Genomic DNA, 205,057 nt, shown 5'->3' on the forward strand with positions numbered 1-205,057 from the left:
CGAGATCGCCTTCCTCGGCATCGAGAGCTCGCCCTCTTTCGTCCGCCAGCCCGAGGGCAACGGCGTCGCCGAGCGCTTTATCCGTACCCTAAAAGAGAACTTCCTCTGGGTGCATACCTTCGACACCATCGAACAGCTGCGGTGCGGGCTGCAGGATTTCGTCGCCCACTACAACGCCACTTGGCTCGTCGCCAGGCACGGCTACCGCACCCCGAACCAAATCCGCGCCGAGCAACGCCGCCTTGCTCAAGGCCCGCAGGCCGCTTTACCTTTGGCCGCCTGATTAGCGCAGCCGACTGTCTCAGCATCCGGGCGCACTACAGTCGCGGCCAGTACCAACTGCCCTGCGGCGGCGTTCCAGGTCACAGCCCAAGGCCCGCCGGGACGGCCGATCTTGGTGCGCAGCAACTCCAGCTGCCAGCACTCTGCATCCAGCCTCGCCTCTGCCTCGGCTGGGTGGGCACTGATCCGCCAGCGGGTGCTGGTGGCGCTGGGGGTGACGCTGCCGTCATCCGGCCTTAGCAGCAGGCCGAGGGCGCCACCCGCCTCCGCGGCCAGCTGCAGCCGGCGTGTGGCCGTCAAATGCAGCGGATGATGACCTATCGTGTGTTCTAGTGGTAGGGCCAACACGGCTCCGCTCACGGCTGGACACCGCAGCGCCTCCTCCATCGCCCAGAGCGCGTCGGCCGAGCGACTGGTCCGGGCCAGTACCAGCTTGGCCGGTGTCAGGCCGAAGCGTGCCAACCCCGGCGGCCAAGCCAGCAGCCCATCCTGCTCGAGCGCGATCCAAAGGACAGTGCCACCGGTGCGGGCCAGCAGCAGGGCGCACAAGGCAGCGCCACAACCGGGCGAGCTGGCCAGTACATCGTGCACCGCGGCCCGCGCCAGGCCGTCACCGGGCAGCCCGTCGCAGATCGGGATGGCGTCGTGGCTGTGCCGGTCACGGATGCTGCCCTCGAGCCGCGCCACGCGGGCTCGCAGGGCTGCCAACATGGCAGCTTGGTCCAACGGAATATCCGAGGGGGCTGAAGGCATGAGCCGGCATCCGTATCGTCGTGGTCCGTCTCCCGGCAGTCGCCGGTCTGCCCTCAGGTGGTGTGTGGCGGATGAGGGGGACGCTTGAGGACGACGAAGTTCGCTCGCTCGAGCTGAGCCACGAGCTGCTCGGCCAGCAGAGTGGCTGCCATCTCCCAGGCGGCGCCGCGGCGGGGTTTGCCGCGCTCGTCGAAGCGCAGCCCGTAGGCCAGCGCAGAAGCGAGCTCCGCCTGATCGACCAATAGCAGGGGAGCATTAAACCCACTCGCGCGCTCGGCGGGAGTGTCGGACGGATCGGGCGGGGGCGGGTTCTGCGACTCCATGCTCCGACGTTGGCTGGATGGCGCGAACGAATCAAGAACAAATTTGTCGAAGCGGGTCGCCCCTGCCGAGGAAGGCCGTGTCATGCACCTGACATGTTGGACTGCTAGTAACCTTCAAAGTAGGTCGCGTGCCTTGGGAGAAAGGCACCCGGTTCCAAACCTGAGGTGATCCACTAAAAATCCGCCCGGACCACTCGATGGGCTGGTCATCATGAGCTGCTTCTGGCCCGCCGCTGGATGAATGGCCGAGCACAACGCGCTGCCGACGCGAAGCGACTCCGCCCGGACGTGCCGACCAGCATGAGGACGGCGTAGCAACATCCACCGCTGATGTGCATCGTCTCGATGCCGATGGAGATGTCGTTGCCCCTCATGCAGCACCGCGCCTCCTGGCGGGTGCAGTAGTCGGCGGCGGTCATACATACGGCGAGACAATTTATGGCAATACCGAAATATACTTTGAAGGCCGGGATGGGGTCGGCCATCTGGATCAGGGCTGTGCCGCGGGCACATCTCTCGTCGAGACGGCGTTCGGCCTGCCAGATGCTTGGCTAGGTCTTCGCATTGGTCGCCCGCCTTTAAGGAGCTTCGAAGGCCGTGCCCTCGAACTGGACCTCCTCACCGGCGAGGGCCGGTGGCGGTGAGAGCCAGAGTCGGGCGGATGCGCGGAGCTTGCATAAAGGTCCCGGTCTTGTACGGGTTTGGGCATGGCCGGCCGGGCCGGGATGGCGACCGGCTGGGCGATCACCTCCTGAAGCAACAACTGCCCACGAAAACGTATACCTTTGCCGCTTGCCGGCTTGGCCAGGGCGCGTCATGCCATCGGCATGCCAGCCTCGCTTTGCCGCGCCGCCCACCTCGTCCTCCTCCTCGCATTGATGACTGGATTGCCAGGTTGTGCCGCCCTGGTCGCCGAAAGTGCCAGCACCGCGGCCGGCGTCACCGGGGCCGGCGTATCGGATGCAATCGGCGCCAATGCGGCGGCGACCACCGCGATAGGCCTCGGTGTCCAGGCGGTTGGGCGGGCGGGGCTGCAGTATGCGCAGCGGCGGGCGCATGGGGTGGCGCAGGACAGTATCGCCCATGCTGCCGGGTCCTTGCCGGTCGGCGGCGTGGCACAATGGTCCATCCGCCATACATTGCCGATCGAGCCCGACGAGGCGGGCGAGGTGACGGTCGCGCGATTGATCGGGGCCGGCGGGCTCGAATGTAAGGAAATCGTCTTCTCGGTCGACCGGAAGCGGGAGCGCGGTTTCTACACCGCCACCATCTGCCGAGACGGCGAAGCTTGGCGCTGGGCCAGTGCAGAGCCGGCGACGGCGCGCTGGGGCTCGCTGCAATGAGGCGCTTGGCGCTGGTGCTGCTGCCGCTGGCGCTCGCCGGTTGCAACCAAGTAGCGGATGTGGCGGGGGCGGTCGCCGGTGGCGGCGCGGCGCTGGCCAGTGGCAACCCGGCGCTCGCGATCGGCGTCGGCATCGGCGTGCGTGCGGCGACCGCCGCCGGTATCCGCTATGTGGTGCGAAGCCGGCAAGGTGCGGAACAGGACGAGGTGGCGGCGGTGATCGGCACCCTCGCCCCAGGCGAGGTGCGGCGCTGGCGCATCCGCCATACCGTCCCGCTGGGCAATGAGGAGGGCGAGGTGCGGCTGGTACGGGAGATCGACAATGCCCTCGCGCCCTGCCGCGAGGCGCTGTTCTCGGTGGAGGAGGATGGCGCGCGGCACTGGTTCCTCACCACTGCCTGCCGCCAGGGGGAGAACTGGAAATGGGCGGCGGCGGAGCCTGCTGTGCCGCGCTGGGGCAGCCTGCAATAGGAAGAGGGACGCCGCTGCGGCGACGTCCCTTGGGATGCGGCTCAGTTCGGTGTCAGTACCAGCCCGGCGGCGTTGATCGTCACCGTTCCCGCCCCGGTCACCGCCGCAGCGCTCGCCAGCGCCGACCAGGTGAGCGGGTTGCCGCCGCTCGCCGCATCGAACAAGCCGACATGGGTCAGCGTGCCGGCCGCGGCGGTGAAGGTGAAGCGGATGGCGTCGGTGTTCTGCTGCGCGCCGGTGCCGCTGAAGGTCACCTTCTGGCGGGCATAGCCATTACCCACCGGCTCACCGGTGAGGCCGGTCGGGTCGCTGCCGCCGGTGCCTAGGCCGAGAAAGACCTGGCTCGGCAGGGCCGGGCTGCGGGCGCAGAGCGCGCGGCCGAGCAGGTTCTTCGCGTAATCGGTCAGGTCAGCCATGGGATGCTCCTTGGGGGTAGGGGAGAGGGACGGGTGATGCGCGCTGACCTCAGCCGACGGCCTCGACCGAGAGCAGGCGGGCGACCCAGTTGATGGTCTTGCCCGCCTCGCCGGTGCCGCTGATGGCAAGGCCGCCATTGGTGGTGTCGGCGTCGAGGGTCAGCCGCCAGGCGGCGGCGCCGCTGTCGTTGATCCCAGGGACGAAGCCGGTGCCGGCGGTGATGGCGGTGAGCGCCGGCCCGCTGCCGAGAGCGACGCCGCCGACCAGCACCGTCGCCGCCGCCGTAGCGCCGCGGCGGATGAGCAGGCTCGCCTCCCAGCTTGCCGTGTCGCCCGCTGTGCCCGCGGTGCCGCCGCCTTGGCGAGCGATGACCAGCAGCTTCAGCCGGTAGCTGCCGTTGTTCGGCAGGTTGACGGTATTCGTCGCACCGGGCGCGCTGGCATCGGCCGTGAGCCGGGCGGCATTGGCATCGCTGGTCTGCCGGCGCAGCACGAACTCGCCGGCCTGGGCGTCGCCCGTCAAGGCGAAGCGCCCGGACGCCCAAGCACCCCGGCCGAGAGTGCCGCGCAGGCTGGCATTGGCGCCGCCGGGAATCCAGCCATAGAGCCCATCGCCGGTGTTCGAGTCGCCGCCTGCGATGGAGATGCGGTTGCCGCTCGCGGAGTTGCCGATTCCGCCGCCGACAAAGCAGAGGATGCCGGTTGCCGCATTGCCGGTTCCGCCGACAACGGCGGCTTCCTGCCCCGAGGCGGTATTGCCGCCTCCGCCGGCGATGGTGGCACGGAAGCCGCTAGCAACCTGGGCTGCGGAAGTTCTGCTGGTCTGCCAGTCCACGGCATTGGCGCCGCGCGCATTGCCGCCGGTCGCGGTGTTGTCGGGCATCATACCGCTGAGGGCGCCGCTGCCCTTCGGCCCCAGCACCAGCCCGATATTGGTGTCGCTCCCCTCGGCCAGCAACGCCGCCGACGCGCCGGTCGTGCTGCCATAAAGGCCGATCCGGTTCACCGCGCTGGCCACAGGCGCAATCCGCACCGTCTCCAACCCGTTGACCGAGAGCGACAGCCCGCCTGTCGAGGCGCGGGAAAGGCCGGTCGCCGCAGCGCCGGCGAAGCCGAGGCCGGGGGCCGCGGCGGTGCCATCGGCGACGCTCGCCACCGCCCCGGCCACCGCGTAGTTCTGCGCCTTGACGAAGGCGGTGGTGGCGAGAGCCGTCGAGTTGTCCGTGCTTGCTGGCGTCGTCGCCCGCACGAAGGCGGCGCCCTTCGGCGTCAAGGTGATGCCGATGGCCGCATCGTTGCCCTGGGCCGAGAGCGTCACTGCGCTGCCGGCGATGCCGCCATCGACGCGCAGCCAGTTCACCGCCGGGGTCGTCGTATTGCCGATGGCGAGCGCCGTCGCGCCATTGGCCTGCAGCGCCACCGTACCGGTGCCCTTGGCAGCGAGCTGGAGGCCGACAATGGCATCCGCGCCCTGGGCCTGGGCCGTGACGGTGCTGCCGGTGGTGCCGCCGCCAACCAGCAGGCGGTTCACCGTGCCAACCGGCGTCGCCACCTCCAGCGCATGGCCGCCGGGGGCGCCGCCGAGGGTGAGGTTGCCGGTGGACGTCGCCCGCAATACCTCGGCGCCGCCGGCGGAGGCGGCGAGGGTGCCGCTTGTGGGAAGGAAGAGCCCGGTATCGACGCTGCCGACCGCGAGCCCGGGCCGCGCTGCCTGGCCTGCGGGGGTACCGCTGGCGAGCACCGCGTTGGTCCCGGCGTTGACGACGAGCCCGCCATCCTCGAGCAGCGGCGGGGTGCCGAGGTAGATGGCGTTTGGCGGCGCCGCGCCGCTATCGGCGATATGGATCGCCGCCGCGCCGTTGTTCCGCGTGTTGAAGCGGGTACAGCGAAGCGAGAAGATATCGAGCCTGTTGCCCGTGCCGCCCACGCGGATCGGGCTGTCTTCCACCGCGTCGGCGCGAAGGTTGCCGATCTGCACGCGGGTGTTCGAACCATCCACCTGGATCGCCGCCGAGCCTGGCAGGGGCGCCCCAGCGGCGTTGAAGATCTCGTTGTGCGAGGTGAAATTGGCGACCTGGCCGTCGGTGCCGGAGCCCTCCACCCAGAGCCCGTACCTCACGAAATCCGCATAGGCCTGGCCGATGTAGAACTTCGTCGTCACGCCGCTCTCCGAGCTGCCGAAGCGGAACATGCTGCGGTAGCCGAGGGCGAAGGCCTGGTCGATGAAGACGCCGTCGCTGCGGCGGAAGATCATGGCATCCGCATTGGCCTGCTGCCAGGCGAGGACGAAGGCGTTGGAGGTCCAGAACGTCCAGAAATGGACGCTATGGATGCGCGGGATGTCGTAGCACTGGTCGATCTCGATGCCCGTCGTCAGCACTTGGCCGCGTAGCCGGCGGATGTCGAGCCGGCCGGAGTTGCGGCAATAGATTCCCTTGTTGACGTTGCAGAGGAAGACATTGTCGAAATCGATGCCGCCGAGGCAGTCCTCGATGCGGAAGACGTAGTCATAGGCGGCCGGCGCCCAGCCGCTCACTTGCGCCGCGCTGTGCGTCTGCTGCACGGCAATGTCGCGCAGCCCGGCGCCGCGGCTGTTGACGCCGGTGAAGGTGAAGGGGGTGAAGCCCGTGGTGTTGATGCGCAGCCAGGTGCCCTGGCCGCCGCCGGGTCCCTCGGTGAAGCCGGCGCCCTGGAGGCGAATGGTGGCGCCGTTCAGCACCACCGGCGAGGCGATGCGGTAGATCTTCGGGCCGAGAAAGAGCGTGCCGCCGCCTTTCGTCTTCAGGTCGTCGATGGCGGCCTGGAAAGCGGGGCCGTCATCGGCGTTGCCGTCTCCCTTGGCGCCGTAGTCGCGCACATGCGCGCCGCGGTCGGTGAGTACCGCGCCGCGCAACTGTGCGAGGGTGGCGCGCCGGGTCTCGGTGGTGCTGCCGCTTGTCTGCACCAGCGGGGCGATGTCGGTATCGCCGAGGGCGCTGGCCGCGGGCAGCTCGCTGATCCTTGCGTCGGGCATCGGGCTCCGGTCCGGATGGGCAGGTGGGAAGGCCGCCTGCGTGTGGGGAAAGGGAGGCGAGCGAGGCGGCTACTGCTTCAGCACGTTGCCGGCTTCGTTCAGCAGGCGGCCGTCGCTCTCGACTAGGATCAGCTTCAGGTCGGGGCCGACATTGAAGCTGCGGGAGAGCACGCCGAGCGCCGGGTCCGCCGCATCCTCGATGCGGATGCGGTAGCCGGAGCCGATCGCTGGCGTCGAGAAGCTGGCCGAGGCGCCGCCGCTGACCACCGGCACCACCTGCACCGGCGGTACGATGGCGCCGCTGCCGTCGCGGAGGCTGAAGACGACTTGGCTGATCGGGCCGATCACAGTCGCAGAGACCGGGATGGTGGTGCCGGCGACGATGCCGGCGGCGAAGGGGGCGAGGATGATGGTGCGCACCACCGCTGCCGCTGCCTGGCCGAAGCCGAAGCGCTGGGCGACGCTGCGCACCGTGTTGATCGGGCCGACCGCGCCGTCGAGCGTGAGGCCAGTGCCGAGCACCGGGCCGCTGCGGATCGGCAGCAGCGCCATCGAGTCGGCAGTCTGCAGCACCATCAGGTCGCCTGGCTTGAGGCTGCCGGCGACTGCGGCGAAATAGCCTGCCGCAGTGACGGCGGCGCGGCTGTCGGGGGTGCGGTACTGCCAGAGGGTGAAGTTGTTGCCCTGGATGAGGGCTGCGAGATTGGCCGAGCTGAAGGGCACGGAAGTCTCCGTTCAACGGGCGCCGCGCCTCCCGGGAAGGGGGCTTCCGGGAGGGGGAGGGGCGCGGGGAAGGGCTGGGGGAGCGCCGGGCGCAGTTCGGCCGTCGGCGAGGGCTGGAGTACCGGAATATTCTCTTCTCGTCAAGGAAAAACGTCCTAGTTCGATAAATGTGGCTTTGGCCCTAGTCTGCGCACCGCCCGAACCCTGCCGGAGGCCGGATGCGCCACTTTGCCCTGATTGCCGCCCTGCTGCTGGCCCCTGCATTGGCCCAGGCGCAGACGGTGCTGAATGTCTACAACTGGACCGACTACATCGACCCTGACGTAGTGCAGCGCTTCCAGCAGGAGACGGGCATCCGCATCCGCTACGATGTCTATGACAGCCTGGAGACGCTGGAAGGAAAGCTTTCCGCCGGGCGCAGCGGCTACGACCTGGTCGTCCCGACCAGCGAGCCGAGCTTCGCCCGGCTGGTCCGCGCCGGCGCCTTGCGGCCGCTCGATCGGGCGAGAATCCCCAACTGGCGCAATCTTGACACGGGGCTGATGGAGCGTGCCGGGCGGGCCGATCCCGGCAATGCGCATGGGGCGATCTATCTCTGGGGTACGGTGGGTCTCGGCCTCCGGCTCGACCGGATCAGGGCGATCGCGCCCGATCTCGCGCTCGACGGGCTAGACCTGTTGCTGAAGCCGGAGAATGCGCGGCGACTCGCCGGTTGCGGCCTTGCGGTGATGGACAGTGCGACGGATGTGCTGCCCTCCGTGCTGCGCTGGCTCGGGCGCGACCCGGACAGCGCCGATGCCGGCGATCTGCGGGCGGCGGAGGCGGCGCTGCTCGCCATCCGCCCGCAGCTTCGCGGCATCCCCGGCTCCGGCGCGCTGCTCGACATGCTGGCGACGGGCGAGATCTGCGTCGCGCTGGCCTATAGCGGCGATGTTATCCAAGCCGCGGCGCGGGCGCGCGAGGCGGGGCGCGGCGTCGAGATCGGCTATGTGGCGCCTGCCGCCGGACCGCATCTCTTCTTCGATATGCTGGCGATTCCGGCCGATGCGCCGAATCCGGATGCGGCGCATGCCTTCATCGACTTCCTGCTGCGGCCGGAGGTGATCGCTGCCGTCAGCAGCCATGTGCGCTACCCGAACGCAGTGCCGGCCAGCCGGCCATTGATCGCCGCGCCGGTGCGGGAAGATTCGAATGTCTATCCGCCCGATGCGGTGCTGGCGCATGGTTTCGTCCCCGGCACGCCGGGCCCGCAGGCGGAGCGGCTGCGCAGCCGGCTCTGGAGCCGCTTCCGGGCAGGGCGCTGAGCTTGGCGCTGCTCGCGGTCGAGGGGTTGAGCAAGCGCTTCGGCGCGGCGCTGGCGCTGGACGGGCTCGACCTCGAACTGCGGCCGGGCGAGTTTCTGGCGCTGCTCGGCGGCTCCGGCTCCGGCAAGTCGACGCTGCTGCGGCTGGTGGCGGGGTTCGAGACGCCGGATGCGGGGCGTATCCTGCTGGAGGGGCGCGACCTTGCCGGGCTGCCGCCGCATGCGCGGCCGGTCGGGATGATGTTCCAGAGCTATGCGCTCTTCCCGCATCTCTCGGTCTTCGACAACGTCGCTTATGGGCTGCGGCGCGAGCGTATGGCGGCGGCCGAGATCGGGCAGCGTGTCCGCGAGGCGCTGGCCATGGTCGGGCTGGAGGCGATGGCCGGACGGAAGCCCCATCAGCTCTCCGGCGGGCAGCGGCAGCGGGTGGCGCTGGTCCGCTCGTTGGTAAAGCGGCCCCGCCTGCTGCTGCTGGATGAGCCGCTCGCCGCCCTCGATGCGGGGTTGCGCGAGCGCACCGGCCTCGAACTGCGGGCGCTGCAGCGCCGCATCGGCGCCGGCTTCGTCATGGTGACGCATGACCAAGCGGAGGCGCTGGCGCTGGCCGACCGCATCGCCGTGCTGGAGGCGGGTCGCCTTGCTCAATGCGGCCCGCCGGCCGAGCTCTACGAGCGGCCGGCGACGCGTTTCGTCGCCCGCTTCCTCGGCGCGGCCAATGTGCTGGAAGGCAAGGTCGGCGCGGACGGCGTGATGGTGGCGGGGCCCTGCCGCCTGGCCCTGCCGCATGGCGCCGCGCCCGGCGAGACCCTGGCTGTGGCGTTGCGGCCGGAGCGCATCCGCCTGCTGGAGGGCGCGCCGCCTGGGGCCAATGGCGTGGCCGGGGTGCTGCGGGACCTCGCCTATCGCGGCGACGGCTGGATGGCGCTGGTCGCCCTGCCGGACGGGACGGAGCTGCGCGTCGCCCTGCCCGCCGGAGTGGCGCCACCCGAGCCGGGATCGCACCTGGCCCTCGGCTGGCCGGCCGAGGCGCTGGTGGCGCTCCGCGCCTGATGCGCCGGCTGCTCATCCTTCTGCCACCGCTCGCATGGCTGCTGCTGCTGGTGGCGGCGCCGCTGCTGATTATCGGCCTCATTGCCTTTGCCGAGGCAGGGCCCGGGGTGCCACCCTTCATCCCACCGTTCGGCTGGGCGGGCGGGCCGGTCTGGCGGGGCAGTACCGAGAGCATCGGTACGCTCCTGGGCGAAACCTACTACCTGGAGGCCTTTCTCCGCTCACTGCTCACCGCCTTCGTCACGGCGGCGCTGTGCCTGCTGCTCGCCTATCCGATGGCCCTCGGCATCGCCGGCGCCCGTCCCTCCTGGCGGCTGCCGCTGTTGTTGCTGGTGCTGCTGCCTTTCTGGGCCGGCTTCCTGCCGCGGCTCGGCGCCTGGATCGGGCTGCTGCGGGATGGAGGGTGGGCGAACGGCGTGCTCGGCCTCGCCGGGATCGGGCCGTTACGGCTGCTCTATAGCAACCTAGCGCTCTATCTCGGCATGGTCCACGCCTACCTGCCCTTCGCCGTGCTGCCCCTGGCGACGGCGCTGCTGCGGCGAGATAGGTCGCTGGAGGAGGCGGCGGCCGATCTGGGGGCGACCCCCTTCACCGTCTTCCGCAGCGTCACCTTGCCGCTCTCGCTGCCGGCGGCGGCTTCGGCCTTCCTGCTGGTGTTCATCCCGGCGGCGGGAGAGTTCGTCATTCCCGAACTGCTCGGTCCGCCGGAGGCGCAGCTTGTCGGGCGGGTGCTCTGGGGCGAGTTCTTCCAGAACCGCGACTGGCCGCTAGCCGCGGCGCTCGCGCTCGCGATGCTGGTGCTGCTGCTGCCGCCCATCCTGCTCTTCCAGCGGCTTGGGAGGCGGGGATGAGGCGGATCGGCCTGGCGCTTGGCCTCGGCTTCCTCTGGGCGCCGATCCTGCTGATGGTGCTCTACGCTTTCAGCGCCGACCGCATCCCCTTCCAATGGGGCGGGTTCTCGCTACGCTGGTTCGCGGCGCTCGCCGCCAATGAGCGGATGCGGGAGGCAGCCTTGCTCTCGCTCCGCATTGCCGCCGGGGCGGCGACGCTGGCGACACTCCTCGGCGGCCTTGCCGGCTGGGCGCTGGCGCGGTTCGGTCCGTTCCGAGGCCGGACGCTGCTCGGGGCGTTGGCCAGCGCACCGCTGGTGCTGCCGGAGGTGGTGACGGGGCTCTCCCTGCTGCTGCTCTTCGTCCTGGCACAGGGGGCGGTGGAGGCCTGGCTCGGCTGGGCGCCCGGCCGCGGGGCGGCGACCATCCTGCTCGCCCATGCGACCATCGGCCTCGCCTATGTCGCGGTCGTCGTGCAGGCGCGGCTGGCGGCGCTCGACCCGAGCTTGGAGGAAGCGGCGGCCGATCTTGGCGCCGAGCCCTTCACCATCTTCCGCACCGTGACCCTGCCACTCATTGCACCGAGTCTTGCCGCGGGCTGGCTGCTGGCCTTCACCCTCTCGCTCGACGATGTGGTGGTGGCAAGCTTCGTCTCCGGCCCGGCCGGGACGACCCTGCCGATGCTGGTCTTTTCCGCCCTCAAGGTCGGGCTGACGCCCGAGGTGAACGCGCTGGCGGCACTGTTCCTGGCGCTGGCAGCACTGTTCGTTGGGGCGGCGGGACTGTTTTTGGCCCGTCGGGCGAATGGCGCGGGTTGAAGCGGCGGGGGGGGGGGGGGAGTTTCCCCGCCTTCGCCAGAACCAGGGCCACGACCCCATGAAGCTCATTGCCGACCGCCTCGACCGCATCTCCCCCTCGCTGACCATTGCGATGACCAGCAAGGCCCGGGCGCTGAAGGCGGCGGGGAAGGATATCGTCGGCCTCTCTTCGGGCGAGCCCGATTTCGACACCCCACGCAACGTGAAGGATGCGGCGATCGCCGCCATCGAGCGTGGTGAGACGAAGTACACCGATGTCGCCGGCACGCCGGCGCTGCGGAGGGCTGTCTGCGAGCGGTTCAAGGCCGACCATGGCCTGGACTTCAAGCCCGAGGAGATCCTGATCGCCACCGGCGGCAAGCAGGTGATATTCGACGCGCTGCTCGCCACCATCAATCCGGGCGACGAGGCCATCATCCCGGCGCCCTGCTGGGTGAGCTACCCGGACATCGTCGAGCTGGCCGAGGGCAAGCCCGTCATCGTCGCCTGCGACCAGAACAGCGGCTTCAAGCTTCGTCCCGAGCAGCTCGAGGCGGCGATCACCCCGAAGACCAAGTGGTTCCTGCTCAACAATCCCTGCAACCCGACCGGAGCCGCCTACAATGCGGAGGAGCTGAAGGCGCTGACGGACGTGCTGATGCGCCACCCGGATGTTTGGGTCTTCACTGACGACATCTACGAGAAGCTCGCCTATGACGGCTTCCGCCCGGCGACGATTCTCGAGGTCGAGCCGCGGCTGCGCGACCGTACGGTGACGATGAACGGCTGCTCCAAGGCCTATGCGATGACCGGCTGGCGCATCGGTTATGCTGCGGCACCCGTGCATCTCATCAAGCAGATGGACAAGCTGCAAAGCCAGTCCACCTCCAACACCAGCAGCGTCAGCCAGGCGGCGGCCGTCGAGGCGCTGACCGGGCCGCAGGACAGCATCGATGTCATGCGCACCGCCTACAAGCGGCGCCGCGACATGATGGTGGAGGAGCTGAACGCAGCGCCGGGACTCTATTGCCACAAGCCGGAGGGTGCCTTCTACGTCTTCCCGAGCATGCAGGGCTGCATCGGCAAGACGACCAAGGGCGGCAAGGCCATCGCCAGCGACGAGGATTTCTGCACGGCGCTGCTGGAGGAGGAGGGCGTCGCCTGCGTTCATGGCGCGGCCTTCATGTATCCGGGCCACTTCCGCATCAGCTACGCGACCAGCGACGCGGTGCTGAAGGAGGCTTGCGCCCGCATCCGCCGCTTCTGCGAAGGGATGAGGTAAGCCGCCATGCCATCGCTCGCGCAGCGCCTCCGGGAGGTGCAGGTCTCCGCCTCCGCCGCCATGACCCAGCGTGCACGGGAGCTGCGCGGGCAAGGCATCGAGGTCATCAGCCTCTCGAATGGGGAGCCGGACTTCGCCTCCCCGCCGCATGCCATCGAGGCGGCGCATCGGGCGGCGCTCAGCGGCGATACCAAGTACCCGCCCCAGGGCGGCACGCCGGCGCTGAAGGCGGCGATCGCGCGCAAGTTCAAGCGCGACAACGGCCTCGACTACGCCGCCGACGAGATCATCGTCGGCAATGGCGGCAAGCAGGTGATCTTCAACGCCTTCATGGCGACGCTCGACCCGGGCGATGAGGTGGTGATCCCTTCGCCCTTCTGGATCAGCTATGCCGACATGGCGAAGCTTGCCGGCGGCGTGCCGGTCACTGTCGCCTGCCCGCAGAACAACGGCTTCAAGCCGCGGCCCGAGGACATCGAGGCCGCGATCACGCCGAAGACGAAGTGGGTGCTGCTGAACTTCCCCGGCAATCCAACCGGCGCGGTGCCCTCGCGCGACGAGATGCGTGCCATCGCCGACGTGCTGATGCGGCACCCGCATGTCTGGGTCATGACCGACGACATGTACGAGCACCTGCTCTATGACGGCTTCGAGTACCACACCATCGCCGCAGTGGAGCCGGGGCTGAAGGACCGCACGCTGACGGTCAACGGCTGCTCCAAGACCTATGCGATGACCGGTTGGCGCGTCGGCTTCGGCGGCGGTCCGGCCCCGCTCATCAAGGGCATGTTCAACATGCAGGGCCAGGCGACGGCCGGCGTCTCCACCATCAGCCAGGCGGCGGCCGTGGCGGCGCTCGACGGGCCGCAGGATTTCGTCAAGCGCAATGCCGAGGTCTATCGCCAGCGCCGCGACATGGTGGTGGAAATGCTGAACGCCTGTCCCGGCGTCACCTGCCACAAGCCGGAGGGCGCCTTCTACGTCTTCCCGAACCTCGCCGGCTGCCTCGGCAAGACTACCAAGGGCGGGCGCAGGATCGGGACGGATACCGATTTCGTCACGGCGCTGCTGGAGGAGAAGCGCGTCGCAGCCGTCCAGGGCACGGCCTATGGGATGAGCCCCTATATGCGCATCTCCTATGCCACCGACACCGCCAGCCTCACCGAGGCCTGCACGCGCATCCAGGAGTTTTGCCGGGACCTGCGATGATCCGCCCCGGCCGGGACGAGGATGCCGAAGGCTTCATCCGCCTGATCGGCGATTGCTGGGCGGAATTCCCCAACTGCATCCTCGACGTGGACCGCGAGGCGCCGGAACTCCGGGCGCTGGCCAGCTATTTCGCCAAGGCGGGCGGCGCGCTCTGGGCGGCGGAGCGGGAGGGCAGTGTGGTCGGCATGGTCGGCACCAGGCCGCTCAACAACGACCAGGCCTATGAGATCTGCCGGATGTATGTTGCGGTGCCGGAGCGCGGCACCGGCCTCTCGCAACGGCTGCTTGATACGGCCGAAGCGAATGCCCGCGCCGCAGGTGCACAGCGCCTCGTACTCTGGACCGATACCCGCTTCGATGTGGCTCACCGCTTCTACGAGAAGCGTGGCTATTTGCGCCAGGGCGCCATTCGCATCCTCGACGACATCTCGAAATCCCTTGAATTCCGCTATGCCAAGCCGGCCGCCGGGCTGGTGGTGGAAGCCTTGGATGCCGCCGCCGCGGCCAGCGCGGAGCGGCGCCTGTCCGAGATCTTGGTCGCTTGTGTCGATGAGGGCGCCAGCGTCTCCTTCCTCAAGCCGCTCGCGCCCGATGTGGCGCGGGGTTTCTGGAAGAAGATGGCGGCCGATGTCGCCGCCAATCGCCGGGTGCTGCTCGCTGCCTGGCTGGATGGCGACCTCGTCGGCACGGTGCAGCTCCATCTCGACACGCCGCAGAACCAGCCGCATCGTGCCGACCTTGCGAAATTGCTGGTCGCCCCAGCCGCTCGCCGCCGCGGTGTCGCCCGCGCGCTGATGCGCCGGGCGGAGCAGACCGCGCAGCGCCTTCACCGCCGCCTGCTCGTCCTCGACACGCTCGCCGGCGATGCCGGGGAGCCGCTTTACCGCAGCCTCGGCTGGCAGGAGGCCGGGCGCATCCCAGGCTACGCGCTGGACGAGACCGGTGCCGCCCATGCCACCGTTATTTTCTGGAAGGAGATCTGACCGAATGATCTCGCCGGACTGGTGCCCCAGGATGACCAAGGATTCGCTGGTTGGCACGCTCCACTGGTTCAGCAGCGCCTCGCGGCAGGCGATGGCCTCGCCCGGCACCGTGACTGCGAACCATTTCCTTAGCCGCCCGTCCCGTTGCCGTGGTCAGGCGCATACACCGATCACTCAAGCCGGCATCCGCCCGGTGACGGCCAGCCTGCGCCAGATGGTCGTCCCGGGACATCCGTCCTCGCACCATGACCGTTACAAGTATAGTAAAAACCGATAATACGATTGCCCCAATGAACGGGATGGGTGAGGGTCCGGGATCAGGTTGAGGACAGCCCAATGACAGCGCCTCCGGCCGATACCGAGGAAACCATGATCCGCCGCGGCCCGCGCCTCCCCGAGGCGCCGGAGCCGATGCTGCATGTGCTGGTCCTGGCTGCGGAGAATGGAGAGACCCGGCGAATCCCGCTCGGGCCGACGCCCTTTCGCATCGGCCGGGTCGTTGGCAACGACCTGGTGCTGCCGGCACCCGAGGTCTCGCGCAACCACGCCGTGCTGACGGTGGTGGGAGAGGAGGCGAGCCTCACCGATCTCGGCTCGACCAACGGCACTTGGCTCGATGGCGCGCGGCTCGAGGGCAACGCTCCGCTGGCGCCCGGGGCGCGGCTCGCCATCGGCCCCTTCGCCCTGCAGTACCAGCGTGGCCGCCAGCGCGAGATGGAACGCGCCGCCGAGCTGGAGCGCGAGATGGAGCGGGCCATCCGCTACGTGCAGGCATTGCTGCCGCCGCCCATCCCGGAAGGACGGGTGCGAGCGGAATGGAGCTTCCTGCCCTCCGCCAGTATCGGCGGCGATGCCTTCGGCTACCGCTGGCTGGATGCGGAGCGCTTCGCCATTTTCATCCTCGACGTGGCGGGGCATGGCGCCGGCTCCGCCCTGCTCGCCGTCTCGGTGATGAACATGCTGCGCGCCGGCGTCGGGAGCGACCCGGCCGCGGTGCTGGCCGGGCTCAACTCCAGCTTCCAGATGGAGGAGCAGGGGGGCCTGTTCTTCACCATCTGGTACGGCGTCGCCGATCTTGCGGCGCGGCGCCTCGACTACTCCGCTGCCGGGCATCATGCCGGCTACCTGCTCCAGCCTGGCGTTGTAACAGCCGAGGCGCTGACCACTCGCAACCCTCCGGTCGGGATGATGCCGGGAATCCACTTTCGCACCGGCAGCGCGGCCTTGCCCGCCGGAGCCCGGCTGCTGCTCTTCAGCGACGGCGCCTTCGAGACCCGGGCGCCTGACGGCCGCCAGCTCGGTCTTGAGGATTTCCTGCCGCATCTGCCGCTTGCCGTCCCGCCGGCGGCTGGCGCGGCGGAGCGTTTGTTGCAAGTGGCGAGGTCCCTTTCGAGACCGGGTCCTTTCGAGGATGATGTCTCCATACTGTCGCTGGACTTCTCGTGACGACACGGTGAAGCCACCCGCACAATGACGAGGATGACCCGATGGATTTCGTGCTGACCGAACTCGACTCCGGCACCAATCGGGTGACCTTGAGCGGCCGGCTCGATGCAGTGGGCGCCGAGGCGATCGATCTGCGCTTCACCTCCACCGTCGGCAGCGTCGCGAAGAATGCGCTGGTCGACCTGACGGAGGTCAGCTTCGTCGCCTCGCTCGGGCTGCGAATGTTCATCTCGGTGGCCCGGGTACTGCAACGGCGCGGCGCGCAGATGATCCTGTTCGGTGCACAGTCACAGGTGATGGAGGTCTTCAATACCATCGCCCTCGACCAGATGATCCCGATCGTCGCCACCGAGGCGGAAGCGCGGGCCCGCCTCGCCGCGTGATCTTCCGTCAGCGGATCGCCGGCGGAGCGGCCGAGGTTTCGGTGGCGCAGGCGGCACTGGCCGGGTGGATGGCAGCCGCCGGCGCCAGCCCGCGCAGCATTACCCGAGCCGAAATGGTGTTGGAGGAATTGGCGCTGAACGCGCAGCGTCATGGCGGCGCACCGGAAGTCCTGGTGGAGGCCAGCATCGCGGCAGGTCTTTGCACCTTGGCTCTTGAGGATTCCGGCCAGCCTTTCGACCCGACCGCCGGCGCACTGCAACCGCCCGCCGCCTCGCTGGAGGCGGCACCAATCGGCGGCCTCGGCCTCGCCCTGGTGCGGCGCAATGCCGAGGCCCTGCGCTACAGCCGCAGCGCGGACGGGTATAACCGGATCGAGGTCGACTTGGCGCTCAGCTGAGGAAGCGGGCGAGCCAGATCAGCACCTCCTCCGGTGCTTCCTCGGCCAAGTAGTGGCCGCTGTCGACGCCGCCGCCTGTCACCTCTCCCGCCGCATAGTCACGCCAGATGGCGAGCGGGTCGTACCATTTGGGGATGGAGCCCTTGGAGCCCCAGAGCGCCAGCAAGGGGCACTGCACCTTCCGCCCGGCGGCGCGGCTGGCCCGGTCATGTTCCAGGTCGATCCCCGTCGCGGCGCGGTAATCCTCGCAGATCGCGCGCACCGTGCCCTCCTCCCGCAGCGCGGCCAGGTAGTCGGCCCGCGCCTCGGGATGGAAGAAGCCGCGATCCTTGGGCTCCCGCGAGGTATGCAGGTCGAACCAATCCTCCACGTCGCGCAGGATCATGCGCTCCGGCTTGTCATGCGGCTGGGCGAGGAAGAACCAGTGATAGTAGCCGAGCGCGAACTCCATGCTGGTACGCTCGAAATGCGCGAGCGTCGGGATGATGTCCATGGTGCAGAGTCGCTCGACCCGCTCCGGATGGTCGAGCGCCAGCCGGTGCGCGACGCGGGCGCCGCGGTCATGGCTGACAACGGTGAAGCGCTCATGCCCGAGCCCCGACATCAGCGCGACCAGATCCTCCGCCATTGCCTGCTTCGCCATGGCGGCGCTGTCCGGCAGGGCAGGCGGCTTCTGCGAGAAACCGTAGCCGCGAATATCGGGCGCGACGATGGTGAAGCGCCGGGCCAGCGTCGGGGCGAGCTTGTGCCACATCGCATGGGTTTGCGGATTCCCGTGCAGCAGCAGCAAGGGCGGTCCGCTACCCCCACGGCGGAGGCGGATGCGCTGGCCATTGGCCTCGCGGTGCTCCAGCGTGAAACCTTCGAAGAACATGAGCGACCTCCGGCCTGCGATCGTCCTGGATGGAGCACCCAGGGCCTGGATCCGCCGTCAGTCTGCGGTCATCAGGCGCCGGGCGCCAGGATCTGCGCGGGCGAGGCCTCGGTCGATTTCGGCGCAACCTGGCGCCAGCCCTGCCCGGTCCAGATACGCGCTACGACCTCCACTTTGCCATTTGCATCGATGCGGATGTCGTTGAAGGCATTCGGCTCGCCGCGCAGGCGGTGCGAGGTGCTGGTGGCCGACAATACCACGGTCAGACGCTCCTTGGCGGCATCGTCCGGAACCACCGCCGCCGGCTCCGCCACGTCACCGACATGAAGATGGCCGGAGAGGACCAGCCGGACCCCCTGCCGGGCGAAAGCTTCGAGCGCCATCGCCGCCCCGCCCACCAACTGCGCCTCCGGTGCCGCTCGCGGCGGCAGGAACGGGTGGTGTGCCACGACGATGCGCGTGAGGCCCGGCGGCATGGCCGCCAACCGCGCCTCGCAGCGCGCCAGCCGCCCGCTGCCGACCCGCCCGCGCGACCAGTCGAGATAGAAGCCCGCCCGCCGAGCGGTGTTCAGCCCGACCACCCCGATCCGTCCGTCCTGGAAGACCGGCTCTGTCTCCGGGGCGATGAAGCGGCGCCAGCGCGCATAAGGGTCGAGGAAGCGCTCCACCAGCTTGAAGGGCGTGATGTCATGATTGCCCGGAACCACCAGCACGGGCGCTTGTAACCCGCCGATGAAGGTCCGCGCGGCGCGGAATTCGCTCCGCCGCGCTCGCATGGTGAGGTCGCCGCTGATGGCGATGAGGTGAGGCGGGTCGCGGTTCAGCTCCTCCGCTAGCGCGGCGACGACATCGGGCAGCTCGGCGCCGAAATGGAGGTCGGAGATATGGGCGATGCGATGCATGGGGATTCAGGCCTCCGCCGTGGCCGCAAGGCGCGGCGCCACCGCCGATGCAGCCGGAACGATGACGCGGAGCGCTCCGGACCGGATCGTGTAGTGCAGCGGCGGGGCGAGCAGCAGCGCCTCGCCGTCATTCATCACGCGGAGGCTCCGCCGCCGGCTGTAAATGGTGATCTCTCGCGCCGGCCGCTCATCGAGCTCAGGCCTGCGCCGCCAGCGGCCGAGCGCCATCGCCGCCAGCATCCTGGCGGTCCACCAGGGGCCGAATTCATGGGTCTGGTAGAGGACGAGCTCACCCCGGTCGAGCCGCGGTCGGCTGAAGAAGGCGCCGACGCCCTCCGCATAGGCGTTGTTGGCGACGGCAAGCGCGCGGAGGAAGACCGGCTGCTCCACCTTGCCATCGAGCGCGAGGCGGAGGCGCATCGGTCGGTAGCGCAGCATGGTCCGCAATGCGGCGAGCATCAGCCGCACCTGCCCACCGGTGCCGCGATGCCGCTCCCGGTGCCGCCCGATCGCGGTCGGCAGGCCGAGGACGGAGAGGCATAGGAAGACATGGGCGTTCACCGCGGCCACGTCGATTGTCCGGACCTCGCCATGCGCCAGCGCCTCTGCCGCCGCCTCGAGCCCGAGCGGGATGCCAAGGTCCTTCGCCAGCATGTTCATGGTGCCGAGCGGCAGGATGCCGAGGGCGATGCCCGTCCCGGCCAGGCGCTGTGCCGCTGCGGCGATGGTGCCGTCCCCGCCGCCTACCACCACGGCCTCCATCCCGAGTGCCACCGCCCGGTCCAGCCGGCGGCCGAGATCGGGTTCCTTCCCCTCGTGCAGGATGCTGGGCGCGAGGCCGGCGGCGGCGAGTCGCTCCGCCACTTCCTCGGCCGCGTGCTCCCGGCCCAGCAGCCCGCCCGAGCGGGCATTGATGACGACGGCGACCTTTCGCATCGCCGCAGAACGACGACGGCAGCGCCGGGTTCACGCCCTTACCGGATCATTTTCGAAACATCATGCCAGCCGGTTGACCGCCGTGCCGCGGCGGGCGAGCCTCACCGTCGAAAAGGATGGAGGAAGCCATGTCCGAGGATAGTGCCCTGTTCGACAAGGGCTTGCCGATCCGTCGCGAGGTGCTCGGCGCCGAGTATGTCGATGCCTCCATGGCGAAGGCCGACGACTTCATGATGTCCTTCCAGCGCGCCACCACGGCGATCGCCTGGGGCTGGGCCTGGGGTGACCCGACGCTGGACCGCAAGACGCGCAGCCTTATTAACCTCGCCATGCTGACGGCGCTGAACCGCGCGCCGGAGATCAAGCTGCATGTGAAGGGTGCGTTGAACAACGGTGTCACGGTCGAGGAGATCAAGGCGGCGCTGCTGCATGCCACGGCCTATTGCGGTATCCCCGCAGGGCTCGATGCCTTCAAGGCGGCGCATGAGGTGCTGGTGAAGGAAGGCGCGCTCAAGTGAGCAGGCCGATCCGTCGCATCGGCTTCGTCGGCATCGGCAATATGGGCTGGCCGATGGCGGCCAACTTGGTGAAAGCGGGCTTCGACGTCGCGGTCTGCGACGCGGTGCCCGGCCGCGCCGCGCAATTCGCGGAGGAGATCGGCGGCCGGCCCGCCGGAAGCCCGGCTGAGGCGGCGCGCGATGCCGATGCGGTCGTTACCATTCTGCCGACGAGCAAGCAGGTAGCAGAGGTGGCCACCGAACTGGCCGCTACCCTCGCCGCCGGCGCCCTCGTCATCGACATGACCAGCGGCCAGCCGGCGACGACGCGCGAGGTCGCCGCCGAACTCGGCCGGAAGGGCATCGGCATGATCGACGCCCCCGTCTCAGGCGGTGTGCCGCGGGCCAAGAATGGCAGCCTCGCCATTATGTTGGGCGGCGAGGACACCCTGCTCGACCGCGCCGAGCCGGTGCTGAAGGCAATGGGCACCAGCCTGCATCGCTGCGGCGGCATCGGCGCCGGCCAGGCGATGAAGGCGCTGAACAACCTCGCCTCGGCGGGCAATTTTATGCTCGGCGTGGAGGTGATGCTGATCGGCCAGCGCTTCGGCCTCGATCCGGCGAAGATGGTGGATGTGCTCAATGCCTCCTCCGGCATGTCGGACAGCAGCCAGCGGAAATTCAAACAGTTCGTCCTCAGCCGCCGCTTCGACGATGGCTTCGCGTTGGAGTTGATGGTGAAGGATCTCGGTATCGCCCTCGAGGTCGGGCGACAGACCGCGACGCCGACGCCGCTCGCCGCGCTGGCCAAGGAGTTGTGGACGGCGGCGCTCGCCTCGCTCGGGCCGGGGAACAACCACACCGCCGGTGCCCAGCTTCCCGAGAAGTTGGCGGGCGAGATCCTGGGAGGAAATAAATAGGATGATCTGGGAGGCCTATGCGATCCGTTACGGGCGGCATGACCGGCCCGCCCAATCGAATTTCCTGCTGCCGGTGCAGGATCCTCATGAGGCCATGCCACTCGACTATTTTGTCTGGCTGCTGCGGGCGCCGGACGGGCACGAGATCGTCGTCGATACCGGCTTCGACGCCGCCTGCGCCGAGCGTCGCGGCCGCACGCTGAGCCGCTCCGTCGCCGACAGCCTCAAGGCGATGGGCAGCGACCCGGCCCGGGTGCGGGACGTGGTCGTCACCCATCTGCATTACGACCATGCCGGCAGCGTCGAGCTTTTCACCGGGGCGAAGATCCATATCCAGGAGCGGGAGATGGCCTTCGCCACGGGCAAGCACATGTGCACCGCCTGCATCCGACTGCCCTTCGAGGCGGATCATGTCGTCTCCATGGTCCGCGCCCTCTTCGCCGACAAGGTTGTCTTCCATGACGGCGAGGGAGAGGTGGCGCCCGGCGTGACGGTCCATCGCGTCGGCGGCCATTCGGACGGGCTGCAGGTGGTGCGGGTGCAGACCGCCCGCGGCCCGGTCGTCATCGCCTCGGACGCGATGCACTTCTATGCCAATGACCGGCAGGGCAATCCCTTCCCGATCATCTTCGACCTCGGCGCCATGACCCAGGGTTGGCGCATCGCCCGTCGCCTGGCCGGAGGCGACGAGACCCGGGTGATCCCCGGCCATGACCCGGAGGTACGCAGCCGTTTCCCCGCCGTGCCGGGGCAGGGTGGTGACGTGGTCGCTCTGCACCTGCCGCCGTTGGGGTGAGGGGTCGCGCCCTTGCCAATCCTGGCCTAGGCTCGATCTCAAGCACGACATTTGCCGAAGGCGAGACCTATGCCCGATTCGATCCTGCCTGATTCCACGCGGCTGAAATTCGGCGTTGGCCAGCCGGTGCCTCGCAACGAGGACCCGGTCCTTTTGCAAGGGCGCGGCCGCTACACGGACGATATCGACCTGCCCGGCCAGCTCTACGCCGTCATGATCCGCAGCCCCTACGCGCATGGCGTCATCAACGGGATCGATACCGAGGCAGCGAAGGCGGTGCCGGGCGTGCTCGGCGTCTATACCGGCGCCGACCTGGCCGAGGCCGGCTACGGCGCCATGCGCTGCGCCCTGCCGCTGAAGAACCGCGACGGCAGCCCGCTCACCAATATCGACCGCCCGCCGCTCGCCATGGACAAAGTGCGCTTCGTGGGCGACCCGGTCGCCTTCGTCGTCGCCGAGACGCGCATGGCGGCGCGGGACGGGGCCGAGGCGGTTTTCCTGGATATCGACATCCTGCCCGCCGTCACCGATGCCTCGGCCGCCGCCGCGCCGGACGCGCCGCAGCTCTACGACCATGTTCCCGGCAACCAGGTCCTCGACTTCCATTACGGCGATAGCGAGAAGGTCGTGCAGGCCTTCGCCTCTGCCGCGCATGTGACGAAGCTCTCCATCCGCAACAACCGCGTGGTCGTCTGTGCAATGGAACCGCGCAGCGCGATCGGCGAGTACGAGGCGGAGACCGGCCGCTACACCCTCCATGTCGGCAGCCAGGGTGTCTTCGGCCTGCGGGCGCAGATGGCCGACATCCTGAAGGCGCCAACCGAGAAAGTGCGCATCCTCACCGGCAATGTCGGCGGCAGCTTCGGCATGAAGGCGAGCTGCTACCCGGAGTATCCCTGCATCCTGCATGCCGCCAAGCTGCTCGGCCGTCCGGTGAAATGGACCGACGAGCGCACCGGCTCCTTCCTCTCCGACCAGCATGGCCGCGACCATGAGGTGGAGGCGGAGCTTGCCCTCGATGCGGAAGGGAAGGCGCTCGCGGTGCGGCTGACCGCATTCGCCAATATGGGTGGCTACCTCGCGACGGTCGCGCCGCTGATGGGCACCGGCAATTTCGTCAAGAACGTGCAGTCCAACTACGCGACGCCGCTGATCGAGGTTAACACCCGCTGCCTCGTCACCAACACCACGCCGGTCTCCGCCTATCGCGGCGCCGGGCGGCCGGAGGGCAACTACTTCTTCGAGCGGCTGCTGGAGCAGGCAGCCAAGGAGACCGGCCGCAGCGCCATCGAGCTGCGACGCATCAACCACATCAAGGCGGATGCCTTCCCGTTCCAGGCGTCCACCGGCTCCGTCTATGACAGCGGCGATTTCACCGCCGTGCTGGAGAAGGCGCTCGAGGCCGCCGATTGGGACGGCTTCGCGGCTCGCCAGGCAGAGAGCAAGGCGCGCGGTAAGCTGCGCGGCCGAGGTATCGGCAATTTCCTCGAATGCACCGCGCCTCCTACAAAGGAGCAGGGTGAGATCCGCTTCAACGAGGACGGCACGGTGACGATCATCACCGGCACTCTCGACTACGGCCAAGGGCACTGGACGCCCTTCGCGCAGGTGCTGCACCAGACGCTCGGCGTGCCCTTTGAGAGCATCCGTCTGGTCCAGGGTGACTCCGACCTGCTCATCGCCGGCGGCGGCACGGGCGGCTCGAAATCGCTGATGGCGTCGGGCGCCGCGATCATGGAGGCGGCGCAGCTTGTCATCGAGAAGGGCCGAACCGCCGCGGCGCATATGCTGGAAGCCGCCATCGGCGATATCGAGTTCGAGCGCGATGCGGAGGGCCTCGGCCGCTTCGCCATCGCCGGCACGGACCGCTCGATCGGCATCATGGAGCTTGCCCAGCGCATCCGCACGGCGAACAATTCGCCGCCCGACATGCCCGAGAGCCTCGATGTCCGTCACGTCTTCGGCGAGGCGCCGCAGGCCTATCCCAATGGCTGCCATGTCTGCGAGGTGGAGGTCGAGCCGGAGACCGGCATCGCCGAGGTGGTGCGCTACGTGTCCGTCAACGATTTCGGCGTCATCGTGAACCCGTTGATGGTCGAGGGGCAGGCGCATGGCGGCATCGCCCAGGGCATCGGCCAGGCGCTTTACGAGCATGTTGCCTATTCGGAGGAGGGCCAGCTCCTTTCCGGCAGCTACCAGGACTATTGCCTGCCGCGCGCCGGCGACCTGCCGAGCTTCGGCTTTGAGAGCCATCCGAGCCCCTGCAAGACCAACCCGGTCGGCGCCAAGGGCTGCGGCGAGGCGGGCTGTGCCGGCTCGCTTCCCGCGGTGATGAACGCGCTGGTGGATGCGCTGTCGGAGTTCGGCATCACTCATATCGACATGCCGGCGACGCCGGAGCGTATTTGGCGTGTCATCCACGGCATGGCCACCTGATGGCCGACACGGGAATGTGAGGAATGGCGTCTTCGCTGACCGGCACAAAACCCGGCATGGACGTGCCGGGCGGCGGGGTCCCGCTATCCCGCTCCTGGCGGGTTGGATTATGATGCGTTTCGGAATGGGCAGGAGCCTGGCCGCCACAATGGTTGTGCTTGGGACGGCTACATCGCTTCTTGCGAGGGGACAGACGGAATGACCAGGCTCAACGGGCGGCGCGTTCTGGTTGTGGAGGACGAGGCGCTGGTCGCGATGCTTGTGGAGGATGCCCTGCTTGATGCGGGGGCCTCGGTCATCGGCCCGGTCGCAACCGTCGCCGAGGCGATCGCCCTTCTGGCACAGGAGTTGCCGGATGTCGCCGTGCTGGACCTCAACCTGGCCGGCGAGACATCCACCCCGGTCGCCGATGCCCTGGCTGCCCGTGGCGTGCCTTTCGTCGTCGCCACCGGCTATGGCGCGGATGGCCTGCCGCCTGGCCATATCGGGGTGCCGGTGCTGGCGAAGCCTTACGACCCGGACGACCTGACCAACGCTCTCGGCCGCCTCTGCAAGTGATCGGGACCGTGCCGGAGATGTAGCCGGCTCAGCGTGCCGCCCCCGGGTATCAGCCCGGTGGCAGGTGGAAGGCGAGCCAAAGCGTCTCCCGCGCCGGATCGGTCCAGGCAACACGGTGGCGGCAGCCAGCCGGCAGTACCGCCCAATCTCCCGGCGCCAGCGCCTTCTCTGCGCCATCGGCGAATCCGAGCCGTGCGGCACCGGTGAGCAACAGCACGAACTCATCGCCCGGCTGGTCGTACCATTGGTCCGGCGGATCGCTCTGGCCGCGCGAGGCGATCCGCTCCACCCGCCCGCCGCCGGCGGCAAGCAGGGTCTCGAATCGCTCGCCGCCTTCGGCCGGGGCCGCCAGCCCTTCGCCGATGCGGCCGAAGCGCGGCGCGCTGCTCAAATCGCCCCCTCGGCGAAGGCCGGCGCCACCGGCGCTGCGCAGACCCCCGCTGCCTCCAGTGCCGCCGCGGCACGGAAAAGCAGTCCCTCCGTCCAAGGCTTACCGATGAGCTGCACGCCGATCGGCAGCGCGCCATCGGTCCGTTGCACCGGCACCGTCAGCACCGGCATGCCAATACTGCTGACGGGCTGGGTGAAGAGCCCCATGGAGGGGCGCAGCGGCAACTCCACCCCGTCCAGCATCAGCATCTCCTGACCGATCGGCGTCGCCGGCACCGGCGTCGCCGGGGCCAACAGGATGTCCCACTCCGCCATCGCCACCCGCATCGCATCCCGCGCCTTGGCCCGCACGCGCTGCGCATGGGCGACCCAGGCCGCGGGGATCAGCGCCCCGGCCAGCAACCGGTCCTGGATCAGCGGCTCATACTCTTCGAGCCGGGTGCGGAGCGTCGGCAGATGCAGCGCCGCGCCTTCCGAGGCGGTGATGATGAAGGCGGCGGAGCGGCTCGCCTCCGCCATCGCCCACTCCACCTCCGCCGTCGCGCCGAGTCCGTCGGCCACCGCAGACACGGCGCCCCGCGCTGCCTTGGACTGCATCCGCCCGAACCAGCCGCCCAGCCGCGCCACCCGCAGCCCCGCCAAGCCAGCGCCGAGCAGCGGCGTCACCGGCCCCGGCGTTTGCGGCGCTTGGTGGCTGTCTTCGGCGTCCAACCCTTGCAATGCATCATAAGCGGCGGCCAAGTCGGCAGTGCTGCGGGCGAAGGGCCCGACGTGGTCGAGTGCATAGACGAAGGGGAAGGAACCATGGCGTGACAGCCGCCCATAGGTCGGCTTCAGTCCGAATATGCCGTTCAGCGAGGCCGGCACCCGGATCGAGCCGTTGGTATCCGTCCCGAGGCTGAGCGGCACCAGCCCCGCCGCCACCGCCGCGCCGGAGCCGCCGGAGGAGCCGCCGGCGATGCGCGTCAGGTCATGTGGATTGCGGCAAGGACCGGCATGGCTGTTCTCCGTGGTGAAGCCGTAGGCGAACTCGTCCATGTTGAGCGCGCCGAGGCAGACCGCGCCGGCGGCATCCATCTGCCGGACGAGGAAGGCATCGCGCGTTGCCGGCGGCGCATCGCGGCGAATCCTGCTGCCGGCGAGGGTAGGGATGCCCGCCAGATCAAACAGGTTCTTCGCCGCATAAGGTACGCCGGCCAGCGGGCCCGGGTCCTGCCCGGCAGCGATGCGCTGATCCACGGCATCCGCCACAGCCAATGCCCGTTCGGCAAGCACGGCAGTAAAGGCGTTCACCTCGGCGCCGCGCGCGGCGATGCGGGTCAGCGCCGCCTCCGCCACGGCGCGGGCCGAGGTTTCACCCGTCCGCACCCGGGCGGCGATGGCGAGGGCAGAGCCGCTCATGGCCGGTACACCGGCGCCGGCTCGTCGGCCTCGGTCAAGGGCACGGCAAGGGCCGGCGCGGCGATGCGTGCAACCAACGCGAAGGCGGCCGCGACCCGTGCCTGGCGGGCGGCATCGAGGGCGAGGCCGACCGCCGGGGCGGCGGCCGCCACGTGGGCGGCTGGGTCGAATCGGTCCGGATCGAGCATCGGCGCGGTTCCTTTTGGAAAGGTTGCATCGTTCCATGCGGGTTCCGTGCCGGCCACCTTTCACCGATCGCGCATCGGTGATCGAAGGGCGGGCGGACCATTTCGCCCGTTCGGCGTTGCGCCGCTGAGATGGATTTGGGGGATTGGATGGCGGAGCGACGCACCGACAAGCCGAAGCCGGCGAAACGAGCGGTCCCGGCCGCGAAGCGCAAGGCAGAAGAGGCCCCACCGGCGATCGTCCCCGCCCTTCCCGCCGTCATCACCCCACCGGAGCCCGAGCCCGAGCCGGCCACGACCGGCCCCCTGGTGCCGCGCTTGTACCTCCTGCACCCGCTGCTGATCGGCGCCTTGCCGGCTTGGGATGACGCCTTCGAACGTGCTGCGGCGCTCGGCTTCAACGGCGTGCTGATCCCGCCGCCCTTCGCCACAGGCGGCAGCGGTCATCTCTACCAGATCGGCGACCCGGACGCGCCGCATCCGGTGTTCGGGGCCTCGGGTGACTCTACCGCGACGCTTGAGGCGCTCGCCGCCAAGGCGCGGGCGCAGGGGCTCGATCTTTATGTCGACCTGGTGCTCGACCGCGTCGCCGCCGACGGGCGCCTGGCCCGCGAGCAGCCCGGCTGGTTCACTGCCATCGTGCCCTCCGGCACGCCCGACCCGCGGCTCGATCCGCCGGATTGGGACACGCTGCGCGCCCGCTGGGAAGACCCGGATACCGTCGCCGGCCTCGGTGCTTGGTGGGAGGAGCGGCTGCGCCGCTTCACCGCCGCCGGCGTCGCCGGCTTCCGTTGTGATGCGCCCGCCCGCGTGCCCGGCCGCCTCTGGCGCCGGCTGACGGCTGCCATTCCCGAGGCACGCTTCCTCGCCTGGACCGTCGGCCTGCCCGCCGAGGCGCTGCCCGACCTCGCCGGCGCCGGCTTCACCGCGAGCTTCGACAGCCTCGCCTGGTGGGATCTGCGCGAGGGCTGGCTGCCCGAGGAGGCCATGCGTCTTGCCGCCGTCGCCCCGGCGATCGCCACGGTGGAGGCACCCTTCGGCCCGCGTCTTGCCGCCCGCGATCCCGACCCGGCCATGGCCGAGCGGGCCGCGCTGCGTCACCTCCGCCTCGCCGCCGGCATCGGCGCTGGGCTGCTGGTGCCGATGGGCTTCGAATACGGCGCCCGCCGCCCGCTCGACCCGGCCCGCGACCGGCCCGGCGACTGGGACTGGCTGGTCCGCCACGCGACCTTCGACCTTTCCGCCGAGCTCAGCGACGCTAATGCAATGCTGGCGAGCCGCTCCCTCTCGCCGACCGAGCTTCGCCCGCTCGCCGGCCCCGGCGCGCCGGCCACCGCCCTGCTGCGCGCCGCCGGCCCGGATGTGCGTCAGGCCCGCAGCGCCGCCCTTATCCTGGCCAATCCCGACCTGCATCGTCCGGCGAGCGTGACGGCGACGGCGCTGCTGCCCGCGACCGGCGGCGTTTTCACCCGCTTCACCCCCTGCCTGCCCGATGGCGGAACCGGCCTCGAGCCGGGCGGCACGCTGCTCCTGCAACCGGGTGAGGTACGCATCCTGGAGGCCATCCCGCCAAGTCCCATCCGCCCCGCCGGGGAACCAAACGCCGAGGCCGGCGCCCGCGCCCCGCGGCTCGGCATCGAGCGGATCGAGCCGATCGTCGATGACGGCCGCTTCCCGGTGAAGCGCACGGTCGGCGAGGTGATCGAAGTCCGCTGCGACGTGGTCTGCGACGGGCATGACAAGCTCGCCGCCGCCCTGCTCTGGCGTGCGGCCGACGAGGATACCTGGCGTGAGACCCGCCTCCGCCCGCTCGGCAATGACCGCTGGGCAGCGAGCTTCCCGCTCGAGCGCATGGGCCGCTACATCTTCGCCGTCGAAGCCTGGCGCGACGCCTTCGCCACCTTCACCGACGAGCTGCAGAAGAAGCACAATGCCGGCGTCCCCGTGGCGCTGGAGCTGGAGGAAGGCCGCCTGCTGGTCGAGGCCGCCGGGCAGCGTGCCGGCGGCGCCGTCGCCGAGCTGGCCACGCGCCTCGCCGGGGCAGGGGAGGGGGAGCGCCTCGCCCTGCTTCTCGCCCCCGAGACCGCGGCGCTGATGGCCGAGGCCGATGACCGCCCCTTCCGCCTCCGCAGCGCCGAGATTCCGCTGGAATCCGAGCGCACCGGCGCCCGCTTCGCCAGCTGGTACGAGCTCTTCCCCCGCAGCCAGTCGGGCGATCCCTCCCGGCACGGCACCTTCGACGACGTCATCCGCCAGCTGCCGCGCATCCGGCGGATGGGCTTCGACGTGCTCTACTTCCCGCCCATCCATCCGATCGGGAAGAAGAACCGCAAGGGCCGCAACAACACGCTGACCCCGGCACCGGACGATCCCGGCAGCCCCTACGCCATCGGCTCGGAGGATGGCGGGCATGACGCGCTGCATCCGGAGCTCGGTAAGCTGGAGGATTTCCGCCGGCTGGTGAGGGAGGCTTCGGCCCACGGGCTGGAACTGGCGCTCGACTTCGCCATCCAGTGCAGCCCGGACCACCCATGGCTGCGCGAGCACAAGGAATGGTTCGACTGGCGGCCGGACGGCTCGCTCCGCTACGCCGAGAATCCGCCCAAGAAGTACGAGGACATCGTCAATGTCGATTTCTACAACGAGGGCTCCGTCCCCTCGCTGTGGATCGCGTTGCGTGACGTCGTCCGCTTCTGGTGCGACCAGGGCGTCCGCCTGTTCCGCGTCGACAATCCGCATACCAAGCCCTTCCCCTTCTGGGAGTGGCTGATCACCGATATCCGCGCCCGGCATCCGGATGCCGTCTTCCTGGCCGAGGCCTTCACCCGGCCGAAGGTGATGTACCGGCTGGCGAAGCTTGGGTTCAGCCAGTCCTACACCTACTTCACCTGGCGCAACGAGAAGCGCGAGATCGAGGAGTATCTGACGGAGCTGACGACGACGGCGCCGCGCGACTTCTTCCGCCCGCACTTCTTCGTCAATACGCCGGACATCAACCCGCTCTTCCTGCAGAGCTCCGGCCGGCCGGGCTTCCTGATCCGTGCCGCGCTGGCGACGACGCTTTCGGGCCTCTGGGGCATGGTACAGGGATATGAGTTCTGCGAGGCCCGCGCGATGCCCGGCAAGGAGGAGTATCTGGACTCCGAGAAGTACCAGCTCCGCGCCTGGCCCGATCGGGCGCCGGGTGACATCGTGGACGAGATCACCCGGCTGAATGCCATCCGCCGCGGCAACCCCGCCTTGCAGACGCAGCTTGGCGTGGCCTTCCACAATGCCTTCAACGACAACATTCTATGGTACCGCAAGGCGACGCCGGAGCGGGACAATTGCATCCTGGTCGCGGTCAGCCTCGACCCGCACAATGTCCAGCAGGCAAGCGTCGAGCTCCCGCTCTGGGAATGGGGTCTGCCCGACCATGCGGCGCTGGAAGCAGAGGACCTGATGCGCGGACACCGCTTTACCTGGCAAGGCAAGATGCAGACGATACGGCTCGACCCCGGTGAACTCCCCTTCGGCATCTGGCGGGTCCGCCCGGCAGGGGGCTTCTAGATGAGCCTGCCCGAGGATCCGCACTGGTACCGCGACGCGGTCATCTACCAGCTGCATGTGAAGAGCTTCTTCGACGCCAATGACGACGGCATCGGCGATTTCGCCGGGCTGTTGCAGAAGCTCGACTACATCGCCGAGCTTGGCGTCGACACGCTCTGGCTGCTGCCCTTCTATCCGAGCCCGCTACGCGATGACGGCTACGACATCGCCGACTACCGTTCGGTCAATCCCAGCTACGGCAACATGCACGATGCCCGCCGCTTCGTGCGGGAGGCGCATGCGCGCGGCCTGCGCGTCATCACCGAGCTGGTCATCAACCATACCAGCGACCAGCATCCGTGGTTCCAGCGCGCCCGGGCCGCGAAGCCCGGCTCGGCCGCGCGCGACTACTACGTGTGGTCCGAGACCGATCAGAAGTACGATGGCACGCGTATCATCTTCCTCGACACCGAGAAGTCGAACTGGACCTGGGACCCGGAGGCCAAGGCCTATTTCTGGCATCGCTTCTACAGCCATCAGCCGGACCTGAATTTCGACAACCCGCGCGTCCTGGCCGAAGTGCTGAACGTGATGAAATTCTGGCTGGATATCGGCGTGGACGGGCTGCGGCTCGATGCCGTGCCCTATCTCGTCGAGCGTGAGGGAACCAACAACGAGAACCTATCCGAAACGCATGCGGTGCTGAAGACCATCCGCAGCAAGCTTGACCATTCCTTCGAGGGGCGCATGCTGCTGGCCGAGGCCAATCAATGGCCCGAGGATACGCAGCAGTATTTCGGCCAGGGCGACGAATGCCACATGGCCTTCCATTTTCCGCTGATGCCGCGCATGTATATGGGCATCGCCCAGGAGGACCGCTTCCCGATCACCGACATCCTGCGGCAGACGCCGGACATCCCGGAAGGCTGCCAATGGGCCATCTTCCTCCGCAATCATGACGAGCTGACGCTCGAGATGGTGACGGACCGCGAGCGCGACTACCTCTGGTCCACCTATGCCGCCGACAAGCGCGCGCGCATCAACCTCGGTATCCGTCGCCGCCTCGCCCCACTGCTGCAGCGCGACCGCCGCCGGATCGAGCTGATGAACGGCCTGCTGCTCTCCATGCCCGGCACGCCCGTCATCTATTACGGCGACGAGATCGGCATGGGCGATAACATCTTCCTCCGCGACCGCGACGGTGTGCGCACGCCGATGCAGTGGTCGCCGGACCGCAACGGCGGTTTCTCCAAGGCCGACCCTGCCGCGCTCGTCCTGCCGCCCTTGCAGGACCCGATCTACGGCTTCCAGGCGGTTAATGTCGAAGCCCAGTCGCGCGACCCGCATTCGCTGCTCAACTGGATGCGGCGCATGCTGGCCGTTCGCAAGCGCAGCCGCGCCTTTGGCCGCGGCGAGATGCGATTGCTCTATCCAGCCAACCGCAAGGTGCTCGCCTATCTCCGGGAGTTCGAGGGCGACACCATCCTCTGCGTTTTCAACCTTTCCCGCGCGGCGCAAGCGGTTGAGCTCGACCTGTCGAATTGCGCCGGTCACGTGCCGGTGGAAATGCTGGGCGGCACGAGCTTCCCGCCGATCGGCCAGCTCCCCTACCTGCTGACGCTGCCGCCCTACGGCTTCTACTGGTTCGTCCTGGCGACGGAGAAGGCCCTGCCGCCCTGGCACGAGCCCTCGCCGGAGCCGCTGCCCGATCTCCGCACCCTAGTCCTGAAGGCCGATGTGAAAGAACTTCTCGGAGCCGCCGTCAGGCGTGAGCTGGAACAGCTCGTCCTGCCCGAATACCTGCCGAAGCGTCGCTGGTTCGCCAGCAAGGGCGAGCGGATCGAATCGATCCGGCTCGGCGCCATCGCCAGCTTGCCGGAGGCAAGTGGCGCCGTCGTCATGGCCGAGGTGGAGGTTGGCCTTCCCGGCCGCACCGAGCGATACGCCCTGCCGCTCGCCGGTGTGGAGGATGTGGAGGGCGCCGGCCCACTCGCCTCGCAGCTCGCCCTGTCGCGGCTGCGTCAGGTGCGCCGCGTCGGCTTCCTCACCGATGCCTTCGCCGATGACCGAATGCCGCCCGCCGTGCTGAATGCCTTGCGGCAGGGCGTCAGCCTGGCAACCGAGGAAGGCGAGATCCGCTTCACCGCCACCTCCCGCCTGGCCGAGGTGCCCCTGCCCGAGACGCCTGAGATCAGGCGCCTCTCGGCTGAGCAATCGAACTCCTCGCTGATCTATGGCGAGCAGATCGTCCTGAAGATCATCCGCCGCATCAACCCCGGCATCCATCCGGAAGCGGAGGTGACGCGCTACCTGACGGAAGCCGGCTTCGGCAACACCGCCCCGCTGCTCGGCGAGGTGGTGCGCATCGCGCCCGACGGAACGCCGCACACGCTGATGCTGGCCCAGGGCTTCGTCCGGAACCAGGGCGATGGCTGGGGCTGGACGCAGGACTGGCTGCACCGGGCCGTCGACGAGGCGGCGCTCACCGAGGAAGCGCCTGAAGATGCCTTCGCCGGTTACCTCGCTTTTGCCGAGGCTCTTGGCCGCCGGCTTGGCGAGTTGCATGCGACCCTCGCCCGGCCCACGGACAACCCGGACTTCAAGCCGGAGCCGGCGACCGAGGCGGACCGCGCCAACTGGGCGCACGGTGCTTTGGAGCAACTCGACCCAGCGCTTGACCTCCTTGCCCGTGGCGGCCTGGCCGAGGACGTTGCCCCGCTCGCCGCCGCACTGGTGGCGAAGCGTGAGGCGTTGCATCAGGCCGCCCAGCGTCTTGCACAATCCGCCGATGGCGCGCTGAAGACGCGCGTGCATGGCGACTTCCACCTCGGCCAGGTGCTGGTGGCGCAGGGCGATGCTGTGATCGTCGATTTCGAGGGCGAGCCCGCCCGCACGCTCGACGAGCGCCGCGCCAAGGGTAGCCCCCTGCGCGACGTCGCCGGCCTGTTGCGCAGCCTTGACTATGCCGCCTCAGTGGCGACGGCGAGCGAGGCGTCGGGTGCCGCTACCGCCGCCCCGGCCGAGCGCCGCGCGGCGCTTTTCCAGCGCTGGCAGCGTGAAGCTTCCGCCTCCTTCCTCGAAGCTTATCGCGCCGTCGAACATGCCGCCGAGAACCCTTGGGTTCCCGCCGGCGCGGAAGCAGCTCTGCTCGACCTCTTCCTGCTCGAGAAGGCCGCCTACGAGGTGCGCTACGAGGCGGCCAACCGTCCGGCCTGGATCGGTGTGCCTCTCCGTGGCCTCGCCGCTTTGGCGGAAAGGATCACGGCATGATCCCCGGTACCGACGCGCTCGTCGCCGGCCGGCATGGCGACCCCTTCGCCCTGCTGGGGCCGCATGACGGGGATGTCCGCAGCCTCCAGCCGGGCGCGCTGGGCATCACCGTTCTCGCCCGCGAAGGTGGCGAGGAACTTGGCCGCTTGGAGCAGGTGCATCCCGCCGGCCTCTTCGCCGGCCGTGTCTCCCGCCAAGTGCCTTATCGGCTTCGTATCGACTGGCCTGGCTCGGTGCAGGAGACGGAGGACCCGTACAGCTTCGGTCTGCTGCTCGGCCCGCTCGACCTGCACCTGTTCGCCGAAGGCCGGCATTTCGAACTGGCCAAGGTTTTCGGTGCGCAGCCGATGTCGGTTGATGGCGTGCCCGGCGTACGCTTTGCCCTTTGGGCGCCGAATGCGCAGCGTGTTTCGATCGTCGGCGAGTTCAACGGCTGGGATGGTCGCCGCCATCCGATGCGGTTGCGACGCGAGGCGGGTGTATGGGAGCTGTTCATCCCGCGCCTCCGCCCCGGTGCGCCCTACAAGTACGAACTCATCGGCGCCGATGGCAGCGTGCTGCCGCTGAAGGCCGATCCGGTTGCGGTGGCGACGGAGATGCCGCCCGCCACGGCCTCCCGCATCCCAGATCCGACGCCCTTCCTCTGGACCGACCAGGCCTGGATGGAGGAACGCGCCGCCCGCCAGGCCAAGGACGCGCCGATCTCCGTTTACGAGGTGCATCCGGGCTCTTGGTGGCGAGACGCCGCTGGCGAATCGCCAGACTGGGATCGGCTGGCCGATCGCCTCATCCCCTATGTGCAGGGCATGGGCTTCACCCATATCGAATTCCTGCCGGTGATGGAGCATCCTTTCGGCGGCTCCTGGGGCTACCAGCCGCTCGGCATGTTCGCGCCAAGCGCCCGCTTCGGCTCGCCCATGGGCTTCGCGCGCTTCGTCGATCGTGCTCATGCAGCAAAGATCGGCGTCATCCTCGACTGGGTGCCGGCGCATTTCCCGACCGATGCGCATGGGCTCTATCGCTTCGATGGCACCGCACTCTACGAGCATGGCGACCCGCGCGAGGGCTTCCACCGCGACTGGAACACGGCGATCTACAATTTCGGCCGCAACGAGGTGCGCGGTTTCCTGCTCGCCAGCGCCATGCATTGGCTGGAGCACTATCATGTCGATGGGCTTCGCGTGGATGCCGTTGCCTCGATGCTCTACCGCGACTATTCACGACCTGCGGACGAATGGATCCCAAATCGCTACGGCGGCCGCGAGAACTTGGAAGCTGTCGCCTTCCTCCAGGAACTGAATGCCGTTGTCGAGGAGCGTTGCCGCGGCGCGGTGATGATCGCAGAGGAAAGCACTGCCTGGCCCGGCGTGACGCGCCCCACCACTGAAGGCGGTCTCGGCTTCCATTTCAAATGGAACATGGGCTGGATGCACGATACCCTCCACTACATCGAGGAGGATCCGATCAACCGGCGCTACCACCATGACAGCATGACCTTCGGCCTGGTCTATGCGTGGAGCGAGAAATTCATCCTGCCGCTCAGCCATGATGAGGTTGTCTACGGCAAGGGCTCCATGATCGGGAAGATGCCGGGCGACCGATGGCAGAAATTCGCCAATCTACGTGCCTATCTCGCTTTCATGTGGACGCATCCGGGAAAGAAGCTGCTCTTCATGGGCGGCGAGATCGCTCAGCCGAGCGAGTGGAACCACGATGCGGCCCTGTCCTGGGGCCTGCTCGACGATGCCAACCATCGCGGCATCCAGCGCCTCGTGCACGACTTGAATACCGCCTATCGCACCATCCCCGCATTGCATCGTCAGGACGCCTCGCCCGACGGTTTCCGCTGGGTGGTGGGCGATGACAACGCTCAGAGCGTCTTCGCCTGGCTCCGCTTCGGCACGGCGGACGATCCGCCTGCGCTCGTCGTCTGCAACATGACCCCGGTGCCGCGCTACGGCTATCGGATCGGCGTGCCGCTAGCGGGGCAGTGGCATGAGGTCTTGAACACGGACGGCAATGCCTACGGCGGGACGAATACCGGAAATGGTGGCTCGGTCCAGGCGGAGACGGTCGAGAGCCACGGTTTCGACCAGTCGCTCCCGCTCTTCCTGCCGCCGCTGGCTGTCCTCGTCCTCCGGCATCAAGGCTGATGCCGCCCATCCCGACCCACCTGCTCCCCGGACGGGCCAATCCGCTCGGGGCGCACTGGGATGGGCTGGGCGTCAATTTCGCGGTGTTCTCCGCGCATGCCGAACGGATCGAGCTTTGCCTCTTCGATGCCGCCGGCCGCCGCGAACTCGCCCGGCTTCCCATGCCGGAATGCACCGATGAGGTCTGGCACGGCTATCTGCCGGAAGCGCGGCCAGGCCAACTCTACGGCTACCGCGCCTACGGCCCTTACGAGCCGCGTCAGGGCCATCGGTTCAACCCGCACAAGCTGCTGCTCGATCCCTATGCGCGGCAGATCTCGGGCGAGATCCGCTGGTCGGACGCGCTGTTCGGCTACCGCGTCGGCGCCGGCCGTGCCGACCTGACCTTCGACCGCCGCGACAGCGCGCCGGCGATGCCGAAATCCGTCGTGGTGGATGACAGCTTTCATTGGGGCGACGACCGGCCGCCCTGCATCCCCTGGGAACGCACGGTGATCTACGAGGCGCATGTCCGCGGCCTTACCATGCTGCGCGAGGATATTGCCCCGCGCGAGCGCGGCACCTTCGCCGCCCTGGCCGACCCACGCTTCATCGACCATCTCCAGCGCCTCGGCATCACCGCGCTGGAGTTGCTGCCAATTCAGGCCTTCCTACAGGACCGCTTCCTCGTCTCCAAGGGGCTGAGGAATTACTGGGGCTATTCGACCCTCGGCTTCTTCGCCCCAGAGCCGCGCTACCTGATCGAACCATGGATGCGCAACGAGCTGAAGGTGGCCGTGCGCCGGCTGCATGCCGCCGGCATCGAGGTCATCATGGACGTGGTCTACAACCACACCTGCGAAGGCAGTGAGATGGGCCCGACCCTCTCCTGGCGCGGTTTCGACAACGCCTCCTATTACCGGGCGATGCCGGACGAGCCACGCTATCTCATCAACGACACGGGCACCGGCAACACCATCAACATCAGCCACCCGCGCGTGCTGCAGATGGTGATGGACAGCCTGCGCTATTGGGTCGAGCATTACCATGTCGATGGCTTCCGCTTCGACCTCGGCACCATCCTGGGCCGTGAGCCTAGCGGTTTCGATCAGGGCAGCGGCTTTTTCGACGCCATCCGCCAGGACCCCGTGCTGTCGCGGGTGAAGCTGATCTCGGAGCCCTGGGACATCGGCCCCGGCGGCTACCAGGTCGGCAACCACCCACCCGGCTGGAGCGAATGGAACGACCGCTACCGCGATGGTGTGCGCCGTTTCTGGCGCGGCGATAGCGCCATGCGCAGCGACCTCGCCGCCCGCCTCACCGGCTCCGCCGAGCTGTTCGACCGCCGCCGCCGCCGCCCTTGGGCCAGCGTCAATTTCCTGGCGAGCCATGACGGCTACACGCTGCACGACCTCAACGCCTATGAGCAGCGCCACAACGAAGCGAATGGCGAGGACAACCACGACGGCCATTCCAACAACCACAGCAACAACTGGGGCGTCGAGGGCGAGACGGACGATACCGCAATCAACGCCATCCGGCAGTCGGTGGCGCGCTCCATGCTGGCAACCCTCTTCGCCTCCGCCGGCACGCCGATGCTGCTCGGCGGCGATGAGATGATGCGTACCCAAATAGGCAACAACAACGCCTACTGCCAAGACAACGAGATCAGCTGGTTCGACTGGACCCGCGCCGCCACGCCAGAGGCCGAGACGCTGCAACGCTTCACCGCCCGCTGCATCGCGCTGCGCCACCGCCTGCCGCCGCTCCGCCCAGCAATTTTCCTGCATGGCGGCGCCGAGGTCCGCCCCGGCCTCGCCGATATCGGTTGGTTCGACCAGAACGGTCAGGCGATGATGCCGGAGGCATGGAACGAGCCCGAGGCCCGGACGCTGACACTCCGCCGCGCCACCGGGGCCGAGGACGGCAGCGTCGACGCGACGCTGCTGCTGCTCAACGCCGATGGCGCGTCACATGATTTCACCCTGCCCGCACCCGCCATGGATTGGACCATCGTGCTCGACACCGCCGACCCCGAGGCCGAAGAGTATCGCGCCAAGGGCGAAAGCGTGCCCGTCGCCGCCCATTCCGTCGTGCTGCTGGCGACGAGGCTGCCACCGAAATGAGCATGACCGATACCTGGGGCGCCGCGCTGCTCGCCCCCGACCGCACCCGCTTCCGCATCTGGGCGCCCGACAGCAACGAGGTCAGCCTTGAGATCGACGGCCGCCCTTCGCAACCGATGCAGCCGAAAGGCGAGGGGTGGTTCGAGGCCGAGGCGCCGGTCGGCGCAGGCGCTCGCTACCGTTTCCGCGTCTCGCCGGATCTCGTCGTGCCCGACCCCGCCTCGCGCCTTCAAGCGGGCGATGTCCATGACGCCTCGGTGGTGGTCGACCCGAAGGCTTATTCCTGGCGCAACGAGGAGTGGCGCGGCCGCCCTTGGCACGAGACGGTGCTCTACGAGGTGCATGCCGGCGCCATGGGCGGCTTCGCCGGCGTCGAGGCCGCGCTGCCGCGGCTGAAGGAACTCGGCATCACCGCCATCGAGTTGATGCCGGTGAACGATTTCCCTGGCCGGTGGAATTGGGGCTATGACGGCGTGCTGCCCTATGCGCCCGACACCGCGCTCGGCACGCCGGACGAACTGCGCTCCCTCGTCGATGCTGCGCACGGCCTCGGGCTGATGGTCTTCCTCGACGTCGTCTACAACCATTTCGGCCCGGACGGCGCCTATCTCCATGCCTATGCAAGGCGCTTTTTCGACGAGGGCATCCATACTCCCTGGGGCGCCGCCATCGACTTCAAGCAGGAGCCGGTGCGCGCCTTCTTCGAGGAGAACGCGATCGCCTGGTTGCGCGACTATCGCATCGATGGCCTCCGCTTCGACGCAGTCCATGCCATCTCCGAGGCCGATTGGCTCGATGTCCTCGCCACCCGCCTCCGCGGCGAGTTTCCCGACCGCCACATCCATCTGGTGCTGGAGAACGAGCGCAACGCCGCCCGCCACCTCCGCCCCAAGGGCGGCTTCGACGCGCAGTGGAACGATGACGGCCACAACATCCTCCACCCGCTGCTGACCGGCGAGCGCGAGGGCTACTACGAAGACTTCTGCGACGACGGCGCCGCCAAGCTCGCCAAGGTCCTGGCCGAGGGCTTCCTCTTCCAGGGCCAGCTCTCCGGCCATCTCGGCGCCCCGCGCGGCGAGCCGACTGCAGGCCTGCCGCCCACCGCCTTCGTCCTCTTCCTGCAGAACCACGACCAAGTCGGCAACCGTGCCTTCGGCGAGCGCCTTCCGGCCCTCAGCGATCCGCACGCCCTTCAGGCCGCGACCGCCCTGCTGCTGCTCTGCCCGCAGATTCCGTTGCTCTTCATGGGCGAGGAATGGGGAGCAACGGCGCCCTTCCTGTTCTTCACCGACCACAATGCAGAACTCGCCCCGCTCGTCACTCAGGGAAGGCGCAAGGAATTCGCCAAATTCGCGGCGTTCCAGGATCCCGCCAAGCGCGAGACCATCCCCGACCCGAATGCGGAGAGCACCTTCCGCAACTCCGCCCCCGACCCGGCCGAGGCCGCGCGACCGCCGCATGACGCGACCCTCGCTCTCTACCGGCGCCTGCTCGCGCTGCGCCACGAGCGCATCGTCCCGCATCTGCCGGGCGCGTCGGCGCTCGGCGCCCAAGCGGTGGGGGAGGGGGCGGTGGTCGCCCGCTGGCGGCTTGGCGATGGCAGCACCTTGACCATCGCCTGCAACCTGGGCGCCAAGGCTGCACGTGCCACCGCGGAAGGCGAGGTATTGTTCGAGAGCATGGCCGGTGCCGCTGGCACGCTCGCCACCGGCGAGTTGCCGCCGCGTTCAACCGTCGCGCTGCTCAGCCAAGGATGATGATATGAGTGCCGATGAGGAGTTGCGGGATCTGGCGGAGGCCGCCGGCATCGCCACCACTTGGCGCGACGTGCATGGCCAGGATCAGCATATCGCACCGGAGACGATGCGCGCGGTCCTCGCCGCTCTCGGCCTGCCGGAGGAGGCGCGCGAGGCCCGCCACCTGCTCCGCGAGCTCGACAGCCGCCTGCCGCCGCTGCTGACCATGACGATCGGGCCTGATGGCGTCGCCATCCCCGGCGCCTCGCCCGGCCATCGCTTCGTGCTGCAGATCGAGGGCGGCGACCGCATTGAGGGCCGGCTTGAGACCGGCTGGGGCGGCGAGGCGCGGCTGCCAGCCGTCTCCACCCCCGGCTATCATCGCCTGACCCTCGATGGCGGCCATGCGACTATCGCCGCCGCACCGCCGCGCTGCGTCACCCTCAACGACCTCGGTGCCGAAATTCACCGAGGGGCGGTCCCTTGGGCGTTGGCGGCGCAGATCTATTCGCTTCGTCGCACCGGCGATGGCGGCATCGGCGATTTCGGCGGCGTCGCGGCCTTCGCCCACGCCGCCGGCCGCCGTGGCGCCGCAGCGCTCGCGATCAGCCCCGCCCACGCGCTGTTCAGTGCCGACCCCAGCAAATACGGCCCCTACGCCCCCTCTAGCCGGATCATGCTGAACGTGCTGCATGCCGATCCGGCTACCGCCCTAGGCACCGCCTCCGTGCTGCCGGCCGAGGATGCGCCGCTGATCGATTGGCCAGGGGCGACTACCGCCAAGCTGGCTCAGTTCCGCCTGCTCTTCGATGCCGCCGCCGACCATCCCGGCTTCGTCGAATACCGCCGTGAGGCCGGTCCCGCCCTTGAGGACCATGCCCGCTTCGAGGCACTGCACGCACATTTCTACGGCCAGTCGCCCGATCTTTGGCATTGGCGCAACTGGCCGGAGGCATTCCGTACCCCGCAAAGCCCCGGCGTCCAGCGCTTCGCCCGGGAGAATGCCCGCGAGGTTGCCTTCCACGCCTTCTGCCAATGGTTGGCCGATGCCTCGCGCGGCGCGGCACAGCAGGCGGCACGCGATGCCGGCATGCCGGTCGGGCTGATTGCCGACCTCGCCGTCGGCACGGATGGCGGCGGCAGCCATGCCTGGTCGCGCCAGCGGGAGATCCTGCCCGGCCTCTCGGTCGGCGCCCCGCCCGACATCTTCTCCCCACTCGGCCAGGATTGGGGCCTCACCGCCTTCTCCCCGCTCGAGATGCGGACGGGCGGCTTCGGCGCCTTCACCGAGCTGCTGCAGGCGACCTTCCGCCATGCCGGCGGCCTGCGCGTCGACCATGCGATGGGGCTGGCCCGGCTTTGGGTGGTGCCGCAAGGCCTCGGCCCGTCAACCGGAGCCTATCTGCGCTATCCGATGCAGGACATGCTGCGCCTGCTCGCCCTCGAATCCCATCGCCATCAGGCCATCGTCATCGGCGAGGATCTCGGCACGCTGCCGGAGGGCTTTCAGGGCGAGATGGCACGCGCCGGCATCCTCGGCATGCGCGTGCTCTGGTTCGAGCAGGAGGAGGACCGAAGCTTCCGCCCGCCGCATGGCTGGTCGCCCGACGCCGCGGCGATGACGACGACGCATGACCTGCCGACCATCACCGGATGGTGGCGCGGCCTCGATATCGGCTGGCGCGACCGCCTTGGCCTTTTCCCGGCGGCGGATACGGCGAAGCAGGAGCAGGCCCGCCGCGCCGAGGATCGCAGTGCCCTCTGGGGCGCCTTCCTCGACAGCGGCGCCGCGACCGGCGACGAGCCCGAGCCCGACGACGCCGAAGCGGTGGTCGACGCCGCCATCGCCCATACCGCGAGCGCCGCCTGCACCCTGGCCATCCTCCCCATCGAGGATGCGCTCGCCCTGCCGGAGCAGCCCAACCTGCCCGGCACCACCGAAGGCCACCCGAATTGGCAGCGCCGCATGCCCGGCGAGGCCGCCCATCTGCTCGACGACCCGGCCGTCGCCCGCCGCATCGAGATCCTCGCCCGCGCCCGACCTAAAGGAGATTGACGCTCGTGCCGATTCCACTACGGGCGACGGCCCGGCTTCAGTTCCACGCCGGTTTCACCCTCGACGATGCCGTGCCTCTGGTGCCCTATCTCGCCCGGCTCGGCATCAGCCATCTCTACGCCTCGCCCATCCTGAAGGCGCGGCCCGGCTCCACCCATGGCTACGACATCGTCGATCATCGCCAGATCAACCCGGAACTCGGCGGCGAGCCCGCGCTGCGCCGGCTCTCGGCCGCGCTGAAGGAGGCCGGGCTCGGCCTCATCCTCGATATCGTGCCGAACCATATGGGCGTCGGCGGCGCCGACAACGAATGGTGGCTCGACGTGCTGGAATGGGGCCGCCAGAGCCCCTTCGCCCCCTATTTCGACATCGACTGGGAGCCGCCGGACAGGTCGCTCTCTAACCGCCTGCTCGCCCCCTTCCTCGGCGATCCCTATGGCGAGGTGCTGGCCTCCGGCAACCTCGTTCTGAAGTTCGAAGCGGAGACCGGCCGCTTCTACACCGAGTATTACGAGCATCGCTTCCCCATCGCGCCGCAGCACTACCACCACATCCTGCAGGCTTCGGAGGAACCGGGGCTGCAGGAACTTGCCCTCGCCTTCGGCCGCATCGGCCTGCATCAGCGTGACCGCGCCCTCTCACGGCGCGAGGCTTCCGCCTGTCGCGCCCGCCTCGCCGAGACCGCGGCGACGGAAGCCGGCCGCGCCGGCATCACCCATGCGCTCGCTGCCTTCGACGCGAAGGATGAGGCCGGCCGTCAGGCCCTGCACCGGCTGCTGGAGCGCCAGCACTACCGCCTCGCCTGGTGGCGGGCCGCAGCGGACGAGATCAATTGGCGCCGTTTCTTCGACATCACATCGCTCGCCGGCCTCCGCGTCGAACTGCCCGAGGTCTTCGACGCGACGCATGAACTGGTGCTGAACCTCTATGCCGAGGGCACCATCGACGGCGTCCGCATCGACCATGTCGACGGCCTCGCCGACCCGCGCGGCTATTGCCGCAAGCTGCATCGCCGGATGCAGACGGCCCGCCCCGGCCAGGAGCCGCTGATCTGGGTCGAGAAGATCCTTGCCCCCTTCGAGGCGCTGCGCACCGACTGGATGGTGGACGGCACCACCGGCTACGACTTCATGGACGAGGCCAGCGGCGTACTCCATGACCCGGCCGGAGAGGGCCCGCTCACCGCGCTCTGGACCGAGCAGACCCGTCGCTCCGGCGAGTTCGAGGTCGAGGTGCGCGAGGCCAAGCGCCAGATCCTCCGCGACAACCTCGCCTCCGAGCTGAACGCCACCGCCGCCGCCATTAAGCGCGTCGCCATGCGGGACCTCGTCACCCGCGACTTCACCCTGACGGCGCTGCGTCGGGCGCTGGCCGAGGTGCTGGTGCATTTCCCGATCTACCGGCTCTACATCACCTCCGGCGGCCGCAGCGCCGAGGACAAGCGCATCCTCGATTGGGCGCTGGCTGGCGCCCGCCGCACCGTCCGCGCCACCGAGCGGCCCCTGCTGGAACTGCTCGATGGCTGGCTCGGCGGCGAGCCGCCGCGCAGCCTGCCGCCGAACCAGCGCCGCGAGCGCCTCTCGGCTGCGGTGCGCTTCCAGCAGCTCTCCGCCCCGGCAACGGCGAAGAGCGTGGAGGACACGGCCTTCTACCGCTATGGCCGCCTCATCTCCCGCAACGAGGTCGGCTCCGACCCCGGCCGCTTCGCCGTCACCCCTGCCGGCTTCCACGCCTCCGCTAGGGCGCGGACGAAGAACTTCCCGCGCGCCCTGCTGGCGACGGCGACGCATGACCACAAGCGCGGCGAGGATGTCCGCGCTCGCCTCGCCGTACTCTCCGAGATTCCTGCTGAATGGTCCGCCGCCGTCCAGCGTTGGACCCGGCTGAATGCTTCCCTCCGCAAGACGCTCGACGACGGCGCGGCGCCGGGAATGAGCGCCCAGCTCATGCTCTATCAGACGCTGGTCGGCGCCTGGCCCCTCGGCCTCGCCGCGGATGACGAGGCGGGCGTCACTGCCTTCCTCGATCGCGTCGCCGCCTGGCAGGAGAAGGCGCTGCGCGAGGCCAAGCGCCGCACCGAATGGGCCGTGCCCAATGCCGAGTACGAGGCCGCCTGCCGCGACTTCATCTTCGCGTCCATGGCGCCCGACCGCGCCAGCCACCTTCGCGAGGAGGTCGCCGGCTTCGCCACCCGAATCGCCCCGGCGGGGGCGGCGAACGGCCTGACCCAGCTCCTGCTCCGCTGCACCGCGCCGGGCGTGCCCGATCTCTACCAGGGCACCGAGTTCTGGGACTTCAGTCTGGTTGATCCCGACAATCGCCGCCCCGTCGATTACGACGCACGCCGCGAAAGCCTGGAGGCCGCTATCCCGCCCCAGGACCTGCTGCAACACTGGCAGGACGGGCGGGTGAAGCAGGCCGTGCTCGCCCGCGCCCTGGCGGTCCGTGCCGAGCATGCTTCCCTCTTCGCCGAAGGCGACTACCAACCCCTCACCGTCGAGGGACCCCATGCCGCCCATGTCCTTGCCTTCGCCCGGAGCCACAAGAACCGCTCGGTGATCGCCGTCGCCACCCGCCTGCCTGCGGCGCTCATGGGCGACACGACGCTCCCGCTCGTGCCGCCAGAGGAATGGCGCGGAACCGAACTCGTCCTGCCGCGTCCAAGTGCGGAACACCGCTGGCGGGATGCGTTGACCGGGGCGGTCCTCGGCGCGCCCGGGGGGGAAGCCGGGGATCGTCTGCCCCTGGCTGAGATCCTCGCCCGCCTGCCGGTCGCGCTGCTGGAGGTGGGATGAGCCGCATCGTCGTCGTCTCCAACCGGGTGCCGGTCCCGGCTGGGAATTCCGGGCATGCCGGTGGGCTCGCTGTTGCGCTCCTTGGGCTGATGCAGCGCCGCGGCGGCCTCTGGTTCGGCTGGAGCGGTGCCGTCACCGAGGAAACTGGCCCGCCGGCCTTCGCCCAGCGCGGCGCCGTCGGCTATGCAACCCTCGATCTGACCGAGGCGGAGCATCGCGGCTACTACACCGGCTATTCCAACGGCGTGCTTTGGCCGATGCTGCATTCACTGCCGCATCTGATGTCCTTCCGCCGCCAGGACCTCGACACCTATCGCCGCGTCAACCAGCGCTTCGCCCATAACCTGGCGCCGCTGTTGGAGCAGGACGACCGCATTTGGGTGCATGACTACCACCTTTTCTCCCTGCCAGGGGCGCTGCGCAGCCAGGGGGTGCGGAACCCGACCGGCTTCTTCCTCCATGTTCCTTTCCCGGCCCCGGATGCTGCGGCCGTTGCCCCCGGCATCCGCAGTCTGGTGCAGGATGTGCTGGCCTCGGACCTGCTCGGCTTCCAGACTGCGAGCGACCGCGACAATTTCGCGGCAACCGCCACCGAATTCGCCGGCGCCGTCCGCACCGGCGACCAGCAATTGGAGCTGGGCGGCCGCCCGATTCGCCTCGGCGTCTTCCCTGCCGAGATCGCCGCCCGCGAATTCGCTGCAACCGCCGCCGCGCAATCGGTGCTGGAGCCTGCCCGCCTCCTATCCCGTTCGCTGCAGAGTCAGGCTCTCATTCTCGGCGTCGACCGGCTCGACCCGACCAAGGGCCTGCCCGAGCGGCTGGAAGCCTTTCGCCGCGTCATCGCGCGCCGCCCGGCCCGCAGCGCCACCATGCTGCAGATCGCAGCCCCCTCGCGCGAGGACGTGCTGGCCTATCGCCGCCTCCGCCAGGAAGTGGACAGCGCTGCCGGCTCCATCAACAGCGAATTCGGCGAGCCGGATTGGCTGCCGCTGCGCCTTCTTGCCCGGCCGCAGACGCGAGACACGGTGGCCGGCTTCATGCGCCTCGCCCGGGTCTGCCTGGTAACGCCGATCCGCGACGGGATGAACCTCGTCGCCAAGGAGTTCATTGCCGCTCAGGACCCGAGCGACCCGGGCGTGCTCGTGCTCTCCCGCTTTGCCGGCGCTGCCGCCCAGCTCTCCTCCGCCCTGCTGGTCAACCCGCATGACGCCGAGGGCATGGCGGAGGCGCTGGCCTGTGCCCTCGATATGCCGCGCGGCGAACGGCAGGAGCGCTGGCAGGCTGCCTGGGAGGCGATCGCCGGCGCCTCGCCCGAAGGCTGGGGTGAGGACTTCCTCCGGGCCCTCGCGCCTGGTGATCTCGCGGGCCTCCCCGTCGCGGGTAGCGCCTGAGCCGTTGCCATGCCAACCTGACTCCAGAACCCGGCGCAAAGACGCCGGCTGGACGGGGGAGGGCAGACCATGGTTCCAGGGATCACCCGCCGGGGTGTGCTGCTCGCTGGCGCATTGCTTGCTGCGCCCGCTATCGCGCGTGGCCAAGGTACGCGGGCGCTCCGCTTCGGCCATGTCCAGCCGCCCGAGGGCGAGATCAACCGCGGTATCCTCCGCACCGCGGAGCTGCTGAAGGAACGCTCCGGCGGCCGGCTGCGGATCGATAACTTCCCCTCCTCCCAGCTCGGTGGCGAGCGGGACATGCTGAGCCAGGTCTCCTCCGGCACGCTTGACCTCTGCATCACTGGCCCGGGCGTGCTCGGCTCCTGGGTGCGCCCGCTCTCCATCCTGGAGAGCCCTTTCCTCACCCGCGACTTTGCCCAGTTGCAGCGGATGTTCGAGCATCCGGCCGTGCAGTCCATGCGCCGCCAGCTCGCCGAGCAACGCAGCATGCGGGTGCTCGCGCCCTGGTATTACGGCACCCGCCAGCTGACGACGCGCGACCGCCCCGTCCGCCTGCCGGAAGACCTGAAGGGCCTCAAGATCCGCGTCCCCGAGGCGCCGCTCTTCCTCGACATGATGCGCACCTTGGGCGCCGCGCCGACGCCCATGTCGCTCGGTGAGGTCTATCTCTCGCTGCAGACCGGCGTCATCGACGGGCAGGAGAACCCCCTGCCGACCATCGCGGCGAACAAATTCATGGAAGTCCAGAAATACGTGAATCTGACGGGGCATATCCTCGTTCCGCTGGTTCCGGTGCTGAGCGAGCGGAGCTGGACCGCCCTGCCGCCCGCCGACCGTGACCTTCTGGTCGCCGCGCTGGATGAGGGCGGCGCCCTCGGCGGCCAGCTGACGCGGGACAGCGAGCAGCGCCTGCGCGGCGAATTCGAGGCCCGCGGCGCGGTCTTCGTCGACAGCGACCGCGCCGCCTTCCAGCGCGCTCTCGGCCCCATGTACGCCCGCTACGAGGAGGTCTGGGGTCGCGGCGTCCATGCCGCACTGCAGGCGCTGTGAGGCTGCTGCGCCGGGCCGATGAAGCCCTGTCCGTCCTGCTCGGCGTCGCCCTCTTCGCCGTGCTGATCTGGCAGGTGGTGACGCGCTACCTGCTCGGCGACCCGAGCGCCTATACCGAGGAAGCCGCGCGCTACCTCTATGTCGGCGTCGTCTTCTTCGGCGCCGCGGCGGCGGTCGGCGACCGCAGCCATATTGGCATGCCCTTCCTGGTGGAGCGCCTCCCGCCCGGCCCGCGCCTCGCCGTCTCGCTCGTCACCCAGGCGCTGACGCTCGCCTTCTGCGTCGCCATCATCCTCTGGGGCTGGCGCGCTGCCGCCCGAGAATGGGACCTTCCGAGCATGGCCATGGAAATCCCGACCGGCCTGGTGCTGGCCATCATCCCCGCGGCCGCCGCCATCATGGCCGTGCGGACTCTGGCCTGCATGGCCGAGGACATCCGCGCCTTCCGCCACGGCGAGGTGCTGACCGCCTCCGCCGCCAGGGATTTCTGAAGGATGCTCGGCTTCTTCGGCGCCTGGCTTGGGCTGGTGGTGCTGGCCCAGCCCGTCGCCTTCGCCCTCGGCGTCGTCGCCGTCGGCTGGCTGATGCTGGAAGGCGCGCCGATGATCACCGCGCCGCAGCGCCTCATGGCCGGGGCTGACAATTTCGCGCTGCTCGCCGTGCCCTTCTTCGTCCTCGCCGGCAATCTGATGAACACTTCGGGCGTCACGGACCGCATCTACGGCTTCGCCTCCGCCATGGTCGGGCATTTTCGCGGCGGGCTGGGGCATGTGAACATCCTTGGCTCCGTCATCTTCTCCGGCATGTCGGGCAGCGCCGTCGCCGATGCCGGCGGGCTCGGCGCGCTTGAGATCAAGGCCATGGTGAAGGAGGGCTACCGGCCCGAATTCGCCGGTGCCCTGACAGCGGCCTCCTGCGTCGTTGGGCCGATCATCCCACCCTCCATCCCGCTCGTGCTCTATGCGGTGATCTCGAACACCTCGATTGGCCGTCTTTTCCTCGGCGGCATTATCCCCGGCCTCGTCATCGGCGCGGCGCTGATGGCCTATGTCTGGTACGTGGCGGGGAAGGAGGGCTTCCCCCGTGGCCGCCGCCACACATGGGCCGAGCGCGGCCAGGCCGCCGCCCGCGCCTTCCTGCCGCTGCTGACGCCGGGCATCATTCTCGGCGGTATGTTCGGTGGCATCTTCACCGCGACCGAGGCCGCGGCCGTCGCCGCCCTTTACGCGCTGCTGCTCGGCACCGTGGTCTACCGGGAGCTTGGCTGGCGCCAACTGGTCCAGGTCTTTCGGGAGAGCATGAACACCACCGCGACCGTTGCCTTCATCGTCTGCGCAGCGACCCTTTTCAACTGGGTCCTGGCCCGTGAGAGGGTGCCGCAGCAGGTGGCGGAGCTGCTGCTCGGCGTCACCGATGACCCGATGCTGATGCTGCTGCTGATCAACCTGCTGCTCTTCTTCCTCGGCATGTTCATGGAGGCGTTGGCCATCATGGTGCTGACCGTGCCCGTGCTGATGCCGGTGGTGACCCAGCTCGGCATCGACCCGGTGCATTTCGGCATGGTGATTACCCTCAACCTGATGCTCGGCCTGCTGCATCCGCCGATGGGCATTGGCCTCTTCGTCGTGGCGAAGGTCGGCAACATCCCTTATGGCAAGCTGGCCTGGGCGACGCTGCCCTTCTTCATCCCGCTGATCGGTGCCCTCATCCTGCTGACCGTCTTTCCGCAGATCACCCTGGTGCTTCCGAACCTGGTCTACGGCTCCTAGACTGGCCCTCCGGCAGGCAACCCGGAGGAGGGGGCGGATGGCTGACTTCGATCTCGTGGTGCGCGGCGGGCAGGTAGCCAGCGGCTTTGGCACCATGCGCTGCGATATCGGCATCCGCGCCGGCCGTATCGTGGCGCTCGCCGATAGGATCGCGGATGGCGCGGCGACGCTCGATGCCGGCGGTCTGCTGGTCCTGCCCGGCGGCGTCGATAGCCATTGCCACATCGAGGAGCCGGCCCGCGGCGGCTATGTCGGCACCGGCGGCGACCTCGCGGTGACGGTGAACGAGGAGAGCTTTCGCACCGCCAGCACCTCGGCCTTCGCCGGCGGCACCACCAGCGTCGTCTGCTTCGTGCCCCAGTGGAAGGGCGAGGGCATCCTCCCCCGCATCGCCGATTACGAGCAGCGGGCGGCGAAGGGCATGCTCGACTACAGCTTCCACCAGATCATCAGCGACCCGACCGACGAGGTGCTGGAGCGCGAGGTGCCGCAGATCGTCGCCAAGGGTATCCGCAGCCTGAAGGTCTTCCTCACCTACGAGCCGCTGCACCTGAGCGACGAGCAATTCCTCAAGGTGCTGGTGACGGCACGGCGCCATGGCTGCCTCGTCACCGTGCATTGCGAGAACTACGCCGCCATTAAGTGGCGCACGGAGATGCTGCTCCGCGCCGGCATGACCGCGCCGAAATACCATGCCTGGTCGCGCCCCATCGTCGTCGAGCGCGAGGCGACGCACCGCGCCATCGCCCTCGCCGAGCTCGTCGACCAGCCGATCCAGGTCTTCCATGTGAGCTGCGCCGAGGCGGCGGAGGAGATCGCCCGCGCCCAGCATCGCGGCCTCAAGGTCTGGGGCGAGACCTGCCCACAATACCTGACGCTGACCGCCGCCGACATGGACCGCCCCGGCTTCGAGGGCGCCGCCTACATGTGCTCGCCGAGCCCGCGCATGATGGAGGAGCAGGGGCGCGTCTGGGAGATGATCCGCCGCGGCACGCTCGATGTCGTCTCCTCCGACCATTGCGGCTTCTCGATGGGCGGCAAGGCAGGCAAGGCGGCGAATGGCCGCGACGCCCCCTTCCGCGACATCCCGAACGGCATCCCGGGCCTCGCCGCCCGGCTGCCGATCCTGTTCAGCGAGGGGGTCTCGAAAGGCCGCATCACCCTCGACCACTTCGTCCGGCTGACGGCGACCAACCCGGCCCGGCTGATGGGCCTCGCCCCGCGCAAGGGCGTCATCGCCATTGGCGCCGATGCCGACCTCGCCTTGTGGGATCCAGCGAAAAAGGCCGTCATTAAGAATCCGTTGATGCAACATGCCATCGACTACACCCCATACGAAGGGCTGGAAGTCACCGGCTGGCCGGTGACGACGATCCGGCGGGGGGAGGTCGTGATGCGCGACGGTGTGGTGCAGGCCGAGCCAGGCAGCGGGCAGTTCCTGCCCCGCGGCGCCTACGACTTCATCGCCCCACGCGGAGTCGTGGCGGACGGCTTCGATGCCGCGCCCCCACTGTCATGATCCCCGCCGAGCCCGACTACACTGCCTACAACGCAGCCGATGAGCCCTGGCGCATTGCCCGCCTCATCCGCACCGACGGTCGCGTCCGCGAGCTGCTGCGGATGCTGACGACGGAAACCCCTGTCGGCGTCGGCAGCGAGGGCGAGCGCATCTGGGCCGCCCATGTCATCCGCCTGCACGACGAGCGCGGCCGGCTGGAGGCGCATTGCAGCGCCGCCCTCGGTGCCTCCGGCTGGCTGCCGGTCATTGCCCTGGCGCTGGCTCGCGCCTGGGACGGCGAGGACGAGCAGGAACTCGTCTTCCTCATAGAGGGTGAGACTATTCCCTGGCCGCTGGACTCGATCCTGCTGGAGCCCTGAGCGTCAACCATCCTCCACCGCCGGCCGCCCGGTGACGAAGCGCCAATGATGCCAGAGCAGCCGCGCCGCCAGCGACCGCCAGGGCGCCCAGCCTTCGGCCAGGACGGCGAGCGCCTTCGGCCCTGGCCGCGCCGGCAGGCCAAGCAGATGCGCCGCGCTCGCCGCCAGCGCCAGGTCGCCAGAGGGGAAGATGTCCGGCCTCTGCTCGGCGAAGAGCAGATGGACCTCCGCCGTCCAAGGGCCGAGGCCCTTCACCGCGGCGATATGCGCGATCGCCTCCGCATTTCCCATGCCTGGCAGGGCGGTGAAGTCGAGCCGGCCGTCGAGGCAGGCCATGGCCAGCGAGCGGGCATGTGCCGCCTTGGGGCGGGAGAGGCCGGCAATGCCGCAGAGCGTCGCATCGTCCATAGCCAGCAGCCCGGCGGGATCAAGGGCGCTGGGCAGGGTGGAGAGGCGGCGCCAGATGGCGGATGCGGCCTGGTTGCTGATTTGCTGGCCGCAGATAGCGCGCAGCAAGCCTGGGAAGCCGGGTTGCCGCGTCCGCCAGGGGAGCGGCCCGGCCGCCGCCTCGATCGCACCGAGGCGCGGATCGGCGGCGGCCAGCGCCGCAAGCCCCTCCCTGGCCCAGGGGGGTGGGCGAGGGAAAGGCGGCGAGGATGGGGAGGAGGGAGAGGCCATCCCCGCCGCCTATAGCCCATCGGCGACCGGGATGGGGAAGCGGCCGCCTTGGGTGCCCTGAAGCTGCGCCCCGGATGTCGCGGCCAGAAGGCCCCGGGCGTGCCGAATTGCAACGGCCTGCAACACCGGCGGCTTCGGCAACCTGGCGCAACAACATCCCGAGCGGAATGGCGCGGGGCGCGCTATGTTACAATCACCATGGAACCCCAGCCTCACATCCTGGTCGTCGATGACGACCGCGAGATTCGTGACCTCCTCTCGAAATTCCTCGAGCGCCAGGGCATGCGCGTCGCTGCCGCCCGGGACGCGAAGGAGGCGCGGCGGCTCTGGCCGCTCGGCCGCTACCACCTAGTGGTGCTCGACCTCATGCTGCCGGGCGAGAGCGGGCTCGACTTCGCCAAATGGCTCCGCAGCCAGGGCGATGTGCCGATCGTCATGCTGACCGCCATGGCCGACGAGACGGACCGCATCGTCGGCCTCGAGCTCGGCGCCGACGACTATCTCAGCAAACCCTTCAACCCGCGGGAGCTGCTGGCGCGGGTGCGGGCGGTGCTGCGCCGCGCCTCGGGCGAGGCGGGGGCGCCGAAGGAGCCGCCGGCCAAGGCCGTCCGCTTCGGCGGCTGGACGCTGGAGCCGGCGCGGCGCCGCCTGCTCAACCCCGACGGCGCCGAGGTGCCGCTGACGGGTGGCGAGTACGAGCTGCTGCAGGTGCTGGTGGAGCGGCCGAACCGCGTCCTCACCCGGGACATGCTGATGGATCTGCTGCGCGGCCGCCAGGCAGGACCCTTCGACCGGGCGATCGACGTCGCCGTCTCCCGGCTGCGGCGGAAGCTTGAGGATGACGGGCGCAACCCGAGCCTCATCAAGACGGTGCGCGGCGGCGGCTATGTGCTGGCGGCGACGGTGGAGCGCAGTTGAAGTCCTGGCGCGTCTGGCCCCAGAGCCTCGCCGGGCGGACGGCGCTCGTCCTGCTGCTGGCGCTCACCGCTGTCCAGGCGGCGGGGTTGACCATCCATGCGCTCGACCGCGTGGATCTCCAGCGCTTCGCCCAGGCGCGGGAGATCTCGGCCCGCGCCATCAGCGCCTGGCGCACCGTCAACCTTGCGCCGGCCGACCGGCGCGCGCAGATGTTGGCCGAGCTGGAACTGCCGCAGGGCCTCGATGCTACGCTCGACGGGCGGCCGATCGCCCGGCTCGACCAGCCGCCGATCCCGCCGCCGATCGCGCGGATGCTGCGGCTGGACCTGCTCGGCAGCGGGCCACCGCGCTTCCGGCCGCGCGAGGTGTTGACCTCTTGGGGCGAGCGGAGCCCGGTCTTCTTCGTCAGCCTGCGGCTGCCGAGCGGAGAGTGGCTGAACCTCCGCATCAGCCTGCCGCCACCGCGGCCCTGGCATTCGGAAACCTTCCTCATCGCCTTCTTCGCCATGACGCTGGCGGCCGGGCTGCTGATCAACTGGGCGGTGCGGCGGCTGACGCGGCCGGTGCGGCTCCTGGCCGAGGCGGCGGAGCGGCTGGGGCGCGACGTTAACGCCCCGCCCATGCCGGAGCGCGGGCCGACCGAGGTGGCCAAGGCGGCGCATGCCTTCAACACCATGGCAGAGCGCATCCGTCGCTTCGTCGGCGACCGGACGCAGATGTTGGCCGCCATCGGCCACGACCTGAGGACGCCGATCACCCGGCTGCGGCTACGCGCCGAGTTCATGGATGACGACGAGCAGCGGCGGAAGATGCTAGCCGATCTCGACGAGATGGAGGCGATGGTGGCGGCGACGCTGGCCTTCGCCCGCGACGATTCGGCAGGCGAGCCGACGGTCGCCCTCGACCTCGCCGCGCTCTGCCGCACCGTGCTGGACGAGGCGGCCGATGCGCGGCCCGACCTCGCCGATGCGATCGGCTACAAGGGGCCGGAGCGGCTGGTGGTGCAGGCGCGGCCGGTGGCGCTGAAACGGGCGCTCGCCAACCTGGTCGGCAATGCGCTGCTTTATGGCGGCGCAGCCCGGCTGGTGCTGACGGCGCCCGAGGCACCGGGCGGCGAGCCGGTGCGGCTGGCGGTGGAGGATGAGGGGCCAGGTATCCCGGTCGATCAGCTTGAGGCGGTGTTCCAGCCCTTCCGCCGGCTGGAGGCGAGCCGGAACCGGGAGACGGGCGGGACGGGGCTCGGCCTGCCGATCGCGCGGAACATCTTCCGGGCGCATGGCGGCGATGTCGTGCTGCGCAACCGGGAGGCGGGCGGGTTGGTGGCGCTGGCGACGCTGCCGGGGTGAGGGCGGTTCGGCAGGTTTCGGACAAATCCGGATCCGGTGGGGCAGGTGCTGAACCATCCGTTGCCAATCAATGGGTCGGCGCCCGATGACATGGTTTGGCAGGTTTTGGACAAACTGCCCCGGTGGGCGGACGCGAGCGTACGGGGCGGATGGAGTTGTCAAAGAGCAAGGAATTTGATCCTATATGACCCGGTGCGGAAAAGCGAGGATGGCGGGAAACCGGCGGCCCGCCCGCGCGTCGGCTGCGCATGGAGGATGATGCCGCGCCGCCCATGGTGGAGCTGATCGAGGGGCGCCTCGAACGGCTCGGCCTGACCCCGGAGGAGGCGAGCCGAGCCGCTGGCCTGCCGCCCGATTTCCTCGACCGGCTGCGCGAGGGGCGCGTGCCGGTGCCGCGCGGCGAGCGGCTGCGGCGGCTGGCCGAGGCACTCTCCACCTCCGTCTCCTATCTCGTTGGGCTCGACCCGGACGTGCCCCCGCCGGCGGAGTGGCTGGAGGAGGAGCAGGGCTCGCTAGGCCTGCTCGCCGGCGACGAGGAGGGACTGTTGCGGGCCTACCGGAAGCTGGAATTCAGCGCCAAGGCGGCGGTACTGCTGGTGGTGCGGCGGATGGCCGGGCCCGAGGAGGCGCCGGATGCGGTGCCGGCGAAGCAGGTCCGGCCCAGCCGAAGCCGTTCATGATGCGCGGGGGCTGTCCTTCTATTCGATGCGGATTCCGGCCTGGCGGATGAGGGCGCCATAGCGCTCGGCATCGCGGTTCAGCAGGGCGGCGGCTTCGGCGCTGGTGCCGCCGCCGGGGATGAAGCCGGCCTCGCGGATGCGCGGCCGCAGCACCGGGTCGGCGAGGGCAGTGCCGAGGGCGGCGGCCCAGCGGTCGCGGATCGGCACCGGCAGCCCGGCGGGGCCCATCAGCATGTACCAGACATTGGCGTCGAAGCCGGGGAAGCCGCTCTCGGCGACGGTCGGCAGATCGGGCAGCCAGTCGATGCGCTCGGGCATGGTCGTGGCCAGCGCCCGGACCCGCTCGCCGCGGATATGCGGCAGGTAGGTCGGGAAGGTATCGATGGCGAGGTCGATGCGCCCGGCGAGGATCTCGTTCACGGCTTGGCCGGTGCCGCGGAAGGGAACATGCGTCATCCGGATGCCGGCCGCCATGGAGAGCAACTCGGCCGCGAGGTGCTGCTGGGTGGCGACGCCGGAAGAGGAGTAGTTCAGCCCGCCGGGATTCTCGCGGGCACGGGCGATGAAACCGGCTAGGTCGCGGGCGGGCGAGGCGAGCGGCACCACGGCGACCAGCGGGACGGTGGCGGCGAGGGCGATGGCCGTCTGATCGCGGTGGATGTCAAAGGGCGGCGGCGTCATCTGGGGCGGGACGACGGCGGAGGCGCTGACGGTGCTCATCAGCACGGTATGGCCGTCCGGCGCGGCGCGGCTGTTGACCTGGGCGGCAATGGTGCCGCTGGCGCCCGGGCGGTTCTCCACGGCGATGGGGACGCCAAGGGACTGTTGAAGGGCGGGGGCGACGAGACGGGCGATGATGTCCGTGCCGCCGCCGGGGGCGAAGCCGACCAGCAAGGTGACGGGGCGGCTCGGCTGCCAGTCGGACTGAGCACGGGCGAGGGCGGGCAGGACGAGGGGAGCGGCCAGCAGACTGCGGCGGCTGGGCATGGCGGTTTCCTCCGGGCTTTTGCCGATGGATACCGCAGCCGGTGGAAGCTGGATATGGCAAGGGCCGGCCCCCTCGCGGAGGCCGGCCCCTGTGCCGTCAGGCGAGGCGGGCGATCAGCCGCCGCCGCCGCTCTGCGGGTTGTTGCTGGTGCCGCCGCCGCCTGGGCCGGAGCCGGGACGGATGGCGCCGCCCGGGGTCAGCGGGCTGCCGCCGGTGCCGGCGCCGAGGCCGGGCGGGTTGGCCATGCCCGGAGGCGGCGCGCCGCGGCCGCTCGGCATGACGCCGCGATCGGCATTGCCGGGCGCGCCGGTGCCGGCGGTGACGCCGCCGCCGGGCTGCGGCAGGGTGCCGGGGGCATTCGGCACGGCATTCGGACTGGTGGTGCTGGTCTGGGCCTGGGCGTCGACCATGCCGACCGTGGCCAGGCCGGCCAGGGCGGCGGTGATGATGGCGATGCGTCGCATGGGGCTTTCCCTTCTTGTGACGTGTGTGTCACGGAGAGAGCGCAACTGCGGCGTCTCGGTTCATTTCACGGTGACGATATACGAAGCTTAGGTTCCGCTCCAGGCGGCGGGACGCCGTGCGAGGAAGCTTTCGACGCCCTCGTGGAAGTCGCGGCTGGTGAAGCACATCGTCACCAGATCGTCGCCATCGACCTGGCGGGCGGCAAGGCGAAGGCGGCGCATCGCCTCCTTGGTGGCGCGCAGCGTCAGCGGGGCATGACCGGCGATGGTGCGGGCGAGGGCCTCGGCGCGGGACTGGAGCGCGGCGTGATCGGGGAGGACCTCGGAGACGAGGCCGATCGCGCGCGCCTCCTCCGCCTCGACCAGGCGGGCGGTGTAGATGAGGTCGAGCACGCGGGCCGGGCCGATCAGCGCGGCAAGGCGGCCGTAATTCGCCATCGACAGGCAATTGCCGAGCGTCTTGGCGATGGGGAAGCCGATGCGGGCACTGGCGGCCGCAATGCGGAGGTCGCAGACCGCGGCGATGGCGGCGCCGCCTCCGGTCGCGGCGCCGGCGATGGCGGCGATGGTGGGCTTCGGGCATTCCTCCAGGGCGACGAGGACGCGGTCGATGCGCTCCTCGTAGGCGAGGGCGTCCTCGGGCGTCCGGAACTCCTTGAACTGGGAGATGTCGGTGCCGGCGGCGAAGGCCTTCTCGCCGGCGCCGGTGATGACGATGGCCTTGAGGTCGGCATCGTCGGAGGCGCCGAGGGCGATCTCGCGCAGCCGCTCGTACATCGGGAAGGTCAGGGCGTTGCGGGCCTGCGGGCGGTTCAGCGTAACGAAGCCGATGCCGTCGCGGCGCTCGTAGAGCAGTTCATCCATGGACTTGCCTCCCCGGGGGTTCGGGGCAAGGCTAGCCGCATCAGGAGGAGCCTCCAACCATGCTGCCGCTTGCGCGCTTCACCGTGCTCGACCTCACCCGCGTCCGTTCCGGCCCCACCTGCGTGCGCCAGCTGGCCGACTGGGGGGCGAATGTCATCAAGATCGAGGCGCCGGACGAGATCGACACCGGCAAGGGTATGGGCGGGGAGCGGCATGGGCCGGACTTCCAGCATGTCCATCGCAACAAGCGCGGCGTCACGATCAACCTGAAAAATCCGGACGGGCTGGCGCTGTTCAAGCGGATGGTCGGGAAGGCGGATGTCGTCGTCGAGAATTACCGGCCGGATGTGAAGGACCGGCTCGGCATCGGGTACGAGGCGCTGGCGGCGGTCAATCCGCGCATCGTGCTGGGCTCCATCAGCGGCTTCGGGCAGACCGGGCCTTATGCGCGGCGGCCGGGCTTCGACCAGATCGCGCAGGGCATGGGCGGGCTGATGAGCGTAACCGGCCTGCCGGGACAGGGGCCGGTGCGCGTCGGCATCCCCGTGGCCGACCTGACGGCGGGGCTCTACACGGCGATCGGCATCCTGGTGGCGCTGCTGGAGCGGGAGCAAACAGGCCGTGGGCGCTGGGTGCATACCAGCCTGCTCGAGGCCATGGTCGCCATGATGGACTTCCAGGCGACGCGCTGGACGATGAAGCAGGAGGTGCCGCAGCAGGCCGGCAACGACCATCCGACGACGGTGCCTACGGGGCTGTTCCATACCAAGGACGGCATGATCAACCTGGCCGGGGGCGGGCAGGAGATGTGGCGGCGGATCGTCGAGACGCTCGGCATCGAAGAGGAGGCGAAGGACCCGGATTTCGCCACCGACAAGTCGCGGGCGGCCAACCGCGCGAAGACGAATGCGCTGCTGCAGAAGCCGTTGCTGGAGGACACCAGCGCGAACTGGATCGAGCGGCTGAACAGAGCGGGCGTGCCGAGCGGGCCGGTCTATGCGATGGATCAGGTCTTCGCGGATCCGCAGGTGAAGCATCTCGGCATCGAATGGGCGGTGCAGCACCCAACGCTCGGTGAACTCAAGCTGGTCCGGGCGCCGATGAATCTCGACGGCGTGGAACCGCCGCGCCAGCCGACGCCGGAACGGGGCGAGCATACGGCCGAGGTGCTGGCCGAGTTCGGCATCGGCGAGGCGGAGCTTGCGTCGCTGCGCGGGAAGGGCGCGGTCTGATGCGCATCGCCTCCGTCCGCGAGACTGTGGCGCCGATCAGCAGCGCCATCGCCAATGCCTATATCGACTTCTCCAAGATGACGGCCTCCGTGGTCGCCGTCACGGTGGAGGATGGCAACGGCCGCAGCGCCACCGGCTACGGCTTCAACAGCAACGGGCGCTATGCCCAGCAGGGGCTGCTGCGGGAGCGCTTCATCCCCCGCCTGCTGGAGGCGCCGGAGGCGACGCTGATCCATGCCGATGGCGGGCTGGAACCGGCGGGCGCCTGGGCGGCGATGATGCGGAACGAGAAGCCGGGCGGGCATGGCGACCGCAGCGTCGCGGTCGGCACGCTCGACATGGCGCTGTGGGATGCCGCCGCCAAGCTGCGCGGCGTGCCGCTCTGGCGGCTGCTGGCGGACCGCTATCGCGGCGGCGAGGCGGATGAGAGCGCCTGGATCTACGCGGCCGGCGGCTACTACTACCCGGGCAAGGGCGAGGCGGCGCTGGTCGAGGAGATGCAACGCTATCTCGATCTCGGCTACAGCGTGGTGAAGATGAAGATCGGCGGCGCGCCGGGGACGCCGCTGCGGGATGCGCTGAAGGAGGATATAGGCCGCATCGAGGCGGTGCTGAAGCTGCTCGGCGGCGATGGCTCGCGGCTCTGCGTCGACGTCAACGGGCGCTTCGGCCTGCATGCGGCGCTGGCCTATGGCGCGGCGCTCGAGCCCTATCGGTTGCGTTGGTACGAGGAGCCGCTCGACCCGCTGGACTACGCGACGCATGCGACGCTGGCCGAGCATTACCGCGGCCCGATCGCTACCGGCGAGAACCTGTTCTCGATGCAGGATGCGCGGAATCTCATCCGCCATGGCGGCCTCCGCCCCGACCGCGACGTGCTGCAATTCGACCCGGTGCTGTCCTACGGGCTGGTCGAGTATCTGCGGACGCTGGCGATGCTGCAGGAGCACGGCTGGTCGGCGCGGCGCTGCGTGCCGCATGGCGGGCACCAATTCGCGCTGAACATCGCCATCGGCCTCGGGCTCGGGGGCAATGAGAGCTATCCGGAGGTCTTCGCGCCCTTTGGCGGCTTCGCGGACAGCACGCCGGTCAAGGACAGCCGCATCCGCATGCCGGAGGTGCCGGGAATCGGCTTCGAGGCGAAGGCGGCGTTGTGGGAGGTGATGCGGGGGCTTTGAGCCCCCGCTACCGCCGGCTGAGGTCGACGAGGCCGGCGAAGCCTTCCTCGGTACCGAAGGCAAGCATGGAGCCGGCGGCGTTCCAGCCGAGGGCGGAGATGCCGCCGCGGCCGGGCGGGGCCACCGGCACCACCTTGCCCGAGGCGATCTCGGCGATGAGGACCAACCCGTCGGCGAAGCCGGCCGCCACGACTTCATGCTGGGGATGGCAGGCGACGGCGCTGCACAGCACGCCATCGCCGCCGGCCAGTTCGGTCGGGGCCTTGCCCATCGGGCCGCCGCCGAAGAAAGGCCAGATGACGACGCTGTCGGCGCCGCTCGTCGCCAGCCAGCGGCCGCGGGCGGTGAAGCTGAGGAAGCGGGTCTTCGAGGGGTAGCCGGACATCCGCATGTGCTGGCTGTCGGTCAGGCGCCAGCCATGCAGCGCATTCTCCTGCATCGCCGTCACGACATGCGAGCCGTCCGGGCTGAAGGCGATGGCGGCGTGGCTGCCTTTCCACTCCAGCACGCGCGGCTTGTCCTCCTTCGCCGCGACGAACCAGAGGGAGGCGCCGTTGTAGTGGCTGGCGGCGACGCGTTTGCCCTTGGCGTCGAAGGCGATGCCGCCGACGGAGCTCGGGTGGGCGAGCGTCTTCAGTTTCTCGCCCTTGGCATCGAAGAGATGCAGCTGCTTGCCGACCGAGGCGGCACGGAGGCCGCTTTCATGCGCGGCGACATGCTCCACCCATTTCATCGCGCCGAGCCTGGCGATCTCCGCCATCGCGCCGGCGGCATCGGTGCGGACCAGCCGGCCGTCGTCGCCGCCCGTAAGGAAGCCGTCCTTGGCATCCGCCACGAGCGAGAGCACGGCGCCGTCATGCGCCTCCGCCGTCAGCCAGTCGGCGCCGCCGGGCGGGGAGATGCGCAGGGTGCCGTCGCCGAGGCCGAAGCCGCAGGCGCCGCCGCGGTCGAAGGCGAGGCCTACGACCCAGGCGCCGAGCTCCTGCGACCGGCCGCGGGCCGAGAGCAGGAAGTCGGCGTCATTGGTCTCGCTCATACCGGGCTCCAGCGGGCGACCTCGGCCTCGACCTTCGCGCCATCCTCGACCTGGCAAGCTTCGAAGCCGCGGCGGAGCACCGGGCGGCTCAGGTCGCGGCCGATGAAGACGATCTTGGAGCGGCGCGGGTCGCCCTCCTTCACCTGGCCGATATAGTCGCCGTCGGCGATCATGTGCACGGCCTGGAAGGCGAAGCGGCGATCCTCGCCGGCATAGTAGAGGATGCCCTTGGTGCGCAGCAGGTCCTGGCCCTTCTGGGCGAGGAGCTGGGTGATCCAGGCGTTGAAGCGCTCCGGGTCGATCGGCCGGGATACCTCGAAAGAGACGGAGTTCACCGCCGAGTCATGCTCGTGCTCGTCCTCGCCCGAGAGGAATTCCGGCTCGCGCTCCAGGATGCGGGCGAGGTTGAAGGCGTCGCGCCCGATCACGCTGTCGATCGGCACGTCGGACTTGGTGCTGCGGCGGATCTCGGCATAGGGGTTGATGGCGCGGATGCGACGCTCGACCTCGGCGGCCTCGGCCTCGCTCACCAGGTCCATCTTGTTGAGAACGACGATGTCGGCGAAGGCAATCTGCTCCGCCGCCTCGTGGCTGTCCTCCAGCCGGGCGGGCAGGTGCTTGGCGTCGACGACGGTGACGATGGCGTCGAGCCGGGTCGCGCGCTTCACGTCCTCATCGGCGAAGAAGGTCTGGGCGACGGGGGCCGGGTTGGCGAGGCCGGTGGTCTCGACGATGATGCCGTCGAACTTGCCGCGGCGCTTCATCAGCCCGTTGATGATGCGGATCAGGTCGCCGCGGACGGTGCAGCAGATGCAGCCGTTGTTCATCTCGAACACTTCCTCGTCGGTATCGACGACGAGGTCGTTGTCCACGCCGAGCTCGCCGAACTCGTTGATGACCACGGCGAATTTCCGGCCATGGTTCTCGCTGAGGATGCGGTTCAGCAGGGTGGTCTTGCCGGCGCCGAGATAGCCGGTCAGCACGGTGACGGGGACGGGTGAGGCGTCGCTCATGGGAGGCTCCGCGAGAAGGTGAGGGTCTTGGCCGGGGAATATGGGACGGCCAGGGGCGGAGGGCAAAGGGTGGGCTGGTACGGCTCAGCTCCGGCGGAGCGCCATCTTGGCCGCGACGGCGGCGGAGACCAGGGGCTGCAGCAGCACGGGGCGGCGGTCGGGCTCGGCCTCGACGGCGCGGGCGGCGGCGGCGGCGGCGATGGCGCCGACCGAGGCGAAGATTTCCGCGGCCCGGGCGGCGGCGGCCTGGACATCGGGCAGGGCCGGCAGGCCCCGGATATCGGCGATGCAGGCGGCGGCCTCGTCGAGCGCGGCCTCGTCGCGGGCGCGGCGGGCCTCGGGGCCGAGTTCCTCCAGCAGGGCGGCGCGGCGGGCGGCATCCAGCGGCTCGGCCGGGCTATGGGCGACGACGAGGCGGCGGAGGGCGGCCTCCAGCACCTCGGCGGGGACGGGGCGGGAGACCATGGCGTCGAAGCCGGCTTCGAGGCAGGCGGTCTCCAGCCGCGGCTCGCGCTCGCCGGCGAGGGCGACGACCAGCAGGCGGGAGATGGGCGGGGGCCAGCCGCGCAGGCGCTTCACCGCCTCGAGGCGGCGGGCGCCGGGGCAGGCGAGGTCCTGCACCATGGCATCGATCGGGATGCGGCTGACGATGCCCATCGCCTCGGCCCAGTCCGCGGCGAGGAGGCAGCGGTGCCCGGCCTCCTCCAGTCCCTCACGGAGCTGGGCGGTATCGGCCGCCGCAGTGCCGGCGAGCAGGATGGTCAGTGGCCGGACCCGCGGGTCGCCTGCGCGGGCACGGCCGAAATCGACCAGGACCGCGGCCGAGAGCAGCGGGAAGCCGGGGCCGGCCATGGCGCTAGGCGGCCTCGGCCCTGATCGCCTCGGCCAGGGTGCCGTAGAGGCGGTCGACATGCGGCTTCTCGATGATGAGCGGGGGCGAGAGGGCGACGATGTCGCCGGTGACGCGCACCAGCACGCCCGCATCGAAGCAGCGGCGGAAGACGGCGGTGCCGCGGGCGCCGGGCTTGCCAGGGCGCGGCGCCAGCTCGATGCCGGCGATCAGGCCGAAGTCGCGGATGTCGGTGACGTTCGGCAGGCCCTTCAGGCTATGGGTCGCCTCCTGCCAGAGCGGCTCGATGGCGCGCGCCCGGCCGGGGAGATCCTCGGCGCGGTGCAGCTCCATCGTGGCGATGGCGGCAGCGGCGGCCAGCGGGTGGCCGGAATAGGTGTAGCCGTGGAAGAGCTCGATCCCGGCCGCGGCGGCGTCCACTACCGCGTCATAGATGCCGTTCTTCACCGCGACGGCACCCATCGGCACCGCGGCGTTGGTGAGGCCCTTCGCCATGGTGATGATGTCGGGCGTGACGCCGAGCCGCTCGCTGCCGAAATTGGTGCCGATGCGACCGAAGCCGGTGATGACCTCGTCGAAGATCAGCAGGATGCCATGCTTGTCGCAGATGGCGCGCAGCCGCTCGAGATAGCCCTTCGGCGGGACCAGTACGCCGGTGGAGCCGGCGACGGGCTCGACCATGACGGCGGCGATGGTCTCGGCGCCGTGCAGGGCGACCAGGGCCTCCAGCGCATCGGCCCGCTCCACGCCATGCTCGGGCAGGCCACGGGCGAAGAGGTTGGCCTCGATGCCATGGGTGTGGGGAAGGTGGTCGACATAGGGCAGCAGGGCGCCGAACTGCTTGCGGTTGCCGCCGATGCCGCCGACCGACATGCCGCCGAAGCCGACGCCATGGTAGCCGCGCTCCCGCCCGATCAGCCGCACGCGGCTGCTCTCGCCGCGGGCCTTGTGGTAGGCCAGCGCGATCTTGAGGGCGGTATCGGCGCTCTCCGAGCCGCTATTGGTGAAAAAGACGCGGTCCATGCCGTCCGGCGTCAGCTCGGCGATGCGGGCGGCGGCCTCGAAGGCGATGGGGTGGCCGAGCTGGAAGGTGGGCGCGTAGTCTAGGATGGCGGCCTGCTGCTGGATCGCCTCCTTGATCTCGCGGCGGCCATGGCCGGCATTGCAGCACCAGAGCCCGGCGGTACCGTCGAGGATCTCCTGCCCGTCGGCCGTCGTGTAGAACATGCCCTCGGCCCGGGCGAGTAGGCGCGGGTTGGACTTGAAGTAGCGGTTGTCCGAGAAGGGCATCCAATAGGCGTCCAGATTGTTGGGACGCGGCACGTTGATCTCGTTCATCGGGCGGGCTCCGGGCACGGCTCTCCTATGCTAGGCTCGGGGCGAGAGGAGCGGAAGCCATGGATGGCAGCCTGCACGACCGGGATTTCTTCACCTGGACCCAGGAACAGGCGGCGGCGTTGCGCCGGCTGGCGGCGGCGCGGCCGAACCTGCTGGAAGGGCTCGACCTGCCCAACCTGATCGAGGAGGTGGAGGATTTGGGCAGCGAGCAGGTCGACAAGGTGCGGAGCCACCTGCATCAGATGCTGAAGCATCTTCTGCTGGTGGCGGCGATGCCGGATGACCTGGCGGTGCGGCACTGGAGGGGCGAGATCGTCACCTTCCGGCGCGGCGCCATCCGCCCCTACCGGCCCTCGATGCGGCGGCTGGTGGCGCCGGAGCTGAAGGGCGAATGGCAGGCAGCCCACGCCGCCGCCGCCGAGAAGCTCGGCCATCCGCTGCCTGGCCTGCCGGAGGCCTGCCCCTTTACCCTCGACGAATTGCTGGACGAGGCGCTGCCCATCGACGTGCTCCTCGCCCGCCTGACCGCGAAGGACTGACCCATGCCCGAAGGCCGCCTCGTCATCGGCAGCAAGCGCTATTCCTCCTGGAGCCTGCGCGGCTGGCTTGCCGTGCAGCTCGCCGGGCTGGATGTGGAGGAGGTGTTGATCGCCCTCGAGGCGGCGCCCTCGGCCGCGATCCAGGCGGCGACGCCGACCGGCCTCGTGCCCTATCTGGAGCATCGCGGGGCGAAGGTCTGGGAAAGCATCGCCATCGCCGAATACTGCGCCGAGCAGGCGCCGGGGCTCTGGCCGGAGGACCGGGTGTTGCGGGCGCATATGCGCGCCATCGCGGCCGAGATGCATGCGGGCTTCCGCGGGGTGCGGCAGGCGATGCCGATGAATCTCGGGCGGGACTTCGCCGGCGGCGGGCGGACGGCGGAGGCGCTGGCGGATATCGCGCGGATCGAGGCGGTCTGGCGGGAGGCGCGGGCGCTCTCCGGCGGGCCCTTCCTCGGCGGCGCGGATTTCGGCCTGGTGGATGCGATGTATGCGCCGGTGGTGACGCGCTTCATCACCTGGCGGCCGGAGCTCCGGGCCGAGTCCTGGGACTATGTCGAAGCGGTCAGGGCGCATCCGCTGGTGGAGCGGTGGTATGCCGAGGCGGCGGCCGAGCCGGAAGCCTGGCAGCTCGACAAGTACGAGAACCCGCCGCACGCGCCCCACCCGTGACCTCGCCGATCGGGCGGAGCCTTAGGACCTATTACGCGCCGGGGCGGGCGGCGGCGCTCGATGGCTTCCACCGGCGATTCCTTGGGCCGGGGGAGCTTGGCTTCGATATCGGCGCGCATGTCGGCGACCGGGTGGCAAGCTTCCGGCGCCTCGGCGCACGGGCTGTCGCGGTGGAGCCGCAGCCGAGGCTCGCTCGGCTGCTGCGGCTGCTCTTCGGGCGGGATGCGGGCGTCGCACGCGTCGCGGCGCTGGTAGGGGCGGCGGAGGGGGAGGCGGTGCTGCGGCTCAACCGCGCCAACCCGACCGTCGCCACGGCGAGCGAGGAGTTCATCGCCGCCGCCGATGGCGCGCCGGGCTGGGAAGGGCAGCGCTGGGATGCGGCGCTCCGCCTGCCGGTGACGACGCTCGATGCACTCATTGCCGCGCATGGCCGGCCGGATTTCGTCAAGGTCGATGTCGAGGGCTATGAGGCGGCGGCGCTGGCAGGGCTCTCCGTCGCGCCGCGCAGCCTCTCCTTCGAGTTCACCACTATCCAGCGCGGGGTGGCGCTGGGCTGCCTCGACCGGCTGGCGGCGCTCGGCTACCGCCGGTTCAATGCCTGCCTCGGCGAGAGCATGCGCTTCACCCATGCGGCGCCCATTGCCGTGGAGGCGATGGGCGAATATCTCCGCGGCCTGCCCGACGAGGCGAACAGCGGCGATGTCTATGTCAGCCTGGAGCCCACGCGCCTCATAGGTTGAGACGGGGATAAGGAAGACGGCGACGAGCGTCAGATGCACGGCGCCCTCGAGCGTCGTCGTCCGCAGGCGGGAGAAGGTGAGGGCGGAGAGGATCCGCGTCGGCATCAGCAGCACCAAGCCGGTCGGTGACAGGCACAGCACCACGGGGCTGGCCGGTGGCGAGGCCGATGACCATCGCCGCCGGCACGGTCAGCCCAAGGGGCGAGGTGACGGCGCCGTGGCAGAGATTGACCGCATGGGGCAGGTGGTTGGAGGCAATGGCGCGCAGCGCCGAGATACCCTCCCGCGTGAAGACGATTATGGCGATCAGCACGCTGGCGAGGCGCCGAGCACGGAAATGGCGTGGTCGAGTAGCTCGGCCATCAGCGTGCCGTAGGGCTCGCCAAGGCGGTGCGCCAATTCCTCCGCCTCATGCATCACGCTGAAGGCGAGCCAGATGATGATGCTGAGCAGCTAGCTGAAGAACAGCCCGGCCAGCAGCGGATCGGCCAGATCGCCGAGCCAGGCGGCACCGCAGAATTCGAGGGCGGCGACGCTGCCCCAACCGGTCGGGAGGCGGAGCATCATCATGCCTCGCCGCCATAGACCCGGGTGAGCGCGGCGTCATAGCCGGCGAGCGGGCGCGGGCGGCGCATCCCGCCGAGAGGCGCTAGCCCGGCGAGCGCCATGGCGAGGCGCACGGCCGCCTGGGTGCCGTCGACCAGCGGCACCGGCACATGCGGCTGCAGGACCGGGGCGAGGCCGGCCAGCGGACCGCCGGCGAGAATTACCACCTCGGCGCCATCCTGCTCCACAGCCTGGCGGCAGAGATCCACCAGCAGGTAGCGGCGCTCCTCCGCGACACGGCCGGGATCGCCGGCGAAGGGTGGGCCCATGCGGAAGCCGCAGCAGCGGGCGCGGAGGCCATGGTGGTCGAGGCAGTCCTCGAACATCGGGCGGAGCGCGGCGGTGAAGCTCACTACGGCGAAGCGGCGGCCCAGCATGGCGGCGGCGTGGAAGGCGGCCTCGGAGATGCCGAGGACCGGCACGTCGAGCAGCTCCTTCGCCGCATCGAGGCCGGGATCGCCGAAGCAGGCGATGATGGCCGCGTCATAGGTTCCGCGCCGGGCGGCCAGGGCGGCGAGGGTCGCCGGGCCGGCGACGAGCCAATCCGCCCTCGTCACGATGAGCGGCAGGCCGAAGGGCGCGGAAACCGCCTCGATCAGGGTACCGGGCGGCGCCACCGCCCGGGCCGCCGCGGCGATCCGGGTGGTGACGCTCTCGGTGGTATTACTGTTGACGATCAGAAGTCGGGCCATGCGGGGGAGCATAACCCGATCGGCGTCAACTCCGACGAATCGGACCCACGGCCAGCCAGCCGGTGCCGACCGGCATGGCGGTGAGCGGCGTCGCGGCGCAGGTATAGAAGGCCTGGCTGAGGCTCGGTGCCGGCTCCGCCGCCGGGGCGGAGTTGGCCTCGGCCTGCTGGCGCCGGTGCCGCCGGGAGGCCTGCTGGCGCTGCCGTTGCACCGACACCCGGCCGAGAAGGCTGGCCGAGCTGGGGACGGCGCCGCAGCCGAGGCTCGGCGATACCAGGGAGGGGGCCTGTATGTCGGGCGGCGCTGCGTCGCCTGTGGTGGGGTAGGCCAGTCCGGCCGCGAGGAGGACCAGGGGGAGGGCCTTTCGCAGCATAGCAAGGCGTTTAAGTTCCATGGGTTGGGGGCTCCCATTGCCCGCCCGTCTCAACGACAGCGGCCATATCCCCGGAACGTCGATATCTCTCCCCTGTTCCATCCCGTATCGGTGTAGTGCGCTCGCGACTGGCCAGGGAACCGATGCCGGTCCCGGCTCTTATCGGGTCCGTCGCGGCTGTGTCGGCCGCGTCAAGTGGCGAGGCCATTCCGGCCGCGCCCGGCTGCGAGGGGACCGAGGGGCGATGGCACCACCGACTGACGATGACGAGGTCGATCTGGGCATCAGCCTGGAAACCGTGGCCACGGTCGTCGACCATGCGCGCGCTCTGCAGGGCACCGAGGAAGGCGACCCGGAGCAACTGTCTGAGGATGACGACAGCGAGGCGGCGCTGTTGCAGGAAGACCCGGACGACATGACCGAGGAGACACTGGTCGCCTTCATCGACGGGCTAAATCAGGACGAGCAGGCAGCCCTCATCGCCCTGGCCTGGGTCGGGCGCGGCGATTACGGTCCGGAGGATTGGGAGGAGGCGGTACGCCTCGCCAATGAACGGAACGAGCAGATGGCGGCGGGTGCCTACCTCATCCAGATGGACATGCTGGGCGACCTGCTGGCCGAGGGCGTCGCGGCCTTCGGCCTCTCCATCGAGGATGTGGAACGGTAGTCAGCCTTTGGACGGCACGGGCAATGCTGCGATCTCGCGGATCAGCTTCCGCTTCACTGCATTGCCGAAGCTCTGGAAATCCTCGGCGACGATGACGAATGCGCCGGGGCCGCCGATGACGTTCTCGCGGTAGTAATCGTCGAGCGGCACCGGGGGCATGCGGCCGAAGGTCGGCCGGTCATTGACGATGGGCAGGCCGTTGATGGTGATCCCCTCGGCCACCACCCGGTCGCGCGCCAGGTCGACCGGACCGCCGCTGTTGTTCACCCCGTCGCCGGAAACGTCGATCACCCGCCGCGTCGCCTCAAGGGGGGCGTCGTTCAGCACCTTGAGCGAGAAGTCGAGCGCGCCGGAGATCGAAGTCCAGGAGAGCGAGGCGCGCGGCGCCTCGGCAAGGCGCTCGGACCAGGCTTGGGCATCGCCGGCGCCGGCGATGCGGGTCCAGGGCAGCACCAGGCGCTGGTACTCGGCACCGGCCCATTCGACATAGGCAAGGCCGATGGCGCCCATCATGCCGCCGCGGATCGCTTCCACCACCACCGGGTCGGCGACGGCATTGCGGTAGCCCTCGCGCTGAAGCCCGGCCTCGTCCTCATCGACCGAGCGCGAGACATCGACGGCGAGGACGAGCAGCACATCCACCGGGTCGCCTTCGGCGCGGGCGAGGGTGGGTGCGAGAAGCGTGGACGCCTGGGCGGTCGCGGCCAGAAGGGCACGGCGACCGAGCCGGGGGGAGATGGAGCACGGCACGACCGTCGCCTCCTTGACGCTGGACCGTCATGGAAGCGCGGGCGCGGGCGACGGTTCAAGCAGGAACCGCCGGGGAAACGATCATAGCACGGCGATCACCGCGGCGGCGACGCGGGCGACATCCTCCTCGGTGAGGTAGGGATGCATGGGCAGGGAGAGCACCTGGTCGCAGAGCCGTTCGCTGACCGGCAGCGGCGGCGGGCCGCCGGCGATACCCCTGGCATGAGCGGCAGCATAGGCCGGCTGGTGGTGCAGCGGCTTCGGGTAGTAGATGGCCGAGGGGATCCCGGCGGCCTTCATGCTCTCCTGCACGCGGGCGCGGGCCTCGGCGTCGGGCAGGACCACCGTGTAGATGCCCCAGGCGCTGCTTGCGCCTTCCGGCACCCGCGGGGTGCGGACGCGGCCGGCGAGATGCGCCTCGTACCAGGCGGCGGCCTGGGCGCGGGCCTTCAGCTCGCCCTCCAGCAGGGGTAGCTTCGCCAGCAGGATGGCGGCCTGGATGGAATCGAGCCGCCCGTTCATGCCGGTGCGCTGCACTTCGTAGCGGGTCTTGCCCTCGCCATGGGTGCGGAGCGAGCGGTAGAGCTCCGCCCGGCCGGCATCGTTGGTGAGGATGGCGCCGCCATCGCCATAACAGCCGAGGGTCTTGGTTGGGTAGAAGCTGAGCGCCGCGGCATCGGCATGCGTGCCGAGCCGGCGGTTGCCGAGCGCGCCGCCGAAGGCCTGAGCGGCGTCGTCGAGGGCGAACATGCCGTGCTTCGCGCAGAGCGCCTCGATGGCCGGCCAATCGGCCGGCAGGCCATAGAGGTCGACGCCGACGACGGCGCGGGGGCGGAGCCGGCCCTCCCTCTGCACCAGGGCAAGGCGGCGCTCCAGGTCGGCGAGGTCGATGTTGAAGCTGCCCTCCTCGACATCGACGAAGACCGGCGTGGCGCCGAGCACCAGCGGCACCTCGGCGGTCGCGGTATAGGTGAAGGCAGGCAGGAAGACGGCATCGCCCGGCCCAATGCCCTCGGCCATCATGGCGATCTGCAGGGCATCCGTGCCGGAGGAGACGCCGACCGCATGCTTCGCCCCGGCGAAGGCGGCGAGCCCGGCCTCGACCTGGTCCACCTCGGGGCCCTGGATGAAGCGGCCGTGGTCCAGGATGCGGGCGATGCCGGCATCGATCTCGGCCCGGATCAGCGCCTGCTGGGCCTTCATGTCGAAGAAGGCGATGGGGCGGGGTGCGGCTGTGCTCATGGCGGGGGATTAGACCGGCCGGGCGGGGCAGACAAATCAAGGCGCGTATCGAAGCGCAACATCGCCCGTGGGCGTGGGTTCTGGTCCCGCCGGGCGTAGCAACAGGGCCACCACCGGCCAGGCCGGACCACATCCGGGAAAGCCCGCCCGGGCCGAGGAGAGCGCGTGAGCACCCGAACCCGCACCGATGCCGCCGTGGCCGAACCCGTGCCCGAGGCCGCCGTGCCGCGCCCAGCGGCGCGGCTGCGCATCGTCCTCGCTGGGGCGTTGCTGGCGATGATGCTGGCGGCGCTCGACCAGAACATCGTCAACACCGCCCTGCCGCGCATGGTCGGCGAACTTGGGGGGATGGCGCATCTGTCCTGGGTGGTCACGGCCTTCATGCTGACCTCGACCACGACGACGCCGCTCTACGGCAAGCTGTCCGACCTCTATGGCCGGCGGCGGCTGTTCTTCGTCGCCATCTCGCTCTTCCTCGCCGGGTCCCTGCTCTGCGGGGCGGCGCAGTCGATGGGGCAGCTGATCGGCTTCCGGGCGCTGCAGGGGCTTGGGGCGGGCGGGCTGCTGGTGCTGGCCCAGGCGGTGATCGGCGACGTGGTTTCGCCCCGGCAAAGGCCGCGCTATCAGGGGCTGTTCACCGGAACCTTCGCGCTGGCGAGCGTTGCCGGGCCGCTGCTTGGCGGCGTTATCACCTCGGCGCTGTCCTGGCGCTGGGTCTTCTACGTGAACTTGCCGATCGGGCTGCTGGCGATGGTGATGATCGCCATCGGGCTGCGGCGGGCGCCGCCGGGGCCGGCGCGGCGGATCGACTATCCGGGCGCGGTGCTTCTGGCCGGGGCGACGACCGCGCTCCTGCTGCTGCTGGCCTGGGGCGGCACCGAATTCCCATGGGCATCGGCCGACAGCCTGGCGCTGGCGCTCGGGACGATAGGGTTGATCGGCCTCTTCCTCTGGTGGGAGCTGAGGGCGCCGGAGCCGCTGATCCGTCTCGCCCTGTTCCGCAACGCCGTCTTCGCCCGCGGCGTGGCGGTGGGCGGGATGATGACCTTCGCCATGCTCGGCTCCACCGTTTTCCTGCCGCTCTACTTCCAGCTTGTCCTCGGGATGAGCCCGGCCGTCGCGGGCATGATGATGCTGCCGCAGGTGGTGGGCATGCTGCTGAGCTCGGTGATCGGCGGGCGGATCGTATCGCGGCTCGGGCGGAACAAGCCTTTCCTGCTGGCCGCGCTCGCGCTGGAGGCGGCGGCGCTGGCGAGCCTCGCACTCTTCGCCTGGATCGCGGCGGGGCCGGGGGCCTTCCTCATCTCCATGGGGGCGCTCGGCCTCGGCATGGGCATGGGCATGCCGAACCTGACGACGGCGGTGCAGAATGCCGTCGCGCACCGCGAACTCGGCGCGGCGACGGGGGCGATGGCCTTCGTCCGTTCGCTCGGCGCCGCGGTCGGAGTGGCGGCCTCGGGGACGATAATGACCTCGCGGCTCTCGGCGGCGCTGGCCGGGGTCGGCGGCGGGCTCGACCTTGACCGGCTCACCCAGCATGGGATCGAGGCGATGGCAGGGATGAGCCCGGCGCAGCAGGCGTTGGTCGGGGCCGCCTACCGCTCGGCGCTGACGGGTTGCTTCCTGCTCAGCGGCGTGGTGATGACGGCGGCCTTCCTGCTCGTCCTCGGCCTGCCGGAGCTGACGCTGCGCAACAGCCTCGGCGACGCGGACTGAGGCGAAGCCCTTCAGCCAGGATCATCGCCATGCCCGCCCCCATCGCCCTCGGCATCATCGGTTTCGGCATCATGGGGGAGCGGCTGCTGCGCGCGGCGCTCGGCCATGCGGCGGAGAGCGTGCGGCCCGTCGGGGTCTGGGACCCGGCGGAGGCGGCGCGCGGGCGGCTGGCTGAGGTACCGGGCGATGTGCCGATGCTCGAGTCGGCCGCGGCGGTGATCGGGGCTTGCGACTGCCTCTACATCGCCGCGCCGCCGGCCTCCCATGTGCCGCTGGCCGAGGCGGCGCTGGCGGCGGGGCGGTCCGTCTTCCTCGAGAAGCCGCTGGCGACGGACCTCGCCGAGGCGCGGGCCTTCGTCGCCCGGGCGGAGGCGACAGGCGCGCGGGCGGCGGTGAACTTCCCCATGGCCTCATCGCCGGCCGTCCGCCAGCTCTCCGTCTGGCGCGAGGCGCTGCGGCCGGAGGCGTTGGAGATCGAGGTCGGCTTCGCCACCTGGCCGCGCGGCTGGCAGAGCGACGCGGCAAGCTGGCTGGCGCGCCGCGCCGAGGGCGGCTTCACGCGGGAGGTGGTCTCCCACTTCCTCTTCCTGACGCGGCGGCAGCTTGGGCCGCTGGCGGTGGAGGAAGCCTCTGTCGACTACCCCGCTGGCGACGCCGCGGAGACGGCCATCCGGACCCGGCTGCGTGCTGGCGGCGTGCCGGTGCGGCTCGCGGGCGGGGTCGGTACCACGTCGAAAGACGACCACAATGCGTGGACGCTGAACGATTCGATCCGGCTGCGTGACTGGTCCTTCGCCGAGCGGCGCGGGGCGGACGGCGCCTGGGTGCAGGCGCCGGACGCGCTGCCCAACGAGCGGATGCGGCCGCTGGTGCTGCGCGACCAGCTTGCCGGCGTCGCGGCGATGACGCGGGGCGAGCCGCACCACCTGGCGACGCTGCGCGAGGCGCTGGAGGTGCAGGAGGTGGTGGAGGCGATCCTGGCCGCCGGTCCGCGCGCCTAGCGTTCAGCTTCCGCCTTGGCCGAACACGACGCTCGCGCGTTCCCGAGGGCACACATCCGGCCTGGAGGAACGCCATGCCCTATGATGCCTGCGGCTGCTGCGGCGGCTTGGTCCATCGTCCCGCCGCCCCGGGGCGCCGCGCCGTTCTGGCCGGCGGCGCCTTGCTCGCCAGCCTCGCTCTGTCGCCCGGCCCTGCGCGGGCGGCGGACCCGGTGCCGAAGACCGACCTCACCCCGGAGGCCGCGCTCCGCCTGCTGAAAGCCGGCAACGATCAGTTCCGCACGGAGGCGCCCTTCCGCAGCGTTCAGGGCCGGGAGCGGCGGGTGGAGCTGGCCCGTGGCCAGGCGCCCTTCTGCGTGCTCGTCGGCTGCTCCGACAGCCGGGTACCGCCGGAATTGCTGTTCGGCCGAGGCCTTGGCGAATTGTTCATTGTCCGCAATGCCGGCAACACGGTCGACACCGCGGCGCTTGGCAGCATCGAATACGGGGTCGGCGTGCTCGGCTGCCCGCTGATCGTGGTGCTGGGGCATGAGGCCTGCGGCGCCGTGGCGGCGGCGGTCGAGGTGGTGCAGCGGAACGCGACCTTCCCCGGCGTGATCGGCGAGATGATACAGCCGATCATCCCCGCCGTGCTCGCGGCCCGCCAGCCCTCCGGCGAGGTGAAGCTGAACGACGCGGTGGTGGCGAATGCCAAGCGCGTGGCGACGCGGCTCAAGACGCAGAGCCCGGTGGTCCAGCAGCAGCTGCGCGACGGACGGGTGAAGATCGTCGCCGCCCGCTACGATCTCGACGACGGCGATGTGGACTGGTTCGAGGAGACCTGAGCTGCCCAGTCAGGCTTCGGCGCGCGGCGGCGCTACTGCGCCTTCCGCGCCTCCTCCCCTTCGGCATTGTGGGTAAACTCCGGCACCAGCCGGCCGAGCTGCGCCAGCGCCGCGCGCGTGTTGCCCGACCGGCTGCTGGCCGCAATCTCGTCGATGGCGCGTCCGACCAGCGCCGGGTCGGCGGTGCGCGGCGTCGCCATCAGCAGGCCGCGGAACTCGGTCGGGCGCGGCGGCTCCTGGCCGTGGAACAGCTCCTCGTAGAGCTTCTCGCCGGGGCGGAGGCCGGTGAAGCGGATGTCCACATCCTCCTCCGGCCGGAGGCCCGCGAGGCGGATCATGCGGCGGGCAAGGTCGACGATCTTCACCGGCTTGCCCATGTCGAGGACGAAGATGCCGCCCTCGGCCAGCTCCTTCGGCTGGTCCTCGCGGTCCTCGGCGCCGATGACGCTGGCCTGGAGGACGAGGCCCACCGCCTCGCGCACCGTCATGAAGTAGCGGCGCATGTCGGGGTGGGTGACGGTCAGCGGCCCGCCGCGCTCCAGCTGGCGGCGGAAGAGCGGGACGACGGAGCCGGTCGAGCCGAGCACGTTGCCGAAGCGGACCGTGACGCAGCGCATGCCGCCCTGGGCGCGGGCCTCGCGCTCCAGCGCCTGGCAGTACATCTCGGCGAGGCGCTTGCTGGCGCCCATCACGCTGGTCGGGTTGACCGCCTTGTCGGTCGAGATGAAGACCATCGCCTTGCAGCCGACGGCCCGCGCGGCATCGGCCACGATGCGGGTCCCGAGCGCGTTGGTCTGCAAGCCCTCCAACGGGTCGTTCTCGACCATCGGGACGTGCTTGAGCGCGGCGGCGTGGAAGACGAGCTCCGGCCGCAGCTCCTCCATCAGCCGGCGCATGCGCGCCTCGTCCCGGATATCGGCCAGCACGGCGCGACGGGGCACGTCCGGGTGGCGCTCGCGGAGTTCGAGGTCGATCTCGTAGAGGGCGAATTCGCCATGGTCGAGCAGGGTCAGCTGGGCCGGGCCGAGAGCGGCCACCTGCCGCGCCAGCTCGCCGCCAATGGTGCCGCCGGCGCCGGTGACGAGGACGCGGCGGGCCTGGATGAGGCGGGCCATGCCCTCGCGGTCGAGCGGCACCTGCGGGCGGTCGAGCAGATCCTCGATCAGCACGGGGCGAAGCTGGATGGGTGCCGCCTCCTTCGCCTGCAATGGATCCTCGGCGCGCCGTGCAGCGGGGTCGAGGCTGGTGATCGAGGGAGCGCGGCGCACCGGGACGCCATGGCGGTCGGCGGCATCGAGCAGGCGCTCGAGGGCGAGGCCCTGGACATGGGCGGTGGTGAGCACGATCAGGGCGGGCAGCCGGTTCTCGTCCCGCATGCGGTCGAGCACGGCCGGTATCTCATCGGCCGTGCCGAGGATGGGGTGGCCCTGGATGCGCCGCCCGGCCTGGCGCGAGCGCATCGAAAGGATGCCGACGACGCGGTATCCCGGGCTCCGCTCCTGGGCGAGGCCGCGGATGAAGAGGTTGGCGCCGTCGCCAGCACCAACCAGCAGCACCGGCTGTGCCGTGCCGACGCCCTCCGGCCCACGCCGGCCATGATGCAGCCGCCCGGCGACGCGCGGGGCGCCGAGCAATAGGCCGAGGGTGAGGGCATGGATCGCCGGGAAAGCCGGATTGGGTGGCACCCAGGCGCCGAGCATGTGCAGGACGCCGGAGAAGAGCAGCGCGCCGAGCGCGGCCGCTACGGCGATGCCGAGCAGGTCCGGCAGGCCGGCATAGCGCCAATATTGCTGCGGCAGCCGCACCGGCAGGCCGGCGGCGAGCAGGGCCAGGGCCGCGCCGGGCAAGGCCAGCAGCCACCAGCCCAAGGCCAGCGGTTCGGGCGGCCAGGCGCCGGGGGCGGCCAGCAGCATCGCCGCCGGCAGGGCGAGGGCGGCGATCAGGCTGTCGAGCAGCAGGTTCAGCAGGATTCGGTGCGGCGCGCGGCGAGCCATGGCGCCGCTATAGGACGGGCGCCGCCGCTTGGCTATCGACGGTTGGGAGAGCGAGCTGCCGGTAGAGGGCGACGAGGCGCTCCGCCTCGGCCGGCCAGCCATAGCGGGTAGTGGCGGCGAGGCGGCCGGCGTCGCCGAGGCGGGCGCGGAGGCCGGGTTCCGCCAGCGCCCGGAGGGCGGCGGCGATGGCACCCGGGTCGGCAGTCTCCACCAGCCGGCCGCACCGAGCCTCGCGGATGATCGCCGCGACCTCGGTGGCGAAGGCCGGGGCGATGACGGGCAGGCCGGCCAGCATCGCATCGAACAGCTTGTGCGGCAGGGCGAGCTGGTGGTTGCGCTCGCCGGGCTGGAACAGGACGAGGGCGATATCGGCCTCGGCCATGAGCGCCAGCGCCTCCGCATGCGAGCGCCAGCCGAGGCATTCGATGCGGGCGGTAAGGCCGAGCCGGGCGGCCTCGGCGGTGAAGTCACCTTCCGAGCCATCGGTGAAGCGGCCGATGAGGCGGAGGCGCGTGTCGGGTGGCAGAAGGGTGAGGGCGGCGAGGAGCTGCGGCCAGCCGCGGCTCCGCGTCATCGCCCCGGCATGGACCAGGGTGAGCGGCCCAGGGCGGTGCTCGCGGGGGGCGAGGGAGACGGGCAGGGCGTAGTTCCGCACCGCAACGGTGCGGCGGGGGGCAGCGAAATCCTCGGCCAGCCCATCCTTCGCCACCACCACCGCATCGGCGGCGCGGGCGGCGAGGCGGCAGGCGAGGCGGAGCATGGATCGGGCGAGCGGGCGGAGGGGGCGAGGGAGGCGGGAATCGAGTCGAGAGGGGTAGTGCTCATGCACGTCGAGCACGACCCGGGCGCCGCTGCCCCAGGGGGAGAGCTTTGCGGCCCAGATCGCGGCGAGCCAGGCATCGGGCTCGCTGGCATGCAGGATGCGCGCGCTACTCGACGCCGCGCGGCGGGCAAGCCAGCGCAGGTTGAGCAGGCGCCCGCGCCAGCCGGGGCGGCGGCGATAGGTCTCGATGGCGACGCCCTCGATCCGTTCTGGCGCATCGGCGGGGCCGGGGGCGAGGTGGCGGATCGACCAGCCCGCCGCGGCCAGCGCCGCGGCCTCCTTGCGGACGACGCGGATATCGTCCGGCGGATGGGCGGCGGAGAGCATCAGGATCATGCGGTGCACCAGTCCTGTTCGGCGAGATGTTCGGCCATGCGGGCGCCGGCTCTGCCGTCCCAGAGCGGGATCGGCCGGGCGTGCGGCCAGTCGCCGGCGAGGACGGTGGCGACCGCATCGGCAAGGCCGGCGGCGGGGATGAGGCGGCTGGAGCCGGCCTCCAGCGTCACCGGTCGCTCGGTGCTCGGGCGCAGGGTGAGGCAGGGCAGGTCGAGCACGGCGCTTTCCTCCTGCACCCCGCCGCTATCGGTGGCGACCAGCCGGGCAGCGGTAAGCAGGGCGAGGAAATCCGGATAGGCGAGCGGCGGCAACACCACGATGCCGGGCGGCAAGGCTAGGCTGTGAGCGGCGAGGCGGGCGGCGGCGCGGGGATGCATCGGCCAGGCGAGGGGCAGTTGCCGGGCGGCGCCGGCGAGGCCGTCGAGCAGGGCGGCGAAGGCGGCGCGGTCGTCGACATTGGCGGCGCGGTGCAGGGTGACGACGCCATAGCCGCCTGGGGCGAGGCCAGGCGGCAGCGGCCGGGCGCGGGCTTCGGGGAGCTGGCGGAGCAGCGTATCGATCATCGCATTGCCGACGGCGCGGACCTCACCATGACCCTCGGCGCAAAGGCGGGCGGCGCTGGCTTCGTCGGGCGCCCAGTGATGGGTGGCGATGGCGTCGATGGCGCGGCGGTTGATCTCCTCCGGCATGTCGGGATCGGCACAGCGGAGGCCTGCTTCCAGATGGACCAGCGGCAGGGCCAGCTTGCGGGCGGCAAGCGCGGCAGCCAGGGCGCCGTCCACATCGCCAGCGACGACCACGGCGGCGGGGCGGCGGGCCTGCCAGCATTCCGCCGCCGCCATCATGGTACGGCCGGTGAGCGCGGCATGGCCGCCGCCGGAAATACCGAGGCTGATCGCCGGCTCCGGCAGGCCGAGGGCGGCGAGGTGGCCGCCGAACAGGGCCGCGTCGTGATGCTGGCCGGTATGGAGCAGGACGGGACGGAGGGGCAGGCGTGCCTCGGCCAGGGCGTGCCAGAGGGCGGCGAGCTTCGGCAGGTTGGGCCGGGCGGCGGCGACCAGATGGAGTTCCATCAGGCGGCGGCCTCGACCAGGGCGCAGAAGCGGTCTGCGAGCAGGCGGCGATCCCAGCGCTGCTCGGCCTGGCGCCGGGCGGCGCGGCCGAGCGCGGCGCGGCGGGCCGGGTCGGCGGCCAGGGCGTCGAGCGCGGCGGCGAGGGCGGCCGCATCGCCGGGCGGGGTGGCGAGGCCGCAGGGCCCGTCCTCCAGCAGGCGCGCGGCGCGGCCAGGGCTGTTGGCGACGACGGGAAGGCCCGCCGCGAGGTAGTCCATCAGCTTGTTGGGCGCCGTCCATTCGGCGAAGGCGGCGACCGGGGCCAGGCATTGCAGGCCGATCTGGCTGCCGGCCAGCAGCCTTGCGAGGCGCGGCTTCGGCAGCGGATCGAGGAAGTGGAGGTTGCGCAGCCCGGCGGCTTCGACCTGCAGGCGGCGTTTCTCCGCGCCCTCGCCGATCAGCAGCAAATGGAGGCGTGGATCCCGCACCCGGGCGGCGGCCTCGACCAGCTGGTGCAGGCCATTGGCCGGGCCATGCGCGCCGGCATAGGTGGCGAGCACCGCATCTGGCGGAATGAAGCCGGGCCGCCAGGGCGGCACATGCGGGCCGAAGAGGTGCAGATCGCATCCATTGGGCAGAACCTCGACCAGCCGGGCGCCATGGGCGCGGGCGGTCTCGGCCATGCCTTCGGACAGGGCGATGACGGCACGCGCCTGGCGGCAGGCGGCATCGGCCAGCCGGTCCATCGCCCACCAGAGGCCGGGGCTGCCGATGCCCATCGCCCGCGGCAGCTCGGGCCAGGGGTCGCGGATCTCGAAGACGAAGGGCAGGGCGCGCAGCCGCCGGGCGAGCAAGGCGGGGAGGGCGACGCTCAGCGGCGTCGAGCTGGCCAGCGTCAGGTCGAAGCGGCCGGAGAGCGCCAGCCCGGCCGCGCGTCCGGCATAGCGCAGGAAGGCGCCGGCCCGCTCGCCGAGGCCCTGGCGGTTGCCGCAGGGGATGGCGAACTCGACAACGCGGAAGGCATCGACCGAACCCTCTCGCCGGCCATGTCGGAAGGGGCCGGTGAGACCGGTTTCGGCGCCCTCATAGCCGCCGCAGGCGAGCGTCACCTCATGGCCGCGGGCGGCGAGGGCGCGGGCCATGGCGAAGCTGCGCGTTGCCGTAGCCCCGCCGGGCGTCGAGAAATGCTGGTGGAGGTAGAGGATCCTCACTCAACGCCGCCACAGGCTGCGCAGCACGCCGATCACCCGGTCCTGTTGGGGTATGGTCAGCGCGCTGCCGGAGGGGAGGCAGAGGCCGCGCTCGAAGAGGCCCGCTGCGACGCAACCGCCGGCACGCGGGGCGCCGCGGAAGGCGGGTTGAAGGTGCATCGGCTTCCAGACCGGGCGGCTCTCGATGCCAGCGGCGGCTAGCGCCTCGCGCGCCGCCTCGCGGCCTGGGGCACCGAAGGCCGGGTCGAGCAGGATCGCAGTCAGCCAGCGGGTGCCGTGGCTCCAGGCAGGCTCCGGCATGAAGGCGATGCCGGGGAGGTTGCCGAGCGCAGCCCGGTAGCGCGCGAAGATGGCGCGGCGGGCGGCGACGCGGTCCGCCAATGCGCCAAGCTGAGCCAGGCCGAGCGCAGCGAGAACCGAGGAGAGGCCGTAGGAGTAGCCGGTGGTCTCATGCTCGTAATGCGGCGCCGGGCGCTTCGCCTGGTTGGCGAGGCCGCGCGCCTCGGCGATCAGCGCCGCATCGGCCGAGGCCAGCGCCCCGCCGCCGCCAGCGGTGACGATCTTGTTGCCGTTGAAGCTGAAGGCCGCCATCCGCGCGCCCTGGCCGGCCGGTCGGCCGCGGCAGGTAGCGCCGAGGGATTCCGCGCTGTCGCACAGCACGGGGACGCCCCAGCGGCCGCAGAGGGCGCCGATGGCGTCGAGGTCGCAGCTCTGGCCGAAGAGGTCTACCGGGACGACGGCGCGGGGCAGCCGGCCGGCGCGGGCGGCCCGTGCCAGCTCTCGCTCCAGCAGGTCGGGGTCGAGGGTCCAGCTTTCGGGAGAGACATCGAGGAAGCGGGGGCGGGCGCCCATCTGGACCGCGGGCGCGATGGTGGCGATATAGGTGAGGGTCGCGGTCCAGACCTCGTTACCCCGCTCGAGGCCGAGGCAGCGATAGCCGAGATGCAGCGCCGCCGTGCCCGAGGCCAGCGCCAGCACATGCGGCAGGCCCGTGGCCTCGGCGAGCGCCGCCTCGAAAGCGGCCGGCGCGGGCCCGGCGGGCGCTACCCAGCCGGATTGCAGGGTTGCGGCGAGGGCAGGCAGTTCCCTGCCCGTGAGATGCGGGGGCGAGAGCAGGATCGGCGTGGCCGGCTCGGCGCGGGGCCTGAGGCGGTGAACCGGCGGGAGGAACTGCACCGCCTCGGCGATCGGCATGGGCAGGGCTTTCGTTGCGTTAACAAACTATATGCATATCGGAACGATACGATGCAACCCCGGCGATTCGGGCGGCGGGAAGGTCCCGCAGCGGCGTGTCGTTTCGTCACGGAAGCCGGAGAACTCCTGGCGAAGCACGCCCCTGGGGAGATCGAGGGCGGCCTCTTGCCGTCCGGCGAGGCTGGCCAGTGATCGACGACTTGCCCCCGTCTTCCGGTCAGGATCGCTGGCTACCCGGTCCTTCCGATGATCGTGCCTTTTCCCGTCGTCCGCTTAACCGGACTTCATTGGCAACCGGCGCGTGGGCAACCAGCGCGTGCGGGCACAGCGGCTGGAGCTAGTGGCGCGGACCACCGCGCCCGACTATGCGCTGGGGACGAATGCCTTGCCGCTCGTGCTTGTGTTCAGCGGCGATGGCGGGGGCGGCCTGCCGGCGCGCTATGCCGGCGGCGCGATCCTCGCCGAGCACAGCGGCTGGAAACGACCGGGTTTCTCCGGCTGCAAGGTCGTCTGCGCCCCCGTCGAGAACGGGCGGCCAAGCGGCCAGGCGCAGTATGTCGTCACCGGCTTCCTGACAGGCTGCGGCGCGTCCCGCAGTCATCTGTTGGCGTGACGCTCGATCGCAGCGGCGCGCTACTGGTTGCGATGATGTGGGCGACACCGTCTGGCGGGTGACGGCGTGGATAGGGAGTTGCCGCCCCCGCCGAGAGTCAGGCGTTGCCGACCACCGGCCCCTCCGCCCGGCGGGACTGCCAGAGGGCGACGAAGTCGATCGGCGCCAGCATCACCGGCGGGAAGCCGCCTTCGCGCGTCACATCGGCCAGAATATTCCGCGCGAAGGGGAAAAGCAGGCGCGGGCATTCGACCAGCAGCACCGGCTCCAGCTGCTCGGGCGGCACGTTCACGGTGAAGATGCCGCAATAGACCAGCTCGGCGATGAAGCAGGCCTTTCCCTCGGCCTGGGCATCGGCGCGGATCTGCAGCGACACCTCGTAGACATTGCTGCCTTCCTGGACGGGCCTGGCCTGAACGTCGAGCTGGAGGTCGACACGCGGCTGCTCGCGGAGGGTGGCGAAGATCTCCGGCGCGCCCGGCACCTCGAAGGAGAGGTCCTTGGTGTACTGGATGTTCAGCACCAACGGGCCCTGCGGGGCCAGGTTGGGGTCGCCGTTCGGCAGGCCTTGGGGCTGATCGGACATGGGGCGCCTTTCACGAAGAGGGGGCGGGGTAGCATGCCGCCAGCCGGGCTGTCAGGGCTTGACCGCGCTCGGATGCGGCTGGCGCCATTGGATCGCCCCAGGCGGCGGGGCGGTCGGGTCGCAGCGGCGCCATTCGCCGTTCATCACCCGCTCGCCGGTCATCGCCAGGATGAAGCCCCAATGCGAGACCACCAGCGTCTCCCGCCAGTCCGGCAGCGCCGACATTTCGGCGCGGAACAGCGCGGCGCGGGCCTCGATGCCCTGGTCGGGCTCCTCCACCGCGGGCCACCAGACATCGTCGATATGGGCGAAGTCGAGGCCAGGGAAGGCGATGGCCAGCTCGGTGCAGGGCGAGCCGATGTCGCAGGAGAAGGCGTAGCGTTCCCGCACCACCGGGTTCACCAGGATCGGCAGGCCGCGCTGCCGGGCGATGGGCGCGGCGGTCTGCAAGGCGCGGGTATAGGGCGAGGCGATGATGCGCGTGATGCGCTCGCCGGCCAGCGCCAGCACCGCCGCTTCCGCCTGTTGCTGTCCGAGCTCGGTCAGCTTCGGGTCGGGGATGCCGGGGTCGCGCTTGGTCGCGGTGAAGTGGAGGTTGAACTCACTCTGCCCATGGCGCAGCAGGATCACTGACGGCTTCCTCCGGCGTTTCCGCCTCGGCGTAGCTGGGGCGCGGCGGCGCGGCAAGCCGCCTTCATGGTTCATTGTTTATGGCCTCGTCATCCTCCCGGCCGTTGCGGGAGAGGGGCCTCTCGCCTAGATAGGTGAAAAGGAGTTCATGATGACGGGCGGATTTCCGGTCGATCTGATCCTGTTTGCGATGATCGCGGCCTTTCTCGTGCTGCGGCTGCGGAGCGTGCTCGGCAAGCGCACCGGCTTCGAACGCCCGGTGCAGCCGGAGGCGCGCGCGTCCGGCTACGACCCGCGCGGCGGCACGATCGAGGGCGTGGCGGAGGAAGTGCCGGCTTCGGCCGCGGCGGCGCGCAGCCGGCGGGTGATCCCCGACCCGCGCACGCCGCCCGGCCAGGCACTGGCGCGCATCGCCGAGCAGGACCGCGGATTCGAGCCGAACCGCTTCCTCGACGGGGCGGAAACGGCGTTCCGCATGATCGTCACCGCCTTCGCTGCAGGCGATCGGCAGACGCTGCGCTCGCTGCTCTCGGACGATACCTATGCCGGCTTCGAGCAGGCCATCACGGCGCGGGAGAATGCTGGCGAGGCGCAGCGGACCGAGTTGCGAGCGGTGCATGAGGTGGCGATCGAGGCGGCCGACCTGCGTGGCAACGTGGCGGATGTCACCCTCCGCTTCGTCACCGACCAGATCAACCTGACCACCGGCCGCAACGGCGAAGTGGTGACGGGCAGCGATGCGGTGACGGAGCTCACCGATATCTGGACCTTCCAGCGCGACCTGAGCCAGGCCGATCCGACCTGGAAGCTGGTCGCCACGCGCTCGGCCTGAGGCGAGCGCTTCTGCTGCTCGGCCTCGCCCTGCTGCTGGGCGGGGCGGGCTGGCCTCCGGAATGGCCGGGCGAGGCGCCCGAGGAGGCGCTTGCGCCCTTCCGTCGCTCTTGTGAGGCGCTGCGCGCCAGTCCGACAGAATTCGCTGCTCCCTGGGCGGAAGCCTGCGCCGCGGCGGAAGCGGTGGCGCCAGGCGAGGCCGCCGCCTTCTTCGAACGATGGTTCGCCCCGCATTCGCTGGGGGAGGGGCTCGTCACCGGCTATTACGAGCCGGAACTGCGCGGGGCCGAGCTGCCGGGCGGCGGCTATGCCATACCGCTCTTCGCCCTGCCGCCCGAGGGACCGCTGCGGCTGCTGGACCGAGGCGCCATCGAGGCGGGTGGGCTCGATGGGCAAGGGCTGGAACTCGTCTGGGTGGATGACCCGGTGGATGCCTTCTTCCTGCAAATCCAGGGTTCCGGGCGGATCGGCCTGCCGGACGGGCGGGTGTTGCGGCTCGGCTATGCCGGGCGGAATGCGCATCCTTACCGGCCGATCGGCCGCAGCCTGATCGAGCGCGGCGCCATCGCCCGCGAGGCGATGTCGATGCAGGCCATCCGCGCCTGGCTCGGCACCGCTTCGCCCGGGGAAGCGGCGGCGCTACTGCGGGAGAACCCAGCCTATGTCTTCTTCCGCCCCATCGAGGGGCTCGACCCGGAGACGGGGCCAATCGGCACGCTTGGGGTGCCACTGACGCCGGGCCGCTCACTCGCCGTCGATGCCGGAATCGTGCCGCTTGGCGCGCCCATCTTCCTGGAGACGCGGGACCCGCTGGATGGGCGCCCGATCCGCCGCATCGTCCTGGCGCAGGATACCGGAGGCGCGATCCGCGGCATGGCGCGGGGCGATCTGTTCTGGGGCTGGGGGGCGGAGGCCGCCGCGCGGGCCGGGCCGATGCGGGACCCGGCTCGGCTGTTTCTGCTACTGCCACGCTGACGGAGCAGTACAGTTCCGGCAACGGCGTCCTTTCGCCGAGAGCAGCAGACGCCTAGATTGCAGGCATGCTCCAGACCCGCCCCCGCGTCGCGCTTTTCGTCACCTGCCTGGTCGACCTCTACCGACCGAATGTCGGCTTCTCCGCCATTGCCTTGCTGGAGGAGGCTGGTTGCCAGGTGGAGGTGCCGCGGGCGCAGACCTGCTGTGGCCAGCCGGCCTATAACAGCGGCGACCGGCAGACGGCGAAGGACCTGGCACGGGCCGTCATCGACGAGTTCCTGCATTACGACCACGTCGTCGTGCCGAGCGGGAGCTGCGGCGGGATGATCTCGCACCACTACCCGGCCCTCTTCGATGACGATCCGGAGTATCGCGGCAAGGCGGAGGCGCTCGGCGCGAAGACGCACGAGCTGGTCTCCTTTCTGACCGATATGCGGGGCATGGAAGGCGTCGCCGCGCGCTTCGAGGGCGTCGTCACTTATCACGACAGCTGCTCGGGGCTCCGGGAACTCGGGGTGAAGGCGCAGCCGCGGAAACTCCTCGGCTCCATGCCGGGCGTCGTCGTCAAGGAGATGGCCGATGCCGAGATCTGCTGCGGCTTCGGCGGCACCTTCTGCGTGAAGTACCCCGAGATTTCGACCCGGATGGTGACCGACAAGGCGAAATCAATTGCGGCGACGGGGGCAGACACCCTCCTCGCCGGCGACCTCGGCTGCCTGCTCAACATGGCGGGTCGGCTGAAGCGGGAGGGCGTGCCGGTGAAGGTGCGCCATGTGGCGGAAGTCCTGGCCGGGCGGACCAAGGAAGCGCCGGCGATCGGTGAGGTGTCATGAGCGCGGCGCTGAGGATCGAGGTAGCGGACCCATTGCAGGCGGAGGTGGCGGCGCATGGCTTCGCGCGGCTGCCAGGGGCGGCGCTGGGGGCGCGGCTCGGCCTGTCGCCCGAGGCGCTGGCGGAGTTCGCCGCCAGCTGGGAGCGGCTGGAGACGGACCGCTTCATGGCCGATGGCGGCCGATACCGGCGCCGGCGGCACGCCAATTTCACCGCCCGTACCGGCGTGGCCGGGCATGTGCGGGGGCCGCACCGCCCGCATTTCCAGGCGGTCGTCCATAACAGCCTGAATGGCGGGGTGGAGCGATGGTTCGCTCCGGTCGAGGATGCGGTGGGCGAGGGGCCGGTGCTGCATGCGCTGCTCGATCTCGGCCGTTCAGTCGCCGATGCGGGGACGCCGGGCGCCGACTGGTTCGTCGAGATGCACCAGTTCCGCATCGAGGCGGCGGCCGGAGCGCCGGGCTTCCCAACGCCCGAGGGCGTGCATCATGACGGCGTCGATTACGTGCTGATCGGCATGATGGCGCGGACCAACCTCCAGGGTGGCGAGACGCTCATCACCGACGATGCCGGGGCGGAGCTGGCGCGCTTCACCCTGCTCGACCGGCTGGACACCGCCTTCATCGACGACCGGCGGGTGATGCATGGCGTGACGCCGGTGCAGCCGGTGGACCCGGCGCTCCCATCCTGCCGGGATGTGCTGGTCATCACCTGGAAGCGGGCCGGCTGATCGCTTACCGGTTGGCCGCCTTGTGCGTGCCGACATTCTCGTGCCACTCGATCGGCAGCCCGTCCCAGCTGGCGAGCTGCTTGCCAGGCCATTTGCGGCGCACATAGACGCGGAAGCCATCCGCCGTGGCCTCGACATAGCCTGACTTGCCATCATTGAGCTTCAGGTGCTGGGCCAGCTCCTCCGCGCGTTCCTGCATGTAGCTGTCGGCCATAGCCTGATCCTCCTCGTCGGCGCCACCTTGCCCGATCTGGCGGCGGAGGGGGCTACAAAGCCAGGTGTCCGATACCCCGAGGGCGGGCCATGATGACGGCCTTCATCCAAGGGGACCGCCTCGATGCAGCACCTTCCCTCCGAACTCTGGCGCTGGGACGCCGTGGACCTGGCCCGCGCAATCCGGCTACGGGCAGTCTCGGCGCGGGAGGCGGTAGGGGCGGTGCTCGACCGCTGCGCGGCGGTGAACCCCGCCATCAATGCCGTCGTCCTCGTGCTGGAGGAGGAGGCGCTGGCGGCCGCCGAGGCCGCCGATGCCGCCATCGCCCGCGGCGAGGCGGTGGGGCCGCTGCATGGCGTGCCGGTGACGACCAAGATCAATGTCGACCAGAAGGGGCTGCCGACCAGCAATGGCTGCGTACCCTGGCGGGACCTGATCGCGCCGGAGGACAGCGCCGTCGTCGCCAATCTCCGTGCGGCGGGGGCGATCATCGTCGGGCGAACCAATACGCCGGCGCTGTCCATGCGCTGGTTCACCGAGAATGCGCTGCACGGGCGGACGCTCAACCCTTGGAGCGCCGGGCATACGCCGGGCGGCTCCTCCGGCGGGGCCTCGGCCGCCTGCGCGGCGGGGATCGGGCCCATTGCCCATGGCAACGACCTCGGCGGCAGCGTGCGCTACCCGGCCTACGCCTGCGGGATCGCCGGTATCCGGCCGAGCTTCGGGCGCATCCCCGCCTTCAACCCGACCATGGCGGCGGAGCGTCCGCTTTCCGGTCAGCTGATGTCGACCCAGGGACCTTTGGCGCGACGCATCGCCGATTTGCGGGTGGCGCTCGCCGTGATGGCACGGGGGGATGCACGGGACCCGTGGTGGATGCCCGCGCCACTGGACGGGCCGCCGGTGCCGCGGCCGGTCCGCGTCGCGCTCTCGGTCGATGCGGCGGGGACGGGGGTGCATCCGGAAGTCGCCGCCGCGGTACGCCGGGCAGGCGAGATCCTGGCTGCTGCCGGCTATGCGGTGGAGGAGCGCGATCCGCCCGATTTCGCCGGCGCGGCGCGGGACTGGGATGCCTTCGCCCATGGCGAGGCACGGATGTTCATGGGCGAAACCTTCGAGCGCAATGCTGACCAGGGCGCGCAGGACACCTACCGCTACATGCTGGAGCATTGCCTGCCGACCGACCTCGACGGCTATATGCGCCTCGCCGCGCGGCGGACGACGCGGCAGCGGGACTGGGCGCGCTTCATGGCGGAGGTGCCGCTGGTGCTCTGCCCGGTCTCCGGCGAGCCGCCCTTCCCGCAGGGGCTGGATGTGGCGGGGCAGCAGGGCTTCGATTCGGTCTACCGAGCGCAGCAGCCGCTACTGGCGACGCCGCTGCTCGGCCTGCCGAGCGTCTCCGTCCCGACCGGGCTGACGGCGGATGGGCTGCCGATGGGCGTGCAGATCATCGCGCCGCGCTGGCGTGAAGACTTGGCGCTGGATGCGGCGGAGGTGGTGGAAGCCGCCTGCCCGATGCCAATGCCAGTGATAAACTAAATATTGGCGGGGCCCAGGGGGAAGCTTTCCCCCCGGCGGGGGTTCGGGGGCAGAGCCCCCGCCTTACCGGAACACCGGCGGCGCGTCATCCTCCGGCAGGTCGGGCAGCGGCACCTCGATCCGCACCGTGCTCGGATCCACGCCCGTGCCCTTGTCGATCCAGTAGGTCACGCTCTGCGGCCAGAAGATGACGATGGCGACGAGCACCAGCTGCAACCCGACCCACGGAATGGCGCCCCAGTAGATGTCGCTGCTGCGGACCTCCTTCGGAGCGATGCCGCGCAGGTAGAAGAGCGCGAAGCCGAAGGGCGGATGCATGAAGCTGGTCTGCATGTTCACGCAGATCAACACGCCGAACCAGACGAGATCGATGCCGAGCTTGGCCGCGACCGGGGCCAGCAGCGGGACGACGATGAAGGCGATCTCGAAGAAGTCGAGGAAGAAGGCCAGGAAGAAAATGAAGATGTTGACCGCGATGAGGAAGCCGGTCGCCCCGCCCGGCAGCTGCATCAGCATGTGCTCGATCCAGAGCGAGCCGTCGACGCCCTGGAAGACCAAGCTGAACACCGTCGCGCCGATCAGGATGAAGATCACCATGGCGGTGATCCGCATGGTGTTCTCCATCGCCTGGCGCAGCAGCGGCCAGGTGAAGCGACCATTGACCCAGGCGAGGCCGATGGCGCCGACCGCGCCCATCGCACCCGCCTCGGTCGGCGTTGCGAGGCCAAGGAAAATGGTGCCGAGGACGAGGAAGATCAGCACGATGGAGGGCACCATGCCCTTCGCCACGCGCCAGATCAGCGGCCAGCCGCGCTGCGTCAGCGCCTCGTCCGGCAGCGCCGGCACCTTGTGGGGGGCGAAGATGCTGACGCCCACGATGAAGAGGATGAAGAGAAGGATCTGGAGGATGGATGGCCCGATGGCGCCGGCATACATGTCGCCGACAGACTTGCCGAGCTGGTCGCCGAGGACGATCAGCACGAGCGAGGGCGGGATCACCTGGGTGATGGTGCCGGAGGCCGCGATCACGCCCGTGGCGATCCGCATGTCGTAGCCATATTTCATCATGATGGGCAGCGAGATCATGCCCATGGCGATGACCGAGGCGGCAACCGTGCCGGTGATGGCGCCGAGCACCGCGCCGACCAGGATGACGGCATAGGCGAGGCCGCCCGGAATCTTGCCGAAGAGCTGGCCGGTGCCTTCCAGCAGGTCCTCGGCGAGGCCGCACCGTTCGAGGATGGCGCCCATCAGCGTGAAGAAGGGGATCGAGAGGAGCAGATCGTTCTGCACGATCCCGAAGACCCGCAGCGGCAGGTTGCCGAGATAGGCCGGGGTGAAGAAGCCGAGCTCAATCGAGAGGAAGCCGAAGAACAGCCCGGTCGCGGCCAGGCTGAAGGCGACCGGGAAGCCGATCAGCAGGAAGACGACCAGCCCGCCGAACATCAGCGGGGCCATCACGTCCATGTCGAGGGTCATAGGATCTGTCGGTCCTGGTTCACTGCTCGGGGCGGTGGTACTCGACCACCACCTCGGCCGCCGGGCGGATGCCGCGCAACAGGGCGATGCGCTTGATGAGTTCCGAGAAGCCCTGCAAGGTCAGCAGCACGAAGCCGATGGGCAGCAGCAGCTTCACCGGCCAGCGGAGCAGGCCGCCGGCATTGGGGCTGCCCTCGTCGCGCACCCAGCTGTCGACGAAGAATGGCCAGGTCATCCAGGCCAGCAGCATGACCGCCGGCAGCATGAAGAAGATGAAGCCGAAGACGTCGATCCAGAGCCGCGTCCGCTCCGAGACATTGCCGTAGAGCAGGTCGACGCGGACATGCTCGTTGCGGAACAGGGTGTAGGAGGCGCCGAGCAGCACGATGGCGCCGAAGAGGTACCACTGCACCTCCAACCAGGCATTGGAGCTGTAGGAGACGCCGTAGCGCACGAAGGCATTGCCGGCGCTGATGAGGCAGGCAAGCAGCACCGCCCAGTCGGCCAGCTTGCTGACGGCGGTGTTCAGCTTGTCGACGCCGCGGCTGAAGGCGATCAGTGGACCCATGAATAGCGGACTCCGCGGGCGCCGTCAGCGGCGCTGCTGCTGTTCCTGCGCCTGCATGAAGTAGCCGAAATTGTCAAAGCTGCTCTCGGCGACGCGGAACCACTGGTACTGCGAGTCGCGGAAGGCGCGCCAATGCTCGTAGACCTTCTTGAAATTCGCGTTCTTCGCCGCAGTTTCGTCATACAGCTCGAAGGCGGCCTTGTAGCAGGCCTGCATCACCTCGCGCGGGAAGGCGCGAAGCTGGGTGCCGGCGCCGATCAGCCGGCGCAGCGCCTGCGGGTTCTGCACGTCGTACTTGGCCATGGTCTCGATGGTGCTGTCGCGGCAGGCGCTCTCCAGCGCCTCCTTGTAGAGCTGCGGCAGCTCCTCGTACTTCGCCTTCGCAATGTAGAAGGAGAGGTTGAGCGAGCCCTCCCACCAGCCCGGGTAGTAGTAGTAGGGCGCGACGCGGTTGAAGCCGAGTTTCTCGTCGTCATAGGGACCGATCCACTCGGCGGCGTCGATCGTGCCCTTCTCGAGCGCCGGGTAGATGTCGCCGCCGGCGATCTGCTGCGGCACCACGCCGAGCTTCTGCAGCACGTTGCCGGCGAAGCCGCCGACGCGGAATTTCAGGCCGGAGAGGTCCTGGACGCTCTTGATCTCCTTGCGGAACCAGCCGCCCATCTGGGCGCCGGTATTGCCCGCGGGCATGGAGACCATGTTGTAGCCCTCAAAGAACTCCTTGAGGACCTCGCGCCCGCCGCCGGCCTGCAGCCAGGCATTGATCTGGCGCATGTTGAGGCCGAAGGGCACGGCGCCGTCGAAGGCGAAGGTCGGGTCCTTGCCAACGAAATAGTAGCTGGCGGTGTGCGCCGACTCGACCGTGCCGTTCTGCACCGCATCGGCGACGGCAAGGCCCGGGACCAGCTCGCCGGCGGCGAAGACGCGGATCTGGAACTTGTTGTCGGTCAGCGCCGCGACGCGCTTCGCCACATGCTCGCCCGCGCCGTAGATGGTATCGAGCGACTTGGGGAAGGAGGAGGCGCAGCGCCAGCGGACTTCCGGCATGACCTGGGCGATGGCGGGCGTGGCCAGGGCCAGCGTGCCGGCAGCGGCGGCACCGGCGAACAACCCTCGACGATCCATGATCTTTCCCTGTTCCCTGGGACGAATCCTGATTTGGCGCCCAAGGCGCTCGGCCGCGTCTCTATCCTGTCGTTGCACGAAAGTTAAGGCACGATTTGCGGCTCCCCAGCCCAACCGGCGGAATGGCCCCTTCGCGCAGGTCGCGAGGCCGGGCTAGACTGCAGCCCGTGCAAGCCTCGCCCTGCCCCCTGTGCTGACGGCGCTCGCCCTCGGCCTTGTTGTTCTCGGCCTGCTGGCCCTGGCCGCCCTGGCGCCGATGGGCCGGCTGGCCGGGCCGGTGGTGCTGGGGGGCAGTGCCTTCCTCTCGGCCGGCTTCGCGCTGGCGGCGGGCGGGGCGCTCGCCCTCGGCCTGCCGGAGGGGGTGCTGGTGCTGCCCTTCGGCCCGGCCTGGGGCGGGATGACCCTGGCGCTCGACGGGCTTTCGGCCTGGTTCCTGCTGCTGCTGGGGCTGGCGGGGCTTGCGGCCTCGCTCTTCGCGCTGGGCAGTCCCGGACGGGGGCTGGTGGCTTGGCCGCTCTTCCTTGGCGGGATGGGGCTTGCGCTGCTGGCGGCGGATGGCTTCACCCTGATCCTCGGCTTCGAGCTGATGTCGCTCGCCTCCTGGGCGCTGGTCGCGCTCGACCACCGGGAGGCCGGCAACCGGGAGGCGGCGCGGCTCTACCTCATCTTCGCGGCGTTCGCGGGTGTCTGCTTGGTGCCCGCCTTCGGCCTGCTCGGCGCGCTCGATTTCGCGGCGATCCGCGCCGCGCCACCGGAGGGCTGGCGGGCGGTCGCCATATTGGCGCTCGGGCTGGTCGGCGCCGGGGCCAAGGCGGGGCTGGTGCCGCTGCATCTCTGGCTGCCGCTCGCCCATCCGGCGGCGCCCACGCCGGTTTCGGCGCTGATGTCGGGGGTGATGACCAAGGTGGCGCTCTACGTGCTGGCGCGGCTGCTGCTCGACCTTTGCGGGCCGGTGCAGCCGGGCTGGTGGGGCATGCCGCTCCTGGCGATAGGTGCGGCCTCGGCGCTACTCGGCGCGCTCAGGGCCAATCTTGAGGACGACACAAAGGTGGCGCTGGCCTGCTCGACCATCGAGAATGTCGGCCTGGTCACCATGGCGCTCGGCCTCGCCCTGCTGTTCCGGGCGGCGGATCTCGGGCCGATGGCGGCGCTGGCGGCCGGGGCTGCGCTGCTGCATGCCATGGCGCATGGACTGTTCAAGGCGCTGCTCTTCCTCGTTGCCGGCGCCGTGCAGCATGCGGCGGGCAGCCGGCGGCTGGACCGGCTGGGGGGACTGATCCACGCCATGCCGCTGACGGCGGTAGCGGCGCTTATCGGCCTCGGCGCCGCTGCCGCGCTGCCGCCGCTTTCCGGCTTCGCCAGCGAATGGCTGCTGCTTCAGGCGCTGCTTGGCGGCTGGCGTCTGGGCGAGATCGGCTTGCAGGTAGCGGCCGCCGCGGCACTGGCGCTGGCCGCCATGGCGGTGGCGCTGGCGGCGGCGGCGATGCTGCGGCTCTTCGGCCTTGCCTTCCTCGGCCGGCCGCGCAGCCCGCGCGGGGCGGGGGCGCGGGAGGCCAATCGCTTCGAGTTGGCGGGGATGGCTGTGCCGGCCGTGCTCACCGTCCTGGTCGGCCTTTTCCCTGGGCTGGCGCTGGCGCTCGCCGCGCCAGGCATCCGCGTTCTGGTGGGGCCGGCCGCGATGCCGCCGGTGGTTGGGCTGGCGATCGGGGCGGGGGAGGGACATTCGGCCTATGCGCCGCTGGTTGTCATCCTTCTGCTCGGCCTCGCCCTGGTCCTGCTCTGGGTGGTGGTGCGCCGGCATTCGCCGGCGGTGGCGGAGCGGGGGCCGGCTTGGAATGGCGGTTTCATCGACGCGCCGCCGGAATTCGTCTTCGGCGATCCGCTGAGCCAGCCCTCGGCGGCCGGCATGGCGCAGCCGCTGCGGCGGATGCTGGGCGGCACGCTGCTCGCGGCGCGCGAGGCGGTGACGATGCCGCGTCCTGGCGATCCGCGCCCGGCGCGGCTGGAGGCGGGATTTGAGGATCGCGCCGCCCTTGCCTTGCCGACGCGCACGGCCCGGCTGCGGGATGCGGTCGCCGGGCAGGTGGAGCGTCTGCGCGGCCTGACCTTGCGCGGCTCGCTCTCACTCGGCTTCGCCACGCTGGTCGGGCTGCTGGCGCTGCTGGCCTGGCTGGAAGCGCGCTGAATGGTGATTCTCGGCGCGGTCCTCACCCAGATCCTGCACATCGCCCTGATGCTGGCGGCACCGCCGCTGGTGGTTGGCCTCATCCGTTGGTTAAAGGCACGCATGAATGGGCGGCGCGGCGCCTCGCCCTTGCAGCCCTACCGCGACCTCGCGCGGCTGCTGCGGAAACGTCCGGTGCTGGCGGAGAATGCCTCGCTCGTCAGCGAGATGGCGCCCTATCTGGCACTGGCCGCGACGCTGGTCGCCGCGGCGCTGGTGCCGGGCTTCGCACAGGGGATGGCCTTCGCCCCCGTTGCCGACCTGGTGCTGGTGGCCGGGCTGCTGGCGCTGGCACGGATGGCGCTGGCGCTCAACGGCATGGATGCGGGCACTGCCTTCGGCGGCATGGGCGCGGCGCGGGAGATGAGCTTCGCCGTCTTCGCCGAGCCGGCGCTGCTGGTCTCGGCGCTGAGCTTCGCCATCCTCGCCGGCAGCACCAATCTCGACCAGATCGGCGCCAGCTTCCGCGACGGGGCGCTCGGTCTCCGCGTCTCGCTCGGGCTGGCGGCGGTGGCGATGGGGGCGGTAGCGCTGGCGGAGAATGCGCGCCTGCCGGTCGACAACCCGGCGACGCATCTCGAACTGACCATGGTGCACGAGGCGATGCTGCTGGAGGCCTCGGGGCGGCACCTAGCGCTCTGGGACTATCAGGCGGCGCTGAAGCTGACCCTATGGCTGGCGCTCATCGCCGCGGTCTTCTTCCCCTTCGGCGCGGCGCCGGCGGGCAGCGGGCCGCTCGCCTGGCTGGTCGGGCTGCTCGCCTGGGTGGCGAAGATGGGCGGTTTCTGCCTGGCGCTCGCCGTCTTCGAGGGAGCGATCGCCAAGATGCGGGTCTTCCGCGTGCCGGAATTCCTCGGCGCGGCGCTGCTGCTGGCCCTGCTGGCGGCGGCGCTGCTCTTCGTCTCGACGGGGTTCGCCTGATGGGCTTCGGCCAGCTTCCCTACGACGTCGCCCATCTGCTGGGGGGCGGGATGCTGCTGCTCTCCTTCATGCTGCTGTACCAGCGGCGGGTCGCGGCGGTGGTGAGCGTGCTCGCCGCGCAGGGGGCGGTGCTCGCGCTGGCGGCGGCTTGGCAGGGCTTCGTGCAAGGGGCGCCGCAGCTCTACCTCACCGCGTTGATCGCGGCGGTGGCGAAGGCGGGACTTATCCCGCTCGCCTTGCGCTGGATGATTCGGAGGCTCGCCCTGGCGCGCGGCGTTGACGCGGCGCTCGGCATCGGGCCGAGCCTGATGGCCGGGGTGGCGCTGGTGGCACTCGCCATCATGGTGGCGCTGCCGATCACCACCGGGGCGCAAGCGCTGGCGCGCGAGGACCTGGCCATCGCCCTCTCCGTCGTGCTGCTCGGGATGCTGATGATGATCACCCGGCGCAACGCCATCCTCCAGGTCGTCGGACTGATGAGCCTGGAGAACGGGCTGGTGCTCGCGGCCGTCGGCATCGCCGGCATGCCGCTGGTAGTCGAGCTCTCGATCGCTGCGCTGGTGATGCTGGTGCTGGTCGTGGCCGGCGTCGTCGTCTTCCAGATGCGGGAGCGGCTCGACAGCCTCGATACCCTCCTGCTGCATCCGCATCGTGGGGAGCCAGAGTGATGCCGCTCGCCTGGCTCCTCGTGCTGCTGCCCTGGGCCGGGGCGGCGGTGCTTGGCTTCCTGCCACGGGAGCGGGTGGCGGCGCTCGTCAACATCGGCGTCTCGGCAGCCGGTTTTCTGCTGTCCCTGCTGCTGCTCGCCGAGCCGCAGGGTGTGACCGGCTGGACGCGGCTCGATGCACTGAACCTGCCGTTGCTGCTGCTGTCCAGCGTTGTCGGGTTGACCACCTCCGTCTATTCGCTCGGCGCCATCGCCGCCGAGGGGCTCGATGCACGGCGGCTGCGCGCCTTCCATGTCGCCTTCCAGCTCTTCATGGGCGCGCAGGCCCTGGCCCTGCTCGCCGACAATCTCGGCGTGATGTGGGTGGCGGTCGAGATCGCGACCTTGGCCAGCGTGCTGATGGTCGGGCTGCACGGCACGCCGGCGGCGATCGAGGCGGCGTGGAAATTCTTTATCCTCTGCGGTGTCGGCATCGCCCTCGCGCTGCTCGGAACCATCATCCTTGGACTCGCCGCGCAGGCGGTGCCGGGCGAGGGGGAGGCGCTGTCCTGGGCCGCACTGCTTGCGTCAGCGCCGCGCTGCGACCCGGGCGTGCTGAACCTTGCCTTCGTCTTCCTCCTGGTCGGCTACGGCACCAAGGCCGGGCTCGTGCCGCTGCATGCCTGGCTGCCGGATGCGGAGGCCGAGGGGCCGATCGCCATCTCCGCCGTGCTCTCCGGCCTGCTGCTGAACGCGGCGCTGCATGCGGTGCTGCGGGTGAAAGCGATCGTGGGGGCCAATGCGGAGACGGTGCCGCCGGGGGCGCTCCTGCTGGCCTTCGGCCTCGCCTCGGTGCTGGTCGCGGGTTTTGCGCTCTGGCGCAGGCGGGATGCGCGGCGCTTCTTCGCCTGGAGCAGCATCCTGCATATGGGCCTGGCCGCCACGGGCTTCGGCTTCGGCGGCGTGGCGGGCAACCTCGCCGGGCTGCTGCACATGCTCGGGCATTCGCTGGCGAAGTCGGCGGTGTTCTTCGGCATCGGCGCGGCGGTGCGGCTGCGCGGCTCCCAGCGGATCGCGGATCTCGGCGGGCTTTGCACAACCGTGCCGGCGCTCGGCTGGGCGCTGGCGATCAGCATCGCGGCCGTGGCGGGCCTGCCGCCCTTTGCCCTCTTCGCCAGCGAATACCTGTTGGTGACGGAGGCGGCGGCGCAGCACCCTTGGGCGATCCTGCCCCTCGGCCTCGGCCTGCTGGTAGCGGTGGCGGCGAAGGTGCAGACCTTGCAGGCGCTCTGCTTCTGCGATCCGCCGGCGGATCGCACGACCGGGCGGGTGGATTGGACCAGCCTCGGCCCGATCTGGGCGCATCTGGTGCTGGCGCTGCTGCTCGGCGTCGCGCTGCCGGGACCGCTGCGGTCGATGCTCGGCGAAGCGGCGGGGGTGGGGGGATGAGCGAGGCGCTGCTGCGGCTGGTCCGCCACGGTCAGGAGCAGGGCTGCCGGCCATATCAGCGCTACCTGCTCGACCGTGGGCAATGGGCGGCGCTCATCGCCGCCATCGGCGAGGATGAGGCGGTGGCGCTGCTCGGCCTCTGGGCCGATCCGGCGCAGGTGCATGCTGCGCTGATGCTAGGCGAGACGATCCTCATCGCCTCCTGCACCGTGCCCGAGGGGCGCTTTGCGGCGTTCTCGCCGGTGCAGCCGGGGGCAGTGCGCTTCGAGCGGATGATCCGCGACCTCTGGGGCCATGTCGCCGAGGGCGGAATCGACCAACGGCCCTGGCTCGACCATGGGCGGTGGCCGCTGACCGGCCCATTGGCGGCACAACCGGCGCCGAATGCGATGCCGCCGCCGCAGCCTGTCTTCCTTCCCGTCGAAGGCCAGGGCGTTCACCAGATCCCGGTCGGGCCGGTCCATGCCGGGGTGATCGAGCCGGGGCACTTCCGCTTCCATGTCCAGGGCGAGGCGGTGGTGCGGCTGGAGGCGCGGCTCGGCTATCTGCACAAGGGGCATATCGGGCTGATGCTGGGCAAGCCGGCGCTTGTGGCGGCGCGCTTCGCCGCCCGGCTCTCAGGCGATTCGACGGTCGCGCATAGCTGGGCCTTCGCCCAGGGCGTCGAGGCGGCGCTCGGCCTCGAGCCCTCGCCGCGGGCGCTCGCCTTGCGGGCGCTGATGGCGGAGCTGGAGCGGCTGCACAACCACCTGAACGACTGGGGCTTCCTTTGCAACGACGCGGCCTTCGCCTGGCTGCATGCTCGGGCGGGGGCGCTGCGCGAGGCGGTGCTGCGCGCGGCCGCCACCGCCTTCGGCCATCGGCTGATGATGGACCGCATCCTGCCGGGCGGCGTCACCGACGACCTGACGCCGCAGGGCGCGGCCGCCATCCTCGCCGCGCTCGACGCGGTGGAGGCGGAGCTGCCGCAGCTCGACGCCGTCTATGACAGCCATGCGAGCCTCGCGGACCGCATGATCGGCACCGGGGTCATCGCGCCCTCGCTCGTGCGGCGCTTCGCTGCCGGCGGGGTGGTGGGCCGTGCCTCCGGCCGGGCGTTCGATGCGCGGCACCGGCCGGGCTACGCGCCTTACGCAACCCTGGAGCCGCGGGTCTCAACCGCCGGCGATGTCGATGCGCGGGCACGTCTACGTATGACGGAAATGGGCGACTCGATCCGCTTGGCGCGAGGGCTGATGGCGGCGCTGCCGCCGGGCGAGCTCGCCCTGCCGCTGCCGCAGCGGGCGGGCGAGGGCCTCGGCTTGGTCGAGGGATTTCGCGGCGAGTGCCTGCACTGGGTGGCGCTCGATGATGGCGGGCTGCTGCGCGCCGCCTTCCCGCGCGACCCGTCCTGGCTGCACTGGCCGCTGCTCGAAGCGGCGATGGAGGGCAACATCCTGGCCGACTTCCCGCTCATCAACAAAAGCGTCAACGCCTCCTATAGCGGGGTCGACCTCTGATGCGGGGCTGGCGCCGCCTGCTCTGGCCGAGGCTCGCGCAGGGCCTGGTCTCGCCGCCGCTGACCGATGCCCCGCCGGTGCCGCCGGAGGAGCTGGTACAAGCCCTCGTCGCCCGGCTGGAGGCGGCCTCGCAGGCGCGGCTCGGCCGCAGCCTCGCCATCCGGCAGGTGGATGCGGGATCGTGCAACGGCTGCGAGCTCGAGATCAACGCCATGCAGAGCGTGATCTACGACCTGGAGCGCTTCGGCCTCCGCTTCGTCGCCAGCCCGCGCCATGCCGATGTGCTGCTGGTTACCGGCCCGCTGACCCGCAACATGCGCGAGGCGCTGCTGCACACGGCCGAATGCATGCCCGAGCCGAAATGGGTGGTGGCCGCCGGCGACTGCGCCGTCGATGGCGGCGTCTTCAAGGACAGTTATGCGGTGGAAGGCGGCATCGACGCTGTGCTGCCGGTCGACCTGCTGATTCCCGGCTGCCCGCCGACACCGACGCAGCTGCTGGAGGGGATGCTGGCACTGCTGGAAGCCCAGCGCGTCGGATAAAAAATCGGGCCGGCCGGAGATCCGGCCGGCCCGATGGCGGCCTATGAGGGGCTGCCAGTCTGGCAACGGCTTGCCGGGAAATAGCCGCTGCCGGATGCCGCCCGTCCGTTCATCCGATGCCATGGCCTCGGGGCTTCAGGACGACAGGCGGCAGCTTCGTCGATCCGGCCTCTACGGGAGGTGGGGCGAGGCTTAAACTGCGGCAATGCGCTCATCGTCATGATGAATGAGGCCGATGGCCGCCGGTGATGGGCGTTCTGCCCGGAAAGCGCCTATCTCCTTCGCATCCCGGCCGGCCCCTACGGGTCGGCGCCTCCTGCAAGGAGCGACGCAGATGATCGATATCCGTCCCTTCGGCACCCTCGGCGGTGCCAATCACGGCTGGTTGAAGGCGCGCCACCACTTCTCCTTCGCTGGCTACCACGACCCGGCGCGGATGAACTGGGGCAAGCTGCGCGTCTGGAACGACGACGAGATCGCCGCCGGCACCGGCTTCGACCCGCACCCGCACCGCGACATGGAGATTGTCACCTATGTGCGCGAGGGGGCCATCACCCATCGGGATAACATGGGCAACGAGGGCCGCACCGAGGCGGGCGACGTGCAGATCATGTCGGCCGGCACCGGCGTGGTGCACAGCGAGTACAACCTGGAGCCGGAGACGACGAAGATCTTCCAGATCTGGATCATCCCCGACCGCCGCGGCGTGAAGCCCAACTGGGGGGCGAAGCAGTTCCCGAAGGAGCAGCGCGAGGCCGGCTTCGAGGTGCTGGCGAGCGGCCGGCCGCAGGATGCCGGCAGCGGCGCCCTGCCGCTCAACGTCAATGGCGCGGTTCTGGCGGCGACGCTGAAGGCCGGGCAGACGCTGCGCCAGGGTCTGGCGTCGGACCGCGCCGCCTATCTCGTGCCCGCCAAGGGCGCGGTGACGGTGAACGGCAAGGCGCTCGGCGCCCGCGACGGCGCCGGCATCGTGGATGAGGCGGTGATGGAGATCACCGCGTCCGAGGATGCGGAGCTGGTGCTGGTGGAGGTGGCGGCGGAGTAAGCCCGAGAAGCTGCTCCCGCAGCACCCCGACCGGGTCCCGCCCCGGCCCGCGCGACACCAGCGCGCGGTGCCCGCCCGGTAGCACCAGCAGTGGCAGGTCGAGAAGCCGGGCCGAGGCGAGGGGCACCAGCCCGTCGCCCGGTCCGACACCTTGGCTTCGCATCCAGCGGTCGAGCAGACGATACGCGCCCTCCTCGATCCGCCAGGGCGCACCATCCAATGTCGTCGCCACCACGGCGATCGGCACCTGCCGCGCCAGCTCGGCAATCGCCGCCGCATTCTCCGTCATCCAGGCCTTGCGTACCGGCGCGGTCAGGTCGCGCAAGCCCTGCCCGCTGCCGAGCCGCAGCGCCTGCAGCGCGCGATGCGCCACGCGGTGCAGCGGACGGATGCCGCAGAGCGCATCGGTAACGGGTGAGCCAAGGAAGGGCGATTGCAGCGCGACGAGGCCGCGGCACCGCGCCGCCATGCCGGGGCGAAGCAGCGCCGCCAGCGCCTCCAGCCCGCCCTTGCTGTGGCCGACCAGCAGCACCGGGCGGGGGTCGGCTACGATGCGCTCGGCGATACGCGCGGCATTGACGAGGACGGGCGCCGCGGTCGGCAGCGCCACGACCTCGACGGCAAGGCCGAGGCCGCGCAGCCAATCGGCCTGACTGCGCATGTAGTCGAGCCTCAACCCCGCCACGACCTCGCCGAAAAGGCCGTAGCAGAGCAGGATGCGATGCTCCGCATGCCGCGCGGCGAGCGCCGCATCCCCCGGCGCCAACGTCTCAGTCGATCTTGATGACGAGCTTGCCGAAATTCTCGCCCTTCAGCAGGCCGATGAAGGCCGACGGCGCATTCCGCAGCCCCTCCACCACATCCTCCCGCCAGGCCATGCGGCCGGACGCCATGTAGCCCAGCATCTCCGTTCGGAATTGCGGGTAGCGCGTCCAGCCATTGTCGCTGACGATGAAGCCCTGGATGCGCAGCCGCTTGCGCACGGCGGCCATCAGGTTCGGCCCCGGCCGCGCCTCGGTGTCGTTGTACTCGGCGATCATGCCGCACATCACCATGCGGGCATGGTCGTTGAGCCGTGGAAAGACGGCACGCTGCACCGCCCCGCCGACATTCTCCCAATAGACGTCGATCCCCTGCGCGCAATGACGGTCGAGCTGCGCGTTGAGGTCGCCGCGATGGTCGATGCAGGCGTCGAAGCCCAGCACCTCGGTGACGAACTCGCACTTCTTCGCTCCGCCGGCGATGCCGACGACCTTGCAGCCGCGAATCCTGGCGATCTGCCCGACGACCTGGCCGACCGCGCCCGAGGCCGCGGAGACGACGACGGTCTCGCCCCCCTTCGGCTGGCCGATATCCTCGAGCCCGACCCAGGCTGTGAGGCCTGGCATGCCGAGCACGCCGAGGCTGGCCGAGAGCGGCGCCTCCTTCGGGTCGATCTTGAAGAGGCGTGCGGGCTGCACGACCGAGAAGCGCTGCCAACCGAAGCCGCCGAGCACGGTATCGCCCGGCGCGAAGCCCGGCGCGTTGGAGGCGACGACCTCACCCGCTGTCTGGCCTTCCATCACCGCGCCGATCTCGACCGGGGCGGAGTAGCTCTTCGCGTCCGACATGCGGCCGCGCATATAAGGGTCGAGCGAGAGGTAATGGGCGCGGACCAGCACCTCGCCGGGGCCGGGCTGCGACACCGGCGTCTCGACGATGTCGAAATCCTCCGGCACCGGCTCGCCCTTCGGGCGGCGGCGCAGCAGGACCTGCAGGTTCATCTCGGCCATGGATCGGCTCCTCCGTGTTTGGCGGCCAGTGTTGCCCCCGGCCCGGTTGCAAGGGAAGGGGCCAGCGCCAGATCATCGGCATGACCGAGCGCGTCGCCGACTATCCCCGCCCGCCGCGGCTGGAGCCGAGCCAGCGGCGGATTCGCATCCGCCTGAGCGGTGAGATCATCGCCGAGACCCGCGCGGCCTGGCGGGTGCTGGAGACCTTTCACCCGCCCAGCTGGTATCTGCCGCCCGACGCCTTCGCCCCCGGCGTACTGCGCCCCGCAGCGGGGCAGAGCTTCTGCGAATGGAAGGGAATCGCCCGCTACTGGACGCTCGCCGCCGGCCGCGCAGTGGCGGAGGCGGCGGGATGGAGCTATCTGGCGCCGACGCCGGCCTTCGCCGCGATCCGCGACCACATTGCCGTCTATGCCGGGCGTATGGAGGCCTGCTTCGTCGATGATGAGCAGGTGATGCCGCAACCGGGTGGATTCTACGGCGGCTGGATCACACGGGACCTGATCGGGCCCTTCAAAGGTGAACCGGGAACGGCCGGCTGGTAACGTCGGGCCTCGTAACATGACGCATTGCAACCCTTAGGATGCGTCGCTAGGCTCCGGCCCGTTGGCTGGAACCACGATCCTGTGGGCCTCCATGATCGGGACCTGACACATGCGTAACACCATCCTTTCCCTGGCGGCGTTGACGGCCCTCGGGGCCTGCGCCGCCCAGAGTGGCCCGGCCCCGACCACTGGCACCGCCGGCCCCGCCGCATCCCCGCTGCGTCAGCAGAGCGACCTGCAGCCGCACAGCGCCAATGCCGGCGCCGGCACCGCGACCATCTCGGGCGGCGACACCCAGGGCCGTCCGCAAGTGACCCGCGATGGCAGCACCGCCGGCCCGGGCGTCGGCGGCGTGCCCTCCGAGTACCGGCCGATGCGGAACCGCTCCAACAAGGGCGGCTGAGCCAGAGTCCGGTGGAGGAGGGCTACTCCTCCTCCGCCTCCCGCAGCCAGTCCTCAGTGGTGCGGACCACGGGGCGCGGCGAGCCGGCATAGGGATCGACGCCGCCCAGCGTCGCCTCAACCGCCCGGCAATCCTCGCAGAGTTCCAGCATGGCGAGGCGCGACGGGTCCGCGAACATCCAATGCCCGCTGGCGGCCAAGCGGGACTTCACCCGCCTGATGCTGCTCGCCGTGCCGAAGGGCTTGGCGCAGCGGGCGCAATGGAAGGGCTCCTCCTCCTTCACCACCTGCGGCTGCGCGGCGGCCTCGGCGAAATTGAGCCTTGGCGCGAGGTCGATGACCTTCTCGGGGCAGGTCGCGGCGCAGAGGCCACATTGCACGCAGGCCTCCTCGAGGAAGCGCAGCTGCGGCCGCTCCGGATTCGCGCTGAATGCGCCGGTCGGGCAGACCATGGTGCAGGCGAGGCAGAGGGTGCAGCCCTCGGTCGCGACCAGGGCGGCACCGAAGGGCGCGGCGGGGGGCATCGGCACCACCTCCGGCGCCACGACGGGACGCAAGGCGCCGAGCGCCTGCCGCAGCACCTCGCGCGGCGCCCCGAGCGGCAGGAAGCTCGCCACGGGCCATGCGGCACTCAGCACCAGCGCCGGGGCGAGCTGCTCGCCGAGGGTGAAGGGGTCATCCGTCTCGATCGCCGCCGCGCGCGGCAGGGCGGCGGCGAGGCCGAGCCCGTCGAGCGCCGCCGCCACGTAATCGAGGTTGCGGAACATCCCCTCTGTCCCATGCCCGCGCCGCCCGGGCAGCAGCACCCGCACGCCCGCCGCACCCCAGGCGAAGCCGGCGGCGAGCGTCGCCAGGTCGAGCGCGCTCGCCTCGTTGACGCGGAATGGCAGCACCCGTGAGGGCAGTCCCTCGTCATGCCGGGCAAAGGCATCGATCAGCGCCTCGCCATGGCTGCCGTCATGCAGCAGGAGGACCGGGTCGCGCCCACCCGCCTCGGCATAACCGAGCAGAAGGGCGCGCAGCCGAGCGAGGGTCGTCGCCGGCGGCGGCAGGGCGTAGGTCACGGCGCCGGTCGGGCAGACCGCGGCGCAGGACCCGCAGCCGGCGCAGATCTCGGCGCTGATCGCCACGCTGTCCTTCGCGGGCGTGATGGCGCCGGTGGGGCAGAGGTCCAGGCAGCGGGTGCAGCCGGTGCGGCGGTTGCGGGAATGGGCGCAGAGCCCTGCCTCGAACTGCACGAAGCGCGGCTTGTCGAATTCGCCGACCAGCTCCCGCGCCGCGGCGATGGCGCGCTCCACCGCCGCCGCATCCGCCGGGTCGGCGCGAAGGTAGCCCTGCCGGGTCTCGTGGAAGAGGGCGGGGCCCCCGGTCAGGTCGAGGATGACGTCGCAGCGGCTGCGCGCCTCGTTGCGCGCCGGGCCCCAGGCATAGGCGGCGCGCGAGGCGGGGGAGGGCGCCGCATAGCCGTCCACCACCACCTCGAAGGCGCCGAGCCAGCCGGTCGCGCCGCGCGCCCGGCCACGGAGGACAGGAAATTCCGTTCGCGGCGCCGGCGCCACGGGCTCCGCCCCGGTCAGCAGCACGGTGATGTCGAGCCGGTCCGCCAGGCGGCGGCCGGCCTCGATCGCCGTCGCATCCCGGCCGAGGACCAGGGTGACGCCCTCGCTCCTGAGCGGCACCAGCGGCGTCCCGGGCAGCGGGATGGCGGCGGCGGCGATGAGCCCGGCCATCTTCGGCCCGGCCTCGGCCCCTTCGGCCGACCAGCCGGCCTGTTCGCGGAGGTTGACGAAGGCGAGAGGCTGGGCGGCGCCTGCCTCCTCCGCCAGTTCGGTGAAGAGCGGTGCCTCCTGGGTGCAGCCGACCGTCACCGGCCGTCCCGTCGCCAGTGCGGCGAGGAAGCGGTCGCGCTGTGCCTGGCAGAGCTGCTCCGCAGTGCGCAGCTCGGCGCCGCAGCCGCGGGCGAGGCTGCGTTCGTCGAGGCGCATGCTGTCCTCGCAGCTGCAGACGAGGGCGATGCGATCCGGCATTCCGTCGGGCTTCCTTTGCTCCCCCCGCTGGTCCTGCCGGGGCCGGGCGCATATATGCCGCGATCTGCCTGCTTGCGAGGGAGAAGGATGGAGCTGCCCGACCTGCCGAGCGTCTTCTCCCCTCTCGCGCTGCGCGAGGGCGGGGATGCCATGGCGCAGGCCGTGGCGTTGGCCTCGGCGCGCGGCGCCGGGCTGCTCGCCTGGGTCCGCTCCGCCGCGCGGGCCGAGGCGGCGGTGGTGCTGGAGCCGGAGATGCCGCTGGCCGGGGCGCGCCTCGCCCTGCTCGCGGCGGCGAATGCCCTGGCGGACGCGCTGGTGGTGCTCGGCCCGCCGGAGGTCATCATCGACCTGCGCTGGCCGGCGGAAGTCCTGGTCAATGGCGGAAGGGTGGGCGGGCTGCAGCTGGCTGCGCCGCCGGGCACGACCGAAACCGCCGTGCCGGACTGGCTCGTCATCGGCTTCGAGGTGGCGCTTGCCCCACCGCCCGGCATCGAGCCCGGCGATGCGCCCGACCGCACCTGCCTGGAGGAGGAAGGCTTCGAGGCCCCCTCCGCCGCCGAGCTGGTGGCCGCTTGGGCACGGCACCTGATGGCGGGGCTCGATCGCTGGCAGTCCGGCGGGCCGCGTCGGCTCGTGGAGGATTGCCTTTCCAGGCTGGAGGATGGTCGCGCCGAGGCTGGGCTCCGGCGCGGCATCGATCCGTCGAGCGGCGCCCTGGTGCTCGAGCGCGACGGCAGCCGGCAGATGGTGCCCCTCGCATGAGCCTGTTGCCGCGCACGATCTGGCTCGACGCTTCGGACCGCGTCGTCTTCACCCGCGCCGCGGAGCCGGGCGAATGGGCCGTGCCCGGCGGCTTCGCCTTCTGGGACGAGGACCCGGCCGCCCTCACCGGCAAGCGGCGGCAGGAATTCCGCGCCGGCTTTCTCGGCCTCGGCAGCTTCGGCTGGTCGACGCTGGTCGAGGTCGCCGAGGCCAGCGCCGAGGCGCGGAGCGCGGCGGTAGCGGCGCTCGCGGCGCATATCGAGACCCGGTACGGCGCGCCCGATGCGGCGGCGGCGCGCGCAGCGGCGGAGGAGGAGATCGCCTTCGCCGAATCGCTCTGCACCCATCCGCCGGGCACGGTGCTTGCTCTCAGCCGGACCGTGGAGGATGGCGCAGTGCGTGAGCGGTTCCGTACCCTGCACCGGCGGGAAGGACCGCTGCCCGTCTTCGCCATCGAAGAGGCCGGGGACGAGGCGCCCGAGCGGCTCGACCTCACCACCATGGGGAGCGAGCGGCGATGATCGGCCCTGGCGATTTCTGGCTCTCCTCCGGCCATCACCTCTGCGACCGCGACGATGCGGGCCGGCTGATCCCGACCGAGGATCTCTGGCGCGCCTTCCTCGCCCGGCCGGAACTGCTGCCGCCGGAGGAAGCCTGCGCGGCGGAACTCGCCCTGCATACCGGCCTGCTCGCCACGCCGCTGCGCCCCGTCGCGCCGGCGGAGCTGGCGGCGCTGGCCGACCCCGATGCGCGGGAGAATTGGCACGTCTTCCTCGCCTTCCGCGAGCGGGTGCAGGCGGCACCGACGCTCGAGGCGGCCTGGCTTTCGCTGTTCCGCACGGGCGTTGGCGGCATCCCGCCGATCTTCCTGCAGATGCTGACCCATCTCGTCGCGCGCGCCTCCATGGAAGGGGAGGGGGATGCCTTCGCCCTCCGCGCCGCCGAGGCTTTCTTCCGCCCGCAGCGCGCCGCCACCCATCCCGGCGCGCTGCTGCTGGCGGATGAGGAATTCCTCGACGCCCGCGCTGCGGATGGCGACCTCGGCAGCATCGGCCGGCTGCTGACCGAGGCCGGGGCGCCGCCGCGCGAGGTGGAGCTGGAGGTGTTGTCTGAGGCCAATGCCCCCGGCTACGCCGCCCGCTCCGACGCGCATGACCTGGCGCTGGATATCGCCGAGAACCGCCCCGGCCAGCATGGCATGGCCCGCGCGCTGGAACGCTTCATCGCCCATGTCATCGGCGAGCGCGTCACGATCCGGCCGGTGCCGGTGATCGACGACCGCAACTGGACCTGGCATGTCGGCCTCGATGCCGAGGCGACCGCCATCGCCAACGACCTCTGGCGCGGCCAGAAGGTGAAGCAGGCGCGGCTCGCCCGCATCCTCTGGCTCGGCGTACTGGAATTCGCCGATGCGACGCGGGTGCTGCCGCGCGCCTCGGGCCGGCCGGTCTATCTGGCGCTCGCCATGGATGCGGCGCAGCGGGTGCGGATGAAGCCGCAGAACCTGGCGGTCGGCCTGCCCTTGCAGACTGCGGCGGAGGCGGTGTGATGCGGCTCGAAGTCCCCGGCACCATCCGCATCCCCGTCGCTGTGCTGGCCGAGCGCCGCCCGGCCACGTCCCGCTGGGCCGACTGGTCCTGGCGCGCCGTCGAGGTGCTGCGCGAGGCGCCCGAGCTTCCGCGCTGGACCGTGCTGCGCGAGGAGGCCGGCCGCACCCTCTTTTTCGCCGGTGCGGCGGAGGTCGTGCTCTCGCCCACCGACACGCCGAACTACCGCGACAACCTCACCGCCGACCCACCGCTGATCTGGGTCGTGCTGCGCCCGGTGGAGGCCGAGCCGGGCCTCGACCTGCATGCCGTGACGGTCGATGCCGGCGAAGCGCAGCTCTACGCCGACAGCGGCGCCGACCTGATGGAGAGCCTGCCCCTGCCGGACTGGCTGCGGCCCACGGTCGATGCCTTCATCCTCGCACACCATGTGGAGCGCGCCCGGCACAAGCGACGGCGCGAGGATGCGGACCCCGAGGCGCTCGGCAAGCGCCCGGGCGGGCGGCGCGGGCCGTGAGCGGGGAGGGTTTCCTCGGCCGCTGGTCGCGCCGGAAGCGCGAGGCGATCCGCGGCCTGCCGGAGCCCGAGGCCGAGGCGCCGCCGCCTCCCGCCGAGGCGCCGCCCGAGCCCGCCTTGCCCATCTTCGATCCGGCCAGCCTGCCGCCGGTCGAGAGCCTGACCGAGGCGAGCGACATCACCGCCTTCCTTCGCGCCGAGGTGCCGGCCGCGCTGCGCCGCGCGGCTTTGCGCCGGGCTTGGGCGCTCGACCCTGCCATCCGCGACTTCACCGGCCCCGCCGATTACGCCTGGGACTACAATGCGCCGGATGGTGTGCCCGGCTTCGCCCATGCCCTCGGTGGCGACGTGAAGCGGCTGTTGGCCCAGGCCATCGGCGCGCTGGAAGAGGTCGTGGCCGAGGAGCCGGATGCGCCGCCGCCGGCCGACCCCCTGCCCGAGCCCGCCCCGCCCGATGCCGCCGAACCGGCACCCGAGTCCCCCTTGCTTGCGGTGGAAGTCACGCCACCGCCCGAAGCCCCGCCCGTGCCGCCGCGCCGTCGGCATGGTGGTGCCATGCCGGTTTGACAGTTCGAGAAGCCGCTTATCTTCGTGCGGATGCATCCGGTCCTGGGACGTGTTTCCGGCGCCTGACCAAGCTGCCGCTCGATGTTGAGTGCAATCAGGATGGAGCGATGGTGATGGAACGTCCTGGCTTAGCAACAGGTATGGTCGATCCGCTCGATCGGGAGCGGGCGCGCCTCTTCGCCTTGCTCGGCCGTCTGCTCTCCGCGCCGCCGGATGCCGATTTGCTGGCCCGGATTCGCGGCGTTCAGGGCGATGCCACGCCGTTCGGCCGTTCCCTGGCCGGGCTGGCCGAGGCCGCGAGCCGGACCGATTCAACTCGGGTGGAGCGGGAGTACTTCGCTCTCTTCATCGGCGTCGGGCGCGGCGAACTGCTGCCCTACGCCTCCTACTACCTCACCGGCTTCCTGCATGAACGGCCGCTGGCCGAATTGCGGGCGACGCTCGCCACACTCGGCATCGCCCGCGCGGAAGGGGTGGCCGAGCCGGAGGATCATCTCGGCTTCTGCTGCGAGGTGATGGCCGGACTGTTGGAGGGGCGCTTCCGAGGCGGCGAAGCAGGCGCGTTTTTCATCCGGCATTTGGCGCCCTGGGCTGGGCGGTGTTTCGCCGATCTGGAAGGGGCGGAGGCGGCCGGATTCTACAAGGCGGTCGGGGCACTCGGGCGCACCGCCATCGAGATCGAACAGGCGGCAGCGGCACTGCCGTGACGGGATCAGGAGCGGCACCGATCTGCTGCTCATTCGCGCCAGCCCAGGGATGGTCGGCATCCGTACCGGCGCCTATCTATATCGGCAGGTTCGGAATGGAGGGTACCTTCCAGGCCATGGGCACCGGTCAGGTCGGGTCTGGTCGGACCGAGGAGCATCACGCACCGTGGGTGGAGCAGGGATTGGCCGAGGTCTGGAAGGGCGCAGCGCCCGCCGGCACCAAGGCGGCCGACGTAGACCAGAGGCTTCCGCATGCGGGTGATCGGCCTCGCCGGCTGGAGCGGGGCCGGCAAGACGACGCTGCTGGCCCGGCTGCTGCCCGAACTGGGGGCACGGGGCGTCAGCGTGTCCACCATCAAGCATGCGCATCACCGCTTCGATATCGACACGCCCGGCAAGGATTCCTGGGTGCACCGCGAAGCTGGCGCCCGGCAGGTTCTGGTCAGTTCGGAGAATCGCTGGGCGCTGATGACGGAACTGCGCGGCGCGCCAGAGCCGGGCCTTGTGGCTTTGCTCAGTCAACTCTCGCCGGTCGACCTGGTGGTGGTGGAAGGTTTCAAGCGCGACCGCCACCCGAAGATCGAGGTTCACCGTGCCGCCAACGCCAAGCCCTGGCTGCATCCGGAGGACCCGGCCATCCGCGCCGTCGCCAGCGATATCCGGCCTGTCGCCGCGCTGCCCTGGGCCTCACTCGACGATATTGGGGCGATTGCCGGACTGGTGCTGCGGCATGCGGCGGAGCCCGAGGCATGGTAAGCCGCCGGCATGGCCCAGCTTTCGGATGACTGCTTCGCCTTCGGCGGCCCGCTGCTCTCGGTCGAGGCGGCGGAGGCGCTGATCGCCGAACGCGTCCCACCCCTCGCCGCCGAGGAGAGCCTGACCCTCGCCGAGGCGACGGGCCGTGTCCTGGCGCGGGATCTCCGCGCGCCGCTGCCGCTGCCGCCCTTCTTCAACTCGGCTGTCGACGGCTACGCCTTCCGCCATGCCGACCTCACCCCCGGCGAGCATTGCCTGCTGCCGCTCGCCGGCCGCATCGCCGCCGGCCATGCGATGGCGGAAGCGCTGCCGCCTGGTCACGCCGCCCGCATCTTCACCGGCGCCCCCATGCCGCCCGGCGCCGATACCGTGGTCATGCAGGAGGATGCCGCCGCCGATGCCGCCCGCGTCCGGGTTCCTCCTGGCCTCAAGCCCGGCGCCAATGCCCGCCCGTCTGGCGAGGATGTGGCAGAAGGCGCCCTCGCTTTGGCCGCCGGGCGCCGGTTGCGGGCGCCGGAAATCGGGCTTGCCGCAGCGCTAGGCCTCGCCAAGCTGTCGGTCAGGCCGCGCGTCCGCGTCGGCGTCTTCTCCACCGGGGATGAACTCGCCGCGCCCGGCACGCCGCTCGGCCCGGCCCAGGCGTTCGACAGCAACCGCTTCACCCTGCTGGCCCTGCTCTCCCGCCTGCCGGTCGCCGCCAGCGACCTTGGCATCCTGCCCGATGACCCGGCGGCGACCGCGGCGGCGCTCCGCGCGGCGGCCGGTACGCATGACCTGCTGCTGACTTCGGGCGGCGTCAGCACCGGGGAGGAGGACCATGTCCGTGCCGCCATCGAGTCCGGTGGCCGCCTCGTCTTCTGGCGGCTGGCGGTGAAGCCCGGCCGGCCGGCGGCAATGGGGGTGATCGGCGGGACGCCGGTGATCGGCCTGCCGGGCAATCCGGTGGCGGCGGTCGTCACCTTCCTCCATCTGGCCCGCCCGCTGGTGCTCCGCCTCGCCGGCGCGGCGCCCGAGCCTCTGCTGCGCATCCGCGCCAAGGCCGGCTTCGCCTATCGCAAGAAGGCGGGCCGGCGGGAGTATGTGCGGGTCCGCCTGCGCGACGGCATCGCCACCAAATTCGAGCGCGAGGGCGCCGGCCTGCTGACCTCGTTGACCCAGAGCGACGCCTTCGCCGAACTGCCCGAGCCCGTGCTCGCCGTCTCGCCCGGTGACGCGGTGACGCTGCTGCCCTTCGCCGCCCTGTTCTGACTCTCAGACCGGCAGCAGCAGCCGCGCCCGCAGGCCGCCGAGCGGGCTTTCCTCCAGCAGGATGTCTCCGCCATGCGCCCGGACGATGTCCCGCGCGATGGCGAGGCCGAGCCCCGTCCCATCCGGCCGGCCCGTGGCGAAGGGCCTGAACGCCCCCTCCCGCTCCCCGGCCGGGATGCCCGGCCCGTCATCATCCACCGTCACCTGCGCCCAGAGCGACTGGCCCTCACCCCCAGGTCCGCCCGGGTCGCTGCGTGGCACCGTCTCCACCGCCACGGCCACGCGCCGCGCATGCCGCCGCGCATTGTCGATCAGGTTGGCAAGGCAGCGCCGCACCGCATCCGGCCGCAGCGGCATGGCGAGCCGGCCAGGCGCCGCAACCTCCACCGCCGCACCGGAGCGCCGGGCCTTCGCCGCGACATCATGCACCAGCTCCACAAGGTCGGCCGGGCGGGTCTGCTCCGTCCCCTCGCCGCGGGCGAAGGCGAGATAGGCGGCGATCATCCGCTCCATCTCCTCCATGTCCTGGGTGAGGGCGGCAATGTCCTCCTCCGTCTCCGGCGCGCGGGGCAGCATGGTGACGGCCAGGCGCATGCGCGTCAGCGGCGTGCGCAGGTCATGGCTGATGCCGGCCAGCATCTCCGTCCGCTGGCCGACGAAGCGGCGGATGCGCTCCTGCATGCGGTTGAAGGCGCCTGCCGCCTGGCGCACCTCGCTCGCCCCCTCCGGCTTGATCGCCCCGACATCCCGCCCGAGGCCGAAAGCCTCCGCCGCCGCCGCCAGCCGCCGGATCGCCCGTACCTGGTTCTTCATGAACAGGATGGCGACGCCCGAGAGCAGCAGCGCCGACCCCACGAGCCAGATGACGAACAGGTAGAGCGTCGCGGTGAAAAGGCGCTTCCGCGGCGCTTCAACATGCAGCACGCCCTCCGGCAGCTGGACGCGGATGATGACGCTGCGCGGGTCGCTCTGCCAGTCGACGTCGAACCGCGCCCGCAGCCGCTCGCCGAGGGCGTTGTTGAGGTCCTCCTCCAGCGGCAGGATCGACATGGTCGGCCGCCGCTCGCCCTGGATGACGGCGCCCGGCTCGAAGGCCAGCGCCAGGTCGAGCCGCCAGGACGCCTCGCGGAAGATCCAGGGATGCTGCTCGTCCGGCTCGCGCCGGATCAGCTCCGCGACGAAGGCGACATCGCCGGCGACGCCGCCCGCCAGCCGGCGCGAGATGACGTCGAGGTGCCCGCCATAGAAGAGCTGCAAGGCGACCGCCTGCAGCACCAGCATCGGCGCCAGGATGATCAGCACCGAGCGCGCCATCAGCGAGCGCGGCAGCAGCCGGCGGAGGGCTCCCATCACCGGTCCCGGCATCCTACGGCCCCGGCCGCAGCACGTAGCCGCGATGGCGGACGGTGTGCAGATAGCGCGGCTCGCGCGGATCGGGCTCGATCTTCCGCCGCAGCCGCGTCACCTGCACGTCGATCGCCCGCTCGCCGGCCTCGGGCGTGCCGAGGGCGGCAGCGATCTCCTCGCGGCTCAGCACCTCGCCAGCACGGCGGGCGAGGGCGTCGAGCAGCGCCGCCTCACCGCCGGTCAGCCGCACCGTGCCCTCAGGCCCGCGCAGCTCGGACCGCTCGGCATCGAACCAGCGCATGCCGAGCTGGACGGGCGCCACGCTTAGCGGCTGGGCCGGCGGCGCCACGCGGCGGAGGATGGTGCGGATGCGCAAGGCCAGCTCGCGCGGCTCGAAGGGCTTCGCCAAGTAGTCGTCGGCGCCCATCTCGAAGCCAGCGACGCGATCCTCCGGCCCGCCGCGCGCCGTCAGCATCAGCACGGGCACGTCCTTGCCTTGGCGGCGGAGCGACTCGACCAGCTCGAGCCCGGTCTCGCCCGGCATCATCACGTCGAGCACCATCAGGTCGAAGGCGACGGCGGCGAGCTGCGCGCGGGCCGCCGCGGCATCGGCGGCCACGCTCACGCGAAACCCCTGCTCGGAGAGGAAGCGCTGCAGCAGCGCCCGCAGCCGCGCATCGTCATCCACCACGAGCAGATGGGCGTGGTCGGCGGTGGTGGCCTCGGCAGGCATCGCAGGCTTTCCCTTCAGGCGGGGCTGGTCAGGCAGGGCTGGGCGGCTCGCCCGGTCCCCGGCCAATCTGTGGCGACGGGCGCTCCGGGGGAAGGGGCCGCGGCCGCTGCTCCAGCCGCTCGAGCTGGCCGCGTGCCTCGGCGCCCATCAGCCCGCGCATCACCCGGCGGAATCCCTCGACGGCGACCGGCCCGGCCTCGCGATAGGCCCGCATCACCCATTCCCGCTGCCGCTCGAACAACCGTCGCTCCAGCGCCTCGCCCTTCGGGGTGAGCGAGAGCAGGCGCTGCCGGCGGTCGTTGCGCCCGGTTGATTGCAACACGTAGCCCTGCTCGATGAGCGGCGTCAGCACCCGCCCGAGCGACTGCTTGGTGATGCCGAGGATGCCGAGCAGGTCCCCCACCGTGATCCCGGGCCGGCGGCCTACGAAATGCAGCACCCGGTGATGCGCCCGGCCGAGATCCAGCTCAGCGAGGATCTGGTCGGCGCCGGCGGTGAAGTCGCGGTAGCCGAAGAAGAGCAAGTCCTGCGCCAGCCGCAGCTCCTCCTCGCGCAGGAAGAGCAGGTTGCGCCCGGCGCCGACGGGTGCGGCGGTCGGCGGGCCATCAGCTGTGTCCGGCATGGCAGCTATGCGCTCTCCCCGTAGCGGTTTTGGTCAGCGTCATTGACACATTTTTCCCGATCATTCTAACCTCCTCTGGTTGGAAGCAAGGATATTGCGGGGGTACGCGGTTATGGCACTCATTCCTTACGACGACCGGGACGGCTGGATCTGGTGGGACGGCGAATTCCTCCCCTGGCGGGATGCCAGGCTGCATGTGCTCTCGCACGGGCTGCACTATGCCAGCGCCGTGTTCGAGGGTGAGAGGGCCTATTCCGGGAATATCTTCAAGCTGCGGGAACATACCGAGCGGCTGATCGCCTCCGCCCGCATCCTCGGCTTCGAGATTCCCTACACGGCCGATGAGATCGACGCCGCCTGCCAGGAGGCGGTGGCACGGAACGGCTTCACCGACGCCTATGTGCGCCCAATCGCCTGGCGCGGGTCTGAGGAGATGGGCGTCGCGGCGAAGCTCAACAAAACCCACCTCGCGATCGCCACCTGGGAATGGGGCGCCTATTTCGGCGTGGAGCAGCGCATGGCCGGCGTGCGCCTCGCCATGGCCAAGTGGCGGCGCCCAGCGCCGGACACCGCGCCGACCGCCTCCAAGGCCTCCGGCCTCTACATGATCGGCACCATGTCGAAGCATGCGGCGACCGACGAGGGGTTCGATGACGCGCTGATGCTCGACTACAAGGGCGACGTCGCCGAGGCGACGGGGGCCAACATCTTCTTCAACATGGGCGGCGAGCTGCACACGCCGAAGCCGGTCTGCTTCCTCGACGGCATCACCCGCCGCACCGTCATGGGCCTCGCCCGCAAGCGGCAGGTGAAGGTGGTGGAGCGCACCATCCGCACCGATGAGCTGAAGGACGCCTCCGAGGTCTTCCTCGCCGGCACCGCGGCCGAGGTGACGCCGGTGCGCGAGATCGCCGGCATCGCCTATACGCCGGGCGACCTCACCCGCATGCTGATGACCGACTACGAGGCGTTGGTGCGGCTGAGCCCCGAGGAAGTCGCCAAGAGCGGCGCCTGAACGGGGAGGGCGAGCCATGGACATCGCCTGGCTCGCCTCGGCCACCGGCTTCGCCCTGGCGATGTCGGCGACGCCGGGGCCGAACAACGCCATGGTCGCGGCGTCCGCGGTGAATTTCGGCCTGCGGCGAAGCCTGCCGCACATCGCCGGCGTCTCGCTCGGCTTCCCGGCGATGCTGGTCCTGGTGGCGGTCGGGGCGGGTGAGGTGCTGGCTGCATCGCCCGGCCTGCAGGCGGCGCTGCGCTGGCTCGGCGCCGCCTGGATGGTCTGGCTTGCCTGGAAGATCGGAACCGCGGTGCCGCCTGAGGCCGACGGCCCCGCGCAGGGCCGGCCAATGAGCTTCCTTCAAGCCGCCCTTTTCCAATGGGTGAACCCGAAGGCCTGGGTGATCGCCGGCGCGGCCATCCTCGCCTATGGCGCCTCCCTCCTATTGGCGGTGATTTTCGCCCTGGCGGCCTTCGCCAGCCTCTATCTCTGGGCGCTGGTCGGGCTCGGGGCGGCACGGCTGCTGTGCAGCCCGGCCGCGCTCCGCTGGTTCAACCGGGCGATGGCGATTCTCCTGCTGCTCTCCCTGGTGCCGGTGCTGCGGGGCTGACATCCTCCCCCGCAACGAGGCGGGAGGAAACGAGATGGCCGGATTCCAGCACGGCATGCCGGGGCCCTTCGCGGGCATGGATCTGCCCTGGCTGCTGGCGGCCAAGGCCCGGCAGAGGGGCGGGCATCCTTTCCTCATCTGGGCGCCGGCCGAGGGACCGGACGAGATCTGGTCCTATGCCCGCTTCCATAGCGAGGTCGGCCACCTCGCCGCCGGGCTGGGCCGGCGTGGCATCAGGCCGGGCGACCCGGTCCTCGTCCACCACGAAAATGCGCCCGAGCTGCTGCTCGCCTATTTCGCGCTCGCCGAGCTCGGCGCGATCGCCGTCCTGACCAATACGCGGGCGGCACAAGACGAGCTGGCCTATTTCGCCACGCATTCTCGGAGCGTCGCCGCCATCACCCAGCCGAGCATGGCCGGGCTGGTCGAGGTCGCGGCACCTGGCCTCCGCTGGATCGCCGTCACCGGCACGGCGGACTGGGCCGCGCCCTTCGCCGCGGAGCCCGATCGCCCTCGCCGGGCGCCTGAGCCGGAGCGGCCGCTCTCCGTCCTCTACACCTCCGGCACCACCTCCCGCCCCAAGGGCGTGGTCTGGACCCATTCCAACGCGCTCTGGGCGGCGCGGGTGAACGCAGCGCATGAGGGGCTGGTCCCCGAGGACGTGCATCAGGTCTACCTGCCGCTCTTCCATGCCAATGCGCTCGGCTACTCGACGCTGGCGACGCTCTGGGCGGGCGGGACGGTGGTGCTGCAGCCCAAATGGTCCACCAGCCGCTTCTGGCCGGTAGCGCTGCGGCACCGCACCACCTGGGTTTCCTTCATCTGGTTCTCGCTCCGCGCCGTGCTGGAGGCGGAAATCCCCGATGGGCACCACCTGCGGATGTTCGGCTTCGCCACCTCCGACCCGCCGGCCGCCGCCCGGCTGGGCGTGCCGGCGATCGGCTGGTGGGGTATGACGGAGACGATCAGCCACGGCATCGTCGGCAGCCTGCATGTGCCGAACCGCCCCGGCGCCATCGGCCGCGCCGCGCCGGAATACGACATCCGCATCCTCCGCGGGGATGGCACGCCGGTCGCCCCCGGCGAGACCGGCGCGCTGTTCTGCCGCGGCGTGCGCGGCGTCTCGATGTTCCTCGAATACCTGCACGACCCGGCGGCGACCGCCGCCGCCTTCGACGCCGAGGGCTGGTTCGCCACCGGCGACCTCGTCACCCTGCTCGATGACGGCTCCATCCAATTCGCCGACCGCGCCAAGGACATGCTGAAGGTTGGTGCCGAGAACGTCGCGGCCTCCGAGATCGAGCGGGTGGTGCTCGGCGTCCCCGGCCTGCGCGAGGCGGCGGTGGTCGGCCGCCCGCATCCAATGTTGGACGAGGTGCCCATCGCCTTCGTCACCCTCACCGCGGGTGCCGATGCCGCTGCCATACCTGAGGCGGTGATCGCCGCCTGCCGCGCCGCGCTTGCCGATTTCAAGGTGCCGCGAGAGGTGCTGGTGATCGAGGACATGCCACGCGCGACGCTCGAAAAGATCGCCAAGGCGGAACTTCGGAAGCGACTCAGATGAACGCCTTCGCCGCCAGATAAAGCCCGAGCACCCCGAGCGCCGCCTGCACGATCTTGCGGAACCGCGCCTCCGCCATTCCCCGCCGCACCCGCTGTCCCAAGGCCATGCCGAGGAAGGCCGGCACCACCCCGGCCAGCGAGGCGAGGCCGAGCTCCGCCGGCAGCAGCCCGCCGCCCGCGAGGCCGATGGCCAGCGCCCCCGTCGCCACCACCACCCCGAGGCCGAAGCCCTGGATGAACTCGCCCGGCGGCAGCCGCAGCGCGACGAGATAGGGCGCCGCCGGCATCAGGAAGCTGCCCGTCATCCCCGTCACCACGCCCGAGGCGAGACCCATCGCCGGCGAGACCCAACGCTCCCGCCGCGGGCCCGGCGGCGGCACCGGCCAGCCAAAGAGCGACAGCGCGGCCGAGGCCACCAGCAGCAGGCCGAGCAGGCCGGAGAGCACCACCGCATCGGAGCGGGCGAGGATGCCCGTCCCCGCCAGCGCCCCGGCCCCGGCCATCAGCAGGAAGGGCCAGAGCCGGCGCAGCGCCGCCCCGAGATGCGGCCCGGCGAAAGCCTGCCAGAGATTGGTGGCGAGCGCCGGCACCAGCATCAGCGCCATCGCATCCGGCAGCGGACGGGTGAGGGCGAGCAGGCCGAGCGTCACCGTCGGCAGGCCGAAGCCGGCGACGCCCTTGACGAAGCCGGCGAGGAGGAAGGCGCCGGTCACCGGCAGCGCATCGAGCAGCATGGTCATGCCCCGAGCCTGCTCTCCGTCCTGCCCGTTTGCTTCGCCATCGGCCGAAGCGCCAGCAACGCGGCCAGCGGCAGGAGCCAGGCGAGTCGCGCCCCGTACCGGTCATGCGGTCCGGAAAGCGCCCCCGTCACCAGCGCATTCGCCGCAACGCCGACCAGGACGCACAGCGCGAGCCCGAGCATCGCCCGTTCCCCCGTCTGCCTCGCCCGCCAGCCGCCGAGCACCGTCCCCGCCGCGCCGAGCAGCAGCACCAGCGGATGCAGGGCGAGGAAGGGCGCCGCGAGCATTGGCAGCAGGCCTTGCGCCTGCATCCCTGCCGCGAAGCGCCGCTGCTCTTCCATGGGGAAGCCGAGCGCCAGCTCCTTGCCGACCGAGCCAGCGAGATTCTCCGGGCCGAGCGTGTCCCCGACCCGGTTGCGCAAAAGCTGGTACCAGCCATTCGCCAGTGCCGCCCGCAGCACGCCGAAAGGCTCCCGCCGCAGCGTTTCGAGGAGGATGACGGCAGCCTCCGGCGCCAGCCCGATCGGCCCGCCCGGCGCGGTCCAAACAGGCCCATCACCCGACCACAGGAATTCGTCCGAATCCATGGGCAGCCGCCCTGCCCAGCGGCAGAGCACCCACCTCGCCTCCGGGCAGCGCACCGCGATGGTCCGCGCCGCCGGCCCGTCCGCCACCAGCCGCGCGAGCGGGAAGACCGCGCCATAGGGCGAGAGGGCAGGGCGCCCATGCATCGCCCAATTGCCCGCAACCAGCAGCCCCGCCGCCAGCCCGACCGGCAGCAGGCAGCGCCAGACCATCCCCCGCAGCACCAGCGCCACCCCCAGCAGCGCGAGGCCGAGCGGCAGATGCGAGGGATGCGCCGCCATGGCGAGGGCCGAGAGCGCCTGCACCGCGATCCGCTCGCCGCGCCCCATCGCCACGAAGCCCAGCATCACCATGCCCAGCACCAGCACCGGCGCCAGCAGATCCGGCATGAGCAACGCACCGAACCAGGGCGCCGTGCTTCCCGCCGCCAGCCCGGCGCAGAGCAGCAGATGTCCTTCCCGCCCGGTCACCGCCCACTGCACCCGAGCGAGCAGCCAGGAGAGCAGCAGCCCCTGCGCCAGCAGCGGCCCCCAGAGGCTTACCCGCCAGTGGAAGGCATGCAAGGCGAGCCCATAGGCCGGCGGCTTGTCCCAGACCGGCCAGCCTTCAATGGTGAGGGCGAGGAAAGCCCCAGTATCGCTGAACACCAGTGGATACCCGTTCAGCAGCGCCGGCCAGGTCAACAGCAGCGCGCCGAGCAGCAGCCTCACGCCGCGACGAAAAGTTCGATCAGATTGCCTTCCGGATCGGCGACCCGCATCACCCGCGGCGGCGCCCCGGACGGCCCTGGCGGGTCCAGCACCGCGATGCGGAGGGTGAGCATCCGACGGTGCCAGCGGTCCAGCTCCGCATCCTCGACCGGGAAGGCGAGCACCACCACCGGCTCGCCCGGCGCGGCGGCGGCTGGGAAGAGCACGTCGCCCCGCGGCCGCAGCACCAGCGTCACCGGGCCTAGCCCGAAGCAGGAGCCAGCCCCGATCACCGGCAGGCCAAGTACCCGTCCGTAGAAATCCCGCTGCCGCGTCAGGTCGTGGCAGGCCAATTCGACCCGGGCGAGGGGGCCGAGGGTCAAGCCGGGGTCCAGCGGGCGGCAGCGGCATCGTCCGCCGCCTTGGCCTCGACCCAGCGCTCCGCACCGCCCTCGAATTCCTCACGCTTCCAGAAGGGCGCGCCTGTCTTCAGCCAGTCGATGAGGAAGGCGCAGCTCTCGAGCGCCGCGGCGCGGTGGGCGGAGGCGGTCAGCACCAGCACGATCGGCGCCCCAGGCTCCAGCCGCCCGACGCGGTGGATCACCGTCAACCCGAGCAGCGGCCAGCGCCCGGTGGCATCCCCGGCGATGCGGGCGATGGCGCGCTCCGTCATGCCCGGATAGTGCTCCAGCACCATTGCCGCCAGCCCGTCATCCGCCCGGCATAGCCCGACGAAGCTGGCGAGCCCGCCGACATCCTGCCGCCCCGCGGTCAGCCGCGCCGTCTCGGCCGCGAGGTCGAAGCTCTCCTCCTGGATGGCGATGCGCGGCGTCATCCGCCGGTCACCGGCGGGAAGAAGGCGACCTCATCCCCCGCCGCCACCGGATGGTCCGGCCCGGCGAAGTCCTGGTTGACAGCGGCGCGAATGGTCTTTCGGTTGGCGAAGGCCGCGGCGTGGCCGTCGCTCCGCCCGCTGAGCCAGTCGACCAGCCCGGCGACATCGCGCACCTCGGGCGGCGGCGAGATCTCCTCTTCCGCCATCCCGACGCGCTGCCTCACCCAGGCGAAATAGAGCACTCGCACCGAAGGCCTCAGCGCGGCGTCGGCATGGTCTGCACCTGACCGTTGGGGCCAATCAGGGTGGTGGTGTTGCCGTCGTTGTGCAGCGTTCCGGTGCCGCCGCCGGGGGCGATGTAGCCCTGCACCCGGTCGGTGCCGCCGGTGCTGGTGACGGGCCCGCCCGGGGTCTGGATCACCCGCCCCTCGAGCCGCGCCGGCGGCGGGGAATTGGCGCCGGGCGGCGGCTGATAAACATTGGCGCGCGGCGGCTCGATGCGGCGGACCGGCGGCGGCGGCGGGGAGGAACTGCCACTGAGGCCCGGCGGCATGTCGCGCACCGGCGGCGGGTCGGTCGGCTGCCAGGTGGAGCGGCCGGCCGGGGCCGACATGCGGTCGAGCTCGCCCGGGCGATAGGTGGGGATGTTGCGAAGCGCCGCATCCGGGTTGGCCAGAGTGGCGCGCGGGCCTTCCTGCGCCGGCCAGACATTGCCGGCTTCTGGCTGGAGCGCGACCATCTGCGGGGCATTGCCGGTGATGCGTGCAATGGTCTCGCTCTGCTCGGGCGGTGGCTCCTCCATGCGGCCCCAGGGCATGCCGATGGCGGCGCCGGCATTGGTCACGCCGTTCACCGCCCTGTAGCTGGCCCGGTCCGTCCAGCCGCAGCCCCCGAGCAGCGCGGCCAGGCCAAGTGCCGCCACCGATCCGCCAATCCGAATCATCGTCAACTCCTGTGGTCCGCCCAGGCGCCCACCTGGCCGGGAATCGGCTGCACCATGCGCTGCCGCCGCCCCTGCCTCAAGGGAAACAGCGTCACGGCCGCGCCGCCGGTTTCGCATGGCTTTCGGACGATTGTGCCGGCGCAGCCCTTTCCGCATTGCGAAGCCCGGCGAGCAGGTAGTCCCAGCCGGTGACCAGCGTCAGCGCCGCCGCCGTCCAGAGCATCGCCTCGCCGATCAGCGCGACGGGCAGGAAGGAGAGGTGCAGCACGGCGGCCCCGGTCTCGCCGGCGGTCAGCGTGCCGAGCGCGCCCATCTGGAAACCGGTCTTCCACTTGGCGAGCCGCGTAACGGGTAGCCCGATCCGCAACTCGGCGAGATACTCACGCAGGCCGGAGACCAGGATCTCCCGCAGCATGATGAGGATGGCCGGGTAGAGCGCCAGCCCCGGCAGCCGGTCGAGCCCCGCCAGCAGCATCAGCGCCGCGCCGACCAGCAGCTTGTCGGCGATCGGGTCCAGCATCCGGCCGAAGCCCGAGATGCTCTGCCGCTGCCGGGCGATCTTGCCGTCGAAATAGTCGGTGATGGCAGCGACCGAGAAGACCAGGCAGGCGCCGACATCGCCCCAGGGCGTCCGCAAGGCCACCAGCAGCACCAGCAGCGGGATCGCCGCGATGCGCGACAGCGTCAGCAGGTTGGGCAGGTCGGTCGGCATGTCGGCGCAGTCATGGCGGAGCGGCGCGCGCCCGTCCAGTCACGCTCTATCACCCCCTGGTCGGATGGAAGTGCTCGTGAATTTTCCGTGCCACTGCCGGCCCGATCCCCGGCGCATTCTCAAGATCCTCCAGCGCCGCGTTCCGCACCCCGCGAGCCGAGCCGAAATGGTTGAGCAGCTTGCGCTTCAACGCGCTGCCGACGCCCGGGATCTCGTCGAGCTCCGAGGTAGTCAGCGCCTTCGACCGCCCCGCCCGGTGGGTGGTGATGGCGAAGCGGTGCGCCTCGTCCCTCAGCCTTTGCAGGTAGTAGAGCACCGGGTCCCGTGGCGGCAGTTGGAAGGGCTCCTGCCCGGTGCGGTGGAACCACTCCCGCCCCGCATCCCGGTCCGGCCCCTTGGCGACGGCGACCAGCGGGATGTCATGCGCGCCGAGCTCCGCCATGATTTCCCGCGCGGCATTCAACTGCCCGAGCCCGCCATCGATCAGCACCAGGTCGGGCCAGGTGCCGCTCTCGCGCTCCGGGTCCTCCTTCAGCGCCCGGCCGAAGCGGCGCTCGAAGACCTCGCGCATCATGCCGAAATCGTCGCCCGGCTTCACCGGCCCGCGGATCGAGAATTTGCGGTAGGCCTGTTTGAGGAAGCCGCTCGGCCCGGCCGCGACCATCACCCCATAGGCATGCGCGCCCTGGATGTGGGAATTGTCATAGACCTCGATCCGCTCCGGCATGGCCGGCAGGTCGAAGAGCTGGGCCACGCCCTGCAACAGCGTCTGCTGTGCGGTACCTTCCGCCATGCGGCGCTCCAGCGCTTCGCGGGCATTGGTCTCGGCATGCTCGACCGCAGCGCGCTTGTCGCCGCGCTGCGGCCGGTGCAGCTCGACCTTGCGGCCGGCCTTGATGGAGAGCGCCTCGGCGATCAATGCCCGCTCCGCCGGCTCGTGGCTGAGCAAAACGAGGGGCGGCGGCGGCAGGTCGTCATAGAGCTGGCCTAGGAAGGCCCCGATAACCTCCTCCGGTCCCTGGTCGCCCTTCGAGAGGAAATAGGGCCGGTTGCCGTTGTTCCGCCCACCACGGAAGAAGAAGACCTGCACGCAGGTCTGGCCCGCGAGTTGATGCAGCGCCACGACATCGGCATCGCCGATGCCTTCCATGTTGATCCGGTCGCGTCCCTGGACATGGGTCAGGCCACGGATGCGGTCGCGGATGGCCGCTGCCCGCTCGAATTCCAGCCGCTCCGCCGCCTCCTCCATCTCCCGCGCCAGGGTCTTCTGGATGGAGGGCGTCTCGCCGGAGAGGAACTGCTTCGCATCCCGCACCAGCTCCGCATAATCCTCCTTCGAGATGCGGTCGACGCAGGGCGCCGAGCAGCGGCGGATCTGGTAGAGCAGGCAGGGCCGGTCGCGGCTGTCGAAGACGGTGTCCCGGCAGGAGCGCAGCAGGAAGACGCGCTGCAACGCGGTCAGCGTCTGGTTCACCGCCCAGGCCGAGGCGAAGGGGCCCCAGTAGCTCGCTCCCTTCCGCCGCTCGCCGCGATGCTTGGTGATCTGCGGATAGGGGTGGTCCTCGGTCAGCACCAGCCACGGGTAGGACTTGTCGTCCCGCAAAACGATGTTGTACCGAGGCCGCAACTTCTTGATGAGGTTGGCCTCGAGCAGCAGCGCCTCCGCCTCGGAGGCGGTGGTGATCACCTCCAGGCTGCGCGTCTCGTGCACCATCCGCCGCAGCCGCTCGGGCAGCCGGCCAACCTGGGTATAGGCGACGACGCGCTTCTTCAACGCCCGCGCCTTGCCCACATAGAGAGCATCGCCCTTGGCGTCGAGCATCCGGTAGACGCCGGGCGCGAGAGGCAGGGTGGCGAGCGCCGTCTCGATCACCCGCACGCCTTCCATGACCGGCGCCGCCTCGGCCTCGGCTTGCGTCGGTTCAGGCGTGGTCCCGGCATTCGTCATGGGCAGTGATAAGGGAAACGGGCTGCCGAAGCGCAACCGGGATTTCTCCACCGATCCTGTGGACAACTCTGTGGATGCGCGATGGGAATCGGGCCAGAAATGGCTGTCATCCGCCAGTCATACGGGTTTGCGCGAATTTTGTGCACATTCATAACATGTTGAATTTCAACCCATTTGGGTTTTGAGCGCCGAGGTTGACGGGTCAAGAGCTATGTTGGTCTTGACAGGCTTCACGCCGATGTGGGTGTCAAATTTGCCGGTGGATGATTTTCGACGGGAACCGTTGTTATATTGCTGTTCTGTTACGGCCGATTGCGGACACGCTCGATCGTAACGCCGACGGTTGCGGCATCTGGAAAGGCATCCGGCTTCTCGACGGTCACCCGCGCGGTCATCACCCGCGGATCGACCAGCGCCGCCGTGGCAATCCGCTCGGCCAGGGTCTCGACCAGCAGAGTGTGCCCATCCTCGGCCGCGGCGCGGGCGGCGCGGACGACGCTCTCGTAATTCACCACCCGCCGCAGGTCGTCCGGCCCAACCGAGGCCGGTGCCGATTCATCCTCCACCGCCAACTCCACCCCGACGATGACCCGCTGCGGCCGCGCCTTCTCATGCGGGTAGATGCCAAGCCGCGCCTGCAAGGCGAGGCCGCGCACGAAGACCAGGCGCAGCCGCCGCGTCGCATCCGGAGCGTTCATTCCTCGAGGCCCCCCGCTTCGGGGCTCGGCGCCCATTGCAGGTGCTGCCCGCCATCGAGGGCGATCATCTGCCCGGTCATCGACGGTAATGCGAGGATGGCGAGCGCCGCCCGCGCGATCTCCTCCGGGCTCGTCCCATGCCGCAGCGGCACCGACTGGCACTGCCGGCGGAACTGCTCCTCGCTCTGTCGCGGGCTCGGCAAGGCCGGCCCCGGCCCGATGCCGTTGACCCGGATGCGCGGCGCCAGCGCCAACGCCAACGTCTGCGTCAGCGTCCAGAGCGCCGCCTTGGAGACGGTGTAGCTGGTGAAATGCGGGGTCAGCGACCAGACCCGCTGGTCGAGCATGTTGAGCACCAGCCCTTCGGCCTCGGGCGGCAGGGCGCGGGCCATCGCCTGGGCGAGCAGGAAGGGCGCGCGGAGGTTGGGTTCCAGGTGCCGATCCCAGCTTTCCCGCGTCGCGTCCTCCCACTCGTCGCGCTCGAAGGTGCTGGCATTGTTCACCAGCACCCCGATGGGGCCGAGCGCCGCCGTCGCCTCCGGCAGCAGCCGCGCCGTCTCCGCCTCCTGGCCGAGATCGGCCTGCAACGTCACGGCCTTGCGTCGGAGGGCACGGATCGCCGCCGCCGTCTCCGCCGCCGCCTCGGCGCTGCCGGCATAGTGGATGGCGATGTCGAAGCCGGCCTCGGCGAGGCCGAGCGCGATCGCCCGGCCGAGGCGCTTGGCGCCCCCTGTAACGAGCGCCGCGCGCGGGATGGCGGAAGGAATGGGGAACATGGGCGCGCTGTAGCGCAGCCCGGGCGCCGCGTCACGCCCGCGGCTTCAGCCCGCGCCCCTGCATCACCGCCGCCTCGCCGAAGCGGGCCCGCAGCGCCTCCACCGCCTGCCAGCGGGCGGCGCGCTTCGGCGCCTCCGGGTCGGCGAGGTCGCCGCGGTCGGCGCCGGCCGCCGGCGCCAGCGGCTGCGCGCCGATGCCGATCAGCCGGAAGGCCGTTCCATCCGCCTCGCGCAGCAGCAGCGGCCGGGCGGCGGCGAAGAGCGTCTCCGGCAGCCGGGTGGGGGAGGGGAGGCGGGCGTTGCGCGTTCGCAGCGCAAAGCCGGCCGTCTTCAGTTTGAGCACGACCCCGGCCGCCGCCAGCTCCTTCTCCCTGAGCCGCCGCGCCAGCTTCTCGCACATCCGCCAGAGCGGCGCCTCCAGCTCGGCGATGGCGGCAAGGTCGCGGTCGAAGGTGGTCTCGGCGCTGATGCTCTTGGTCTCGCGCTCCGGGTTGACCGGCCGGCTGTCCTCGCCCCGGGCGCGGGCGGCGAGGCCCGGCCCGTCCTCGCCGAAGCGCCGCGCCGCCTCCAGCGGGGTGAGCGCCGCCAGCTGGCCGAGCCGGGTGAAGCCCGCCGCCTCCAGCTTCCGGGCCAGCGCCGGTCCGACGCCCGGCAGCAGCGTCACCGGCTGCAGCGCCAACCATTCCGCCGCCTCGCTGGCGCCGATGACGGCGAAGCCCCGCGGCTTGTCCCGCTCCGCCGCCAACTTGCCCAGCAGCCGGTTGGCGGCGAGGCCGATGGAGACGGTGACGCCCACCTGGACCTCTACTTCGCGCGCGAAGCGGGCCAGCACAGCGGCGGGCGGGGCACGGTGCAGCGCCGCCGTCCCCCGCAGGTCGAGCACGGCCTCGTCGATCGAGAGCGGCTGGACAAGCGGCGTCAGCGCCTCCATCAGCCCGCGAATCTGCCGCGCGGCGGCGGCGTATTTCGTCATGTCCGGCTTGATGACGACGGCGTCGGGGCAGAGCGCCAGCGCCTTGAACATCGGCATGGCGCTGCGCACGCCGCGGGTGCGGGCGATGTAGCAGGCGGCCGAGACCACGCCGCGCCGGCCGCCGCCGACGATCACCGGCAGGGCCAGCAGCTCCGGCCGGTCCCGCTTCTCTATGCTGGCGTAGAAGGCGTCGCAATCGACATGTGCGACGGTCAGCGTGAACAGCTCGGGGTGCCGCACCAAGCGGCGCGAGCCGCAGGCGGAGCAGGTGCCGCGCGCCTCGGGCACCTCGCGGAAGCAGTCGCGGCAGAGGGCGGGCATCTCAGTCCCAGAGCCGCGCCGCGCCCAGCACGCCGGAACTGTCGCCATGCACCGCCCGCAGCAGCGGCGTCTCCACGACGTCGGAGAAGACGAAGTCCCGCCATCGCCGCGGCACTAGGTCATAGAGATGCGCCATGTTGGAGAGGCCACCCGCCAGCACGATGCAGTCCGGGTCGAGCAGGTTGATGACATGCGCCAGCGCCCGAGCCAGCCGGTCGGCATGGCGGGCGATCGCCCCGGCCGCCGCCGCATCCCCTGCGGCAGCCCGCGCCGGCAGCCCGCCGGCATCGCGCGCGCCCGACCCATCGGCATCGGCCGCCAGCGCCGGGCCGCGGAGGAAGGTCTCGATGCAGCCCCTCCGCCCGCACCAGCAGGCCGGACCGGGATACTCCTCCGGCGTCATCCAGGGCAGCGGGTTGTGGCCCCATTCCCCGGTGATGCGGTTGCGCCCTTCCTCGATTCGCCCCTCCGTGGTGATTCCCGCTCCGACGCCCGTGCCGAGGATGACGGCGAAGACACGGCGATAACCGGCCCCCGCGCCATCCGCCGCCTCGCTCATCGCCAGGCAATTGGCATCGTTCGAGAGCCGCACGGGTCGGCCGAGCCGCGCCGCGACATCGGCATCCAGCCGCCCGCCGTTCAGCCAGGTGGAGTTCGCCCCGCGCACCAGCCCCGTCGCGGGCGAGAGGCTGCCAGGGATGCCGATGCCGACCGAGCCCTGGCCGCTCAGCTCCGCCTCCGCCGCCTCCACCAGCGCGCCGATCAGGCCGATGACGTCGGCATAGTCGGGCGGCGTCGGCGCCCGGCGGCGGAGGCGGATGGCGCCCGTGGCGTCGAGCGCCACGATCTCTGTCTTGGTACCGCCGAGGTCGATGCCGAGGCGGAAGGGCATGGTGCTTGTCATGATGGGGGCCGGGTGCTGTGCTCTTCAGCATGTCTGAAACGCTGCTCGATGTGCAGGGCCTCTCCTGCCCTCTCCCGGTGCTGAAGGCCAACAAGGCGCTGCGGGCCCTGCCGCCGGGCGCGCAGCTGGTGGTGCTCGCCACCGACCCGGCGGCGGCGAAGGACTTCCCCGCCTATTGCGCCGAGACCGGGCACGAGCTGGTCGAGGCCGCCGAGGCGGAGGGCGTCTGGCGCTTCGTCCTGCGGAAGAAGGAGGCGGCATGAGCCTGCTGCTGCTCACCCATCGCGCCTGCCTCCGCCACGACCCGGGCGACTACCATCCGGAATGTCCCGACCGGCTGCGCGCCGTGCTGGCAGGGCTGGAGGTGGAGGAGTTCAGCGACCTCATCCGCGCCGAGGCGCCGGAGGCAACGGTCGAGCAGCTGGAGCGCGCCCATCCGCGCAACTACATCGACGCCATCCTTGCCATCCGCCCGGCCGAGGGCGAGAGCGTGGCGATGGATGCGGATACGGTGATGAGCGCCGGCAGCGCCGAGGCCGCGCTCCGGGCGGCCGGCGCCGCCGTCGCCGCTGTCGATGCGGTGATGGGCGGCGAGGTGCGCCGCGCCTTCTGCGCCACGCGCCCGCCCGGCCACCATGCCGAGCCGGCGCGGCCAATGGGCTTCTGCTTCTTCGCCAATGCCGTCATCGCCGCGCGGCATGCGCAGGCGGTGCATGGCGCGGCGCGCGTCGCCATCCTCGATTTCGACGTGCATCACGGCAATGGCAGCCAGGCCTGCGTCGAGGCGGATGCGTCGATCCTCTTCGCCTCCTCGCATCAATGGCCGCTCTATCCGGGGACGGGCGATCGGCGGGAGCGGGGGGTGGGCAACATCTTCAATGCGCCACTCCGGGCCGGGGCCGATGGCGCCGAGTTCCGCGAGGCCTGGCAGGCGCTGCTGCCCGCGATCGAGGGGTTCCAGCCGGACCTGCTGGTGATCTCGGCCGGCTTCGATGGCCATGCGCGCGACCCGCTGGCGCAGCTCCGCCTGCGCGAGGCGGATTTCGCCTGGGTAACGGAGGCGCTCTGCGGCATCGCCGAGCGGCGCTGCGGCGGCCGCGTCGTCAGCCTGCTGGAGGGCGGCTACGACCTCGACGCGTTGGCCAGCAGCACGGCGGCGCATGTGCGGGTGCTGATGCAAGCCTGAGGATCGGCTCGGAGCCGGTTGGAACTGCGGAGGGCGCCTGCCGTTCGCCCTGGCTGAATGTACCATCCCGAACCCCTGAACGGCGCCGACGCCGCGCTCCTCACCCTTGCGGAGGCGGTGCGGAACACCGGCTATCGCTTCGTCACGCCAACGCCGGCGACCCATGCGCGGGTCAACATGCGACCCGGCAACAAGGTGGCGCGCGACCTGCGTGATGTCTTCGGCTGGAGCCGCCCCTTCTCACCGGATGTGATGCCGCCCGGGCTGTTCGAGCTGATGCGCCGGGCCGAGGTGGCGGTGCCCGAGGGCGATGGGCCGCTCTGGCGCAGCCTCCTGCGGCTGTCCAGCCTGGACGGCGAGGTGTTCCTGCATTCCGCTTATCCAACCGGCGCCGCCGATGCCGTGTTCTTCGGGCCGGATACATATCGCTTCGCCTCGGCCATCCAGGCGGAGCTGGCTGCCCGCACCGATCCCATCCGTCGCGCAGCCGATATCGGCTGCGGCGCGGGGCCGGGCGGCATCCTCGTCGCCAAGGCCTGCCTGCAGGCCGAGGTGGCGATGCTCGACATCAACGATGCCGCGCTCCGCCTCGCACGCGTCAACGCTGCCCTCGCCAATACGCCCAATGCGGCGGCCATCCGGAGCGACCTGCTGACGGGGGTGCCGGGCGAGTTCGACCTGATCGTCTCCAACCCGCCTTACCTGCTCGACCCAGCGCGGCGGTCCTACCGCCATGGCGGCGGGTCGCTCGGCGAGGGCCTCTCCGTCGCCATTCTCGATGCGGCCCTGGGGCGTCTGGCGCCGGGGGGCACCCTCGTCCTCTACACCGGCATTGCCATCGTCGGGGGGCAGGACGCCTTCCTCGACGCGGCTATGCGCCGCCTCGCCGGGGCCGACATGCCCTGGCGCTACCGCGAGGCCGATCCGGATGTCTTCGGCGAGGAGCTGGAGGGCGGCGCCTATGACCAAGCCGACCGCATCGCTGCCGTCGTGCTCACCGTAACGAAGCCAGGGAGGCGATGATGCCGGAAGGCAGCCTGTATCCGACCACCACATCCGAGGACGCCGTGCAGGACCGTCTGCAGCGCCGCTTCGCCGGACTGAACCGCCGCCGCTTCACCCCGGCCCTGCCCGACAGCGATTGGGCGCAGGACAGGGAGGAGCTGACCGCGCTGGAACGTGAGGAGGCCGATTTCCTCGAAGCGCGCCGCGCCGCGGTCGCTGCCCGCGCCGCCGAGGCGCCAACCGACCCGGATGGCTTCATCGCCTGGTTCGAGGCGCTGGACCGCAACGGCCCCGGCCAGGGCGACCCGCTCTTTCCCTGGCTGGCCGAGCGGGCCTCGATGAACGAGATGCGCTGGTTCCTCACCCAGGAAGTCGCCGGCGAGGCCGGCTTCGAGGATCTGGCCGCGTTGACCCAGGTGCGCATGCCGCAGCGGCCGAAGCTCGAGATCGCGCGCAACTACTGGGACGAGATGGGCCGCGGCAACCCGAAGGGCATGCACGGCCCGCTGCTCGACACGCTCGCCCATCGGCTCGGCCTCGATCCGCGGATCGAGACGACGGTGTGGGAGGCGCTGGCGCTGGCCAATGTCATGGCCGGGCTCGCGGCGAACCGGCGCTATGCCTATCACTCGGTCGGCGCGCTCGGGGTGATCGAGCAGACGGCGCCCGGCCGCTCGGCCATGGTCGCGCGCGGGCTGAAGCGGCTGAAGGTGCCGGCCGGCGACCGCCACTATTTCGACCTGCACGCCATCCTTGACGTGAAGCACTCGGCGGCCTGGAATGCCGAGGCGATCCGGCCGCTCGTCGCGGAGAATCCGCGCTATGCGACGGCGATGGCGGAGGGCGCGCTGATGCGGCTCGAATGCGGCGCGGCCTGCTTCGCGCGGTACCGGCGGGCGCTGCGCCTGCCGTTCTGAAGCAGTCAGAAGGGCGGCAGCGGGATGCCGCGCCGCCGGTCGCTCTGCCGGTTCCAGCGCTCGAACTGATCGCGGGAGAGGGCGCGCCGGGCTTCGCGCGGGCCGTTGATGGCGCGGTCGGTCGCCTCCTTCTCGCGCTGCCGGGCCCACCAGGCATCGAGCTGGCGCTGCCGCTCGGCCGGCGTCACCGGAGCAGGCGGGAGCTGCTGCGCCGCGGCTGGCAGCGCGGCCGCGATCAGGCCGAGGATGAGGAGGCACCGCATCCCCGTCATATCGTGTGGCCGGGCTGGCTTGCGAAGGGGCATGATGCGGCATGACCGACGCCCCGCCGCTTGCCGGATTGCTGGAGACCGCGCTTTACGCCGAGGACATGGCACGGGCGCGCGGCTTCTACGAAGGCGTGCTCGGCCTTGCGCCGATGTTCGCTGATGAGCGGCTGACCGCCTATCCGGTCGGTGGGCGGAGCGCGCTGCTGGTCTTCCTGCGCGGCAGCACCACGGCGACGGTGCACCTGCCAGGCGGCACCATCCCGCCGCATGACGGCATCGGCGGGGTTCATGCGGCGCTGGCCGTCACGGCGGAGGCGCTACCCGCCTGGGAGGCGCGGCTGTCGGCGCATGGCATCGCCATCGAGGGGCGGACGCGCTGGCCGAGGGGCAGCGAGAGCGTCTATTTCCGTGACCCGGACGGCAACCTGCTCGAACTTGCGACACCCGGCCTTTGGCCGGTCTGGTAGCGTTGCGCCTCGCGGAGCTCGTCCGGCCTCATCACCGTGAAAGCCCCGGACAGCTCTTGGACGCCATGCATCCTTCCCTGCGGCCGCTTCGCCTCCGTCATCCGCCCGCCGGCATGACGGCGATGTGCGGGCTCGTTGTGGCCGGGCTGGCCCATGGCGCGGGTGGTGACCGATGCGCCGCGAGCCCTCCTGCCGCAGGAATCGGGCACGGTGCTGCGGCCCGAGTGAGGCGCTTGCCCGCAGCGCCACCGCGGCCTATGGCGCGGGCAGCAGGGGATACTGGCGATGAGCAATCAGCGGATCGACGGGGCAAGGCTGTGGGACAGCCTGATGGCGATGGCCGAGATCGGCGCGACGCCGAAGGGTGGCGTCCGGCGCCTCACGCTTACCGAGGTCGACCGGCAGGGGCGGGAGCGGTTCCGCGGCTGGTGCGAAGCGCTGGGGCTCACGGTGCGGGTGGACGCCATTGGCAACATGTTCGCCCGGCGCGAGGGGCGCGACCCGACACGGCTGCCGGTCCTGATGGGCAGCCATCTCGACAGCCAGCCTTCAGGCGGCAAGTTCGACGGTGCGCTCGGCGTGATCGCGGGGCTGGAGGTGATGCGCAGCCTGCACGATCTCAACATCCAGACCGAGGCGCCGATCGAGCTGGTCAACTGGACCGACGAGGAGGGCAGCCGATTCGGCCATTCGCTGATGGGGAGCGGTGCCTGGGCGGGCGTCTATACGCTGGAGAAGGTCTATGGGCTGCGCGATGTCGAGGGTGTCTCGGTCGAGGAGGCGCTGACCGGCATCGGCTACAAGGGCGAGATGCCGGCGAAGCCATTCCCGGCGGATGCCTATTTCGAGCTGCATATCGAGCAGGGGCCGATTCTCGAGCGCGAAGGCAAGCGGATCGGCATCGTCACCGGGGCGCAGGCGCAGGTCTGGTACGATGCGGTCGTCACCGGGCAGGATGCGCATGCGGGGACGACGCCGCCCTCCGCGCGGCGGGATGCGCTGGTCTGCGCGGCGCGGATCATCGACCTGGTGGACCGCATGATGCGGGCGCGGGGCGAGGACGGGCGCGGCACCGTCGGGCAGCTGCATGTGCTGCCGAACAGCCGCAACGTGGTCCCGGGCGAGGTGCGGTTCAGCGTCGAGTTCCGCCACCCCGACTTTGGCGAGATCGAGCGGCTGGCGGCGCAATTCCCGCGCGAGGCAGGGTTCATCGCCCGCGATTGCGGGACGCCGCTGAAGCTGGAGGAGCTGTTCCGGCTGCCGGCGCAGCCTTTCGATCCGGGCTGCGTCGACCTCGTGCGACAGGCGGCGGCGAGGCTCGGGCTGCCGGCGCGGGAGATCGTCTCGGGTGCTGGGCACGATGCGGTCTATGTGGCGCGAAGCGTGCCGACGGCGATGATCTTCACCCCCTGCAAGGACGGGCTCAGCCACAACGAGGCGGAGAGCATCGAGCCGGACGAGGCGGAGGCGGGGTGCCAGGTGCTGTTCGAGGCGGTGGTGGCGCGGGCGAACCGGGCGGTTTGAGTATTCTCAAAATTTGCAGGGGTGGCGCGGCAAGCCTTTGGTTCGCTTGGGGCTTGCGGGGAAAATTTTAGATTTTTGGGATTGAGGCGGGGTGGCGGGCGCGGCTTCGCCTTCGGCAAATAATCCTGTAGCCGAGAGTGGGGCCGACGTCCAGCGGATCGTCAGCCGCCGACCCATTGCGCGATGAGGTAGGCGACCGTCGCCGCGAGGCCGCCGATGCCGAAGGTCTGCAATGCCCCGCGGAGCGGGGGCAGGCCCGTCGCGCGGGCCTTCAGCCAGCCGAAGCCAAGCAGGGCGAGGCCCGTCATCATGGCGGACACCATCAGGGCCGGGCGCGTCTCGGCCATGAGGATGTAGGGGGAGAGGGGGACCAGGCCGCCCATCAGATAGGCGCCGCCAATGGTCGCCGCCGATCGCGCGGCGCGGCCGGGGGTGGGCTCGGTCAGTTCCAGCTCGAAGCGCATCATGAAGTCGACCCAGCGGCGGCGGTCGGTGGCGATGGCCTCCGTAGCCTGGCGCAGGGTGTCGCCGCGGAGGCCGTAGCGGTGGAGGATGGCCGCGACCTCCCAGCGCTCGCGGTCGGGGTAGTCGCGGGTTTCCTGTTCCTCGCGGCGGCGCTCGGCCTGGAAGTGCTGGGCGTCGGTGCGGGCGGCGAGGTAGCCGCCGAGGCCCATGGCGACGCAGCCGGCGGCGATCTCCGCAAGGCCGGCGGTCACGATCAGCGGGTTGGCGGCGATGGCGCCGGAGAGGCCGGCGGCGAGGGCGAAGGGGACGGTGAGGCCGTCGGCCATGCCGATGACGAGGTCGCGCACCGTCTCGGAGGCGGTGAAATGCTGCTCGCCCTCGGGCGGGCCGGGCGGGGCGGGGGGGAGTTCCTCGCGCTGGGGGGCGGCGTCCATGGCGGGAGACTAGCAGGGAAAGCGGTGTGAAATCGCTAAGCGACTTAGCGACCGCCGAAGGGAGGCCGGGTTGCCCCTCCCGGCCACCGGCCGTATAGGGCGCGCAACCCAGGAGGACCGCTGTTTTGGCCAGCCTCGAACCCGATACCCAGCCCCAGGCCAAGCCGAACCCGGCGCTCGCGCTCCAGGCCGAGATCCTCGCCCGGCCGGCGACCGAGGAGCGGCGGATGGCGGATGCGATCCGGGCGCTGGCGATCGATGCCGTCGAGAAGTCGAAATCGGGCCATCCCGGCATGCCGCTCGGCATGGCCGATGTGGCGACGGTGCTGTTCAGCCAGTTCGTGAAATTTGACGCCGCCGATCCGCGCTGGCCGGACCGCGACCGCTTCGTGCTGAGCGCCGGGCATGGCTCGATGCTGCTCTACTCGATCCTGCATCTCACCGGTCAACCTGGGATGACGATCGACGACATCAGGCATTTCCGCCAACTGCATTCGCCGGCGGCGGGGCACCCCGAATTCGGCGAGGCGCCGGGGATCGAGACGACGACGGGGCCGCTCGGCCAGGGGGTCGGCAATGCGGTGGGGATGGCGCTGGCGGAGCGCATCCTGGCGGCGCGGTTCGGCAAGAGCCTGGTCGATCACCGGACCTGGGCGATCTGCGGCGACGGGTGTCTGCAGGAGGGGGTGAGCCATGAGGCGGCCTCGCTCGCAGGGCATCTCGGCCTCGACAAGCTCACGCTGCTCTGGGACGACAACAAGGTCACCATCGACGGGCCGACCGACCTCTCCTTCACCGACGATACGCTGAAACGCTTCCAGTCCTATGGCTGGGCGGTCAGGCGAGTCGATGGGCACGACACGGCGGAGGTGGCGGCGGCGCTGGCCTGGGCCGTCAGGACGCCGAAGCCGGTGCTGATCGCCTGCAAGACGATCATCGGCTTCTCCGCGCCGAAGAAGGCGGGGACGGCGGCGAGCCATGGCAGCCCGCTCGGGCCCGAGGAGGCGGCGGCGGCGAAGTCGGCGCTGGGCTGGAACCACCCGCCCTTCGAGGTCCCGGATGGGCTGCGGGAGCGCTGGGAGGCAGTCGGGCGGCGCTCGGCGGGGACGCGGCGGACCTGGCTGAAGCGGCTGGCCAAGCACCCGATGAAGGCCGAGTTCGAGCGCGCCATCGCCGGCAGGTTGCCGGAGGCCTGGCACGAGGCGCTGGCGGCGCTGCGGGCGAAGACTGCGGAGGAGCGGCCGAAGATCGCCAGCCGCATCGCGGGGCAGCGGGCGCTGGAGGCGCTGGTGCCCTCGATTCCGGAGATGGTCGGTGGCTCGGCGGACCTGACGGGGTCGAACAACACCAATGTGAAGGGCATCCCCTCGGTGAAGCCCGGGGATTTCAACGGGCGCTACGTGCATTACGGCGTGCGCGAGCACGGCATGGCGGCCGCCATGAACGGGATGGCGCTGCATGGGGGGATCATCCCCTATTCCGGCGCCTTCCTGGTCTTCGCCGACTACATGCGGCCGTCAATCCGGCTGGCGGCGCTGATGCGCCAGCGCGTCATCCATGTGCTGACGCATGACAGCATCGGCCTCGGCGAGGACGGGCCGACGCACCAGCCGGTGGAGACGCTGGCGGGGCTCAGGGCCATCCCGCACCTCTTCGTCTTCCGCCCCGGCGATGCGATGGAGACGGCCGAGTGCTGGGAACTCGCCGTGAAGCGGGCGGACGGGCCGAGCGTGATGGCGCTGTCGCGGCAGGGGCTGCCGGCCTACCGGACCGAGGCGGGCGAGAACCGCTGCGCCCGCGGCGGGTATGTGGTCGAGGAGGCGAGCGGGGCGCGGCGCGCAACCTTGATCGCCACTGGCTCGGAAGTGTCCATCGCCCTGGTTGCCCGGGCGGCGCTGGAGGCCGAAGGTATCGCCACGGCCGTCGTCTCGCTGCCCTGCTGGGAGCTGTTCGCCGCCCAGGATGCGGGCTACCGCGAGCAGGTGCTGGGCAGCGCGCTGCGGGTCGGCATCGAGGCGGCGGTGGGCTTCGGCTGGGAGCGCTGGCTGGGGCCGGAGGGCATCTTCATCGGGATGGAGGGCTTCGGCGCCTCCGCGCCGGTGGAGGACCTCTACCGCCATTTCGGCATCACCGCCGAGGCGGTGACGGCGGCGGTGAAGAAGCGTATCGGTTGAGCCCGGATCGGGCTCCAAGAGAAGGAAGACGATGATGGCCGTGAAGGTCGGGATCAACGGGTTCGGGCGCATCGGGCGGCTGGTGCTGCGGGCGATGATCGAGAGCGGGCGCGACGACGTCGAATGCGTCGCCATCAATGACCTCGGCTCGGTCGAGGCCAATGCGCATCTCTTCCGCTATGACAGCGTGCATGGCCGCTTCCCGGGCGAGGTGCAGGTCGAGGGCAACTCGATGATCATCTCGGCCAATGGCCGGACCTATGCGCCGATCAAGGTGACGGCCGAGCGCGACCCGACGAAGCTGCCCTGGCAGGGCGTCGATGTCGCGGCCGAGTGCACCGGCATCTTCACCAATTCCGACAAGGCGGCGCTGCTGCTGCAGTCCGGCGCGCGGAAGGTGCTGGTCTCCGCCCCCGTCACCTGGGCCGAAGTGCATGCCGACGACAGCGCCCAGGCGACCATCGTCTATGGTGTGAACCACAAAATCCTGAAGCCGAGTCACCAGATCGTCTCGAACGCCTCCTGCACCACCAACTGCCTGGCGCCGGTGGCGAAGGTGCTGCACGAGAAGTTCGGCATCCAGCGCGGCTACATGGTGACGATCCACGCCTATACCGGCGACCAGAACACGGTCGACACGCTGCACAAGGACCTGCACCGGGCGCGCGCCGCCGCCGTCTCGGCCATCCCGACCTCGACGGGTGCGGCGAAGGCCGTCGGCCTCGTGCTGCCGGAGCTGAAGGGCAAGCTGGACGGCACCGCCATCCGCATCCCGACGCCGAATGTCTCGCTCATCTCGCTCGACGTGAACCTCAAGACCGAGGGCGTCACCAAGGAGATGGTGAACCAGGCGATGAAGGAGGCCGCCGAGGGCGAGCTGCGCGGCATCCTCGGCTACAACACGGCGCCGCTGGTCTCCATCGACTTCAACCACGACAGCCATTCCTCGACCTTCGACGCGACGCAGACCCAGGTGGTCGACGGCGCGCTGGTGCGGGTGATGAGCTGGTACGACAACGAGTGGGGTTTCTCCAACCGCATGTCGGACACCGCCGCGTTGCTCGGCAGCCTGTAAGACCAGACCAACACGACGCCCGCCCGCGCTGCCGCGGGCGGGCGTTGCATTGAGGACCGCACCGGATGGCCCGCTTCCGTACCCTCGACGACCTCGACCCCAAGGGCCGCCGCATCCTGCTGCGCGCCGACCTCAACCTGCCGGTGCGGGATGGCGTCATCACCGACCGCACGCGGATCGAGCGCTTGGCGCCGACCGTGCAGGAGCTGGCGGAGAAGGGCGGGCGGGTGATCGTCTGCAGCCATTTCGACCGGCCGAAGGGCAAGCGCGTGCCGGAGATGTCGCTGAAGCCGATGCAGGAGGCGCTGGCGCAGGCGCTCGGGCGGCCTGTCGCCTTCGTCGATGACTGCGTCGGGCCGGAGGCGGAGGCGGCTGCCGCCGCGCTGAAGGATGGCGAGGTGCTGCTGCTGGAGAACACCCGCTACCATGCGGGCGAGGAGGCCAATGATCCGGCGCTGGCAGCTGGGCTGGCGAAGCTGGCCGATGTCTATGTGAACGATGCCTTCTCGGCGGCGCACCGGGCGCATGCGAGCACCGAGGGCGTGGCGCAGCTGCTGCCCTCCTATGCCGGGCGGCTGATGCAGGCGGAGCTGGAGGCGCTGGATGCGGCGCTCGGCAACCCGTCGCGGCCTGTCGTCGCCATCGTCGGCGGGGCGAAGGTCAGCACCAAGCTCGACCTGCTCGGCAACATGGTGAAGCGGGTGGATGTGCTGGTCATCGGCGGGGCGATGGCGAATACCTTCCTCGGCGCGCAGGGGCATGCCATGGGCAAGTCCTTGCAGGAGGCGGGGATGTACGACACGGCGCGCTCGATCCTGGAGACGGCGAAGGCGGCGAACTGCGAGATCATCCTACCCAGCGACCTGGTGGTGGCGGCGGCCTTCGCGGCGAATGTGCCGACGCGGGAGGTTGGCATCGATGCGGTGCCGGCCGAGATGATGGCGCTGGATGTGGGGCCGGATACCGTGGCGGCGATCGAGGCGCGGCTGCGGCAGGCCTCGACGCTGGTGTGGAACGGGCCGCTCGGCGCCTTCGAGACGCCGCCTTTCGATGCGGCGACGGTCGCCGTCGCGCAGTCGGTGGCGGGGCTGACGCAGTCGATGGGGCTGAAGTCGATCGCCGGCGGCGGGGATACGGTCTCGGCCCTGAAGCATGCGGGGGTCGAGGAGCGGATGACCTATGTGTCGGCCGCGGGGGGCGCCTTCCTCGAATGGCTGGAGGGGAAGACCTTGCCCGGGGTGGCGGCGTTGGAGACGGCTGCCTGATCTTCGGGCAGATGTGACCAAAGCTTGCTGGACGGTTAACGGGGCCGGGCGCCATGCTGCGGCATGCGCATCCAGCCCCGCGACCGCCGGTATCGTGCTCCCGCCTTTACCGGGGATTCAGACCTCGAGGGCATGATCCGGCGCATGATCAGCACCAATGCGCTCGCCGCCTTCACGACGCAGGTGGCACAGACCAGGCCGGCCCAGCCGGTCAGGGGCGTCAGCCCGGGGCAGAATGGCCCGGCTGCCGAGGCCCAGCCGACGCAACGTACGCTGGAGGCGGTGCCGGCTGCACCGGGGCGTCCGCTGCCGCGCGGTTCCTTGCTCGACCTGCGGGTCTGAGCTTGCACCTGCCCGAGGGCTTGCCCATCCTCTTTGGATGGCAAGTTTCGTGCGCACCGTCCCGGAAGGTGAGGATCGCGAGCGGCTGACCTGCTCCGATTGCGGCTTCATCGCCTATGAGAACCCCAAGATCGTCGTCGGCAGCGTCGTCGAGGTGGAGGGGCAGGTGCTGCTCTGCCGAAGGGCGATCGAGCCGCGGCGCGGCTTCTGGACCCTGCCGGCCGGCTACATGGAAATGGCCGAGACCGTCGAGGAGGGCGCGCGGCGGGAGGCCTGGGAGGAGGCGCAGGCGCGCATCGCCATCGAGGGTGTGCTGGCCATCTATTCCATTGCCCGGATCGGGCAGGTGCAGGTGATCTTCCGCGCGGGGCTGGCGGAGCCGGGCTTCGCGGCGGGGCCGGAGAGCCTGGATGTGCGGCTGTTCGGCTGGGATGAGATTCCGTGGGGGGAGATCGCCTTTCCCTCGGTCCATTGGGCGTTGCGGCAATGGCGGGAGGCGGCGGGGCGGCCGCTTGGCCTGCCGGCGATGAATCCGCCCGAGGATGCGCGGGGAACCAGGCCCTTGCCGGGGGAGGGATTGTGATGCGGCGGACTCTGCTCGCGCTGCTGCTGTTCGCCGGGCCGGCCTGGGCGGAGGAGGCGGCAGTGCTGGCGCCGGGGCCGGAGGTGCGGTTGCCGGAGCGGGCGGCGCCCGCAAGGCCGCGGCCCAGGGCGCCCGCGCTGCGGAAGCCTCCGGCGCTCGACCTCAGCAAGCGTGCGGCGCTGCCCTTGCCGCCGCGCCAACCCCAGCTGGGCAACCTCGCGCCGGTGCCGAATCGCATGGTGGAGCGGCAGGCGCCGTTGCCGGACCCGAGGACGACCCTCAGCCCGAGCCTGCTCTACCGGAACCTGCCGGGGCGGGGGCTGGCGGAGGAGGGCTCGCCGAGCCTGCTGGAGGACAAGCTTTACCGGCCAGCGCCGGGCGCGAGGCTCCGGGTGCCCTTCGCTTATTGAGGTTTGAGGCCGCGGCCGAGGTTCCAGACCGGGTCGGGGGTGGTCCAAAGCACGGGGTCGCGCATGGCGGCGGCCAGGGCCTTGGTGACGGCGGCGAAGATGGCCTCGCCCTTCTCGGCCGTGGCGGCGCGCGGGTCGCCGCGGACGCCGGTGCGAGGGGCGCGCTCCTCGAAGGAGTAGAAGCGGACGAAGCCGGCGGGCGGGTTCGGCGGCGGGTTGGAGAGGCTTTCGGCGATCTTCTCCTGGCGGACCTGGGCGGCGTCCAAGGCGAGCCAGAGGCTGGTCTCGCCCTCGCAGGCATGCTGGACGCCGGGCTGGGTCGTCAGGATCGCGGCGATCTCCTTTGAGGCGACCTGGGGCCAGGTGGTGGTGACGATGGGGATGCCGAACTCGACCGCCAGCTCGCGGCCGGCGACGGCCAGCGGGTCGATATTGCCGCCATGGCCGTTGACGATCAGCAGCTTCCGGAAGCCGTCCGCGACCAGGGAACGGACGACGCAGCGGAGCACGGCCTGGAAGGTGGCGTGGTCCAGCGTGATGGTGCCGCCGAAGGGCAGGTGATGCTCCGAGAGGCCGAGCCAGATCGGGGGGAGGACGGCGACGGGTAACTCCCCGGCCACGGCGGCGGCGGCGCGGAGGGCGAATTCATGGGCGCAGGCGCTGTCGGTCCAGACCGGGAGGTGGGGGCCGTGCTGCTCGAGGCTGCCGATGGGGAGGATGACGAGGGCGTCGCGGGCGGCCAGCGCCTTCAGCTCGGGGCCGGTCATGCGGTCCCAGCGGATCTCAGTGGGCATGGTGGTGGTTTCCTTCCGTTGGGAAAGAGAGAGGCTCTGCCCCTCTCATACTCTCCCTGCCAAAGGCCGAAAGGCCTTTGGAAACCGTTAGTTTAACTCAAGGGGTCCAGGGGCCTTTCGGTCCCTGGTGGCGGAGTTCGAGGGGATCGGGGGCAGTGCCTCCGATGCCCCCCGATCAGCGGGCGGTAGCGATAGCGGCCATGACGTCGGCCACGGTTTCGCGCACCGCCACATCGGTCGCGAAGCGCAGCCCGGCGACGACGATGGCGGCGCGGGCGCCCGCCGCGTGTCGCTCTTCCGAAGGGCGGACCAGGACGATGCGGTCGAGCGCCAGGAAGGTGCGGGCGCCGTTGAGGTCGGTCAGCGGGACGAGGCGGAGGCCGGCGGATTGCAGGCGGCGGATGACGGCATCGAGCGCCTCGCTGCTGCGCTGCTGGACGAAGGCGGTGGTGTCGAGGATGGTCGCGCCGTCGAGCCGGGCGACGCGGACGACCTGCATGGCATTCAGCCGGACCGGGGCGCGGCCCTCGGCGGGGAGCAACTCGACGAAGATGGCGGGCGGGTCCTGGGCCGCGGCCGGGAGGGCCAGGAGGAGCAGCGGCAGGATGCGCCGGGGGATCATGGCAGGCCGACCAGCCCCCTCGCATAGTCGCGGGCGGTGAAGGGGCGGAGGTCGGCGGCCTTCTCGCCGACGCCGACGACATGGACGGGCAGGCCAAATTCCTGGGCTAGCGCCACGACGATGCCGCCCTTGGCGCTGCCGTCGAGCTTGGTGACGGCGAGGCCGGTGACGTCGACCATCTCCTTGAAGACCTTCACCTGCTGCACGGCATTCTGGCCGGTGGTGGCGTCGAGGACGAGGAGGACGGAGTGCGGCGCCTCGGGGTCCACCCGCTTGATGACGCGGACGACCTTGCGGAGTTCTTCCATCAGCGCCGACTTGTTGTGCAGGCGGCCGGCGGTGTCGACGAGGAGGACCTGGATGCCCTCGGCGCGGGCGGCGGTCAGGGCGTCGAAGGCGAGGCCGGCGGCGTCGGCGCCTTCCTTCGCGGGGGTGAAGACGCGGGCGCCGGTGCGTTCGCCCCAGATCTGCAACTGCTCGACGGCGGCGGCGCGGAAGGTGTCGCCGGCGACGAAGGCGCAGGAGAGGCCCTGCTCGCGGTATTGCTGGCCGAGCTTGGCGATGGTCGTCGTCTTGCCGGTGCCGTTGACGCCGACAACCAGCACGACATGCGGGGCACGCGCCGGGTCGAGCACCAGGGGCTGGGCGACGGGGGCGAGAATCGTGGCGATCTCCTCGGCGAGGGCGGCCTTCACCTCCTCGTCGGTGACCTCCTTGCCGAAGCGGGTGCGGCGGAAGCCCTCCACGATGCGACGGGAGGCGGCCACGCCGAGATCGGCGGTGATGAGCGTGTCCTCCAGCTCCTCCAGGGCCTCCTCGTCGAGGCGGCGCTTGCGGAAGAGGGTGGTGACGCTCTCGGTGAGCCGGGCGGTGGAGCGGGAGAGACCGGTGCGGAGGCGGGTGAACCAGCCGGCGGGGGCGGCCTCGGCCGGCTCCTCCGTCGGGAGGGGGGCAGGGGCAGGGGGCGGGGCGGGGGGTGGCTGCGGCGCCTCGGCCTCGATTTCCGCCTCGAAGCCGGCCTCGCGCAGCGCGGCCTCCTCCTCGGGCGTGAGGGCGATCTCGAAGGGGGCGGGCTCGGGCGCGGCGCCGAGGCGGGCGAGGGGGGGCTGAGCGGTGAAGGGGGGCGGGACGGGGACGGGCGCCGTGGACAGGCCGGGGCTGGCGGCGGGCGGCAGGGTCGGGGCGCCCTGCGGCGGCTCGGGCTCCGGCAGCTGGCCGGGCGGGGTGGAGAGCGGCGTTTCCGCTTCGCTCGGCTTGGCGCGGATGCGGCCGAGCCAGTCCTTCAGCGCCATGGTCAGGCGGCCTCGGCCAGCAGGCCGTCGGCATCGGCGGCGGTGACGCGGAGGCGGCGCAGGGTGCCGGGCTCGGCCTGGCCGCGCGCCAGGCGGATCGGGGCGAAATGCGCGGTGTGGCCGCGATCCTCACGCTCGAACAGCACGGATTCCTCCTGACCAAGGCGGGCGGCGTAGAAGCGGGCGGCGCCTGCCGCACCGGCGGCGCGAAGGCGGGCGGCGCGGGTCTTCCGCACCGGCATGGGCACGGCGGGCATGCGGGCGGCCGGCGTGCCGGGGCGCTCGGAATAGGGAAAGACGTGCAGGAAGGCGAGTTCCATCTCGGCGACGAGGTCGAGCATCTCGGTGAACTGCTCCTCGGTCTCGGTGGGGAAGCCGGCGATGAGGTCGGCGCCGAAGGCGATCTCCGGGCGGAGGGCACGGGCGCGGCGGGCGACGGCAAGGGCGTCGGCCTTGAGGTGGCGGCGCTTCATGCGCTTCAGGATGAGGTCGGCGCCGTGCTGGAGCGAGAGGTGGAGATGCGGCATCAGCCGCGGCTCTTCGGCGATCAGGCGCCAGAGGTCGTCGTCGATCTCGACCGGGTCGAGGGAGGAGAGGCGGAGGCGGGGGAGCTCCGGGACGAGCGCGAGCAGGCGGCGGATCATCTGGCCGAGGCGCGGCTGGCCGGGGAGGTCGGGGCCGTAGCTGGTGATGTCGACGCCGGTGAGGACGACCTCCTTGTAGCCATGGGCGACGAGGGCGCGGACCTGCTCGACGATGGCGCCGATGGGGACGGAGCGGGAGGGGCCGCGGCCATAGGGGATGACGCAGAAGGTGCAGCGGTGGTCGCAACCCTGCTGCACTTGGACGAAGGCGCGGGCGCGGCCGGCGAACTCGGTCACGAGATGGGCGGCGGTCTCGGTGGCGGCCATGATGTCCGTCACCGGGGCAGGCGGGGCATCGAGTGACCAGGCTTCGGGCTTCAGCTTGTCGGCGTTGCCGATGACGCGGGTGACGCCGGGGAGCGTCGCCCACTTGTCGGGGGCGATCTGCGCGGCGCAGCCGGTGACGATGATCGGCGTGCCCGGGTTCTCGCGGGCGGCGCGGCGGATGGCTTGGCGGGCCTGACGCTCGGCCTCGGCGGTGACGGCGCAGGTGTTGACGATGATGCCCTGCTGCCCGGCCTTGCCGGCGAGGTCGCGCATCGCCTCGGACTCGTAGGTGTTGAGGCGGCAGCCGAAGGTGAGGAGTTCGAGCGTCACAGGGGCAGGCTGTCGAGGTCGATGGTGCCGGTGAAGGCGGTGGCGACAGGGCCGGTCATCAGCACATGGCCGTCCGCGCGCCATTCGATGTGGAGGTCGCCGCCGGGGAGGGTGACGGTCGCGGCCCGGCCGGTGAGGCCGCGGCGGGCGGCGTTCACCAGGGCGGCGCAGGCGCCGGAGCCGCAGGCCAGCGTCAGGCCGGCGCCGCGTTCCCAGACCGTCAGGCGGATGTGCTCGGGGTTGAGGACCTGGACGAAGCCGATATTGGCGCGGTCGGGGAAGAGCGGGTCGTGCTCCAGGCGGGGGCCGAGGGTGGCGACCGGGGTGGCGTCGAGGTCGGGGACGAAGAGCGTCGCATGGGGGTTGCCCATGGAGCAGGCGGCGGCGTCCTCCAATGGCAGGTGGAGGGTGTCCATGGCGCGGGCGAGAGGGACATCCTGCCAGCCGAGGCGGGCGGGGCCCATATCGACGCGCCAGAACTCGCCGAGGCGATCGGCGGGCAGGTCGCCGGAGACGGTGCGGATGGTGACGCGGTCGGCGGCGGTCTCGGCGGCGACAAGGGAGGCGATGCAGCGGGTGGCGTTGCCGCAGGCGCCGGCCTCGGAGCCGTCCGGGTTGCGGATGCGCATGAAGACATCGGCGCCGTCGGTGCCGGGCTCGAGCACGATGAACTGGTCGCAGCCGATGCCGCGCCTGCGGTCGGCGATGGCGGCGGCGCGGGCGGCGCTCATCGGCAGCGTCTGGGCGCGGGCGTCGAGCACGACGAAGTCGTTGCCGAGGCCGTGCATCTTGCGGAAGGGAACCATCACGGGGGAGATATGCCCCGTGAGGCCGTCCGTTCCAACCCTACCGTTTCAGGATGGAGCCCAGCACGCCGCGCAGGACGGCCTGGCTGATCTGGCGGCCGACCGAGCTGCCGATGCTGCGGGCGGCGGATTTCGCCATGGATTCGGCGACGCCCTCGCGCTTGCCGCCGCGGCCGGTGAGGATGTTGCCGAGGATGTCGCCCATGCCTCCCCCTTGGCCGCCGCCTTGCGGGATCTGGGGGATGCGGCTGCTGCGGGCGGGTGGCGGTGTCGGCAGGGGAGGAAGGGAGGTGGCGCCGCCCCAGGGGTTGCTGTCGCGGGTCGGGGCGGGGCCGCTGCGCCAGGGGCCGGAGGCGGGTGTGGCGGTGGCGCGGCCTTGCAGGCGTTCATAGGCCGACTCGCGGTCGATGGCCTCGTCGTAGCGGCCGGCGAGCGGGCCGGCCTTCAGCACGGCGGCGCGCTCCTCGGGGGTGATGGCGCCGATGCGGCCGCGGGGGGGCAGGATGCGGGCGCGCTCGACCGGGCTCGGCGTGCCGTCCTCCTGGAGGGTGGAGATCAGGGCCTCGCCGACGCCCAGATGGGTGATGGCGTCCTCGACGCGGAGCTTTGGGTTGGGGCGGAAGGTCTCGGCGGCGGCGCGGACGGCCTTCTGCTCGGCCGGGGTGAAGGCGCGGAGCGCGTGCTGCACGCGGTTGCCGAGCTGGCCGAGGACGGTCGCCGGGAGGTCGAGGGGGTTCTGCGTCACGAAGTAGATGCCCACTCCCTTGGAGCGGATCAGGCGGACGACGGTCTCCACCTTCTCGATGAGGACCTTCGGCGCGTCGCGGAACAGGAGGTGGGCCTCGTCGAAGAAGAAGACGAGCTTGGGCTTCGGCAGGTCGCCGACTTCGGGGAGTTCCTCGAAGAGCTCGGAGAGCAGCCAGAGCAGGAAGGTGGCGTAGAGCCGGGGCGAGGCGATCAGCTTGTCGGCGGCGAGCACGTTGACGGCGCCGCGGCCGTCGGGGGTGAGGAGCATGAGGTCGGCGAGCGAGAGGGCGGGCTCGCCGAAGAATTGCTCGCCGCCGGCCTGCTCCAGCATCAGCAGGCGGCGCTGGATGGTGCCGATCGTCGCCTTGCTGACATTGCCGTAGGTGGCGCCGAGTTCGCTGGCGCGCTCGGCGACATGCGTCAGGATGGCGCGGAGGTCCTTGAAGTCGAGCAGCAGCAGGCCCTCGTCATCGGCCAGCTTGAAGGCGATGGTGAGCACGCCCTCCTGGGTCTCGTTCAACTCCAGCATGCGGGCGAGGAGCAGCGGGCCCATCTCGGCGACCGTCGCGCGCAGCGGGTGGCCCTGCTGGCCGAAGACGTCCCAGAGGATGGCGGGGGCGGATTCATAAGCGAAATCGGCCTCGCCGAGGTCGTGGGCGCGCTGCTCCAGCTTCGGGTTGGGTCGGCCGGGCTGGGAAAGGCCGGCGAGGTCGCCCTTGATGTCGGCGCAGAAGACGGGGACGCCGGCGCGGGAGAAGCCCTCCGCCAGGGTCTGCAGGGTGACGGTCTTGCCGGTGCCCGTGGCGCCCGCGACCAGCCCGTGGCGGTTCGCGCGCGAGAGGAGGAGGGTGCAGGGGTGCTCGCCCCGGCCGATCAGGATGTGGTCCGTCATGGCAGGGTTTATAGGGCAGGCGGGCGGCGCTTGCATCCGGGGCGTGGCGCCGCTATACGCCGCCCCTCTCCGCGCGACGGGCTTGGTGGGCATGCCCGGCCGCGGCTTCGTGCGCCCTCGGGCGCGCATCCTGACCGGACAAGGAGGTCCAAATGCCCAAGATGAAGACGAAGTCTTCTGTGAAGAAGCGCTTCAAGGTGACTGCCACGGGCAAGGTGCTCGCCGGCCCCGGCAAGAAGCGGCACATGCTCCGCAACCGCTCCTCCAAGGTGAAGCGGCAGAACACCGGGACCCAGGTGCTGCGGCACCAGGACGGTCTGACGGTGATGCAATGGGCGCCCTATGGGCTGGTCCGGTAAGGGGGTCTGAGCCATGGCACGCGTCAAGCGGGGCGTCACCGCGCACGCCCGTCACAAGAAGGTCCTCAAGCTCGCCAAGGGCTATGTCGGCCGGTCCTCCACGAATTTCCGCCCCGCGCTGGAGCGGGTCGAGAAGGCGCTGCAATACGCCTATCGCGACCGCCGCAACAAGAAGCGTGACTTCCGCGGCCTCTGGATCCAGCGGATCAACGCGGCGGTGCGCGAGCACGGGCTGACCTATTCGCAGTTCATCGCCGGCATCAAGGCGGCGGGGATCGAGCTGGACCGCAAGGTCATGGCGACGATCGCCTTCGACGATCCGACGAGCTTCGCGGCGCTGGTCGAGAAGGCCCGCGCGGCGCGTCCGGCTCCGGCGGCGACGCCGGCGGCCTGATTTCCTTCCCCTCGCGGGGATCGAGTTGCGCAAGGGGCCGCTCCCGGCAGGGTGCGGCCTTTTGCCTGTTTGGGACCTGATGCATGAGCGATGACCTCGACGCCCTCCGGGGCGAGACCGCCGATGCCCTCGCGGCCGCCGCCGACCTCCGCGCCTGGGATGCGGTGCGGGTCGGCACGCTCGGCAAGAGCGGGCGGCTGACCGGGCTGCTGAAGGGGCTTGGCCAGGTGCCGGCCGAGGCGCGCAAGGAGCGCGGGGCGGCGCTCAACCGGCTGAAGGCGGAGCTGGAGGCGGCGATCGAGGCAAGGCGCGTCTCGCTGGAGGCGGCGGCGCTGGAGGCGCGGCTGGCCTCCGAGCGGATGGATGTGTCGCTGCCGCCGCGGGCGCATGCGCCGGGCGGGGCGGAGCTGGGCGGCATCCATCCGATCAGCCGGACCATCGAGGAGCTGACGGCGATCTTCGGGGCGATGGGCTTCCGCGTTGCTGAGGGGCCGGATATCGAGAGCGACTGGCTGAACTTCTCGGCGCTCAACATCCCGGACCATCACCCGGCGCGGCAGGACCATGACACCTTCTATTTGCCCGCGGGGGCGGATGGGCGGCGGCCGGTGCTGCGGACGCATACCTCGCCGGTGCAGGCGCGGACCATGCTGGGGCAGGAGCCGCCGATCCGTGTGATCGTGCCGGGGCGGACTTGGCGAGCCGATCACGATGCGACGCATAGCCCGATGTTCCATCAGGTGGAGGGCTTGGTGATCGACCGGGGGATCACGCTCGGGCATCTGAAGGGCTGCCTGATCGATTTCCTGCGCGCCTTCTTCGGCATCGGGGATTTGCCGGTGCGGTTCCGGGCTTCGTACTTCCCCTTCACCGAGCCTTCGATGGAGGTGGATATCGTGTGGAACCGGAAGACCGGTGAACTCGGCAAAGGGGGCGACTGGCTGGAGATCCTGGGGAGCGGGATGGTGCATCCGCGCGTGCTGGCCAATTGCGGCATCGATGCGCGGGAATGGCAGGGCTTCGCCTTCGGGATGGGGATCGAGCGGATCACCATGCTGAAGCATGGCATGCCGGACCTGCGCCCCTTCTACGAGAGCGACCTGCGCTGGCTGCGGCACTACGCGGCCGATCCGCTGTCGCCCCCATCCCTCGCGGAGGGTGTGTGAGATGAAGTTCACCCTGTCCTGGCTCCGCGCGCATCTCGAGACCGAGGCGCCGCTGGCGGATATCCTCGCCACGCTCAACACCATCGGGCTCGAGGTCGAGGGGGTGGAGGATCGCGGGGCGGCGCTCGCCTCCTTCCGCATCGCGCAGGTCGTCGAGGCGGAGCAGCACCCGAATGCCGACCGGCTCCGCGCGCTGAAGGTGGATGCGGGGGATGGGAAGCTGCTCTCCGTCGTCTGCGGCGCGCCGAATGCGCGGGCCGGGATGAAGGGCGTGGTCGCGCTGCCGGGGGCCTTCATCCCGGGCACTGGAATCACCCTGAAGAAGGGCGAGATCCGCGGCGTCGCCTCGGAGGCGATGATGCTGTCGGCGCGGGAGATGGGGCTGGGCGACGACCATTCGGGGATCGTCGATCTTCCCGAGGATGCGCCGCTCGGCGAGAGCTATGTGCGCTGGGCGGGGATGGACGACCCCATCATCGAGATCAGCGTCACGCCGAACCGGGGGGATGCGCTCTCGGTGCATGGGGTGGCGCGGGACCTGGCGGCGGCGGGGATCGGGCGGCTGAAGCCGCTGGCCGAGCCGCGGATCGAGAGCGTCTATCCCTCGCCGCTGCGCTGGGAGATCGCCGACAGCCGCGCCTGCGACTACGTCATCGGCCGGGCCATCCGCGGGGTGAGGAACGGGCCCTCGCCGAAATGGCTGCAGGACCTTCTGGTGGCGATCGGGCTGCGGCCGATCAATGCGCTGGTCGATGTGACCAACCTCTACACCCATGGCCTCGGCCGGCCGCTGCATGTCTTCGACGTGGCGAAGGTGCGGGGCGGGACGCTCACCTTGCGGATGGCAACGGAGGGGGAGGAGCTGGTCGCGCTGAACGGCAAGACCTATGCGCTGACGTCGGAGGATGGCGTCATCGCCGACGAGGCGGGGCCGGAATCCCTCGGCGGCATCATCGGCGGCGAGCATTCGGGCTGCGACGAGGGCACGACCGAGGTCTTCATCGAATGCGCGCTGTTCGACCCGGTGCGCATCGCGCTTTCCGGTCGGCGGCACGACATCCGCACCGATGCGCGGGCGCGGTTCGAGCGCGGGGTGGACCCGGCGCTGCCGGCGCATGCCCTCGACCTCGCCACCTGGACCATGCAGGAGCTGTGCGGCGGCGAGGCGAGCGAGGTCTCGGTGGCCGGCACGCCGCCGGCCTGGCAGCGCAGCGCGACGCTGCGCTTCGCGCGGCTGGCGGGGCTCGGCGGCGCCGAGGTAGCGCCGGATGAGGCGGTCGGCATCCTCGAGCGGCTGGGCTTCGCCGTCGAGGCGCGGGATGCGGAGCGGGTGACGGTGGCGGTGCCGCCGTGGCGGAACGACATCGCCGGGGCCGGGGGCCTCGATCAGGCGCCGGGGTTGCCGGCGGAGCGGGCGCGGGCGGCGGCGGAGGGCTGTGCCGAAGTGGAGCCGGAGGCCGACCTCGTCGAGGAGGTGCTGCGCATCCGCGGGCTCGACCGGGTGCCGCCGGTCTCGCTGCCGGTCGCGGGCATCGTGCCGCCGCCGGCGCTGAGTGCGAAGCAGGCGCGGGCGGTGCTGGCGCGGCGGGTGCTGGCGGCGCGGGGGATGCTGGATTGCGTCGGCTTCGGCTTCCTCGAGGCGAAGGTGGCGTCGCTGTTCGGGGAGACGCCGGCGGCGCTGCGGCTGGAGAACCCGATCGCGGCCGATCTCGACCAGATGCGCCCGACGCCGGTCGCCAGCCTGTTGCAGGCGGCGGCGCGGAATGCGGCACGGGGCTATCCGGATGTGGCGCTGGCGGAGCTGGGGGCGGCGTACCGGGATGCTTCGCCGGAGGGGCAGTTGCAGGTCGCGGCCGGGGTGCGGACGGGGCATACGCCACGGCACTGGGCGGAGGCCTCGCGCGCCGTCGATGCGATGGATGCCAAGGGCGATGCGCTGGCCGTGCTGGCGGCGCTCGGGGTGCCGATGGCGGCCGTCAGCGTCACCGCGGATGCGCCGGGCTTCTATCATCCGGGGCGGAGCGGGGTGCTGCGGCAGGGGCCGAAGACGGTGCTCGCCACCTTCGGCGAGATCCATCCGCGGGTCGCGGCGGCGCTCGACCTCGCCGGACCAGCCGTGGCCTTCGAGGTCTTCCTTGATGCCATCCCCGAGCCGAAACGGCGGAAGAAGGGGGCGCCCGACCTGCCGGCCTTCCAGCCGGTACGGCGGGACTTCGCCTTCCTCGTCGATGAGGGGGTCGCGGCCGAGGCGGTGCTGCGGGCGGCGCGGGGGGCGGACAAGGCGCTCATCGCCGAGGTGGTGCTGTTCGACCGCTATGCCGGGGACAAGCTGCCGGAGGGCAAGGTGAGCCTCGCCATCCAGGCCGTGCTGCAGCCGCGCGAGGCGACGCTGACCGATGCCGAGATCGAGGCGGCGGCGGCGAAGATCGTGGCGGCGGTGGCGAAGGCGACGGGGGCCACGCTGCGCGGCTGAACCGGGGGCCGGCCAATCCAGTGCTTTGACTTGGCCGGCACCTGCCTTATCTGCAACTGCAAGAGGCCGGGCATCCCAGACCCGGCCGCCGGAATCCCATGCCCGACACTCCGCTCGCCCGCATCCGCAATTTCTCCATCATCGCCCATATCGACCATGGGAAGTCGACGCTCGCCGACCGGCTGATCCAGGCCACCGGCACCGTGACGGCGCGGGAGATGAAGGAACAGCTCCTCGACAACATGGAGTTGGAGCGGGAGCGGGGCATCACCATCAAGGCGCAGACGGTGCGGCTGGCCTATCAGGCGAAGGACGGGGAGACCTATATCCTCAACCTGATGGACACGCCGGGGCATGTGGACTTCGCCTATGAGGTGAGCCGGAGCCTCGCGGCCTGCGAGGGCTCGCTGCTGGTCGTCGATGCCTCGCAGGGGGTGGAGGCGCAGACGCTCGCGAATGTCTACCAGGCGATCGACGCGAACCACGAGATCGTCCCGGTGCTGAACAAGATCGACCTTCCGGCCGCGGAGCCGGAGCGGGTGAAGCAGCAGATCGAGGATGTCATCGGCATCGACGCCTCGGATGCGGTGGAGATCAGCGCCAAGACGGGCCTCAACATCGAGGGCGTGCTGGAGGCGATCGTCACGCGCCTGCCGCCACCGACCGGCGATGCCTCGAAGACGCTGACCGCGCTGCTGGTCGACAGCTGGTACGACGCCTATCTCGGCGTGGTCGTGCTGGTGCGGGTGCGGGACGGGCATCTGCGCAAGGGCCAGCGCATCCGCATGATGTCGAACGGCGCGGTGCATACCGTGGAGCAGGTCGGCGTCTTCACGCCGAAGATGGTCCAGGTGGAAAGCCTCGGGCCGGGCGAGATGGGTTACGTCACCGCCGCCATCAAGACGGTGGCCGACACCAATGTCGGTGACACCCTGACCGACGACCGCAACCCGGCCGAGGAAGCGCTGCCCGGCTTCAAGCCAAGCATCCCCGTGGTCTGGTGCGGGCTCTACCCGGTCGACGCCGATGATTTCGAGAAGCTGCGCGAGAGCGTCGGCAAGCTCAGGCTCAACGACAGCAGCTTCCACTACGAGATGGAAACCAGCGCGGCGCTGGGCTTGGGCTATCGCTGCGGCTTCCTCGGGCTGCTGCACCTCGAGATCGTGCAGGAGCGGCTGTCGCGCGAGTTCGACCTCGACCTGATCGCGACGGCGCCCTCCGTCGTCTACAAGCTCCGCCGGACGAACGGGGTGACGGAGGACCTGCACAACCCGGCCGACATGCCGGACCCCTCGCTCATCGAGGAGATCGAGGAGCCGTGGATCAAGGCGACCATCATGGTGCCGGACGAGTATCTCGGCCCCGTGCTGACGCTCTGCAACGAGCGGCGCGGGCGGCAGGTCGAGCTGACCTATGTCGGCACCCGCGCCATGGCGGTCTACCGGCTGCCGCTGAACGAGGTGGTGTTCGACTTCTACGACCGGCTGAAGTCGCTCAGCCGCGGCTATGCCAGCTTCGACTACCAGGTCGATGGCTACGAGGCCGGCGACCTGGTGAAGATCTCCATCCTGGTGAATGCCGAGCCGGTGGATGCGCTGTCCTTCATGGCGCATCGCAGCCAGGCCGACAGGCGCGGCCGGCAGATTTGCGAGCGGCTGAAGGAGCTGATCCCGCGCCAGCTCTTCAAGATCCCGATCCAGGCGGCGATCGGCGGGCGGGTGATCGCGCGCGAGACCATCTCCGCCATGTCGAAGGACGTGACGGCCAAGTGCTATGGCGGCGACATCAGCCGCAAGCGGAAGCTCCTCGACAAGCAGAAGGAGGGCAAGAAGCGCATGCGGCAATTCGGCAAGGTCGAGATCCCGCAGAGCGCCTTCATCGCGGCCCTGAAAATGGACGCCTGACGGGCTTGGGGGTTGATTTCTAAACCCCATGTCATCTAAGCGGCGCGTCGGAACGCCGTCGAACCGGGAGAACTCCATGAATCGCGTGATGCGCCGTGCCTTGCTGGCGATGTCCCTTCTGACTGCAGGGCCGGCCATGGCGCAGCAATTCCCTGGCCGCACCATCACCGTCGTCGTGCCCTTCGCGGCCGGCGGGCCGACCGACACCGTCTCTCGCCTTGTCGCCGAGGGGATCGGGCGCGAGCTCGGCCAGACCGTCGTCGTCGAGAATGCCGGCGGGGCGGGCGGCACGATCGGCTCGCAGCGCGTGGCGCAGGCGCGGCCGGACGGCTACACGCTGCTGCTGCACCATATCGGCATGGCGACGACGCCGACGCTTTACCGGCGGCTCGGCTACGATCCGGTCGGCGGCTTCGAGCCGATCGGCCTCATCACCGAGGTGCCGATGACGCTGGTCGCCAAGAAGGACTTCCCGGCGACGACGCTGCAGGAGGCGATCTCGGTGATCCGGCGGGATCGGGAGAACCTGAACTACGCCAATGCCGGGATCGGGGCGGCGAGCCATCTTTGCGGGCTGCTGCTGATGAAGGCGGTCGATGCGCCGATGACGACGGTGCCCTTCCGCGGCACCGGGCCGGCGATGCAGGAGATCCTGGCGGGCCGTATCGACCTGATGTGCGACCAGACGACCAACACCACCGAGCAGATCAATGCCGGTGCGCTGCGCGTCTTCTCGGTCACCACCGAGAGCCGCATCGCGGCGCTGCCGAATGTGCCGACCTCGGCCGAGGCGGGGCTGCCGGCCTTCCAAGTGAGCGTGTGGCACGGGCTCTATGCACCGAAAGGCACGCCGGCGCCGGTGGTGCAGCGGCTCTCGCAGGCGCTGCAGGTGGCGCTGCGGGACGAGAAGCTGGTGGCGCGCTTCGCCGAACTCGGCACCACGCCGGTCGCGCAGGAGCGGGCGACGCCGGAGGCGCATCGGGCCTTCTGGCAGGCGGATATCGCCAAGTGGCGGCCGATCATCCAGGCGGCGGGGCAGTACGCGGACTAATTCCCCGCCACGCTGCGGAGGGACACCAGGCGAGGAGTAGGCCCTAGTCCTCGCCCCGGAGGTAGGCCTGCATCCGTGGCAGCATGAAGTCGAGGAAGGCGCGGACCCGTTGGGGTAGCAGCGGGCCGCCGAGGTGGAGGGCGTGGATCTCCTCCTCGTCGCCGGCATCGGGGAAGATTTCGACCAGGCGGCCGGCGGCCAGGTCGGCGCGGACATGGAAATCGGCAAGTCGGGCGAGGCCCATGCCGGCGACGGCCAGGCGGCGCACGGTCTCGCCGTTGTTGGCGAGCAGGCTGCCGGTCGCCAGGCGGCCGAGGATGCGGCCGCCTTCGCGGCTCGGCCAGACCGGGGCGCTGCGGCGGAAATTGAAGCCGAGGCAGTTGTGGGCGCCGAGCTCGGCGAGGCTCGTCGGCGTGCCGTGGCGGGCGAGATAGGCGGGGGCGGCGACGATCTTCCGCCGTGCGGCCCCGATGCGCCGGGCGACCAAGCTGGAATCGGGCAGCGGGCCGATGCGGATGGCGACATCCGTGCGGTCGAGGTAGAGGTCGACAATCTCATCTGAGAGCGAGAGGTCGACGACGATCCGCGGGTGGGCCTGCCAGAAGGCAGGCAGCAGCGGCTCCAGCGCCAGGGCGCCGAAGGTGACGGAGGCGTTCACCCGGATTGTGCCGCCGGGCTGGGCGGCGCCCTCCGCCAACTCGCGCTCGAAGGAGTCGAGGTCGGCGAGGACTGCGCCCCCGCGCTCGTGGAGCAGGCGGCCTTCCTCGGTCAGCAGCAAGTGGCGGGTGGAGCGTTCGATCAGCATCACGCCGAGGCGCGCCTCCATCCGGGCGATCAGCTTGCTGACGGTGGAGGGGGTCATCAGCAGCTGACGGGCGGCTTCGGAGAAGCTGCCGGCTTCCACCACGCGCAGGAAAACCTGCAGCTCGCCGATCCGGTTGTCCATGCGCCTTGCCTCCGCCTCGCGGCAGGAATCATGCGCCATCTGTGAAATACATTCACGGCTGATGCGATGGCGGGGTGGGTTATCGCGCGTGCTGCGCTGCACCATCCTTCGAGCAACGCTCAAAGGAGACTGCTACATGTCCGTATCCGAAGCCGGCGCCGTGCCGCCGGACAGGAATTCGCGTGCCGGGGCCTGGCCGTTGCTGGCGCTCGCCGTCGGAGCCTTCGGCATCGGCACCACGGAATTCGCCCCGATGGGGCTGCTGCCGGTGATCGCTACCGGGGTCGGGGTTTCGATTCCGACGGCGGGGCTGCTGGTCAGCGCCTATGCGGTGGGCGTGATGCTCGGCGCGCCGGCGATGACGCTGGCGCTCGGCCGGCTGCGGCGGCGCAATGCGCTGATGCTGCTGATGGGCATCTTCACCATCGGTAACCTGCTCTCGGCCATCGCGCCCGACTACTGGACGCTGCTGGCGGCGCGCGTCGTCACCAGCATGAACCACGGCGCCCTCTTCGGCCTCGGCGCGACGGTCGCGGCGAGCGTGGTACCGAAGGAGCGGAAGGCGAGCGCCGTCGCCATCATGTTCATGGGGCTGACCATCGCCAATGTCGGCGGTGTGCCGGCGGCGACCTGGCTCGGCCAGGCGATCGGCTGGCGGATGTCCTTCGCGGCGACGGCGGGGCTCGGCGTGCTAGCGATGGCGGCGCTGTTCCTCGCCCTGCCGCGTGGCGATGCGGGGCGGATGCCGGATGTGCGGCGGGAGCTGGCGGTGCTGCTGCGGCCGGCGGTGCTGCTGGCGATGGCGACGACGGTGATGGGGTCGGCGGCGATGTTCACCCTCTACACCTATGTGGCGCCGGCGCTGACCACGCTGACCGGGGCGTCGGAGGGCTTCGTGACGCTCGCGCTGGTGTTGATCGGCATCGGGTTCACCATCGGCAACGGGCTCGGTGGGCGGCTGGCGGACTGGTCGCTGGATGGGGCGACGAAGATCTTCCTTGGTGCGCTGGCGGCGGTGATGGCGGTGCTGCCGCTGCTGCTGACGAGCCATGTGGGGGCGTCGGTGGGGCTGCTGCTCTGGGGCGTCGCAACCTTTGCCATCGTGCCACCGGTGCAGATGCGGGTGATGCAGGCGGCAGCGGATGCTCCGGGGCTCGCTTCCTCGGTCAATATCGGGGCGTTCAACCTCGGCAACGCGCTGGGCGCGGCGGTGGGAGGCGGGGTGATCTCGCTTGGCCTCGGTTACGGGGCGGTGGCGATCGCCGGGGCGGTCCTGGCGCTGGCGGGGCTGCTGCTGGTGGTGGCGGCCTCGGGCAGGCGGAAGGCGGTCGCGGTCGCCTAGGCGGGACGGGCGCGGGCGAGCATGCGCCGCGCCCGCTCGACCACCGGCTCGTCGATCATCGCGCCCTCGAAGGTCGCGGCGCCGATGCCGCGGGCGAGGCTCGCCTCGAAGGCCTCGACCATGCGGCGGGCGCGGTCGATCGCCTCGGGGCTGTCGCCGTATTCCTCGTTGATCACCGCGACCTGTGAAGGATGGACGCAGCTGGCGCAGGCGAAGCCGAGCTTGCGCGAGCGGCGGAGCATCGCGCGATAGCCCTCCGGGTCGGAGAGGCCGGCGACGGTGCCGACGAAGCCGAGCGGCAGGATGCCGGCGGCGCGGGCGGCGAGCAGCGCCATCATCTTCGGCAGGTAGAGGGCGTCGGGCGAGGGCTCGGCGCCGAGATCGGTGGCGAGGTCCTCGCCGCCGGCACCCAGCGCGACGAGGCGCGGGTCGGCGCGGGCGATGGCCTCCAGGGACGAGAGAGCGTCGGCGGTCTCGACGAGGCCGATGCAAATCGTGCGGCCGACGGGGATGCCGTGGGCGGCTTCGCTTTCGGCAATGAGTTCCGATAGCAGGCGGACGTGGTCTGGGCCCATCAGCTTGGTGAGCACCAACGCGTCGGCACCGGCGGCGATGGCGGCGTCGATGTCGAGCGTCGCCAGGCGGAGGGGGCGGTTGATGCGGACGCAGGCGGCGGCGCCACCCTGCGTCACCTGGGGGATGGCGGCGGCCAATGCCGCGCGGGCGGCGGGCTTCTCGGCGGGGGCGACGGCGTCCTCCAGGTCGAGGATGATGGCGTCGGCGCCGCGGGTGTGGGCCTTGGCCACGAAGCTCTCGCGCGTGGCGGGGACATAGAGCAGGGAGCGCCAGGCAGGGAGGGTACGCATCGGGTGATGCTCCGCCCCTCGCGCCGGCCGGTCAATGCCGGTATGGAGGGCCATGCCGCGCGCCGCCGGAAGCCTTGCCGACCAAGCCTATGACCGATTCCGCGAGGGGCTGCGGAATGGCGGCCTTCGCCCCGGGCAGCGCGTGCTGGAGGTGGAACTGGCGGAGCGGCTGGGGATGAGCCGGACGCCGGTGCGGGAGGCGATCCGCCGCTTGCAGGCCGAGGGGCTGATCGCGCATGGGCCGGGCGGTGGGCTCTGCGTCGCCCGCTACGACCATGCGGAGGTGGCCGAGCTCTACGGCATGCGCGAGGCGCTGGAAGGCACCGCGGCGCGGCTGGCGGCGCGGCAGGCGGGGCGGCCGGACATCCTGCTGCTGGAGGCGCTGGTGGCGGCGGAGGCCGGGCTGCCGCCGGAGGCCGTCGCCGAGCACAACCGGCGCTTCCATCGCGCGCTGCATCAGGCGGCGCATAACCGCTACCTGCTGCGGGCGCTGGCGCCGATCGGCGATGCGCTGCTGCTGCTTGGGCCGACGACGCTCGCGCATCCGGGACGGGCGGCGGCGGCCAGGGCGGAGCATGCGCGGATCGTGGCGGCGGTCGCGGCGGGGGATGCCGATGGGGCCGAGGCGGCGGCGCGGGCGCATATAGCAGCGGCGCATGCGGCGCGGTTGGCAATGGCGGCGGAAGAGCCGGTGTGACGAGAGGGGCTCTGCCCCTCTCGAGCTCTCCCCGCCAAAGGCCGAAAGGCCTTTAGAAATCACGAGTTAGGGGGAGCGCAGGAGGACCACGCTGACGTTGTCGCGGGCGCCGCGGGCGACGGCGGTGTCGATGATGGCGGCGGCCGTCGTCCCCTGGGTGAGCATCGCGGCCAGCTCGTCTTCCGGCAGCGCCTTGAACAGACCGTCGCTGCAGAGCAGCAGCAGGTCGCCGGGGGCGATGCGGCCGCTCACCTTGTCGAGCACCAGCTCGCCGCTGGCACCGACGGCGCGGAGGATGACATTGGCCTGCGGGTGGCCCTCCGCCTCCGCCTCGGTCAGCGTGCCCTGGTCCACCATCTCCTGCACCAGGGAGTGGTCGCGAGTGACGCGCTGGAGCAGGCCGTCGCGCATCAGGTAGGCGCGGCTGTCGCCGGCCCAGAGGCAGGCGAAATGGCCATGCCGGGCGAGCAACAGCACCACCGTGGTGGCGATGATACGCGCCTCACCGAGTGCCGCGGCTTGGGCCTGCAATTCGGCATGGACGCCGGCGAGGCGGAGGCGGGCCTGGGCGAGCATCTCGGCGGCGGAGAGGCCGGGGGGGATGGCCTCCAGCGCGGCGGCGACGGCTTGGCTGGCGACATCCCCGGCGCCATGGCCACCGGCGCCGTCCGCCACGGCCCAGAGGCCGAGATCGGGGCGGTGGACCAGGCTGTCCTCGTTCCGCTTGCGTACGGCGCCGGGATGGGTCGCGGCGTCGGAGACGAGACCGGGCTCGATCGATGGGCTCATGGCCGGGCATCCAGCAGCAGCACGAATTCGGCGGGATCGGGCAGGGCGGGGAGCGGCCAGACGAGGCCGGGCTCGGCCGCGGTCCACCAGCCGGGCTCGGGTGCCTCGGCGGGGTCGGCCTCGCCAGGGGCGGGGAGGAGCGCGGCCAGCGCGTCGGCGGTCAGCGATTCGGCCTGGGCGTGGTGCAGGGCACCCTCCAGCAGGGCGAACCAGGGGGCGGGCCAGAGCGGGATGCCGGGGGCGGTGGCGGCGAGCGTCAGAGGGAAGCGGCGGCCGACGCTGTCCATCGAGCAGGCCATGACGCCGGCCACGGCCTCCGGCCCGCAGGTGCCGGGAGGGAGGGCGAAGCGCCAGGTGGGGGCGGCGGCCCAGACGGCGTCGAAGCCATCGCCGAGGCTGTCGCGCGCGGCGGTCATGCCGGCTTGCAGCCAGGCATCCCAAGGTTCGCAGAAGCTCGTCGGCAGACCACGGCGCACGAAATCCCCATGCGCCGGGAGCTTGCCATGGAGACCGGTCACGGCGCGAGTTGCGGGCATCGGAATTCCTGCAGCTCGCGGAGGCCGAAGGGGTGGATGCTGCTGCCGGTGCGCAGCTCGAAGACGATGGAGCGGTCGCCCTGGGTCACCGTGGCGCGCAGCCGGTCGGCCTGGCCGGTCGATTGCAGGGTCGTCTGGCGGCCGGCGACCAGCCTGAAGGCGGACCAGCCGCTATCGAGGCTGAGCGGACCGGCGGAGGAGGCGGGCTCGAAATTGAGCGTCAGGTTGCCGCGGCTCGGCCAGCCGAGCGGGATGGGCCGGCCGGGGCCGCCGCGCGGCATCTCGTAGCGGGTGCCGTCCACTTCGAGGATGGCGCCTTGCGCGTTCGGGTCGAGGCCCTGGGGGATCAGCTCGAAGCGGAGGCCGCCCATCATCGCGCCGCCGGGGAAGAAGGCGTCGCGGATGGCCTGGGCACGCTCGAATTGCAGCACGTCGGCTTGCGTCACCGGCGGGGCGAGGCCCGCCGTCGCCACCAGCCGCCAGGGGCGCTGGGTGGTGTCCACATAGGGGCGGACCCATTGGGCGAAGAACTGGTCGAGCGCGCCGCCCGGGCCGAAGAGCCGGGCGAAGTCATCGATCGGGATGTCCTGGGCCGAGTCGCGGCGGAAGGGGAAGGGGATGCCGCGCGGGTCGGCGAGCGCGCGGCAGACTGGGCCGAGCGCCTGGCCGCCGGCCGCGGCGATGGCGGCCTTGGCGCCGCCGCTGCGCTGGGTGGCGGTCGATTGGCCAAGGGCGGTCAGCCAGCGGGCCAGCGGCTGGGGCTGGCGGGCGGCTTCGGCGAGCAGGCGCTGGCCGGGGTCGAGGCCCGCGGTCGGTGCCGGCACCACCGTCCCCGGCGGGGAGGAGGCGAGGCGGGCGACCTGGACGTAGAGCTCGTTGACGATGGCGAGGACGCCGTCGAGCGGCTGGCCGGCGGCGGTGCGCAGCGCCTGGAAGCGGGTCTCCACCACCTGGGCGACGGGCTCGGCGCCGGTGGGGGCCGCGGCCTGGCCCTGGGCGGCCTGGACGCGCTGGGCCTCGGCGCCGCGGCCGGGGGCGGCCCAGCCATCGGGCGGGGTGCCGGGGGAGAGCTGGCGGGCGGCGGCGCGGAGCAGGTCGCGGATGGGGGAGGTGGGCGCGCCGAGCACGTTCAGCCCCTCGGCGGCGTCGGTCAGGTTGCGGAAGGGGGGAAGGACGAGGTCGTCGAGCATCGCCTGCCAGGCGCGGGCATATTCCTCGGCGTAGAGGGCGAGGACGGCGGCTTCGAGCCGGGCCGGATCCTCGGCGCCGGTGGCCCTTGCCTCGGGACCGAGCACCCAGGCCTCGCCGGCGGCGGCGCGCACGGCATCGCCGAGGGCGGGCATCAGCCCCTTGTAGAGCCCGTCCACGGTGTAGAGGCCGGGGACGCCCTCGGTCAGCGGGCGGCCGGAGGCGCGGGTGAAGAAGCGCTGGCCGGCGGGGCCGACCGCCTCGGCCGGCGTCCAGGGGCGAAGGGATTGGCCGAGGGGGCGGAGGCGGGAATAGACGCGCTCGGCCATCGGCAGGCGGGAGAAGACGCGGCGGGCGCCATCGACCAGCGCGCCGTCGAGCGGGTAGGCGGAGAAGTCCATCGCCAGCAGCGCGTCGAGATGGCCGAGGAGCGCATCGCGCTGCGGCGCGCCGGTGGCGCCGGGGAAGCTGCGGAGCCAGTCGGCCAGCAGCCATTCGCGGACCAGCGGCTTGTCGAGCGGGCCCTGGCGGCCGAGCATCAGGTAGACGCGCGTCGCTTCGTAGAGATAGTCGGGGCGCTGGAAATTGGCGCGGATCTGCGCCTCCAGCCCGGCGAGTAGGCGGGGCAGCATTACCCGATCGAGGGTGCGGCGGTAGGCGGCTTCGGCGCCCGTCGCCAGCTCGGCTTCCTGCGAGAGGCCGAGGCCGCCGCCGGGGGTGCGGGCGGCGTCGGGCAGGGGCTTCGCGGAGTCGAGATAGGGAAGGACGGCGGCGAGGTTGGCGTCGAGCACCGGGTCGAAGCGAACGGTGCGGCCGGCGCCCTCGGCCTTGGCGAGCGCTTCCTCGAGGGCGGCGGCGCGGCGCTGCTCGGCGGTGTAGGCGCTGTAGGACCAGGCGAGGCCGCCGAGTGTGACCACGGCGGCGAGGGACCAGGCGCCGATCGCCACCAGGCGGCGTCGGCGCTCCGCCCCGCGGTCGCGGGCGGCGAGGCGGGCCTCGTTGAACACCACCTCGCGCAGCAGCCGACCGAGGAAGAAGCTGCGGCCGCGCTGACCGAGCACGCCAACGGGGCGGCGCGGGTCGAGGCCGAAGGCGCGGCTGAGGGCGCCGGTGAGGCGGTCGATCGGCGTGCCTTCCTGGGTGCCGGAGGCGAAGTAGACGCCGCGCAGCATCGGCGCCGGGTCAAGCCGCGTGCCGCCGAAGGCGGCCTGGACGAAGCCGCCGACCGGATCGGCCAGCGAGGCGACCTGGCCGGGGAAGGCCATGATGGCGGCGCGCTGGGAGGGGCCGCGCTCGGCCTGCAGGCGCTCCAGCAGGCGGGCCTGGAGGCGGGTCATCAGCGCGGCGAACTCGCCGGCGAATTTGCCGGAGCTGCCTTCCGGGCCGGACTCGAGCGGGAAGGTCATGCCCCAGACCTGGGCGCGCGTCTCCTTGTCGAGGTCGTCGAAGAACTCGGTGAAGCCGGAGAGCAGGTCGGCCTTGCTGACCAGCAGGTAGACGGGCAGGCGCTGGCCGAGCTTCTCCTCCAGCTCCTTGATGCGTTTGCGGACGGCGCGGGCGTGGTCCTGGCGCCCTTGCGCATCGAGCTTGCTCAGCATGTCGACGCCGAAGCAGACCAGCACGCCGTTCAGCGGCTGGCGCGGGCGGTTGCGGCGGAGCATGGCGAGGAAGCGGTCCCAGCCGGCCTTGTCGGCGGCGGCGTCGCTGTCCTGAGTGGTGTAGCGGCCGGCGGTGTCGATGAGGACAGCGCGGTCAGTCAGCCACCAGTCGCAGTTGCGGGTGCCGCCGACGCCGGCGACGCGGCCCTCGGCCAGCGGGAATTCGAGGCCGGACTGGGCGATCGCCGTCGTCTTGCCGCTGCCGGGCGGGCCGATGAAGACATACCAGGGCAGGTCATAGAGATAGCCGCCCTTGCCGCCGGTGGCCTGTTTCAATGCGGCGAGGGCCGCCGTCAGCTTCTCGCGGAGCGCGGCTTCCTCCTCGGCGCTGGCCTGGGCCGTGGGGTCGGGGGCGGCGGCCTCGGCGACCAAGATTTTGTCGCGCTTCGCCCGGCGGAGGCCAATCAGCGTGACGGTGACGAGGAAGACGATGACGGGGAGCGCCGCCAGGGCGAGGCGGGGGATGAAGGATTCGAAGGGGTAGAATTCGCCGGCCCCGATCAGCGGGCCGTAGACCCAGAAGAGCGCAGCCATGGCGAGCGCCGCGACGAGGCCGGCGAGCGCGGGGACGGAGCCGAGGACGGAGAGCAGGGCTTCCATCAGCGGGCGCCTCCGTAGTTCACCACCACTTCGATGCGGCGGTTCTCCTCGCGGCCGTCGGGCGTCGTGTTGGCGGCGACAGGTTCGCTCTCGCCGCGGCCCTCGGAGGTGAAGCGGCTGCGGTCGCCGCCGGTGGCCGTGGCGATGACGTCGAGGGCCGACTGCGCGCGGGCGGCGGAGAGGTGGTAGTTGGAGGGGAAGCGTGCCGTCTTGATCGGCTGGTTGTCGCTGTGGCCGAGGATTTGCACCGAGCCGGGCTCCTCACGCAGGGCCTCGCCGATGCGGTTCATCAGCGGCAGGAAGCGCGGGTCGAGCGCCGCGCTGCCGGAGGCGAACATGCCGCGGTTGCGGATGCGGACGACGACGCGGTTCGGGTCGGCGAGCACGGTGACGAGGCCCTGCTGGATCTCGGGGGCGAGGAACTGGCGCAGGCGCGCGGGCAGGTCGGGCCGCGCGGGTGCCGGGGCCGGTGGCGGCGGGGCGGGGGGCACGGGCGGGGCCGAGCGTTGGATGGTCGGCAGGGCGCCGGGGGGCAGGGCAGCGAGGCGGGCGAAGAGATCCTCCGAACGGCTGCCGAGGCTGTTGGCGAGGCCAGCATAGGCGATGCCGAGCACGGCGACGGTCATCACCGCGGCGACCCAGCTCGGCACGCTGCGGCTGGTGCGGCGGTGTGGGGCGTCGACGCCGCGCCAATGCGGGGAGAGCTCCCGCTCATAGGGGCCGCGGAGCTGGACAAGGAGCTGGTAGAGGCCCTCGCGGATGCGGTCGAGTTCCGCCGTGCCGCGCGGGGAGAGGCGGTAGCGGCCTTGCAGCCCGAGGGCGAGGCAGAGGTAGGAGACTTCAAGCGCCTGGCGGTAGCGGCCGGGGTCCTTCTGCATCCCGGCAAGCATGTCGAAGAAGCGGTCGCCGGCCTTCACCTCCTGATGGAAGGTGGAGACGAGGGAATGGGCGCCCCAGCCGCTCTGCTGGCCCCAGGGCGTCGCCATGGCGACGTCGTCGATGGCGGCGCAGAGGCCGTAATGGGCGGCGCGGATTTCGTCCGGGTTGATCTCGGCGGTGCGGGCCTCGGCCTCGAAGTTGCGCACGGCGCGGATGGCGCGCTGGCGCAGCTCCTCCGGGTTCGGGACATGGACGCTGGCGACGAGGCGCGAGAGCAGGTCGAGCAGCGGCGCGGCGGCGGCGGAGAGCGGGCCGAGGCCAGTCTTCGGCAGGGTCTCCGCCTCGCCCGCCATGCGGGGTGTCGGGCCGAAATCGGGGACGGCAGGCGGGGCGCCGAAGACGGGCGGAGGTGTCGCGGGTGCGGCGGCGGGCATCGGCGCGGTGGCGCGGGTGGGGCCGCGCACCACCGTGCGGTCGCTGTCGTCGGGCTCGGAGAAGGGATTGTCGCTCATGCGAGGATCGCCCAGAGCTCAATGCGAAGATTGGGGAATTCACCGGCGACGTGGATGGCGAAGCCGCCCGAGGTCTGCATCTGCTGCCAGTGCGGGCTACCGCGATCCAGCTCGAAATAGGTGGCGCCAGCGTGGAAGGGAATCTGGCGCGGCGCGACGGGGAGGGGGCGGACGGCGATGCCGGGGAGGGCGACGTTCACCAGCTCGCGGATGTGCTCGACGGCGCCGATCTTCACCTGGTTGGGGAAGAGGCGGCGGAGGTGCTCGGAGGGCATGTCGGCCTGGACGGAGAGCACGAAGGAGCCGGCGCGGAGCCAGTTGCGGTCGGTGATCGGGCCGATGCGCACGCCGTGGCGGGCGTCGCGCAGCGGGATGGAGACGGCGTTCTGGTCGATATCGGCAGAGAGGGCGCGGCGCAGATCGGCGATCACCGGGGCGAAGCTGCGTTGCAAATCCTCGTGGCGGTAGCCGGGATAGGAGGCGGCGCGGCGGTTCGGGTCGGTGAAGGTGGCCAGTTCGCCAGCGAGCTGGACGAGGCCGCTGTAGAGCGCTTCCGGGTGGATGTTGCCGGCATCGGCCCAGTGGGCGAGCAAGGGCTGCCAGCGGTTCAAGGCCTGCAGGAGAAGGAACTGGCTGACATCGGCGACGCCGCGCGAGCCGGGCTGGGCGAGGCGCCCGGCGAGCGCTTCGGCGCGCTGGCCGATCATGCCGACCAGCTCGGCGACGAGGTTGGCCAGCGGGGCGGCGGCCGAGATGCGGAGGCAGGTGGGGATGTAGCGCTCATCGACGACGACGCGGCGGTCGGCCTGGACCTCGACGATGCGGGCGATGCCGATGCCGGTGAAGCCGGCGCGCTCCTCCGTCTCCAGCATGAAGCGGAGGCGCGGGCGGCCGACCTGGAGTTCGGCGGGGAGGGTGCTGTCGGAATGGGTGTCGAAGGCCTCGAAGCTGCGCAGCGCGTAGCGGGCGCCGCCGCTCTCCGGGCCTTCGGTGAAGGCGACCTCAGGGCTGCCGGGCTGGCGGAGCGGGGCGGCGAGGTAGACGACGGCGTTGCGGGTGCCCTCGGGGAGGTCGAGGGGCACCGGCTGGTCGGCCTGGCCCGGGATGGCGAAGGGCGTGCCGTCCTCGAGGACGCCGGCGGCATTGGCGAGGGCGAATTTGCCCGCGCCGAGCAGGTCGCGGTCGAGGGAGAGTTCCGTCACTCCCCAGGGGTGCGGGCGCAGCGGTGCGGTGCGGGCCTGGAGCAGGTGCTCCAGGTAGCGGTCCTGCTGCTGGAAGTGCTGGGCGCGAAGGAACATCCCCTCCTGCCAGACCACCTTGTCGTACCAGCTCATGCCCCGAACTCCCCCCGGCGGTGCCGGCTACCGCCCGCCATCCTTGCGCGACGCTTCCTCATAGGCCCGCGCGAAGGCCTTGCCGAAGGCGCTGTCGAAATCATCCTCGAACTGGTCGAGCAGTTGGGCGTGCTGCGCCTTGTAGGCCTCCCACAGGCGCTTCTCCCTTGCACCGAGGAAGCCGCCGCCCTTGTCGGCCGCCTCGATGCCGGCGGGCGCCAGCTTCTCGAGCAGGGCGCGGGCGGCGGCCTGGGTCGCGGCGAGCGAGGCGACCTGATGCGCATTGAGGTCGGCGACCGTCTCGTCGACGGCCTTCACCTGCGGCTTCGGGCCGAGCAGGGCGGCGAGGGCGGCGTCGTCGGTGGCGGCGAATTTCAGCGGGTTGTTGCCGGCGACGCGGAGCATCGTCTGCTCGATGCGGAATTCGCGCTTCACATCGGCCCGGGCGATCAGCAAGGCGCGGAGGCCGGCGACGGCGGCGCGAAGGCTGGCGCCGGCGGCGGTGAGGGCGGCGGCGGGGTCGGCACCGGCGAGGGCGGTCGGCGGCAGGCCGGCGCCTTGCAGCAGCAAGGCGAGGGCGGCGTCGGGGGCGAGCGGGGCGGCTGCGGGTGGCGGCGCGGCGGCGCGATTGGCCGGGGCGGGGATGGCAATGCTCGGCACGCCCTCCTCGGCGAAGGGATCGGCCGGCTCGGGCGCGGGCGGCGCGTCGGCCGGCGGGTCCCAGGCGGGCATGGCAGTAGAGGGCGAGGCGGCGATGGCGGGGCGCGGCGCGGCCGGCAGTGGCGTGGCGGCCGGGATGGGCGGCGCGGCGGGCGGCGGCGCCTTGGGCGCGAGGTCGAAATCGAGGTCCCAGTCATCCGGGAGCGCCGTCGCCGCCGGCACCACCGCGCGGGGCGGGGTGAAGGCGTCTGAGGCCGCCGGCCGGTGGTCGGGCATCGGCGCGTCGTCGATGAAGGGGTCGAAATCCGCCGGCAGGGCGACGCCGCCGCTCGGCAGGGCCGGGGTGGCGAAGCCAGGAGAGGGCGCCATCGACGGGGCCGGGGCGAAGGGATCGGCGAAGGGGTCGGGCACGGCGCGGCCGGTGCCGGGGAGGGGCGATGCGCCCCAGCCGGAGCCGCTGCCAAAGCCCTGCTGCGCGGCGGCGCTGATCCGCACCTCGATCTCGTAGCTGCCGAGGCGGAGGCGGTCGCCATCCGAGAGGGAAGCGACCAGGTCGCGGCCGATCGGCGCCGTCGCGTGGTTGAGGAAGGTGCCGTTGGTCGAGAGGTCGCGTACCTGCCAGAAGCCACCACGGTACTCGAGGACGCAGTGGCGCTTGGAGAGCACGCGCTCCGGGTCCTGCAGCTGCCATTCGCATTCGAGGCCGCGGCCGATGGTGAGGTCGCCACCGGAGGAATGGCGGCTCTCGGGCACCGCAGCCTCCGGGCAGCGCAGCACGTTGAGGGTCAGCTGCATCTCAGCTCACTATGACGGTCGGGTAGCCCAGGACGACACTGCCGCCATGCGCCGTCATGCTGCCCATATACGCGGCGGGTTGGCCTTTGATGAACACCTTGAAGGAGCCGAGCACGATGGCGTCGGGCGGGCCGACGCAGACGCACATGTCGCCGACGCGGGCGGCGGGCAGGCCGCCGATCAGCACCGTCACCCCGCCCGGCGGCAGGATCGGGCCGCCGACATGCGGGACCGGGCCGGTGAACATGGGGCAGACATGCATGTCGGTGATGCGGGAGGCGGGGGGCATCAGCCCTCTCCTTCGGGCGGCAGGCGGCCGGCGCCGCCGGTGCCGATGTCGCGGGCGCTGGCGATGAAGCGCGGGTAGCGCGCCGGCGCGCGCTCGGGCGCGATGCGGACGGTGGCGAGCACCACCGCGCCGGCGACGGCGACGCCGGTGAGGTGCTCGGCGGGCGGGACCACCGGCTGGCCCTCGGGCGACATGCTGCCGCCGGACCAGAAGGCGCCGACCGCGGCCCAGGCTTCCGTGCTGCGGAAGGCAGCCTTTTCGGCCGCGGCCATGGCGGCGCGGCGGGCAGCTTCGTCGGGGCGGCGGACCCAGGCTTCGGCGGCGTCGAGCGCCTGGGCGTCCTCGGGCCGGGCGGCCGGGTCGGGCACGGCACGGGCGCACATGCAGGCCCACCAGACGGCCTCGCGCTTCGGCAGGGCATGGGCGAGGAGGCGGAGCGCCTCGGTCATGCGGCCGGCGCCTTCGAGCCGGGCGAGGGCCGCCTCGGCATCGGCGAGGCCGGCCAGCAGCGCGCTGCCCTCGGCATCGAGCTCGAGCCGGGGGAGGAGGGGGGAGAGGGCCACCAAGAGCTTGGAGGCGGTGCGTGTCGCGCTCATGCCGCTCAGCCGATCATCACGATGGCGCCGGAGGCCTGCAGCATGGCAGTGCCCTTGACCGTGGTCATCAGCCCCTGCGCGTCGAGCTGCATGGTGCCGTTGAGCTTGACCATCATGCCGTCGATGGTGACGCCCATCTGGTCGATCTTCACCTGCGACGCCCCGACCTTCAACGTGATGCCCTGCATCGCCTCGATGGTGACGGCGCCAAGCGAGGTCTTCACGCTGTAGCTCCCCATGTCGAGCGTCGTGCTCATGGCGCCCATGGAGAGCTTCAGGTCGTAGTTGCCCATCTTCAGGGTCTGCGAGAGGTTGCCGGTGCTGAGCGTGTAGGTGTCGTTGCCGGTCTTGATGGTGGTTTCGCGGTTGCCGGTATTGACCGTCAGCGTCTCGTTGCCCTCGATCGTCGTGGTGCGCTTGCCGGTCTTGACGAGGCGCGTCTCGTTGCCGTTGCGCACGGTGGTGTCGAGGTCGTGCTTCACCAGGACGTTCATGTCGAACTCGGCCTGGAGATAGACCTCCTCCGAGCCCTTCTTGTCCTCGAAGCGCAGCAGGTTGGCGTTGTCCTTGCCGCCGCCCTTTGAGGAGCGGGTGGTGATGCCGCTCTGGGTGTTGAGCGAGGGCATGGCGTAGGGCGGCGGGGCTTCCTGGTTGTGGAGGCTGCCGAGGACCACGGGCTTGTCCGGATCGCCGTCGAGGAAGCCGACCAGCACCTCGTCGCCGATGCGCGGCAGAAACCAGGTGCCGCCCCATTTGCCGGCCCAGGGCTGCGAGACGCGGACATAGCAGGAGGTGTTCTGGTCCTTCTTGCCGTAGCGGTCCCAGAGGAACTGCACCTTCACCCGGCCATGCGCGTCGCAATGGATCTCCTCGCCGGAGGGGCCGGTGACGACGGCGCTCTGCAGCGCGGGCATCGCCGGGCGGCGGCGGGGTGCGGCGTTGCGCCAAGTGCGGTCGGCGGGGATGGCGACGAAGCTGTTGCCGTAATGCGACTGGCCGTCGCCGACCAGATGCGTCTCGTCCATCGCCTCGTGGCGGAGGGCGGTGATGATCCAGGGCGTCGCCGCGCCGTCGAGCCCGTCCTGCACCTTGACCTTGCCGCCGGCGAAGAGGGCGGCGACCTGAGTGTGGCCCTCGGCCGAATCGGCGCCTGCCTCGTTCTGCTCCATGCCGAGGAGCGCCGGGTCCATGTCGCCCTGGGCGGCCTGGCCGGCGCCCCAGCGATAGACCTCCCAGCTGCTGGCATTGGGCGTGCCGAGCATGGTGGAGGCGTTGGCCTGCAGCAGGGTCGAGGGCTTCAGCATGTCGAAGTCGCGGGCGACATGCTTGCCCGGCTGCAGCGTGCCGGAGACGCGCCAGTCGGTGACGGCGTCGGCCTCGTTGGGCGCGGCGCGGACCACCAGCGTGCTGTCCGGCACCGGCGGGAAGTCGGCATTGGCGCCGGTCACCGTCAGCGTGTGGTCGCTCTCGCCATGCTGGAAGAAGTAGCCGGCGCCGACCTCGTCCATCAGCCGGCTGGCGAAGTCGAAATCGGTTTCATGGAACTGCACGCAGTAGGGACGCGGGGCGGAGGGCAGGGTGCCGAAGCGCGCCGGGGCGACGCTCGCCTCGCCGAAGAGCTTCTGCAGGATGGCCTGCACGGACTGGTCCTGGAAGATGCGGCAATCCGCCGTGCGGGTCATGTTCCAGAGCAGCGGCACGGCCTCGAGCCGGTAGGCGGTGAGGTCGCGCTCATGCCCGGCGACCTTGGCGAAGCCGCGGACCATGCCGTTGAAGTGCCGCGGCGGCTGGGTGCCGAGGGTGACGGTGCAGGTGACCGACTTGCCGAGCAGGTCCTTCGGCGTGAGGGCGGCATTCGCCGAGAGGACCTCCGCCTCGATGACGAAGGGGCGGCCGATCGCTTCCGTCACGCTGAGGTGGCGGAGCACCAGAACGTCGGGCCCGAGCGGCGAGGTGATCCCGAGGAGCCTGCCCGACTGGCTGATCTCCGACGAACCCGACATACTCCCCCCTGCGCCCCGTTCCGCTATCATACAGTCCCTACTTCCGGTGGAATAGCGCGATCCAGCCCTGGCCGGCGGGATTTTCGCGACGACGTGAGCATTATGGCGACGGGTGTGGGCCCTGGGGGCTGGGCGGCGGCCGGGTATTTGACCGGTGGGCTCGCCTCCGTGAAGCTGGATGCCTCCGGGAGGACCGAACCCATGACCGAACGCCCCTTCACCCGCGCCGATCTCGATCCGCTGCGGCGCTGGGACACGCCGACCATCTGCAACGCGCTGGAGCTCGTCGCCCCGGCCCGGCGAGGGCGCGGCTTCACGCTGAAGCCGTTCACCGTCGCCGACCCCTCGCTGCCGCCGCTCTGCGGCCTGGCGCGCACCGGGCAGATCCGCGCCGCCGCGCCCTCCGGCCGCACCCGCGAGCAGGACCGCGATGCGCGCATCGGCTGGTACGACTATGTCGCCGATGCCGACCTGCCGACCATCGTCGTCATCGAGGACCTGGACGAGAGCCCGGGCATCGGCGCCTTCTGGGGCGAGGTGAACAGTGCCATCCACAAGGGGCTCGGCTGCCAGGGCTGCGTCACCAGCGGCTCCTTCCGCGACATCGACATGCTGGCGCCGGGCTTCCAGATCATCGGCGGCATGGTGAACCCGAGCCATGCGCATGTGCACATGGTGGATTTCGGGCGCGACGTGATCGTCCACGGCATGCCCTGCATGCATGATGACGTGGTGCATGCCGACCGGCACGGCGCCGTCGTCATCCCGGCAGAGGCGGTGCGGCAGCTGCCGGAGGCGATCGACCTCGTCGCCCGGCGCGAGGCGGTGATCCTCGAGATGGCCAAGCGGGACGACTTCGACATCCACAAGCTGAAGGAGGCGCTCTCGCGGGCGGACGAGATTCACTGAGGAGGGCGGGCGCCTGCTTCCTCGCGCTGCTGCTGGCCGGGACGGCGGCGGCGGAGCCGGGCTGGGAGGAGCGGCTCGGCCTGCTGGCGCCGGCGCTCAGGGCCTGCCTTGACGGCGACCTCGGCGCCTATGTCGATGATGTCGGGCCGGCGGCAAATGGGCGGCTCGCCGTGCGGGTGCGGCGCGGGCGGGTGACGGAGCGCTGCCTGGTCGGCGAGCGGGGGCGGGTGGCGATGCGGCTGACGCTCGCCGATGCGCCGGCGCCGGAGCCGGCGGCGACCGCCTATTTCCTCGAGCGGCGCTGCGCGGATGCGCGGCGGGTGGCGGCGCCGGACGGGACGGTGCTGGGCTGGCTGGCCTATCCGGCCTGCTCGTAGCGGGCGCTGCGGACCTGATCCTTACCCCCGGCCTTGGCGGCGTACATCATGGCATCGGCGGCGGCGAGGGCGGCTTCGGCCGAGTCAGGCATGGTCTCGAAGCCGACCGAGCCGATCGAGGCGGTGACGGGCCAGCCTTCCGCGGCCATGCGCCCGGCAAGCATGCGGCGGATGCGCTCGGCCAGGGCTTCGGCGCGGGCCGTGTCGCCGACGAGGACACAGAACTCATCGCCGCCAAGCCGGGCCAAGCTATCCGCCTCCCGCGTCGCGGCGCGCAGCACCTCGGCCACGGCGCGGAGCACCGCGTCGCCGGCCGCGTGGCCGAGCCTGTCGTTGATGCCCTTGAAGCCGTCGAGGTCGCTGAAGATCAGGGTGAAGGGCCGCCGCATGGCGAGCGCCGCGTCGAGCGCCGTCATCAGCGCGGAGCGGTTGGGCAGACCCGTCAGCCCGTCTGTGACGGCCAGGGCATGCATCCGCCGCATCGCCCGGCGCAGCTCGAGCGCGGTCGAGACCGAGCGGGCGAGGCCGGAGAGGATGTCCAGCTCCTCCTCGCTGGTCTCGCGCGGGGCGTGGTCGAGCACGCAGAGGGTCCCGAGCGCATAGCCCTCCGCGTTCACGAGCGGGATGCCGGTATAGGAGCGGAGGCCGGGATTGTCGGTGACCAAGGGGTTGTCGGCGAAGCGCGGATCGGCCCGCATGTCCTGGACCACCAGGGGCTGGTCCGGTTGCAGGATGGCATGGGCGCAGAAGGCGACGTTCCGCGGCGCCTCGGTGACGTCGAGGCCGTGCCGGGCCTTGGCCCAGATCCGCTCCGCATCGACCAGCGAGACGAGGGCGATGGGCCGGTGGGTGAGGCGGGCGGCAAGCCGGGCGATATCATCGAACGCGGCCTCGCAGGCGGTGTCGAGCACGGCATAGGACCGCAGCGCCGCGAGGCGGCCGGCTTCGTCCGAAGGCAATGGGGCGGCTGGCATGGTCCGGGCGATAATCCTGTCGTGTTCGCGGCGATACTAGCACAACCTGAAGGTGTGGTTCGTACGATTTCCAAGGGGGTGGACAAGCACCGGCTGCTCCGCCGGAATGGCAGGGCAGGATGGGAGGCGACATGGCGGAGCGGCAGGTGCTGGCGGTGGTGCGGCCGGATTGGGTCGACCATTACGGCCACATGAACATGGCCTTCTACCTGGCGGTCTTCGACATGGCGACGGACCAGCTCTGGCCGGGCCTCGGCCTCGGCAAGCCCCTGCATGCGGAGGGGTTCGGCACCTTCGCTGCCGAGACCTGGGTGAACTACGTGCGCGAGGTGCGCGAGGGCATGCCGCTCGCCTGCACCAGCGAGGTGCTGGCCTATGACGCCAAGCGGCTGATAGCGGTGCACCGGATGCACCATGCGACGGAAGGCTGGCTCGCCGCCGAGAACGAGGTGCTCTACCTCTGCATGGACCTCTCGGTGCGGCGGGTGGGGCTGTGGCCGGAGCGGGTGCTGGAGCGGTTCGCCGAAGTCTGCACCGGGGCGGCGCCACGGCGGCTGGCGCTGCGGCGCCGTGAGGGGTAGGGCGCGGCCGGGTCAGGCCCCGCCGCAGAGATGCTGGGAATCCGGCAGCGACCAGGAGCCCCGTGTGCGCAGGTTGGTCACGGTGTAATAGCGGCCGCGGTCATCGCCGGGCGGGCAGGCGCGCGGGATGATGGTCAGGCACATGACGACGCGGTCGCCGGGGCGGGAGGCGATGAGCGCCTCCTCCCGGTCGTAGGAGACCTGGAAGCCGCGATTGGCGAAGCTGATGCTCGTGCCGCTGTCGAAGGCGCCGGGCTTGTCGCCGTCCAGGCGTGCCGCGACCTGGGTGACCCGCGTGGTGACGCATTGGCCCGGCCGGCCGGGCAGGCCGCTGCTCTCGGGCGCGGTGCCGTCGGCCATGTCGAGGGCGTTCACCCAGTCGGGCGGGGCGATGTCGGAGCCGAAGCGCTGGTAGCCGTGCAGGCCGCCGACATAGACCGCGAGCAGGCAGCCGCGGGTGGCGCCGCAGCGTCGCCTGTCGGCCAGGATGCCGCGGGCGACGGTGGTGAGCGACGCCAGGTCCTCCTTCGGCGTGGTGGCGCGGGCCTGCGCGTAGGCGGCGCCGAGCGCGCTGTCCAGTTCGGAGAGGTGCGGATCGGCGCAGACGGCCTGCTCGTCGGGAGCGGCGGCGCGGGCGCAGTCGAAGCTGGCGGCAAGGGCGGCCGGGGCGGCGGCCAGGGGCAGCAGGGCCAGGAGGAAGGCGGGTCTCATGAGCGGCTGTCTCCGGGGGTGTTGCGGGGCCTGCTGGCACTAGGCGCATGCATTCAATCGATCTGCAGGTTCATGCGGCGGAGGACGGGGGCCCAGCGGGCGGCCTCCTTTTGCATGAAGGTGGCGCAGTCCTCGGGGCCGCTGCCGATGGCGAACTGGCCCTCGGCGAGGAGCCGGTCGCGGAAGCCCTGCTCCTTCAGCGCCTCCCCCGCCGCCGCGGCGAGGCGGGCGATGGCGGCGGGCGGGGTGCGGGCGGGGGCGACCAAGCCGAAATAGGTCTGCGCCACGGCCTCCGGATCCGTCTCGGCGAAGGTCGGGATGTCGGGGAAGCCAGGCATGCGGCGGTCGCCGGTCCAGCCGATGATATGGCCCTGGCCGTTGCGGTGTGTGCCGATCGCCGAGGCGCCGCCGACCACCAGCACCTGCAGCGTGCCGGCGAGGAAGTCGTTCAGCTGCTGCGCATCGCCCCGGTAGGTCACGTCCTGCATGCGGATGCCGAGGCGCTCGGCGATCAGCACGGCGGTAATGTTGTTGAAGGAGGAGGGACCGTTAGTGCCGTAATTCAGCCGGCCGGGCTGCGCCTTCGCCAGGGCCACGAATTCCGGGATGGTCTTCGGCAGGCTGTTTTGCAGCACGAAGGCGAAGGGGAGAATGCTGAGCAGCGCGACGGGGGCGAAGTCGTCGGGCCGGTAAGGCAGGCTGCGCATCAGCAGCGGGTTCAGCGTCAGCGTGGTGCCCGAGTTGACGAGGAGGGTGGTGCCGTCGGGCGCGGCGCGGGCGACGTATTCGGCGCCGACCACGGTGGCGGCGCCGGGGCGGTTCTCGACTTGGACGGGCTGGCCGAGCAGGGGCGCCATGCGCTCGGCGAGGAGGCGGCCCATCAGGTCGGTGGAGCCGCCGGGCGGGAAGGGGACAACGAGCGTCACCGGCCGGCCCTGGGCGAGCGCGGGCGTGGCGAGGGACGCGGCGAGGAGGCCGCGGCGGGTGATGCTGATGCCTGGCATGATTCTCCTCCCGGTCATTGCGGGCAGCCTTGCATGGCAGTGCCCCAATGGGGAGGTGGCGCTTGACGCGGGGCGCGGGCGCGCCTGCAATGCCCGGGAGGAGAACGAACATGTCCGAGAACATCAAGGTCTCGGTCGCCGACGGGGTCTGCACCGTGGTGATCGCGCGGCCGGAGAAGAAGAATTCGCTGACGCGGACGATGTATGCCGGGCTGGCCTCGGCCATCGAGGAAAGCTCTGCCGACCCCAAGGTGCGCTGCCTGCTGCTGACCGGCGAGGGCGAGGTCTTCTGCGCCGGGAACGACATCGGCGAGTTCCAGAACCGGGCGCCGGAAGACCCGAACGCGCCGCCGCCGAGCAAGCGCTTCTATTATGGCCTTGCGAATTACGAGAAGCCGATCGTCGCCGCCGTGCCAGGCCTCGCGATCGGCATCGGCTGCACCATGCTGATGCATTGCGACATCGTCTATGTGGCGCCGGAGGCGCGGTTCCGCATGCCCTTCGTCGATCTCGGGCTGGTGCCGGAGCTTGGCTCCTCGATGATCGTGCCCTGGATGGTGGGGCGGCAGAAGGCGGCGGAGCTGATGCTGCTCGGCGATTTCTTCGGCGCCGAGGCAGCGCGCGAGATGGGCTTCGTCAACCGGATCGTGGACCGGGCCGAGCTGCTGCCGACCGCGCGGGCGACGGCCGCCGTGCTGGCGGCGAAGCCGCCCGAGGCGATGCGGCTGACGCGGCGGCTGCTGCGGCAGCACCATGCCATCCTGCTCGAGCGGATGGAGGAGGAGAGGAATATCCTCGCCGCGCAGCTGCAGACCGACGAGACCCAGGCCATCATGGCCAATGTGCTGAAGAAGCGCTGACGGGGAGCCGCGCATGTCCCTCATCGACTCCCTCAAGGGCCGGCTCTCGCTGCCGCTCATCGGCTCGCCGCTCTTCATCATCTCGGTGCCCGACCTCGTCGTCGCGCAATGCACGGCGGGCGTCATCGGTGCGATGCCCTCGCTCAATGCGCGGCCGGCGGAGCAGTTCGAGGAATGGGTGATCGAGATCAAGGAACGGCTTGCGACGCATGACGCGCGGCACCCGGACCGGCCCGCGGCGCCGTTCGCGATCAACCTCATCGTGCACAAGTCGAACGACCGGCTGGAGCATGACCTGGCCGTCTGCGTGAAGCACAAGGTGCCGCTCATCATCACCTCGCTCGGCGCGCGGCCGGAGGTGAACCAGGCGGTGCATTCCTATGGCGGCTATGTGCTGCATGACGTGATCAACCAGCGCTTCGCGCATAGCGCCGTCGACAAGGGGGCGGATGGGCTGGTGCTGGTCTGCGCCGGCGCGGGCGGACATGCGGGGGCGCTTTCGCCTTTCGGCTTCGTGCAGGAGACGCGGGCCTGGTTCGACGGACCGATCGCGCTCTCGGGCGCCATCGCCAACGGGCGGAGCGTGCTGGCCGCCGAGGCGCTGGGCGCCGACTTCGCCTATGCGGGCAGCGCCTTCATCGCCACCAAGGAGGCGCGGGCGCAGCCGGAGCAGCAGCAGATGATGCTGGAGTGCGGGGCGGAGGACATCATCTACACCAATCTCATCACCGGCGTGCACGGCAACTACATGAAGCCGAGCCTGCTCCGTGCGGGGCTCGACCCGGACAACCTGCCGGAGAGCGACCCGAGCAAGATGGATTTCAGTTCCGACCGGAAGAAGCGTTGGAAGGACATCTGGGGCGCCGGGCAGGGAATCGGCGCGGTGAAGGCGGTGGAGCCGGCGGGCGATGTGGTGGCGCGCTGGCGGCGGGAGTATCACGCGGCGAGGGCACGGCTGGGGGCCGGACGCCCGCTGGTAAATCCGGCCTGGGAGGCCGTGATGGAGGCGGCGGCCGAGTAGGCCGCCACCCGCCATGCGTCAGTCCATCGCCGCATGCGCCGGATCGGGCGCGGTGGCCTTGGGCGGGCGCTTCATCAGCGGCAGCAGGAGGAGCATCGACAGCGCCAGGATCATCAGCAGCCAGTAGTCGTCGGCATAGGCGATGATGCTGGCCTGGCGCGTGATCTCCTGGTTCAGCAGCGCGGCGCCGGGGATGGTGGAGGGGTCCCACCAGCGGTGGATCGCCGGGATGTCGAAGACCCGGTTCAGCGGCGTGACATGCATCGCCAGGTCCGCATGCACGACCTGGGTGTTGCGCGTCAGCATCGCCGCCATCGCCGAGATGCCGATGGCGCTGCCGAGGTTGCGCAGCAGGCTGATGAGCGAGGTGCCGTCGGTGCGCAGCGCCGGGTCAAGCGTCGCGAAGGCGACGAGGTTCAGCGGGATGAAGACGAAGCCGAGGCCGACGCCCTGTAGGATGGTCGCGGTCACCAGCGTGCGCATCGAGACGTCGGGCGTCCAGCCGGTCATCTCCCAGAGCGTCCAGGCAAGGATCAGCACGCCGATCGCCATCACCTTGCGCGGATCGAAGCGGCTGGCGAGGCGGCCGGCGATGAACATGGCAGCCATGGTGCCGAGGCCGCGCGGGGCCATGGCGAGGCCGGCGGTGAAGACGGGGTAGTTGCCGAGCGTCTGGAGGTAGGGCGCGAGTAGAGCAGAGGTGGCGAAGAGGATGACGCCGACCGCGAACATGATGCCGAGCCCGGCGGCGAAGTTGCGGTCGCGGAAGATGCGCGGCGGGATGAAGGGCTGCTCGGCCGTCGCCATGTGGACGAGGAAGAGGTAGAGGCCGAGACCGGCGAGCACGGCTTCCACAATGATCTCGGTGGAGCCGAACCAGTTCAGCAGCTCGCCGCGGTCGAGCATGATCTGCAGCGCGCCGACGCCGAGGGCGAGCACGCCGAAGCCGAACCAGTCGAAGCGGCGGCCGGACTGCGCCTCGCCTTTCGGCAGGAAGAAGAGCAGGCCGAGCAGAGCGAGGATGCCGAAGGGCAGGTTGACGTAGAAGACCCAGCGCCAGTTGAGGTTCTCGGTCAGGTAGCCGCCGAGCGTGGGGCCGAGGATCGGGCCGACCATCACGCCCATGCCCCAGATCGCCATGGCGGAGCCACGCTGCTCCGGCGGGTAGATGTCGAGCATGGTCGATTGGCTGAGCGGCACCAGCGCGGCGCCGAAGGCGCCTTGCAGCAGGCGGAAGATCACCATCTGGTCGAGCGACTGCGCCGCGCCGCAGGCGACGGAGGCGAGGGTGAAGCCGCCGACCGAGGCGAGGAAGACCGCGCGCCGGCCGAAGCGGGTGACGAGGAAGCCGACCGGCGCGGTCAGGATGGCGGCCGCGGTGATGTAGCTGGTCAGCACCCAGGTGATCTGGTCGGAGGTCGCCGCCAGGCCGCCCTGCATGTAGGGCAGGGCGACATTGGCGATGGTGCCGTCCAGCGCCTGCATCAGCGTCGCCACCATGGCGCAGACGGTGATGATGCCGCGATGCGGCACCGCTTGCTCGCTCATTGTCTGTTCCTGCCCTGGCCGGTGCCGTTCCGCGGCGTTGCCGCGGAATGGGTGCCGAAGTCTCGGGCGTGAGTGGAAATCCGGGGCCTCCGCGGCGCCGCGCAGCGGTGTCGTGGGGAGAACTAAAAGATGTCGGAGAGATGCCGCTCGTGGCCGGTGTTGATGGAGACGACGGCGCTCATCCCCGAGCGCAGCGGCGGCGCATCGGCCGGTTGCTCGACGCGGATGCGGACCGGGATGCGCTGCACCACCTTCACCCAGTTGCCGGAGGCGTTCTGCGCCGGCAGCACGCTGAAGGTGGAGCCGGAGGCGGGGCTGATGCTCTCGACCACCGCCTTCCAGGTGATGCCGGGATAGGTGTCGATGGTGACGGTCGCGGCGTCGCCTGGCTTCACATGGGTGAGGTCGGTCTCCTTCGGCAGCGCATCCACCCAGACATGGTCGGAGGAGACGAGGGCGAAGGCGGGCGAGGCGGCGGCGAGGTACTGGCCGGGCTGGAGGGTGGAGACCTGCGTCACGGTGCCGGCGAAGGGGGCGCGGAGCGTGGTGTGGTCGAGCTGGCGCTGCGCCTCTGCGAGCCTGGCTGCGGCCTCGAGGTAGTCGGGGTGCTGCTCGACCGGCTGGTCCGGCTTGCCGCCGAGCTTCGCCAGTTGGACGCGGGCCTGGGCGCGGAGCGATTCGAGCTGCTGCTGCGACTGCTGCAGGCCGTAGCGTGCCTGGTCGTAGGCGGAGCGGGTGACGGCGCCGCTGTTCACGATCTGCGCGGCGCGGTCGTAGGTGGCCTGGGCCAACGAGACAGCGGCTTCCTGCGCCGCGGCGTCGCGCAGCAGGCGCTGGTAGTCCGCCTGCATGGCCTCGAGGTTCAGCGAGGTCTGCTGGAGCCGGGCGCGCGCCTGGTCGAGGGCGTGGCGGAAGGGGGCGTCGTCGAGCTGGACCAGGACCTGGCCGGCGGCAACGGTGTCGCCCTCATGCACAGCGATGCGCCGGACGATGCCGGAGACGTCGGTCGCCAGCATCAGCCGGTCGGCCTGGACATAGGCGTCGTCGGTGCCGGCATAGCGGCCGCCATTCAGCCAGAACAGGCCGGAGCCGGCGGCGACGGCGAGGACGCCGCCGAGCATCAGCGCCGGGCGCAGCCAGCGGCGGCGCTTCGGCCGGGCGGAGGCGGCCTCGGTCTGGGGCATTTCGGCGCGGATCGAACCTTCGGGCATGGGACCACTCTCAGGCAGCGAAGTCGGCGTCAGTCTCGCCGGCCAGCAGGTTGGACTTCATCAGCAGCAGGGCGTCGCGTAGCGCCACGCGTTGCGCCTCGGGCAGGTTGCGCGTCGTGGTGGCGTCGAAGGCGGCCTTGGCCTCGTCGATCTCGGCCAGCACGGGCGCGGCCTCGGGCCGCAGGTGGAGACGCCACACGCGGCGGTCCGCTGGGTCGGCGCGGCGCTCGATCAGGTTGCGGGCGGCGAGGCGGTCGACCAGGCGGCCGACGGTGATGGGCTCGACCTCCAGCAGCTCGGCCAGCTCGCGCTGGGTGAGGCCGTCATGCCGGCGGAGGCGGACCAGGATGACCCATTGGGCGCGAGTCATGCCATGCGCGCGGGCGACGCGGTCCGCCATGGTGCGGATGAGCCGCGCCACATCGGTCAGCAGCAGGAGAAGGTCGTCATTCGGCGGGATGATCACGCAGGTGAATATAAGCTGCGTTATTATAAGCCGCATCGGGGCCGACGATCACGTCGCTGCGACTCATGGCATCAATATTCCAGCTCGTAGGAGAGGCCGATGCGGTCGCCGGCAGGGCCGGTGGCGGTCTGGCCTTCGACCTTGATGCGGGGGGTGATCTCGACCTGGACGCCGACGCCGGTGCCGCCATTCGTCCCCTGGCGGACGCCGAGGAAGACGCCGGGGGCGACGTAGCGGCCAGCCTCGACCGTGGCGCCGGCGGTGTTGCCTTGGGCGCCGCTGACGCCGAGGCGATCGAGGCCCAGGGCGCTGCGGACGCGGTCGAGCGGGCCGCCGCCGGAGCCGCCGATGCCGGTGAGTTGGGCGACGGCGGCGGCGATCTGGGCGATCTCGAAGGGCGAGAGGTTGCTGGTGGCGCGGTCGAAGAGCAGGCGAGCCAGCACCTCGTCCTGCGGCAGCTCGGGGGTGGAGGTGAAGCCGATTTGCGGGGCGTTGGCCGGGCCGGTAACGGTGACGGTAATGGTCGTGGAGCTGGCCGTCGCCTCCGCCGCCATGTCGAGCTGCGGGACGAAGGTGCCCGCGTTGAAGCCGATGGTGCCGCGCTTGAAGGTCAGCGTGCGGGTCAGGATGTTGAGCGTGCCGCGGACCAGGTTGAGGCTGCCGGAGGGGACCGGGGCGGCGACGGTGCCGCCGACATCGATGGCGCCGCCCATCTCCACCTCGAGGCCGCGCCCGCGGATGAAGACGCGGCGGGCCCTCACCTTCACCGCGAGGTTCAGGGGCGGGGCGGCGGGGGTGGGCGGGCCGGCCTTCGCCGGTGGCTCGGGTGGGATTACGCCGGGAGGGAGGCGGCCGCGCTGGCGGACATTCGTCAGGGTCGGGACGCTGGCGGGGAGCTTCTCCGGCACGCGCAGCTCGGCCTGCTCGATCCGCACCTCGCCGGCCACGGTGCCGCCGCCGGTGATGGGGCCCTTCACCGTGATGTCGGCGCCGATGGTTGCGGTGCCGAGGTCGGAGGCGACGGGGCGGGCGTTGCGGGCGGTGAGGACGAGGTCGGCGGGCAGGCCGGGGGCACCGGCATCGATGCTGCCGCGGAGGCCGATGGTGCCGCCGCCGAGGGTCTTGCCCTCCAGCCGCTCGATGACGAGGCGGGTGCCCTCGCCGGTGATGGTGCCGCCGATCTCGGAGAGGCGGACGCCGGTCGTCGGGTTGCGGTAGTCGCCGCCCGAGAGGGTGGCGCGGCCACCGAGGCGGGGAGTGCCGACACTGCCTTCGGCCCGGAGCGCCAAAGCGAGGCGGCCGGCAACGCGGTCGGCGCCGGCTGCGAGGAAGGGGCCGGCGAGAGGGGCGAGGTTCAGCGACCCGTCGAGGCTGGCGGCCAGCGGGGAGTCGGGGTCGAAGCCGCGCGGCAGGCGGGCGGTGGCGGTGACGGTGCCGGCCGGGCCGGCGGCGATCTCGGCGCGGGCTTCGGTGGCGGTGCCGAGCATGCTGGCCTCGGCGCGGAGCGTGACGGGCGGCAGGCCGCGGGCCCAGTCGGCGCCGAGGCCGATGCCGGTGCCGTTGAGGCGGGCACGGATCTCGGGCCTGGCGGTCGGGCCGGTGACGCGGACCTCGCCGGTGATCATGCCTCGGGGCTTGAGGTCGGGGGCGAAGCGCTCGGCCAGCGTCAGGGGAAGGGCGGCGATGGTGAGGGCGAGGTCGGCGCGCTCCGGACCCCAGCGGCCGGCGGCCTGGACCCGGCCGCCATTGCCGATGGCGAGGGCGAGGGAGGCGATGTCGATGCCGCCATCGGCGCCGTAGGTGATGCGGGCCGGGGCGCCGAGGCGCACCGTCTCGCCCTGGGCTTCGGCCTGGAGGGCGGCGAGGTCGAGACGGTAGGCGCCGTCCGTCTGCGTGACGCGGCCGCGGCCGGAGAGTTCGCCCTCGGTCGCCTTGCCGCGGAGGGTCCAGTCGAGGGCGGCGGGGGTGCCGGCGACGGTGGCGGCGAGGTTGCCCTGCTGCCCGGCATAGGCGAGGCGGGGGGCGTCGAGCTTCAGGTCGAAGCCCTGGATGCCGTCGCGCGGTTCCAGCTCCGCGTCGAGGGTGAGGCGGCCGGCGAGGCCCACGAGCCCGGCGAGGCGGCCGAGGGGGGCAAGGTCGGGCGCGTCGAGGCGGGCGGTGCCGGCAAAAAGCTTTGCGACCGGGTCGAGGCGGCCGGTGGCGGTGAACCTGGCAGGGCCGATGCGGGCCTCGGCGGCCTCAATCTCGACTGCTTGGCCGTCCGGGCGGCCGCGGAAGTCGAGGGCGACGGGTTGGCCGTCGAGCGTCGCGCGGAGCTGGGCGGTGCCGCGCGGGGCCGAGGCGGGGGTGGCGACTTGGGCGTCGAGGGCGAGGCCTTCCAGCACGCGGCCGGCGGCGGCAATGCGGCCGGAGCGGGCCGCGATCGTCAGGTCGGGGTCGGCGAGCTTGCCGGTGGCGTGGACGGTGGCTTCCAAGGCGCCTTCGGAGCCGGCGCCGAGGACTTCCAGCCGGGGGAGGGAAAGAGTGGCGTCGAGGGCGATGGGCTCGGCAATGTTGCCCTTCGCGGTGAGGCGGCCGTTGGCGGCGTCGAGGGTCGCATCGAATGCGGGGCCGGGGAGGGCAGCGTTGAGGGCGAGGCGGGGGGCGGGGCCGAGAACGGCATCGGCCTGGGGCACGCCGGTCGCCAGGGCCTCGGGCGTCGCGGTCAGGACAATGGCGGGCTTCGCCATGGTGCCGGTGACATGGGCCTTGGCGGCGAGGCCCTGCCAGGCGAGGCCGGCGGGGAGCAGCGGGGCGAAGCGGGCGCTCTCGGCCAGGGCGAGGTCGAGGCGGAGGTCGAGAGCCTCGGTGCCAAGGTTGGCGCTGCCGGTGGCGGCGAGGCGGCCGGCGGGGAGGGTCAGTTCCAGCTTGCGCAGCGCCAGGCGCTGGTCGGGTGGCAGGTCGGCATCGAGGGCGAAGGCGAGAGGGATGGCGAGCGGGCGAATGGTTTCGGGCAGCAGGGGGCCGGCGCGGGCCTCGCCTTGCAGGGTGGCGCCGTAGCCACCCTCGGGCGTCGCGCGGATCGTGCCGGTGCCGGTCAGCGCCACTTGCGCGCCGAGGCCGGCCTTTAGGTCGAGAGCGGCGCCGGAGGCGGGGCCATCGAGCGTCAGGGCGAGGTGGAGGGGGGCGTCACCCCAGCCGCCCTCGGGGGGTGGGATGAAGCTGGCGATGAGGCCGCCGGGGGCTTCGTCCAGCGTCAGTTGTGCGGCGAGGCGGTCGGCGCCGGGGGTGAGGGCGAGGGTGAGCGCCGCCGTGAGCGGGGCGTCTAGGCGCTTGAGGTCGAGCCGCGCAGTGAGGTCGCCGGCGGCGAGGCGAGCTTGGCCGTCGAGGCCGAAGACGGCGGCCTGGCCGAGGACGGGCTGGGCCAGCTCGATCCGCCCGATGGCGAGGCGGTTCAGCTCCACCGCGACGGGGAGTTGCGGCAGATGGGGGAGGACGGTGTCGGAGGGGAGCTGCGGCTCTGCGGGCGCCGTCTCGCCGCCGGCGGGGAGGCGGGCGAGGGCGATGCGCGCGGCCTCGATGCGCTCGATGCGGAGGGTGCGGGAGAGCAGGGCCGCGAGGTCGAGGTCGATGTGGCCGTCCTCCAGCACGACCCATTCGCCCTGGTCATCGGCATAGGCGAGGCGGGCGAAGCCGAGATGGCCGGGCAGCGGGCCGCGCAGGCCTTGGATATGCAGGCCGGGGACGAAGCCCTCCGCCTGGCGGGCGAGGAAGGCGCTACCGCCCTCGGTATTGATCCAGGCGAGGGCGCCGATGATGGCGACCACTGGCAGGAGGATCAGGAGCGCGAGCGTGCCGAGGAGCCATTTCAGCCAGCGCATGATCAGAAGGCCTGGCCGATGCCGACATAGAGGCCGTAGCCGGAGGAGCGGGGCTCGCGCACCACGGGCAGGGCGACATCGGCGCGGATCGGGCCGATCGGCGTGTAGTAGCGCAGGCCGAGGCCGGCGCCGACGCGGAGGTTGGAGGTGTCGGGGATCGAGCCGGTGCCGACCGCGCCGGCATCGACGAAAGCGACGGCGCCGATATCGCCCCAGACCTTCTGGCGCCATTCGACGCTGGTCTCGAGCAGGCTGGCGCCGCCGGTGGGGCGGCCCTGCTCGTCGCGGGGCCCGATCGACTGGTAGTCGAAGCCGCGGACGGAGCCGCCGCCGCCAGCGTAATAGCGGATGTGGCGCGGCACGCTGTCGCGGTTGGCGCCGGCCAGAGAGCCGAGGGTGCCGCGCACCGCGAGGATGCTGCGGCGGTCGGCGAAGACATCCCAGTAAGTGCTGGCCGTCACCCGCGTCGGCAGGAAGGGCTGGGCGTCGCGGATGCTGTAGGAGGGGCTGATGGTGCCCTCCAGCCGGTAGCCCTTGGAGGGGTCTAGGAGGTTGTCGGTGCCGTCGTAGCGGCCGCCGAACAGGACGCCGACGATCTGGTAGGGGCTCAGCTTGCCGTCCGGCGGGCCGGTGGAGCCGAGATCGACGGCCGGGCCGGCGCGGACCGTGAGCTGCTCGGAGATGCGGCGTTCGAAGAGTAGCGATGCGGTGATGGCGTCGCGGTCATAGGCCTCCAGCCGCTCGCGCAGCGCGCCAATGCTGGCGACCAGGGTCAGGTCGCGGCCGAAGACGCCGGGGCTCCTGTAGGTGACGCCGGTCCGGTAGGTCATCTGGTCGAGCGCCCCGCCGGTGCCGATGCGGGCCAGCTCGCCCTCGATGCGCAGCCGCTCCGCCCCGCCGAAGAGGTTGCGGTGCTCCCAGTAGACCCGGACGGAGGGGCCGTAATTCGTCTCGAAGGCAGCCGTGATGCCCAGCGCATGGCGGGCGCGCTCGGCGACGGTGAAGGTGGTGGGCAGGCGGCCCTCGGCATCCAGCCGCTCGGCGGCGCGGACGCGGACGGAGCCGAAGGGGCCGAGCGCCATCAGCTCGCGCCGGGCTCGCTCCAGCCGATCGGGGCTGTAGGTCTCGCCGGTGATGCGGCCGGCCTGGCGGCGGAGGAAATCGGCATCGACGCGGACGGCGCCCTCGACCTGAGGCGGGGCAAAGGTGGCGAGGGGGCCGGGGGCGAAGCGCCAGGCGATCTCCATCGTCTTGGCGCCATGGTCCACCACCGTCTCGCGCCCGGCCATGGTGGCCAGCGGGTGGCCGGAGGTGAGCAGGCGGTCGAGCAGGGTGCGCTCGGCGGCGAGCACGGGCTCGGCGCGGGCGACGTCGCCGGGGGCGAGGCCGAAGGGCCTGGCGGCCGCGGCGTCGAGGGCGGGCTGGTCGCGGGGCTCCGTCGCCCGGATGGCGATGGTGCGGATGCGGTAGGGCTCGCCCTTCTCGACCTCGATGCGGATGGGGACGGGCTTCTCCGGTGGGGCTTCGAGGCGGGCGAGGAGGCCGGGATCCGCCAGGGGCAGGCCGGCGATGCTGATCTGGGTGGTGCCGCCCCAATAGCCTTCGGACTGAAGGGCCTGCTGAAGGCGCTCGCGGTCGCCCTGGGCGCGGCCGATCACGCCGCCGGCGCTGGTCGGTGAGGATTCGCGGAGCGCTTCGAGCTGGGAGACGGCGGCGAGGGCGGCATCCAGGCGCGAATCGCCGCTCGGGGCGATCTCCACCGTATAGGGGAGGGCCGCCGGGTCCGGCTCCTGTGCCTGGGCGAGCGAGGCGAGGAGCAGGGCCAGAATGATCGGCAGGCGTCGCAATGGATACAGCACGGTGGCGAAAGCAACTTCCGGGGTCAGGGTTCCCTCAGGAGATGGGGGGGACTAGGGTTCTTGCATGGATCAGACGCTTGCTGAAACGCTCGCCGGATGGCGCCGCCACCTGCATGCCCATCCGGGTCTCACCCTGCATGAGGGGGAGACGGCCGCCTTCGTCGCAGCGAGGCTCAAGGAGATGGGGATCGAGGTCACCGAGGGGGTCGGCGGGCATGGGCTGGTCGCCACGCTGCGGCGCGGGGAAGGCGGGTCGAACCGCTCGGTCGGGCTGCGGGCCGACATGGATGCGCTGCCGATCCAGGAGCTGAACGAGGGGCTGGCCTATCGCTCCACTATACCCGGAGTGATGCATGCCTGCGGGCATGACGGGCATACCGCGGCGCTGCTCGGCGCGGCGGCGCTGCTGCAGCGGGACCAGGGCTGGACGGGGACGGTCCAGCTGGTCTTCCAGCCGGCCGAGGAGGGCGGCGGCGGGGCGCGGGCGATGATCGCCGACGGGCTGTTCCAGCGCTTCCCGATGGAGCGGATCTTCGGCTGGCACAATTGGCCGGGGCTGGAGGCGGGAACCGTCGCCGTGCATGAGGGGCCGGTGATGGCCGCCGGGGCGCGCTTCGAGATCGGCTTCACCGGGCATGCGGGACATGCGGCGCTGCCGCATCTGACGCGCGACCCGATGATCGGCGCCGGACATGCGATCATCGCCCTGCAATCCATCGTCGCCCGCAACATCGACCCGATGCAGGCGGCCGTCGTCAGCGTGACAGTCGCCGAGGCGGGCGAGGCGCAGAACCAGGTGCCGAACTCCGCCCGGCTCAAGGGCACCGCGCGCTGGCTGCAGCCGGAGACGGGCGAGGCGATCGAGGCGGCGATGCGGCGGATCGCGGCCGGCGTCGCCGCGACCTTCGCGCTGGAGGCGGAGGTAGAGTTCAAGGTCGGGGTGGAGCCGACGGTGAACCATCCGGCGGAGCGGGAGCTGGCGGCGGTGGCCGCAGGTGCGGTGACGACGGTGCGGCGGGACCTGCCGCCTGCCATGACGGGAGAGGATTTCTCCTTCTTCCTGAAGGAGGTGCCGGGGGCCTTCGTCTGGATCGGCAATGGGCCGGGCGATGGCGGGCGGGAGCTGCACAACCCGGCCTATGACTTCAACGATGCCGTGCTGCCGATCGCAAGTGGCTATCTGGCGGAGGTGGCGAAGCGGGCCCTCGCCGGGGCATAATCCCCGGTAGAGGAGCGCGGCGATGGTAGGCGTGATTGCGAGGGGTGTCGGCCGGGGGCGGGCGAATGACCCGGCCGATGTGCTGGTGGTGGAGCAACTGCTCGTCCGGCATGGGCGCTGGACCTTCCCGCAGGGGCTGCCGGTGGCCAACGGCACGGCGGATGCGGCGACCTTCGCCGCCATCGAGGCCTTCCAGCGCAACGCCATGGGGCTGCTGAAGCCGGACGGGACCGTCGATCCCGCCGGGCTGACCATACGCTTCCTCGACCGGCCGATCATCGCCGGGCCACGGCACAAGGTCTTCCGCGAGATCTGCTGGGCGCGGCCGGAGACCTCCTCCATCACCCCGGCCCTGGTCGAAGCGGCGGCGAAGAGCCTCGGCTGCGAAGTGGCGGCGGTCCGGGCGGTGGCGCAGGTGGAGACCAAGCGATCGCCCTGGGACGAGGAGGGGCGGCCGACCATCCTGTTCGAGCGGCACAAGTTCCGGACGCATACCCGCGGCGCCTATAACCGCTCGCATCCGGACCTTTCCGGGCCGCAGGGCGCCTATGGCAGGTTCAGCGCGCAATATCCGAAGCTTCGCCGCGCCGCCATGCTGGACGAGGCGGCGGCGCTGAAACCGGCCTCCTGGGGCACTTTCCAGATCCTCGGCGAGAACCACAACGAGGCCGGCTACAAGTCGGTCGAGGCCTTTGTCGAAGCGATGATGGAGAGCGACGCCCGGCATCTCGAGGCCTTCGTCGCCTTCGTCGGCGCCAACAAGGGGATGAGGAAGGCGCTGCAGGACAAGGACTGGGCCGGCTTCGCCTCGCGCTACAACGGGCCGGACTACAAGAAGAACGACTACGGCAACCAGATGAGGGCGGCCTATGAGCGGCTCAGCAAGGGTTAGCCTGGCGTTGGTCGCGGCGCTGCTCGGCGCGGGGCCGGCGGCGGCGGGCGGACCCGACCTTGCCGGCGAGGCTCGGGCCGGGCTGCCGGTGGCGGGCGGGTTCGAGGCGGCGGCGCCGCAACGCTGGACGCCGGTGCGTGGCGTCACGCTGAGCCTGCTGCCGGTGCGCTTCGCCCCGCTCGCGCCGAGCTTCCCGAACCAGGGGCGCTGGTGCGGGGTGGCGGTCGGCGGGGCGGGGGCGGTGGAGAGCCTCGTCACCGTGGGCAGGGACTGGACCGAGGCCGTCAGCTGCGACGGGCTGCGCGAGGCGGGCGAGGTGCCGGCTTCGGGTGGCGTGCCGCGCTTCGCCTTAGTCTACGCGGCGAGGTCGCCCAACACCACGGTTCGGGTGCCGGTCATCCTGCGCTGGGAGGCTGGGCGGGCGGTGTTGGATGCCGAGGCCTCGCAGTGGGTGGACGAGGCGGGGCGGGGCGGCAGCCTTGCGGCGGTCAGGGCGGCGCTTCGGCAGCGCTGAGGTCCCGCCAGCCGGGGCGGTCGCCGAGCGCCGTCGCGTGGAAGACCCCGCGGGCGACAGCGCGGGCCAGGGTCGAGGCCGCCAGATGGCCGAGGCGGGCGAGCATGCCGGGGCCGGTCAATGGTACCCTTCCGGTTGCCAGGACGAAGACGCTGTCGCCGTCGAAGGGGGTGTGGATCGGGCGGATCGCCTGGGCGAGGCCGTCGGCGGCCATGATCGCCAGGCGCTGGAGCTCGCCCTTGCCGAGGGCGGCGTTGACGGCGACGACGGCGATCGTCGTGTTGGCCATCGGGTTCACCGCGGAGCCGAGGGGGAGGGGCATCTCAGGCTCCGCGCGCCAGTCGGTGGGGGGCGGGCCGAGGCCGCCGAACTCATCCCGCATCTCATGCGGCCAAGCCCAGAAATGCCGGCTGCCGGGCATCACCGCGCTGCCGAAGCTGTTGACGGCGACGATGGCGCCGAGTTGCAGGCCATCCGCCGTGACGGTGCTGGCGCTGCCGAGGCCGCCCTTCACCCGGCCGGAGCGGGCGCCGAGCCCGGCCCCGACATTGCCTAGGGCGAAGTCCGGGCCCACCGCGCCGAGGGCGGCGCGGCCGAGCGCCGCATAGGGCGGAGCCTCGCCCCAGGATTTGTCGCCGCCATTCATCAGGTCGAAGAGGATGGCGCCGGGGACCACGGGCACCGTCGTGCCGCCGAAGGCGACGCCGCGGCCGCGGGCGCCGAGGGCGGCGACCACCGCGCCGGCAGCGTCGAGCCCGTACATCGAGCCGCCGGAGAGGACGATGGCATCGACCGTGTTGCCGATGCTGGCCGGGTCCAGCGCCTGGATGTTGAGGGTGCCGGGGGCGCCGCCGCGGATCTCGGCGGCGGCCTGGCAGCGCTCCACGGGGTAGATGACCGTGGTGCCGGTGCGGATGCGGTGATCCTCGGCTTGGCCGACGAGGATGCCTTCGACATCGGTTATGAGGTTGCGCGGTCCGGGGCGAATCATGCCGGGAGCCTCGCATGGCGGGCGGCGGCGCGCTATCGGAGGCGGCATGGAATGGCGAATGATGACCGAGGCGGATCTGCCGGGCGTGGTGGCGCTCGCCGGGGTGGTGCATCCGCAGCATCCCGAGCGGCCGGAGGTCTTTGCCGAGCGGCTGGCGCTGGCGCCCGGCTTCTGCTGGGTTCTGGGGGAGAGGCTGGGCTATGCGCTGGCACATCCCTGGTCGGGGGAGGCGCCGCCGCTCGACACCCTGCTCGGGGCGCTGCCGCGGCCGGCGGAGGCGCTGCATCTGCATGACATCGCGCTCGCCCCGGAAGCACGGGGCAAGGGGCGGGCGGAGGCGATGGTGGAGCGGCTCGCGGCGGTCGGGGCGGCGGGCGGGATCGGGCAGATGACGCTGGTCGCGGTCGCGGGCAAGGGCGGGTACTGGCGGCGGCGTGGCTTCTGGCCGGTGGCGGAGGCGGCGGGCTACGGGCCGGACGCCTGGCTCATGGTGCGGGCGCTCGGTTGAGACCGGATGCGGCGGCGACACCTTGGGTCGCCGCCGTGTTGCCGGGGAGGCGGCTGCTGCGGCCGGCTTCGATGGCCCGGCGGTCGCGCTCGAGCCGGCTTTCGGTGAGGCGGGCCTGCCGTCAGCCGAAGCGCGCCTTGAGCCAGGTGGCGGCGGCGGCGACGGAGCGGCCGGCGGCGCCGACATGGCCGAGAGCGCGGAGGAAGCCATGCACCGTGCCGGGGAAGAGCTGCGTCTCCAGCGGGATGCCGGCGGCGCGGAGGGCCTCGGCCATGGCATGGTTCTCGTCGGCGAGCACATCGAGTTCGGCGATGTGCAGCAGGCAGGGCGGCAGGCCGGCGAGGTCGGCGCGGAGCGGGGCGGCGAGCGGGTTGAGCCTGTCGGCGGGTCGGGGAGCATAGGCGTTCCAGTAGAAGCGCATGCGCTCCTCGGTCAGGCCGTAACCGGTGGCGAATTCGCGGTAGCTCGGGCGGTCGAGGCGGCTGTCGAAGACGCCGTAGTTCAGCAGCAGGCCACGGAGGGGCACCGGGGCGCCGCCGTCGCGAAGCGAGAGGGCGAGGCCCATGGCGAGGTTGGCGCCGGCGGAATCGCCGCCGATCACGATGTGGCTCGGGTCGAGGCTCCAGACGGGACCGTCCGTGGCTATCCAGCGCAGGACGCCCTCGCATTCCTCGAGCGCCTGGGGGAAGACGGCTTCGGGGCTCAGCGCGTAATCCGGGCCGATGACGGCGCAGCCGGCGGCGGCGGCGTATTCACGCATCAGCCGGTCATGCGTGTCGATGCTGTTCCAGACCCAGCCGCCGCCGTGCAGGTAGAGCAGCACGGGGTGGGGGCCGGGCCCCTCGGGCAGGTGGACGCGGCACTGGATGCGGCGGCCGCGGATGGGGAGCCAGCGGTCTCCGCTCACGGCGGGCACCGGGCCGCCGTCGGAGAGAGGGACGTTCAGCGCCTCGGTCAGGGCGCGGGGGCGGTCGAAGGGGAGTTCCAGGCGGATGGGCGGGTGGGCGGCGGCGCGTTCCTCCATCATCCGGTTGAAGGCCAGCATCTCAGGGTCGAGGCGGGGGTCCATGGGGCGTCTCCGGTAACCTTCCCTTATGGTTGCCGCTTCAGGCTTCCAGGTCCATGTTGCGGTGCACCATGTCGATGATGATCACGCGCAGCCTCTCCCCCGGCTATCAGGCGAGTTCCCTGTTCCGGCCCCGGAGCTTGGTGCTGCTGGCGAACCCCGTGCAGCCGGAGGCGGCGGTCCTGGCCGCCAATATCGCCGCGGGCGGTTTCCAGGGGCGGGCCTATGCGGTGGGGATGGCGGTGCCGGGGCTGTTGCCGGCCGATTCGATCCAGGCGCTGCCGGAGGCGCCGGATCTTGCCGTGCTCTGCCTGCCGCCCGCGGCGCTGGAGTCCGCGATGGCGGCGCTGGCGCGGCGGGGGTGCTTCGCCGCCATCGTGCCGGGGCCGGCGCCGGATCTGGCCGGCATGTCCGTGCGGACTGGGGTGCGGGCGCTGGGGCAGGGGAGCTTCGGCCTCTGCATCCCGGCGATCGGGCTGAATGCCTCGCTCTCGCATATGCCGCCGGCGCCGGGGCGGCTGGCGCTGGTGACGCAATCGGCGGCGCTGGCGCGGGCGGTGCTCGATTGGGCGGCGGCGGAGAAGCTCGGCTTCAGCCATGTGGTCGGCATCGGCGGCAATGCGACGCTCGGCTTCGCCGCCTCGCTCGATTGGCTGGCGCGGGATGCGGGGACGGGGGCGGTGCTGCTCGACCTCAGGCGCGTCAGGAACCGGCGGGCTTTCGTCTCGGCGGCGCGGGCAACGGCCCGAACGCGGCCGGTGATGGCGATCCGGGCCGGGGGGCGGAGCGGGGATGCCTCGGGGCTGGCCGATGCGGTGATGGAGGCGGCGCTGCGCCGCGCCGGGGTGCTGCGGGTCTCAGGGCTCGAGGACCTGCTCTCGGCGGCGGAGACGCTGGCGCGTGTCAGGCTGCGGCCGGGGGTGCGGGAAGCACGGGTCGCCATCGTCACCAATGGGATCGGGCTCGGGCATCTGGCCGCCGATGCGGTGATCGCCGGGGGCGGGTGCCTGGCCGAGTTGCGGCCGGAATCGCTCGTCGCCTTCGGCATGCTGCTGCCGCCGGGATGGGTGGCAGGCAACCCGCTCTCGCTCGGGCCGGCGGCGGGGCCGCGGCTGGCCGAGGCGGCGGCGATGCTGGCCGGGCTGCCGGAGGTGGATGCGGTGCTCGCCCTGCATGCCCCGGCGCCGGGGGAAGCGCCGCCCGAGGCGGCAGATGCGGCGGCGGAGGCGATGATCGCCGCGGCGAAGACCGGGGCGGGGCGGGCGGCACCGATTCTCGTCGGCTGGGCCGGGCAGGCGACGGCCGGGCGGCAGCGGCAGCGGATGGCGGAGGCGGGGCTTGCCGTCTTCGCCACGCCCGAGGCGGCGGCGCGGGGGGCGATGCATCTGACCGCCGATCGGCGGAACAGGGCGGCGGCGGCGGAGCTGCCTTCGCGCGAGGTGCTGGACCTTGCGCCAGACCGGGCGGCGGTGCGGCGCATCCTCGCCCTGGCGCGGGCGGCAGGGCGGCGGGCGCTGACGGCGGAGGAGGCGCTCGGCGTGCTCGCCGCCTATGGAGTCCCGACGGTGCCGGGGCGCCATGCCGAGGGGCCGGCGGAGGCGGCGGATGCGGCCGCCATGCTCGGCTTCCCGGTGGTGCTGAAGGTTCTCAGCCCGGACCTGCCGCACAAGAGCGATGTCGGCGGCGTGGTGACCGACCTCGCCAGCCCGGGCGCGGTGCGGGCGGCGGCGGAGGCGATGCTGGCGCGCATCCGGGCGGTGCGGCCGGAAGTGCAGGTCGACGGGCTGCTGGTGCAGCGGCAGGCGGCGCGGGCGCTGGAGCTGCGCCTCAGGCTTGGCGAGGATGCGATGTTCGGGCCCTGGATCGGCTTCGGCCAGGGGGGGACGGCGGCCGATCTCGCGGCTGACGAGGCGCATGACCTGCCACCGCTCAACCTGGCGCTGGCGGACCAGTTGATCGGCCGCTCGCGCACATCGCGGCTGCTGGGCGGCTTCCGTGACCATCGCCCGGCGGACCGGGGAGCGGTGGCGGAGGCGCTGGTGCGGCTGTCGCAGATCGCGGTCGATTTCCCGGAGGTCGCGGGGCTCACGGTCAACCCGCTCTTCGCCGATGCCCAAGGAGTGCTGGCTGTCGATGCGAAGCTGGCGCTGCGGCCGGCGGGCGAGGCTGGGGAGCTGGCGATCCCGCCTTACCCGGCGGAGCTGGAGCGGCCGTTCCACGCCCGGTCGGGTGAGGTGCTGGCCATCCGCCCGATCCGGCCGGAGGATGCGGCGGCGCTGGGTGAGGCCTTCCGGCGCCTCGACCCTGAGGACATCCGGCGGCGCTTCTTCTCGCCGCTGCGGGAGATGTCGCCGGCGCTGACGGCCCGCCTCACCCAGATCGACTATGACCGGGAGATGGCCTTCATCGGCTGCGACGAGGCCGGGGCGATCCGTGGCGTGGCACGGCTCATCCGCGACCCGGTGGCACCGGCGGCGGAATTCGCGGTGATCGTCGAGCCGGCTATGAAGGGGCAGGGGCTCGGGCGCCACCTGATGGAGCGGCTGTTCGAATGGGGCCGCGCCGTGGGGGTGACGGAAGTCGCTGGCCAGGTCCTGGCCGATAACCGGCCAATGCTGGCCTTCGTCCGCAAACTCGGCTTCAGCCTCCGGCGCTCGCCGGAGGAGGAGGATGTGATGGAGGCGCGGCTGGCGTTGTGATCAGGCGGCGCGGGTGGCGGAGATGAGTTCGCGCACCCGGGCGGCGGCGGCGGCGCCCTTCAGCGCGTCGCGCCACGCGGTTTCGGCGACGCGCTGATGGACGGAGATGGCCTCGTCCGCCGCGGTGATCATGGCGACGCCGAGTCCGGCCGTCGGCGGCGCATCGGGCGGGAAGGGGCTGCCGACGACATGAGCGCGGTCGCGGCCGCGCAGCACGATGAAGGCGCCTGCGGGATCCGGCCCCGAGGTGAGGCCGAGCTGCAGGCCAATGGGCACGCTCTCCATCATGGTGGCGATGCTCTCCGCCTCGGCCTGGGCGGCGGCGCGGCAGCGAGAGCGGGTGCGCTCCGAGAGCGGGATGCCGGCAGCGACGCCATCCTGCAGGAAGCGGCGTAGCGAGGCTTCCGACAGGATGCCAATGATGTTGGGACGGCGCTGCTGATGCAGCTTCTTGCGGGCGGTGAGCAGGCCTAGCGCCTGGTCGGCCATGGAGCGGGCGGGGACGCGGTCGGGCGCGGCGTCGGCCGCCTCGGTCCAGGCCTCGGTCAGGGCTCCTTCGAAGGCGTCGGTCGAGACCTGGTAGCAGAGGGCGCCCCCGACCATGAGGATTTGGTCGGCCTGTTCCTCGACCTGCCGCAGCCGCTCCTGGAAGGCGACGGGGCGGGAGAAATATTCGACGCCGATCCCGAGCAGGGAGAGAGGCGAGATCTTCAGCAGTTCGGCGAGGCGCCGGATCGTGTCCAGCTTGATGACCTCGCCCTTTTCGTAGCGGTAGAGGGCGGCGCGGGAGACGCCGAGGCGGGCCGCGATCTCTTCCGCCCTGAGGCCCGATTCCAGGCGATAGGCCCGCAATTGCTGCCCGATATCCGCAAACCGCATCCTAGCCTCCGGCTTCCCACACCTTGCCATCCTGGCGAAGTGATTCGACCATAGAATGGTTAGGTTTTTGAGAAGATATCTCGCGCCCCGCATGGGACTCGCAAAAAAACCTTGCCCGCCTCTCCTGACGAAATCAAGTCGTGGCGACTTTTGCGACATGTTCATACATGGCGCAAGCGCATGGGATGTGGGCCAGGAAGGCCGCACACGCATAGCGCGTGCGGCCAAGTGGCTTGTTCAGCCGGCGTCAGGGGCCACGGGGTGGGCGGCCATGGTCTCCAGCGCCTTCACCAGCCCGGAATGGTCGAGCTGGCCGCCGCCGGCGGCGATGCAGGCGGAGAAGAGCTGCTGGGTGGCGGCGGTGTTGGGAAGCGCCACGCCGAGCTCCTTCGCCGAGGTCAGGGCGAGGTTCAGGTCCTTCTGGTGCAGGACGATGCGGAAGCCGGGGTTGAAGGTCCGCTTGATCATCCGCTCGCCATGGAGTTCTAGGATGCGGGAGGTGGCGAGGCCGCCCATCAGCGCCTGACGCACCTTGGCCGGGTCGGCGCCGGCCTTGCTGGCGAAGACCAGGGCCTCGCCTACCGCCTCGATCGTGAGGGCGACGATGATCTGGTTGGCGACCTTGGTCGTCTGGCCGGCGCCGTTCGGGCCGACGAGGGTGATGTTCTTGCCCATCGCCTCGAACAGGGGCTTGGCGCGGGCGAAGGCCGCCTCTTCGCCGCCGACCATGATGGTGAGGCTCGCCTGCTTGGCGCCGACTTCGCCGCCGGAGACAGGGGCGTCGAGGTAGTCGGCGCCCAGGGTGTTCACCTTCTCGGCGAAGGTCTTGGTGGCGGTCGGGCTGATCGAGGACATGTCGATGACCAGCTTGCCCTGCGACAGGCCCGCCGCGACGCCGCCGGGGCCGAAGAGGACGGCTTCCACATCGGGGGTGTCAGGCACCATCAGGATGATGACCTCGGCGGCCTTGGCCACCGCCGTCGCGTCCGCCACGACGGTGAAGGCAGCGCGGGACTCGCCATCGAGGCTCTTGCGCTCCGGGACGATGACCTCGTGGCCGGCGGTCTTGAGGTGGCCGGCCATGGGCTTGCCCATGATGCCGAGGCCGATGAAGCCGATCTTCATATGTGGCTGATCCTTTTCTCTGGTCAGGACTTGTAGGGGGCGAACCAGCCGAGGCCGGCCTCGGTCTCGCCCTTGGGGCGGTACTCGCAGCCGATCCAGCCGCGGAAGCCAAGCTGGTCGATCGCCTGGAAGACGAAGGGCCAGTTGACCTCGCCGGTGCCGGGCTCGTTGCGGCCCGGATTGTCGGCCACCTGCATGTGCGCGATCAGCGGCATGTGGCGCTCGGCGGTCTTCACCAGGTCGCCCTCGGTGATCTGGCAGTGGTAGAGGTCGAACTGCAGGCCGAGCCGCGCCGGGCCGCCCACCGCGTGGATGATGGCGGCCGCCTCGTCGGTGGTGTTGAGGAAGAAGCCGGGGATGTCGCGATGGTTGATCGGTTCGATCACCGGCAGCACGCCGGCCTTGCCGCATTCCTCGGCGGCCCAGGCGAGGTTGGCGGCATAGACCGAGAGCAGCGTGTCGCGCGCGACGCCGGCGGGCGTGAGGCCGGCCATGAGATGGAGCCGGGGGCAGGCGAGGGCGGCGGCGTAGTCGAGGGCGCGCTTCACCCCCTCGCGGAACTCGGCCTGGCGGCCGGGCAGGGCGGCTTGGCCGCGCTCGCCGGCCGCCCAGTCGCCGGGTGGGGCATTGAACAACACCTGGGAGAGACCGCTGTCCTTCAGCCGCGTGGCGATCTCGGCGGCGGGGAAGTCATAGGGGAAGAGGAATTCCACCGCCTCGAAGCCGGCCGCCCGGGCTCGGGCGAAGCGGTCGAGGAAGGGCACCTCGTTGAACATCATCGACAGGTTGGCGGCAAAGCGCGGCATGGTCCCCCTCCCACTGGATACAAGCTGCTATAGCAGTCGCGGCGCAAGCTACCGGGGCGCGGCGGCGCTGGCTACTGGCGCCAGGGCGATCCCGGGGAGGGATGCGCCGCCCCCTCGGGGATGATACGGAGCGGCCATGACCGACCGACGCATCCAGTCCGAGCGCTTCACTCCCGCCGCCCTGCTCGGCCTGCTCGCGGCCCTCGCGCTGGCCGTGGGCTGCCTGCTGGTGCTCCGGCCCTTCCTCTCCTCGCTGCTCTGGGCGGCGATCCTCGTCTTCTCGACCTGGCCGGCCTACCGGATGCTGCGGGAACGGACGGGGCTGTCGCCCGGCCTCGCCGCCGGGGTGATGGTAACGGCGGAATTCCTGCTGATCGGGCTGCCGCTGGTCTTCGCCACGCCGACGAAGCGCGAGGATGTGGAGGGGCTTCGCCATGCGGTGGAGACCTTCCTGACCCAGGGCATGCCCGGGCTCGGCACCTGGCTCGGCAACCTGCCTCTTATCGGCGCCTACCTCGCCGAGTATGTGGAGGGGGTGGATTTCGGCCTGTCGGGCCTCGCCGAGATGGTTGGCCCCTATGCGGGGACGCTGGCGCAGAATGCGCTGGCGGTGCTGCTGGCGGTGCTCTCCGGCATCGCCGAACTGCTGGTGGCGATCTTCCTCGCCTTCTTCCTCTACCGGGACGGACCCTCCATTGCCCGGCGGAGCGAGGCGGCGCTGCAGCGGCTGGCCGGGGACCGAACGCGGCGCCTGGTGGCGTTGACCGGGGACGTGACCCGGGGGGTGGTCTATGGGCTGCTCGGCACCGCCCTGGTGCAGGGGTTGATGACGGCCTTCGGCCTTTGGATTTCCGGCGTGCCGCGGCCGGTGCTGCTGGGCGTGGTGGCGGGTGTCATCTCCATCATGCCGGTCGGGGCGCCGCTTATCTGGATCCCGGCGACGCTCTGGCTGTTCAGCCAGGGCTCGACGGGCTGGGCGATCTTCCTTGGGCTCTACGGGGCCTTCGGCATCAGCAGCGCGGACAATGTGATCCGGCCCTGGCTGATCTCGAGGGGGGCCGATCTGCCGTTGCTGCTGACCTTGCTGGGCGCGCTGGGCGGGGTGTTTGCCTTCGGCTTCCTTGGCCTGTTCCTGGGGCCGGTGCTGCTCGCCGTCGGGTTCACCTTGTTGAAGGATTGGGCGACCGAAGGGGCAGAAGGGAGCGGAAGGACCGGCTGACACCCTTTCGTCACGCAAGGCCGCGGCCTATAGGGGCGGAAAAGCCCGCAGGGACGGCCCCCGAATGCTTGCCTTCATCATCTCGCGCATCCTCCAGGCCTTGCCGGTCATGGCGGTGGTGGCGCTGATCAGCTTCGCCATGTTCGCCTATGTCGGCGACCCGGTGGCGATCATGCTCGGCCAGGACTTCACCGAGCAACAGCGGCAGGCGCTGGTGGCGAGCCTCGGGCTCGACCAGCCCTTCTTCGTGCAGTTCGGCAAATTTATCTGGAATGCGTTGCATGGGGAGTTCGGCCTCTCCTACCGCCTGTCGCGACCGGTCGCCGAGCTGATCGAGGAGCGGGCGCCGGCGACGCTGGAACTGGCCTTCTGCGCCGCGCTGGTCTCGCTCTGCATCGGCGTGCCGATGGGGGTCTATACCGGGCTCTACCGGAATTCCTGGCTGAGCCGCTTCTTCCTCACCTTCAGCCTGATCGGCGTCTCGCTGCCGACCTTCCTGATCGGCATCCTGCTGATCCTTGTCTTCTCGGTCTGGCTCGGCTGGCTGCCGAGCTTCGGGCGGGGGGATACGGTGCAGCTCGGCTGGTGGAGCACAGGGCTGCTGACCGTCTCGGGGCTCAAGGCGCTGGTGCTGCCCTCGGTCACGCTCGGGATGTTCCAGCTGACGCTCATCATGCGGCTGGTCAGGGCGGAGATGCTGGAGGTGCTGCGGACGGACTACATCAAATTCGCCAGGGCGCGAGGCCTGGCGAACCGGGCGATCAATTTCGGCCATGCGCTGAAGAACACGCTGGTGCCGGTGATCACAGTCGCCGGGTTGCAGCTCGGCGGCATCATCGCCTTCGCCATTGTTACCGAGACGGTGTTCCAGTGGCCGGGGATGGGGCTGCTCTTCATCCAGTCGGTGAACTCCGCCGACATCCCGGTGATGGCGGCCTATCTGATGCTGATCGCGCTGGTCTTCGTCACCATCAACCTGGTGGTCGACCTGCTCTACTACGCCGTGGACCCGAGGCTTCGGGTCGGTGGCGCGAAGCGGGGGCACTGAGCGATGGCCGCGATTGCACGCATGATCGACAGCGACCTGTTCTGGTCGTTCCGACGCTCGCCCGTTACCGTGATCTCGGCGGTGGTGGCGCTGATTTGCGTCCTCGGCGCGGTGCTGGCGCCGCTGCTCGCGCCGCACAACCCCTTCGACGTGGCGACGCTCAACCTGATCGACGCCTTCAAGCCGCCGGCCTGGGCGGCGGAGGGGGACGCGGCCTATCCGCTCGGGTCGGACGACCAGGGGCGGGACGTGCTCTCGGCGATCATGTACGGCGCGCGGGTCTCGCTGCTGGTCGGCTTCTGCGCGGTGCTCTTCTCGATGGTGGTTGGGGTCTCGGTCGGGCTGCTGGCCGGCTATGCGGGCGGAGCGGTGGACGGGCTGCTGATGCGCATCGCCGATATCCAGCTCACCTTCCCCAACATCCTGATCGCGTTGCTGGTGGACGGCATCGCCCGCGCCGCCCTGCCGTCGGACGTGCATGACCGGGTGGCGCTCTTCGTCGTCATCTTCGCCATCGGCATCAGCGCCTGGCCGCAATTCGCCCGCACCGTGCGCGGCTCGACGCTGGTCGAGCGGAACAAGGAATATGTGCTGGCGGCGCGGGTGATCGGCATCTCGCAACTCAGGATCATGCTGACCCATGTGCTGCCGAACGTGCTCGGGCCGGTGCTGGTGATCGCGACGCTCGGGCTCTCCAACGCCATCATCTCTGAGGCGACGCTTTCCTATCTCGGTGCGGGCGTGCCGCAGACCCAGCCTTCGCTGGGGACACTCATCCGTATCGGCAACGACTTCCTCTTCTCCGGGGAATGGTGGATCGCCATCTTCCCCGGCATTGCGCTCATCGCCATGGTGCTGTCGGTCAACCTGCTCGGCGACTGGCTGCGCGATGCGCTGAATCCGAGGCTCCGCTGATGGCCCCCTTGCTCGAAGTCCGCGACCTGCGCGTCGAATTCCCGACGCGGCGCGGCATCCTCACTGCGCTCGACGGCGTCTCCTTCTCGATCGCGCCGGGCGAGGTGCTGGGCGTGGTCGGCGAGTCCGGCGCCGGCAAGTCGATGACGGGGGCGGCGATCATCGGCCTCCTGGAGCCGCCGGGGCGGATCGCCGGCGGGCAGATCCTGCTGAACGGCAAGCGCATCGACAACCTGCGCTACGACCAGATGCGGCGCATCCGCGGGCGGGAGATCGGCGCGATCTTCCAGGACCCGCTGACGACGCTGAACCCGCTCTATACGGTGGGCGAGCAACTGGTGGAGACGATCCGGACGCATCTCGGCCTGGATGGCGCCGAGGCGCGGAAGCGGGCGATCGGCTGGCTGGAGATGGTGGGCATTCCGGCGGCGGCGCAGCGCGTGGACAGCTATCCGCACGAGTTCTCGGGCGGGATGCGGCAGCGCGTGGTGATCGCGCTGGCGCTTTGCGCCGAGCCGAAGCTCATCGTCGCCGATGAGCCGACGACGGCGCTCGATGTGTCGATCCAGGCGCAGGTGATCGCGCTGCTGAAGGGGCTGGCGCGGGACAAGGGCACCTCGATGATGCTGGTCACCCACGACATGGGCGTGATCGCCGAGACCGCTGACCGCGTTGCGGTGATGTATGCCGGGCGCATCGCCGAGATCGGGCCGGTGCGGGAGGTGGTGAAGCACCCGAAGCATCCCTATTCGGCGGGGCTGATGGCCTCCATCCCGCCGCTCGACCGCAAGGTGGAGCATCTGGCGCAGATCGACGGGGCGATGCCGCGGCTGTCGGCCATTCCCCGCGGCTGCGCCTTCAACCCGCGCTGCCCGGAGGTCTTCGCCCGCTGCCTGGTGGAGCGGCCGGCGCTGCTGGCGACGGGTGCGACGGAGGCGGCCTGCTGGCTCTATGACGCGGCCTCGGAGAAACATGCGCCGGAGGCGATGCGTCATGGCTGAGACGCCGATCCTCGAGGTCGAGGACCTCGCGCGCTATTTCGATGTCTCGCGGCCCTGGCTGCAACGGGTGCTCGCCGGCGAGGGCAAGCGCATTCTGCGGGCGGTTGACGGCATCTCCTTCGCCATTCCGCGCGGGACGACGCTGTCGCTGGTCGGCGAGAGCGGCTGCGGCAAGTCGACCGTGGCGCGGCTGGTGGTGGGGCTCTATCCGCCAAGCCGGGGGCATGTGCGCTTCGAGGGGATGGAACTGGAGCGGGCGCGCGCCATCGCCGAGCAGCGCCGACGCATGCAGATGATCTTCCAGGACCCCTATGCGTCGCTCAATCCACGCTGGCGGGTGAAGGACATCGTCGCCGAGCCGATCCGCGCCTTCGGCATGACGCCGAGCGCGGCGGCGCAGCAGGCGAAGGTGGCGGAGCTGCTGACCCAGGTCGGGCTTTCGCCGCTGGACGGCGAGAAATTCCCGCATGAGTTCAGCGGCGGGCAGCGGCAGCGCATCTCGATCGCGCGCGCGCTGTCCTCGAACCCGGATTTCCTCGTCTGCGACGAGCCGACCTCTGCGCTCGATGTCTCCGTGCAGGCGCAGATCCTCAACCTCATGAAGGATTTGCAGGCGCGGCTTGGCCTCACCTATCTCTTCATCAGCCACAACCTCGCCGTGGTGCGGCAGGTGAGCGACCGGATCGGGGTGATGTATCTCGGGCGGCTGGTGGAGCTGGCGCCGGCAGAGACGCTCTTCACCACGCCGCGCCATCCCTACACGCGGGCGCTGATGGAGGCGATCCCCGACTTGGAGATGACCGGGCGGCAGCGCATCCCGGTCGGTGGCGAGGTGCCGAGCCCGATCAGCCCGCCCTCGGGCTGCCCCTTCCATCCCCGCTGCCCGCTCGCCAATGACCGCTGCAAGGCGGAGCGGCCGGGGCTGATCCCGGCGCGGGCGACGGAGCAGAGCCTCACCGCCTGCCATGCGGTGGAAGAGGGTCGGGATGGCGGCCTGCCGGCGGCTCAGCGGATCGGTACGACCGCGACGGCGTTGTAGGGCGAGCCGTCCACCAGCTTGGTCGACCAGGCCATGTAGACGACGACGCCGCGCTCCTCGTCGAGGAAGCGGTGGACGCGCGTTTCCTTGAAGAAGAGGCTGGTGTTGCTCTCGTAGACATTCTCGCCGCGTTGGCCGCGGCGGGCGCCGTCCGTCACGCGCACGGTGCCGGTGGTCACGCAGGAAAGGGCGAAGCGCGCCGGGTCCTCGGCGAGGCCGACCATGCCGGAGACGCCACCGGTGCGGGCCTGGCTGATGTAGCAGGAGACGCCCTGCACATCCGGGTCGTCGAAGCGCTCCACCACGACGCGGTGGCTTCGGGTCAGGCCGAGATTGGTGATGGCCGTGTTCACATGGCCGATCTCCTTGGTCTCCTCCGCCGCTGCCGCCGGCAGCGAGACGAGCAGGGCGAGGAGCAGAGCGGGGACGCGCATCGGGAAGCCTCTCGAGTTCGTATCTGCCGGTGAACGAAGGCCGGCGGCGAAGGTTGCGCGGGCGCGCCGGGTTCCCCCGCCCGCGCAAACGTGGCTGTGAGCGGGTGCAACATTTGCAGGCGCGGGCTGTTTGCGCTGGCGTCGGCCCCGATCGGGGCCGGAAGCCTGCGGAAGGAGCCCTCGGTTGCAGTCCATCCTCATCGTCGGTGCGGGGTTCGCCGGCGCCGTCTTCGCGCGGCAGCTCGCCGAGGCCGGCTATCGCTGCCAAGTCATCGACCGCAGGCCGCATATCGCGGGCAATGCCTTCGACGAGGTGGGGGAGAACGGCATCCGCATCCACCGCTACGGGCCGCATCTGTTCCATACCAACAACAAGACGGTAGTGGACTGGTTGAGCCGCTTCACCGAATTCGTGCCCTATGAGCACAAGGTGGAGGCTCTGCTGGCCGATGGGCGATGCCTGCCGATGCCGATCAACCGGCGGACGCTGGAAGGGTTGTTCCGCGTCGATCTGCCGGATGCGGAGGCGGCACAGGCCTTGCTCCGCAGCTTGGCCGTGCCGATCGAGGCGCCGGCCAATGCGGCGGAGCATCTGCTGTCGCAGATCGGGCCGGACCTGACCGACCTCTTCTTCCGGCCTTACACGAAGAAGATGTGGGAGATGGACCTCGAGGAGATGGATGCCTCGGTGGTGAAGCGCATCCCCATCCGCTTCGATGACGAGGACCGGTATTTCCCGAACGACCAGTACCAGTTCATGTTCCGCGGCGGCTACACCAAGGCCTTCGAGCGCATCCTCGACCATCCGCTGATTCGGGTGGAGACGGGGCGGGAGTTCGACAAGGCGATGCTGCGCGAGTTCGACCACTGCTTCAACAGCATGCCGATCGACGAGTATTTCGGGTACGAATACGGACCGCTGCCCTATCGCTCCATCCGCTTCCATCATCGGGAGGTGCCGGCGGAGCATGGGGTCGGCTATGCGACGACGATCAACTTCACCGATGCCGGGCCGCTGACGCGGGAGACGGACTGGTCGCGCATCCCGGATCATGTGGTGCGGCAGACGGGGCGGAAGACGTTGACCGCGGAGGAGCCCTGCGACTACCGCGACAACAATATGGAGCGGTACTACCCGGTGAAGACCAGCGACGGGCGCTACCAGGCGGTCTACGAGAAGTACAAGGCGCTGGCCGAGCGGGCGGGCGAGTGCAGCTTCATCGGGCGCTGCGGGACCTACCAGTATCTGGACATGCACCAGGTCATCAACCAGTCGCTGGCGCATGTCGACAAGTGGATCGAGGCGCGGAAGTAGTCACTCGCCAGCGGCGACGCCGTCCCGCCGTGGGTCGGCGCCGCCTTGCAGGCGCACGCCATCCGGCTCGCGCAGGATGCGGATGGCGGTGAGGCCGGAATTCATCACCCGCACATCGACCGGGAAGCCGCGCGCCTCGAGCGCCGGGGCGAGGGCGGCGGCGCTGGTGCCGGCTTCCAGCTCCAGCGTCGCGTTCAGCGCGCCGATGCGGGGGAGGGAGACGGCGGCCTGAGGCTCCATCCCCCAATCGAGCATCGCCACCAGCGTCTGCGCGACATGGCCGATGATACGCGAGCCGCCAGCCGAGCCGAGCAGGGCGACGGGCTGGCCCTCGGCGTTGAAGACGATGCTCGGTGACATGGAGGAACGGGGGCGCTTCGCGGGGCCGACGCGGTTGGCGACGGGGCGGCCGTCGATCTCGGGGAGGAAGGAGAAGTCGGTCAGCTCGTTGTTGAGCAGGAAGCCGCAGACCATCACTCGGGCGCCGAAGACGTCCTCGATGGTGGTGGTGAGCGAGATGGCGTTGCCGGCTGCATCGACGATGGAGATGTGGCTGGTGCCGTGCTCCGGCTGCGGCGGCTGCGAGGCGAGCGGTGCGCCGCCCTGCCAGGGCGGGTTGCCGGGGCGCGGCGTGGCGAGGGCGTGGTCGCGGTCGATGAGTTGGGCGCGAATCGTCAGGTAGGTCGGGTCGAGCAGGCCGCGGACCGGGACGGGGACGTGGTCGGCATCGGCGAGGTAGCGGTTGCGGTCGGCGAAGGCGATGCGGCCAGCCTCGCCGAGAAAATGCGCGGCGTCCAGGCTGCGTGGGTCGAGCTGCATGTCCTGGTGACCAAGCATGGCGAGGATCTGCAGGACGGCGACGCCGCCCGAGCTCGGCGGCGGCATGGAGCAGACGGTGTTGGCGCGATAGGGGCCGCAGACGGGCTGGCGTTCCACCGGGGCGTAGCCGGCGAGGTCGTCGGTGGTGAGCAGGCCAGGATTGGCATGGCCGCGGACGGCGGCGGCGATCTCGGCGGCGATGGGGCCGCGGTGGAGGGCATCGGCGCCCTGTTCGGCGATGGCGCGGAGCGTGGCGGCCAATACCGGGTTGCGCAGGCGGCTGCCTTCGGCGAGGGGCTTGTCGTTGGGAAGGAAATAGGCGCGGGCCGCCGGATCGCGGCGGAGGCGCTCTGCATCGGCGGCGATCTGGGCGGCGAGGCGAGGAGCGACGGTGAAGCCGGCCTCGGCCGCGGCGATGGCGGGAGCGAAGAGCTGGGCCCAGGGCAGCCGGCCCTGGCGCTTGTGGACGGCTTCCAGCATGCGGAGGGCGCCGGGAACGCCGACGGCGCGGCCGCCGACCGCGGCCTCGTGGAAGCCCATGGGCTGGCCGTCGCGGAGGAAAAGGCTGGGGGACGCGGCGGCGGGGGCGGTTTCGCGGCCGTCCCAGGCGGCGAGGCGGCGGGTGGCGGCATCCCAGTGGAGCATCAGCGCGCCGCCGCCGATGCCGGAGGCTTGCGGCTCGACCAGGGTGAGCATGGCCTGAGCGGCGATGGCGGCATCCACAGCGTTGCCGCCGGCGCGGAGCATGGCGAGGCCGGCTTCGGCGGCCATGGGGTGGGCAGCCACCACCATCTGGCGCTGGGCCTGGGCGGGGAGGGCGAGGCAGAGGAGCAGGAGGACGAGGCGGGCCATGGTGCTCCTGGGCGGGGCTGTCTTTCGGCTTCTACCCGCCAACGGCAGCGGCGGGAACCGGAGCGCGGTGGCGGAAGGCCAGCGCCTCCGCGAGATGGGCACGCATGACGATTTCGCATCCCGCGAGGTCGGCGATGGTGCGGGCGACGCGGAGCATGCGGGTATAGCCGCGGGCCAAGAGGCGGAGGCGGTCGGCCGCCTGCTCGGCCAGCTGACGGGCGGCGGGTTCGGCCTGGAGGCCGCGCTTCAGCACGGCGCCCTCGGCGGCGGCGTTGCAGCGGGGGCCGGCCTCGCCGTAGCGGTCGCGCTGTCGCTGGCGGGCGGTAGCGATGCGGGCGGCGACCGCGGTGCTGGTATCGCCCGGCGGGGCGTGGGCGAGCTCGCTGGCGGGGACGGGCAGCACCTCGATGGCGAGGTCCATGCGGTCGAGCAGCGGACCGGAGAGGCGCATGCGGTAGTCGTCGCCGCAGCGGGGCGCGCGGCCGCATTCGCGGGGCGCATCGCCCAGATAGCCGCAGCGGCAGGGGTTCATCGCCGCGATGCATTGGAAACGGGCCGGATAGGTGACGTGGGCGTTGGCGCGGCTGATGGTGGTGCGGCCGGTCTCCATCGGTTGGCGGAGGGCTTCCAGCGCGGCGCGGGGGAATTCCGGCCATTCGTCGAGGAAGAGGACGCCGTGGTGGGCGAGGCTGATCTCGCCCGGCTTCGCGCGGCCGCCGCCGCCGATGAGGGCGGCCGGGCTGGCGGAGTGATGCGGCTCGCGGAAGGGCGGTCGGGTGACGAGCTGGCCACCGCGCAGCAGGCCGGCGATGGAGTGGATAAGGCTGACTTCCAGCGCCTCGGCCGGGGAGAGGTCGGGCAGCAGACCGGGGAGGCGGGCTGCGAGCATCGACTTGCCGGCGCCGGGCGGACCGACCATCAAGAGGTTATGGCCGCCGGCGGCGGCGATCTCGAGGGCACGCTTGGCGCTTTCCTGGCCCTTCACCTCGGAGAGGCAGGAGCCGCGGTCCTGCACCGGCTGGGGCGGCGGCGGTGGCGGCGGCGCCAGGCGCTGCGTGCCGCGGAAGTGGTTCATCAGGGACAGCAGGTCGGGCGCCGCCAGGACCTCGATGCGGCCGGCCCAGGCGGCCTCGCCACCCTGGCTTGCCGGGCAGATCAGGCCGAGGTCGCGGGCGGAGGCGCCGAGGGCCGCCGGCAGGACACCATTGACCGGGCGGATGGCGCCATCCAGCGAGAGCTCGCCGAGGGCGGCGTAGCGGGCCATGCGGTCGCGCGGCAGCACATCCATTGCCGCCAGCACGCCAAGCGCGATGGGCAGGTCGAAATGCGAGCCTTCCTTGACGATGTCGGCCGGGGCCAGGTTCACCAGGACGCGCTTCGGCGGCAGGGTGAGGCCGAGGCCGATCAGCGTGGCGCGGACCCGCTCGCGGCTCTCGGCCACGGCCTTGTCGGGCAGGCCGACGATGAGACTTGTCGAGCCGGTTTCGATTCGTTAAACCTCTTCCGCAACAGTGTTGTCACGGCCGAGGCGGAGACGATTGCAATCACTGATCTAGCTAGCCGTCCAGCGATTCCGCCGCACGAAACCGTGAGTCTTAAATGACCAGAGCCTACTCGTATGTTCGGTTCTCCACCCGAGAGCAGGCGGATAGCGACAGCCTGAGACGACAGCGGGAAGCCGCCGTCGCATTTGCCCGAGAAAACAATTTGACATTGGACACGAGTTATATCGATCCCGGTGTAAGTGCGCATAAAGGCAGAACGGTTAAGAAAGGGGCGTTCGGCAGATTCGTTACAGCCGTCGAAGTCGGCGATATCCCTAGCGGGTCCTACCTCCTCATTGAGGCATTCGACAGGTTTTCGCGCCAAGATGTCCTGGCTGCGATGGCCCTGCTCACCACGCTGCTGCAACACAACATCACGGTTGTGACGCTGGAGGATAATCAACGCTACTCAATGGAGAGCGTCCAAAATGGCTTGAGCCAGATTATTGTCGCGGTCGTCAAAATGCAGGCGGCTTACGAGTTTTCAAAGCGGCTCGGTACTCGATTGAAATCGGCATGGCAGGGCAAGCGAGACACCACTGAGGAACCCCTGACCAAATGGTGCCCAGCTTGGTGCCGATTGGATGAAAGCACCGGCAAGTTCATCGAAATCAAAAACCGCGCCAATGTGGTCCGCGAGATATTCCAACTCTGCGCCGACGGATTGGGCAAAGAGCGCATTGCCCGGGAGCTAAACGAGCGCGGGGTGCCGACTTGGGAGCAGACCGGCAACCGCCCAAAAGCCCGCCAGTGGTATACGGGCTACGTTGCGAGAATACTCCAGAATCGTGCGGTGCTGGGGGAGTTCCAGCCCCATCTCTCCTATGATGCCAAGGACAAGGACGGGCGAGATGTCCGGCGGACTAGGGCCGCGGGTGAGTTGCGGCTGGGCTACTACCCCGCGGTAATTGATCGAGCCCTCTGGGATCGTGTCCACGCCGTCCGCCAAGGCCGCATGAAGACTGATGGGCCGAAAGCCAACATCCACAATATTTTCGTCGGCCTGATCAAGTGTGCCCACTGCCGATCCGCGATGATAATGCGGAACAAGGGCGACCGCCGCAAGCTGGCGACCAAGCGACTGGCCAGCTATCAAGGGTGGCGGACCGGAAACAAGCTGGTCTGCTCTGCCGCTTTCGCCCGCCGCCGTGAGCCGCTGTTCAACGAACTGGTTTGCGACATAACGGATCACGTCAACTACCACCATCTCGAAGGGCCGATTCTGGACCATCTCGGCGAAACCGCCATCCCCCAACCCACCTCCCGAGCGTCACGGCAGGTGCAGCAGATCGAGGCGGAGATCGGCCAACTTAAGGACGAGATCACCCGCAGCCGGGAAGCGCTCGATGAAGAACTCGGGGACCTCGGCAAACGGCCGGAGATCATCGCATCTCTGGCACGACTAGAGGCCGGCATCAGCGAGAAGCTGCGCCGAGTGGCCGAGCGGGAGCGCGACCTCACAACGCTTCGTGGCAAACAACCTAGCGCCGATGCCTTGGCAGCGGTTCGAGAACTGCGCGAGGCCGCGGACTCCGATGACCCGCTCGTTCGCCGCGCCGCCCGCCTCAAGCTTGCCGAATCGCTCAAGGGAGTGGTTGACGTAATCGCAGTCGAGGCTGACCTGAATTGCGCCTATCTGCACTACGGCGGGGTCCTCGTCGCGCTCATCAAGGATGGCCAGCACACCCGGCTCAGAGAAGGGCCTCCGCTGTACATCCTGGGCCAAGAAGAGGAGGACGAAGAAGTAGTGCTGGCGCGAGCGCGCGAGTTCTTTCTGCGGGCGACGCACACCGAGGTCGTCGATGAAAATGGTGAAGAGGGCGTTCAGGTTTCCTGGGGCGATCCTGACGCGAGGCGCAGATAGTTTGTTGGCAATCCGTCCTCGACCGGTCTGAGCCAAATCAACCCCGCGGGAACGCAGTTTCCGTGCGGCCGTTCGCGTAGCGTCGTACCGAACTTTCGGTAGACGAACTCTTTTCTTGGATATGGCAGGATACATCATCAAGCCGCACGATGGTGATCGACCGATCGAAGAACCGTGCAGGTGTGAGCTTTGCAGCTTCGAAGCCGTCCGGGCGGAGGCTCTGGCTGCCGCACGCAGTCTTCTCACAACGAAGGTTTGGGCAGGCAAGATGCTAGACGGCCAGCGGTTGGAACTTTGGGACGATGCAGGGCGGATGCTGGCGACGATTTGGCTTTCTGAGGAGTGACCAGTAGGCCAGCGCCGAAAGGTGATCCGGGGATCGACGACTGGAAGCGCTGATAGCGAAATGCCGCAAGACCATGGAAGCTGCGACTG

Annotated in this window: 194 protein-coding genes and 1 pseudogene; 107 read left to right on the forward strand and 88 right to left on the reverse strand. The window is 70.8% G+C overall.

Annotated features, from left to right (window positions below):
- Positions 1-283 (forward strand): integrase core domain-containing protein (locus EP26_RS03095; RefSeq protein WP_043335731.1); only part of this gene is annotated, 283 nt, incomplete at its 5' end.
- On the opposite strand, the gene EP26_RS03100 is transcribed toward EP26_RS03095, so the two are convergent.
- Entirely contained in the window at positions 247-993 is a 747-nt protein-coding gene (locus EP26_RS03100; protein ID WP_043335734.1) for an ImuA family protein, read from the reverse strand. The genes EP26_RS03095 and EP26_RS03100 overlap by 37 nt on opposite strands.
- A 95-nt stretch (positions 994-1,088) precedes the next feature.
- Positions 1,089-1,358 carry a hypothetical protein gene (locus EP26_RS34620; protein WP_157033393.1) on the reverse strand — a complete coding sequence of 90 codons (270 nt, stop codon included), beginning with the start codon at positions 1,356-1,358 and terminating at the stop codon, positions 1,089-1,091.
- 827 nt (positions 1,359-2,185) lie between these two features.
- Here EP26_RS34620 and EP26_RS03110 point away from each other — a divergent pair.
- Positions 2,186-2,701 (forward strand): hypothetical protein, encoded by a 516-nt coding sequence (locus EP26_RS03110; RefSeq protein WP_043336069.1) that lies wholly within the window; start codon positions 2,186-2,188, stop codon positions 2,699-2,701.
- A complete protein-coding gene (locus EP26_RS03115) occupies positions 2,698-3,171 on the forward strand; it encodes a hypothetical protein (protein WP_043335738.1) in 474 nt (157 codons plus the stop codon). Before EP26_RS03110 ends, EP26_RS03115 begins: the two co-directional genes overlap by 4 nt.
- A 41-nt stretch (positions 3,172-3,212) precedes the next feature.
- On the opposite strand, the gene EP26_RS03120 is transcribed toward EP26_RS03115, so the two are convergent.
- From EP26_RS03120 to EP26_RS03130, 3 genes are all read right to left on the reverse strand, one after another.
- On the reverse strand, positions 3,213-3,587 hold the full coding sequence (locus tag EP26_RS03120; protein ID WP_043335740.1) for a phage tail fiber protein: 375 nt from the start codon (positions 3,585-3,587) through the stop codon (positions 3,213-3,215).
- 49 nt (positions 3,588-3,636) lie between these two features.
- Positions 3,637-6,600, reverse strand: coding sequence for a glycosyl hydrolase family 28-related protein (locus EP26_RS03125; protein ID WP_043335742.1), 2,964 nt, complete (start codon positions 6,598-6,600; stop codon positions 3,637-3,639).
- 69 nt (positions 6,601-6,669) lie between these two features.
- On the reverse strand, positions 6,670-7,323 hold the full coding sequence (locus EP26_RS03130) for a hypothetical protein (RefSeq protein WP_043335743.1): 654 nt from the start codon (positions 7,321-7,323) through the stop codon (positions 6,670-6,672).
- A 218-nt stretch (positions 7,324-7,541) separates the two neighbouring features.
- On the opposite strand from EP26_RS03130, the gene EP26_RS03135 reads away from it, so the two are divergent.
- The 10 genes from EP26_RS03135 (at position 7,542) to EP26_RS31625 (ending at position 17,004) form a co-directional block, all read left to right on the forward strand.
- The gene (locus EP26_RS03135; RefSeq protein ID WP_043335746.1) at positions 7,542-8,627 is read left to right on the forward strand and encodes an extracellular solute-binding protein; all 1,086 of its coding nucleotides are present in this window, start codon (positions 7,542-7,544) and stop codon (positions 8,625-8,627) included.
- Positions 8,628-8,629: 2 nt separating this feature from the next.
- A complete protein-coding gene (locus EP26_RS03140) occupies positions 8,630-9,676 on the forward strand; it encodes an ABC transporter ATP-binding protein (RefSeq protein WP_084112289.1) in 1,047 nt (348 codons plus the stop codon).
- Positions 9,676-10,527, forward strand: coding sequence for an ABC transporter permease (locus EP26_RS03145; protein WP_043335752.1), 852 nt, complete (start codon positions 9,676-9,678; stop codon positions 10,525-10,527). The genes EP26_RS03140 and EP26_RS03145 overlap by 1 nt, the downstream gene beginning before the upstream one ends.
- Entirely contained in the window at positions 10,524-11,324 is an 801-nt protein-coding gene (locus tag EP26_RS03150) for an ABC transporter permease (protein ID WP_043335755.1), read from the forward strand. Before EP26_RS03145 ends, EP26_RS03150 begins: the two co-directional genes overlap by 4 nt.
- A 58-nt stretch (positions 11,325-11,382) precedes the next feature.
- Positions 11,383-12,585: a pyridoxal phosphate-dependent aminotransferase gene (locus EP26_RS03155; protein ID WP_043335757.1), complete on the forward strand. Its 1,203-nt coding sequence runs from the start codon at positions 11,383-11,385 to the stop codon at positions 12,583-12,585.
- Between the two features lie 6 nt (positions 12,586-12,591).
- Positions 12,592-13,794 (forward strand): pyridoxal phosphate-dependent aminotransferase, encoded by a 1,203-nt coding sequence (locus tag EP26_RS03160; RefSeq protein WP_043335759.1) that lies wholly within the window; start codon positions 12,592-12,594, stop codon positions 13,792-13,794.
- On the forward strand, positions 13,791-14,777 hold the full coding sequence (locus EP26_RS03165) for a GNAT family N-acetyltransferase (protein WP_043335761.1): 987 nt from the start codon (positions 13,791-13,793) through the stop codon (positions 14,775-14,777). Before EP26_RS03160 ends, EP26_RS03165 begins: the two co-directional genes overlap by 4 nt.
- A 336-nt stretch (positions 14,778-15,113) precedes the next feature.
- Positions 15,114-16,223, forward strand: a complete 1,110-nt coding sequence (locus EP26_RS03170) for a PP2C family protein-serine/threonine phosphatase (RefSeq protein WP_052388745.1) — start codon at positions 15,114-15,116, stop codon at positions 16,221-16,223.
- Between the two features lie 41 nt (positions 16,224-16,264).
- Complete coding sequence (locus EP26_RS03175; protein WP_052388746.1) at positions 16,265-16,606, forward strand: STAS domain-containing protein; 342 nt, start codon at positions 16,265-16,267, stop codon at positions 16,604-16,606.
- On the forward strand, positions 16,603-17,004 hold the full coding sequence (locus tag EP26_RS31625; RefSeq protein ID WP_052388747.1) for an ATP-binding protein: 402 nt from the start codon (positions 16,603-16,605) through the stop codon (positions 17,002-17,004). The genes EP26_RS03175 and EP26_RS31625 overlap by 4 nt, the downstream gene beginning before the upstream one ends.
- Here EP26_RS31625 and EP26_RS03185 read toward each other — a convergent pair.
- The 3 genes from EP26_RS03185 to EP26_RS03195 form a co-directional block, all read right to left on the reverse strand.
- Complete coding sequence (locus tag EP26_RS03185; RefSeq protein WP_043335763.1) at positions 16,997-17,878, reverse strand: alpha/beta fold hydrolase; 882 nt, start codon at positions 17,876-17,878, stop codon at positions 16,997-16,999. The two genes, EP26_RS31625 and EP26_RS03185, sit on opposite strands and share 8 nt — an antisense overlap.
- Before the next feature lie 71 nt (positions 17,879-17,949).
- Positions 17,950-18,780: a metallophosphoesterase family protein gene (locus tag EP26_RS03190; protein WP_043335767.1), complete on the reverse strand. Its 831-nt coding sequence runs from the start codon at positions 18,778-18,780 to the stop codon at positions 17,950-17,952.
- Between the two features lie 6 nt (positions 18,781-18,786).
- Positions 18,787-19,716, reverse strand: coding sequence for a diacylglycerol/lipid kinase family protein (locus EP26_RS03195; protein ID WP_043335768.1), 930 nt, complete (start codon positions 19,714-19,716; stop codon positions 18,787-18,789).
- A 128-nt stretch (positions 19,717-19,844) separates the two neighbouring features.
- Between EP26_RS03195 and EP26_RS03200 the strand changes: the two genes are divergently transcribed.
- The 5 genes from EP26_RS03200 to EP26_RS03220 all read left to right on the forward strand — a co-directional run bounded on the left by EP26_RS03200 (position 19,845) and on the right by EP26_RS03220 (position 24,923).
- A complete protein-coding gene (locus tag EP26_RS03200) occupies positions 19,845-20,234 on the forward strand; it encodes a carboxymuconolactone decarboxylase family protein (protein ID WP_043335771.1) in 390 nt (129 codons plus the stop codon).
- Positions 20,231-21,133 (forward strand): NAD(P)-dependent oxidoreductase, encoded by a 903-nt coding sequence (locus EP26_RS03205; protein WP_043335773.1) that lies wholly within the window; start codon positions 20,231-20,233, stop codon positions 21,131-21,133. Before EP26_RS03200 ends, EP26_RS03205 begins: the two co-directional genes overlap by 4 nt.
- Before the next feature lies 1 nt (position 21,134).
- Positions 21,135-21,929 carry an N-acyl homoserine lactonase family protein gene (locus EP26_RS03210; RefSeq protein WP_043335774.1) on the forward strand — a complete coding sequence of 265 codons (795 nt, stop codon included), beginning with the start codon at positions 21,135-21,137 and terminating at the stop codon, positions 21,927-21,929.
- 69 nt (positions 21,930-21,998) lie between these two features.
- Entirely contained in the window at positions 21,999-24,365 is a 2,367-nt protein-coding gene (locus EP26_RS03215) for a xanthine dehydrogenase family protein molybdopterin-binding subunit (RefSeq protein ID WP_052388748.1), read from the forward strand.
- Positions 24,366-24,563: 198 nt separating this feature from the next.
- A complete protein-coding gene (locus EP26_RS03220; protein ID WP_043335776.1) occupies positions 24,564-24,923 on the forward strand; it encodes a response regulator in 360 nt (119 codons plus the stop codon).
- 49 nt (positions 24,924-24,972) lie between these two features.
- Here the strand turns inward: EP26_RS03220 and EP26_RS03225 are convergent, their stop codons facing one another.
- From EP26_RS03225 to EP26_RS03235, 3 genes are read right to left on the reverse strand one after another with little or no spacing between them, the layout of a single operon-like run.
- On the reverse strand, positions 24,973-25,314 hold the full coding sequence (locus EP26_RS03225; RefSeq protein ID WP_043335779.1) for a cupin domain-containing protein: 342 nt from the start codon (positions 25,312-25,314) through the stop codon (positions 24,973-24,975).
- Positions 25,311-26,714 (reverse strand): AtzE family amidohydrolase, encoded by a 1,404-nt coding sequence (locus tag EP26_RS03230; RefSeq protein WP_043335782.1) that lies wholly within the window; start codon positions 26,712-26,714, stop codon positions 25,311-25,313. Before EP26_RS03230 ends, EP26_RS03225 begins: the two co-directional genes overlap by 4 nt.
- Complete coding sequence (locus EP26_RS03235) at positions 26,711-26,902, reverse strand: AtzG-like protein (RefSeq protein ID WP_043335785.1); 192 nt, start codon at positions 26,900-26,902, stop codon at positions 26,711-26,713. Before EP26_RS03235 ends, EP26_RS03230 begins: the two co-directional genes overlap by 4 nt.
- Positions 26,903-27,049: 147 nt before the next feature.
- On the opposite strand from EP26_RS03235, the gene EP26_RS03240 reads away from it, so the two are divergent.
- The 13 genes from EP26_RS03240 (at position 27,050) to EP26_RS03300 (ending at position 50,633) form a co-directional block, all read left to right on the forward strand.
- On the forward strand, positions 27,050-30,448 hold the full coding sequence (locus EP26_RS03240; RefSeq protein WP_084112290.1) for a maltotransferase domain-containing protein: 3,399 nt from the start codon (positions 27,050-27,052) through the stop codon (positions 30,446-30,448).
- A complete protein-coding gene (treS, locus tag EP26_RS03245; RefSeq protein ID WP_043335788.1) occupies positions 30,449-33,697 on the forward strand; it encodes a maltose alpha-D-glucosyltransferase in 3,249 nt (1,082 codons plus the stop codon).
- On the forward strand, positions 33,694-35,850 hold the full coding sequence (gene glgB, locus EP26_RS03250) for a 1,4-alpha-glucan branching protein GlgB (protein ID WP_043335789.1): 2,157 nt from the start codon (positions 33,694-33,696) through the stop codon (positions 35,848-35,850). The genes treS and glgB overlap by 4 nt, the downstream gene beginning before the upstream one ends.
- A complete protein-coding gene (gene glgX / locus EP26_RS03255) occupies positions 35,850-37,955 on the forward strand; it encodes a glycogen debranching protein GlgX (protein ID WP_043335790.1) in 2,106 nt (701 codons plus the stop codon). The genes glgB and glgX overlap by 1 nt, the downstream gene beginning before the upstream one ends.
- On the forward strand, positions 37,952-39,712 hold the full coding sequence (gene treZ / locus EP26_RS03260) for a malto-oligosyltrehalose trehalohydrolase (protein WP_043335792.1): 1,761 nt from the start codon (positions 37,952-37,954) through the stop codon (positions 39,710-39,712). The genes glgX and treZ overlap by 4 nt, the downstream gene beginning before the upstream one ends.
- A gap of 4 nt (positions 39,713-39,716) precedes the next feature.
- Entirely contained in the window at positions 39,717-41,747 is a 2,031-nt protein-coding gene (gene malQ / locus EP26_RS03265; protein ID WP_043335796.1) for a 4-alpha-glucanotransferase, read from the forward strand.
- Positions 41,748-41,752: 5 nt separating this feature from the next.
- Positions 41,753-44,542 carry a malto-oligosyltrehalose synthase gene (gene treY, locus EP26_RS03270; RefSeq protein WP_043336085.1) on the forward strand — a complete coding sequence of 930 codons (2,790 nt, stop codon included), beginning with the start codon at positions 41,753-41,755 and terminating at the stop codon, positions 44,540-44,542.
- Positions 44,539-45,933 (forward strand): alpha,alpha-trehalose-phosphate synthase (UDP-forming), encoded by a 1,395-nt coding sequence (locus EP26_RS03275; RefSeq protein ID WP_043335799.1) that lies wholly within the window; start codon positions 44,539-44,541, stop codon positions 45,931-45,933. The genes treY and EP26_RS03275 overlap by 4 nt, the downstream gene beginning before the upstream one ends.
- A 69-nt stretch (positions 45,934-46,002) precedes the next feature.
- Positions 46,003-46,986, forward strand: coding sequence for a sialic acid TRAP transporter substrate-binding protein SiaP (locus tag EP26_RS03280; RefSeq protein ID WP_052388749.1), 984 nt, complete (start codon positions 46,003-46,005; stop codon positions 46,984-46,986).
- On the forward strand, positions 46,983-47,477 hold the full coding sequence (locus tag EP26_RS03285) for a TRAP transporter small permease (protein WP_043335801.1): 495 nt from the start codon (positions 46,983-46,985) through the stop codon (positions 47,475-47,477). The genes EP26_RS03280 and EP26_RS03285 overlap by 4 nt, the downstream gene beginning before the upstream one ends.
- Positions 47,478-47,480: 3 nt before the next feature.
- The gene (locus EP26_RS03290) at positions 47,481-48,755 is read left to right on the forward strand and encodes a TRAP transporter large permease (protein WP_043335804.1); all 1,275 of its coding nucleotides are present in this window, start codon (positions 47,481-47,483) and stop codon (positions 48,753-48,755) included.
- 37 nt (positions 48,756-48,792) lie between these two features.
- Entirely contained in the window at positions 48,793-50,274 is a 1,482-nt protein-coding gene (gene hydA / locus EP26_RS03295) for a dihydropyrimidinase (RefSeq protein ID WP_043335806.1), read from the forward strand.
- Positions 50,271-50,633 (forward strand): hypothetical protein, encoded by a 363-nt coding sequence (locus EP26_RS03300; protein WP_043335808.1) that lies wholly within the window; start codon positions 50,271-50,273, stop codon positions 50,631-50,633. The genes hydA and EP26_RS03300 overlap by 4 nt, the downstream gene beginning before the upstream one ends.
- A gap of 3 nt (positions 50,634-50,636) precedes the next feature.
- Here EP26_RS03300 and EP26_RS03305 read toward each other — a convergent pair whose 3' ends face one another.
- The gene (locus tag EP26_RS03305; RefSeq protein WP_052388750.1) at positions 50,637-51,311 is read right to left on the reverse strand and encodes a DNA-3-methyladenine glycosylase family protein; all 675 of its coding nucleotides are present in this window, start codon (positions 51,309-51,311) and stop codon (positions 50,637-50,639) included.
- A gap of 198 nt (positions 51,312-51,509) precedes the next feature.
- Between EP26_RS03305 and EP26_RS03310 the strand changes: the two genes are divergently transcribed.
- The 3 genes from EP26_RS03310 (at position 51,510) to EP26_RS03320 (ending at position 54,255) form a co-directional block, all read left to right on the forward strand.
- On the forward strand, positions 51,510-52,229 hold the full coding sequence (locus EP26_RS03310; protein WP_043335810.1) for a response regulator: 720 nt from the start codon (positions 51,510-51,512) through the stop codon (positions 52,227-52,229).
- Positions 52,226-53,575: an ATP-binding protein gene (locus EP26_RS03315; RefSeq protein ID WP_043335812.1), complete on the forward strand. Its 1,350-nt coding sequence runs from the start codon at positions 52,226-52,228 to the stop codon at positions 53,573-53,575. The genes EP26_RS03310 and EP26_RS03315 overlap by 4 nt, the downstream gene beginning before the upstream one ends.
- A gap of 248 nt (positions 53,576-53,823) precedes the next feature.
- Entirely contained in the window at positions 53,824-54,255 is a 432-nt protein-coding gene (locus EP26_RS03320; protein WP_052388751.1) for a helix-turn-helix domain-containing protein, read from the forward strand.
- A gap of 18 nt (positions 54,256-54,273) precedes the next feature.
- Here the strand turns inward: EP26_RS03320 and EP26_RS03325 are convergent, their stop codons facing one another.
- The 3 genes from EP26_RS03325 to EP26_RS03335 all read right to left on the reverse strand — a co-directional run bounded on the left by EP26_RS03325 (position 54,274) and on the right by EP26_RS03335 (position 56,571).
- Positions 54,274-55,242, reverse strand: a complete 969-nt coding sequence (locus EP26_RS03325) for a Bug family tripartite tricarboxylate transporter substrate binding protein (protein WP_043335814.1) — start codon at positions 55,240-55,242, stop codon at positions 54,274-54,276.
- A gap of 114 nt (positions 55,243-55,356) precedes the next feature.
- Positions 55,357-55,707 carry a hypothetical protein gene (locus EP26_RS36690; RefSeq protein WP_052388752.1) on the reverse strand — a complete coding sequence of 117 codons (351 nt, stop codon included), beginning with the start codon at positions 55,705-55,707 and terminating at the stop codon, positions 55,357-55,359.
- Between the two features lie 87 nt (positions 55,708-55,794).
- The gene (locus tag EP26_RS03335) at positions 55,795-56,571 is read right to left on the reverse strand and encodes an enoyl-CoA hydratase (protein WP_043335818.1); all 777 of its coding nucleotides are present in this window, start codon (positions 56,569-56,571) and stop codon (positions 55,795-55,797) included.
- A gap of 59 nt (positions 56,572-56,630) precedes the next feature.
- Between EP26_RS03335 and EP26_RS03340 the strand changes: the two genes are divergently transcribed.
- Both EP26_RS03340 and EP26_RS03345 read left to right on the forward strand, forming a co-directional pair.
- Positions 56,631-57,803 (forward strand): CaiB/BaiF CoA transferase family protein, encoded by a 1,173-nt coding sequence (locus tag EP26_RS03340; protein ID WP_043335821.1) that lies wholly within the window; start codon positions 56,631-56,633, stop codon positions 57,801-57,803.
- A complete protein-coding gene (locus EP26_RS03345; RefSeq protein WP_043335823.1) occupies positions 57,803-58,981 on the forward strand; it encodes a mandelate racemase/muconate lactonizing enzyme family protein in 1,179 nt (392 codons plus the stop codon). The genes EP26_RS03340 and EP26_RS03345 overlap by 1 nt, the downstream gene beginning before the upstream one ends.
- Before the next feature lie 7 nt (positions 58,982-58,988).
- Here the strand turns inward: EP26_RS03345 and EP26_RS03350 are convergent, their stop codons facing one another.
- The 4 genes from EP26_RS03350 to EP26_RS03365 form a co-directional block, all read right to left on the reverse strand.
- Positions 58,989-60,017, reverse strand: coding sequence for a WD40 repeat domain-containing protein (locus tag EP26_RS03350; protein WP_043335826.1), 1,029 nt, complete (start codon positions 60,015-60,017; stop codon positions 58,989-58,991).
- The gene (locus EP26_RS03355) at positions 60,014-61,030 is read right to left on the reverse strand and encodes a CobW family GTP-binding protein (protein WP_052388753.1); all 1,017 of its coding nucleotides are present in this window, start codon (positions 61,028-61,030) and stop codon (positions 60,014-60,016) included. The genes EP26_RS03350 and EP26_RS03355 overlap by 4 nt, the downstream gene beginning before the upstream one ends.
- A gap of 84 nt (positions 61,031-61,114) precedes the next feature.
- The gene (locus tag EP26_RS03360) at positions 61,115-61,882 is read right to left on the reverse strand and encodes a response regulator (protein WP_043335827.1); all 768 of its coding nucleotides are present in this window, start codon (positions 61,880-61,882) and stop codon (positions 61,115-61,117) included.
- A gap of 4 nt (positions 61,883-61,886) precedes the next feature.
- The gene (locus tag EP26_RS03365) at positions 61,887-63,218 is read right to left on the reverse strand and encodes an aspartate aminotransferase family protein (protein ID WP_043335829.1); all 1,332 of its coding nucleotides are present in this window, start codon (positions 63,216-63,218) and stop codon (positions 61,887-61,889) included.
- Between the two features lie 59 nt (positions 63,219-63,277).
- Between EP26_RS03365 and EP26_RS36695 the strand changes: the two genes are divergently transcribed.
- From EP26_RS36695 to EP26_RS36705, 3 genes are read left to right on the forward strand one after another with little or no spacing between them, the layout of a single operon-like run.
- Positions 63,278-63,757, forward strand: coding sequence for a DUF29 domain-containing protein (locus EP26_RS36695; RefSeq protein ID WP_052388754.1), 480 nt, complete (start codon positions 63,278-63,280; stop codon positions 63,755-63,757).
- Between the two features lie 3 nt (positions 63,758-63,760).
- Positions 63,761-64,429, forward strand: a complete 669-nt coding sequence (locus EP26_RS36700; protein ID WP_043335832.1) for a glutathione S-transferase — start codon at positions 63,761-63,763, stop codon at positions 64,427-64,429.
- A complete protein-coding gene (locus EP26_RS36705; RefSeq protein WP_043335834.1) occupies positions 64,426-65,169 on the forward strand; it encodes an FkbM family methyltransferase in 744 nt (247 codons plus the stop codon). Before EP26_RS36700 ends, EP26_RS36705 begins: the two co-directional genes overlap by 4 nt.
- On the opposite strand, the gene EP26_RS36710 is transcribed toward EP26_RS36705, so the two are convergent.
- The 3 genes from EP26_RS36710 to EP26_RS36170 all read right to left on the reverse strand — a co-directional run bounded on the left by EP26_RS36710 (position 65,159) and on the right by EP26_RS36170 (position 66,861).
- Positions 65,159-65,482 carry a hypothetical protein gene (locus EP26_RS36710; RefSeq protein WP_211259363.1) on the reverse strand — a complete coding sequence of 108 codons (324 nt, stop codon included), beginning with the start codon at positions 65,480-65,482 and terminating at the stop codon, positions 65,159-65,161. The genes EP26_RS36705 and EP26_RS36710 overlap by 11 nt on opposite strands.
- Before the next feature lie 253 nt (positions 65,483-65,735).
- Positions 65,736-66,467 carry an aspartate/glutamate racemase family protein gene (locus EP26_RS36165; protein WP_043336101.1) on the reverse strand — a complete coding sequence of 244 codons (732 nt, stop codon included), beginning with the start codon at positions 66,465-66,467 and terminating at the stop codon, positions 65,736-65,738.
- 25 nt (positions 66,468-66,492) lie between these two features.
- Entirely contained in the window at positions 66,493-66,861 is a 369-nt protein-coding gene (locus EP26_RS36170; protein WP_169747358.1) for a hypothetical protein, read from the reverse strand.
- A gap of 223 nt (positions 66,862-67,084) precedes the next feature.
- On the opposite strand from EP26_RS36170, the gene EP26_RS03405 reads away from it, so the two are divergent.
- Entirely contained in the window at positions 67,085-67,507 is a 423-nt protein-coding gene (locus EP26_RS03405; protein WP_043335843.1) for a DUF3775 domain-containing protein, read from the forward strand.
- Here the strand turns inward: EP26_RS03405 and EP26_RS03410 are convergent, their stop codons facing one another.
- Both EP26_RS03410 and EP26_RS03415 read right to left on the reverse strand, forming a co-directional pair.
- Positions 67,508-68,257, reverse strand: coding sequence for a DUF1194 domain-containing protein (locus EP26_RS03410; protein WP_245624281.1), 750 nt, complete (start codon positions 68,255-68,257; stop codon positions 67,508-67,510). It lies immediately after the preceding gene.
- Between the two features lie 81 nt (positions 68,258-68,338).
- The gene (locus EP26_RS03415; RefSeq protein WP_043335845.1) at positions 68,339-69,499 is read right to left on the reverse strand and encodes a DegT/DnrJ/EryC1/StrS family aminotransferase; all 1,161 of its coding nucleotides are present in this window, start codon (positions 69,497-69,499) and stop codon (positions 68,339-68,341) included.
- Positions 69,500-69,664: 165 nt separating this feature from the next.
- On the opposite strand from EP26_RS03415, the gene EP26_RS03420 reads away from it, so the two are divergent.
- The 3 genes from EP26_RS03420 to EP26_RS03430 all read left to right on the forward strand — a co-directional run bounded on the left by EP26_RS03420 (position 69,665) and on the right by EP26_RS03430 (position 73,040).
- A complete protein-coding gene (locus EP26_RS03420) occupies positions 69,665-71,215 on the forward strand; it encodes a DHA2 family efflux MFS transporter permease subunit (protein ID WP_043335847.1) in 1,551 nt (516 codons plus the stop codon).
- 29 nt (positions 71,216-71,244) lie between these two features.
- Positions 71,245-72,216, forward strand: coding sequence for a Gfo/Idh/MocA family protein (locus EP26_RS03425; protein ID WP_043335848.1), 972 nt, complete (start codon positions 71,245-71,247; stop codon positions 72,214-72,216).
- A 74-nt stretch (positions 72,217-72,290) separates the two neighbouring features.
- Positions 72,291-73,040 (forward strand): carbonic anhydrase, encoded by a 750-nt coding sequence (locus EP26_RS03430; protein ID WP_052388755.1) that lies wholly within the window; start codon positions 72,291-72,293, stop codon positions 73,038-73,040.
- A 32-nt stretch (positions 73,041-73,072) separates the two neighbouring features.
- Here EP26_RS03430 and EP26_RS03435 read toward each other — a convergent pair whose 3' ends face one another.
- From EP26_RS03435 to EP26_RS03455, 5 genes are read right to left on the reverse strand one after another with little or no spacing between them, the layout of a single operon-like run.
- Positions 73,073-75,034 carry a polysaccharide biosynthesis protein gene (locus EP26_RS03435; protein ID WP_043335850.1) on the reverse strand — a complete coding sequence of 654 codons (1,962 nt, stop codon included), beginning with the start codon at positions 75,032-75,034 and terminating at the stop codon, positions 73,073-73,075.
- Positions 75,035-75,041: 7 nt separating this feature from the next.
- Positions 75,042-76,193 carry a glycosyltransferase gene (locus EP26_RS03440; RefSeq protein WP_043335853.1) on the reverse strand — a complete coding sequence of 384 codons (1,152 nt, stop codon included), beginning with the start codon at positions 76,191-76,193 and terminating at the stop codon, positions 75,042-75,044.
- On the reverse strand, positions 76,190-77,266 hold the full coding sequence (locus tag EP26_RS03445) for a UDP-N-acetyl glucosamine 2-epimerase (protein WP_043335855.1): 1,077 nt from the start codon (positions 77,264-77,266) through the stop codon (positions 76,190-76,192). The genes EP26_RS03440 and EP26_RS03445 overlap by 4 nt, the downstream gene beginning before the upstream one ends.
- Positions 77,266-78,456 carry a glycosyltransferase family 4 protein gene (locus EP26_RS03450; protein ID WP_043335857.1) on the reverse strand — a complete coding sequence of 397 codons (1,191 nt, stop codon included), beginning with the start codon at positions 78,454-78,456 and terminating at the stop codon, positions 77,266-77,268. The genes EP26_RS03445 and EP26_RS03450 overlap by 1 nt, the downstream gene beginning before the upstream one ends.
- A complete protein-coding gene (locus tag EP26_RS03455; protein ID WP_084112294.1) occupies positions 78,457-79,650 on the reverse strand; it encodes a DegT/DnrJ/EryC1/StrS family aminotransferase in 1,194 nt (397 codons plus the stop codon).
- A gap of 301 nt (positions 79,651-79,951) precedes the next feature.
- Here EP26_RS03455 and EP26_RS03460 point away from each other — a divergent pair, with 301 nt between their 5' ends.
- Positions 79,952-80,263: a hypothetical protein gene (locus EP26_RS03460; protein WP_043335858.1), complete on the forward strand. Its 312-nt coding sequence runs from the start codon at positions 79,952-79,954 to the stop codon at positions 80,261-80,263.
- Positions 80,264-80,360: 97 nt separating this feature from the next.
- On the opposite strand, the gene secB is transcribed toward EP26_RS03460, so the two are convergent.
- On the reverse strand, positions 80,361-80,849 hold the full coding sequence (gene secB, locus EP26_RS03465) for a protein-export chaperone SecB (protein WP_052388756.1): 489 nt from the start codon (positions 80,847-80,849) through the stop codon (positions 80,361-80,363).
- 51 nt (positions 80,850-80,900) lie between these two features.
- A complete protein-coding gene (locus EP26_RS03470; protein WP_043335859.1) occupies positions 80,901-81,479 on the reverse strand; it encodes a histidine phosphatase family protein in 579 nt (192 codons plus the stop codon).
- Positions 81,480-81,630: 151 nt separating this feature from the next.
- On the opposite strand from EP26_RS03470, the gene EP26_RS03475 reads away from it, so the two are divergent.
- The 4 genes from EP26_RS03475 (at position 81,631) to EP26_RS03490 (ending at position 84,846) form a co-directional block, all read left to right on the forward strand.
- Positions 81,631-82,311: a Tim44/TimA family putative adaptor protein gene (locus tag EP26_RS03475; RefSeq protein WP_043336110.1), complete on the forward strand. Its 681-nt coding sequence runs from the start codon at positions 81,631-81,633 to the stop codon at positions 82,309-82,311.
- A gap of 182 nt (positions 82,312-82,493) precedes the next feature.
- Positions 82,494-83,285 carry an MltA domain-containing protein gene (gene mltA / locus EP26_RS03480; RefSeq protein WP_052388757.1) on the forward strand — a complete coding sequence of 264 codons (792 nt, stop codon included), beginning with the start codon at positions 82,494-82,496 and terminating at the stop codon, positions 83,283-83,285.
- Positions 83,286-83,350: 65 nt separating this feature from the next.
- Positions 83,351-84,118: a (Fe-S)-binding protein gene (locus tag EP26_RS03485; RefSeq protein WP_043335860.1), complete on the forward strand. Its 768-nt coding sequence runs from the start codon at positions 83,351-83,353 to the stop codon at positions 84,116-84,118.
- Positions 84,115-84,846 carry a 2OG-Fe dioxygenase family protein gene (locus EP26_RS03490; protein WP_052388758.1) on the forward strand — a complete coding sequence of 244 codons (732 nt, stop codon included), beginning with the start codon at positions 84,115-84,117 and terminating at the stop codon, positions 84,844-84,846. Before EP26_RS03485 ends, EP26_RS03490 begins: the two co-directional genes overlap by 4 nt.
- A 4-nt stretch (positions 84,847-84,850) precedes the next feature.
- Here the strand turns inward: EP26_RS03490 and EP26_RS03495 are convergent, their stop codons facing one another.
- A complete protein-coding gene (locus tag EP26_RS03495; RefSeq protein WP_043335862.1) occupies positions 84,851-85,060 on the reverse strand; it encodes a hypothetical protein in 210 nt (69 codons plus the stop codon).
- A gap of 123 nt (positions 85,061-85,183) precedes the next feature.
- Between EP26_RS03495 and EP26_RS03500 the strand changes: the two genes are divergently transcribed.
- Positions 85,184-86,599 (forward strand): amidase family protein, encoded by a 1,416-nt coding sequence (locus EP26_RS03500; protein ID WP_043335865.1) that lies wholly within the window; start codon positions 85,184-85,186, stop codon positions 86,597-86,599.
- Between the two features lie 63 nt (positions 86,600-86,662).
- Here EP26_RS03500 and EP26_RS03505 read toward each other — a convergent pair whose 3' ends face one another.
- The 3 genes from EP26_RS03505 to EP26_RS03515 are packed head-to-tail and all read right to left on the reverse strand — an operon-like array spanning position 86,663 to position 89,771.
- Positions 86,663-88,078, reverse strand: a complete 1,416-nt coding sequence (locus EP26_RS03505; RefSeq protein ID WP_211259364.1) for a TRAP transporter large permease — start codon at positions 88,076-88,078, stop codon at positions 86,663-86,665.
- Between the two features lie 19 nt (positions 88,079-88,097).
- Positions 88,098-88,646 (reverse strand): TRAP transporter small permease subunit, encoded by a 549-nt coding sequence (locus EP26_RS03510; RefSeq protein ID WP_043335867.1) that lies wholly within the window; start codon positions 88,644-88,646, stop codon positions 88,098-88,100.
- A 24-nt stretch (positions 88,647-88,670) separates the two neighbouring features.
- Positions 88,671-89,771 (reverse strand): TRAP transporter substrate-binding protein, encoded by a 1,101-nt coding sequence (locus EP26_RS03515; protein ID WP_043335869.1) that lies wholly within the window; start codon positions 89,769-89,771, stop codon positions 88,671-88,673.
- A 190-nt stretch (positions 89,772-89,961) separates the two neighbouring features.
- Between EP26_RS03515 and EP26_RS03520 the strand changes: the two genes are divergently transcribed.
- The 7 genes from EP26_RS03520 to EP26_RS03550 all read left to right on the forward strand — a co-directional run bounded on the left by EP26_RS03520 (position 89,962) and on the right by EP26_RS03550 (position 98,097).
- Entirely contained in the window at positions 89,962-91,956 is a 1,995-nt protein-coding gene (locus tag EP26_RS03520; protein WP_052388759.1) for a proton-conducting transporter transmembrane domain-containing protein, read from the forward strand.
- The gene (locus tag EP26_RS03525) at positions 91,957-92,916 is read left to right on the forward strand and encodes a respiratory chain complex I subunit 1 family protein (RefSeq protein ID WP_043335871.1); all 960 of its coding nucleotides are present in this window, start codon (positions 91,957-91,959) and stop codon (positions 92,914-92,916) included. It abuts the gene before it with no gap.
- Positions 92,916-93,584: a hydrogenase-4 component E gene (locus EP26_RS03530; RefSeq protein WP_043335872.1), complete on the forward strand. Its 669-nt coding sequence runs from the start codon at positions 92,916-92,918 to the stop codon at positions 93,582-93,584. The genes EP26_RS03525 and EP26_RS03530 overlap by 1 nt, the downstream gene beginning before the upstream one ends.
- Entirely contained in the window at positions 93,584-95,011 is a 1,428-nt protein-coding gene (locus EP26_RS03535; protein ID WP_043335873.1) for a proton-conducting transporter transmembrane domain-containing protein, read from the forward strand. The genes EP26_RS03530 and EP26_RS03535 overlap by 1 nt, the downstream gene beginning before the upstream one ends.
- Positions 95,008-96,510, forward strand: a complete 1,503-nt coding sequence (locus tag EP26_RS03540) for a hydrogenase large subunit (protein WP_043335876.1) — start codon at positions 95,008-95,010, stop codon at positions 96,508-96,510. Before EP26_RS03535 ends, EP26_RS03540 begins: the two co-directional genes overlap by 4 nt.
- Complete coding sequence (locus EP26_RS03545; protein WP_043335878.1) at positions 96,510-97,052, forward strand: NADH-quinone oxidoreductase subunit B family protein; 543 nt, start codon at positions 96,510-96,512, stop codon at positions 97,050-97,052. The genes EP26_RS03540 and EP26_RS03545 overlap by 1 nt, the downstream gene beginning before the upstream one ends.
- A gap of 334 nt (positions 97,053-97,386) precedes the next feature.
- A complete protein-coding gene (locus EP26_RS03550; protein WP_043335880.1) occupies positions 97,387-98,097 on the forward strand; it encodes a pirin family protein in 711 nt (236 codons plus the stop codon).
- Here the strand turns inward: EP26_RS03550 and EP26_RS03555 are convergent.
- Together EP26_RS03555 and EP26_RS03560 are read right to left on the reverse strand one after the other, a co-directional pair.
- Positions 98,045-98,863, reverse strand: a complete 819-nt coding sequence (locus EP26_RS03555) for a lipase family protein (protein WP_043335884.1) — start codon at positions 98,861-98,863, stop codon at positions 98,045-98,047. The genes EP26_RS03550 and EP26_RS03555 overlap by 53 nt on opposite strands.
- A gap of 4 nt (positions 98,864-98,867) precedes the next feature.
- Positions 98,868-99,869 (reverse strand): NADP-dependent oxidoreductase, encoded by a 1,002-nt coding sequence (locus tag EP26_RS03560; protein ID WP_043335886.1) that lies wholly within the window; start codon positions 99,867-99,869, stop codon positions 98,868-98,870.
- Positions 99,870-99,949: 80 nt separating this feature from the next.
- Between EP26_RS03560 and EP26_RS03565 the strand changes: the two genes are divergently transcribed.
- Both EP26_RS03565 and EP26_RS03570 read left to right on the forward strand, forming a co-directional pair.
- Complete coding sequence (locus tag EP26_RS03565) at positions 99,950-100,414, forward strand: DUF427 domain-containing protein (protein WP_043335888.1); 465 nt, start codon at positions 99,950-99,952, stop codon at positions 100,412-100,414.
- A 109-nt stretch (positions 100,415-100,523) separates the two neighbouring features.
- On the forward strand, positions 100,524-100,817 hold the full coding sequence (locus EP26_RS03570; protein ID WP_043335891.1) for a hypothetical protein: 294 nt from the start codon (positions 100,524-100,526) through the stop codon (positions 100,815-100,817).
- Positions 100,818-100,839: 22 nt separating this feature from the next.
- Here the strand turns inward: EP26_RS03570 and EP26_RS03575 are convergent, their stop codons facing one another.
- Complete coding sequence (locus EP26_RS03575) at positions 100,840-102,843, reverse strand: 4Fe-4S dicluster domain-containing protein (protein WP_211259365.1); 2,004 nt, start codon at positions 102,841-102,843, stop codon at positions 100,840-100,842.
- Between the two features lie 87 nt (positions 102,844-102,930).
- Here EP26_RS03575 and EP26_RS03580 point away from each other — a divergent pair, with 87 nt between their 5' ends.
- The 8 genes from EP26_RS03580 to EP26_RS03615 all read left to right on the forward strand — a co-directional run bounded on the left by EP26_RS03580 (position 102,931) and on the right by EP26_RS03615 (position 108,946).
- Complete coding sequence (locus EP26_RS03580; protein ID WP_043335893.1) at positions 102,931-103,605, forward strand: biotin/lipoate--protein ligase family protein; 675 nt, start codon at positions 102,931-102,933, stop codon at positions 103,603-103,605.
- Positions 103,602-104,126, forward strand: coding sequence for a DUF6505 family protein (locus EP26_RS03585; RefSeq protein WP_043335894.1), 525 nt, complete (start codon positions 103,602-103,604; stop codon positions 104,124-104,126). The genes EP26_RS03580 and EP26_RS03585 overlap by 4 nt, the downstream gene beginning before the upstream one ends.
- The gene (locus EP26_RS03590; protein WP_043335897.1) at positions 104,123-105,154 is read left to right on the forward strand and encodes a DUF6352 family protein; all 1,032 of its coding nucleotides are present in this window, start codon (positions 104,123-104,125) and stop codon (positions 105,152-105,154) included. Before EP26_RS03585 ends, EP26_RS03590 begins: the two co-directional genes overlap by 4 nt.
- Positions 105,154-105,669, forward strand: coding sequence for a DUF3305 domain-containing protein (locus EP26_RS03595; protein WP_043335901.1), 516 nt, complete (start codon positions 105,154-105,156; stop codon positions 105,667-105,669). The genes EP26_RS03590 and EP26_RS03595 overlap by 1 nt, the downstream gene beginning before the upstream one ends.
- A complete protein-coding gene (locus tag EP26_RS31630) occupies positions 105,666-106,235 on the forward strand; it encodes a DUF3306 domain-containing protein (RefSeq protein WP_052388760.1) in 570 nt (189 codons plus the stop codon). The genes EP26_RS03595 and EP26_RS31630 overlap by 4 nt, the downstream gene beginning before the upstream one ends.
- A 113-nt stretch (positions 106,236-106,348) precedes the next feature.
- The gene (locus EP26_RS03605; protein ID WP_043336130.1) at positions 106,349-106,942 is read left to right on the forward strand and encodes a TorD/DmsD family molecular chaperone; all 594 of its coding nucleotides are present in this window, start codon (positions 106,349-106,351) and stop codon (positions 106,940-106,942) included.
- A 252-nt stretch (positions 106,943-107,194) separates the two neighbouring features.
- On the forward strand, positions 107,195-107,698 hold the full coding sequence (gene mobB, locus EP26_RS03610) for a molybdopterin-guanine dinucleotide biosynthesis protein B (RefSeq protein ID WP_043335903.1): 504 nt from the start codon (positions 107,195-107,197) through the stop codon (positions 107,696-107,698).
- Between the two features lie 9 nt (positions 107,699-107,707).
- A complete protein-coding gene (locus EP26_RS03615; protein ID WP_043335904.1) occupies positions 107,708-108,946 on the forward strand; it encodes a molybdopterin molybdotransferase MoeA in 1,239 nt (412 codons plus the stop codon).
- 3 nt (positions 108,947-108,949) lie between these two features.
- Here EP26_RS03615 and EP26_RS03620 read toward each other — a convergent pair whose 3' ends face one another.
- The 3 genes from EP26_RS03620 to EP26_RS03630 are packed head-to-tail and all read right to left on the reverse strand — an operon-like array spanning position 108,950 to position 111,648.
- A complete protein-coding gene (locus tag EP26_RS03620; RefSeq protein ID WP_342669087.1) occupies positions 108,950-110,296 on the reverse strand; it encodes an ATP-binding protein in 1,347 nt (448 codons plus the stop codon).
- A gap of 16 nt (positions 110,297-110,312) precedes the next feature.
- Positions 110,313-111,026: a response regulator gene (locus EP26_RS03625; protein WP_043335908.1), complete on the reverse strand. Its 714-nt coding sequence runs from the start codon at positions 111,024-111,026 to the stop codon at positions 110,313-110,315.
- 28 nt (positions 111,027-111,054) lie between these two features.
- Positions 111,055-111,648 carry a MarR family winged helix-turn-helix transcriptional regulator gene (locus EP26_RS03630; protein WP_084112296.1) on the reverse strand — a complete coding sequence of 198 codons (594 nt, stop codon included), beginning with the start codon at positions 111,646-111,648 and terminating at the stop codon, positions 111,055-111,057.
- 112 nt (positions 111,649-111,760) lie between these two features.
- On the opposite strand from EP26_RS03630, the gene EP26_RS03635 reads away from it, so the two are divergent.
- Genes EP26_RS03635 through EP26_RS03645 form a run of 3 tightly spaced genes read left to right on the forward strand, consistent with a single transcriptional unit; the run spans position 111,761 to position 114,822 of the window.
- A complete protein-coding gene (locus tag EP26_RS03635) occupies positions 111,761-112,663 on the forward strand; it encodes a branched-chain amino acid aminotransferase (RefSeq protein ID WP_043335910.1) in 903 nt (300 codons plus the stop codon).
- Positions 112,664-112,679: 16 nt separating this feature from the next.
- Positions 112,680-113,258, forward strand: a complete 579-nt coding sequence (locus EP26_RS03640; RefSeq protein WP_043335912.1) for a LysE family translocator — start codon at positions 112,680-112,682, stop codon at positions 113,256-113,258.
- A gap of 34 nt (positions 113,259-113,292) precedes the next feature.
- Positions 113,293-114,822: an AMP-binding protein gene (locus EP26_RS03645; protein ID WP_043335916.1), complete on the forward strand. Its 1,530-nt coding sequence runs from the start codon at positions 113,293-113,295 to the stop codon at positions 114,820-114,822.
- Here EP26_RS03645 and EP26_RS03650 read toward each other — a convergent pair.
- The 12 genes from EP26_RS03650 to EP26_RS03705 all read right to left on the reverse strand — a co-directional run bounded on the left by EP26_RS03650 (position 114,815) and on the right by EP26_RS03705 (position 124,933).
- Positions 114,815-115,561 carry a sulfite exporter TauE/SafE family protein gene (locus EP26_RS03650; protein ID WP_043335918.1) on the reverse strand — a complete coding sequence of 249 codons (747 nt, stop codon included), beginning with the start codon at positions 115,559-115,561 and terminating at the stop codon, positions 114,815-114,817. The two genes, EP26_RS03645 and EP26_RS03650, sit on opposite strands and share 8 nt — an antisense overlap.
- Positions 115,558-116,856 (reverse strand): hypothetical protein, encoded by a 1,299-nt coding sequence (locus EP26_RS03655; protein ID WP_052388761.1) that lies wholly within the window; start codon positions 116,854-116,856, stop codon positions 115,558-115,560. Before EP26_RS03655 ends, EP26_RS03650 begins: the two co-directional genes overlap by 4 nt.
- The gene (locus EP26_RS03660; protein WP_043335920.1) at positions 116,853-117,218 is read right to left on the reverse strand and encodes a VOC family protein; all 366 of its coding nucleotides are present in this window, start codon (positions 117,216-117,218) and stop codon (positions 116,853-116,855) included. Before EP26_RS03660 ends, EP26_RS03655 begins: the two co-directional genes overlap by 4 nt.
- Complete coding sequence (locus EP26_RS03665) at positions 117,215-117,670, reverse strand: molybdenum cofactor biosynthesis protein MoaE (protein ID WP_043335921.1); 456 nt, start codon at positions 117,668-117,670, stop codon at positions 117,215-117,217. The genes EP26_RS03660 and EP26_RS03665 overlap by 4 nt, the downstream gene beginning before the upstream one ends.
- On the reverse strand, positions 117,667-117,918 hold the full coding sequence (gene moaD, locus EP26_RS03670) for a molybdopterin converting factor subunit 1 (protein ID WP_043335923.1): 252 nt from the start codon (positions 117,916-117,918) through the stop codon (positions 117,667-117,669). Before moaD ends, EP26_RS03665 begins: the two co-directional genes overlap by 4 nt.
- 8 nt (positions 117,919-117,926) lie before the next feature.
- The gene (locus tag EP26_RS03675) at positions 117,927-118,613 is read right to left on the reverse strand and encodes a hypothetical protein (protein WP_043335924.1); all 687 of its coding nucleotides are present in this window, start codon (positions 118,611-118,613) and stop codon (positions 117,927-117,929) included.
- Positions 118,614-118,704: 91 nt separating this feature from the next.
- Positions 118,705-119,325 carry a CDP-diacylglycerol--glycerol-3-phosphate 3-phosphatidyltransferase gene (gene pgsA, locus EP26_RS03680; protein WP_043335926.1) on the reverse strand — a complete coding sequence of 207 codons (621 nt, stop codon included), beginning with the start codon at positions 119,323-119,325 and terminating at the stop codon, positions 118,705-118,707.
- A gap of 49 nt (positions 119,326-119,374) precedes the next feature.
- Positions 119,375-121,273, reverse strand: a complete 1,899-nt coding sequence (gene uvrC, locus EP26_RS03685; protein WP_084112298.1) for an excinuclease ABC subunit UvrC — start codon at positions 121,271-121,273, stop codon at positions 119,375-119,377.
- Positions 121,274-121,575: 302 nt separating this feature from the next.
- Entirely contained in the window at positions 121,576-121,971 is a 396-nt protein-coding gene (gene folB, locus EP26_RS03690) for a dihydroneopterin aldolase (protein WP_043335928.1), read from the reverse strand.
- Positions 121,968-122,747 carry an SDR family oxidoreductase gene (locus EP26_RS03695; protein ID WP_043335930.1) on the reverse strand — a complete coding sequence of 260 codons (780 nt, stop codon included), beginning with the start codon at positions 122,745-122,747 and terminating at the stop codon, positions 121,968-121,970. Before EP26_RS03695 ends, folB begins: the two co-directional genes overlap by 4 nt.
- Positions 122,748-122,778: 31 nt before the next feature.
- Positions 122,779-124,041 (reverse strand): DNA polymerase IV, encoded by a 1,263-nt coding sequence (locus tag EP26_RS03700; protein ID WP_043335933.1) that lies wholly within the window; start codon positions 124,039-124,041, stop codon positions 122,779-122,781.
- 1 nt (position 124,042) lies between these two features.
- A complete protein-coding gene (locus tag EP26_RS03705; protein ID WP_043336141.1) occupies positions 124,043-124,933 on the reverse strand; it encodes an ROK family protein in 891 nt (296 codons plus the stop codon).
- A gap of 41 nt (positions 124,934-124,974) precedes the next feature.
- Between EP26_RS03705 and EP26_RS03710 the strand changes: the two genes are divergently transcribed.
- The 4 genes from EP26_RS03710 to EP26_RS03725 are packed head-to-tail and all read left to right on the forward strand — an operon-like array spanning position 124,975 to position 128,053.
- Positions 124,975-125,208 (forward strand): sulfurtransferase TusA family protein, encoded by a 234-nt coding sequence (locus tag EP26_RS03710; protein WP_043336143.1) that lies wholly within the window; start codon positions 124,975-124,977, stop codon positions 125,206-125,208.
- Complete coding sequence (locus tag EP26_RS03715) at positions 125,205-126,131, forward strand: histone deacetylase family protein (RefSeq protein ID WP_043335934.1); 927 nt, start codon at positions 125,205-125,207, stop codon at positions 126,129-126,131. Before EP26_RS03710 ends, EP26_RS03715 begins: the two co-directional genes overlap by 4 nt.
- A gap of 57 nt (positions 126,132-126,188) precedes the next feature.
- On the forward strand, positions 126,189-127,154 hold the full coding sequence (locus EP26_RS03720) for a methyltransferase (RefSeq protein WP_043335937.1): 966 nt from the start codon (positions 126,189-126,191) through the stop codon (positions 127,152-127,154).
- Positions 127,154-128,053 carry an iron-containing redox enzyme family protein gene (locus tag EP26_RS03725; RefSeq protein WP_052388762.1) on the forward strand — a complete coding sequence of 300 codons (900 nt, stop codon included), beginning with the start codon at positions 127,154-127,156 and terminating at the stop codon, positions 128,051-128,053. Before EP26_RS03720 ends, EP26_RS03725 begins: the two co-directional genes overlap by 1 nt.
- Before the next feature lie 5 nt (positions 128,054-128,058).
- Here the strand turns inward: EP26_RS03725 and EP26_RS03730 are convergent, their stop codons facing one another.
- Positions 128,059-128,316, reverse strand: coding sequence for a hypothetical protein (locus tag EP26_RS03730; RefSeq protein ID WP_043335940.1), 258 nt, complete (start codon positions 128,314-128,316; stop codon positions 128,059-128,061).
- 50 nt (positions 128,317-128,366) lie between these two features.
- On the opposite strand from EP26_RS03730, the gene EP26_RS03735 reads away from it, so the two are divergent.
- Complete coding sequence (locus EP26_RS03735) at positions 128,367-128,789, forward strand: VOC family protein (RefSeq protein ID WP_043335942.1); 423 nt, start codon at positions 128,367-128,369, stop codon at positions 128,787-128,789.
- A 285-nt stretch (positions 128,790-129,074) separates the two neighbouring features.
- A complete protein-coding gene (locus EP26_RS03740; protein WP_043335943.1) occupies positions 129,075-130,313 on the forward strand; it encodes a Zn-dependent hydrolase in 1,239 nt (412 codons plus the stop codon).
- Positions 130,314-130,474: 161 nt separating this feature from the next.
- Here EP26_RS03740 and EP26_RS03745 read toward each other — a convergent pair whose 3' ends face one another.
- Positions 130,475-131,212, reverse strand: a complete 738-nt coding sequence (locus tag EP26_RS03745) for a VIT1/CCC1 transporter family protein (RefSeq protein WP_043335944.1) — start codon at positions 131,210-131,212, stop codon at positions 130,475-130,477.
- 125 nt (positions 131,213-131,337) lie between these two features.
- On the opposite strand from EP26_RS03745, the gene tkt reads away from it, so the two are divergent.
- The 6 genes from tkt to EP26_RS03775 all read left to right on the forward strand — a co-directional run bounded on the left by tkt (position 131,338) and on the right by EP26_RS03775 (position 137,061).
- The gene (gene tkt, locus EP26_RS03750; protein ID WP_043335946.1) at positions 131,338-133,386 is read left to right on the forward strand and encodes a transketolase; all 2,049 of its coding nucleotides are present in this window, start codon (positions 131,338-131,340) and stop codon (positions 133,384-133,386) included.
- A 34-nt stretch (positions 133,387-133,420) separates the two neighbouring features.
- Positions 133,421-134,461 carry a type I glyceraldehyde-3-phosphate dehydrogenase gene (gene gap / locus EP26_RS03755; RefSeq protein ID WP_043335948.1) on the forward strand — a complete coding sequence of 347 codons (1,041 nt, stop codon included), beginning with the start codon at positions 133,421-133,423 and terminating at the stop codon, positions 134,459-134,461.
- A 65-nt stretch (positions 134,462-134,526) separates the two neighbouring features.
- Positions 134,527-135,726, forward strand: coding sequence for a phosphoglycerate kinase (locus EP26_RS03760; protein WP_043335950.1), 1,200 nt, complete (start codon positions 134,527-134,529; stop codon positions 135,724-135,726).
- Between the two features lie 144 nt (positions 135,727-135,870).
- A complete protein-coding gene (locus EP26_RS03765; RefSeq protein WP_157033394.1) occupies positions 135,871-136,068 on the forward strand; it encodes a hypothetical protein in 198 nt (65 codons plus the stop codon).
- A 49-nt stretch (positions 136,069-136,117) separates the two neighbouring features.
- The gene (locus tag EP26_RS03770) at positions 136,118-136,651 is read left to right on the forward strand and encodes an NUDIX hydrolase (protein WP_245624282.1); all 534 of its coding nucleotides are present in this window, start codon (positions 136,118-136,120) and stop codon (positions 136,649-136,651) included.
- A complete protein-coding gene (locus EP26_RS03775) occupies positions 136,651-137,061 on the forward strand; it encodes a hypothetical protein (RefSeq protein WP_043335956.1) in 411 nt (136 codons plus the stop codon). The genes EP26_RS03770 and EP26_RS03775 overlap by 1 nt, the downstream gene beginning before the upstream one ends.
- Here the strand turns inward: EP26_RS03775 and EP26_RS03780 are convergent.
- The 6 genes from EP26_RS03780 to EP26_RS03805 form a co-directional block, all read right to left on the reverse strand.
- Complete coding sequence (locus EP26_RS03780) at positions 137,055-137,855, reverse strand: creatininase family protein (RefSeq protein ID WP_043335958.1); 801 nt, start codon at positions 137,853-137,855, stop codon at positions 137,055-137,057. The genes EP26_RS03775 and EP26_RS03780 overlap by 7 nt on opposite strands.
- A gap of 175 nt (positions 137,856-138,030) precedes the next feature.
- Positions 138,031-138,477 carry a hypothetical protein gene (locus tag EP26_RS03785; RefSeq protein WP_043335960.1) on the reverse strand — a complete coding sequence of 149 codons (447 nt, stop codon included), beginning with the start codon at positions 138,475-138,477 and terminating at the stop codon, positions 138,031-138,033.
- Positions 138,474-139,478 carry a signal recognition particle-docking protein FtsY gene (gene ftsY, locus EP26_RS03790; RefSeq protein ID WP_052388774.1) on the reverse strand — a complete coding sequence of 335 codons (1,005 nt, stop codon included), beginning with the start codon at positions 139,476-139,478 and terminating at the stop codon, positions 138,474-138,476. The genes EP26_RS03785 and ftsY overlap by 4 nt, the downstream gene beginning before the upstream one ends.
- Before the next feature lie 293 nt (positions 139,479-139,771).
- Entirely contained in the window at positions 139,772-141,010 is a 1,239-nt protein-coding gene (gene mtaB / locus EP26_RS03795) for a tRNA (N(6)-L-threonylcarbamoyladenosine(37)-C(2))-methylthiotransferase MtaB (protein ID WP_043335962.1), read from the reverse strand.
- Positions 141,007-141,816, reverse strand: a complete 810-nt coding sequence (dapF, locus tag EP26_RS03800) for a diaminopimelate epimerase (RefSeq protein WP_043335964.1) — start codon at positions 141,814-141,816, stop codon at positions 141,007-141,009. Before dapF ends, mtaB begins: the two co-directional genes overlap by 4 nt.
- 40 nt (positions 141,817-141,856) lie before the next feature.
- Positions 141,857-143,455 carry a helicase HerA-like domain-containing protein gene (locus EP26_RS03805; RefSeq protein ID WP_043335966.1) on the reverse strand — a complete coding sequence of 533 codons (1,599 nt, stop codon included), beginning with the start codon at positions 143,453-143,455 and terminating at the stop codon, positions 141,857-141,859.
- A gap of 152 nt (positions 143,456-143,607) precedes the next feature.
- Between EP26_RS03805 and rpmI the strand changes: the two genes are divergently transcribed.
- The 6 genes from rpmI (at position 143,608) to EP26_RS03835 (ending at position 150,802) form a co-directional block, all read left to right on the forward strand.
- Entirely contained in the window at positions 143,608-143,814 is a 207-nt protein-coding gene (rpmI, locus tag EP26_RS03810; RefSeq protein WP_043335968.1) for a 50S ribosomal protein L35, read from the forward strand.
- A 13-nt stretch (positions 143,815-143,827) separates the two neighbouring features.
- Complete coding sequence (gene rplT / locus EP26_RS03815; RefSeq protein WP_043335970.1) at positions 143,828-144,208, forward strand: 50S ribosomal protein L20; 381 nt, start codon at positions 143,828-143,830, stop codon at positions 144,206-144,208.
- An 83-nt stretch (positions 144,209-144,291) separates the two neighbouring features.
- Complete coding sequence (pheS, locus tag EP26_RS03820; protein WP_043335973.1) at positions 144,292-145,374, forward strand: phenylalanine--tRNA ligase subunit alpha; 1,083 nt, start codon at positions 144,292-144,294, stop codon at positions 145,372-145,374.
- A 1-nt stretch (position 145,375) separates the two neighbouring features.
- On the forward strand, positions 145,376-147,847 hold the full coding sequence (gene pheT, locus EP26_RS03825) for a phenylalanine--tRNA ligase subunit beta (protein ID WP_043335974.1): 2,472 nt from the start codon (positions 145,376-145,378) through the stop codon (positions 147,845-147,847).
- Between the two features lie 98 nt (positions 147,848-147,945).
- A complete protein-coding gene (gene lepA, locus EP26_RS03830) occupies positions 147,946-149,751 on the forward strand; it encodes a translation elongation factor 4 (RefSeq protein ID WP_043335977.1) in 1,806 nt (601 codons plus the stop codon).
- A gap of 76 nt (positions 149,752-149,827) precedes the next feature.
- The gene (locus EP26_RS03835; protein ID WP_084112301.1) at positions 149,828-150,802 is read left to right on the forward strand and encodes a tripartite tricarboxylate transporter substrate-binding protein; all 975 of its coding nucleotides are present in this window, start codon (positions 149,828-149,830) and stop codon (positions 150,800-150,802) included.
- A 43-nt stretch (positions 150,803-150,845) separates the two neighbouring features.
- On the opposite strand, the gene EP26_RS03840 is transcribed toward EP26_RS03835, so the two are convergent.
- Entirely contained in the window at positions 150,846-151,748 is a 903-nt protein-coding gene (locus tag EP26_RS03840; RefSeq protein ID WP_043336152.1) for a LysR family transcriptional regulator, read from the reverse strand.
- A gap of 136 nt (positions 151,749-151,884) precedes the next feature.
- Between EP26_RS03840 and EP26_RS03845 the strand changes: the two genes are divergently transcribed.
- Complete coding sequence (locus tag EP26_RS03845; protein WP_052388763.1) at positions 151,885-153,090, forward strand: MFS transporter; 1,206 nt, start codon at positions 151,885-151,887, stop codon at positions 153,088-153,090.
- Here EP26_RS03845 and EP26_RS03850 read toward each other — a convergent pair.
- On the reverse strand, positions 153,087-153,956 hold the full coding sequence (locus tag EP26_RS03850) for an HpcH/HpaI aldolase/citrate lyase family protein (RefSeq protein WP_043336156.1): 870 nt from the start codon (positions 153,954-153,956) through the stop codon (positions 153,087-153,089). The genes EP26_RS03845 and EP26_RS03850 overlap by 4 nt on opposite strands.
- 52 nt (positions 153,957-154,008) lie before the next feature.
- Between EP26_RS03850 and EP26_RS03855 the strand changes: the two genes are divergently transcribed.
- Positions 154,009-154,653: a GntR family transcriptional regulator gene (locus EP26_RS03855; RefSeq protein WP_043335980.1), complete on the forward strand. Its 645-nt coding sequence runs from the start codon at positions 154,009-154,011 to the stop codon at positions 154,651-154,653.
- Between the two features lie 66 nt (positions 154,654-154,719).
- On the opposite strand, the gene EP26_RS03860 is transcribed toward EP26_RS03855, so the two are convergent.
- Genes EP26_RS03860 through EP26_RS03900 form a run of 9 tightly spaced genes read right to left on the reverse strand, consistent with a single transcriptional unit; the run spans position 154,720 to position 166,492 of the window.
- Positions 154,720-155,442, reverse strand: coding sequence for a PP2C family protein-serine/threonine phosphatase (locus tag EP26_RS03860; RefSeq protein WP_245624283.1), 723 nt, complete (start codon positions 155,440-155,442; stop codon positions 154,720-154,722).
- On the reverse strand, positions 155,439-155,978 hold the full coding sequence (gene tagF, locus EP26_RS31635; RefSeq protein ID WP_052388764.1) for a type VI secretion system-associated protein TagF: 540 nt from the start codon (positions 155,976-155,978) through the stop codon (positions 155,439-155,441). The genes EP26_RS03860 and tagF overlap by 4 nt, the downstream gene beginning before the upstream one ends.
- Positions 155,957-159,424, reverse strand: coding sequence for a type VI secretion system membrane subunit TssM (gene tssM, locus EP26_RS03870; protein ID WP_052388765.1), 3,468 nt, complete (start codon positions 159,422-159,424; stop codon positions 155,957-155,959). The genes tagF and tssM overlap by 22 nt, the downstream gene beginning before the upstream one ends.
- Positions 159,424-160,815, reverse strand: a complete 1,392-nt coding sequence (gene tssL / locus EP26_RS03875; protein ID WP_043335985.1) for a type VI secretion system protein TssL, long form — start codon at positions 160,813-160,815, stop codon at positions 159,424-159,426. The genes tssM and tssL overlap by 1 nt, the downstream gene beginning before the upstream one ends.
- On the reverse strand, positions 160,812-162,149 hold the full coding sequence (gene tssK / locus EP26_RS03880) for a type VI secretion system baseplate subunit TssK (protein WP_043335988.1): 1,338 nt from the start codon (positions 162,147-162,149) through the stop codon (positions 160,812-160,814). The genes tssL and tssK overlap by 4 nt, the downstream gene beginning before the upstream one ends.
- 27 nt (positions 162,150-162,176) lie before the next feature.
- Positions 162,177-163,604: a type VI secretion system-associated FHA domain protein TagH gene (gene tagH, locus EP26_RS03885; RefSeq protein WP_043335991.1), complete on the reverse strand. Its 1,428-nt coding sequence runs from the start codon at positions 163,602-163,604 to the stop codon at positions 162,177-162,179.
- A 1-nt stretch (position 163,605) separates the two neighbouring features.
- Positions 163,606-163,893: a PAAR domain-containing protein gene (locus EP26_RS03890; protein WP_043335993.1), complete on the reverse strand. Its 288-nt coding sequence runs from the start codon at positions 163,891-163,893 to the stop codon at positions 163,606-163,608.
- Positions 163,893-164,489 (reverse strand): DUF6931 family protein, encoded by a 597-nt coding sequence (locus tag EP26_RS03895; RefSeq protein WP_043335995.1) that lies wholly within the window; start codon positions 164,487-164,489, stop codon positions 163,893-163,895. Before EP26_RS03895 ends, EP26_RS03890 begins: the two co-directional genes overlap by 1 nt.
- Positions 164,490-164,494: 5 nt before the next feature.
- Positions 164,495-166,492, reverse strand: a complete 1,998-nt coding sequence (locus tag EP26_RS03900) for a type VI secretion system Vgr family protein (RefSeq protein WP_043335997.1) — start codon at positions 166,490-166,492, stop codon at positions 164,495-164,497.
- A 201-nt stretch (positions 166,493-166,693) separates the two neighbouring features.
- Here EP26_RS03900 and EP26_RS03905 point away from each other — a divergent pair, with 201 nt between their 5' ends.
- The gene (locus tag EP26_RS03905; protein WP_043335999.1) at positions 166,694-167,401 is read left to right on the forward strand and encodes an RraA family protein; all 708 of its coding nucleotides are present in this window, start codon (positions 166,694-166,696) and stop codon (positions 167,399-167,401) included.
- Between the two features lie 170 nt (positions 167,402-167,571).
- A complete protein-coding gene (locus EP26_RS03910) occupies positions 167,572-167,778 on the forward strand; it encodes a hypothetical protein (RefSeq protein ID WP_043336003.1) in 207 nt (68 codons plus the stop codon).
- Here the strand turns inward: EP26_RS03910 and EP26_RS03915 are convergent.
- Positions 167,760-168,752 (reverse strand): sensor domain-containing diguanylate cyclase, encoded by a 993-nt coding sequence (locus EP26_RS03915; RefSeq protein ID WP_043336005.1) that lies wholly within the window; start codon positions 168,750-168,752, stop codon positions 167,760-167,762. The genes EP26_RS03910 and EP26_RS03915 overlap by 19 nt on opposite strands.
- A 131-nt stretch (positions 168,753-168,883) precedes the next feature.
- On the opposite strand from EP26_RS03915, the gene EP26_RS03920 reads away from it, so the two are divergent.
- On the forward strand, positions 168,884-169,333 hold the full coding sequence (locus EP26_RS03920; RefSeq protein ID WP_043336008.1) for an acyl-CoA thioesterase: 450 nt from the start codon (positions 168,884-168,886) through the stop codon (positions 169,331-169,333).
- A gap of 12 nt (positions 169,334-169,345) precedes the next feature.
- Here the strand turns inward: EP26_RS03920 and EP26_RS03925 are convergent, their stop codons facing one another.
- Positions 169,346-170,044 (reverse strand): lysozyme inhibitor LprI family protein, encoded by a 699-nt coding sequence (locus tag EP26_RS03925; RefSeq protein WP_043336013.1) that lies wholly within the window; start codon positions 170,042-170,044, stop codon positions 169,346-169,348.
- Positions 170,045-170,097: 53 nt separating this feature from the next.
- Positions 170,098-171,048, reverse strand: coding sequence for a Bug family tripartite tricarboxylate transporter substrate binding protein (locus tag EP26_RS03930; protein WP_043336014.1), 951 nt, complete (start codon positions 171,046-171,048; stop codon positions 170,098-170,100).
- A 110-nt stretch (positions 171,049-171,158) separates the two neighbouring features.
- Here EP26_RS03930 and EP26_RS03935 point away from each other — a divergent pair, with 110 nt between their 5' ends.
- Together EP26_RS03935 and EP26_RS03940 are read left to right on the forward strand one after the other, a co-directional pair.
- A complete protein-coding gene (locus EP26_RS03935) occupies positions 171,159-171,908 on the forward strand; it encodes an enoyl-CoA hydratase-related protein (protein WP_043336017.1) in 750 nt (249 codons plus the stop codon).
- A 13-nt stretch (positions 171,909-171,921) separates the two neighbouring features.
- Positions 171,922-172,929 carry an NAD(P)H-dependent flavin oxidoreductase gene (locus EP26_RS03940; RefSeq protein ID WP_052388767.1) on the forward strand — a complete coding sequence of 336 codons (1,008 nt, stop codon included), beginning with the start codon at positions 171,922-171,924 and terminating at the stop codon, positions 172,927-172,929.
- Between the two features lie 18 nt (positions 172,930-172,947).
- On the opposite strand, the gene EP26_RS03945 is transcribed toward EP26_RS03940, so the two are convergent.
- The 5 genes from EP26_RS03945 to EP26_RS03965 form a co-directional block, all read right to left on the reverse strand.
- Entirely contained in the window at positions 172,948-174,477 is a 1,530-nt protein-coding gene (locus EP26_RS03945) for a DHA2 family efflux MFS transporter permease subunit (protein WP_043336018.1), read from the reverse strand.
- A 122-nt stretch (positions 174,478-174,599) separates the two neighbouring features.
- The gene (locus EP26_RS03950) at positions 174,600-175,688 is read right to left on the reverse strand and encodes an HlyD family secretion protein (RefSeq protein ID WP_052388768.1); all 1,089 of its coding nucleotides are present in this window, start codon (positions 175,686-175,688) and stop codon (positions 174,600-174,602) included.
- A gap of 10 nt (positions 175,689-175,698) precedes the next feature.
- Positions 175,699-176,154, reverse strand: a complete 456-nt coding sequence (locus EP26_RS03955) for a MarR family winged helix-turn-helix transcriptional regulator (RefSeq protein ID WP_245624284.1) — start codon at positions 176,152-176,154, stop codon at positions 175,699-175,701.
- Between the two features lie 71 nt (positions 176,155-176,225).
- Positions 176,226-180,014, reverse strand: coding sequence for a translocation/assembly module TamB domain-containing protein (locus tag EP26_RS03960; RefSeq protein ID WP_043336021.1), 3,789 nt, complete (start codon positions 180,012-180,014; stop codon positions 176,226-176,228).
- Positions 180,015-180,016: 2 nt separating this feature from the next.
- Positions 180,017-181,873 (reverse strand): autotransporter assembly complex protein TamA, encoded by a 1,857-nt coding sequence (locus EP26_RS03965; protein ID WP_157033395.1) that lies wholly within the window; start codon positions 181,871-181,873, stop codon positions 180,017-180,019.
- Between the two features lie 64 nt (positions 181,874-181,937).
- Between EP26_RS03965 and EP26_RS03970 the strand changes: the two genes are divergently transcribed.
- Genes EP26_RS03970 through EP26_RS03980 form a run of 3 tightly spaced genes read left to right on the forward strand, consistent with a single transcriptional unit; the run spans position 181,938 to position 184,498 of the window.
- Positions 181,938-183,092: an amidohydrolase gene (locus EP26_RS03970; RefSeq protein WP_043336026.1), complete on the forward strand. Its 1,155-nt coding sequence runs from the start codon at positions 181,938-181,940 to the stop codon at positions 183,090-183,092.
- Between the two features lie 22 nt (positions 183,093-183,114).
- Positions 183,115-183,984: an N-acetylmuramidase domain-containing protein gene (locus EP26_RS03975; protein WP_043336029.1), complete on the forward strand. Its 870-nt coding sequence runs from the start codon at positions 183,115-183,117 to the stop codon at positions 183,982-183,984.
- On the forward strand, positions 183,962-184,498 hold the full coding sequence (locus EP26_RS03980; RefSeq protein WP_157033396.1) for a hypothetical protein: 537 nt from the start codon (positions 183,962-183,964) through the stop codon (positions 184,496-184,498). The genes EP26_RS03975 and EP26_RS03980 overlap by 23 nt, the downstream gene beginning before the upstream one ends.
- Here the strand turns inward: EP26_RS03980 and EP26_RS03985 are convergent.
- The gene (locus EP26_RS03985) at positions 184,473-185,489 is read right to left on the reverse strand and encodes a P1 family peptidase (protein ID WP_043336033.1); all 1,017 of its coding nucleotides are present in this window, start codon (positions 185,487-185,489) and stop codon (positions 184,473-184,475) included. The genes EP26_RS03980 and EP26_RS03985 overlap by 26 nt on opposite strands.
- Positions 185,490-185,535: 46 nt before the next feature.
- Between EP26_RS03985 and EP26_RS03990 the strand changes: the two genes are divergently transcribed.
- Positions 185,536-185,997, forward strand: coding sequence for a GNAT family N-acetyltransferase (locus tag EP26_RS03990; protein ID WP_043336036.1), 462 nt, complete (start codon positions 185,536-185,538; stop codon positions 185,995-185,997).
- A gap of 121 nt (positions 185,998-186,118) precedes the next feature.
- Here EP26_RS03990 and EP26_RS03995 read toward each other — a convergent pair whose 3' ends face one another.
- Complete coding sequence (locus tag EP26_RS03995; RefSeq protein WP_043336038.1) at positions 186,119-187,066, reverse strand: alpha/beta hydrolase fold domain-containing protein; 948 nt, start codon at positions 187,064-187,066, stop codon at positions 186,119-186,121.
- A 68-nt stretch (positions 187,067-187,134) separates the two neighbouring features.
- On the opposite strand from EP26_RS03995, the gene EP26_RS04000 reads away from it, so the two are divergent.
- A complete protein-coding gene (locus EP26_RS04000; protein WP_084112305.1) occupies positions 187,135-189,762 on the forward strand; it encodes a bifunctional acetate--CoA ligase family protein/GNAT family N-acetyltransferase in 2,628 nt (875 codons plus the stop codon).
- Here the strand turns inward: EP26_RS04000 and EP26_RS04005 are convergent, their stop codons facing one another.
- The 3 genes from EP26_RS04005 to otnI all read right to left on the reverse strand — a co-directional run bounded on the left by EP26_RS04005 (position 189,763) and on the right by otnI (position 192,572).
- Entirely contained in the window at positions 189,763-190,641 is an 879-nt protein-coding gene (locus EP26_RS04005) for a helix-turn-helix domain-containing protein (protein WP_043336041.1), read from the reverse strand. It lies immediately after the preceding gene.
- Between the two features lie 237 nt (positions 190,642-190,878).
- Positions 190,879-191,766, reverse strand: a complete 888-nt coding sequence (locus EP26_RS04010; protein ID WP_043336046.1) for a 2-hydroxy-3-oxopropionate reductase — start codon at positions 191,764-191,766, stop codon at positions 190,879-190,881.
- Between the two features lie 23 nt (positions 191,767-191,789).
- Complete coding sequence (otnI, locus tag EP26_RS04015) at positions 191,790-192,572, reverse strand: 2-oxo-tetronate isomerase (protein WP_043336048.1); 783 nt, start codon at positions 192,570-192,572, stop codon at positions 191,790-191,792.
- Positions 192,573-192,708: 136 nt separating this feature from the next.
- Between otnI and EP26_RS04020 the strand changes: the two genes are divergently transcribed.
- The 5 genes from EP26_RS04020 to EP26_RS04040 all read left to right on the forward strand — a co-directional run bounded on the left by EP26_RS04020 (position 192,709) and on the right by EP26_RS04040 (position 197,794).
- A complete protein-coding gene (locus EP26_RS04020) occupies positions 192,709-193,791 on the forward strand; it encodes an AI-2E family transporter (RefSeq protein ID WP_052388770.1) in 1,083 nt (360 codons plus the stop codon).
- A 64-nt stretch (positions 193,792-193,855) separates the two neighbouring features.
- On the forward strand, positions 193,856-194,839 hold the full coding sequence (locus EP26_RS04025) for an ABC transporter permease (protein WP_043336049.1): 984 nt from the start codon (positions 193,856-193,858) through the stop codon (positions 194,837-194,839).
- Between the two features lie 21 nt (positions 194,840-194,860).
- Positions 194,861-195,754, forward strand: coding sequence for an ABC transporter permease (locus EP26_RS04030; protein ID WP_245624285.1), 894 nt, complete (start codon positions 194,861-194,863; stop codon positions 195,752-195,754).
- Positions 195,754-196,755: an ABC transporter ATP-binding protein gene (locus tag EP26_RS04035; RefSeq protein ID WP_043336053.1), complete on the forward strand. Its 1,002-nt coding sequence runs from the start codon at positions 195,754-195,756 to the stop codon at positions 196,753-196,755. The genes EP26_RS04030 and EP26_RS04035 overlap by 1 nt, the downstream gene beginning before the upstream one ends.
- Positions 196,748-197,794: an ABC transporter ATP-binding protein gene (locus EP26_RS04040; protein ID WP_043336056.1), complete on the forward strand. Its 1,047-nt coding sequence runs from the start codon at positions 196,748-196,750 to the stop codon at positions 197,792-197,794. Before EP26_RS04035 ends, EP26_RS04040 begins: the two co-directional genes overlap by 8 nt.
- Here the strand turns inward: EP26_RS04040 and EP26_RS04045 are convergent.
- Positions 197,761-198,228 (reverse strand): CreA family protein, encoded by a 468-nt coding sequence (locus EP26_RS04045; RefSeq protein WP_043336059.1) that lies wholly within the window; start codon positions 198,226-198,228, stop codon positions 197,761-197,763. The two genes, EP26_RS04040 and EP26_RS04045, sit on opposite strands and share 34 nt — an antisense overlap.
- A gap of 184 nt (positions 198,229-198,412) precedes the next feature.
- Here EP26_RS04045 and EP26_RS04050 point away from each other — a divergent pair, with 184 nt between their 5' ends.
- Positions 198,413-199,543, forward strand: coding sequence for a UDP-galactopyranose/dTDP-fucopyranose mutase family protein (locus EP26_RS04050; protein WP_043336061.1), 1,131 nt, complete (start codon positions 198,413-198,415; stop codon positions 199,541-199,543).
- Here the strand turns inward: EP26_RS04050 and ggt are convergent, their stop codons facing one another.
- On the reverse strand, positions 199,544-201,214 hold the full coding sequence (ggt, locus tag EP26_RS04055) for a gamma-glutamyltransferase (RefSeq protein ID WP_043336065.1): 1,671 nt from the start codon (positions 201,212-201,214) through the stop codon (positions 199,544-199,546).
- A 31-nt stretch (positions 201,215-201,245) separates the two neighbouring features.
- Positions 201,246-202,682 (reverse strand): annotated as a pseudogene (locus tag EP26_RS04060) (YifB family Mg chelatase-like AAA ATPase); the annotation flags it as partial.
- 131 nt (positions 202,683-202,813) lie between these two features.
- Here EP26_RS04060 and EP26_RS04065 point away from each other — a divergent pair.
- Together EP26_RS04065 and EP26_RS38565 are read left to right on the forward strand one after the other, a co-directional pair.
- A complete protein-coding gene (locus tag EP26_RS04065) occupies positions 202,814-204,622 on the forward strand; it encodes a recombinase family protein (RefSeq protein WP_084112308.1) in 1,809 nt (602 codons plus the stop codon).
- A gap of 121 nt (positions 204,623-204,743) precedes the next feature.
- Positions 204,744-204,968 carry a DUF6894 family protein gene (locus EP26_RS38565; RefSeq protein WP_408735091.1) on the forward strand — a complete coding sequence of 75 codons (225 nt, stop codon included), beginning with the start codon at positions 204,744-204,746 and terminating at the stop codon, positions 204,966-204,968.
- Positions 204,969-205,057: the final 89 nt, after the last annotated feature.

It is taken from the genome of Belnapia moabensis DSM 16746 (genome assembly GCF_000745835.1).
GTDB classification, from domain to species: Bacteria; Pseudomonadota; Alphaproteobacteria; order Acetobacterales; family Acetobacteraceae; genus Belnapia; species Belnapia moabensis.

What these genes read in the sequence shown, in the direction of transcription:
- EP26_RS04040 (WP_043336056.1), top strand. Translation starts at nt 196,748, where the DNA reads ATGGCTGAGACGCCGATCCTCGAGGTCGAGGACCTCGCGCGCTATTTC.
- EP26_RS03765 (WP_157033394.1), top strand. Translation starts at nt 135,871, where the DNA reads ATGATCAGCACCAATGCGCTCGCCGCCTTCACGACGCAGGTGGCACAG.
- EP26_RS04030 (WP_245624285.1), top strand. Translation starts at nt 194,861, where the DNA reads ATGATCGACAGCGACCTGTTCTGGTCGTTCCGACGCTCGCCCGTTACC.
- EP26_RS03360 (WP_043335827.1), bottom strand. Translation starts at nt 61,882, where the DNA reads ATGGCCGGCCCCGGCTTCCCGCTGCTCTCGGCCGCGGTCCTGGTCGAT.
- EP26_RS03200 (WP_043335771.1), top strand. Translation starts at nt 19,845, where the DNA reads ATGTCCGAGGATAGTGCCCTGTTCGACAAGGGCTTGCCGATCCGTCGC.
- EP26_RS03175 (WP_052388746.1), top strand. Translation starts at nt 16,265, where the DNA reads ATGGATTTCGTGCTGACCGAACTCGACTCCGGCACCAATCGGGTGACC.
- glgX (WP_043335790.1), top strand. Translation starts at nt 35,850, where the DNA reads ATGCCGCCCATCCCGACCCACCTGCTCCCCGGACGGGCCAATCCGCTC.
- treS (WP_043335788.1), top strand. Translation starts at nt 30,449, where the DNA reads ATGAGCCTGCCCGAGGATCCGCACTGGTACCGCGACGCGGTCATCTAC.
- EP26_RS03735 (WP_043335942.1), top strand. Translation starts at nt 128,367, where the DNA reads ATGACCGACGCCCCGCCGCTTGCCGGATTGCTGGAGACCGCGCTTTAC.
- EP26_RS03115 (WP_043335738.1), top strand. Translation starts at nt 2,698, where the DNA reads ATGAGGCGCTTGGCGCTGGTGCTGCTGCCGCTGGCGCTCGCCGGTTGC.
- folB (WP_043335928.1), bottom strand. Translation starts at nt 121,971, where the DNA reads ATGAACGCTCCGGATGCGACGCGGCGGCTGCGCCTGGTCTTCGTGCGC.
- EP26_RS03715 (WP_043335934.1), top strand. Translation starts at nt 125,205, where the DNA reads ATGAGCCTGCTGCTGCTCACCCATCGCGCCTGCCTCCGCCACGACCCG.
- EP26_RS04065 (WP_084112308.1), top strand. Translation starts at nt 202,814, where the DNA reads ATGACCAGAGCCTACTCGTATGTTCGGTTCTCCACCCGAGAGCAGGCG.
- EP26_RS03975 (WP_043336029.1), top strand. Translation starts at nt 183,115, where the DNA reads ATGGTAGGCGTGATTGCGAGGGGTGTCGGCCGGGGGCGGGCGAATGAC.
- EP26_RS03970 (WP_043336026.1), top strand. Translation starts at nt 181,938, where the DNA reads ATGGATCAGACGCTTGCTGAAACGCTCGCCGGATGGCGCCGCCACCTG.
- EP26_RS04010 (WP_043336046.1), bottom strand. Translation starts at nt 191,766, where the DNA reads ATGAAGATCGGCTTCATCGGCCTCGGCATCATGGGCAAGCCCATGGCC.
- EP26_RS03895 (WP_043335995.1), bottom strand. Translation starts at nt 164,489, where the DNA reads ATGAGCGCGACACGCACCGCCTCCAAGCTCTTGGTGGCCCTCTCCCCC.
- EP26_RS03695 (WP_043335930.1), bottom strand. Translation starts at nt 122,747, where the DNA reads ATGTTCCCCATTCCTTCCGCCATCCCGCGCGCGGCGCTCGTTACAGGG.
- EP26_RS03325 (WP_043335814.1), bottom strand. Translation starts at nt 55,242, where the DNA reads ATGCCCAGCCGCCGCAGTCTGCTGGCCGCTCCCCTCGTCCTGCCCGCC.
- EP26_RS36700 (WP_043335832.1), top strand. Translation starts at nt 63,761, where the DNA reads ATGCCCGAAGGCCGCCTCGTCATCGGCAGCAAGCGCTATTCCTCCTGG.
- EP26_RS03905 (WP_043335999.1), top strand. Translation starts at nt 166,694, where the DNA reads ATGACCGAACGCCCCTTCACCCGCGCCGATCTCGATCCGCTGCGGCGC.
- EP26_RS03850 (WP_043336156.1), bottom strand. Translation starts at nt 153,956, where the DNA reads ATGCGTACCCTCCCTGCCTGGCGCTCCCTGCTCTATGTCCCCGCCACG.
- EP26_RS03700 (WP_043335933.1), bottom strand. Translation starts at nt 124,041, where the DNA reads ATGCCCGCCCTCTGCCGCGACTGCTTCCGCGAGGTGCCCGAGGCGCGC.
- EP26_RS03430 (WP_052388755.1), top strand. Translation starts at nt 72,291, where the DNA reads ATGCCCTATGATGCCTGCGGCTGCTGCGGCGGCTTGGTCCATCGTCCC.
- secB (WP_052388756.1), bottom strand. Translation starts at nt 80,849, where the DNA reads ATGTCCGATCAGCCCCAAGGCCTGCCGAACGGCGACCCCAACCTGGCC.
- EP26_RS03405 (WP_043335843.1), top strand. Translation starts at nt 67,085, where the DNA reads ATGGCACCACCGACTGACGATGACGAGGTCGATCTGGGCATCAGCCTG.
- EP26_RS03950 (WP_052388768.1), bottom strand. Translation starts at nt 175,688, where the DNA reads ATGCCCGAAGGTTCGATCCGCGCCGAAATGCCCCAGACCGAGGCCGCC.
- EP26_RS03505 (WP_211259364.1), bottom strand. Translation starts at nt 88,078, where the DNA reads ATGACCCTCGACATGGACGTGATGGCCCCGCTGATGTTCGGCGGGCTG.
- EP26_RS03780 (WP_043335958.1), bottom strand. Translation starts at nt 137,855, where the DNA reads ATGCCCACTGAGATCCGCTGGGACCGCATGACCGGCCCCGAGCTGAAG.
- EP26_RS03675 (WP_043335924.1), bottom strand. Translation starts at nt 118,613, where the DNA reads ATGATTCGGATTGGCGGATCGGTGGCGGCACTTGGCCTGGCCGCGCTG.
- EP26_RS03290 (WP_043335804.1), top strand. Translation starts at nt 47,481, where the DNA reads ATGCTCGGCTTCTTCGGCGCCTGGCTTGGGCTGGTGGTGCTGGCCCAG.
- EP26_RS03340 (WP_043335821.1), top strand. Translation starts at nt 56,631, where the DNA reads ATGCTGCCGCTTGCGCGCTTCACCGTGCTCGACCTCACCCGCGTCCGT.
- EP26_RS03805 (WP_043335966.1), bottom strand. Translation starts at nt 143,455, where the DNA reads ATGACGGACCACATCCTGATCGGCCGGGGCGAGCACCCCTGCACCCTC.
- EP26_RS03355 (WP_052388753.1), bottom strand. Translation starts at nt 61,030, where the DNA reads ATGAGCGACGCCTCACCCGTCCCCGTCACCGTGCTGACCGGCTATCTC.
- EP26_RS36690 (WP_052388752.1), bottom strand. Translation starts at nt 55,707, where the DNA reads ATGCGACGCATCGCCATCATCACCGCCGCCCTGGCCGGCCTGGCCACG.
- EP26_RS03515 (WP_043335869.1), bottom strand. Translation starts at nt 89,771, where the DNA reads ATGGATCGTCGAGGGTTGTTCGCCGGTGCCGCCGCTGCCGGCACGCTG.
- EP26_RS03350 (WP_043335826.1), bottom strand. Translation starts at nt 60,017, where the DNA reads ATGAGCGAGACCAATGACGCCGACTTCCTGCTCTCGGCCCGCGGCCGG.
- EP26_RS03565 (WP_043335888.1), top strand. Translation starts at nt 99,950, where the DNA reads ATGACCGAGCGCGTCGCCGACTATCCCCGCCCGCCGCGGCTGGAGCCG.
- EP26_RS03495 (WP_043335862.1), bottom strand. Translation starts at nt 85,060, where the DNA reads ATGGCCGACAGCTACATGCAGGAACGCGCGGAGGAGCTGGCCCAGCAC.
- rpmI (WP_043335968.1), top strand. Translation starts at nt 143,608, where the DNA reads ATGCCCAAGATGAAGACGAAGTCTTCTGTGAAGAAGCGCTTCAAGGTG.
- EP26_RS03545 (WP_043335878.1), top strand. Translation starts at nt 96,510, where the DNA reads ATGCGGGGCTGGCGCCGCCTGCTCTGGCCGAGGCTCGCGCAGGGCCTG.
- EP26_RS03535 (WP_043335873.1), top strand. Translation starts at nt 93,584, where the DNA reads ATGCCGCTCGCCTGGCTCCTCGTGCTGCTGCCCTGGGCCGGGGCGGCG.
- EP26_RS03635 (WP_043335910.1), top strand. Translation starts at nt 111,761, where the DNA reads ATGGCACTCATTCCTTACGACGACCGGGACGGCTGGATCTGGTGGGAC.
- EP26_RS03620 (WP_342669087.1), bottom strand. Translation starts at nt 110,296, where the DNA reads ATGGGAGCCCTCCGCCGGCTGCTGCCGCGCTCGCTGATGGCGCGCTCG.
- EP26_RS03920 (WP_043336008.1), top strand. Translation starts at nt 168,884, where the DNA reads ATGGCGGAGCGGCAGGTGCTGGCGGTGGTGCGGCCGGATTGGGTCGAC.
- EP26_RS03110 (WP_043336069.1), top strand. Translation starts at nt 2,186, where the DNA reads ATGCCAGCCTCGCTTTGCCGCGCCGCCCACCTCGTCCTCCTCCTCGCA.
- EP26_RS03455 (WP_084112294.1), bottom strand. Translation starts at nt 79,650, where the DNA reads ATGCCGATCGCCGAGGCGGTGCAGTTCCTCCCGCCGGTTCACCGCCTC.
- EP26_RS03645 (WP_043335916.1), top strand. Translation starts at nt 113,293, where the DNA reads ATGGCCGGATTCCAGCACGGCATGCCGGGGCCCTTCGCGGGCATGGAT.
- EP26_RS03960 (WP_043336021.1), bottom strand. Translation starts at nt 180,014, where the DNA reads ATGCGCTGGCTGAAATGGCTCCTCGGCACGCTCGCGCTCCTGATCCTC.
- EP26_RS03590 (WP_043335897.1), top strand. Translation starts at nt 104,123, where the DNA reads ATGATCGGCCCTGGCGATTTCTGGCTCTCCTCCGGCCATCACCTCTGC.
- EP26_RS03240 (WP_084112290.1), top strand. Translation starts at nt 27,050, where the DNA reads ATGGCGGAGCGACGCACCGACAAGCCGAAGCCGGCGAAACGAGCGGTC.
- EP26_RS03915 (WP_043336005.1), bottom strand. Translation starts at nt 168,752, where the DNA reads ATGCCAGCCGCCCCATTGCCTTCGGACGAAGCCGGCCGCCTCGCGGCG.
- EP26_RS03575 (WP_211259365.1), bottom strand. Translation starts at nt 102,843, where the DNA reads ATGCCGGATCGCATCGCCCTCGTCTGCAGCTGCGAGGACAGCATGCGC.
- EP26_RS03845 (WP_052388763.1), top strand. Translation starts at nt 151,885, where the DNA reads ATGTCCGTATCCGAAGCCGGCGCCGTGCCGCCGGACAGGAATTCGCGT.
- EP26_RS03630 (WP_084112296.1), bottom strand. Translation starts at nt 111,648, where the DNA reads ATGCCGGACACAGCTGATGGCCCGCCGACCGCCGCACCCGTCGGCGCC.
- EP26_RS03900 (WP_043335997.1), bottom strand. Translation starts at nt 166,492, where the DNA reads ATGTCGGGTTCGTCGGAGATCAGCCAGTCGGGCAGGCTCCTCGGGATC.
- EP26_RS03160 (WP_043335759.1), top strand. Translation starts at nt 12,592, where the DNA reads ATGCCATCGCTCGCGCAGCGCCTCCGGGAGGTGCAGGTCTCCGCCTCC.
- EP26_RS03530 (WP_043335872.1), top strand. Translation starts at nt 92,916, where the DNA reads ATGGGCTTCGGCCAGCTTCCCTACGACGTCGCCCATCTGCTGGGGGGC.
- EP26_RS04035 (WP_043336053.1), top strand. Translation starts at nt 195,754, where the DNA reads ATGGCCCCCTTGCTCGAAGTCCGCGACCTGCGCGTCGAATTCCCGACG.
- EP26_RS03320 (WP_052388751.1), top strand. Translation starts at nt 53,824, where the DNA reads ATGGAGGATGATGCCGCGCCGCCCATGGTGGAGCTGATCGAGGGGCGC.
- EP26_RS03310 (WP_043335810.1), top strand. Translation starts at nt 51,510, where the DNA reads ATGGAACCCCAGCCTCACATCCTGGTCGTCGATGACGACCGCGAGATT.
- EP26_RS03725 (WP_052388762.1), top strand. Translation starts at nt 127,154, where the DNA reads ATGCCGGAAGGCAGCCTGTATCCGACCACCACATCCGAGGACGCCGTG.
- EP26_RS03190 (WP_043335767.1), bottom strand. Translation starts at nt 18,780, where the DNA reads ATGCATCGCATCGCCCATATCTCCGACCTCCATTTCGGCGCCGAGCTG.
- EP26_RS03570 (WP_043335891.1), top strand. Translation starts at nt 100,524, where the DNA reads ATGCGTAACACCATCCTTTCCCTGGCGGCGTTGACGGCCCTCGGGGCC.
- EP26_RS03625 (WP_043335908.1), bottom strand. Translation starts at nt 111,026, where the DNA reads ATGCCTGCCGAGGCCACCACCGCCGACCACGCCCATCTGCTCGTGGTG.
- EP26_RS04000 (WP_084112305.1), top strand. Translation starts at nt 187,135, where the DNA reads ATGTCGATGATGATCACGCGCAGCCTCTCCCCCGGCTATCAGGCGAGT.
- EP26_RS03640 (WP_043335912.1), top strand. Translation starts at nt 112,680, where the DNA reads ATGGACATCGCCTGGCTCGCCTCGGCCACCGGCTTCGCCCTGGCGATG.
- lepA (WP_043335977.1), top strand. Translation starts at nt 147,946, where the DNA reads ATGCCCGACACTCCGCTCGCCCGCATCCGCAATTTCTCCATCATCGCC.
- malQ (WP_043335796.1), top strand. Translation starts at nt 39,717, where the DNA reads ATGAGTGCCGATGAGGAGTTGCGGGATCTGGCGGAGGCCGCCGGCATC.
- EP26_RS03425 (WP_043335848.1), top strand. Translation starts at nt 71,245, where the DNA reads ATGCCCGCCCCCATCGCCCTCGGCATCATCGGTTTCGGCATCATGGGG.
- EP26_RS03665 (WP_043335921.1), bottom strand. Translation starts at nt 117,670, where the DNA reads ATGACGCCGCGCATCGCCATCCAGGAGGAGAGCTTCGACCTCGCGGCC.
- glgB (WP_043335789.1), top strand. Translation starts at nt 33,694, where the DNA reads ATGATCCCCGGTACCGACGCGCTCGTCGCCGGCCGGCATGGCGACCCC.
- EP26_RS03720 (WP_043335937.1), top strand. Translation starts at nt 126,189, where the DNA reads ATGTACCATCCCGAACCCCTGAACGGCGCCGACGCCGCGCTCCTCACC.
- EP26_RS04025 (WP_043336049.1), top strand. Translation starts at nt 193,856, where the DNA reads ATGCTTGCCTTCATCATCTCGCGCATCCTCCAGGCCTTGCCGGTCATG.
- EP26_RS03125 (WP_043335742.1), bottom strand. Translation starts at nt 6,600, where the DNA reads ATGCCCGACGCAAGGATCAGCGAGCTGCCCGCGGCCAGCGCCCTCGGC.
- EP26_RS03995 (WP_043336038.1), bottom strand. Translation starts at nt 187,066, where the DNA reads ATGGACCCCCGCCTCGACCCTGAGATGCTGGCCTTCAACCGGATGATG.
- otnI (WP_043336048.1), bottom strand. Translation starts at nt 192,572, where the DNA reads ATGCCGCGCTTTGCCGCCAACCTGTCGATGATGTTCAACGAGGTGCCC.
- EP26_RS03775 (WP_043335956.1), top strand. Translation starts at nt 136,651, where the DNA reads ATGCGGCGGACTCTGCTCGCGCTGCTGCTGTTCGCCGGGCCGGCCTGG.
- EP26_RS03365 (WP_043335829.1), bottom strand. Translation starts at nt 63,218, where the DNA reads ATGAACGAGATCAACGTGCCGCGTCCCAACAATCTGGACGCCTATTGG.
- EP26_RS03580 (WP_043335893.1), top strand. Translation starts at nt 102,931, where the DNA reads ATGGAGCTGCCCGACCTGCCGAGCGTCTTCTCCCCTCTCGCGCTGCGC.
- EP26_RS03335 (WP_043335818.1), bottom strand. Translation starts at nt 56,571, where the DNA reads ATGGATGAACTGCTCTACGAGCGCCGCGACGGCATCGGCTTCGTTACG.
- EP26_RS03445 (WP_043335855.1), bottom strand. Translation starts at nt 77,266, where the DNA reads ATGGAACTCCATCTGGTCGCCGCCGCCCGGCCCAACCTGCCGAAGCTC.
- EP26_RS03585 (WP_043335894.1), top strand. Translation starts at nt 103,602, where the DNA reads ATGAGCCTGTTGCCGCGCACGATCTGGCTCGACGCTTCGGACCGCGTC.
- EP26_RS03490 (WP_052388758.1), top strand. Translation starts at nt 84,115, where the DNA reads ATGAGCGCGGCGCTGAGGATCGAGGTAGCGGACCCATTGCAGGCGGAG.
- pgsA (WP_043335926.1), bottom strand. Translation starts at nt 119,325, where the DNA reads ATGCCGACCGACCTGCCCAACCTGCTGACGCTGTCGCGCATCGCGGCG.
- EP26_RS03280 (WP_052388749.1), top strand. Translation starts at nt 46,003, where the DNA reads ATGGTTCCAGGGATCACCCGCCGGGGTGTGCTGCTCGCTGGCGCATTG.
- EP26_RS03760 (WP_043335950.1), top strand. Translation starts at nt 134,527, where the DNA reads ATGGCCCGCTTCCGTACCCTCGACGACCTCGACCCCAAGGGCCGCCGC.
- EP26_RS03305 (WP_052388750.1), bottom strand. Translation starts at nt 51,311, where the DNA reads ATGGCCTCTCCCTCCTCCCCATCCTCGCCGCCTTTCCCTCGCCCACCC.
- ggt (WP_043336065.1), bottom strand. Translation starts at nt 201,214, where the DNA reads ATGGCCCGCCTCGTCCTCCTGCTCCTCTGCCTCGCCCTCCCCGCCCAG.
- EP26_RS03145 (WP_043335752.1), top strand. Translation starts at nt 9,676, where the DNA reads ATGCGCCGGCTGCTCATCCTTCTGCCACCGCTCGCATGGCTGCTGCTG.
- EP26_RS03135 (WP_043335746.1), top strand. Translation starts at nt 7,542, where the DNA reads ATGCGCCACTTTGCCCTGATTGCCGCCCTGCTGCTGGCCCCTGCATTG.
- EP26_RS03165 (WP_043335761.1), top strand. Translation starts at nt 13,791, where the DNA reads ATGATCCGCCCCGGCCGGGACGAGGATGCCGAAGGCTTCATCCGCCTG.
- tssL (WP_043335985.1), bottom strand. Translation starts at nt 160,815, where the DNA reads ATGAGCGACAATCCCTTCTCCGAGCCCGACGACAGCGACCGCACGGTG.
- EP26_RS03710 (WP_043336143.1), top strand. Translation starts at nt 124,975, where the DNA reads ATGTCTGAAACGCTGCTCGATGTGCAGGGCCTCTCCTGCCCTCTCCCG.
- EP26_RS03155 (WP_043335757.1), top strand. Translation starts at nt 11,383, where the DNA reads ATGAAGCTCATTGCCGACCGCCTCGACCGCATCTCCCCCTCGCTGACC.
- EP26_RS03475 (WP_043336110.1), top strand. Translation starts at nt 81,631, where the DNA reads ATGACGGGCGGATTTCCGGTCGATCTGATCCTGTTTGCGATGATCGCG.
- EP26_RS03220 (WP_043335776.1), top strand. Translation starts at nt 24,564, where the DNA reads ATGACCAGGCTCAACGGGCGGCGCGTTCTGGTTGTGGAGGACGAGGCG.
- EP26_RS03275 (WP_043335799.1), top strand. Translation starts at nt 44,539, where the DNA reads ATGAGCCGCATCGTCGTCGTCTCCAACCGGGTGCCGGTCCCGGCTGGG.
- pheS (WP_043335973.1), top strand. Translation starts at nt 144,292, where the DNA reads ATGAGCGATGACCTCGACGCCCTCCGGGGCGAGACCGCCGATGCCCTC.
- EP26_RS03120 (WP_043335740.1), bottom strand. Translation starts at nt 3,587, where the DNA reads ATGGCTGACCTGACCGATTACGCGAAGAACCTGCTCGGCCGCGCGCTC.
- EP26_RS03785 (WP_043335960.1), bottom strand. Translation starts at nt 138,477, where the DNA reads ATGATCCCCCGGCGCATCCTGCCGCTGCTCCTCCTGGCCCTCCCGGCC.
- EP26_RS36165 (WP_043336101.1), bottom strand. Translation starts at nt 66,467, where the DNA reads ATGGCCCGACTTCTGATCGTCAACAGTAATACCACCGAGAGCGTCACC.
- EP26_RS03540 (WP_043335876.1), top strand. Translation starts at nt 95,008, where the DNA reads ATGAGCGAGGCGCTGCTGCGGCTGGTCCGCCACGGTCAGGAGCAGGGC.
- EP26_RS03650 (WP_043335918.1), bottom strand. Translation starts at nt 115,561, where the DNA reads ATGACCATGCTGCTCGATGCGCTGCCGGTGACCGGCGCCTTCCTCCTC.
- EP26_RS03840 (WP_043336152.1), bottom strand. Translation starts at nt 151,748, where the DNA reads ATGGACAACCGGATCGGCGAGCTGCAGGTTTTCCTGCGCGTGGTGGAA.
- EP26_RS03745 (WP_043335944.1), bottom strand. Translation starts at nt 131,212, where the DNA reads ATGGACGCCGCCCCCCAGCGCGAGGAACTCCCCCCCGCCCCGCCCGGC.
- EP26_RS03990 (WP_043336036.1), top strand. Translation starts at nt 185,536, where the DNA reads ATGGAATGGCGAATGATGACCGAGGCGGATCTGCCGGGCGTGGTGGCG.
- EP26_RS03150 (WP_043335755.1), top strand. Translation starts at nt 10,524, where the DNA reads ATGAGGCGGATCGGCCTGGCGCTTGGCCTCGGCTTCCTCTGGGCGCCG.
- EP26_RS03935 (WP_043336017.1), top strand. Translation starts at nt 171,159, where the DNA reads ATGTCCGAGAACATCAAGGTCTCGGTCGCCGACGGGGTCTGCACCGTG.
- EP26_RS36695 (WP_052388754.1), top strand. Translation starts at nt 63,278, where the DNA reads ATGGATGGCAGCCTGCACGACCGGGATTTCTTCACCTGGACCCAGGAA.
- EP26_RS03525 (WP_043335871.1), top strand. Translation starts at nt 91,957, where the DNA reads ATGGTGATTCTCGGCGCGGTCCTCACCCAGATCCTGCACATCGCCCTG.
- gap (WP_043335948.1), top strand. Translation starts at nt 133,421, where the DNA reads ATGGCCGTGAAGGTCGGGATCAACGGGTTCGGGCGCATCGGGCGGCTG.
- EP26_RS03560 (WP_043335886.1), bottom strand. Translation starts at nt 99,869, where the DNA reads ATGGCCGAGATGAACCTGCAGGTCCTGCTGCGCCGCCGCCCGAAGGGC.
- EP26_RS03185 (WP_043335763.1), bottom strand. Translation starts at nt 17,878, where the DNA reads ATGTTCTTCGAAGGTTTCACGCTGGAGCACCGCGAGGCCAATGGCCAG.
- EP26_RS04020 (WP_052388770.1), top strand. Translation starts at nt 192,709, where the DNA reads ATGACCGACCGACGCATCCAGTCCGAGCGCTTCACTCCCGCCGCCCTG.
- EP26_RS03300 (WP_043335808.1), top strand. Translation starts at nt 50,271, where the DNA reads ATGATCCCCGCCGAGCCCGACTACACTGCCTACAACGCAGCCGATGAG.
- pheT (WP_043335974.1), top strand. Translation starts at nt 145,376, where the DNA reads ATGAAGTTCACCCTGTCCTGGCTCCGCGCGCATCTCGAGACCGAGGCG.
- EP26_RS03235 (WP_043335785.1), bottom strand. Translation starts at nt 26,902, where the DNA reads ATGCTCGATCCGGACCGATTCGACCCAGCCGCCCACGTGGCGGCCGCC.
- EP26_RS38565 (WP_408735091.1), top strand. Translation starts at nt 204,744, where the DNA reads ATGGCAGGATACATCATCAAGCCGCACGATGGTGATCGACCGATCGAA.
- EP26_RS34620 (WP_157033393.1), bottom strand. Translation starts at nt 1,358, where the DNA reads ATGGAGTCGCAGAACCCGCCCCCGCCCGATCCGTCCGACACTCCCGCC.
- treZ (WP_043335792.1), top strand. Translation starts at nt 37,952, where the DNA reads ATGAGCATGACCGATACCTGGGGCGCCGCGCTGCTCGCCCCCGACCGC.
- EP26_RS03170 (WP_052388745.1), top strand. Translation starts at nt 15,114, where the DNA reads ATGACAGCGCCTCCGGCCGATACCGAGGAAACCATGATCCGCCGCGGC.
- EP26_RS03440 (WP_043335853.1), bottom strand. Translation starts at nt 76,193, where the DNA reads ATGATCCTGATGCTCTCCGCCGCCCATCCGCCGGACGATATCCGCGTC.
- EP26_RS03985 (WP_043336033.1), bottom strand. Translation starts at nt 185,489, where the DNA reads ATGATTCGCCCCGGACCGCGCAACCTCATAACCGATGTCGAAGGCATC.
- EP26_RS03485 (WP_043335860.1), top strand. Translation starts at nt 83,351, where the DNA reads ATGCTCCAGACCCGCCCCCGCGTCGCGCTTTTCGTCACCTGCCTGGTC.
- EP26_RS03100 (WP_043335734.1), bottom strand. Translation starts at nt 993, where the DNA reads ATGTTGGCAGCCCTGCGAGCCCGCGTGGCGCGGCTCGAGGGCAGCATC.
- tagH (WP_043335991.1), bottom strand. Translation starts at nt 163,604, where the DNA reads ATGCAGCTGACCCTCAACGTGCTGCGCTGCCCGGAGGCTGCGGTGCCC.
- EP26_RS03835 (WP_084112301.1), top strand. Translation starts at nt 149,828, where the DNA reads ATGAATCGCGTGATGCGCCGTGCCTTGCTGGCGATGTCCCTTCTGACT.
- EP26_RS03925 (WP_043336013.1), bottom strand. Translation starts at nt 170,044, where the DNA reads ATGAGACCCGCCTTCCTCCTGGCCCTGCTGCCCCTGGCCGCCGCCCCG.
- EP26_RS03605 (WP_043336130.1), top strand. Translation starts at nt 106,349, where the DNA reads ATGGAACGTCCTGGCTTAGCAACAGGTATGGTCGATCCGCTCGATCGG.
- EP26_RS03945 (WP_043336018.1), bottom strand. Translation starts at nt 174,477, where the DNA reads ATGAGCGAGCAAGCGGTGCCGCATCGCGGCATCATCACCGTCTGCGCC.
- EP26_RS03595 (WP_043335901.1), top strand. Translation starts at nt 105,154, where the DNA reads ATGCGGCTCGAAGTCCCCGGCACCATCCGCATCCCCGTCGCTGTGCTG.
- EP26_RS03930 (WP_043336014.1), bottom strand. Translation starts at nt 171,048, where the DNA reads ATGCCAGGCATCAGCATCACCCGCCGCGGCCTCCTCGCCGCGTCCCTC.
- EP26_RS03195 (WP_043335768.1), bottom strand. Translation starts at nt 19,716, where the DNA reads ATGCGAAAGGTCGCCGTCGTCATCAATGCCCGCTCGGGCGGGCTGCTG.
- EP26_RS03345 (WP_043335823.1), top strand. Translation starts at nt 57,803, where the DNA reads ATGCGCATCGCCTCCGTCCGCGAGACTGTGGCGCCGATCAGCAGCGCC.
- hydA (WP_043335806.1), top strand. Translation starts at nt 48,793, where the DNA reads ATGGCTGACTTCGATCTCGTGGTGCGCGGCGGGCAGGTAGCCAGCGGC.
- tssM (WP_052388765.1), bottom strand. Translation starts at nt 159,424, where the DNA reads ATGGAAGCCCTGCTCTCCGTCCTCGGCTCCGTCCCCGCGCTCGCCGGC.
- EP26_RS03860 (WP_245624283.1), bottom strand. Translation starts at nt 155,442, where the DNA reads ATGAGCCCATCGATCGAGCCCGGTCTCGTCTCCGACGCCGCGACCCAT.
- EP26_RS04005 (WP_043336041.1), bottom strand. Translation starts at nt 190,641, where the DNA reads ATGCGGTTTGCGGATATCGGGCAGCAATTGCGGGCCTATCGCCTGGAA.
- EP26_RS03550 (WP_043335880.1), top strand. Translation starts at nt 97,387, where the DNA reads ATGATCGATATCCGTCCCTTCGGCACCCTCGGCGGTGCCAATCACGGC.
- EP26_RS03855 (WP_043335980.1), top strand. Translation starts at nt 154,009, where the DNA reads ATGCCGCGCGCCGCCGGAAGCCTTGCCGACCAAGCCTATGACCGATTC.
- EP26_RS03215 (WP_052388748.1), top strand. Translation starts at nt 21,999, where the DNA reads ATGCCCGATTCGATCCTGCCTGATTCCACGCGGCTGAAATTCGGCGTT.
- mobB (WP_043335903.1), top strand. Translation starts at nt 107,195, where the DNA reads ATGCGGGTGATCGGCCTCGCCGGCTGGAGCGGGGCCGGCAAGACGACG.
- tssK (WP_043335988.1), bottom strand. Translation starts at nt 162,149, where the DNA reads ATGAGCTGGTACGACAAGGTGGTCTGGCAGGAGGGGATGTTCCTTCGC.
- EP26_RS04045 (WP_043336059.1), bottom strand. Translation starts at nt 198,228, where the DNA reads ATGCGCGTCCCCGCTCTGCTCCTCGCCCTGCTCGTCTCGCTGCCGGCG.
- EP26_RS03705 (WP_043336141.1), bottom strand. Translation starts at nt 124,933, where the DNA reads ATGCCCTTCCGCCTCGGCATCGACCTCGGCGGTACCAAGACAGAGATC.
- EP26_RS03210 (WP_043335774.1), top strand. Translation starts at nt 21,135, where the DNA reads ATGATCTGGGAGGCCTATGCGATCCGTTACGGGCGGCATGACCGGCCC.
- EP26_RS03940 (WP_052388767.1), top strand. Translation starts at nt 171,922, where the DNA reads ATGTCCCTCATCGACTCCCTCAAGGGCCGGCTCTCGCTGCCGCTCATC.
- EP26_RS03890 (WP_043335993.1), bottom strand. Translation starts at nt 163,893, where the DNA reads ATGCCCCCCGCCTCCCGCATCACCGACATGCATGTCTGCCCCATGTTC.
- EP26_RS03980 (WP_157033396.1), top strand. Translation starts at nt 183,962, where the DNA reads ATGAGCGGCTCAGCAAGGGTTAGCCTGGCGTTGGTCGCGGCGCTGCTC.
- EP26_RS03510 (WP_043335867.1), bottom strand. Translation starts at nt 88,646, where the DNA reads ATGGGTCCACTGATCGCCTTCAGCCGCGGCGTCGACAAGCTGAACACC.
- rplT (WP_043335970.1), top strand. Translation starts at nt 143,828, where the DNA reads ATGGCACGCGTCAAGCGGGGCGTCACCGCGCACGCCCGTCACAAGAAG.
- EP26_RS03415 (WP_043335845.1), bottom strand. Translation starts at nt 69,499, where the DNA reads ATGAGCACAGCCGCACCCCGCCCCATCGCCTTCTTCGACATGAAGGCC.
- EP26_RS03230 (WP_043335782.1), bottom strand. Translation starts at nt 26,714, where the DNA reads ATGAGCGGCTCTGCCCTCGCCATCGCCGCCCGGGTGCGGACGGGTGAA.
- EP26_RS36170 (WP_169747358.1), bottom strand. Translation starts at nt 66,861, where the DNA reads ATGGAACTTAAACGCCTTGCTATGCTGCGAAAGGCCCTCCCCCTGGTC.
- dapF (WP_043335964.1), bottom strand. Translation starts at nt 141,816, where the DNA reads ATGGTTCCCTTCCGCAAGATGCACGGCCTCGGCAACGACTTCGTCGTG.
- uvrC (WP_084112298.1), bottom strand. Translation starts at nt 121,273, where the DNA reads ATGACGAATGCCGGGACCACGCCTGAACCGACGCAAGCCGAGGCCGAG.
- tagF (WP_052388764.1), bottom strand. Translation starts at nt 155,978, where the DNA reads ATGCCCGCAACTCGCGCCGTGACCGGTCTCCATGGCAAGCTCCCGGCG.
- EP26_RS03730 (WP_043335940.1), bottom strand. Translation starts at nt 128,316, where the DNA reads ATGCGGTGCCTCCTCATCCTCGGCCTGATCGCGGCCGCGCTGCCAGCC.
- EP26_RS03740 (WP_043335943.1), top strand. Translation starts at nt 129,075, where the DNA reads ATGAGCAATCAGCGGATCGACGGGGCAAGGCTGTGGGACAGCCTGATG.
- EP26_RS03435 (WP_043335850.1), bottom strand. Translation starts at nt 75,034, where the DNA reads ATGGCTCGCCGCGCGCCGCACCGAATCCTGCTGAACCTGCTGCTCGAC.
- EP26_RS03615 (WP_043335904.1), top strand. Translation starts at nt 107,708, where the DNA reads ATGGCCCAGCTTTCGGATGACTGCTTCGCCTTCGGCGGCCCGCTGCTC.
- EP26_RS03500 (WP_043335865.1), top strand. Translation starts at nt 85,184, where the DNA reads ATGCAGCACCTTCCCTCCGAACTCTGGCGCTGGGACGCCGTGGACCTG.